A 230686-nucleotide genomic window follows, 5' to 3' on the forward strand; every position below is an offset into this window, starting at 1 on the left:
TTAGCAGAAAAACATGGACTGACATTAACGCAATTGGCGTTAGCTTTCATTAAGCAGCAGTTCTTCGTGACCAGCACAATCATTGGTGCAACCGATTTAAATCAACTCAAAGAAAATATTGATGCTTTTAATGTGTCATTGTCAGAAGAAATACTTCAGGAAATTGAGATCATCCATAAACAACAGCCAAATCCAGCACCTTAAGTGTCTAATAAATTCGATTTCAATACATTTGAATCAACGCCATACTGTGATAACAATTTACTAAGTGGTGAATATAAAAAAAGGATGCTAACGCATCCTTTTTTAGCTTTATTCTTTTAACGGCGACTTTGGTTATAAATCGCTTGAGCTGCAGGTAAGTTTTTACGCATCGCCTCAATTCGTTGAGCATTTGAAGGGTGTGTTGATAAGAAAGATGCATTGCCACCATTACTTGCTTTAGCCATTTTCTCCCATAATGTAATCGCTGCTTGTGGGTTATAACCAGCTCGAGCCATTAACATTAATCCACCCTGATCAGCACGGCTCTCCAAGTTACGTGAATAAGGCAACCCTACACCCAGTTGAGAACCAATTTGTGCAACTGCTGCGCCACCTTGACCTACCCCAGCTGCACTTAAACCAACACCTAAAGCCAAGTCAGTTAAAGCTTGAGCACCCAATTTACTTTTTGCATGCTCTTCCAAAGCATGGATCATTTCATGTCCCATGATGGCCGCAATTTCAGCATCTGTTAAATTTAAACGTTCCACAATACCTGTATAAAAAACAACTTTACCACCCGGCATGACAGAAGCATTTAATTCACTTGATTTAATTACAGATACCTGCCATTGGAATGGCTGACCCGTTTGATTCATTTGATCAGCATATGGACGCAAACGATTGTAGACATTGGTAATACGCTTATAGGTATTTGAGCTTGTATCCAATAAGCCCTTGCTGCGAGCTGTATCAATGGCTTGCGAGTAACTTTGTGCAGCAGCTGCATTTAATGTCGCTGAGTCCGCACCCGCCATATCCGCAAATGTTGTACACCCTGAAATCGAGATCACCGCAGATGCTGTAAGACCGAGCAATAATTTGTTCTTCATTATAATGTTCCAATCTACTTGAAAGTACTTGTTCATAATTATAGACAAACTCAACTAAGCTTAATATCTCATTTTTCTTCACTTTTTTATTTGTTATGTAATTTAGTAAACAAATTGATAGCTGATCCAAAAGACCAAACAAAAAATATTAAGTACGAGATAGGTTTGACTCCACGGTTTTAAACGAGTTTCAAGCTTCTCATCTTTACGTTTAAAAAATAAATAGGTGTTCTGAATTAAAATAATAGGGACCAATATGCAAGCGATCATAATCGACAGCCCAATAAAGACTTGGTAGACCACATCTTCGGCTACTGTTTGAGATCGAATTATCATCATCGCAATCGTGGGTGCCCCCCCCATTGCAAATAACAACGAATAAAACATTGTTCCAGAAATATTTTTATGCATCCTGCACACTCTATTATTTTATACATTCGATTTTAACAATCTCTAAGATTCAGCACAGCCAATTTTTATACAACTTTGGTCGTTGTTTAGATCAAAAAAAGCCCTGTGATATCACAGGGCTTTTTTAAAACTTTTAATTAAGCTTCAAACGGGTGACGAAGAATAATCGTTTCATCACGGTCTGGACCAGTTGATACGATGTCGATTGGACATTCGATTAACTGTTCAAGTCGCTTAATATAGTTGATTGCTGCTTCTGGCAATTGGTCTAAAGATTTAGCACCAAAAGTAGACTCAGTCCAACCAGGCATTGTTTCGTAAATTGGTTTTAAAGTTTCAAATGCAAGTGCATCAGAAGAACCTACGCAGCCCGAATCTGCAGCTTCATAACCTACACAAATTTTGATTTCTTCTAAACCATCAAGAACGTCAAGTTTAGTCAAGCAAATACCCGAAAGTGAGTTTACTTCTACTGAACGACGAAGGATTTCAGCATCGAACCAACCACAGCGACGTTGGCGACCAGTAGATGCGCCAAATTCTGAACCTACAGTACCAAGGTGCTTACCAATTGCATCACCAACATCGTTTGCAGCATCATAAACCAACTCAGTTGGGAATGGACCTGCACCTACGCGAGTTGTATAAGCTTTAGTAATACCCAATACATAGTCAAGGTGTAATGGACCAAGACCAGAACCAGAACTCACACCACCAGCAGTCGTATTTGAAGATGTTACGTATGGATAAGTACCATGGTCAACATCAAGAAGTGAGCCTTGAGCACCTTCAAACATAATGTTGTCACCGTTCTTACGATATTTATGCAATTCGCCAGTAACATCAACAACCAGTGGAGCAACAACTTGACGCCATTGATCACATAACGCAAGCACGTCTTCAAGCTTAACCGCTTCTACACCGTAGAATTGTGTTAATTGGAAGTTATGGTATTCAAGTAACTCTTCAAGCAATGCTTTAAGATGATCACCACCACGCACTAAATCAGCGACACGAACCGCACGACGTGCAACTTTATCCTCATACGCTGGACCAATACCACGACCTGTTGTACCAATCTTGGCATTCCCACGTTTTTTCTCACGTGCTTGGTCTAATGCAATATGGTTTGGCAAAATTAATGGACAGTTTGGAGAAATACGTAAACGTTCTTTAACTGGCACACCTTGCTCTTCAAGAATCGTCATCTCTTTGATTAACGCTTCAGGAGAAAGCACTACACCGTTACCAATTAAGCAAAGTACGTTTTCACGTAAAATACCAGATGGAATGAGGTGTAAAACAGTTTTCTTACCACCTACGACGAGAGTATGACCTGCATTGTGTCCACCTTGATAGCGAACAACTGCAGCCGCTTGATCTGTGAGCAGGTCAACGATTTTACCTTTACCTTCGTCGCCCCATTGGGTACCAAGTACCACAACATTCTTGCCCATAATAGCCTCATTGCATCATGCTGTTAAAATTGAAGAACATGATTTGAAATTTAGTATTCAAATCAGGTGATTAAATCTGTTCGAGTTTCCACTCACCCGCTTGATTCACCAACTGGTGAGTCGCGTTAGGTACTGAATTCAACTCATCTTGACCAAGCAACTGCACAACGCTTTTGCCTTGATCACGTAATCCTTGAATTGCTTTGACTAGGTCAGCATTATTGCCCTTAGGTGCAACGATCACTTCCAATGCTTTAAATTGACCAGCGCTTAAAGCGTATAAGTCACATGAAAAGCCAGTTGCTGGACGTGCACGACCAAAATGCTCACCAATACCATCATAACGTCCACCTTGAGCTAATGGCGCAGCACGATTTGGTGCATACACTGCATACATTAAGCCAGTGTGATAGTGATATGAACGAAGCTCTACTACATCGATACCAATATGCAGATTTGGCCAACGTTGCTGAATCGCATCTTGTGTGCTTTGAACTGCATTAAATGCTTCTTGGAATGCCGAATCTTCTAAGATTTCTTGGCTTAAATGTGATTTTAAAGCGACTAAATCACTTGCATAACGACCAAGCGAATAAAAATCAGATCCGAATTTAAGTTGTTGCGTATATTCAGCAAGTTCTGGCAATGCTTTACGCTGATATAAATCAGATAGATGCGACTCTGTAGCTTTGTTCAATCCTGCATGTTTAACTAAGCTACGGAATAGACCAACGTGTCCAATATCTAAATGGATCGCCTCAGTTACACCTGTATTTTTTAATAATTCCAACATAACATCGATCATTTCGACGTCAGCATCGATACTGTCTGAACCAAACAACTCAGCACCGAGCTGTAAAGGCGCACGTGTGGTATTGAAACCTTGTGGTTTGGTATGAAGTACCGTTCCAGCGTAGCAATAGCGTGCAACACCTTCAACTGGATACACGTGTGCATCAATACGCGCCACCTGAGGCGTCATATCTGCACGCACACCAAGTAAACGACCTGAAAGTTGATCGATTACTTTAAATGTGGCTAAGTCTAAATCTTGATTCGATTCTGAAAGAGAAGATAGAGATTCGATGTATTCAATAAATGGCGTGTACACCAATTGATAACCTCGAGCTGCGAGGAAATCTAACGCGGTACGACGCAAAGTTTCAATAACTTGCGCTTGCTCTGGTAATACATCAGCTACACCATCAGGTAATAACCATGTCTCTGAAATGGGCATGTTGTAAACCTAAATTCTGTCAGCGCGGAACAAATCCGCATAAAAAAATCGGGAACACACCCGATTTCTCCTAGTCTATCACGATCAACCCCCATGTGCATCAGACTTTTAAATAATTAAATCGGAATTTTAGATTATTCATAAGCTTCTATTGGTAATTCTGAACGCACTAGCAGTTGATCTATGTTATAGACTTAAGCCTTTATAAAAGACACAGCATTTCAGTTTCATGACTGATCTGGAAATGAATGACATAAATCCAGTAAACGATTGGTATATCCCCATTCATTATCATACCAAGCATAGACTTTAGCTTGCTTCCCGACCACCATGGTTTGAGTTAAATCTACAATGAGTGAAAATGGAGAATGATTAAAGTCAGATGATACTAAAGGCTCATCTGTTACCGACATAATTTCCGAAAATTGCTCTCGTGCTGCTGAAATTAACGCTTCATTTAACTGATGGTCTGTAATTGGCTGTTGCGCTATAAATGTCAAATCAATAGCTGCCACATTAATGGTAGGAACACGAATTGAGTAACCGTCTATTCGCCCTTCCATTTTTGGCATGACACGTTTGATTGCACCTAGAGCAGATGAAGTCGTTGGAATAATGTTTTGCCCAGATGCCCTCGCACGACGTAAATCGCGGTGAACATGATCTAAAACGGATTGATCCGCTGTAACAGCATGAATTTCTGTCATTAACGCACTTTCTATGCCAAAGGCATCGTCAATAATTTTGACCAGAGGAACCAATGCTTGTGTCGTACATGAAACACTCGAAATAATCTGATCCGTAGTTTTAACCTCTGTATGATTTACCCCGTAGACAATTGCAGCATCAACCGTATCAAAAGGTGCAGCCCCAATTATCACACGTTGAGCGCCAGCATTGAGATGGCGTGTCGCTTCTGCTCGAGATCTAAATAAACCAGTACACTCTAAAACAACATCAACGTTTAAACGCTTCCATGGCAGTTGATCAGGTTCTGTTTGACAGTGGACTTCAATAGATAATTTTTTTTGATAGGCATAAATATTGAGAAATACTTGCTCTGCAACATAACTCAACTCCACTTCCCCATGAAATCTTCCATGTGTGGTGTCATATTTAAATAAATGAATTAAAGTTTCTACATCAGCCACATCATTAATCGCAACGATTTCAAAATTGAATTGTTTTGGATTTTCAAACCAAGCTCTTAAAACATTTCGCCCGATTCGTCCAAATCCATTAATTGCGATACGCTGCATATGTAACCTTCAACTCTTTAATACAAGTTCTTGAAAGCTCTATGTTAAAGTATTTCTAAAATATTCAGTAATAAATAATGGTCTTATGACTACTCAATATTTTTGATTGATCTTCGTGCGAGATACACTGCTTAAGCATTTGAAAATGATCTCAACACCAATAATGATTAAAATTTCACCTAAAATCAGAATTAAAGAGAATTGTCATTAAAACACTTTAAAATCATTGGTACAGGTGGCAAATTCCGTTATAATTTGGCGTTTTTAAACTTTTAGCCCGGTATGCTGGGGTGAATTTTTTTGTGAATTCGCACTTTATTTCCCAGACATATTATTTGCCAATACAGAATTAATGGAGTGACTTGGTTGTGAGTACTCGTTTTATGACATCAGCTGAAATTCGTGAAGCATTTTTGCGTTACTTTGAATCGCAAGGCCACACACGTGTCGCGTCGAGTTCTCTAGTTCCTGCCAACGACCCAACTTTGCTCTTTACAAATGCTGGTATGAACCAGTTCAAAGATTGCTTCTTAGGCCTAGAAAAACGAGATTATGTACGTGCAGTGTCATCACAAAAATGTGTTCGTGCTGGCGGTAAACATAACGACTTAGATAACGTGGGCTACACAGCTCGTCACCATACGTTTTTTGAAATGTTAGGTAACTTCTCTTTCGGAGATTACTTTAAACGTGACGCGATTAAATTCGCTTGGGATTTCTTAACCAATGAAAAATGGTTAGGTCTACCTAAAGACAAATTATATGCAACGGTTTATCACACTGATGATGAAGCATTCGACATCTGGAACAAAGAAATCGGTCTAGATGAGTCTCGCATTATTCGTATTGGCGACAACAAAGGCGGTCAATACGCTTCAGATAACTTCTGGGCAATGGGTGACACAGGTCCTTGTGGTCCATGCTCTGAAATCTTCTTTGACCATGGCGATCACATTTGGGGTGGTTTACCAGGTACACCAGAAGAAGATGGCGACCGTTTCATCGAAATTTGGAACAACGTATTCATGCAGTTTAACCGTACTGCTGATGGCGTACTTCACCCTCTTCCAGCACCTTCCGTTGATACAGGTATGGGCTTAGAGCGTATTTCTGCTGTTTTACAACACGTAAACTCAAACTACGAAATCGACCTATTCCAACATTTGCTTAAAGCTGCAGCTGAAATTATTGGTTTAGATACTGCTGAACTTGAAGCGAAAGCACAAGCTGAAGGCAAACCAGTTGAATACCCAGCATCACTTAAAGTCGTTGCCGACCATGCACGTTCATGTTCATTCTTGATTGCTGATGGTGTAAACCCTTCAAACGAAGGTCGTGGTTATGTACTACGTCGTATCATCCGTCGTGCAGTACGTCACGGTAACAAATTGGGTGCGACAGGTTCATTCTTCCACAAAATGTTAAAGCCTTTAATTGAGGTGATGGGCGCTGCCTATCCTGAACTTGAAGCACAACAAGCGCGTATTGAAGCTCAACTTTTAAAAGAAGAAGAGCAATTTGCTAAAACCTTAGAACAAGGTTTGAAATTGCTTGAAGGCGAACTTGCGAACTTAAAAGGTTCTGTAATTCCAGGCGAAGTGGTATTCAAACTTTACGACACGTACGGCTTCCCAACCGACCTTACAGCGGATATCGCACGTGAGCGTGATTTAACGATTGATGAAGCTGGTTTCGAAAAAGAAATGGCTGCTCAACGTCAACGTGCACGTGATGCGGGTAAATTCGCAATCGACTACAACAGCGTTGTAAAAGTTGAAGGCGAAACTCAGTTTGACGGCTACGATGCAACTGCTGGTGAGGGTCAAATCATCGCAATCTATAAAGATGGCGAACAAGTTGATGAAGTCGTTGAAGGTGATGGAGCTTTAATCGTTCTAAACCAAACACCTTTCTATGCAGAAAGCGGTGGTCAAATCGGTGATACAGGTATCTTTAAAAACGATACAGGTATTTTCGAAGTTCAAGACACAAAAAAATCTGGTGGTGCGTTCGTTCACCAAGGTATCGTGACCATGGGTAACTTTAAAGTTACTCAAAATGTAGAAGCAACAGTTAAAGCAGACATCCGTGCAGCAACAGCACGTAATCACTCTGCGACTCACCTTCTACATGCTGCACTTCGTCAAATCTTGGGTTCACATGTTCAACAAAAAGGTTCATTGGTTGCTTCTGACGTGTTACGTTTCGACTTTGCCAATGATCAACCCGTGACATTTGAACAGATTCAAGAAATTGAACGTCTGGTAAATGCTGAAGTGATTGCCAATACGCCTGTAACAACTGAACTCCTTGACATCGAATCTGCAAAAGCAAAAGGTGCGATGATGTTGTTCGGTGAAAAATACGGTGAAGAAGTTCGCGTACTCTCTATGGGTTCTATCATTGAAGAGAAAAACTTCTCGATCGAACTTTGTGGTGGTATTCACGTTAAACGTACAGGTGACATTGGTCTGTTCAAAATCACTTCTGAAGGCGGTGTTGCTGCAGGTGTACGTCGTATTGAAGCAGTTACAGGTTCGAAAGCAATTGAGGTGGCTCAAAAAGCTGATCGAGACATCAACACGATTAATGGCTTATTGAAAGCACAAAAAGATCAAACGATTGAGAAAGTTGAAGCCTTAGCGGACACAGCATCAAGCTTACAAAAGCAAATCGATCAATTGAATCAAAAACTTGCACATTTACAGGCGGCTGAACTACTTAGCCAAGTTAAGGAAATTGCAGGTCGCAAAACGTTAATCACGACTGTTCAAGGTATGGATGCGAAATCACTTCGCAATCTACACGACGGCGTGAAATCAAAATTAGAAAATGCTGTGATTGTCCTTGCAGGTGTAGAGGGTGACAAGGTGAGCTTGATCGCATCTGTAGCTAAAGACTTCACAGCTTCTATAAAAGCAGGTGACATCATCAAACACTTAGCAACTGAGCTAGGTGGTAAAGGTGGTGGTAAGCCTGATTTGGCACAAGGTGGCGCGCCACTTAACGAGAAGTTTGCTTCTGTCATGGCAGAATTAACTGCTTGGCTAGCTGCAAAATAAAACTTCACCTTTTGTGTAACTGACCTTGAACAACTCTTCAAGGTCATGGTTTATATGGAACAACTATGGCATTAATCGTTCAAAAATATGGCGGTACTTCAATGGGTACTCCTGAGCGCATTTTAAATGTTGCTCGTCGTGTAAAGCGTTGGCATGATCACGGCCACAAGGTTGTGGTTGTTGTATCAGCAATGAGTGGTGAAACTAATCGCCTACTCGCTTTAGCGAAAGCCATTACCGACACCCCTGACCCACGAGAATTAGACCAAATGGTTTCAACGGGTGAACAGGTAACGATTTCAATGTTAGCAATGGCACTGAATTCTATCGGTGTGGAAGCGAAATCTTTGACTGGACGCCAAGTTGGTATTAAAACTGACAGCTCATTCACAAAAGCACGTATTGAATCAATTGATACAGATGTCATGACTGAACAATTAGATGCTGGTCGTGTCATCGTTGTTGCAGGTTTCCAAGGTTTTGATGCTAATGGAAACACAACAACTTTGGGTCGTGGTGGTTCTGATACTTCTGGTGTTGCATTAGCAGCTGCACTCAAAGCGGATGAATGCCAAATTTATACAGATGTGGATGGTGTATATACAACGGATCCACGTGTTGCACCAAAAGCGAAGAAAGTTGATCGTATTTCTTTTGAAGAAATGCTTGAAATGGCTTCTCTTGGTTCTAAAGTTTTACAGATCCGTTCTGTTGAGTTCGCGGGTAAATATCAAGTCCCTTTACGCGTACTCTCTAGCTTCGACAATGAAAATGATGGCGCATTTGACGAAGAATTTAAAAACAACGTCGGAACACTTATCACTACTGAATTGGAAGACAACATGGAACAGCCAATTATCTCTGGTATCGCATTTAACCGTGACGAAGCTAAATTAACTATCTTAGGTGTGCCTGATCTTCCTGGTATTGCATCTAAAATTTTAAAACCGATTGGTGATGCTAATATCGAAGTGGATATGATCATCCAAAACGTTGAAGAAGATGGTACAACTGACTTCACATTCACAGTCAATCGTGGCGAACTTGCTAAAGCTAAAAAAATTCTTGAAGAAACTGCTCAAGCAATCGGTGCTCGTGAAGTTGCAACACGTGATGATATTGTAAAAGTATCTATCGTAGGTGTTGGTATGCGCTCTCATGCTGGTGTTGCAAGTAAAATGTTTACAGCACTTGCTGATGAAGGCATCAATATCCTGATGATTTCAACTTCTGAAATCAAAATCTCTGTTATTATTGAAGAAAATTATTTAGAGCTTGCTGTTCGCTCACTTCACACTGCGTTTGGTCTTGACCGCGAACATGGTGAGTCTAGCGCACGTGCTTAATTTTCTGCCATGAGTTAGCAGAAACAATGCATACTTGATGAAGAAATATTCAGAGCCACTATAGTTTTTCCTATAGTGGCTCTGTTATATTAGGTCTAGAGGTTTATGGGATAATTTCAATAGTCCTGTGCGAATGGTTAAATTCGTCACATTTATCTATTAAAATATTTCGTGGTGCCGAGGTTGTTATTTTCACTTTTTGAAAAAACTATCGCAGGTTTAGCGTTTAAGCAAGGAGATAAACATGCTGATTCTCACCCGTCGTGTTGGTGAAACATTAATGATTGGGGATCAAGTCAGTGTCACTGTACTTGGTGTAAAAGGTAACCAAGTGCGAATTGGTGTGAATGCGCCTAAAGAAGTATCTGTACATCGTGAAGAAATCTATCAACGAATTCAGCATGAACGTGCGATGCATGAGCACTTGCAACATCTTGACCAAGATTACCAACCTTCTTACGAAGAAGAGAATTACACTCAAAATGATTTCAATCGTTGATTAGAAATGATTTTGTGACTAAAGCGGCTAAATTTAGCCGCTTTAAATTTTTGGTGTTTAAGCTGTTTAAAGTCCCAATGATTTGCGTACTGGACCAAAACTACGCCTGTGCTCTTCAACCACGCCAAACTGTGCAATAGCTTCAAAATGAGCTTTGGTCGGGTAGCCTTTATGTTTTGCAAAACCAAACTGAGGATATTTAGCATCAAGTTCTAACATTTGATGATCACGTGTCACCTTAGCCAGGATACTGGCAGCAGAAATTTCTGGATGTAATGCATCTCCTCCAACTACAGCATCACAACTCATACTCAATCCTTGGGGAATTTTATTGCCATCAACCAATACATGTTGTGGTTGCACACTCAATTGTTCAACGGCACGACGCATTGCCAACAATGAAGCATGCAATATATTGAGTTCATCAATTTCTTGATGACTCGCTTCAGCGATAGCCCAAGCTAGTGCTTTTTCTTTGATCTCTATAAATAATTTTTCACGTTTTTTTTCACTGAGTTTTTTAGAATCATTTAACCCAAGAATCGGATTGTTAGGATCCAAAATTACAGCAGCCGCAACGACTGATCCTACCAGTGGACCGCGCCCTGCTTCATCAGCACCAGCAATCAACATCATTTTCCTAATTTATCCTTAAAAAAATAGGCCGATCAAAATCAGCCTATTCATGTATCTTTGAAATTAACGTACAGCTTCAGCTACACATTCATTAATAGTTTTAGTCACGATATTGCTGACGATTGTTGCACGTGCTGTTGGATCAATCGCTGCTGTAGCCAAATCAACCGTAGTTACGCTTTGAGGAGCTTTTTCACTTACACATCCACAAATCTCACCTTGGATATTTTCTTTCTGCTCTGCAGTCATTAATTTCGTTGCAGTTTTCCAAGCAGAAATATTGTTCAATTCAGTTGTGCATTTTGCATTGATCGCAATTTTAAGTGCAGCCGAACCTAACTGTTGAGTGGTATTTGCGGCAGGTGATGATGTCCCTGTTGTACCTGTAGCACAAGCTCCGAGCACTAATGTCATTGGTGCAAGTAAAGCGATTAATTTTTTCACAGTATTGTCCTTATGATCTTACGAATTGAGCTATTTTGCCTAATGTAACATCATGAAGAAATAGATTTTTTGTATTTCCCGACTATATGTTCAGTTATAAGTCGCATTCCGTTGCATATTTTCAACACTGTGTCCCATTTCAATACTTATAAATAATTTATGCTTAAATTATTATGTGCGAAATTCAATCATAAGTTTATATCATGAATAATAAATCCAAATATTACACACGTACAGCTCAAGTCTTGCATTGGGTCATGGCGATTATTTTTATCACGGCGTGGGCGATCGGCTTTTATAGCGGCAATTTTTTAAGTTATGAAGTAGATGGTAGCTTCAAAGGTGACGTCATCACGCTTCACAAAAATATTGCAACCACCATTATTTTTCTGGTCGTGGTTCGTATCTTTTGGCGCTACACTCATCCTGCACCCGAGTTACCAGAGACAATGTCTCCCCTCATGAAAAGACTCGCACATTTAGGGCATCTTGGACTTTATTTTATGCTTCTGGCTTTACCAATTACGGGTTGCTTATGGAGTTGGAGTCTCGGCTACCCTGCACCAGTATTATTCTTATTTGATCTACCTGCTTTAATAGGTGAGAATCCTCAAGTAACTGAAATTGTAAAACCACTTCATATTTGGATTTCTTGGGCTGCAGGTTTACTTTTACTCGGACATATTGCTGCGGCATTAAAGCATCACTTTATAGATAAAGATCATGTCTTAGACAGCATGACCAAACAACCTAAAGATTGATTGAGTACGGCTCTAAATTTCTGAGTTAGATTTAGAGCTAATTACACATGCTTTTAGGCTATTCAACATGGCTTTTCGAATGACTTCTTGCTTGATATCTTCGTTAACTGTTGCTTTGGCAAGTTCCTGAGCCGGAATATCTTTTAAAGCATGATTTGATACACAATCACAGGTTTCTAATTTTAATTTCTTTTTGTTTTCTTCATTCATTAAATATGTCGTTATTTTCCATATTTTCGAATGATCGACTTCACGCTCGCATTGATACTGGATGACAGGCTGTAATACACGCTGTGTCAAAGTCATATTTGCATTCGCGATAACTACAGGCAACGTTAGCAGACTCAGGCAAAGCACAGATTTCAATTTCAACATCACATTCGGCTCTATTGTTTAAAGCATCTTAAACCAAAGGTGGGATTTTGACCCCCACCTTTCAGTATGTTACATAAACAAGTTTAACTGTTTTAAATCGTGAGAATTTTATCTTTCCACTTTTGTTTTTGCTCATCGGAAATAAACGATGCTTCAAATGAATTTATAGCGAGTTGCTTTAATTCATGATTTGTTAAATCCAAGGCCTCAGCGATCGCAATAAAGTTGTCATTCATGTAGCCACCAAAATATGATGGATCATCAGAATTTACTGTAACATGCACACCCTGCTGTAACAAACGGCGAATATTGTGATCTGCCATATCATCTACAACACAAAGCTTTAAATTTGATAATGGACAAACCGTTAAAGGCATTTTTTCAGCAATCAAACGCGCCAACAACTTTGGATCTTCTTCAGAACGTACACCATGATCAATACGATTCACTTTGAGTAAATCCAAAGCTTCCCAGACATATTCTGCTGGACCTTCTTCACCTGCATGTGCAACCACCAAGAATCCTTCATCACGTGCTTTTGCAAATACCCTTTCAAATTTAGAAGGTGGATGCCCAACTTCACTTGAATCCAACCCTACCCCAATAATTTGGTCTTTGTAAGGTAAAGCTTGTTCAAGTGTTTCAAATGCTGCCTCTTCACTCAAATGACGTAAGAAACACATAATCAAATGCGTTGTGATGCCTAATTTTACCTCAGCATCGTGGCAAGCTCGTTTTAAGCCTTTAATTACCGTTTCAAATGACACACCACGATCCGTATGGGTTTGCGGATCAAAAAACATTTCAGTATGAACCACTCGATCTTCTGCACATTTTTCAAAATATGCCCATGCAAGATCATAAAAATCTTGCTCATTGATCAATACATTCGCACCTGCATAGTAAATATCTAGAAATGATTGCAGATTGTGAAAATTATAAGCCTGTTTGACTTCTTCAACTGATTGATATGGGATTGCAATTTCATTGCGCTGAGCAATGGCAAACATCAACTCAGGTTCAAATGTCCCTTCAATATGGACATGAAGCTCAGCTTTAGGTAAAGCTTTAATTAACTCAACACGGTTCATTGCTACTCCTCATGAAACCAAAAAATAAAAAGGGTGCAAACTGAGTTTACACCCTTTTAAAAACTGTTAAAAATTAGCCGCCAAACATTGCAAATTTTAGCGCCCATAATACTGCGATAATCCATACCATATATGGTACTGTAGATGCTTTACCTGTAAGTAACTTCACCAATGCATAACTAATAAAGCCCATGGCAATACCATCAGCGATTGAGTAAGTGAACGGCATAAACACGATCGTTAAGAAAGCAGGAACCGCTTCAGTAATATCATCCCAATCAATATGCGTAATACCCTGAATCATCAATACCCCTACAAAGAGTAAGGCTGGTGCAGTTGCAAACCCAGGAACAGATTGAGCTAACGGTGCTAAGAACAAACAAGCAATAAAAAGTAAGCCAACTATTACCGCTGTAAGACCTGTACGCCCCCCTGCTGCTACACCCGCAGAAGACTCAATATATGGTGTCGTTGATGATGTACCTAATGCAGCACCAGCAACAATCGCTGAAGAGTCCGCAAACAGAGCTTTCTTTAAGCGTGGCAATTTACCATCTTTGAGTAAACCAGCACGATGTGAAACACCAACCAGCGTTCCTGTTGAATCAAATAGATCAACTAAGAAGAACACAAAAATTACACCGATTAAACTTGCGGTAAATAAGCCTTCAAAATCCATTTGCATGAATGTTGGTGCAATTGAAGGAATTTGACCAACCACACCTTTAAATTCACTCAATCCTAGGAATGTTGAGATTGCAGTCAACACTAAAATACTAATGATAATCGCACCACGTATTTTAAAGTGATGCATAACAACAACCATCAAAAAACCGAATAAGGCTAAGAGAACGGTTGGTTGTTTTAAATCACCTAAACCCACTAGAGTCGCAGGATTATCCACAATGATGCCAGCATTTTTCAAAGCGATTAATGCTAGGAATAAACCAATACCACCACCAATAGCCAATTTTAAAGACATTGGAATGGCATTCACGATAGCTTCACGAATTTTAAACATACTGATCGCGATGAAGACCAGACCAGACACAAATACCGCAGCTAAAGCGGTTTGCCAAGGCACACCCATTCCTAAACATACCGAATAGGTGAAATATGCATTTAAGCCCATACCCGGAGCCAATGCGATTGGGTAATTGGCAATAATACCCATGACAAAACAACCAATTGCTGCTGCCAAACATGTCGCAACAAATACCGCACCATGATCCATTCCTGTTTCAGACAGAATCATTGGATTGACAATGATGATGTAGCACATTGTCAGGAATGTCGTCATCCCTGCAATCATTTCAGTTCGAAAAGTTGTTTTGTTTTCGCTTAGTTTAAATAAGCGTTCAAGCAAACCCGCTGAAGAATTTGGATTTGTCATTGTCGAGCCCCTGCTTAAGATCGAGCGAGTCGTAAAAATTATTTAGATCATTTATTCAATGATTCATTGGCAAATGTAGCTCAGATGACGCATTCAATAAACGTACCAAAATGACATTTCCGATAAATTGAAGCACAATTAAAAAAGCTGCAATAAAGCAGCTTTGATATGATGATCTATCAATTGAACAGTCGCTAGACAATTCGATCTATCGGGATATATTTTTAATTATAACATAGACTGAATTTGAAGGGCTGAATACACAGTCATAGGTTATAAAACGCTAAAATTTAATCTTTATTTAAATCACGTTAAAAAATATAAATTTAAATATACCCTTTAAAAAAATCACTGATGATTTTTAGATCATTTAATTTTAAATGGTAGAGTAAATTAAGCTTGCTAACAGTGAATACTTTCTAAATTTGCACTCTTACCGATCAATATGAACATTATTTCATTTGGAGGTATTCCCAAATTAGGTAACCTAATCCAAAGCCCAAACAGGAATACGCAGTAATAATAAAGAAAACGAAACTTGCTTTATTCTTTTTTTTCAAGAAATTCATAATGCTCGCCTTAAGTTAACTCGTCATGCACTATGATAATACATTTAGCTAATAATACCAGTGAAATAGAATTATTTCCCTTAAATATCAATAAATTACTATTTTTAATAAATACTATCAGTACTTTTCATAACCACTTCATTTTATGATAAAAAATTGAGTACCCCAACTAGATGCATCGATTTGCTGATCTTTAAAAGAAAAAGGCCACTCTTCATAGTGGCCTTTCATTCGATTAGTTTTGTTGAGAAACAAAACGTGCTCTGGCAGCATGAAGCTTCTTATAGCTCTCAATAAGTTTTAAATGACGATCGAGACCTTCAAGTTGCATATTGGTTGGCGTCAATCCATAAAAACGCACATCACCTTCGATTGAGCCTATTGCAGCATCAACTCTCTCATCACCGAACATACGTCTAAAATTCGGTTCATAGTCTTCAATTTCCATTTCTTCATCTAACAACACTTCTAATACAACATCCATGCATTGATAGAATAAGCCTCGTTCTACAGTATTGGTGTTGTATTGTAAGAACTGTTCTACTTGGTCTTTCGCTTCTTCGAAATTTTCCAAAGCTAAGTTAATTAATAGTTTTAATTCAAGAATAGTTAACTGACCCCACACCGTATTATCGTCAAATTCAACACCAATCAAGGTAATAATATCGGTATAGTCATCCACTTCAACTTCTTCAAGTTTCTCTAGCAAAGCTTCGAGCTGTTCATTATCTAAACGATGTAAGTTAAGAATATCTTCTCTAAAGGCTAAAGCTTTATTGGTATTGTCCCAAACCAGATCTTCAACCAAATACACCTCAGAATATCCTGGCACCAGAATTCGGCATGCAGTTGCACCTAAATGTTGGTATACAGCCATGTAAACTTCTTTACCCATCTCTTTTAGGATATTGAACATCTTTTCAGCTTCTTCAGCGTTTGTATTTTCACCTTGACTGGTGAAATCCCACTCTACGAAATCATAATCAGATTTCGAACTGAAGAATCTCCAAGACACAACACCCGATGAATCAATAAAGTGTTCCACAAAGTTATTTGGTTCTGTCAGTGCATGGCTATTGAAAGTAGGACGTGGTAAGTCATTTAAACCTTCAAAACTACGACCTTGTAAAAGTTCGGTAAGGCTGCGTTCTAATGCAACTTCAAAGTTTGGATGAGCCCCGAATGATGCAAAAACGCCACCCGTTCTTGGATTCATTAATGTCACGCACATGACTGGGAATTTCCCACCTAATGAAGCATCTTTGACCAGCACTGGAAAACCTTGCTCCTCAAGTCCCTTAATACCCTCAACTATTTTTGGGTACTTTGCTAGAACATGTTCAGGTACATCTGGCAGGGTAATTTCACCCTCTAAAATTTCGCGCTTAACCGCACGCTCAAATATTTCAGATAAACATTGTACTTGTGCTTCAGCCAAGGTATTTCCTGCGCTCATACCATTTGACAGATACAAATTTTCGATCAAATTTGAAGGGAAATATACAATCTCACCGTCTGACTGGCGCACAAATGGTAATGAACAGATACCTCTCTCAATATTGCCAGAATTGGTGTCGTACAGATGTGTGCCTAATAACTCATCTTCAGGATCGTAAATTTCAAGTGTATATTCATCTAAAATTTCTGATGGCAATTCACCATTTGGACCTGGTTGGAACCACTTTTCATCTGGGTAATGCACAAATTCAGCATTTGCGATTTCTTCACCCCAAAATTGGTCGTTATAGAAGAAATTACAATTCAAACGTTCAATAAACTCGCCTAATGCAGATGCTAAGGCACTCTCTTTCGTTGAACCTTTACCATTGGTAAAACACATTGGCGCTTGTGCATCGCGAATATGTAAAGACCATACGTTTGGCACTATATTCCGCCAAGACGCAATTTCAATCTTCATCCCTAAGCCCGCCAAAATTGCAGACATGTTGGCAATCGTTTCTTCAAGCGGCAAATCTTTGCCCGGAATAACAGTCACATTTTCCTTGGCAATATTTGGCATAAGTAAAGCTTGAGCATCCGCATCAATGCTTTCAACTTCCTCAATAACAAATTCAGGACCTGTTTGAATCACTTTTTTTACAGTGCAACGGTCGATTGAACGTAAAATACCTTGTCGATCCTTCTCAGAGATATCTGAGGGTAATTCGACTTGAATTTTAAAAATTTGTTTATAACGGTTTTCTGGATCAACAATATTATTTTGGGATAATCGAATATTTTCTGTAGGAATATCTCGTGCAGCACAATACACCTTTACAAAATAAGCTGCACATAATGCTGAAGACGCAAGAAAATAGTCAAATGGGCCTGGCGCAGATCCATCACCTTTATAACGAATAGGTTGATCGGCAATAACCGTGAAATCGTCGAACTTTGCTTCCTGTCGAAGATTGTCGAGATAATTGACTTTGATTTCCATGCGGGCACCTACAGAACTTATCCAAACAGCTAGATAAGTTAAAAATAAATTAAAACGCATTGTAATCAGAAATGCTTGCAAATTGAATGAAAGTTTTTTAAATCCTCCCCTTAAGCTCTCTCTAATTGGGCGTTATCAGTGTTTTATTTACAAAAATTTTAATAAAAAAAGCTGGTACCGAAGTACCAGCTTTTTTAATCCGCCAAACTGAAATTCAGTTCAAATTAAGTGTTATTAGATGCTTGCAATAGCAGCATTTAAAGTTGCACTTGGACGCATAACTGCATTTACTTTCTCTTGATCGATTGCGTAGTAACCACCGATATCAACAGATTTACCTTGAACTTCTGCAAGTTCAGCAACGATCTTCTCTTCATTTTCAGCTAAAGTCTTCGCTAAAGTAGAGAATGTCGCTTTTAATTCAGCATCTTCGTCTTGAGCTGCTAATTCTTCAGCCCAGAACTTCGCTAAATAGAAATGGCTACCACGGTTGTCTAACTCACCTGTACGACGTGATGGAGATTTGTCGTTGTCAAGTAATTTACCAGTTGCAGCATCCAATGTTTTCGCAAGAAGTTTAGCTTTAGGGTTGTTTTCTTTAATACCAAGCTCTTCAAGTGAAACAGCGAGTGCAAGGAACTCACCTAAAGAATCCCAACGTAAGTGGTTTTCTTCAACAAGTTGTTGTACGTGTTTAGGTGCTGAACCACCTGCACCAGTTTCGTACATACCACCACCCGCCATTAAAGGCACGATAGACAGCATTTTCGCAGAAGTACCAAGCTCCATAATTGGGAACAAGTCAGTGAGGTAGTCACGTAGAATGTTACCCGTTACAGAGATTGTATCTAGACCACGAGCAACACGTTCAAGCGTATAACGCATTGCACGTACTTGAGACATGATTTGGATGTCTAGACCATCTGTATCGTGATCTTTTAAGTATTTTTGAACTTTCTTGATCAATTCGTTTTCGTGTGGACGGTATGGGTCTAACCAGAAGATTGCTGGCATACCAGAGTTACGTGCACGTGTTACAGCTAGTTTTACCCAGTCGCGGATCGGTGCATCTTTCACCTGACACATACGCCAGATATCACCTTCTTCCACGTTTTGAGACATTAAAACTTCGCCAGTTTCGATATCTGTGATGTTAGCTACACCAGCTTTCGCGATTTCGAATGTTTTGTCGTGTGAACCGTATTCTTCAGCTTTTTGAGCCATTAGACCAACGTTAGGTACAGTACCCATTGTGCGTGGGTCGAAGTTACCATTCCACTTACAGAAGTTGATCATTTCTTGGTAAATACGCGCAAATGTAGATTCAGGCATTACTGCTTTACAGTCGTAAGGCTTACCGTCAGCACCCCACATTTTACCACCACCACGGATCATTGCAGGCATAGAAGCATCTACGATCACGTCGTTTGGAGAATGGAAATTAGTGATACCTTTTGCTGAATCCACCATTGCTAAAGCAGGACGGTGTTCTTGACATGCGTGTAGATCTTCGATGATCTCTTCACGTAAAGAAGTCGGTAAAGTTTCGATCTTCTCGTAAAGACCAGCCATACCGTTGTTTACGTTAATACCTAGTTCGTCGAACAGTTTACCGTGTTTTTCGAACGCTTCTTTGTAATAAATCTTCACACAGTGACCAAATACGATCGGGTGTGAAACTTTCATCATGGTTGCTTTAACGTGTAAAGAGAACAAGATGCCCGCTTCTTTACAATCATCTAATTCTTTTTCATAGAAGTCACAAAGCGCTTTCTTGCTCATGAACATTGAATCGATGATTTCACCGTCTTGCAGTGCAACTTTGTCTTTAAGAACGATAGTTTCACCAGAATTCGTGATCAATTCCATTTTCACATTGCGAGGACGATCTAAAGTCATAGACTTTTCGCCGTGATAGAAGTCACCTTCATCCATGTGAGAAACGTGAGTTTGTGACCACTGTTTCCACTCACCCATAGAATGTGGGTGTTTTTTCGCATAGTTTTTAACAGCAGCAGGCGCACGACGGTCAGAGTTCCCTTCACGCAATACAGGGTTTACTGCTGAACCTAAGCATTTACCAAAACGTGCTTTGAGTGCTTTTTCTTCTTCAGTCGTAGGATTCTCAGGATAATCTGGAATTGCATAGCCTTTTGATTGAAGCTCTTTGATACATGCAGTCAACTGAGCTACAGATGCACTGATGTTTGGAAGTTTGATGATGTTTGTGTCTGGATCTTGTGTAAGACGACCTAATTCTGCAAGATTGTCTGATACTTTCTGCTCTTCGCTAAGGTATTCAGAGAATTCAGCGAGCACGCGTGCTGCAACTGAGATGTCAGTTTTTACAATCTCAACACCAGCAGGCTTAGTAAAGGTCTCAATGATCGGCAGTAGTGAGTAAGTCGCCAGTAATGGCGCCTCGTCGGTCAGTGTGTAGATGATAGTTGACTTTCCACCAGCCATATATAGCCCCTTGCTTTGGATTGAGTTACAGAGCACCGAACTTTTGGTCCAGTCTCTTAGAACCGATTTGCTTAAATTAAAACGTTGAGAGTATCGTTCTTCGTCGCATTTCAGTCAATGAAATAAGCTTTTAGTACGCTATTTTGATGAAATAACATACAAAATAGTATCCATCTTTAGTTTGATAATACTGTATGAATTTCATTACTTCTGAATGAAAAGTGAAGAACTGGTAATGAACGTTGATCTCAACTTCCCTGTAATATGAACATTATACGTGTCTCATATTTAAACAGGATGGCAAAAGCGTACATTTCGGGCGTTATTGTAAGTGTTAATGTACGGGTATATTAATAAATTACGGAAATACCCAATATTTAGATTAAAGCATTTTGGGTATTTATACTTAAAATATATAATTTAATATCAAATTTAGAGATTTTTTAAACGCAATTTTTCTTGATAGAGCAAGTGATAACGAATACTTTACTTTTAAAAAAAGAAGTAATGTCTTGATTACGAAAAAAGGGCTTAAGTAAAATACTTAAGCCCTTTTTTTTAAATCGTGGTAGGTATATCCAGACTCGAACTGGAGACCTCTACGATGTCAACGTAGCGCTCTAACCAACTGAGCTATACACCTAGAATGCTTCGCATCTTATGCAAAAATCACTTGGCTGACAAGCCTTTTTCATATTTAACCAAAAGATATGAACAAGTTTTAATCATTGACTTAAAATTTGCGAACTCTTGTTTAGAAATACTCGATTGTGAATAACTTAAGTGCTCGTACAGAATAATAATTTCGAGGAAAACAGCTCTATCATTTTGACTTAAAGGGGATGAAATTCTTTCCAACCATTGTCGAACCGTTTCGTAAGAATAACGGCGATTGTGAAGTCCTAATTTTCTATTAACAACATGAAGTACCCAATCGATTTGTGAATAATGTTTTCTTTTTTTCCTCAACATCCATAGTGCATAACATCCTAATATGATCAGTGAGCCTGCAAGGATAATCACAAACACTGAAGCAACTGAATGAATTCCAAATTTTGTCATCCAACTCTGCTGTTGATCAGCGTTATATCCAACAACTTTACTTTGCCATTGATAACTTGCGTAATCACTCCATACGCGAATTTTTGTCAAAAAAGGATATTTTGTAACTGACCAATTTTTATTCTCAAAGTAAAGTGTTTGATTATTTTGAATTAAACTTTGCATTCCCTGGTCAATACGCTCTGGAGCAATCATTGCAGTGGGATCAATCCTCTGCCATTGACCTCCAAAATATACTTCAGTCCAAGCATGTGCATCTAACTGCCTCACTTCCCAACTTTTTTGGTCTGGCGCAAATTGACCTCCTTGATAACCTGTTACGACTCGGGCAGGAATACCGACATAACGCATCATCATGACAAAACTAGAAGCAAAATGCTCACAAAATCCTTGTTGTGAATTAAACATAAATGCATCTATCCGATCACCACTCAAAACACCGGGAGATAAAGAATACTGAAAGCTATTTTGCTTAAACCAGTCTAAAACTTGCTGGATATAACGCTCTGGCTGCTCTCCACTTTTAATAAATAAGTCCCATGCTAAACTTTGACTTTTGATATCGCGCTGACGGAGATACTGGGTGTAATACTGAATTTGAAACTGACTAAGTTCATGATTTATTTTCGTCCCACGCCCTAACCAAACTAAGTTTATAGGTTGAGCCGTTTGAATAGGTCGTTGAGCTGAAATACCACCGTCATAACGGAGATAATAATTTCGTTGTTGAGGTACAGATTGCTCTAATCCCATGATCCATTCTACAGAAGGATCTTTAGCCAAATACTGATATTCAACTTTTTGATTTAAATTAGAAAGTTGATAAGAGTTTAACTCGTTTAACCCTCTATTAAATCCATGACTCGTCCATTTTTGACCATCATATTGATCTAAGACCAAAGCTCGCCAATACATTTCTGAACGCGTCGGTAATTTTGTGATATCACCAATAATACGAAATGCCAATTCATTTGACTGAGACAGCTCAGCAATGTCACCTGGGGACATAGAGTCACTGATTCCTGTCATTCCCTTATTTTGCTGAATCGGGAGATGCCAAAGCGGAGGTAATCTTGGGAAAAAAATAAAGAGTAGTATAAAAAAAGGAATTGCCAATCCGATGAATTTACCAACATGAATGACATCGTGCTTTAAGCCATTTTTAGTTTCTCGAGTGGACAGAAACTCCGCGGTTTGAATTCTATAGAGTCCTACAAAACAGCTCACTAAGCACAGCACCACTCCCAAAGCAACATACAACGTTTGACTATATAAAAACGTACTTGCCGCCACGAATAAGGCAAAATTAAAAACGATGATCAAATCACGTTTTTTTTGGGTTTCTAATGCTTTTGCAAATAGAAAAGTTGTCAGCGATGCTACCCCAGCCTCAACACCAACAAAGGTATGGTAATGCAGATAAATCGCGCCAAGTGCAATTGCTGTAAAACTAAATTTTATTGCTTTGGAGACATTTTTTTTACTTTTTTGAATATGCCATAAATATATAAGCTCAATACAGAGCACCAAAATTAAAGCATAAGGCAGATAAATAATCTGGATAAATAAAATGAGTGCCAAACTCAATAGCATGGATTGTGAAACTTTAGGATGTACCATATATCAAAACCTATTTTCTATTTCACACTTTATGCCTGAGCAAGCAGAATTTTAGCCTGCTTGATATGCTCAGCTCCAAATCCTTGATTCAATTCGGCATGAGGTAACACCAGCTTAAAAGGAATTTGTAATTGCTCACACTGCTCCACCACACCCATCATATATTTGAGCTTTTCTTCATGCTCGACTGACGGCATATGATGATAATGAATATCAACACATCGATCCTGTTGATGCTCTTCAAAAACTTTTATATACAAACCTTGTCCACGAGCAGCCTGCTTCCAAGATACACTTTGTAATGAGTCGCCGACCTGAAAACTTCTTAATTCTTTAAACTCATCTTTTTCCTGATCCAATACAAATGCATTTGAAAAGCTTGTATTCGGATTTATTTTGGCTTGTGGCGCAATCCATGCATGTCGTCCATGAAAGATATAAGTCCAAGCTCGAACAAGACCAAATGGATACACTGAAGCAATGTGTATATCGGGATAGTTATACTTTCCTCGTTGATCAACATGAATCGGTATAACACATTCAGACTGTTTTTGGTCAATGTGAATGTGCTGTGTCTCAGAATCGATGGAGATCGATAAATAACGTGAATATGAATAAGGTTGATTCAAGTAGATTTTAAATAAAATCGAGTGCCCTACCTGTCCGACTTCATCAGTAATGATGTCTATCTCAAGACCATGCAATTGTTTAAAGGTGATATAAAAACTAATGCATAGGATCGCACTAATTAAAAAGCAGAAACCTAATATCAAATTATTGGCATAGTTAATACCCGCAATAAATGTGATCAAAATCAACACAAGATATAAGAAACCTTGCTGATAAATAAAAATCAAAATATCGCGTTGACCAATTTTTTTAATCTGCTCAAACCGAAATCTTTTTTTTAACCATTGCTTCCAGATACTGGTCACCTGCATACCCTCAAATCAATTTAACCTGATTCATTAGGGAGACCGTCTCATCCTCACTCAAGTTTAATCGATGAGCGCATACTGCTGAAAATACAGCTTTTACATCATCAGGAATGACAAAGGCTCTGGCATGCACGATCGCTCTCGCTTGTGATGCTCGTTTTAAAGCCAATAATCCACGCGTCGATAAACCATGCGCACTTTTTCGTGTTACCGCAGCCAAATCCAATAAATAGTCTTGAATTGCATCACTTAAATGGACTTGATGAGTCAAGGATTGCAATCTTAGTATTTCAGTCTCATTAAATACATGGATCAACTGTGCGATTAATTTGGCACGTGATTCTTGTTGAAGAAGTATTTTTTCTGCATGGCGAGATGGATAGCCAAGAGATAACCGCATGAGGAATCTGTCTAACTGAGACTCTGGTAGTGCATAAGTCCCGCTTTGAAAGAGTGGATTCTGAGTTGCTATCACCCAAAAAGGCTGAGGTAAAGCATAACGCTGTCCATCAATCGTGGCGTAGCCCTCTTCCATCGCTTCTAGCAATGCACTCTGTGTCTTAGGACTACAGCGATTAATTTCATCTGCCAAAAGAACTTGGGTAAAGACAGGTCCGTACTTAAATTCAAACTGATGCTCTTTTTGATTAAAAACATTCACGCCAATTACATCACTGGCGAGCATATCATTGGTAAATTGGATTCTTTGAAATGATAAACCTGATAATGATGCCAAACTACTGGCCAATGTGGTCTTACCCAATCCAGGTAAGTCTTCAAATAAAATATGACCACCTGCAATTAAACTACATAAAGCCAATTCAGTTTGCGTATTTTTATCCAAAACAATTTGATTGATTTGTTCTAGAAATAATGAAATTTTGGGAGTAAATGATTGAATCTGAGATTCTAACTCAGGCTGTATAATATTTTTTGATTGAACACTCTGCTTCATTCCCCAAATCATCATTTACATTTCCAAAACTATATATTTCTACCATACAGGTTTTTTTTATTTTCTCAAATATTTCTAATAATCAGTGTATTAAAGAATCAGTATCAAACTTAATGCTGAATAAGCTTCAACTGTGTGAGCATCTCTTCAGGTCCAATTTGAAGGCTTGAATTATTGTTTTCCGCCAGCTTGATCTGTTCAATAAAATAGCTGTTGATCGGTGCATTCCCCCCGAGTGTATTAGCAAGTCTGACCACTTCACCATTAATCCAATCAACCTCCGTCGTGCGCCCTAAATTCAGATCATCCTGCATAGATGAACGAGCTAGTGGATCAATGGCTAACATTTTTCGACTGATCAACTTAAACAACCAGTTAGGAAGTTGAAGAATATGAGGAATGATGTTCGCTGGTACAGGCGTTAATTGTGCGGGTTGAATATTTGCCTGCTTTAAAATTCGAAGCGTCTCTAACTGTGCCTGAGCAAGGCACTTTCTATACATTCGATTAGTAAGTTGATTTCTTAAAGTTAGACCAGATAAAGCGTTAATCGAATTGTTCAAGTTGAATAAGACTTTAGCCCACTGTACCTCTAACATATCATCACGGAATTCAACTTGCAGTTTCGCCGCATCTAACACTATTTTTAGCTGATTACTTTCTACAAATTTTTTTATCATTAATGTTCCATCAGAACCTTGATGGAAATGAGACGGTTTGAGTTCTGCGACATTAAATGGAACCATTCCTTCCATAATCTCCCATTCTGGCAGCATTTTTTTTAACCGTGGAACATTACTCACCCCATTTTGAAAACTGATGAGACTCGGTTTATTGAGAGTGTCACAGCTTCGTATTTCAGATGCCACTTGCTCTGTCGCTGCTGATTTTACACAAATCATGACTAAGTCCGTGTCTAAGACTTCTGCTAGATTTGTTGTAAGTCTTAATTGATCTGGAGTGAGCTTATGATGGTAGCCGTTTAAATCACTGAGCTCCAATCCATTTTGGCTTAATTTTTGATAGCTTCTTTCCCTACAGTAAAATGTCACCTGATGGCCTGCTGCGACCATTCTTCCACCGATATAACAGCCAATCGATCCTGCACCATAAATTCCAATTTTCATGTTTTTATCCTTTGTTATTGATCAAGAGTATACGAGTTTCAGAACAATAAATTTGTCAGGTTTTATACAATTAAAACAAATAAAAAACGACACCTCAGTGCCGTTTTTTATTTAATATTAGAAAATTAACATGGACATTTTTTCATACCGCCTGCTGCACTTGGATAGCGTGCATCGACACAATAACGATGAAAAGTTTTTTCATCCATTGGCTCTAGGTCAGGGTGATGCTTTTTCATATGCTCTACATAGTTTTGGTAATCTGGCACCCCCACCATTAAACGAAAACTTTGTTGTAGCCGCTGCCAAATCAGTTGAACTGTTTTGATTCCATTCAACATTAAAAACTTCTTCGGCTGAGCCAAAATCGTGAATTTAATGATTTTACCCAATGCCAGCTTTTGACGAATTTGTTCTTTCAAACTCATTTGGTCTCTCCTGCAGGGACTTGATCAGTATAAATTGCTTCAGCTTCCTGAGCCGTTGGCTGCGGATTTGCTAAAGCACGACGAATCACTTTAATGGCAGCAAACAACATCACCACAGCAACAATCATAAAGAATGCACATAACGCAGCATTAATCTGATTAGATAAAGCAACAGTTTGCATTTCCGCAATGGATTTCGCAGGCGCTAAAATTTCGTTTCGTTCAATAGCCGCATTGAAACGATCTGCTTGTGCCAAGAATCCAATTTTTGGATTTTCATGGAAGATTTTTTGCCAACCAGCAGTCATCGCTGTAATGAATAGGAAAATCGTTGGAACAATGGTGACCCATACATATTTTTCTTTCTTCATCTTAAACAGAATTACGGTACCCAGCATCAGCGCCATCGCAGCTAAAATTTGGTTACCAATACCAAATAATGGCCACAAACTATTAATACCGCCCAGTGGATCAACTACCCCTTGATATACAAAGAAACCCCAGCCTGAGACTGCAACGGCAGTACCAATCAAGTTGCCCACAAACGACTTAGAGTTTTTAACCGCAGGGACAACGATCCCCACAGTATCTTGAACCATAAAACGGCAAGCACGTGTTCCTGCATCAACAGCAGTTAGAATAAATAGCGCTTCAAACAAGATCGCAAAGTGATACCAAAATGCCATCATTTCTCGACTATTAAAAATTTCAGTGATGATGTGCGCCATACCAATCGCAAACGTCGGTGCACCACCAGTACGAGAAAGAATTGTGCTTTCACCAACCTCTTGAGCAAGTAGTGTTAGAGCTTCAGGTGTAACCACAAATCCTAAATTACGTACCGCCTCTGCGGCACTTTCAACCGTCGTTCCTATCACCGCAGCTGGTGAGTTAATGGCAAAATAAACGCCTGGATCCAAGATCGTTGCACAGATCATCGCCATGATTGCGACAAATGATTCCATCAACATACCGCCGTATCCGATCATCCGGATATCGCGTTCATTATTTACGAGCTTAGGTGTAGTTCCTGATGAAACCAATGCATGGAAACCTGAAATTGCACCACAGGCAATGGTAATAAATAAGAATGGGAAAAGTGATCCAGAGAATACAGGTCCCGTGCCATCTACGAAGTGGGTAATTGCAGGCATTTTTAATTCAGGCATCGCAAATACGATACCCAATGCTAAACCTGCAATCACGCCAATTTTCAAGAAAGTCGATAAATAATCACGTGGAGCCAATAACAACCATACTGGTAATACAGAAGCGATGAAACCGTAGATAATCAATGCCCATGTTAACTCTGTACCAGATAAAGTGAATAATTGCCCCCAATAAGGATGTTGAGCAATATTTTCACCGTAGATGATACCGAGCATCATCAGTACAAAGCCAATGATTGAAACTTCGGCAATCTTTCCTGGACGGATATATCGCATATATACGCCCATAAATAATGCAATTGGAATGGTGGCAGCAATACTAAACACACCCCATGGACTATTGGTTAATGCTTTAACCACCACGAGTGCAAGCACAGCTAGGATAATGATCATTACCCCTAATGCGCCAAGCATCACAATAATTCCTGCAAATGAACCCAGTTCTTGTTTTGCCATTTCACCCAGTGAACGTCCGTCACGGCGTGTAGAAATAAATAAAACTAGAAAATCTTGGACTGCACCTGCCAGTACAACACCGACTAACAGCCAAATCGTTCCTGGTAAATAACCCATTTGCGCAGCAAGAATAGGCCCAACTAACGGACCAGCGCCTGCAATCGCAGCAAAGTGATGACCAAACAGAACACTTTTATTTGTAGGCACATAATCTAGACCATCCGCTAGACGGTGCGCAGGTGTTAAACGCCGAGCATTTAACTCGAATACTTTATTAGCAATAAATAAACTATAAAAACGATATGCAATACTGTAAACACAGACTGCAGCGAGTACGAGCCAAACTGCGTTGACATGTTCTCCACGACTAACCGCTAATATTCCAAAGGATACTGCACCGATTATGGCCACAATAATCCAAATCAATTTCGAAGTCATGGATGACTTCGGTTGTATTTGATCCATATCAAACCCTCATTATTTCGTATTTGCAATCAGCTCAATTTTATTATTCGTGTTACTGCTGTTTTCCCTTGCGACTATACTCCTCAATAATTCTTCTTTACCTTAGACCTTGGCATTAAAAAAGGGATGATTGTCATCATCCCTTTCGATAATAGTATAAATTTACACCATTATGCACGTTCTAAGTATTCACCAGTACGTGTATCAACACGAACGCTTTCTTCTTGTTGAACGAATAATGGAACACGTACTACAGCACCTGTTTCAAGTTTCGCTGGTTTACCACCACCGCCAGAAGTATCACCACGTACGCCTGGATCAGTTTCAACAATTTTTAATACCACGAAGTTAGGTGCATTCACTGTTAAAGGAACACCATTCCATAACATGATTGTGCATTTTTCGTTTGAATCGTCTTTCAACCATTTCGCAGCATCACCCATTGCAACTTTGTCAGCCGCAATTTGCTCGAAAGTTACAGGATCCATGAAGTTCCATAGTTCGCCGTCGTTGTATAAGTAGTCCATTTCTACTTCTACGATATCTGCAGCTTCTAAAGAATCACCAGATTTGAATGTTTTTTCTAATACTTTACCTGATTTAAGGTTACGTAATTTAACACGGTTGAACGCTTGGCCTTTACCTGGTTTAACGTATTCGTTTTCCATGATTGAGCATGGGTTACCATCAAGCATTACCTTAAGGCCAGACTTGAAATCGTTCGTAGAATAATAGGCCATGAGAGGCTCACTCCAAACTTACTAACTTTAATCTATTAATGCGATGGGCTGCTACACTGTCATTTAGCAAGGCTGACAGGTGCATGATATGCCACATGCACATGCATTTATGTTGCGTATTCTAAATGACCAACCTACTCTGCCGCAATGATAAATTCCGAAATACAACGTTTAAGCTGTCTAAGTTCCATGCAGAACTACTGTTGTAGACTTAATTTGATCATCTTTAGGCTTGAGTATTTTCATCCCAACATTCAATAAAGAAGGCTTAATCAGGACACAACTGAGTTTTTCAATGGGTTTTGATTTAAAATGAAGCCTTTCATCTCCCTCTAAATTTAAACTGTATGACCCACTATTTGTATCAAGAGCAACATTGGCAAAATCAACTAAGCGATTTAATCACTGACCCACATGAGCTCATTGAACTCTTGGAATTGCAACCAGAAGATTTAATACATGGTGCAATTTTGGCATCAGCCCAATTTAAATTAAGAGTCCCTCGCGCCTTCGTCGCGAAGATGCAAAAATCTAATCCTGATGATCCACTGTTACTTCAAGTACTCCCTCATCATCTGGAGTTAAATGAACATCCTGATTTTGTGACAGACCCCCTTGATGAGGAGGCTGCCAATTTAATTCCAGGTGTATTACATAAATATCAGTCACGTTTTTTACTGACTTTAACAGGTGCATGTGCTGTTCATTGTCGTTATTGTTTTAGACGTCATTTTCCATATCAAGAAAATTTACCTAAAAATGACGACTGGAAAAAAATACAAGACTACTTACTCGCTCATCCAGAAATCAATGAAGTGATCTTAAGCGGAGGGGATCCCCTAACACTTTCAAATCGTAAACTTGCCGTTTGGATCGATAGATTAAGTTCAATTCCACATCTTAAAATTTTGCGTATTCATTCTCGAGTTCCAATCGTTATTCCAAATCGGCTTGATGATGAACTTATTTCTCTGTTAAAAAACAGTAGGCTACGTATTATTCTAGTGGTACACTCAAACCATGCTGCTGAAATTGATGACTTTACCGCTTCGAAATTAATGCAAATTTCACAACAAAATATTTTGGTGTTGAATCAAGCTGTGTTATTAAAAGGTATTAATGATCATCCTGATATTTTGGTTGATCTAAGTCATCGATTATTTGATGCGCGTGTGATGCCTTATTATTTACATGTGTTGGATAAAGTGAAAGGTGCTCAGCATTTTGATTTACCAAGTGAATCTATTGATTCAATCTATAAAGAGGTTTTGGCAAGGTTGCCTGGATACTTGGTTCCAAAGCTGGTTAGAGAAATTGCGGGAGAACAGAATAAAACACCGCTTTATGGAGTTGCCACTTTTTAGAGACTCATTCACATGCTTCAGGCTCAGATTTCAGAAATTTTTCACTATCCTACTGCCTTGACTCGAGATCAACTGAGTTTTGCAAATGCAAATGTTCAGGACTTGGGTTTTTGGGCATCTCAACTTTCAATTATGCAATTAGGTGACACCTCTGAAGCGGTGTTGAAAGCCCTATATGAAATCGCTGAACTCAAATGTTCGGAAACATTGCGCTTTGATCTTATTCAAGCGCTACACCCTTTGATCGAAAATATTTTAGAGAGACTTGAAAAAAACTTTTTAAATCAAGGTCTTTTTCTATCTGACCGTAACAAAGATATTATAGAATTAACCACTCGCTTGAGAACATTATTTGCTGATATCTACATAGATATTGCACAGCGCAGTGAAATGCAGCTAAAACAACAAAAGTTTTCTATTTTGAAGTTTGCTCAAAAGCGTAATGTGAAAACTGCACGACTCCTTTCCAGTTATTACGCTCTTCAACAATTGGGTTTATTGCTAGTACAACAACAGATGCTTTATCGTTCTGCCTTGTCTAAGCAATGGTTAATGACCCATTATCTGTATGATTTGGCATTAAAAAACCAAGAACACACGGTGAATATTAATTTATTGCAAGGCACTCATCACGCTTTAAAAAATATTCAACAATGCTATGCCCAAGTCTTATTATTAGAAATATTTAATACTCACCAAATTCGTCCTTCTGAGATCTACGCGCTCTATCAATGCACAGCGGATTGGGCACAACTAGTGCAAGTTTTACCACGCGAAACCGCTTTATCTCGTTACGTTATTGATACCACTAAAGATCATCCGCCAGTTTACAACCGAAAACACCATGAGAGTTTTAAACCAAACATTTTCGTGGCGACACAATCGTTGCTTGAGCATGTAAACTTAACCATTCAAAAGGACAATGAATATCTATCTAAGAAAGAGAAAGCATATTTAACTGCGCCTCTTAAATTTCATGTACAAAATGTTTTAGGCTCGACCATTGAACGCAGACATGAACGTTATGAACATTCCGCTCAGTTACAACTCTGTTTCAGTTTACTTACCGCACATTATTATCTCTCAAAGACCAAAACTTTTAGCGAAACCTTGCGACTAACACCGCCTAAATCAAAATCAGAAGACGAGTTTGCGTTTACATATTTAAATGACTACCCAGATGCCTATACAGACAAATCAAACAAAGTTCTAGATAAACAGGCACGTCAAATCCATGCGGCTCAAGTTTTAGATATCAGTTTAAATGGCTATCGCGTACGTTGGTTAGAAGAAGAAGCACCTCCAAATTTGAGAACTGGTGAATTTATCCTGATCAATGAGGGGGTGAACAGCAAATGGAAAGGTGGTGTAATTCGTTGGATTAAACAATCTGTTAAAAAAAGCTATGAACTTGGGCTTGAAGTGATTGGACCCGACATCCACCCTTGCGCCGCAAAAGTTTATACAGATCGAAGTTCTTTTAATTATCATCCATGTTTATTTGTACAAACCTTGAAGATTGATGCTCCACAGCATTCTCTTATTTTGCCAAATTTACAGTTTTTCAAAGAACAACAATCTATTTATCTACGCTTAACTGATCAAGATATCAAAGTAGAATTGATAAAGACCATGCTCATCACACAAAGTTTTGTTCAATTTGAATTTGAATTATTTAATGATGAGCAGCAATATTTGATTGATGAATTTTTACAACATCAAAACCTTGAATCAAATCGTTTTCAAGACGTATGGGAAGCATTGAAGTGAAAAACCTACTTCTATCAACACAATTAAAGCAATCTGGAATGCGCTTACTCATTGTCGATGATAACCAGATTCGTTATAACCATATTATCTCTTTACTCGAAAAACGCGGGTACAAGGTAGAAGCTGTGCTACTCGATGATCAAGTGAGTCTTGAAAAGCAACTTCATTTAGGTTGGGATTTAATTCTGTTTGGTCGTGCCTATGAACTGACCTTAACTCATTTTCTTCGACTGCTTGCAGATTCTGATAAAGCTTTTACCCCAACACTTTATCTAGCTCCAGAAGCGCTAGAAATGTCTGAAGTAAAACTCATTTCGATGGGCATCTATGATGTTTTAAATATTGATCAACCTGAACAATGTTTACTTAAAATTATTCGAGCATTGGCTTTTAGTCGCTTACAAAAAAATCAGATGCAATTAACGGATGTACTGAAACACAATGTTCAAATTAAACAAAATTGGATCGAAGAGCATAAAAAAGCAGTTGCAATCATAGAAGAAGGGATTGTCGTTGAATGCAACCATGAGTTTACGCATTTATTTGGCTTCAACACGTTTGATGACGTTATTGGATCCCCGCTCATTGATTTAATACAACCTGAGGATATTCAATCTTTTAAAGCACGATTTAAAAAATTAGCTTTCGGTAAATTTGAGTATGGACCTTTTGAACTGATTTCTCTTAATCCACAGTTAACACATCAAAATCCAGTCCAAATTGAATGTAATCCTACAGATCAAAATCAAATCATTGAAATTACGATTTCAACGCATTTTCAACAGGATGATCAACCATTTAGTCCTCAACTTGAGACTGCACCTCACCAAGACAGTAGAATTGCACCACACACAACATTGGCAAAAATTTTACAACATCTTGAAGAACACCCTGCTCAAGAAAATGCTTTGGTCATCTTCAGCCTAGCCAGTTGTCCAGACTATATCTTGAGTTCTGATTGGGATACTTTTAAAGGCTATTTCGGCAAACTTTCAGACTTTATTCTCGAACAGACCAATGGCGCTGTATTTAAAATTGAAACAGCCCTGTATGCCACTATCATTCAAGCTGAAACGATTGAAGTTCTAAAATCAAGACTCTCTGCACTACATGCGCTTGAAAAACCTAGGCTCGTCAATCTGGGAGATCAAACCTATCAACAGCATGTCAAAATTGGTTATAGTCTCTTCAAACTGTCAGATTTAAATGTAGATAATTTTGAACAGCTCATTGCAAATGCTTATAACACACCCCTACCCAATTTATTGAGCAATGATGCTGCTTTAGAGACAACGCTTGAAGAAATTGAAGAGATTCATTTTGAAGTTACTCAAGCAGATGAGCCGACCTCTATTCAGTTGAATACACCTTCTTCTGAAGTAGAGCCTGATCATTCAACAGAATTTGTATTTCAAGCAATTGAAGAACCTGTACAGTCAGACGAAGTTCACGGCGATATCCTAGTACATCTTCGTAAAGTTCTTGAACGCGATCAAATTACGCTAAAGTTCCAACAAATCTATGATAAAGAAGACACTAGTCTTAATACCTATGAAGTAAGCAGTGGGTTTATTTTTGAAAACCAATGGATTCAATTGGACGATATTGAAGAATTGGTGGGTGACCCTGAGTTGTCTATTAAAATTGACCGATGGATTTTGGTTGAAGCAGCAAAGCAACTGCACAATTTTTTAACACAATATCCTGAAGCTAAACTGATTATTAATTTACGACACCATGTTCTTTTAAAGCATCATCAATTGGCAGAATTAATTTCAAAACTGCTCATGATTGTAGGAGCAAAAGCACCTCAACCACTGATTTTACAGTTTAAAGAAAAATACATTGCTCAACATTTAAATGAAATTCTGCCTGCGATTGAGGTATTGAGAGCACAAGGTGCAGATATTGCCGTTTGCGAGTTTGGATTAAGTAAATGTAGCGATCTCATTCTCAAAGTTGCCAATATTCAGAATTTCACGCTGCATGAAGAATTCACAGATGATTTAAATACTGAAGAAGGTATTGAACGTTTTAAACAAGCGATTGAATACTTCAATAGTCATCGATCAGTCAATTTATTACTCAAAAATCTCAATGATATGAATAGCTTTGCCAACGCGTGGAATGTCGACGTGAGATTTTTACAAGGTGATTATTACCAGCGTAAATTGGATCAGCTCATGAATGTTCAAGATCAAAGTTAATTCCAAATTTTGGACATAAAAAAACAGGCTGAACGCCTGTTTTTTTTATTTTGGGTATTAACGTTTGATAGAACGTGACATACCAGCAAAACGTTGTTTGAACTTGTCGATACGACCGCCAGTGTCAACGTTCTTTTGCTTACCAGTATAGAATGGGTGGCAAGCTGAGCATACGTCTAGGTAAAGTGTTTCTTTACCAACAGCTGAACGAGTTTCGATTACGTTACCGCAAGAGCAAGTAGCAACTAATTTTTCGTATTTTGGGTGAATATCGGCGCGCATGGTCGATTCTCCATAGAGTTAAGAAGGCTTTAGCTGTCATCGCAATTGATCACTCTCTTCATCCATTACAACAGACGCAGAGGAAAGGCTGAAATACAGCAGATCAACACCACAACAGACCATTCTTTTGGCCCACCGAGACGGCTTCCGTCAGAGCTAAGCACAACAAGTGGACGACATTATACGCCACTTTATTTCAGATAGCGAATTTTTCCTTTAAGACTTTTCAATTTGCTTGGACCAATGATTTGCAATAATTCCGCACACCATTAATTGGATTTGATGGAAAATCATAATTGGCAATATGATCATCCCCATAGGTTGTCCAATGAAAAGAATTTGCGCCATAGGCACTCCACTTGCGAGTGTTTTCTTAGAACCACAAAAAAATACAGCAATTTGATCGGCACGATTAAATCCAAACCACTTTGGGGCGTGATAGGCTAAAAGCATAATCAAAGTCAGAAGCACAGAGCATGCAATAATTAACCACATTAAGGTCACCCCACTGACTTCATTCCATAGACCTGCTACGACTGCACTACTGAATGCGCCATACACCACCAAAAGAATTGATCCTTGATCAAAAGTTTTGACAATACTCGGGGCTTTTTGAATCAGAGGAAAAACGATAGGACGCAATAATTGTCCCAGAATAAATGGAACCAATAAGAGCAGAATAATTTTGACTATCGCATTGGTTGGATCGAACCCATGATCAGACTGACCTAAAATAAATAAGGTCACTAATATAGGAGTGATAAACATACCAATAATATTAGAGAATGAAGCACTACACACAGCACTTGCGACATTACCACCTGCTACAGAAGTAAATGCAATAGAAGACTGAACTGTTGAGGGTAAAAAGCACATAAACAAGAAGCCCCAATACAGTTCTTGTCCAAGTAGCGGTAGCAATACAGGTTTAGCTATTAATCCTAGAATTGGGAAAACTGCGAACGTCAGTGCAAAGACCAAACTGTGTAATTGCCAATGTTTAATGCCTTGAATCACCGCCTCACGTGATAACTTTGCACCATGTAAAAAAAATAGGATTGCAATTGCAATCGTGGTGAAATAAGAAAAATAGCGAGCAGCAACACCTGAAATTGGCATCACTGACGCTAAAATCACCATAACAAACAGCAATATCGTGAAACGATCTAACGCTAAGAGCTTTAGCACCCCATATCCCTCTTTTTATTCTATCTGAATTGAAAATAAGCCCAATACACATTGATTGGGCTTATCTTTAAAATTTTACTCACAAATCAGCGAGTGAAATTTAATTATTTCTCGCGTTACTGTCTTGTTGAATAAGTTCAATCTTGTAACCATCTGGATCTTCCACAAAAGCGATTACGGTTACGCCGCCTTTCATTGGTCCAGCTTCACGGACAACGTTACCACCACGTGCTTTGATTTCTTCACACGCCTTATACGCATCATCCACTGCGATCGCAATATGACCATACGCATTACCCAGCTCATAGCTGTCTGTATCCCAGTTATGCGTTAGCTCAAGAACAGTATTGTTTTCTTCATCACCATAACCCACAAAGGCTAAAGTGAATCGACCTTCTTCATAATCACGTTTACGAAGCAAAGTCATACCGAGTACTTCAGTATAGAACGCCAATGAACGCTCTAAATTGCCTACACGTAACATGGTATGTAACATTCGCATAAAATTTACCTATTGATTGAAAGATGTACTTTTCAACTGATTTAACAATTTCGCCACCCAAATAACAAGTAACAAAATAGGTAAACCCATTAAAAAAGTCATAAAGAAGAATGATGAATAACCGAAGCTTGTCACTATTGTACCTGAATAGCCACCAATCATCTTTGGAAGTAATAACATCAATGAACTAAAAATTGCATATTGCATTGCTGTAAATGAAACGCTAGTCAAACTTGATAGGAACGCAATAAATACTGCACCAGCAAGTCCTGATGCGAGATTGTCAAATACAATCCCCATCACCAGCCACACCTTGCTATAAGGGACAACCACTTTACCTTTGAGTTCGACTATTTGATCACTATCAACTTGAACAGCTGGAAGATCAGATAAAGCCATACGTGACTTCGGTTGGATCGTTGAAACTGTTTTATAAATATGATCTTGGGTTAATTCATGCGCCTGACCAGCATGCTGCACAACCGCTTGCACCGTAAATTTAGTGTGGTCTTTTAGACTGTCTCCGGGGACGACCACGCTCCAATTATTTTGATCCAACTTCGCAGGTATCACTTGCTGATTTGAAATACGAATATTCAGTGTTTGTAGTGTGCTTTCAGCTTTTAAGTTCGAGAGTTGACCGCGAATAATGACATCCTTGCTTAACTCATCTTGGTAGAGAACATTATCCCCTCCAATGGCTTGGATGAAAATCTGAGAATCATCCTGACTCGAATAGCGTTGAAGCGGGATTTCAACATTCAGGGCTTTATCATAACCATCAGGGGTGGATAACACTTGAATACTATTATGTTCAGCAAAATTAGATGCAGGGAGCTTTAAAGACCAGTTCCCCACTTCATCAGGAGTCACTTGATGCTGTTGACCCCCCATTTGTACCAAGACTTGATTCATCGTTGGTCCAGATTTTACGAGCCCCACAAAGATGAGATTGGTCGTGCTGGCAACAATAGCGCCCACCAACATCATTTTCATAATGTTATAACGCTGAGCTAATAAGCCTCCAAGGAAGCCACCTAAAATTACAAAAAAAATGGCGAAAAACTTGTTAAACCAAGCGATTTCTTCTTTATCAAAATTCAAATCAAGATAAAAAAGATTGGCAACCACTCCAGCGACAATATCTGAAATTCGATAAAAACCAATGAGTAATAAAATAGCTAACGCAACTTTCAAACCATAACGTTTGAAGAAATCTAAAATCGGTGATAGCCATGTCTCGACGACTATTTTTTCATCAATGAGTTTTGCTCGGATTAATCCAAATACGACTAGCACAGCCAACGCCACACTCGCGAAGAAACGTAAAACTTGCCCGATAAATGACAAAAAATTACCATCAATATTTAACTGTGAAATCCAAGCACCAAATTGGAGAAACCCACAAACGAAAACTACTGTTGAAATCACAAAGACGATAAATAACTGAAAATAATCCTTTGCTTGATATTGATGAGGTTCTTGATTTACTACCGGTTCATGAATCACTAAAGTCGTCACAATCCCAATCATCATCAATCCAGCCATAAGTAAATAGGTGGACTGCCACGCCTCATAAATATAGTTACCCATGGCTGTACCAAGTGATGCAGCGAAGAGTAATGCACCGAGCTGAGTTACAATGGTCGCAATTCGATAACCTGCGTTATAGGTCGAAGCCATAACCGTCTGAACACTCGTATCTTGTGTCAACTCAATACGATAAGCATCCACGATAATATCTTGTGTCGCTGATGAGAATCCTAGAAAGATTGCGGATATCGCCATGAACGTTAAACTTGAAAATGGCCCTACACTTCCTCCATGAATACTCGGATCAGTAAATGCCATTGAACAAATAGCAATTGCGACCAAAATCTGAGAAACCAATAACCACCCTCGTCGTTTACCCAATTTCCTTGTTAAATAAGGCAATGGTAATCGGTCAATCAAAGGTGCCCAAATGAACTTGAAGGCATAAGCTAAGGCTGCCCATGAAAACATGGTAATGGTACTACGCTGAATACCGGCTTCACTCAACCAGAAAGATAGAGTTGAAAAAATCAGAAAAATTGGGATACCTGATGAGAAACCCAAAAAAAGCATAATGATCGCGCGTCGATCAAGAAAGGCTTTAAATGCCGAAGTCCATCCAGCTGATTCTGGTGACGAAGATTGTGATGTCATTGCGTTGTTATTTTCAGTGAAAAGTACTCTCGCTATTCAACTCTGTAATGCGCTTGGTTTCAATATAATTTACGCAAACTTCACCGAGTATTTCATCAATTTGATCTATCTCAACTTGATATTTTTGGCTAAACCTGTATACCTTAAACTATCAAATGTAAATTATAGTTTTGGATTTCACCTGTGACCCAGAGACACGATCAAATTAGTTCCACCGCAGTAGCTTTAACCACGACATCCACAAACTTAGAACAAAACTCGCAAAACAAGCTCCTATCCGTATTTGAACTTGAAGCCACGCAAAACACCTTGAATGCAACAGCACTCAAACCAGAACAACTGACGCATATTCCAAATTATGACAATATTCCTGCGTCTACAAAACGTATCAAGCCTCTTAATAATTTTTTAGGACAAGATCGTGCTAAAGCATCTGTAGAAGCAGGCATTGCCCTTCCATACTCAGGTTATAACATCTTTGCTGTGGGTACGGCAGGGTTGGGTAAACGCACCATGATCAAGCGCTTACTCCAACAACATGCCAAAGATATGCCGACACCGGATGATTGGGTTTATGTATACAACTTCAAAAATGCACGCAACCCAATTGCGCTTAACTTTCCTGCAGGACAAGGCGCAAAGTTTCAAAGTACGCTACATCAAACATGGCAAACCATTTTCAAACAGCTCGAACGTCGTTTTAGTGCTGAAACGTATCACAATCGGATAGAAAAAATTCGTTTAACGACAGGTCATGAACAACAACAAGCTTTGATTGAGCTCACCAAAGAAGGTGAAGAGCTTGATTTAAAGTTGATCAGTCGTAATGAAGAACACTGCTTTATTCCTGTTCATCTTAAAGACAATAAAATTCAAGAGATGTCTCAAGATGACATCAATGCACTGAGTAGCAAAGAACGTTCTGAAATTGCGTCCAATATCCGTTATATGGATAAAAAGCTTGAGCGTTTAGGTTTACAAATTGGTGATCTTGAAGATGAAGCACGTGATATGGTGTCTGAGTTGAATCGTGACATTGCCAAACAAGTCATTATTCCTCGCATGGAACATATTTTAAATAAATTTCCAGATATCAAACATCTTGAACAATACTTAAAATTATATGCTCAAGATATTATCGACAATGTGGAAACCGTACTAGAACAGGAAGAAAGTGATTTTTCACCTGCATTATTTAACCGTATCCCTGCGCGTTATCAAGCAAATTTAGTCATTAGCAACAAGCCAAATTCTGGGGCACCAGTCATCTTTGAAGATTTCCCCACACATTACAACTTACTTGGCCATGTTGAACAATTAACGCAAAATGGCACTATCAGCACTGATTTCACTTTAATACGACCTGGTGCACTGCATCGTGCCAATGGTGGTTTTTTAATGCTTGAGGCTGAGCAGCTTTTAGAACAACCTTATGCATGGCAAGGACTCAAACGAGCGATTAAGTCTGGTCAAATTAAACTCTCATCTCTAGAGCACATGCTAACGCTGACGGGCAGCATTTCAATTGAGCCAGCATCGATTCCATTACAATTGAAAGTCATTTTAATGGCTGAACCAGAAATCTATTATGAGATTCTGGAGGTGGAGCCTGAGTTAGGAAGTATCTTTAAAATCAGAGCTGATTTTACTGACACATTACAACGTAATGACGAAAATGAACAAGCTTATATGCATTTGATTGCAGACTATGTTCAATCCTCTAAACTACTTCCATTTGATCGTTCTGCCTTGGCTGCTTTACTGACCGACTCAAGTCGTCAAGCAGAGGATCAGAGTTCGTTGTCACTACATGCCTTAACTTTAGGTGATCTGATTCATGAATCTCATCACCATGCATCCAAATCTAATGCAACTATGGTGACAGCAGAACATATCGGCACTGCGCTCAAACACCGCCAATATCGTCTAGGTTATTTACGAGAGTTGTACTGGCAAGATTTATCTCGTGGTACACAGCTTATCGAAACGCGTGGTCATCGACTCGGTCAGATAAATGCTTTGTCCGTGATTCACTACGCCGATGTCGAATTTGGCCTACCATCACGCTTGACTGCTTCAGTGTATCAGGGTGGCGGCGATATTTTAGATATCGAACGTAGCGTGGAGTTAGGTGGTTCACTTCATGCTAAAGGTGTACTATTAATGTCGTCTTTCTTAAAGGCACATTTCGGACGTGAACAAACCTTGCACTTCTCTGCCGCTTTGGCTTTTGAACAAAGTTATGGTCAAGTCGATGGTGATAGTGCAACCGTTGCAGAACTCTCCGCTTTAATTTCTGCGATCAGCCAACTGCCGATTGATCAGTCATGGGCGATTACGGGTTCAATGAATCAACTGGGTCAAGTACAACCGATTGGTGGCGTCAATGCCAAAATCGAAGGTTTCTTTGATGCATGTAAACTTCAAGGTTTAACAGGCAAACAAGGTGTCATTATTCCACGTCAAAACATGCAGCATCTAATGTTACGTCAAGATGTGATTGATGCTGTCGAGGCCGGTCAATTCCATATTCATGCCATCAACACAATTGATCAAGCACTTGAGATTCTCATGGCGCGTCCTGTCGGAGAATTAAATAAAAAAGGTCGCTATACCAAAGGATCAATTTACGCTGCTGTCATGGAGCAGCTAGAATATTGGCAAGCCATTGAAGATGGCGCTGAAATTGAAGAAGAGCCAAAGAAAAAGAAAAAAAAGAAGAAAAAAGACAAAGCTAAAAAAGATAAAGCGATCAATGCTGAAGAACAACCTTCTCAACTCGCTGATGAGACTTCAAACTAATTTGAAGTTTTCAAAATAAAAAAAGCACCCATCGGTGCTTTTTTTATTGCGCTTAAATTAAGCTTCAGGCGCTGGGCTATATTGCTCCACGAGCGTTTTTAATTCGCCTGTTTGGAACATTTCTAGCATAATATCACTACCACCGATCAACTCACCATTGATCCATAATTGTGGGAATGTTGGCCAGTTTGCAATTTGTGGCAAAGTCGCACGAATGTCTTGGTTTTCAAGAATATTTACATAAGCAAATGGGCGACCAATTTGGCTCAATGCTTCAACTGCACGTGCAGAGAAACCACATTGTGGGAACTGTGGTGTGCCTTTCATATAAAGAAGAACTGCATGTTTTGCAATTTGATCACGAATTAACGCTTCTGTATCACGCACTTGTTCAGTCATTGATTAAATCCTCAACTATTCTGCCTGCATTATACCTAAAACCGCCGTAAAGAGTATGGATTGCTAAATTTTTCCAGTTTAATTTGCAATTAGGCTTTTAATCTTAAGCAGATTTTGCTTAGATAAACTTTTATTTTCCACCTAACAAATACGAGTTAGACATGAACAATATCACCCTCGCTCCAGTTCAAACTGATCAACCATCTCATTTGATGCCTGTATTCAGCCGTCAACCGATCAGCTTTGTGCGTGGCCGAGGTTCGTATCTTTATACAGCTGAAGGTACAGAATATTTAGATGCGCTGACTGGCATTGCAGTATGTGGTCTAGGTCATGCACATCCAGTTTTGGCAGAAGCAATTGCAGAACAAGCGGCGACGCTTATTCACACCAGTAATATTTATGAAGTACCTTGGCAGACTGCAGCTGCGCAAAAGTTAGCTGAAGTGTCTGGTATGGAAGAAATTTTCTTCTCGAATAGTGGTGCTGAATCAAATGAAGGTGCAATTAAAATTGCGCGTAAATACGGTCATATGCAAGGTATTGCTTTACCGAAAATCATTGTCGCTGATCATTCTTTCCATGGTCGTACAATGGCAACACTTTCTGCGACAGGCAATAAAAAAGTACAAGAAGGATTTGGCCCGCTCGTTGAAGGTTTTATCCGTGTACCTTTTGGCGACATTGAAGCAATTGAAGAAGCAGCAATCAACCATCCAGATATCGTCGCGATTCTCGTTGAACCGATCCAAGGTGAAGGTGGTGTAAATACAGCACCTCAAGGTTTTAGTTATCTTGAAGAAATTCGTCAAATCTGTAATCAACATAATTGGTTGATGATGCTAGATGAAGTTCAAACAGGTAACGGTCGTACAGGAAAATATTTTGCGTATCAACATACCAATATTATTCCTGATGTCATGACGACAGCTAAAGGCTTGGGTAATGGTTTCCCAATTGGTGCAGTGATGACTCAAGGTAAAGGTGTAGGTATTCTTACTGCAGGTAACCACGGATCAACTTATAGTGGTACTGCATTAGGTTCACGCATTGTCTACACGATTATCGATTTGATGCAAAAAGAAAATATTGTTGAAAACGCAGCAACAATTGGCCAATACTTAGTTGATCAATTCCGTACACAACTTGCAGATCAAAACGTTATTGTTCGCGGCTTTGGTATGATGATTGGTATTGAATTACCAAAACCATGCGCAGAGTTGGTGGATATTGCACGCATAGAGCACAATCTAATTATTAATGTCACCGCAGGTAATGTCGTTCGTTTGTTGCCAGCGTTGAATATGAATCAAGAACAAGCTGATGATTTATTAAAACGCTTAGTTCCAGCGATTAAAAACTTCTTGGCTTAAGCCAAGATCAATAAAAAAGCCGCATATTGCGGCTTTTTTATTAAGAAGAACACTTAAGATGCTTCTTGAAATACTCGACCACCAGGCAACTGGCTGAAATATTGTTTTAAAGCATCTAGGCAGCGATGAATTTTCATTGGTTGTTGTTCACGTTTTAATGTCATTGCATTCAAAGTGTATGCAGGTAACTTCCATTCAGGTAAAACTTCAACCAATGTGCCATTCATTAATTCTTTTTGCACATCTAAATATAATAATCGCGCAATGCCGTGACCATTTTGGCACAGTGATTTAGCGACATAAACATTGTTTGTCTGTAAACGATTTTCCATGGACACATTCACCAATTCACGCGATGTACTGTGTTCAAATGTCATCATTTGCTGATTTTTTACAATATTTACTGGAATCAAATCATGCTGTGCTAAATCTTCAGGTCTTGAAATAACTGCATTTTGATTCAAATAACTTGGTGAAGCCACCAAGACTTGATCCACACGTGCAAGCGGCAGACAAGATAAGTGATTAGACTCATCCACGCGAGAACACATTCTCACTGCAATATCGATTCTTTCTTGAATCAAATCGACAAATTGATTTTCAACTTCAAAGTGAACGGTTAAACCACGATGTGCCGAAATCCAATGCGACAACGCAGGAACTACATGGGTTGCACCGAGTTCTGGCGTTGTTGCAATACGTAAATCACCAACTAAATCGTCTCGTAACTCATTAATTCGAATTTTACCGCGCTCTGCTGCAGCGAGCATTTCTTGACAGCTATGAAAAAAGGCCTGCCCTGCTTCCGTTAAACTTAGTTTTCTTGTGGAACGGTGCAGAAGTGTTACTTCCATTTCTTGTTCTAGTGAACGAATTTGCTGACTAACTGCACTCGTCGTAATGCCTAAATCTCGAGCAGCACCACTGAAAGAGCTTTTTTCAACAACACATGCAAATACGCCCATCGAGCGAAGTTGATCTAACATAAATTTCCCTCTGAAATTATGAGATGCTTCTCTAATTAACAAAAATTAACAAAAGCAACTCATTGTATTATACGAAGAAATTGTTAAATTGCACTAAATATCTTCAGTTGATTGGCAAAATATTTGCTGGATTGATTGGCTTACCATCTAAACGAACTTGAAACTCAAGCATCGTACGGGTTGCACCACTCGAGCCCATTTCTGCAATTTGTTGCCCCGCACTTACGTTTTGCCCACTCTTCACTAACATCCGGTTATTGTGCGCATACGCAGTGATATAACCATCAATATGTTTAATGAGCACCAAATTACCATATTCTTTTAAACCATCAGCTGCGTAAACCACTTGACCATCAGCTGCTGCAAAAATTGGATCACCAACATTGCCACCAAAACGTAATCCCTTGACATTACTTGCCACATTGAAGTTTTCAATGACTGGACCATTCGATGGTTTCACCCAGCGTAATGAAGTTGCTTTAGTCGAAGTCGTCGGTACTGCAGCAGTTACCGCTGGTACTGGTGTGGTTTGTGGTGGTGGCGTAACCACAGCTGGTTTTGTTGGTAACTGAATGGTTTGACGTTGAATCTGAGTTTCAGTCGCTGTCAAAGGACGCGTGGTCGAACGTGTCACTTGTCGATTGCCAGAGGGTTTTAATCTTAAAGATTGATTTACATAGATGCGATAAGGCGGTGCAATATCATTCATCTCCGCAATGCTCAAATAGCTCAATCCATAACGTGCCGCAATTTTACTTAAAGTGTCGCCAGAACGAACTGTATAGAAGTCAGGAGCGACCGCATAACGAGCAGAATTGTGGATTTGGGGTTTCGATGCACAGCCCGACAAACCAAGAAAAGAAGCGACAGCAACCGCGATCAATGCTGAGTGAATAGATGGTTTAGACAACTTCAAAACTGTTTTGGGTCTGGCCAAAAGCATGATTTCCCTCTCTGACAAAAGATTAAAAAGACTGAATTCGGCTTAAGAGTAGCAAAATTAATGCTAAATTCACCGTTTCAAATATATTTTTCACAAAGTTATAACACATCCTACCTGTGGTCGTTCAATTAAAGCCCTAACTGAGACTCAAGTGAAGTCAACACCTGATAATTGGTAGCATCCATTTGGATCGGTGTCACACTGACATATCCATTTGCAATGGCATAAAAGTCTGACTGATAACCCAGTTGGCTTTTTTCGGGATCTGTTACGGCTTCTCCAGCCAAACCAATCCAAACAACTTGACGGCCTCTAGGATCAACTTGTGTGGTAATCGGTTTCGTTTGTTTTCTTCTTCCTTGATAAGTCACCAATGTCCCTTTTATTTCAGCTGTATCAGGAATATTAATATTGAAAATATGACGCGCTGGTAACTCAGGCAAACCATTTTTAATAAATTCATATACCCATTTTGCAGCTTGTGCATAATCTTGAGCATCTTGATACGAACGAACATTTGGACCAGCCAATGAAACTGCGATTGCAGGTTGTTTCATGAGTCGGCCTTCAAACGCGGCCCCAACTGTACCTGAATACAACACATCATCACCTAAATTCGCTCCACTGTTGATCCCGCTTACAACAAGATCAAATTCAAAATCAAATAGACCATTCATGGACAGATAAACACAGTCCGCTGGCGTGCCATTAATTGCCCATACATCCTCTGAAATTTGCACGGGTCGCAATGGACGATCAAGCGTTAATGCACTTGAAAAACCACTCCGCTCACTTTCTGGAGCAACCACTACGACTCGACCCAAAGGTTTTAATGCTTGTGCTAATGCTTGTATTCCTGGTGCGAACACACCGTCATCGTTGGCAATCAAAATATTCAAAACAATTCACTCAATTCATGTAATCCCATCTGTTCGATAGCCTAATCAAAATCCCCCCACACAACAATGAGCACACGTTTGGATGTTGAGGTTTTAAACGCCTTTAATCTTGATAATCTGCTTATCCTTTAATCTTGAGAACTACACAAGTAGTCATCCCCCCTGTTCAAACCTGAACTTTTCGTCATTAGTTTCTGAGTTCCAACAGCATTAATACACTTTCTGTATTTTTTAAACACGAAAAAAGATTATTCTATTCTTATAACTAACTTACTAATTTTTGAGTCATTTATGCAAAAACGTTTTTTACAATTGATTTCAACCGCATTTATCAGCAGTTCAATGTTGTTTTCAAGTTTCACTTTCGCCAATACTCAAGACTTAAAAGAAAATATCGAAGTTACTCAACAAAAAGTGACTAAAGATGAACTCGCTGCAATCTATGTCTTTTCAGAATCATGCCCAAGTTTAGTGGAAGAAGATGCAGCGTTTAAAGCAGGCTATCAAAAGCTATTAAAAGACTATTTACCTAATGAAAATTCACCTCAAACCACGCTGAACAATCTAATTAAACAACAGGATTATCAGCAAGCATTAGCTCAAGCGAGACAAGATGCGAAAAACGCTGGAGATAAAGCAAATCAACAAGTGTGCGAGGATATAAAAAAATATCAGTCTTCAGTTAAATAGAGCACGAAATAGTTACAATTCGATTGAAATAAGCCGACTCCGCTGCTAGAAGTCGGCTTTGCTTTGTCCTAGAATGCAAAGCTGATTTTTGCGTTCATACAAGATTGGAACTACATAGAATGACCCGAAAAAGCGCCATTGCTGCATTATTACTATTACCTTCATTTACTTATGCAGCAACTGTTTTATCTTCACCACCAGAACTCAATAACAAGTCTTACGTTTTGATGGATTATGAAACAGGTCAAATTCTCGCAAGTAAAAATGAAAATGAAAAACTTGCTCCTGCTTCAATGACCAAAATGATGACCAGTTTCATTATTGAACAAAAGTTGTTGAACGGTGAACTCACGGAAGATGAAAAAGTTCGGATGAACGAGTCTGCTTGGTGTCGTGGTAGTAGTACAGAATCTTGTATGTATGTACCTCTCAACGGCACAGCAACCGTATTGGAAATGTTACGCGGGATTATCATTCAATCTGGTAATGACGCATCTAAGGCGATGGCTGAGCATATTTCTGGGAATGAAGGTACATTTGTACACAGCATGAACCAAGAAGCAAAGCGTATTGGCATGACCAACACGAACTTTATGAACTCAACAGGTATGCCTGCTGAAGGTCATTATTCTACTGCGAAAGATATGGCTACGCTTGCGAAGCACATCATTCATGACAGTTCAAAGTATTATCCTATCTACTCTGAAAAAGAGTTTACTTTTAACGGGATCAAGCAAGGTAACCGTAACGCGTTGCTATATACAGATCCGAGTGTAGATGGTCTTAAAACAGGTCATACTTCTGAAGCTGGTTATTGTTTAACGACTTCAGCTAAACGTGGCCCGATGCGTTTAATTTCAGTGATTTTTGGTGCTCCATCAATGCAAGCACGTGCAACGCAAACACGTGATTTGTTATCTTGGGGTTATGCAAACTTTGAAACTGTCAGTGTTCAACCCGCTCACAAAGAGTTGACCACTTCTAAAGTTTGGTTTGGTCAATCTAATCAAGTGAGTGTGGGTCTTGCTGAAAACTTCAACGTGACTATGCCAAAAGGTCAAGCAAATGCCATTCAAACTCAAATCGCGGTTCAACCGAACTTAAATGCCCCTCTTCAACAAGGGCAAGTTGTAGGTAAATTAACAGCGACACTTGACGGCAAAGTTATTGCGGAGAAGCCGCTTGTTGCTTTACAAGCGGTTGAAGAAGCTGGTTTCTTCTCACGTATGATCGATCATATCAAACAGTTCTTTAGTAATTTGTTTTAAGTCGCAGCTTGACTAAAGATATAAAGGCACTCAAATTCTTTTGGGTGCTTTTTTGTTTATAATGAGTAAAAACAGGCAATTTTTTATGACTGAAAATATCCGCAAATACTTAGAGACTTACCCACAATTTGATACAACAAATTATATTGATCCAACTGCGTTAGTGATTGGTGATGTTTTCTTGGCTGAGAATGTTTCAGTCTGGCCTTATGCTGTGATCCGCGGTGATGTTAATTTTATTCGGATTGGTAAAAATTCCAATATCCAAGATCATTCCATGTTGCATGTCAGTCATAAGAAAGCTGATAAACCTGAAGGTTCACCGCTCATTATTGGTGAGGACGTTACTGTGGGTCATCATGTGAAATTACATGGTTGTACTATTGGTAATCGTGTTTTAGTCGGTATTGGAACGATTATTTTGGATGATGTTGTTGTTGAAGATGATGTGATGATCGGTGCGGGTTCGCTTGTTCCACCCAACAAAGTATTAGAAAGTGGTTATTTGTATGTGGGTAGCCCAGTGAAAAAAGTGCGTCCACTGACTGATAAAGAAAAAGCGTTTCTGCCGTATTCAGCGCAGAATTATGTAAAGGTTTCGGGGAATTATAAATAATTTTGAATTCGCATAACAGCCATTATGTTAAATGGGTGAACTTTTATCTCATTAAAATCATTTTGTATAACTAGTTTTGGTCTCTCGTAAGGGCTTATTCATTTGCGAGTGAAACTACTGAATCAGCCCTTATCAATAATTTTGTCGGATTATAGTTTTACAATAATTCTGCCTTTTATTTTTCCATCTAAAATTTCATTTGAAATATTTAAAGCATCCGCTAATTGGATTTCAGTTGTTAATGTTTCCAATTTTGTTTGATCTAACTCTGTAGCCAAACGCTCCCATGCCTCTTTTCTTAATTCAATCGGCGCCATCACGCTATCAATTCCATATAACGTAATTCCTCTCAGGATAAATGGAGCAACCGTCGCAGGAAAATCCATTCCTCCAGCCAGACCACATGCAGCAACAGCTCCGCGATATTTGGTTGCTGCACATGCATTTGCCAAAGTATGGCTACCCACAGTATCAATCACACCTGCCCAAACTTCTTTGTTCAGTGGCTTTCCTGGCGAAGATAATTCTGCACGGTCAATAATTTCACTCGCGCCTAATCGATTTAAATATTCAGATTCCTGAGGTCGACCTGTTGAAGCGGTAATCTCATAACCAAGATGGTTCAAAAGAATAATGGCAATACTGCCCACCCCACCATTTGCACCCGTCACCAAAATTTTTCCATCGCTGGGCTTAATACCATGCTTTTGCAATGCCATGACACACAACATAGCGGTATACCCTGCTGTTCCAATGATCATCGTATCTTTCAAAGAAAAAGCTGAAGGTTTCTGGATGAGCCAATCCCCTGATACAGTCACCCGCTCAGCCAGTCCTCCAGAATACTTTTCACCGACACCCCAGCCATTTAGTAGGACTTCGTCGCCTTCTTTCCATGCTGGATGTTTTGATTCAAGCACCACACCTGAAAAATCTATGCCTGGAGTCAACGGAAAACTACGCACCACTGGCGAACGCCCTGTAATGGCTAAAGCATCTTTATAATTTAATGTTGAATATTGGACTTCAACTGAAACTTCTTCTTCTTGCAAAAGCTTTGGGGCAATCTCTGCAATTTTTGACATGTAACCTGCTTCATCTTTTGTGATTACGATACCTTTGTACATAAAACTTCCTCTTCATTTAATTAGACTACTTGTCTAGAATTAAGTAAAAAATAAATGCATAAGTCTGCATTTATTTTTTGCTTAATTTTTAATATGGTTAAACTGTTCTACTCCTACAGCAAATAAGCGATAAAATGCATCTAAAGGACTGGTGGATTTGACCAAGCGCGCTCTCAGAACTGCACCTTCCCATCCAATCCAAAACTGATAGGCAGCTTCATCACAGTCAGATTGTAGATATTGCAAATCTGACTGATACAGGCAATCAGAAACCATTTTCTCCCATACTTTAAAGATACTTTCAATTCGAGCAATGATCTCAGGAGGTAAATAAGCAACTTCTTGACCGAGGTTCCCTAAAATACAACCGCGTTTAAAGTCGTATTTTTGCAATTTTTCACACGCATCATTTACAAAATTTTGCAGCCTTTCTAAGGGGGAAAGATCGGTTTGACTTAAAAGCTTATTCAATCGCTTCACAAAATAAAGCTCATAAGTATCTAAGACTTCTAAAATAAAAGCCTCTTTACTTGCAAAATAATGATAGAAAGACCCTTTAGGAACTTGAACTGATTTCATCAGCTCATCCAAGCTCATGGCATTCATCCCACGTTCGGTCAATAACTCGAGACCCCGGCGGATTAACACCTCTTTAGTGTCTGCATAGTTACAGCCATGTTTAGTTGGCCGACCACGTGGTCTTTTAGGTAATGAAGAATAATTCATATCCAATAAAATAGACTAGCCACCTAGAAATAGCAATGGCACTCAATTGGAATAATTACTTTGAACCTGTAAAAAATTTTCATATGACCGTAATCATTTTTTAAGAAGTTATTCTTTTAACTTTAAGTATTAATTTTATCTAAAATTAACATAATACACCTTATGCGAAATTATCTTTTTTATTTCATATAAATCATAATCTTAAATTACATTCAAAAGTCCAATTTACTTAAATTGGGCTTTTTTGTTGATTCTTCATGTTCCACGCCCTTTATTAAATTATTGATCCAAAGAACTTCTTAGTTAAACTTAAGATAGAACGCCTTCAAAGAAATCCCCTCCCATCATAGCCACACACCTCAAAATTTTATACAATATGCCTTCCCTTCATCTGGTGCTTTTTTATGACCGCTTGGACTGCTCACGTCACTGTTGCAACAGTGGTTGAAAAAGATGGTAAATATCTGTTTGTAGAAGAACAAACAGAAGGTGTCATGCACACCGTTTTTAATCAACCTGCAGGTCATGTTGAAGCTGGTGAAACCCTTATTCAAGCCGCGGTTCGTGAAACCATGGAAGAAACAGGTCACCAAGTTGAAGTCACAGATTTATTGGGTATATATACCTATACCCCACCTATGTTTCCAGATCGTACCTATTACCGCTTCTGTTTTTTAGCAAAATCAACACAGTATTTTGCCAATGCAACATTAGATACAGGTATCGTAGGTACAGTTTGGATGAGCCTAGATGAGCTGTTAGAAACGGCACGCGCGCGTAGCCCATTGGTCATCAAAGCCATTCAAGATGCCCAATCAGGACAAAAATTTCCTTTATCGCTCGTTTATGAGCACCAAAACTCTCCCTTAATTTCAAATTTGGATGCCTAATCCTATGCAACAACGTGTCATCGTCGGTATGTCAGGTGGTGTAGACTCATCTGTCTCTGCGGCTTTATTACTTCAACAAGGATATCAAGTTGAAGGTCTTTTCATGAAAAACTGGGAAGAAGATGACGGCACAGAATACTGCACGGCTATGGATGATCTTGCAGATGCGCAAGCCGTCTGTGATCGTATCGGTATCAAATTACATACAGCCAACTTCGCAATGGAATATTGGGATCGTGTATTTGAGCACTTCTTGGCTGAATATGCTGCGGGGCGCACCCCAAACCCAGATATTTTATGTAATAAAGAAATAAAGTTCCGTGCATTCCTCGATCATGCCATGAAATTAGGTGCTGACTTCATCGCGACAGGACACTATGCTCGTCGCGGTGAAACCATGACCAACTCTAAAGGTGAGCAATATGCGCCTTTACTCCGTGGCGTGGATAACAACAAAGACCAAACTTATTTCCTACATGCCGTTCATGGTCGTGAAATTAACAAAACCTTGTTCCCTGTCGGTGAAATTGAAAAGCCTCAAGTTCGTAAAATTGCTGAAGATTTAGGTCTTGTAACAGCGAAGAAAAAAGACTCTACAGGTATCTGTTTTATTGGTGAACGCCGATTTAATGACTTCTTGAAGCAATATTTACCTGCTCAACCGGGTAAAATTGTCCTTGAAGATGGTAAAGAGGTTGGTGATCATCACGGCTTAATGTACTATACGCTCGGTCAACGTGGTGGTATTGGTATCGGTGGAATGAAAGGCGCTGAAGAAGGTGCTTGGTTCGTATTACACAAAGATATCGAAGGCAATCGTTTAGTTGTTGGCCAAGGTCATGAGCATCCCCTCATGCAAAGTACCATGTTATGGTCTGAAGCGATTGATTGGGTTGCAGGTGAGCAAGAGATTCCAGAAAATGGTTTCCGTTGCACAGCGAAAACTCGCTATCGACAACCTGATCAAGCATGTGTCTTATTTAATGACCCAAATGCACCGCAAGGTGTACGTGTAGAATTTGATGAACCTCAACGTGCTGTTACGCCAGGACAAAGCGTTGTGTTTTACGCGGATGAAGTTTGTTTAGGTGGCGGTGTGATTCATCATACCAATGCGCCTAAACCTGATTTTATTTAAAGGAATTTTCAGGCATGACAGAGTTACCGTTCCAGCAGCTTCAGACTCTGAATGATCGACAAAACAGAGCTTTGGCTTTGGCAGCAGTATTTCAATCGACTCAGCTGACACATATGACAGCCATTGCAGGTCGACAAAATACTGGTGAAAACGGTAACTTCTATTTAGAACAATTAATTAAGGCGAGTTTAAATATTCGCCCTACTTCCAATAAGAATTGTCAAACCTTAGATTTTTTTAACCAGCTTGCAGATATTTCTCTGGGATTGAAAACTTTAGAAAGTAGCATCACCCAACCATTCAATACTGCACCAAAATCAAGAATACCTAAATTTGCCAATGCAAAACTTCCAATGTCCTATGCGATGGCATTATTACATTTAGAAAAGAAAGTATATAGCAACCCAAAATTCGTTGAAATTATTGAAAAATCACAAGAAAAAATACTAAAGCAACTCTCCTTTTTTGATCATAATTATCTACATCCAAGTATTCTTGCAAACCTTGCTCAAACCTATGTCGAAACTGCAGGACAGATTAATCCTCGCATTATGGTGAAAGGCAATGCAGAAGCTTTTAAGGATTCTTCGCACACCAATCGTATTCGTGCTTCATTGTTTACAGGTTTACAGATGGCGCATTTATGGCGTCAGTCAGGTGGAAGTTCATGGAGCATGGTCTTCACCAAACGCAAGTTACTGAAAGATATTCAAGATCTCGCTCGTTTACAGTTTCAGGTGGTTTAACCTGATGTATATCGAGTTCTGTTTTACGTTTCATTCCAAAGTTTAAGGAATTGCTATGAACGCTTTAACCGCACTTTCTCCATTAGATGGTCGCTATGCAAGCAAATGTGATGCTTTGCGCCCTTTCCTCTCTGAGTTTGGTTTAATCCATGCTCGTGTGACTGTTGAAGTGCGCTGGTTACAAGCACTTGCAAATCGCCCAGAAATTACTGAAGTGCCAGCTTTTTCTAACGAAACAAATGCAGCTTTAGATGCAATCGTTGCAAATTTCTCTGAAGACGATGCTAACCGTATCAAAGAAATCGAACGCACAACCAACCACGATGTAAAAGCGGTTGAATATTTCTTAAAAGAGAAAATTGCAAACATTGATGAACTTAAAAATGCAGGTGAATTCATTCACTTTGCTTGTACATCTGAAGACATCAACAACTTGTCTCATGCGCTTATGCTGAAAAGCGGTCGTGAAGTACTAGCTACGTCTATGCAACAAATCGTGGACTCAATTGTTGCACTTGCAGAAAAACACGCAGATCAACCAATGTTGTCTCGTACACATGGTCAAACTGCAAGCCCAACAACATTGGGTAAAGAAATGGCGAACGTGGCATACCGTCTTGCACGCCAAATCAAACAATTCAATAATGTTGAGCTTCTAGGTAAAATCAATGGTGCGGTAGGTAACTATAATGCTCACCTTTCTGCTTACCCTGAAATTAACTGGCCTGCTCACTCGCAAGCATTTGTTGAATCTTTAGGTCTCACGTTTAACCCGTATACAACTCAAATTGAGCCGCACGACTACATGGCTGAATTGTTTGATGCGCTTCGTCGTTTCAACACAATCCTCATCGATTTCAACCGTGATGTTTGGGGTTATATCTCTCTTGGTTTCTTCAAACAAAAATTAAAAGAAGGCGAAGTTGGTTCTTCAACAATGCCACACAAAGTGAACCCAATCGACTTTGAAAACTCTGAAGGTAACTTGGGTATTGCTAATGCAGTCCTTGCTCACCTTGGTGAAAAGCTTCCAATTTCTCGCTGGCAGCGTGACTTAACTGACTCTACTGTTCTTCGTAACATGGGCGTTGGTTTTGCACAAAGCTTGATCGCATTTGAAGCTTGCTTGAAAGGTGTGGGCAAACTTGAATTGAATGCCGACCGTATTCTTGAAGACTTAGACAACGCTCAAGAAGTTCTTGCTGAACCAATTCAAACAGTAATGCGTCGTTATAACGTTGAAAAACCATACGAAAAACTTAAAGCCCTTACTCGTGGTCAAGCAATGACTCGCGAAATGATGGTGAATTTTGTGAATGGTAACGAATTAGAAGCTGTTCCTGCAGCAGATCGTGCGCGTCTTGCTGAAATGACACCTGCATCTTATACAGGTAATGCTGCTGAGCAAGCGAAACAAATTAAAGATTTGATTGCTAAAATCTAAATAGTATTGAATAAAAAAGCGAAGCTTAGGCTTCGCTTTTTTTGTATGAGACTCATCAAATGTTTCAATAAAAATCATGCTTCATCAGGACAGTAACGTATAAAGTCAGTTCTGAGCTTTTCTAATTCATCACCAGTTAAAACATCGCTATAGTAAATATAATGAGTCACTTGAGCATATTGAATGTCATGCCTAAACATCATTCCTCGGAGTGATACTGAGATCTCTTCAGGAAAGTCATCCAAAGTAAGCTCTTCAAACTCATAATGAAAATATGCATTTTGCTGTGCAAGAAAAGCAGCTGAAACCGTCATAATAAAAACTCAAACTAAATCATATTCTAACTGATCATCCTGATTGCAATGAGCTATTGATATAAACAACTATTTATAAAAATAATGCGATCTGCAGCTTATTCTCAGGATTGATCCATTACAATCATATGAAGAAATTAATCAAATCAACATATAACAAAATGCACTACAAAAAATTTACTCCTAAACACCACCTCGTATTCTTCATTTTCATAATGGTGCTGATCTTGGCAAGTATAAAGCCTCTTGAATATGCTTCTTATAGCTTACATCAACTTGGCACAGCTTTAATGCTGGTGTTTTTGATCTATATACAAAAGAAAGTTGGTTTGAGTTTTATCGCATTTTCTCTCTATATTGGATTTCTGATCATTCATATTCTTGGGGCACACTATTTATATTCGTATGTTCCCTATAATGAATGGTTGATGCACAACTTCGGCATAGATTTAAATGCACAGATGGGTTGGGAGCGAAATATGTATGATCGCTTGGTCCATTTTACCTATGGTCTACTTCTCTATCCTTTTTTCCATAGAATCATTCAATTCTATTTACCCCAATTATCTGAACGAGTACTTTTTCTTATTGTTGTTCAGTTTGTCATGGTCACCAGTCTCATTTACGAATGGATTGAATGGTTGATTGCAATTAATCTTTCCCATGAGGCAGCAGAAAATTATAATGGTCAACAAGGTGATATTTGGGATGCCCATAAAGATATGTTGTTCGCAACACTTGGGTCCATGATCACAGGAATAGTGATGTTATATCGAAAATTAGACTCTCGACCATACAAATGATAAATCATAAAAAAAACCAATCATTAGATTGGCTTTTTTTATTTCATCAAATTTAAAGTTTAGGATCACGTAGTTGCACTAAGTTCGCATTAGTTTTGACTAAAGTGTCCATAACTTTATTCATCACAGCAGGAATCAAACTGTCCGCCATTTGTGCCGCTTGCAGTCCTAATTTCTCACCTAAGGTAGGTTTACGGCGAGTTTGAATCAAGTAAACATCATGCACTGTCAATAAACTTAATAAATACTCATCCGAGGTTTGAAGCTTATCAACCAAATTCAAATCTAATGAATCTTGACCGTACCAATGTTCACCTGTTGCTACTTTTTCAACATTTAACTGTGGACGATATTTTTCAACAAAATGCTTGAACAATGCATGCGTTTGTTGCAACTCTTCTTCAAACTTTGCTTTACCCTCTTCCGTATTTTCGCCAAACATGGTCACGGTACGTTTATATTGACCCGCAGTATAAAGCTCAAAATCAACATTATGTTCTTTGAGTAAACGATTAAAATTAGGCACTTGAGCAACAACGCCAATTGAACCAATCACTGCAAATGGAGCAGAAATAATTTCGTTACCGATACATGCCATCATGTATCCACCACTTGCTGCGACTTTATCAACACAAATGGTTAGATGAAAACCAGCATCGCGCAGACGCACCAGTTGAGCAGCCGCAAGTCCATAACCATGTACCATCCCACCTGGACTTTCCAAACGAACTACGACACGATCACGCCCTGCTTTAGCAGTCGCCAAAATCAAAGTAATTTCTTCACGAAGATTCTCTACAGCTGAAGCTGCCATGTCACCTTCAAAATCAATTACATATACTTTCTGATTATTCTTTTTACGCGTGCGTGCTTCTTTTGAAAACTGCTGAGACAACTGCAGAAGTTCAAGTTTAGATGCCGTACTTTGCGCAATTTTTTTTCGTTGTTCATTAATACGCGCATTTAAGTGAGTGACTCGAATTTCGGCAGGAAGTTTCGGCAAATGAAATAACATATAAATTCACATCTCTATAATTCATCTTTATGAGGATAACATGAGGTCAAAATAGACAAATTTCAATAGCTTTATTGAAATGTTATGCCAATCGTAGGATCAATTTGATCAACAATCGGCATAAAAAGTAGATACATTATGCATACTATCTCGATAAAAAATTATCGAACCGATGAGCATCCACGCATCATCTCATGATTGATATCTATCTTTAAAATCAATTAGAGACTCTTATATGATTTCAGAGTGAAGAAATTGAATTATATTAGGATAATAATTCTTAAAATCAACACCTTAATACTTATTATTTTACTTCTTAAACTTTTCTGAAATGCATTTTCAATGCGCCAAATTATGTCGTGTCAGCATATATTTTTCACTATTTTTTTGGCATGATGGTTCCATACAGTAATGATGAATAATGATAAATGACTCAAATGCGTTGGCTGGAACTGTTATCAACAGTTCGATTTGGTAGTTCAAAACAAAATACAGAACAAGCACGTAGCCCCTTCCATAAAGATTACGATCGTATTATTTTTTCTCAGAGTTTTAGGCAACTTAACCGTAAAACTCAAGTTCACCCCCTGACTCAACATGATGGCATTCATACGCGTCTAACACATTCCCTTGAAGTTTCTTGCATCGGACGCTCTTTGGGAATGCTGGCAGCTGAAAAAATTCGTGATGAGTTACCTATGTGGATCTCTCCTGCAGATGTCGGTGCAATTATTCAAGCAGCTTGTCTTGCACACGATATTGGTAATCCTCCTTTTGGTCATGCAGGTGAGTACGCTATTCGTGAATGGTTTGATGATGCATCACACGGCGATTTTTTATCGAGTTTAACCCCTGAACAGCAGGCCGATGTTCGCCAGTTTGAGGGCAATGCTCAAGGTCTTCGTCTACTCACGAAAATTGACTATCACCCTAATGACGGTGGAATGCGCCTCACTTACGCAACCTTAGGAGCTTACTTAAAGTACCCATGGCTTTCTAAACCCATCGACTCTCAGGGAAATACGCCTGCCAGTAAACGAGCTAAGTTTGGTTGCTATCAATCTGAAAAAGAAATTTTGCAACAAATTGGTCACCAATTAGGTCTTATACAATATGGTGAATATCATTTCTGTCGCCATCCACTCACCTATTTACTTGAAGCTGCGGATGATATTTGTTATGCCCTGATCGATTTAGAAGATGGCATTATTCTTAACATGCTCAGCTATGAGCAAGTCGAACCTATTTTTTTAAATCTGCTCGGTGACTATGGCACGCCTGCTGAACTTGCAATGCCATACACCACGTGGCAACAAAAGATTGCAGCATTGCGTGGTCGTGTGATGAAACGCTTGGTTGATGAAGTCACTTCCGCTTTTACTAAACATCATTTTGAAATTTTGTCAGGACAGCTTAAAGGTAGTTTGCTCCAATATTGCTCGCCCGATATCGAATCAGGAATTGATTGTGCAAAGAATTTAGCGCGGGAGAAAATCTTTGAGCACCCTCAAAAATCTGGTTTAGAAATCATTGCACATCAAAGCTTACAGCACATACTAGATGCATTTATTCCGCTTACGACACCCAATAAAATTCATAACTTTAAGGAAGGACGTTTACTGTCTATTATCTCAGGCTTAGGTGTTCGTTTTAGTGATGATCACTATGACAATATCATGCAAGTCTTAGATGTGATCTCAAAATTTTCAGATCATCAGGCTTATCATTTGGCACAGGAACTTCAAGGGAATAAAGTTGGATTTTTATAAAACTTAAATTTAGTGTTCAGGAAAAGAGCATAAAGTGTTTTTTGATTTTGCGTTCTGAAGCAATGAACACTACTATGCTGACATAGTGAATTTAACATCGACAAATAAGTGAAATAATTGAATGATTGGATGTCTTATTGGTGAAGTGCTTACTTTAGAAGCACCAACAGTTTTATTGAATGTAAATGGTGTTGGCTATGAGGTTGATACACCTCTTTCAACATTTTGCCAATTACAGAAAGGACAAAAAGTCACATTGTGGACGCATTTGGCTGTACGTGAAGATGCCCAATTACTGTATGGATTTTCCAACGCACAAGAAAAAAGTATTTTCCGCACTTTACTTAAAGTGAACGGCGTTGGTCCCAAAATGGCATTGGGTATTCTCTCAACACTCAGCGTAGACATGCTCATTCATAGCGTTGAACATGAAGATGTAAACACTTTAGTCAAAGTTCCAGGTGTTGGTAAAAAGACTGCAGAGCGTTTGATGATTGAACTTCGAGATCGCTTTAAAGCGCTTGCAGCTCAGCCATCTACATCAAACTCTACAACAGCGCAAATTCAGTTTACGGGTAACTCTGCTGTCGCTGAGGCTGAAGCTGCTTTACAGTCATTAGGTTACAAGCCACTAGAAGCACAAAAGTTAGTCAATACCGTTAAAAGTGACTTCACTGAGGCATCCGATATTATCCGTGCTGCTTTAAAATCGATGAATAAATAAGATCTCATATTATGCAAGACCGTATTATCAGTGGTTCTGAAAAACCAGAAGATCATTTTGATCGTGCCATTCGACCAACATCATTAGATGATTATATTGGTCAGCCTGTTGTGCGTGAGCAGATGGAAATTTTCATTGGTGCAGCTCGTGGACGTGGTGAAGCTTTAGACCATACCTTGATTTTTGGTCCTCCGGGTTTAGGTAAAACCACACTTGCCAATATTATCGCGCGTGAAATGGGTGGTAATTTGAAATCAACTTCTGGACCTGTGTTAGAGCGCGCTGGTGATTTGGCAGCAATGCTCACCAACTTAGAAGAAGGTGACGTTTTATTTATTGATGAGATTCACCGTCTCTCTCCAGTGATCGAGGAAATCCTTTATCCCGCGATGGAAGATTACCAACTGGATATTATGATTGGTGAAGGCCCTGCTGCGCGTTCAATTAAGTTGGATTTACCGCCATTCACTTTAGTCGCTGCGACTACTCGTGCCGGTTTACTGACCTCTCCGCTTCGAGATCGTTTTGGTATTGTCCAACGATTAGAGTTCTATTCGGTTGAAGATTTGACCCATATCGTGACTCGTTCTGCAAATCTGATGGATGTTCCAATCACAGAAGCTGGTTCGAAGGAAGTGGCTCGTCGTTCTCGTGGTACGCCTCGTATCGCAAACCGTTTACTGCGTCGTGTACGTGACTATGCGCAAGTGAAAGGTACTGGTGAAGTCACACAAGAAATGGCGCAACGTGCGCTTGATATGTTGAATGTGGACAAAGATGGTTTAGATACACTCGACCGCCGTTATTTATCCATGTTATTAGAACGTTTTGATGGTGGTCCTGCAGGTGTTGAAGCATTAGCAGCGGCTATGGCAGAAGACTCAGGCACACTGGAAGATGTGATTGAGCCTTACTTGATTCAGCAAGGTTATGTGATGCGTACTGCGCGTGGTCGTATTGCAACGAATCAGGCGTATTTACAGTTTGGATTGACACCGCCTGAACCGAAAGAGAAGTGATTTATAAAAGCAGCTTAGGCTGCTTTTTTTAATTCGGCTTTAATTAATTTGCTAATCTGTCTACTTAACTCATTTAGCAGCAAGTAAATTGTAATATTATCTTCACCTAAATTCTTTTTAAGCTCACTTCCTATATTTTGAAATTCCCTATGTTCTAACAGATCACTAAGTGTTATGTCCTCTTTTTTCAACCATGACTCTGATTTAGGCTCATCTAATAAAATTTCTAAATATCTCCATAATAAGTTAAAAAACAGTCTATTTTTTACTTCTAAATTGGTGATTGAACGGCCTTTATTCAATAAAAATAGCTCTAAGACATGATAATCTTGTAAAACTTGATTTGAGATATCTCTTAACTCTTGATATATCTGCCCCACATGTGTAGTTCGATCCAATTTTTCCTTTTCACTAATAGAACCGTAAAATACCCCAAAGTCTCTTAGTTTTATAATAAGATTTGCTTGTCCACTAATGAATTTCGAAGCATATTGAATAAAATTTTGAGTTATAACTTGTTTGTTTTTAAATACTAATTCTTTTTCAAAATGATCTTTTTGACTCTCTATTAACTCTCTGTTCGCTTTTATCTGTTGCTTTGTGGACATATATACAATGAATGCTGTCACGATAAATGATAATCCAGTAATCCAAATCGCTGTCGTATCAGTTGAATGTTTTATATCGAGTGGAATTTTCTTTGTTTCAGGGTCAACCTGAATTTGTGTCATTAATAACGGCTGCTGTGGAACAGTCCACGGCAGTTGAATCATGACATCTTGATTATGCTTTAGTTCTTCTTCAACACTCATTAACTCCCCCACAACTATTAAAATAATTATTCAAAATGAATAGTTTACAAATAATAACAACTTTAAATCTATGGATAAAGCATTAAAAATCAATGCTTCATGGTCACTATACTTTTCATGTATTTCGATATACCTGTTAAGTTTTGCAACCATCAGAAGTGAATGAGAAGCTCATAAAACTTTAGGATTTTTAGGACATTGAGTTCATGATATCACTTAGGCTAATTTCTGCTTGTACTATCTTGTCCCTTTCTTCAACCTTGAGTTTTGCAGATTGGGTTGATGACGGTGTGAACGCGGTTGAACAACATACCATCAAATTAAGACAGCACATTCACCAACATCCCGAACTCGGCAATATGGAATTTAAAACCTCGGCTCTGGTTCAAAAAGAATTAAAAAAATATGGAATTGAAGTCCGCACAGGCTATGCCAAAACAGGTGTAATCGGAATTCTTAAAGGTGCAAAACCTGGCCCAGTGATGGCATTACGTGCAGATATGGATGCATTACCTATCGAGGAAAAAACAGGACTTTCTTTTGCGAGTAAAGCAAAGGCAACCTATCAAGGTAAAGAAACGCCAGTGATGCATGCCTGTGGACATGATGCTCACACAGCAATGTTACTCGGCGCTGCAAAAGTGCTTTCGGAAAATAAAGATAAAATTGCAGGTACTGTTGTGTTTGTCTTCCAACCAGCTGAAGAAGGTGGAGCAGATATTGATAACTTTAGCCATGGCGATCAAATTGGTTCACGTAAGATGATTGCAGATGGGGCTTTAAAAAATCCTAAGCCTGAAGTGATCTTCGGTATGCATGTTATGGCAGGTATGCCAAGTGGTCATATTTTTTATAAAGATGGCACTATTTTAAACAGTGCAGATCACTTGCGCATTCAGGTCAGTGGAAAACAAGTTCATGGTTCTATGCCATGGCTTGGACGCGATCCCATTTACGCTTCATCTCAAATGATTGGTAATATGCAGAGTTTAATCAGCCGTCGTGCAGATTTAACCAAAGGTATGGGGGCAATCAGTATTGGCAGTATCCAAGGTGGAACGGTAGGAAATGTGATACCAGAGCAAGTCAATATGGTTGGCACGATTCGATCAAATAATGAAGAAGTCCGCCAGAATATTCTCAAGGATTTACCAAAGCTCATCGAACATAATGCTCATGCAAATGACGTAAAAGCCAAAGTAGAAATTGCCGCTTATGCCCCCGTCACTACGAACGATAAAACACTAACTCAACTCATCGCGCCCTCACTTGCGAAAGTTCATGGCGAAGATAAATTACATGTACTCGAGAACAATGCGAGTGCAAGTGAAGACTTTGCCTATTATGGTCAACTTATGCCTTCATTGTTCATTTTCATTGGTGCAACACCTCAAGATCAAGAGATGAGTAAGGCTGCACCCAATCATAACCCTCAATTTATTGTAGATGATGCGACATTAAAAACTGGCGTTGAAAGCCACATTCGTTTTGTGATGGACTATCCGACTATTGCACAACAAGTTCAAAAAGACTGGATAAAAACACACAATAAGGTTTAAATCATTTTAATGGTAAGTTGAATTAAGGAGAGTCTAGAACGATAATTCTTGACTCTTCTCAAATACATATTTTATTGAAATGCAAATTTCATTATTTCATTAAATTTCAATCGTACTTTTTATCTAATAAATGAAATGATTAAAACCATAAATCTAAAAAAACAAACAAGTTATTGATTTTTTTAAAAAAATAAACATGGTACAACTATTGCAATATTCCTAATCAATTTCAAAGTAATGAAATTGACTATATTTAAAGGAATAAATTTGATGAAAAAAACAATACTCTGTACCAGTTTGGCCATAACGGTAAGCACCGCAATTTCTGCCTCACCTTTACTTTCGCATGACAAGTATCTACGGTTTGGTATTACCCAGATTGAAGCAGACAAACATCCTGGCCTGTTATTTAACAGTGTTGAAACCTCAATTGGTGAAAGTTATCGACCAACCCTAGCCATGGGGCTATTCCTCAGTGACAACATCAGCCTGGATTTATTAGCTGGTATCCCGCCACAACATAATTTTTATGGTGATGGAGTCAAACTAGGCAGCACCAAATATCTGCCACCCACCTTGAGTCTCCAGTACCATTTCAAACCCAAAGGTAATATTAATCCTTATCTAGGAGTCGGTTACAATTATGTCTATTTTTATGATACTGACAGCACAGATGGTTCAGATGTTGATCTGTCCAATTCACATGGCATCGCGTTTAACGCCGGCATAGAATATTTCATCAATAATAAAATTAGTCTAGGTTTTGATTATCGTTATGTCAAAGTAGACAGCGATGTGAAAATCAATGGTGCGGATGCAGGTAATCTCAAAATTGATCCAAGTCTCTACAGCCTTACACTGGCTTATCATTTTTAAGTAATTCGATAAAAAAACAGCCATTTGGCTGTTTTTTTTATGTTCACCTATCAGGCAATTAGATATGTTTAAATAGTGCTGAACGTGATTGATCCGATGCGCCATCGGCCGCACTGAGAAAGCGTTCTGTATGAATATCTCGTTCAAACAGACGACTTTGCATTAACGTGGAAATCGCAGCATCAATCATGAGTGGTGGACCGCACAAATAAGCTTTATGACCAGAACATTTATTTTCAAAATAATCTGCTACGGCTTCATGTACAAATCCGGTAAATCCATCCCATTGGTCTTCGGGCTTCGGGGCATTCAAGGCTGGTATATAACGGAAATTCGGATATTGTTTTACCCAACCTTCAAATATTTCACGGTTATACAGTTCTGCAACATCACGTGCACCTTGGAATAAATAAATGGTACGGTTATCACCTTGTTCTAATAAATCTTGAATCATTGATTGAGGGCTAGATAGGCCCGAACCACCTGCAATAAAAATCACATCCTTCGTATCAGACTTGCGTACAAAGAATTGTCCATACGGTCCGGAAATTTCTAGCTGGTCGCCAGTCTTTAATGATTCATGGACATAAGTAGTCGCTGCGCCACGCGGTACTTGGCGGATATGTAATTCAACAATACCTTCCTCACTTGGAGAATTGGCGATTGAAAAGGCGCGTGTACCTTCAATTCCAGGGAATTGTATATTGATATATTGCCCAGCTTGGAATTGCATTGGACGGTCTAAAGCTAGACGTACGCCCTTAATTGTCGGTGAGAGATCTTTGATCTCAATCACTTCAGCCTGAAAATCTTCGACTAGATAACCAAGGAAGTCTTCATCCTCATCAACATCAGCTTCAATGACCATATCTGATTCTGGTTTGCAGCAACATGCGAGAACTTTATTTTCTTCACGCTCAATGTCCATTAATGCAAATGGAGAAGCTTCACCAACATCATAATATCCATCTGTCACCTGCACTTTACAGGTACCGCAGGTGCCATGACCACAGGCAAATGGAAGCCATACACCCTGACGTAATGCTGCATCCAAAATGGTTTGATCTTCTTCGACTTCAATGGTGGTTCCAATCGGTTCAATCGTGACTTGATAACTCATTTCAGCGCTCCTTAAACATGACGATGCTGGTAACCATCCAGCCCAGGTGTAATGAAGCGCAATAGTGATTTATGACCAATATTTTGACTTGCCAAGCTTTGATCCAGTTTCGGTTGGAACGACTGACCATCTAACAAATATTCGACTTTTGACCAATCAATTTCAGTAAATTCAGGATGTTGGTGGAAACCACCTTGTATTTGTTGATCAATTAAATCCTGAAAGCTTTGCTGTGGAGATGCCAACATGGCATGTGCCGCACAGTATAAGGTGTGATGATCCCATCCCACGTAAATCAGTATGTTGTCACCATAGTGTTTTTGTAAGTCACGTGGTTCAAAATCATATTGGTTGTTTATTGCTTTTACTGGCATTTCCCTAAACTCCTAAATTCCATGATGAAGGTGGATAGCCCTGTGAATGGCTATCCAAACATTCGACTTAAGCCACACCTTTCCATTTCTTCCAACGTGCTTGATCTGGAGAACCTTCGATATCTAAATTATCGGCACCGACATTAAAGCGGTAATATTCGCGCAACATCACTTCCAGATCAGGGCCACCACAATTACCTTGCAAAATTTGATTCACGGGTAACCACGCTTGAACGTACTTTTCCGGTTCTCGTTCGAAAATGTCATGACAACCATCTGAACAAGTGTGATAACGCTCGCCTTTATAGACACTGCTGCGGTAACTGAACATGGTCTGATCGCCATCCATTTCAGTAAAGGTCATCGGTACCTGACAGATTTGGCATAGCTGTGGCAAGCCCGCACTATAGAAACGTTTACCTTCCGCTTCCATCTTGCGTGCTAACTCCCAACGTGGACGGTAATACTTGTCAAACGTGTCTGGATATTTTTCTGATAACCAATCCATTTCTTCATCGGTTGGAATCCAAGTGTGGAAGCCAGCCGCATGACCAAAGTTATAGAAAATCCACCATGCTTGATGCGAGACATGCTCTTTTTCTTTTTCAATGACTTCAGAATATTTAGGCATACGAATGCCGTAGCGGCTCAAGTCTTTAAAGAGCGCACCACCCGCTTCTTCAAAATAGGTTTCCCATGCTTCTTTCCATGACATAACTTTGTTTGGCAGCATGTAATCCATCATCATGCCGACAATTGATAGTAATCGAGTGCCACGCCAGAACCATTTATCAATCCACTCCTGTACGATCGGCACGTTGTCTTCATGCTGTTCCAATAGGAATTTGACAATTTCCAGTCCTAGTGTCATATGACGCGCTTCATCTGACTGCGCGCTAAAGCCGAATGTGACGGTTGCCATATCACCGTTATGTGCAGCACCAGACATGAAGGGTACAAACAGCAAGTTGGTCAACACATATTCAAAGGCAAAACTGATAGCCAGTAAGAATTCAAATGGACCTGCAGAACGCGCATCTTCAAAGAATGATTTTGGTACAGATAAATACCAAACGCGGTCATGCATGTGTGACCAATCTTGGAAGCCATCAAAGAATTTGTTGTAATGGCTCATCGCATGAATCTGCGTTTGCACATGACGCAATTCATCAATGGACTGCATTTGGGACGCAATACGTGCACCAACACCACTGAACTGACGTCCTACATGGGCATAACCTTGGAAGGCTTGATATTCCAATGGCGTTACAGCAGTTAAAAACAGTTTAATGGCATTTAAATAGCGTTCGTTGGTGACATTCAACTGACCATTATTTTGTGCAAAAGCATCAAAAATTGCGTAGAGCTTTTTCTCTTTTTCCGCTTGATATTTCCAGTAGGCATCCATGGTTAGGCGGAATGGATCTTCCCATTTCGACCAATCCGTAATTTTAATGCCTTCAAATTCTTCATAAGGAAATGCTTCTTTACGGTCTGCATAGGAAAATTCCCAGTCCAGATCACGCGTGAGTGCACGGTAACGGTCTTTGGCATTCAGTTTTTTGCCAATTGCATTAATTTTAGAATTCATACCTGAGGTCCTTTATTCTTTTGATATACCGCTTCAATGCGGCACATTGACGCTTACTTTTTTTAATTCCAGTGTAGACGGAACGTATCGTCATCTTCTTCAACATTACCGCCCAACGTGATCATATTGAGCTGCAAAGATTGAATATCCCATTCTTGGCCCAATTTTTCCGAAACCGTTTCCGCACGAACAATCAGCCCTTTCTCACTTTCTACGCGAATCATGGCAGGTAAATACTGAATGGTGGCGTCAGGATTATCTTCTTCAATCGCTTCAATGATGTAACGTGAGGTATCGTTATCTTGTAATGCCAAATACACTTTAGACATGCTGCTTCTCCTTAAGCCTGTGCCACTTGTTCGAGATCTATTCCAATTTTTTTACTGCGCTCCAGCAGTTTTTTTTCAGCGAGTTCAATGGCACCTGCAGATAATGCTTGTTGTGCCCAAGGTGTAAATGCCGCTTTGACTTCGGGTAGGTATTCCGCCAGCCATTGACTTAACAATTGCTTATTTTCAATTGATTCTGCTGTCGCTGTTTTAAGTACGCTGTCTGACCATTTGCGCAGATCTGTTAAGGCTTCTTGCATAAACTCGGTGAGCATTGCCAAATCACGAGCTTGGTGATCTGCTAACCATTGATCAAATTGGGTATAGACCAGTTCAGACATAAAACTATCTATCACTAGGTTTTGTAATAAAAACAGCTTGAAATAGTCTTGTTCTGTCAGACTTTGTTCACATAGCTTGCGTAAACCTTGCCAAGCTGTATCGTTCATCCATGCCTGTTTTGCAGGTATTAACGACTCCCCCGTTCCACCATCCAAGGCTAAACCTACACGAGAAATATATTGCGCCATGCCGAGCCGATCCATCGCCGCATAAATACATGCTTGGGTCAGTACCGTGCCATAACCATAAGCACTTCCTGACATCATGTGCAGGTTGGCGGTTTGCTCCAAATGACGGAATGGAATAAACAACGAAATCACTTTTTCACGGACTTCTTCAGAAATATGTACAGCCAGCTGACGTTTCTCAAAAAAGTTAAAATTAGCTTCGGCAGTATCTTGTAAACGGGCGCGATGTTGCACATATGTCCCATAATAAAACTGACGTGGATCCTTAAATGCATACCAGTCCTGCATCACAATAGCTGTATGCGTTTTATCATTCAGTGTTTTCTCAGGTTTCCATAATGGTCGGTAATGGAAGTTGGTTTCAGCCTGAATATCAAAACTGACTTCCTGATAGCGGGTTGCAGGTTTATTGCCAAAACGGCGTTCAATGTAGGCGTAACTCAGGCGTATTGGTTCAATACTAGATGTTTTAATTTCAAGTGACATGGCTATCTCCTTAAGCTATTTCTAAAGATCTTCTTGATCTGGGATATATCGCTGTGCATTGACTAAAGTGACTTCAGTCCCATAGCGCCATTTTTCTTCTTCCTCATCATTTCTGGTTTTCTGTTCTTCAGTCATCTCGACGACTTGATTGGTCTCACAAAACTGTATAAAAGCTTCACGAGGTAGCACCAGTTCGACAAACAGACTTGGATCGTGAATAGCGAAATCAAATTCAACAAATTTAGCATCACGGTCACCCGTCACCCGGATATATTTGGTGAGTTGTGGCATCCCTATTTGATTTGTCATGACTAAGAATCCTTCTTGCTGGACAAACTTCCTTCCACATACATATATCAATTAGTGTGCCAACTTTTTAAGATATTGATTTATATAATATTTATTGTATTTAATGTCTTTTTTTTGAATTTTGATTTCATCAAATGATGAACACAATTAAAAAAATATTTATCAAATGATGAAAGACTATTTTCAACTCTTTTTTTTATAAATATCCATCTGGCATTTTCATGCACTTTATGTACAGTATGATGATATGTATAAATTTTGAGTTCGTTATTAGTACACAAGTAATGAAAAAGTGCTTCATAGGATATTGAGCACAGAATAAAATGAAGGACATTGCGCATGCAGCCATTTTTGAAGCCACAACAAGATATTCAGGACCTGATTGACCGGATTAAGTTCGATGCCGCTCATGGTCAGATTTGGTTTGAAGAAAATCGTATGTTGTTGCTACATACCGATATTTTTGGTTTTCTACGCAAAGACTTGCACGATATGCTGGGTTATGAACCAGCCAAAAGGTTCTTTATTCGTTGTGGTTATCAGGCTGGTATGCGAGATGCCGAAGCCACTGCACAACTTCGTCCAGACCTCAATGAAACAGAGGCTTTTATGGCAGGACCACAAATGCATGGTATTCGTGGGATGGTACAGGTCGAAGTCAATACACTTCAGCTGAGCCATCGCAACCATGAGTTCTATGCCGACTTTAACTGGCGACATTCCTTTGAAGGTGAAGTTCACCTGAGCGAATTTGGTAAATCCGATGAACCTGCTTGCTGGCTACAACTTGGCTATGCTTGTGGATATAGCAGCTATGTCATGGGACAAACCATTATTTATCAGGAAACCCAATGTATTGCCCAAGGTCATGATCATTGTCGGATCATTGGTAAACCCTTAACTGAATGGGAAAATGCCGAAGAACTTGTACAATTTATGTCTCCTGACCCTATATCGGACGAAATCATTGCATTACGCGCTGAATTGAATCAGCTAAAGCACGATATTTATACTCGTGCCGAGGTCGACTACAGCATGTTTAATGCGGTCGGAGAATCTGCGGCTTACCGCAATGTCTGTGACCTCCTCAAAAAAGCGGCTGGCAGTAAAGTGGCCGTACTCCTGTCTGGGGAAACAGGTGTTGGTAAGGAGGCTTTTGCACGAGGTATTCACTATGCAAGTCCACGTAAAGATAAGCCTTTTATCGCAGTTAACTGTGCTTGTATCCCACATGACCTCATTGAAGCTGAGCTCTTTGGCGTAGAAAAGGGGGCTTTCACAGGAGCAGTCAGTCAACGAATAGGTAAATTTGAACGTGCCCATCAAGGTACGATTTTTCTGGATGAACTGGCTGAGTTATCCCCTCGTGCCCAAGCAGCCTTATTACGAATGCTGCAAGAAGGTGAATTTGAGCGTGTAGGCGATTATCAGACCCGAAAAGTCGATGTTAGAGTGGTAGCTGCTACCAATGAAGATCTAGAATTAGCTGTCAAAGAGGGTCGATTCCGTGCCGATCTGTATTTTCGCCTAAACATTTTTCCGGTACGTATTCCGCCATTACGCGAACGGCGGGAGGACATTCCCCTGCTGGTCAGTCATTTTCTTAAACGCTTTGAAAATATATATGACAAAAAATTTAAAGGACTGAGTGACAAAGCCAAACATTTCTTTATAAATTATAATTGGCCAGGCAATATCCGTGAATTAGAGAATGTGCTGGAACGCGCAGCACTACTCACAGATGATCAACAAGAGATTAAACTACGCGATTTATTTCCCGATGTTGTAGCCGCTGAGGCAAATAGCTATCGGGAAACATTCCCTTCCAAATCATTTAATTCACAAAAAATTGCAGAACTATTTACTCCTGACTTTTCATTGGAGCATTACGAACAGCAGATTATTGTACAAGCTATGCAACAGAGTCAGAACAATGTCTCCGAAGCAGCACGTTTACTCGGCATTAGCCGGGCAACATTGGATTATCGCTTAAAGAAATATAGGGCCTTATCCTAAGGCTCTATATTTCATACCCAAACACCCTCAACTTATATTACTGCGTGCTTTTTTAATCGGTATTCCAGTGCACTTCGTGTCATATTCAAATAACGTGCAGCTTTCGACACGTTGCCGCGATACTTTTGCAAAGCTGTTTGTAAAATCGTGGCTTCGACATATTCAATATCTAGCTGTTCTGAATTGTGCATCAGATTTTCAATGAACTGATCCAGATCACTATGAGTAGCAATGCCTTTGATGCCATTCACTTTCTGCTTATGTTGGCTAACAAAGCTCTGAATTACATTATCTTCCAACATCAGGTCTTCTAAGTCCAATGGCGCATCATTGGACAATAGCACTGCCCGTTCCACAATATTTCGCAGTTCGCGGATATTCCCCGGCCACTCATAACTATTGAAGAAAGCATAAACCCGGTCACTAAATCCGTTGAAGGTCTTCTCGTACTGCTTTTCAAAAAACCGAATATAATATTCCAGCAGTAAATTAATGTCTTCCCGACGCTCCTTCAATGATGGGATTAATACCGGATAAGTGGCAAGCCGGTAATATAAATCACTGCGGAAACGTCCTTCATCTACTGCTTTTTTCAGACTTTCATTACAAGCGACCACCACCCTGACATTGGTCTTGCGAGTCTTGGTATCCCCCACCCGTTCAAACTCTCCAGTTTGCAAAACACGAAGCAAAGACGCCTGTGCTTTAGGGGATAGCTCGATAATTTCGTCCAGGAAAATGGTGCCCCCATCTGCCCGTTCAAATTTACCAATGCGGTTTTCAGTCGCCCCGGTAAATGCGCCTTTATTACTACCAAACAATTCCGCTTCAATCAGTTGCTCTGGCAGACAGGCACAGTTAATTGCGACAAATTCTTTATCTTTACGGGCACTATTCTGATGGATACCACGCGCAAATGCTTCTTTCCCAACCCCTGTACTGCCTTGTAGCAATACCGTAATATCCGACTCTGCTGCCTTGAGCAATAACTGGCACACTCTGGCAAAGGTCTTGGATTTTCCTATGGCATCAAAGTAGCTGTTGGAAAATAATGGTTTAATAGTTTCAATGAAATATTCAGATTTCAGGCCAAAATGACGGTCCTGACCTTCATGGCTTTCAATCCGGCAACACTCATCTCCTTTGGCAACACAATGTGTTTCGACATAATGAAAGGGAGCATTTAAAAATTTTGAGGTATAACCACTGGAATAGCCCGTCAACCACCAGCAGCAACAGTGTGTCGAGTAAGACCTGTTCTTAATTTGTGCATAGGCTTCATAGGAGTCATTCCATTTGAATATACCTTTAAACTTGTTCTGCTTGGGATTGAAATCCAGCGTCTCAATATCAACATTTACCATGCCACGAATCTTGGCCAGTTGAGGTCCGGCCACAAAAGCTGACAACTGATCATCTGCGCGCAGTTTGAGCGCTCGCACAGCATCTTCACTACCAATTTCATAACCCCAGCGATAGATAACTTTTTTAGCTAGATCAATCCCATATTCATCAATTAAAAAATGCTTCAGTGTATACAAACTATTCGCATTAAAGAGAAGTGATCGATCTCCATCGAACCAGATTTTACCGTCCTCACTTTCAAAAGAAATTTTTACTAATAAAATCGCTAACCGATATATCCATATAATTTTTCATTGAGTATTACTCCATCCCTCAATTAATTTCAAATTTCCTGAACTGTTTGAATATATTATTATTTTTATAAATAAGCAGGCGTTTCTAGGTCAGTGTATAGATCGCCAATTTAGAAATACAGTGTCAAAGATGACAAAACTACAAAACACTACGTTTTGCTCCTTTGATTCATTCTTCAATCTCATCGAGCATATCAAGCACATATCGATAAGATTAATGCGCTTTGAATGTGAAAACCAGCCATTCACTGGCTGGTTTTGAATGGGAGTTATTTCTTTAAAAATCGAGCAATTTCCTCCCGAATCGTCTGGTGTTCAGGCACGACTGTAGATAGCCAGAAAATACCATGTACACCACCCCGAATACGCTTGATGGTGGTGGTTATACCTTGTTCGATTAAACGGAATCCATAATATTCCGCATCATCCCGCGATACTTCATATTCGGTGGTCACAATTAAAGTTTCTGGCGCAGCGGATAGATTGTCATACTGTAAAGGTGAATATTGAATAGACTGCCCATCTTGGATCTGATAATTTTTCCAGAACCAGTCCATATCCTGTTGCGAAATTAGATAACCATTTTCATCATTTCTTGAGGCAGAATCCATCTCAGGCTGTATCACTGGATATATTAAGATCTGTTTGGCAATCTTCATATCCTGTGATACAGCCCATAACGCAGATGTCGTTGCAAGATTCCCTCCTGCACTGTCACCTATGACTGAGATTTGATTCTCGTCACCGCCATATTCTTGAATATGTTGAAACACCCACTCCAATCCCTGTCTGGCATCTTCATGTGCGGCTGGAAACGGATGCTCAGGCGCCAAACGGTAATCCACTGACACCACAATATGTTGATTCATTTGCGCCAGCACATGGCAAGTTTCATCGGCTACAGCCAGCGAACCAGCGACAAAGCCACCTCCATGATAATACACCAGCACAGGGAGTGTTTTTCCTGCAAGTTCTGGCTGATAAATGCGCAGATAAGTTCCTGTGCGGTACTCAACATCGGTCGTTTGGGTTTTCACCTCGACCGGCTTTTGCATGTTGTGGAATGATTCAACTACTGCACGCACTTCATCTACCTGACTTTGATGAAAAGGTTTCACTCCTGCTTCTTGGATCTGACCGAGTAGAGTTGCAATTTCTTGAGTAATTGGCATATGAATTCTCCTGACCGATCAAGACACTTGTTGAAGTAAAGTACTGTTAGGATCGCCTGCTTTAAAATGAAAACCCTGATAACCTTTAGCAATCATCTCATCACAAATCGCACGATACTTCGGTGCTCCACCTAAATACACCAGGCAACGGCGTGGTTTTCCGGGAATATTGGCACCCATATACCAAGAATCCGTATTTGGTAGCAGACTTGCCTGAGCCAGCTCATTGGCATGATTCACCCATTCTTCTTCCGCTTGAGCATCTGCATCAACTTCAAGAAGCTGATGATCAATCATGTGTTGGATAATGCCTGTCGCAAGGTCAACATGATCTTCAATCGCTAAAGGCATGTTATATAGCACTGAGGGACTTTGTGGACCTGTCACAAGAAATAAATTCGGGAATCCACTCACGGTATGCCCCAAATAGGTACGTGGTCCTTCTTTCCATTTTTCAGTCAGTTTTTCATGGTTCTTGCCTTGGATCCCTAACGCAAATAATGGTCCAGTCATGGCATCAAAACCGGTCGCCAGAATCAAGACATCCACCTCATGCAACTGATCACCAACCACAACGCCATTCTCATCAATACGGGAAATTAGAGTTTGTTTAACGTCAATTAAATGCACATTGTCCTGGTTAAATACTTCGTAATATCCACTTTCCATGGGTGGTCGTTTAGTGCCATAGCAATAATCTCTAGGTGCCAACAATTCTGCTACTTCTGGCCTTTTCACACGAGCATGAATTTTTTGACGAATAAACTCGGATACAGTTTCATTGGCTTTCGGATCAAACAAGATATCCTGATAACTATCAATAAACAGACGGAAACCACCACGCTGGTAACGGTCTTCATAAACTTTTAAACATTCTTCTTCGGAAACTGACAGTGCTGAAGGCTGTACTTCACTTCGTTATAAGGTACCCCCAGGAAATGATTGCGGGCATTATGTCTGATTAAAGTATATTTGGCCTTGTTCTCGAGATCTTCCTCTGCCTGAGTAGGCCCATTACCCAATGGAGTGGAGTAGTTTGGTGTACGCTGGAACACATATAACTCACCGACTTCTTTGGCAATTTCCGTAATAAGCTGGATACCCGTAGAACCGGTGCCAATTACACCAACACGTTTGCCTTTCAAGCTGATTGGTTGTTTTGGCCAGTTGCCGGTAATCAGTGTTGGGCCTTTAAAGTTTTCTACACCTGGGAATTCCGGTTTTTTCGGCACGGACAATGTCCCTACACCAGAAATAAAGAAACGAGATTTAATGACTTCACCCTGATTGGTCGTTACTGTCCAATATTTTTCTTGTTCATTCCAGACCACAGACGTGACTTTGGTATTGAAGGTGATGTCCTTTCTCAGGTCAAAGCGATCTGCCACATGATTGAGATATCGTAGAATTTCTGGCTGGGCGGCAAATTTCTCGCTCCAGGTCCATTCTTGCTGTAATTTTTCATCAAATGAATAGGAATAATGCACACTCTCAATATCACAACGTGCACCGGGATAATTATTCCAGTACCAAGTTCCACCGACATCCGGTGCACTTTCAAACACGCGTACTGGAACTTTCATCTGATCACGCAGTTTGAATAAGGCATAAAGTCCAGTAAACCCTGCACCAACGACCGTCACCAAGGTGTCCACACCTTTTGTTAAAATACTTAAATTATCCATGAAACGTCTCCAGTGTTCTTAAATTATCCTTATGCTTAAATGTCCTATCTAAGCCACCAGATACTTCGCAAGGAGCGTGCCAAAATTTAACTACATGTTTTTTATATAAATATTTATTTTTTTAAATAAAAAAATTCATGTTTTCACTAAATTAACTCTAATTCTCACATATACATGAATTTATAAAGGAGTTGAGAATGAAGGGAGTTCATTCATGGCATCAAAGATACACTCCAGCAGTCAAAAAAAATCCTCCTTGATGGAGGATTTTTTTATTTCAAAAATTTATTTCTGCTCGATGAACTCTTTAAAATCTGCTTTACGAATCATCGCATGGATGCCTTTGGTTTTATCTACAACTTGAGAAACTTCAAAATCAGTCGCAGCGCTGAGATAAGCATATGCAATTTCTTCACTTATGCCATATTCATTGACTAAGAAATTGATTGCTTCACGCGTAGATTTACGCATTGCTTCATCCAAATCTTCATCTAAGCCAGGTGTAATCCAAAATTGATCGTTTTCACCTAATGGCTGAGAAAGTTGCTTACCTGGAATATGATCTTTACCCGCTTTTAACACACTAATTTTAAACGTTGCACGCGCTGAACCTTCTAAAGCAGTTAATGCAACTTCACCATCACCTTGAACAAAATGACTATCACCTGTGTAGAATAATGCACCTGGAACTTGAACAGGATAATAAGCGGTTGCCCCAGCAGTTAAATCATTAATATCAATATTTCCACCATAAAATGAGGGTGGAACTGAGTGAACAGGTTCGCTGGTATTCGGTGCAACACCCATGGTTCCCATAAACGGATTTAATGGAAAACGAATCGCTTTACCAGATTCTGTTTGAATCACCCCCTCCCATACACCCTCTTTATTTTTAGCAATGGGTGTAAATACTGAAACATTGCCATAAGCATCTGGATTTTCTGGCGAAGCATGATCCTGTTTTTGTCGTTTAGGGAATTCAGGCAATGTACCTTTACCATGACGGTTTGAAATAACACCATAAGGAACACGCGGTTCTATTTTCAATATTTCAACTTTAAGCACGTCTCCCGGCATTGCACCTTCAACGTAGATCGGACCAGTAATAATGTGTGGGCCATCTTTATGGAAATCATGCTTTAAATTAGAGCGGGTGATCAATTTCGCTTCATCTAAAATGTGCTCTTTTTTAACACCTTTAGATGTAAAGTATTTTTCAGCATCACGCCCTTGATCTTCTAATAAACCTTCATGTGACACTGTATCAAAAGTCACAAGACTCCCTGATGGAACCGTTAAAACTGGCTTGGCGTCTTTATTCGGTAGATAACCCCATTGAATGGTATTGAGTGTGCTTGGAATATAATAGTGTCCAGCATATTCCCCTTTTTTTAGTAAAGTTGGCTTGCTTTCAATCTGTTTTAAAATTTTAAAATCTTCAGCCAAACTCATGGCCGAAAGGCTTAATATCGATGTAGCAATCGAAATCGATAAAGCTAACTTTTTTAACATACACCCAAATCCAACTATAAATTTCATGTGAAATTATTTAAGCAAGCCCTATGCCAAACATGAATAAAATTCAATTAGATCTGCATTTTCATCTTAAAATATTTCGCCCAATCTACAGCTATTTTTGAAATCTTGTGCCATTGGTCTGTAAAAATGGAGTGCTAAACTTCAAGCCTTTCAAACATTGTATCAATCAGCGTTTCGCATTCTTTGTCAAGAATGTTGCAAAACACTGGACTATTTAAAGTAATGGAACACCTGTATGGCGAACAAATTTGAATTTCAAATCCGAGTGTATATTGAAGATACAGATGCAGGAGGCATTGTTTATCATGCCAATCATATTCGCTTTATGGAACGCGCACGTACAGAATGGTTACGCGCTTCAGGGATTTCACATTACTGGCATCAAAAAGATTACAATTTTGTCGTGCATAAATTAGCGCTTAAATATTCACGTCCAATATTAATGGATGACTTAATTACTGTTACAGCAAGTGTAGTTTCGTGTAAAGCAACGTCTTTTGTATTGCAACAAAATATTTATCGTGGTGAAATCATGCTAGCTTCAGGGGAAGTAGAATTGGCGTGTATTAGCGCTGAAATGAAACCGCTGAGAATTCCAAATGAAATCCGTGATCTAATCGAAAAAGAATTAGCCCACGCATAAAAATATGATTGGCACATGTAACTATGGCAACACAACTCGAATCTTCACTTCACGTCACAGATTTAATTCTTCAAGCGAGTCCAGTCGTACAACTGGTCATGCTGGTGTTGGTACTGGCTTCACTCTTTAGCTGGTACCTTATTGCCAAGTTACATATGACGTTTAAGAAAGCTCGCCAAGGCGATGATCATTTTCAGAAGATTTTTTGGTCTGGTGCAGAACTCAACACCTTATATAACAATGCTCAAGTCAACTCTAAGCGTGAAGGTTTGGAAGATGTTTTTTATCTTGGTTTTGCAGAGTTTCTCAAACTCAAAAAAACCAAAGCAGAAACAGCACAAGTCATTGATGGCACAGAGCGTATTCTTGGGGTGGGTTTAAGCCGAGATCAGAGCCGTATGGAACAAGGTCTCAGTGCGCTTGCGAGTATTGGTTCAGTTGCACCCTATGTTGGTTTATTTGGTACAGTTTGGGGCATCATGAATGCTTTTATCGGCTTAGCCCAAGTCGATCAAGTGACACTAGCAACTGTCGCACCAGGTATCGCGGAAGCCCTCATTGCGACTGCTATTGGTTTATTTGCCGCGATTCCTGCAGTACTTGCATTCAACCACTATACGGCCAAAAGTGAAGAAATTTACTCAGATCGTTCCTTGTTTGCTGAAGAAATGGTGGCGCTTTTACAACGTCGTTCTGTGGGTTCTACACAGGAAGCTGAATAAATGGCCGTTCGTCGTTCAGGGCGTTTCCAACGCATCAAAAAGCCACTTAACAGTGACATGAATGTAGTTCCTTATATTGACGTCATGTTAGTACTTTTGGTGATTTTTATGGTGACTGCACCAATGATCACAAGTGGCATAAAAGTTGATTTACCTGAAGCAAACAGTGTACCGATTGAATCTAAGGATGCACCAGCTATGGTGACTTTAGATCAACAAGGACAATACTTTTTAGAATACAAGGGTAGCCAACCAAGTCCACTGAGCTTGCAGGAATTACAACAGACACTTCGTGATGCACAACAAACTGCTGAACATGAGAATAAACAATTTAGTGTCGTCATCAATGGTCATAACACTCGACCATATGGTGAGGTGATGACACTCATGTCTAACTTACAAGATGCAGGGATCAATCAAGTTGGCTTGCTGACCAAACCAATTCAATAAGCTATGAAAGAATCTAACTCTCGCTTTTCAAAAGAAAAGAAAATTGCAATCGGATTCACTGTTGCGGTCCATGTGATTGCGATCACAGGCTTATTGTTTCTTGGATTGACTCAACCTCCTGAGCCAACTAAAACTGTTAAAACAGTTTTAGTGAAACCTGAGGATCTAGTACCACCTGAACCCACGCTATTGGTTGAATCTGATCATTCAGATACAGCGCACCAGAACGTTCAAGAAAATGTTCAACAGACCAATGAGCCGATTCAAAATGCACCAGTGATTCCTATTGCACCTGCTGTACCTCCTCCAGCTCAACCAAAAGTTGAAGAGCCAAAATCCGACCGTAAAGCTGAGCAAGCGGCTGCGGTTAAAGCTCAACAAGAAGCCGAACGTAAAGCAGCGGCTGAAGCACAACGTAAAGCGACTCAAGAAATGAATCGTAAAGCTAAAGCTGAGGCCGATGCTAGAGCTAAACAAGAAGCCGCCCAAAAAGCCAAAGCAGCTGAGCAAAGCGCAAAACAGGAACAACAACAAAAGGCGAAAGCTGATGCGGCTTTAAAAGCGAAACAAGAAGCTGATCGTAAAGCTAAAGCTGAGGCAACTCAAGCCAAAGCTGCTGCGGAAGCCAAAGCAAAACAAGAGGCTGATCGTAAAGCTAAAGCGGAAGCAGATGCAAAAGCCAAACAGGATGCTGATCATAAAGCTAAGGCTGCAGCTGATGCCAAAGCTAAAGCGGAAGCTGATGCGAAAGCTCGTCAGGAAGCACAAAGAAAAGCGGATGCCGAAGCCAGAGAACGTACCGAAGCTGAAGCTCGAGAATCTGCCGCTGAAAAAGCCAGACAAGAAGCAGCCAACAAAAAAGCTGAATCTAAACGCATCGCTTCTTCAGCAAAAAGAGACTTTGAGCAAAAAATTAAAGGTGCTTGGAGAATGCCAATAGGCTCTTCAGGTCAAAAAGCGACAGCACGCGTGACATTATCTGACAGTGGTTCTGTGACTTCAGTCATCGTCAATGCATCAGATCCAGATGTCAAAGCCAGTGTCGAACAGGCTGTACGTGCAGCAGCACCATATCCGATGCCATCCGATCCTGATGCAAGGCGTGAAGCTCGTAGTTTCACTTCTTCATTCACCGTGAAATAATAAAAAACCTTTCGATTCGTCGAAAGGTTTTTTCATGAATTGCGGATAATTACACGCTTTATATAGATTCGGTACGGAGCTATATGCTAAAAAGCTAGAATATTCGAAAAATTAGTATCTTGAGTACGTGACCTCTCATGAAAATGATCTCAAAACATCTTCTCGGTTTAGCAATTTTGGCAGCATTTAGCCCTGCTCTCATTACGACCTCTTATGCACAGCTTCATCTTGAAATTGCTAAAGCACCTGAAGAAGCACCAAAAATTGCTATCGTGCCATTCGTAGGTGATCAACGCTTATACCCTGTTGTAGAGCAAGATTTAAACCGTTCAGGTCGCTTTACCAGTTCATCTAAAAATTTACCTGCAACAGCAACCATCAATCAAGCCAATGGTGCTGCTTGGCAATCTGCAGGCGTACCTTATGTTGTGAATGGTGAAGTTAAAACCAATCCTGATGGTTCATTGGCTGTTCATTACCAACTCTATGATGTCCAAAAACAACAATATTTGCTCAATGAACTATTAACTGTACCACCATCGCGCATTCGATCTGCAGCACATATGATCAGTGATGCGATTTACCAAGCATTAACAGGTATTCCTGGTGACTTTAGTGGTCGCATCGCTTATGTTTTGCGAAATCCTGCGACTCCTGATAATCGCTACACTTTACAAATCGCAGATACGGACGGCGAACAACCACGTACTGTATTGAGTTCGCGCGATCCAATTTTATCCCCTGCTTGGACGCCTGATGGCAAAAAAATCGCTTATGTTTCATTCGAAACCAAACGTCCAGCGATCTATGTTCAAGATTTAGCGACTGGACAACGTGAAAAATTAGCTGGCTTCCGTGGCTTAAACGGTGCGCCAAGTTTTTCCCCTGATGGTAAAAGCATGTTGTTCACTGCTTCAATGCATGACAACCCTGAAATTTATCAAATGGATTTAAATACGCGCCAAGTGAAGCGTATGACAAATAATACAGCAATTGATACAGAAGCTCGCTATACCCCAGATGGTAAAGGTTTTATCTTTACCTCAGACCGTGGTGGTTCAGCACAGATCTATCATTACACGTTTGCTGATGGTTCAACAAAACGTTTGACTTTCCGCGGAGCATTCAACGCACGTGGAAGTTTAAGTGCCGATGGTAAATATGTTGCTTTAGTACATCGCCCTTCAGGCAGCAACTATAAGGTAGCAATTCAAGAAATCTCAACTGGAATCACGAACATTTTAACGCCAACCAGTTTAGATGAATCACCAAGCTTTTCACCAAATGGTCAAATGGTCGTGTATGCGACACGTGAAGGCAGCCGTGGATTGTTATCGATTATGTCTACAGATGGTCGCTTCCGCATGAATTTACCTAGCGAACAAGGTGAAGTTCGTGAACCTGCTTGGGCACCTAAATAATCGAATTTAATCTTTCAAGGAGATGAACATGAACGCGATTAAAACGTTTGCTCTTCCACTCATTGCTGTAAGTTTAGTAATGACGGGTTGCGCAAGCCGTAAACCAGCAACTACAGATACCACTACGATGACACCACCATCAACGTCAACGTCTGTGAATACGACTGGTCTCAGTGAAGATGCAGCATTAAATGCTCAAAACTTAACGGGTGCTTCTGCTAAAGGGGTAACTGAAGCCAATAAAGCTTTCTTGGCTAAACGTGTTGTTCACTTTGATTATGACAGCAGTGAGCTATCTACTGAGGACTATCAAACCCTCCAAGCACATGCACAATTTTTATTGGCAAATGCAAACTCTAAAATCGCATTAACTGGTCATACCGATGAACGTGGAACGCGTGAATATAATATGGCTTTGGGTGAGCGACGCGCCAAAGCAGTTGAAAGTTATTTGGTTACAAATGGTGTAAATCCAAACCAACTCGAAGCTGTGAGTTATGGTAAAGAAATGCCAATTAATACAGGTAACAATGAAGCTGCGTGGAAAGAAAACCGTCGTGTAGAACTCAATTATGAAGCAGTGCCACCACTTCTTCGCTAATGAATGCAAAAAAAGCGCTCAATTCGAGCGCTTTTTTATATCAGGTTTAAGACCTTTGCGAGTCTGGCATGGGCACTTGCATAGACTCAATCATGTCATGCTTATTAAACTCTTTATATTCAGGTTTAGCCTCGTACTGTTTCCATGCTTCCTTGGAACTCTCTGAACTAATTTCGTTTAAGTCGATTGCCTCACCTGGCGTTGGAGTTGCTTCAAACTTTTGAATGCTCATTTTAAAGCTCCTTTTAAAATCATCCTCCTATCAACATACCATGTTCTAAAACTCTGGCAAGTGCAAAATCACCACAAATAACGCAGGATAATTTCTATTTTGCACTCAACTCATCTAAAATAGCCCAAGATCCAAATTTTATTCTTTTAAAGCTTTTAGGAGCGTCCTTGTAATGTCATACCTCACCTTGTCACAATATCTTGCACAACAACAAGGAAATCTAACGCCTGAACTCTCTAATGTAATTGAAACAATTGCTGAAACGTGTAAAACCATCGATTCAGCATTGCAAAAGGGTGCCTTAGCGGGTGTATTAGGTAGTGCTGGTAATGAAAACGTACAAGGTGAAGCGCAAAAAAAATTAGATGTTATTTCAAATGACTATTTAATTGATGCGCTAAAGAACAACGAAAATGTAGGCGGTTTAGCTTCTGAAGAACTCGATGAGTTTACCCCAGCACAAGAGAATGGTAAGTATTTAGTTTTATTCGACCCACTAGATGGCTCAAGTAATATCGATATCAATATGTGTGTTGGCACCATCTTCTCTATCCTACCTGCCAAAAATTCAGTGACACAAGCAGAAGATTTCCTTCAAGCAGGTACTGAACAAGTCGCAGCTGGTTATGTGTTATATGGCCCATCAACTATGATGGCATTAACCGTTGGTGCAGGTACTGTTTTCTTTACATTTGATCCAGAGTCAAAAACATTCCTGTTGACGACTGAAAATATCCAAGTGGATGCCGATACAAAAGAATACGCCATTAATGCTTCAAACCAACGTCATTGGGAAGAACCTGTTCAACGTTATATTGGTGAGCTACAAGCGGGTAAAACATCTGTACGTGAAAAAGATTTTAACATGCGTTGGGTTGCCTGCATGGTCGGTGATATCCACCGTATTCTTTGCCGTAGTGGGATCTTCTTATATCCTTACGATACCAAAGATCCTAAAAAAGCTGGTCGTTTACGTCTTATGTATGAAGCAAATCCAATGAGTATGCTCATGGAACAAGCAGGCGGTGCTTCGACAACAGGTCGCGTGCGTATTATGGAAATCCAACCGACTGAACTTCACCAACGTGTACCAGTCGTCATTGGTTCAAAAAATGAAGTTGAGCTTGTTACTGCTTATCATCAATAATTTACAATTGAGAGCCTATTGATTTAGGCTCTCATGGAAGTCAAACTGAATGGCCATCATCTTTTTAGAATCTAAAGACAACCCGAAAATTAAACATTTACGTGGTTTAATTGATCAAAATAGTTACCGTAAAAAGCAAGGCCAAACTGTTCTAGAAGGCACACATTTGTGCTTAGCTTGGTTAGAAAAAAATCGTAAATTGAATTCGATTTTTACCACTGAAAAAGCAATGGAACACGCCGATTTTGACGAAATAGCACAACACTATACAGGTTCAGTGTTTGTTATTAGTGAATCACTCTATAAAGACATTAGCACGCTAGGAACCACCTTAGCATGTTTAGCGATTGTAGATTTACCAACTCAACGTGATGCTCTAGATTATACTCAAGACACTTTAATTCTTGAAAATGTTCAAGATCCAGGCAATGTAGGTACATTACTTCGTTCAGCTGCGGCTGCAGGTATTGAACAAATTGTTTGCACCAAAGGTTCAGCATCTTTGTGGTCTCCTCGCGTATTACGAGCAGGAATGGGTGCGCACTTTTCATTAAAAACCTATGAAAACGTTGCGCTTGAAGATGTGCTGTCTCAATTCAAAATTCCCGTGTATGTCACGAGCTCACATGAATCAGAAAGTTTATATGCAAAAGACTTAACTCAAGCTTGCGTATGGGTACTGGGCAATGAAGGTCAAGGCGTTTCGGAATATGCCCTAGCGCATGCTTCAGCAATTACCATTCCCCAACCGGGTGGTCAAGAATCATTAAACGTTGCAGTTGCCGGATCGATTTGTTTCTTTGAAATGGTACGCCAACGGATATGATTCGTTAAAATATATTAACGAAGTCACTGAAAATAAAAAAATCTATTAAACTGCTAAAAAATAGTTGCTTAGATTGTCAACCTACCATTATGTTTTGACGTTATATAAGTAACGATTAGAAAATAATGGTGGGTACCCAATGACGGGATTTTCCATCTCTATGGATTTAGCACCAAAAAAAGTCAAGCCTGAAGATTCGAGTGTTCTTTTGAATACGGCAGAACAACGTCTTAAATATTTTATGCAAGACGTCACTGGGCGTGCATTGGTGATGATGGAAAGTGCAACTCAAGGACACAATGGCATTGCCATGGATTTAGTCCAAGAAGCTTTTATATCCTTGCATAAATCATATGCTGATAAATCCACTGCAGAGTGGTATCCCCTTTTCTATACCATTTTAAATAACAAACTTCAGGATTGGCGTCGTAAAGAATCTCGACGGGCTTTTCCATTCTCGTTATTTAAAAAAAATAACCACGATGAAGATGATGACGAAACCATCAATATTGTGGATGAATCAACACCTAATCCGCTGCAATTTCTTGCACAAGAGATGGCTGTTGAGGAGATTCAAAATGCAATTTCTAAGTTACCTGTTCGCCAACAACAAGCATTTATGTTGAGAGCATGGGAAGGGTTTGATACACAAACCACAGCCGAAATCATGAATTGTTCAGAAGGCAGTGTAAAGACCCATTACCATCGAGCTATACAGGGCTTAAGATCTGCTTTGTCTCACTTAAACCCAAATGACGGGGGATCATCGGATGAATCATGATGAATTTACGAAACAAGTGACTGAAAAATTGAATGTACTGGCATCACAACATCGCAATAAAGCGGTCGTGATGGAGCATGTACTTGATGAGATTAAAGACAAACCCTTATTTTCTCAGTTGATGACTTGGAAAGTTACTGGTTTTGCATTAGCAGCCGCGATCACAGGATTTGTGGTACTTCCAAATGCGTTTGATTTGGAAGAAGCTCCAAGCCCACAACAAGTGATTGTCACCCCTAAACTTTCTCCGCAAATGATGGAAGATCTAGAAATGTTATCTGTTTTTGGTGAGGATAAATCAGCTCATGGCAGCTAAAGGCTTAGCGATTGCACTCTGCACATTAGGTTTTTTACAAACCAGTTTTGCAGGCTATGAACGTTTTTGGATCTTCTCGAAAGACAATAATTCTGAACTTAATGAATCTTGGGAATCGCTTTCTGAAGATGAACAAAAAGCACTGATTAAACGCTATCAAAATTTGAAAGAAATTCCTGAAGAGCAAAGTGTTGTTCTACAACAAAGAATGGATTGGTTTACTAAACTGCCTGAACAAGAAAAAATACAAATGCGCGAAACTTGGCAACAGATGAGCTCAAGTGAACGAAATGATTTGCGTAAAAAAATGATGAACGCGACGACTGCCGAGCAGCGCAAAGAAATACGCGAAACTTATTTAAATAAATATATGCAACAAACCACGATGAAATAATAAACTTTAAAGCCTCCACAAGAGGCTTTATTTTTTAGTTAAAGATATATACCCTCACGTTCAGGCTGATAGAGCACTTTATCAATTTTCACTTTCATTGTTTGCCCATCAGGCTGAGGCCATTCAATTTCTTGTCCTTCAGCCAAACCTAGGATTGCTGCACCAATAGGTGCAATCACATTAACCTGCCCCTTTTCACCTTTAAAGTCATGGGGATATACCAGCACAATCTCTGTAGATTCAGTGGACGGTGCAACCGTTATCAGTACTCTAGCATTCATCGTCACTACATTGGCAGGGATATCTTTAGGCTGTACGACTTCAGCACGAGCCAACTCATTTTCTAAATGCTCCATCGTTGGAGTTACCTGCTTCTGATGTTCCAACATGGTTTCTAAACGATTTAAATCCTGTTCAGAAATAATAATATTTGGATGACTCATTTTCTGCTCCAATTCAAATGTATAACGACAATTGAATAATTAATAGATACATCAGTTATATCAGAACTATCTAAAAATGACAGATTTGACATTTCAACATTCAATAAAAAAGCCCCCTTGAGGGGGCTTTTCTCAAGTCGAAGATTATTTTGCGTAAACTGGGAATTTAGCGCATACAGTCTCAACTTTAGCTTTCACAGCGTTAATGACAGTTTCATCACCTTTAGAATCTAAGATATCCGCGATCCAACCTGCAAGTTCACGTACTTCTGCTTCACCGAAACCACGAGTTGTTACAGCTGGAGTACCGATACGGATACCAGAAGTTACGAATGGAGAACGTGGATCGTTTGGCACAGAGTTTTTGTTCACAGTGATGTGAGCCGCACCTAACCAAGCATCAGCATCTTTACCAGTAATGTCTTGTTTGATGAGAGACAACAAGAACAAGTGGTTTTTAGTTCCACCTGAAACAACATCATAACCGCGTTCGATTAACACTTCAGCCATTGCTTGCGCGTTTTTCACAACTTGTTGTTGATATGCTTTGTATTCAGGAGCCATTGCTTCTTTGAAGCAGATTGCTTTAGCCGCTACAGCATGAACTAAAGGACCACCTTGGTTACCTGGGAATACAGCAGATTGAAGTTTTTTCTCAATCTCTTCGTTTGCTTTCGCAAGGATTAAACCAGAACGTGGGCCACGAAGTGTTTTGTGAGTCGTCGTAGTAGTTACGTCAGCAATTTGAACTGGGCTTGGATAAACACCAGCAGCAACAAGACCAGCAACGTGAGCCATATCAACGAATAGATAAGCGCCTACTTTGTCCGCGATTTCACGGAAACGCTGCCAATCAACGATTTGGCTATAAGCAGAGAAACCTGCAACAATCATACGTGGCTTGTGTTCTACAGCTAAACGCTCTACTTCATCGTAATCGATTTCACCCGTTTCTGGATTTAAACCGTATTGGATCGCATTATATGTTTTACCAGAGAAGCTAACTTTAGCACCGTGAGTCAAATGACCACCGTGAGCTAAGCTCATACCTAAAACAGTATCGCCTGGGTTAAGAAGCGCTAGATAAACCGCAGAGTTTGCTTGAGAACCAGCATGAGGCTGAACGTTCGCGTAATCAGCACCAAAGAGTTCTTTAGCACGGTCAATTGCCAATTGTTCAATCACGTCTACATATTCACAACCGCCATAGTAGCGTTTGCCTGGGTAGCCTTCTGCATATTTGTTAGTGAGTTTTGAACCTTGAGCTTCCATTACTGCTGGAGAGCAATAGTTTTCTGAAGCGATTAACTCAATATGAGCTTCCTGACGAGCATCTTCACTCGTAATAGCTTGAGCTAATTCTGGATCAAAGTCAGCAATAGAGATATTGGCAAACATTAGCGAGGTCCTATTAATGTAGGGCTTTTAAGCCGTGCTAAGATTGGCGCGTATTGTAACATGAACTTGTTAAATTTCGAGAATGAAGTTTAAACAGTTTGCAATTAAATTTGATTAATTCTTGTGTGTTCACTCTATTACTATTAAAAACAAATATCTGAATTATGACTATTCTTTTTAAATTTATTCATTTTTAAAAATTATTTTTAACAACCTACAGTCTAAACTTGCAGCGTCAATATCATAGAAAACGAAATTTCTTTAAATGAGCACCTTATCTAAATAATTCCCATAATTTGTTCAATTCAGCATAATTTATACAATTCATTGACTTTATTACTGTGAGCTCAGATTTGAAAATGTTAAATTAATTACATCTTTATCATTTACTTGGACATTTGCATGCAAGCCATTATCTTGGATACTGAAACCCATACATTGAACGGTTTGCCCATAGAAATTGCATATGCTCCTATTCAGATTGAACAAGGCAAATTAAGTCTTGATCGCGAAAAAATCTTTGACCAACTATATAGCATTGGTGACGAAAAAATTTCCTATGCTGCAATGGCGGTTCATCATATTCTTGAAAGCGATTTAGTAGATCAACCCAACTTCAGAACCTTCGAGTTACCTCAAGAAACGACGTATATTATTGGTCATAATATTGATTATGATATTCGAGCTATTCAGCAATGCGGCGTTGAAACAAGTCATATTAAAGCCATCTGTACACTCGCTCTTTCTCGACTAGTTTGGCCTCATGCAGAAGCACACAACATTTCTGCTTTAATTTATATGATTAGTAAAGGCAGTAGCAAAGCTAGAGAGATGTTAAAAGGTGCCCATCGAGCTGACGCAGATATTATTTTGACTGCAAATATTTTAATGCACATTATTCATCATTTGGGTATTCAAAACATTGAAGAACTCTATGAAGTATCTGAAGATGCACGTATTCCTCGTACAATTAACTTCGGTAAACATCGTGGGACAGCCATTGTAGATCTTCCAAGTGATTATGTTTCATGGTTACTAAGACAAGAAGACTTGGACCCCTATTTAAAAAAAGCCTTAGAAAAAACTTTAATTGATTCACTTTAAGCAATATTTCACGACTCTCACTTTGAACCTAAAGCTCAAAGTGAGAAATTAACTATTTTTTAATACTTTTAAACGATTAAACTAAAATTTACACTAATAATTAAAATAATATAATTACATGATAATTAAATATTTTTTATTATTTTTCATTCATTCAACACTGCCCACCTCATCCGCTATTAGACTAAGGCGAAGTAGAACATCTTTGTCATAAATATATTAATACGATCATACAACAACGGTATAAATAGGTGCCTTATGTCTAAATTCAGCCAAATTCTAGAATTTGATCCTTTAGATAATCCTATGTATCTTAAAAAAGTCGGAAATTGGGTACTCACCTTCTTGCATGCCCATGACCAGGTGGAGAAAATCCAGCTCGCCATTACCAATGTTATTCCGCGTCAAGCAGATGGCTCGTTGCAGCCTCGACGTATTATCATTGAGCAAGCTGATCAAGAACATCAATGGCAAATCAATCACATAGAATGCTTTGATAGCCTTGAAAATAAAGAAGTCCTGCTCAATGCTTCAGAACAAACGGGTGGATCGATCATTCAAGACCTGCTCAGTGAATTTCGAAAATATGATGTTGAGGTCATGTTTAAAGCATAATTCCGATATGAAAAAGCCCGCTTTACGCGGGCTTTATGTTGGAAGGCTAGTGTTAGATTTATTGTTCAACTGAACTCAACTAACTGTCATTGATCCGTCCAACTCGTCAGTAGCGTTGAATATTTACAACCTACTGTGATTTTTAATTTAATACTTTCAATATGTGATGTGAAGTCACTTTAACACTTTTCAACAACTGTATTAAAAAAATACAATTGAACTTTTTTATTTATAGATAAGAATAGGTTTCGCGAATACAGACAAAAACCTTATTAAAAAAGTCGACCCTAATGGGGCAACGTTTATTTCTAAATTTAAGCTCAGAATTAAGCCAAATAACGTGAACGATTATTTGAATGATTTACACCAAAACGTCCAGCAAAAATCGTCACAATCAATCCAATCAATAAACCAATAAATGACCATAAAGCAGCTTTTGCAGCAGCTTTAGTCGCATCAGCTGCTTTTTCATGTGCTTGATCTTTAAGTTCAGCATATTTTAATTTAGCAGATTGAATATTCGCCTCTAAATCGTTAAAGAATTTATTCTGCTGTATAAGGAAATTATTGACAGCTTGATTCGCTTCTTGCGGAGTTAGAGATGAATTTTTCGCTAAAGCAGCACTGACTTCATTCTTATTAATTGAAGCAGTCACAGATTGTGCACGAGTTTTTAATTGTTCTGATAACTTTTGAATAATAGCATCACTGTTATCTGGATGAATCATCAACTCTTTTGCGGCAACCTTAATTTGCTCCTTTGCCCATTCACCCTGCGCTTTTAAGAATTCGGGTTGCAATTCCTCAATCCCAGTTTTGTGCAATGCTTCAGACATCTTTTCATCACTATTTTCGAGCTTTGGTAAAGGAACTAACTCCTCAAATGCTTGAACTCCGATCTGAGTTAAATTAATGCCACCTTGACCAATTCCTGTTACTACACTACCCGCAGCACTACTGACTGAACTAATCGCACTACCAGTAATTTTTGCCGCGCCGCTAATGGTCATTGCACCAAACCAGATACCTAACAGCAATGAAAGTGACCAGACAATAAAGCCATGGATTGCACCATCAGCTTGAGCCAATTAACCTTCAACAAATCCACCAATAGCCAACGATACTAACAATGAAATAATTGTCAAAACGCTTACTGCTATCCCTGAGCCATTTGTAATATCAGTGGTAGATTGTGGATCTAGGAGTGCAAAACCTAATGCAACACCAAGTAATGAGAATAAAATTGAAATAGCTAATACAACAATAACGCCAGTGAAAATACTCGCCCACGAAATTCGATTTTGGATCAGAACTTTTTCTTCGTACATTGTTGTACCTCTTATTTGAATTATTCATAATTTATGTGATTTATACACCAATGCCGCAATTCAAACTTAAGATAGGTCATGTGAATTTTATGTGACTTATTTATCATTTTAATGTTTATTTTGAGAATTATTATATTATAATTTGTCAATATTGGTGCATCTCACGATGCAATCGACTCAGATTAACAATTCAGATTAATCATTAAATTTTGATAAAAATTTACTAAAAATATTTTAATTGACAGACTATGTTTTGTTTGAAAAACATAAAAGAAATGGTGCGCTCAGCGGGACTCGAACCCACGCCACAGGCTTCGGAGACCTGTACTCTATCCAGTTGAGCTATGAGCGCATTTTAGGAAGTGCGCACATCATAACAAAAAAAACTCTAAGGTAAAGCAACTATATATCTTTCCAATTTTTAGTGCTCATGCTTTATACAGCGTTTCAACATCAAAACAGAGAATTCTGATTACAAAGCTTGGTTTATTTTTCAAGATCACTCACAATATCTCAACTTTTCACCATTCGAGATATTCATGACTGATGCATTGACCTTAAGGGATTTGTCGAAGACCTATCGAAATGGTTTTCAAGCATTAAAAGGAATTAATTTAGATGTTCCAGAAGGTGAATTTTATGCACTTCTAGGCCCTAATGGTGCAGGTAAATCAACCACTATTGGCATCATCAGCTCTCTTACAAAAAAAACTGCAGGAACTGTCGAAATTTTTGGTCATAACCTCGATACACATCCTTCACAAGCTAAACAATGCTTGGGTGTAGTCCCTCAAGAGTTTAACTTTGCGCAATTTGAAAAGACTTTCGATATTTTAGTCACACAAGCAGGTTATTACGGCATTCCAAAAAAAGTTGCTGAAACTCGTGCAGAGGAGTATCTGACCAAATTAGGTTTATGGGAAAAACGTTCTACTCAAGCACGTATGCTATCTGGGGGAATGAAACGCCGCCTTATGATTGCCCGAGCAATGATGCATGATCCGAAACTGTTAATTCTCGATGAACCGACTGCTGGTGTTGATATTGAACTACGTCGCTCGATGTGGGACTTCTTAACAGAAATGAATCAGAAAGGTACATCTATCATTCTCACAACACATTATTTAGAAGAAGCAGAAGTACTGTGTCGCAAAATTGCAATTATTGATCGTGGCGTCATTAAAGAAGACACCACCATGAAGAACTTCTTAAATCAATTAAATGAAGAATCTTTCATTTTTGATTTGGCTGAACCTATAGAACCGATACAACTTGACATTATTGGTGTGAAATTTAATTTGGTTGATCCAGTGACCTTAGAAATTACGCTTGATAAAGCACATAGCATGAATGATCTTTTCCAACTTCTAGAATCACAGAACATTCAAGTTCGAAGTATGCGTAATAAATCAAATCGTTTAGAAGAGTTATTCGTCAAAATGGTCGAAAAGAATCTTGATGGAGCTGCGCAATGAATTTTAACCAACTCGCTGTAGCTTTATATACGATTATCCATAAGGAAATTCGTAGATTTATGCGCATTTGGCCACAAACATTGTTACCACCAGCAATTACCATGTCACTGTATTTTGTGATTTTTGGAAATCTAGTTGGTTCAAGAATTGGGGAAATGGGTGGCTTTACCTACATGCAGTTCATAGTACCTGGTCTAATTATGATGGCTGTCATTACTAATAGTTATGCCAACGTTTCATCAAGCTTTTTTAGTTCTAAATTTCAAAAAAGTATTGAAGAACTGATCATGAGTCCTGTGCCATTACATGCCGTACTTTGGGGTTATGTGCTTGGTGGTGTTGCTCGAGGCTTATTGGTTGCTATCATTGTGACTGCGATGAGTTTATTTTTTACTGACTTATATATTACCAACTGGTTCGTCACAATTTATACCGTTCTGATTACGTCACTACTGTTTGCATTAGGTGGATTTATTAATGCGGTCTATGCAAAGTCATTTGATGATATTTCGATTATTCCCACTTTTGTTTTAACTCCGTTGACCTATTTAGGTGGGGTATTCTATGCAATTTCTGCATTAAGTCCATTTTGGCAAAATCTATCTTTGATTAACCCTGTCGTATATATGGTCAATGCATTCCGTTATGGAATTCTTGGCCATAGCGATGTAAATGTATCTATCTCTTTATTAGTAATCACAGCGTGTTGCGCCGTGCTATATGCGGTCGCTTATCACCTACTCTCCCGTGGTTCAGGAATGCGTGAATAATGAGCGTTGAACAATCTCTTTTAGGCAAAGACACCAACTATCCAACTGAATATCAACCTGAGGTGCTATTTCCAATTGCTCGCGCAGAAGCACGAGCGAAGTACGCACATGTAGATGGTATTCAACAAGGAATTGATTGGTGGCATATTTTTGAAATTTCTTGGTTGAATCTGTTAGGGATTCCTCAAGTTGCAATTGGTCGAATGCATCTTCCTGCTTCATCACCTTATCTCATCGAGTCCAAATCTCTTAAACTATATTTCAATAGTCTGAATTTTGCTCAATTTGAATCTCAAAATCAGTTTATTGAGACAGTCGAGCGTGATCTGTCTAAAGCAGCCAATGCAGAAGTCAGACTTGAATTATTCGATGTTGATCAGTTGAATATTGCCCAGCCTGAAGGAATATGCATCGACCATTATGAGCCTGAACGTCTTGAAAACCACCCTGATGCGAGCTTACTTAAACTCGATGCAGCGTCTTCCGAAGAAATCGTTGAAATTCAATTATATTCGCATTTATTAAGAAGTAACTGCCCAGTCACAGGTCAGCCTGATTGGGGCACAGTTTTTTTAAGATATCGTGGCAAAAAACCTTGTTATCGTTCAATTTTAGCTTATATTATCTCCTATCGTCAGCATAATGGCTTTCACGAACAATGCGTTGAACAAATCTACGCAGATATTTGGGAAAACTTTAATCCTGAAAAGTTGATGGTATATGCGACTTATACACGCCGTGGTGGTTTAGACATTAACCCTTGTCGTGTATCGGACTTTGCATGGATGCCAAGCCCAATTCGATTGGCGCGACAATAAATTGAAGAATAGTTGAGGTTATACGATGTCATATTTTGGTTTTATTCCATCTGAATCTTTGTTAAAGAATATTCAAACTGGAATTGAGAAAAAAAATTCAAACGAACCACTTTACCCTTTGCGTGATCAAACTGCACTCGCTATTAATGATGAAATTATCGATGCAATTTTAGTTGAACTTGTACGTCGTTTCCCTGCAAGTGACAAACGAGAAACAGCTGAAAAACTTGCTGGTTATATTAAATCAACAGTATCGGTACTACTTAAACAGTTATTGGGTAAAGCACCAAATGACGTCGTGAGACAATCGATTGAATTCTCTGAAAAGAGTTTATTCAAAGATCCAGAGGGTAATTATCGTGTCGGTGCTCCATTACCCGCTGATTTAGTGACAAACTTAAAAAATAGCTTTGCAGAAGTACGTGCAGGGAATGATGTCAATCGTGCAGTTCTGTCTGAACAATACAAACAATTCGGTGAAGCTGCAGTTCGTCACTTTATGAATGATTTTAATAAGACCCTAGATTTGGGTATGATTAAACGTAAGGCGTCTGATATCGCTTCTTCAGCGGTTATCAAAGCTGTTCATATTGCGATCGATAAGCTCATTCCTAACTTCACTAAAGAAGAATTGTTAGCTGCAGCTGAATATCATGACACGCTATTTATTCAGGAATAAATCAGATTAATCAAAAACCTAGCTAAAGCTAGGTTTTTTTATGTTTTAAAGATGGTTCAACAATATTGAATAAATAAAAGACATAATTCATCCATTTTTACACTTTTTATGTAGGTTTTTGTGAATCCATCACGACCTAATGTTATCTTAATAAACATTGCGATTAATCAAATGATGTTGAACTTTTAATCCTTATCAACACTTATACCTTTGCGTCTACCACCGATAATAATTGGATCTTCTGCTGTTATGTTATTTGAAAATTTTAATGTTAAATTACAACGTATTGGTTTAGCACTCAGTGCGTTTATGATCACAAGTTTTGTTCAAGCCAATGACTTCGCTCAACATCCTCAATATCAAAATTTTAAACTAAAAACGATGCAGACCTATGGTTTGAGTGCTGAGCAAGTTGACTGGGCCATGAATGGATCAAAAAACCTACCAAATATTATCAACATTATGAATCGCCCAGGAGAAAGCAAGCCTTGGTACGAATATAAAAAGAATTTTTTAGCAGAAAGTACAATTCAACGTGGTGTGCGTTTTAAAAATCAATATGCAGACACTTTAAATCGAGCAGAACAGCAGTTCGGTGTTCCCCAGTCCATCATTCTCGGTATTCTCGGCGTAGAGACAGGTTTTGGGGCAAATAAAGGCTCATTCATCACACGTGATGCCCTAGCCACTTTAGGGTTTGGATATGAACGACGTGCACAATACTTTCAAGACGAATTAAGCGCTTTGATTGCATGGTCTTATAAGGACGGTATTCCAGCTAATTCAGTCGTTGGCTCTTATGCTGGTGCTGTGGGCTATGCTCAATTTATGCCAAGCAATATTCCGAAATTTGGTGTGGATTATGACGGTAATGGTCATATCGATCTCAGAAACTCTGCTGTAGATGCAATTGGTTCTATTGCAAATTATCTTGCTCAACATGGTTGGCAACGAGATCAACCGATTGCTTTTGCCGCACGCTACCAAGGAAATAATGCGGATGCCATCATAGCCAAAGACTTAACACAACCTACTCCATATGGTGCATTAAAAGTTCAAGGCATTAGCCCACTCAATCCTATTGTTAAAATAGATGACTTAGACATGGTCAATGTGATTCAACTACAAGAAAATTATGGACCAGCTTATTACCTTACATATCCTAATTTTCAAGTCATTACGACCTATAACCGTAGTCGAATGTATGCAACTGCACTGTGGCTTTTAGGGACTGAAATCGCGAGTAGATAAATATAAATCTACTTGTTTTCACAAAAGTCAATAAATATTTTTGTGATTAAGTTCACTATTTGCACATTTCACATATTTTGTTACAATATTGATTAATTTTTAACCATATTTTGTGATAATTTGTCGTTTTTGTAACTAAAGTGAAAATAAAGCTAGACACTTTTGTATCAGGATGAATATCATCCACTACCGTTAAATGCAGTTGCACAAGTAAATTTACAGACCATTTAGGTTAATTATCAGCAACTTAGATAATTAACTTAGGGTTCCAAGGAGTTAAACGATGCATGCTTCGCTGAAAATGTTATCAATATTAGGTATTAGTTTGGCTTTGACTCAAACTCATGCCGAGTTGGTTCAATCCTCTTATCTAAATAATGATGTTGACCAATCAAGTCTTGCTTCACGCGTGATTAGCAAAGACTCTACAAGTTTCAATTCACACTTCTCGAATTTAAACAGTTTAGCAATTACTGAAAGTTCAGGTGATAAAATTCGTCGTGAAACAATCGCAGCGAAAATTCAAGTACCTGTTGAAGAGCCTTCAGTGATTGACAAACTTAATAATGTTGCTTCAAACACTGTTCGTCGTTTTAGCCAAACAGGTGTTGCTTCTTGGTACGGTCGTCAATTTCATGGTCGTAAAACTGCAAGTGGCGAGACGTTTGATATGAATGCACTTACTGCAGCGCATCGTAGCTTACCGCTTAATTGCTATATTCGTGTAACGAATAAATCTAATGGTAAAAGCGTCGTTGTTAAAGTAAATGATCGCGGCCCATTTCATGGTAATCGTGTTGTAGATTTATCTTACGGTGCTGCGAAATCTCTTGGTATTACCAATGCTGGTACTGCGCGTGTAAGCATCGAACGTGTGGATGGTCCAAACTCTTAGGTTCTCATGATTCAGCGAAGCATTTAACGGCAAGCCACTCATTGAGTGGCTTTATTATTTTTAATTTTTTTTGATGTGACCAATATACAAAAAAGAATCTTGATTTATCATCTTATGTCATAATGTAGTTTATAGAATAAATAAAATTCAAATAATCAGTGAAGGAAATAGGATGAAGACAATTACAGAATGGTTAGATGAATATAGTGATAGCCATCAAAACCCAACCAATAAAACATTACACTGGATTTGCGTACCCACGATTCTATTCTCGATCATTGGCATACTCGCTCATTTCAGCGCATTACTGACTACCCTTTTACTGGTGTTAACACTCATCTTTTATGCAAGATTAGATCTTGTACTCGCGGTTGCAATGGCAGCGTTATTATTGGTCATGTCTTGGCTTATTATTTTTCTTCCATTCGGGAAAGGATTCTATATTGCTCTATTCGTTTTGGCTTGGATAGGTCAATTTTACGGGCACAAAATTGAAGGGAAAAAGCCATCTTTCTTTAAAGACCTCCAATTCCTTCTGATTGGCCCTCTATGGTGTATGGATGCCTACCTAGATAAGATACTACCCAATTGGAAATCACGCCAAATCAGCGCTTAAATTAGCAAATACAGCATGGGTTAAATTAGAATTTAATTTAGCCCGATGTTCATGCTCTAATTAAGTAATTTATGAGATAGAAAAACAGTAAAGTAAAAACTAAATTACTGATAACTTTTTGACTTATTAGCGCAAGCAGTACACAAAATATTGCTGCCCATAAATAGTGATTACTCGACATAACCCTTAATTCTGCTGCTTCATAAAATACAATCGGTACACATATTGCAGTCAACAAACATGGCGCAGAATATTTCAACATCTGTTTCAAAATTTTAGGAAGTGGCACATTTACCCTTGGCTCCAAGAATAAATATCGATTAATAAAGATCATGATCGACAACCCCAGCAAAAGCATCCAGCTCATTTTTAATCCCCTTTTGTTGTTTGCCATTTTTCAACTATCACACTGGCAAACATTCCACATAGACCAGAAATAATTAACGCTGCATTTACTTGGTAAGCTTCTAAAATTAAAGAAAAAATTATGGTAATCACAACACCAACAAGTATTGTAAGATTTTTTATCATTGGCACTATAATTAATATAAGCAGTGCAACGACTGAGAAATCAAGATGCAAATTTGATAAATTAGGAATGAAGTGAGCAAGCACAATCCCAAATAAACTAAATATCAGCCAAAAAATATAAAAACAAAGTCCTGCTCCAAATAAATATGCGAATGAGCGTTGTGATTTATTTTTTACACCAACCGCAAATAATTCATCCGTCAGCAGAAAGCCAAATACAATACGTTTAAATAGTGGAAATTTACTAACATCATTTCGAAAATTAAGCGCGTAAATTAAATGCTGACTCGTCAGAAAAAAAATCGTCAGATAGATTGTCATCAGCGAAGCCTGCCCCGAAACCAATCCTAAGCTCACTAATTGTGCAGCACCAGCAAACATAAACAATGACATTGCAAAAGCTTGTATCGCATTCAATCCAGTCTGTATCGCCAAAGAGCCAGCCAATACCCCCCATGGCATGACTGCAATTGCCAACGGCATAATACCCAGCACACCATGTATAAAATTCTTTTTTGTATCACTCATCTTTTTCATCAATACATCTTAATCTGATTCACTTATCGATTATTATCATCTGATGAGTAATGATTGATCTTGAATAATATTGCGGCGCAAATTTAAGGAAAATTAATAGTTCAAAAGATATTGTCTAGGCGTTACACCTATTGCACTTTTAAAATGTCGATTTAAATGACTCTGATCAGAAAATCCAGTGAGTTGTGCAACCTCAGTTATTCGCACCCCCTGCTTAAGCAATTGTTTAGCTTTTTGAATTCTTCTTTGAACAAGCCAACTATGTGGAGGCAATCCCGTATGTTTTTTAAATTCACGTAATAAATGCCATGGGCTTGTATCTACATATGCAGACAACTCGTGTAGAGAATAGTCATGTTCAGGAAAACTACTCATAAGTTCTTTTATTAGTTCAACTTTTTTTCTCATTTCTGGTATGTTGATTGGACTCAATTTCGCCCGCCCATAGCAATAGATCAATCTGGCCAATGTCGTCAAATAGAGGCTTTCTTTAAGCAAAGTATCCTCGCCCTGCTCAAATAAATCGAATAAAAATACTAGTTGCCTCGCCAAACCCGAATCATGAATCACTGCATCCGAGAACCATGGGACTGCATTCTTGGTTGTAAAAAAATCTCGACTCAGATCTAATATCATTTCAGGTGTTGGGTAAATTGCTCGATATTTCCAACCAGTTTCCACAGCGGATGAACCAGTATGTATTTCATCAGCATTCACCAGAATAATATCGCCTTTAGGTGCGATATGAAGCCTTCCAGAGCGGTAAAAACTTTGTGCCCCATCTTCAATGACACCAATACAATAGCCCTCATGAGCATGTTTTGAAAATTGCTTACGTTGAAATTGAGCTTTTAATAATTCCAATCCGCCCAATTCTTTGAAATGAAGATAATTAGCAGACTCTTGCATCTTTTTTCTGGATATTACGCCTATAAAATTGCATAAAAACTATCACGCCTGCATTTTAAATCTAGAATGAAATTGCTCATCTCATATATTTATTTTTATAAAAATTATTGATAACTTCGACCCTGATGCTTTAACCAACCATCAATATGCAGTTTTTTAGGATCATGGTGAGTCCAATGAATTACACCACCCTTGTCGGTATATTCATATTCACCATAGAACTCGACGATATCCCCTTTTTGAATATTCTCAACACGTGGTGCCAAGTCTATATTATGAGCTACCAAAACTGTCTGACCATGATTAAGTTTTAAAATAAATTTCTGATGTCTAGATCCTTCATTATCATCATTTAATATTGCAACAACTTCTCCAGAAGCCCTAACTTGCACATCACTCATCTTTTTTTGAAAAAGTGTCGCTATTTTTGCGGCATCATCATTATCCGCAGAGGATAGTTCTCGTTGGTTAGCATCATTATATTGAGTACTTGCATCTGTAGGATTTAGTGCGTGCTCATTACTCTGTTTTAAATCCTGTTTTAAATCGACACCTAAATATGCTGCGACCACCACTGCAATTAACGCAACAATACTCATTTTTGATTTCTGAGACATATTGATCTCTAAGTTATATTTTTATTTCATCCTAAAGTTTATATCATTTAGACCCATCAAAAAAAAGAAAAAGCCCTTAAAGGGCTTTTTCTATTTCAAAATAATTGAATCAATTATTTTGCAGCAGCTTGAGCAGCAGCAACTTCTTCAGCGAAAGAAAGTTCAGCTTTTTTCTCAATACCTTCACCCACTTCGAAACGTACGAATTGAGCAACAGTTGTACCTGTAGACTTAAGAACATCAGCAACTTTCTTGTCGTTGTCGATAACGTACATTTGACGCTCAAGAACAACTTCATTTAAGTATTTTTCAACTGAACCAGTTACCATTTTTTCAACGATATTCGCTGGTTTACCAGATTCAATTGCTTTTGCTTCAGCAATTTCTTTCTCTTTAGCGATTAACTCAGCAGAAACACCTTCAGCATTTACAGCAACTGGGTTGAACGCAGCAACGTGCATTGCGATACCTTTACCAGTAGCAGCATCACCAGCAAATGAAACTACAACACCGATTTTTAAACCGTGTTTGTAAACTGCAAGGTTTTCACCTTCAACGATTTGAGCACGACGAACTTGAATGTTTTCACCGATTTTTTGAACAAGCGCAATACGAGCTTCTTCTACAGTTGCACCATCTTCAAGTTTCAATTCAGCAATTTGAGCAGCATCAGTTACATTCGCAGCAAGCGCAGCAGCAGCAACTTTCGCAGAGAAACCAGCAAAGTTTTCGTCTTTAGCAACGAAGTCAGTCTGACAGTTTACTTCTAAAAGAATTGCTTTATTGCCTTCTTGAGCAATTGTAATCGCGCCATCAGCAGCAATGTTACCTGCTTTTTTAGCAGCTTTTGCTTGACCAGATTTACGAAGGTTGTCGATCGCTAACTCGATATCGCCACCAGCTTCTGTCAACGCTTTTTTACATTCCATCATTGCTAGACCAGTACGATCACGCAACTCTTTAACCATGCTTGCAGTAATAGCAGTCATGTTATTCTCCTAAATTCGGTCGAGATATGTATCTGTTAACAAAAACGGCCCAAATTAATCATCTGGGCCGTTTTGCTTGATTGATGCTTAAGATGCCACGATTACGTGTCGCAAAAATGACAAATCCGCATCAAATCGCATTAAGCCTCAGGAGCTTCTTTAGCAGCTTCTTCGCCTTTAGCTTGCGCATTAGCTTGAGTTTGAGCGTATTCTTTACCAGCAATAATCGCATCAGCCATCGCAGTAGCGTAAAGAGTTACAGCGCGGATCGCATCATCGTTACCAGGAATAACGAAATCAACGTTATCTGGGTTAGAGTTAGTATCAACGATACCGATTACTGGAATACCAAGGTTCTTAGCTTCTTTGATTGCAATCGCTTCGTGGTCAACGTCGATGATGAACAATGCGTCAGGTAAACCACCCATGTTCTTAACACCGCCAAGAGCACGTTCAAGTTTTTCCATTTCACGAGTACGCTCTAAAGCTTCACGTTTAGTAAGCTTAGCGAAAGTACCGTCAGTAGACTGAGTTTGAAGATCTTTAAGACGGTTGATTGATTGACGAAGAGTTTTCCAGTTCGTCAACATACCACCTAACCAACGGTGATCTACATATGGTTGACCAGCACGTTGAGCTTGTTCACGGATGATGTTAGAAGCAGCACGTTTAGTACCAACGAACAATACTTTGTTCTTTTTGCTTGCTAGGTTGTTAACAAAGTTCAATGCATCATTTAACGCAGGAACAGTGTGCTCAAGGTTGATGATGTGAATTTTGTTACGCGCACCAAAAATGTATTGACGCATTTTTGGATTCCAGAAGCGAGTTTGGTGACCGAAGTGCGCACCAGCTTGAAGAAGGTCGCGCATGCTTACGTTGTAATCTGCCATTTTCTTTACCTTAAAAGTTTGGGTTAGGCCTCCATATGTCCGCATTCTCCACCCTTACGGGCACCCAGAGTAATGTGTCGACATATGTGCGGATTTTATTAACCAACATATCATCCGATTAAGTGAATCTATTCACGAAAAGCATTTGATAAATTGGGCGGCTATTTATACCATAGTCACACACAAATTTCCAAAAGTTTTTAAAGATCATGAACAGTACTTATGAAGCACCACGTCGTTTAATTAAATCTGCTGAAGATATCGAAAAGATGCGTGTGGCGGGACGACTAGCGGCAGAAGTTTTGGATATGATCAAACCGCATATCAAGCCTGGTGTGAGTACACTAGAATTGGATACGATTTGTCATGATTATATTGTGAATAAACAAGATGCCATTCCTGCTTGCCTAGGCTATGGTGCTGCGCCTGGCCGTCCTGCATTCCAGCATACGATTTGCACATCAGTAAACCATGTGGTTTGCCACGGTATTCCCTCTGAAAACAAAATCTTAAAGAAAGGTGACATCTTGAATATTGATGTCACAGTGATTAAAGATGGATTTCATGGTGATACCAACATGATGTACATCGTGGGTGGCGAGACTTCTATTCTTGCAGATCGCTTATGCAAAGTTGCACAAGAAGCAATGTATCGTGGTATTGCTACGGTAAAACCTGGTTCGACGATCGGTGATATTGGTCATGCGATTCAAAAATATGTTGAGTCAGAGCGTTTCAGTGTCGTTCGTGAATATTGTGGTCATGGTATTGGCACTGTTTTCCATGATGAACCTCAAGTGCTTCATTACGGTCAACCAAATTCAGGCATGGTTTTAGAAGAAGGTATGACATTTACAATTGAACCAATGGTCAATGCTGGTGTATGGCAAACTAAACTTCTTGGTGATAAATGGACAGTTGTAACGAAAGATCATAAATTATCTGCGCAATATGAACATACTGTTTTAGTCACTAAAACAGGTGTCGAGGTATTAACTGCTCGCCCTGAAGAGGATTTATCCCGATTTCAATAATTTTAGTTAATTAATAAAGTTAAAAAAGTCAGACCAATTTAAATTGATCTGACTTTTTATTTTGCTAAGTCACTCAATAAGAAATAAATTAACAAACAAACCTAACAAATGTTGGATTTTTAAAATTTAAATTCATGATTTTTAAAAATTTTTTATCACAAAAAATGAGTAAAAACGCTTTTCAAACTGATTCATTTTATGTTTATATAACACTTAAAGAATGTAAAACAACAACTAGCAACAAAATCGGACAGGGAGTCCAAAATGACGAAAAAAGCATTCTGGTGCATGGTCGTACCTATTGTTTTTGCATCTACAACTATTTATGCAGAATCATCATTTTTTAATCTGGATGAAACTGAAGGGTTTAAACGATATTCAATTTCAGTCGGACCATTACATGTTATGCCTCAAGGTAAAGCCAAGGCACCTAAAATTCGTACAGCAGTAAAAAATGGTGAAGTTGCAAAAAATGGTGATATTACGCTTTCTACAGTTTTTGAGAACTTAGATCCTGATAAAGAAAAAGAAAATCAAAGTATGCAAGCGCTTTTGAAGATCGTTGATGCTTTTAGTGATACTTATCCAGCCAGTCAAAGTGGAACTTCAACTGTAAGCGGCATTGAAAGTTGGAGTATGGATGGTTCTGGAATGACTGCAGATGATGTTACAACACTTGGCATCATGATCAATTACCATTTCAACGATAAGATCTCATTCGAGAGTAAAGCTGGGTTCCCCCCAAAAGTAGATATTCAAGGTAAAGGTAAGATTACAGCACCATTTACAGCCGAAGCAAATTCAACACTTTTAGGTATACCTTTACCAACAATCTATCTTAAGAATGATCTGCCAATTACAGATCTTGAAAGTCATGGAAATTCTATTGCGACAGCACGTGCATGGACCCCAATGTGGGAATTGCAGTACCATTTTGGACAGACTGGGATCAATAAATTTAGACCCTATGTTGGGCTTGGACTTATGGTCGCATACTTCAATGAATTAGAATTGAATCCAAGCCTTGAAAAAGACTTAATTGATTCAGGTCACATGATTGCCAATATGAAAAATGGACGCGGTGGCGATGCATTAATTAAAGGTAAAAAAAGTACAGCAAATCCCAAGGTTAAACTTGAGTCCGAATTGAGTTTTGCGCCAATAGCCACGCTTGGATTTACTTACGACTTCAATCAAAACTGGTTTGCAGTAGCCTCTATTAGTTATGCACACCTAACAGGTAAAACCACGATTGAAGTCAACGATGATAAACTTGGAACATTATTTTCATCGGAAGTTGATTTAGAAGTAAACCCGATTATTGGTTATGCTGGTGTAGGCTATCGCTTCTAAAACACTTGAGGCATATTGAAGCCACACCCCAATATGCCCAATCCATCACTAACAAAGGAAAAATAAGACAATTAGTATACATTTTAAAATCTAACTTATATCATATTTTTCAATAATTTAACAATTGTAAATTAGGATAATAAATTTGATTTCAAGTGAACAAACTGCTTTGCATTTAGATGATTTAATGAATATAAAATGAACTAAAAATTGGACATGGAGTCCTTCAAACAATGAAGAAGTTTTTAGTTCCTACATTATTCGCAAGTTCATTCTTATCTACTCTGAGTTATGCGGAGTCAGGATATTTCAGCCTTTCTGATGAGGGGTTTAAGCGTTTTTCAATTTCAGTGGGTGCATTACATGTAATGCCGCAAGGTAAGGCCCAACCTTTTAATGTCAAAACAGTCATAAATGACAATTATGAATCTAAAGTTGGGGATATTAATGCTTCAACGGTAATCGATAACCTTGACCCAGATCGTAAACCAAATTATTTAGTAGAAGGTATTGTTAAATTAATTTCTGCTTTTCAAGGCAATGTCTCAGGGGCTATTAGTGGAAAATCCTATATTAATGGATTAGCTGAATGGGATAATCCGAATACGGGCTTGGAGGCTGATAAAGTTACAACAGTTGGCATCATGAGCAGTTATCACTTTACAGATAATTTGTCTGTGGAAATAAAAGGTGGAATTCCACCTAAAGTGGATATCAAAGGTATTGGAAATATTAAAGCCCCCTTCTCAGCTACTGCAGCACCGTTAGGTGGAATTGCGGGGAACTTAGACCTCAAAAATAATATTCATATTACTAATCTAGAACAATCTTCAAAAGCTGCTGAAGCTAGAGCATGGACCCCTGCTTTTGAATTACAATATCGTTTTGGTGAGACCGGGATTAATAAATTCCGCCCTTACGTTGGCGTTGGATTAATGTACGCTTATTTTAATGAGCTAAAAATGGATCCAGGTATTGAAAAAGATTTAGTCGCCGCTGGGCATATGATCCAAAATATTATTAATCAAAATGCTGGTGCAGCACTCGATAAGAAAGATACCAATGGAAAAATGAAAGTTAATTTAGAAGCAACTGATGTTTTTGCACCTATAGCTACAGTTGGATTCACCTACGACTTTAATGATACATGGTATGCAGTAGCATCTATTAGTTACGCCCACTTGCAGAATGAAACGAAGATCACAGTCGTCAATGAAAATACTGGACAAGAGTTAATCAACTCAAAAGCTGATATCGAGATTAACCCGATATTGGGCTATGCTGGGGTTGGCATGCGTTTCTAAAGCATAGAGTAAGAAAAGAGGCAATTGCCTCTTTTTTTGTAATCAAACAAAAACCAAACATAATTGGCAAATTATTACTACAATGTGTCTGAAAATAAATTTGATAATAAAAATACAAAAATAATCACTTTTTATTTACAGTATTGGACATGGAGTTCCATAATGAAAAAAAAACTAGCTTACTTAGTTGCATCCATCAGTGCGTTAAGTTTTCCAGTCTTCAGTTATGCAGATTCACCTTATTTTAGTTTAAAAGATGGCGATGGCTTTAAACGTTTTTCGGTTTCAGTGGGTGCATTACATGTAATGCCTCAGGGTAAAGCTCAGCCGATTAATATTAACACTGCTGTAGCTAAGGGTGAAAAAACGAAGGTTGGGGATGTGCAAGTTGACTCTGTACTGAATGCAATTGATGACAGTGCCAGTGATGCAGAGGCTAAGAAAAGCCTCTTGAAAACTGCTGTAGCCTTAGATGCAGCAAATTTGATTAGTTACGAGAAAGATGAAAAAACCTATCTGAGAGCCAATACTTCTGGTGAAGCCACAATTAATGGTCTTGATAATTGGCAAGCTCAAGGAACTGGCCTGGAAGCAGATGATGTCACAACACTTGGAATCATGACCAACTATTTTTTCACCGACAATATTTCATTTGAAGTGAAAGCTGGAATTCCACCTAAAGTCGATATTCAGGGGAAAGGACAAATTTATGCTCCACTTTCAGGCATCGCCACCCCGACAGGGATTGGAGCAATCCTAAACGATTTACCTTTAAAAGATGACATCTTTATTACTGATTTATCAGGTCATGGTAAAGTAGCAGAAGCTCGTGCATGGACGCCAGCATTCGAATTCCAATACCATTTTGGTAAAACAGGCGTAAATAAATTTAGACCTTATGTAGGGCTTGGTTTGATGTATGCATACTTCAATGAATTGGAAATGAACTCCAACCTTGAAGCTGATCTAGTCGCTGCAGGTCATAAAATTGCGAACATCAAATTAGGTGAAGCTGGGAAAGCACTTGATGGAATTGAAAGTACTGCGAATCCTAAAGTTAAACTCGAAGCTAAAGATGCTTTCGCCCCTGTAGCTACTGCCGGTTTTACTTATGATTTCAACGATCGTTGGTTTGCAGTCGGGTCAATTTCCTATGCGCATCTTAAAGGTGAAACAACAATTACAGTAAACGATGCTAAACTTGGTGAATTAATCAATGCAAAATCAGATATCGAAATTAATCCGATTCTGGGATATGCCGGTATTGGTTATCGATTCTAATTTCCATCAGTCTTCATAAAGCGGCCAAGTGCCGCTTTATTCATTCTAATAACTAAATTTTATTGATTGATAAATTTTTATTCTGTCGTCATGATGCTACTGATCTTTTAAAATTACAAAAAATGCTAAGCGGATTAACCATGTCAGAAACCAAATTTTCAAAACCCCTCATCTTTATGCTCATTGGGAGTGCTTTTATTTTGGCACTCTCCTTAGGTGTCAGACATGGATTTGGCTTGTATTTAGTTCCAATGAGTCATGAGTTTAATTGGAATCATCAAGTTTTCAGTTTAGCAATTGCCTTTCAAAATTTATTATGGGGTGCTGTTCAACCCTTTACGGGAGCGCTAGCAGATAAATATGGGAGTAAAAAAGTCGTTGCCGTAGGCGGCGCTTTATATGCGATTGGACTTGTGATGATGGCATTTAGCTCAACAGGGCTTCTCATCAATCTTAGTCTAGGTCTAATCATTGGTTTGGCTTTATCAGCTACTTCATTTTCTGTTTTGCTCTCTGCTGTCGGACGTGCAGCGCACCCAAGTCGACGTAGTATGGCTATGGGTATTGCCAGCGCAGCAGGCTCTTTTGGGCAATTTATTATGTTGCCAACCACACTTTTACTCTTACAAAATTTTGGTTGGTCATCGGCGCTACTCATCACAGCGATTTTAATTGCATTAATTGTACCCTTGGCTTGGATGCTAAAAGCTCCAATGTATCAAGCGCCTCAAGCAGTTGATGCGATTGCTAAACCTTCTTTAAGTTTTAAACAAATACTCATTGTTGCTAAAAACCACAAACCTTTTATCTGGTTAGCATTAGGATTTTTAGTTTGTGGATTTCAAGTCGTGTTTTTGGGCATTCATTTGCCGGGTTATTTAACTGACCATGGTTTCAGCACCACCACTGGTACTATGTTTTTAGCCTTGGTTGGGCTATTTAATATTGTTGGAACTTACACAGCTGGTTGGCTGGGTGATAAATATTCCAAACCTAAATTGCTCATGTGGTTATATGGACTACGTGGCATCGCCATCATTTTATTCCTCGCATTGCCACTCTCGATCTTTACGATTTATAGTTTTGCCATCATTATGGGTTTATTATGGTTATCAACCGTCCCCCTTACCAATGGTATTGTTGCGAATATGTTTGGAGTTAAATATCTCACCATGCTAAGTGGAATTGTATTTTTCACTCACCAAGTTGGTTCATTTTTTGGAGGATGGTTGGGTGGCTTAAATCATGATATGACAGGCAATTACAATATTATTTGGATGATGTGTATTGCGCTCAGTATCTTCGGTGTATTCATTCATTTATTTGTTAATGAGGAGAATGTCGTCAATGACTAATCGCTTCAATCTGCTCAACATCAGCATATTCATCGGAGTCATCCTTCTGCTTAGTCTATCAATTGCTTTGTGGATGAACACTCCTGATTTATTTACATATTTTAACCAAGCTTTTTGCGCACATTAATTTATATAATTTCATGGTTTTGACAGCTCAGTTTTTTAAACTCCTCAATTAAATAATCTAATAAACATCTCACGGCAGGCATCATGCCTTGTCGTGATGTATAGGCAACATGAATAACGCCACGTGGCAACTCCCATTCAGGGACTAATTCTACAAGAGTGCCTTGATTAAGCTCTTCATATACAAACACTCTAGGTAATGATGCTATTCCAACACTGTTCAACACTGCAGATTTCATGGCGGCAAAATTATCAGTTTTGAGTCTTGGAAAGAATTCTATTTCTTGAAACTGATTAACTGTGTCAACTTTAGATTGAAATCTCCAAATCGATTTCGGGACATGAAAACCTATACTCGGAAGTTGTGCAAGGTTATCCAAATGGATAGGCTCATGAATCTGTTGAATTAATTCAGGCGTTGCCACTAACACATGTTGCCAAGCATCAAGCTCTCGTACAATCAAGTCGCTATCTTCAAGTGGTAAATTTCTCACCCTCACAGCCAAATCAATCCCCTCTTCTATGAGATCAATTTTACGATTTGTTGCGACCAGATGAACTTGAACACGTGGGTAATGTTGCATGAATTTAGCAATCATATTACCCAACGGAAACTCAACCAAACCAATTGGACACGAGATTCGAATTAAACCTGAAGGCTCGCTCGACAAACTTTGCTCTACAAAATTTTCTGCCGCCTCCACTTGATCCAAAATCTTAATACAATATTCAAAAAATTCTTGACCAACTGCGGTTACGGCAAACTTTCGTGTATTTCGTTGCAATAATCTTACGTGTAAACGGTTTTCCAAATCTGAAATATGACGAGACAACTTAGATTTTGTAATACCTAAAGCTTCACTTGCCTTAGTAAAACCTTGATATTTAACGACTTGCACAAAATAGTAGTAATCATTTAAATTTTGCATAATTGTTTCATTTTTGGAATTATCTGTTGAGAGAATCGCCCTGTAATCTCATCAATATACCTCAATATCATGATTAGAACGATATATAGAGGAATACAAATGACACAAGTTCAGAAAGTCTATACCAGCGATCGAAGCACATGGGTGGGTGATGGTTTTCCAACAAACTCCATGTTACCCATGCATGAAATAGGAAATCATACCAGCCCATTCTTGGTAATGGGTTATACAGGTCAATATCGATTTTCTCCAAGTCACCACCAACGCGGTGTTGGTTTACACCCTCACCGTGGCTTTGAAACGGTAACGATTGTCTATGACGGCGAATTAGAGCATCGTGACTCAAAAGGCAATCATGGAAAAATTGGTCCAAACGAAGTGCAATGGATGACCGCAGGTAAAGGTATTCTGCATGAAGAACACCATTCGGAAGCTTTTGCAAAAACTGGCGGAGTTTTGGATATGGTTCAATTTTGGGTAAATCTACCAGAGCATGCCAAGATGACTGAGCCGAGATATCAGGAATTGACTGAGCAAAATATTCCTGAAGTTTTATCTCACGATGAGCAAACCAAGATTCGTGTTATTGCTGGTCAATATCAAATCGGCTCAACTGTTTATCAAGGACCAGCTCAAACATTTAGCAACATGAATGTTTATGACATTAGACTTAATCATGGAGCATGCCTTCCATTAAACCTTATGCCAAACTGGAATCATCTGATTTTCATCCTTGATGGAGAAGTTGAGATTGATGGTCAGATCTATACAGCCATGCAAACGCTTTATCTTGACCCAAAATCAACACAGGTCGAAATATTTGCTCATCGTACGGCGAAAATTCTTTGCTTAAGTGGTGAACCATTGAATGAACCCATTGTTGCCCACGGTCCTTTCGTCATGAATACTCAGGAAGAAATCGTGCAAGCATTTGATGATTTCAGAAATGGAAATTTTGCTTAATTTAACATCCACAAGCCTTATCATTTTCAAGATAAGGCTTACCCCTCATCACTCCTTCATTCATTTCAAATACTTGTCATAATCGCCTATTAGACTTAGTTCAAAAACATCGTACGATTACTAAATGAAATCAGATAATTTTCCTAAAGTTAGCTTATCAGCACTATTTTTTATTTTTCTTAAATTAGGATGTATTTCATTTGGCGGTCCTGCAGCGCATTTGGTGTTATTTCATCGCACTTTTGTTGATCAACTCAAATGGTTAAGCTCTCATGAATATGGACAATTGGTCGCATTAGCGCAATTGTTGCCAGGTCCGACCAGTAGTCAAGTGGGGTTATCGATAGGATATTTCTCCAAAGGATATTGGGGGGGCTTTATTGCTTGGTTAGGATTTACATTACCTGCCTTCATTCTAATGACTTCATTTGCTATTTTTGGTCAATATTTTTTTTCCGATATACCTCTTGAACTCTTTCACGTCATCCATTTGATTGTAATAGCCGTCGTCATTTGGGCTTTTTTACAAATGTTCAAAAGCTTCTGTACTGAAATTTGGCAGTATGTCCTGATGCTGAGTTCTGCTTTTTTTATTTATTTTGCGCAGTGGAGCTATAGTCAAATTTTCTTAATTTTAGTGGCTGGATTCATTGGCTTAGCATTTACAAAAAAAGGAAAATCTCAGCCATCACCGCACATCAAAACCACTCAGGCATATCAAAAGTATCATTATCTCTGGCTCATCCTGTTTGTCACTTTATTTATTATTTTTCCTGCGCTGCAATTTATCTATTCATCAAGCTTGCTTAGAAATCTAGAAAGCTTTTATCACACTGCTTCAATGGTTTTTGGGGGCGGTCATATCATCCTGCCACTCATGTATGAAGATTTTGTGCTTACTCAACACATCACTGCGGAACAATTTGACTTAGGCTATGCATTTGCTCAAGTTATTCCAGGCCCTTTATTTAGCTTTGCAGGATACGTTGGCACATATTTAGGATTTACCGCATCGCCTTTACTTAACGCTGCAATTGCAACCAGTATAATTTTCCTGCCCTCATTTCTGCTTATTTTCGGCACGCTCCCTTACTGGTCAAAATGGGTCAAAAACAAAAAGATTGCAGCAGCTGTCGCTGCTATTAATGCAGCGGTCATCGGATTACTACTCTGTTTAATTGCTCAAATGGCTGAAAAACATCTACATTCAATTTATGATTTTATTTTTATCGGCATTGTCATTCTTTTACTGAGATCAAAAATTCCTGTCATCATCTCTTTAGTAGCGAGCTTTGTTAGCTATGGAGCTTTATTGTATTTTGTAATTTAAAGATCAAACTTAAATGCAAAAATAAAAAAACTCGCAAGCCTGAACTTGCGAGTTTTTTGTCATCACGTTGCCTTAGAACAAGCGATTCATCCCGTTTAACGTTGCTACGCGATAAGCTTCAGCCATCGTTGGGTAGTTAAACGTTGTCTCAACAAAATACTTGATGGTGTTGTTCGGACTATTCATCACGGCTTGACCAATATGAATAATTTCAGAAGCATTATTACCGAAGCAATGCACACCTAAAATTTCTAGGGTTTCGCGATGGAATAAAATCTTTAACTCACCCACTGTATCACCCGTGATTTGTGCACGAGCAAGGTGACGGAAAGACGCCTGACCAACTTCATAAGGAATTTTTTCTTCAGTTAATTCCTGCTCAGTTTTACCAATTGATGAAATCTCTGGAATGGTATAAATACCAGTAGGAATATCAACCACAGGTTGGATACCTTGTTCACCACTCATAATCGCGCCAGCACAACGACCTTGGTCATATGCAGCTGAAGCTAGAGACGGCCAACCAATTACGTCACCCGCAGCATAAATATTTTCAACCTCAGTTTGATACTGCTCGTTCACTGATAGTTGTCCGCGACTGTTTGGTTTGATGCCAACATTTTCCAAGCCAAGACCATCTGTATTACCAGATCGACCATTACACCATAGAATTGCATCAGCTTTAATTTTCTTGCCACTTTCAAGATGCAACACCACATGATCATCAAATGTTTCTAAGTGATCAATCTGCTCATTGTGGCGAATCAATACACCTTGTTCACGTAAGTGATATGACAATGCATCAGCAATTTCGTCATCTAAATAGCTCAGTAATTTATGCTGAGTATTAATCAAATCAACTTTGTGATCTAAGCCAATAAAGATAGATGCATATTCACAGCCAATGACACCAGCGCCATAAATAATGATTTTTTGAATTGAAAAATCTAGATCTAAAATTTTGTCAGAATCAAACACACGTGGGTGATTGAAATCTAAAATTGAAGGACGATATGGACGACTACCTGTCGCAATCACCAACTGTTTAAAAATAATCGTTTCTTTCACACCTTCAGGCGTGAAAATCACCACCGTATTTTGATCTTGGATATATGCACGACCGTGGAAAATATCAATGCGGTTACGGTCGTAAAAACGCGAGTGTGTATCCACTTGCTGTTGGATCACTTTATGCGCATTACGAAGCACTTGCTTCATGGTGAATTGTTTCCAATCACCCACTTTTTGGAACATTGGATCACGTTGATAACGGATAATGCTAGAAACCGTTTGACGTAAAGCTTTACTTGGAATAGTTCCTACATGCGTACAGTTACCACCAAGTTGTTCACGCATATCAACTACTGCAACGCGCTTGCCTGATTTGGCAAGTTTCATTGCCGCACCTTCACCAGCAGGGCCTGAACCTAAAACGACTGCATCATATTTGACAAAGGTTCCACTCACGACCTCTTTCTTACGCGGCATTCAATGCTCCTATACAATTATCTCTTCATTTATCTAACTTATATTATGACTGAAAATGCACACATTTGCTGTATTTCAATACCATATATTGCTTGATAGCCACATTTATTTTATGAATATCGTTTTTGCCCAATTTATGCATAAATTCGCTATAATAAGAGACCTATTTTTAATATTTCCTCCCGTCACACATTAGTGGAATCGTTGAATATGTCAGAAAACCGTAAACCAGTACAGGGTGAAAAACTTCGTGGCGCTGAGAAAGTCGCACGTATTCCTGTAAAAGTGATTCCTACGGTTGAAGCACCTCGTAAACCAGACTGGATTCGCGTCAAAATGGCTGCACCAGAAGAGGTTCAACGCATTAAATCAACTTTACGTGAACAAAAATTACATACAGTGTGTGAAGAAGCTGCATGTCCAAATCTTCCCGAATGTTTTGGTGGTGGTACAGCAACTTTCATGATTATGGGTGACATTTGTACACGTCGTTGCCCATTTTGTGATGTGGCACATGGTCGTCCGAATGCATTAGACCCAGATGAACCACGCCACATGGCTGAGACAATTGCAAACTTAGGTTTGAAATACGCTGTCATAACATCTGTAGACCGTGATGATCTACTCGATGGTGGAGCGCAACACTTTGTTGATTGTATTAAAGAAGCGCGTGCTTTAAGTCCTAATACATTATTGGAAATTTTAGTACCTGATTTCCGTGGTCGTATGGATGTTGCATTACGCATCATGACGGAATGTCCTCCAGATGTGTTTAACCACAACATTGAAACCGTACCACGTTTATACAAAGCAATGCGTCCAGGTTCAGACTATCAACATTCCTTAAATCTTCTTAAAATGTTTAAAGAATACTGCCCAGATATTCCAACTAAGTGTGGCTTGATGGTAGGTATTGGCGAAACTGAAGAAGAAGTTCTCGCACTTCTTGATAACCTCAAAGCACACGATGTTGACTACGTAACAATTGGTCAATATTTACAACCATCGAAAGAACATGCACCAATTGATCGCTTCGTCACACCTGAAGAGTTCGAACGCTATACAGCACATGGGCAAAAATTAGGCTTTAAAAATATTTGGGCTGCACCAATGGTACGTTCAAGTTATTTTGCTGATCGTCAATACTATGGCGAACCAGTACCAGCAGTTCGTCGTAAAGCTGATCCTGCAAAGAAAATTACTGTTCAAACAATCGAAGCATAATTCTTCTTACTTTAAAGCCCTCGTATGAGGGCTTTTTTGTTTGTGGTTTTTATAATTCTCAATTACTTATTGACACATTTCTTATCTCTCTTCAGCTTGAATTTTGAATATTTTTCAAACAATCTTATCCAATATAAGTATTAATATGCGTCCGTTTTAGAACTCAACGCTTTCGTTTCACATTTCATGATCCAATATCGCTGTAGATCTGATGTTTGTGCTTTGATTAAATTTACTGTGGGTATTGGCTCCATGACCAAATCATAAATGGAGCAGTTCATAATGTTTTTTATACTCAGTTTAATTATTCTATTTATAACACTCTGGGCTATTTTTTATTTCGAATTCTCAAGAACTTCTGGGGCTATCACACTCACAGTCGTATCTATTTTAGTTGCGTTGATCAGCCCTTGGTCGCTGATACTCGGTATTCCTTTTATCCTAATTTCATTGATTGTCAGTATTGATACGTTAAGGATGAAATTTATTACACAACCTGCCTATAAAGCTCTAGCCAATGCAATGCCAACAATGAGTAGTACCGAGCGTGAAGCATTAGATGCAGGAACCAGTTGGTGGGAAAAAGAATTATTTATGGGGGCACCAGACTGGAAGAAATTTGATCAGTATCCGTACCCCACACTGTCTGAAGAAGAACAATCATTTATCGATCATGAAGTCGAACAGCTCTGCCAGATGCTGGATGAATGGGATATTCACCATCATCGTAAAGACCTCCCTGAAGAAGTCTGGTCATTTATTAAATCCAAAGGTTTTCTGGGGTTAATTATCCCTAAAGAATACGGCGGTAAACAATTTAGCTCATTTGCGCAAAGCCGTATCATGAGTAAGATTGCCTCGCGCTCACTTACCACTGCTGTCAGTTGTATGGTGCCTAACTCTTTAGGTCCAGGAGAATTACTCTTACACTACGGTACTGAAGATCAGAAGAATCGTTATTTACCAGGTTTAGCAAAAGGTGAAGAAATTCCATGTTTTGGTTTAACAAGCCCTGAAGCAGGTTCAGATGCAGGTGCAATTCCTGATACAGGTGTGGTTTGTTATGGTCAATTTGAAGGACAAGAAGTTCTTGGCCTAAAAATGAATTTTTCCAAACGTTGGATTACACTTGCCCCTGTTGCTACGGTGGTCGGTTTAGCTTTCAAATTATATGACCCTGAAGGTTTACTAGGTGATAAAAACAAAACTGAATACGGAATCACATGTGCCCTATTACCAGCTGATCATGAAGGTGTCATTGTAGGAGCACGCCATAATCCAGGTTCACCATTTATGAATGGTACCGTGGATGGTAAAGATGTCTTCATTCCGCTGGATTGGATTATTGGTGGTGTAGAAAATGCAGGTAAAGGCTGGCGTATGCTGATGGAATGTCTGGCAGTTGGCCGCGGTATTTCTCTTCCAGCACTATCAACAGCTGCAGGTGAAATGTGTTATTTAAATGTCGGCGCCTTTGCTCGTGTCCGTCAACAATTCAAAATTTCAGTCGGTAAATTCGAAGGTGTTCAAGAGGTTTCAAGTGATATCGCTAGCGATACCTATATGCTCGAAGCATTCCGTTACCTAGTGACTTGTGGCCTAAACCAAGGGGGTAAACCTGCAGTCATGACTGCAATGGCAAAATACTACGCAACTGAGACCATGCGTAAGATTGTTAATCATAGTATGGACATTGTGGGCGGGCGTGCTATTCAAATGGGTCCTCGTAACTTCTTGGCGCTCATGTACCAAGCGATCCCTGTTTCGATTACTGTTGAGGGTGCCAATATTCTGAGTCGTTCACTGATGATTTTTGGTCAAGGTTCGATGCGTTGTCATCCCTATTTATTTGAAGAATTACAACTTTTACAAGCCGAAAATAAAGATGCAGCATTAAAAGATTTTAATGACATTCTTTATAAGCATTTGGGTTATACATTTAATCGAACCGCTAAATCATTTGCTTATGGTTTTATAGGCGGATCAACAGAAGGCTCAGTAAAGGCTGATGATTTCAGTCGCCCTTACTACAAAACCATTAATCGTTTGAGTGCTAATTTTGCCTTAGTCGCAGATATGTGCTTAGGCCTCCTTGCAGGTGATATCAAACGCAAAGAAATGCTGTCTGGACGATTAGCAGATATGCATTCACATTTATTTATTGCGACTGCAATTCTTAAATTTTATGAAAATGGTCAACGTACTGAAGCTGAACAACTGCATGCTAAACTCGCACTTGAGAAAGCATTATATGCATCTCAAGAAGCGTTCTATGGTCTGTTTGATAACTTCCCTGTAAAAATTGCCGCAAGTTTAGTCAAACTTATTTGTTTCCCTTTTGGTCGTCCTATTACTCAACCATCGGATGCCTTGAAACTTAAATTAGGTGAACTAATTCTTCAGGAAAATGCTTTCCGCGATGAATTAAAAAAACATGTCTTCTATAGCACTAATCCCGATGATGTCAATGGACGCATGGAGTCTACATTCCAAATGTTGCTTCAAATTGAAGATTTATGGAATAAGTTTAAAAAGGCTGAATCTAAAGGCCAATTTACAGGTCTGACTTTCGAAGAGCATATTGAATCTGCTCTTAAGGAGAATTTCATCACTCAAGCTGAAGCTGATCAGTTGCTTACGTATAACGCTAAACGTTTTGACAGTATGTTGACTGATGTTTTCGATACTGAACTTAACCAGAGTTTAGAACTTGAGAACCCTCACGCTCAGGCTCTGTCAAATTCTACACAATACTAGTCACTCAATTGCTTCTGAAAAAACGATCCTAAAGGGTCGTTTTTTATTTTTCATTCCACTTTTTATATTTCATTCCACTATGGTGTTATAGAAAACAACATCAAAATAAGCGAAATTAAATGAAAACAAAATAATGAATCTTTATTCATTTTTTATGATAATGTGATTACAACTAATAAAATAGCTTTCATTAAATTTTGAACATATGAAATTGACACGCATTTGAATCATATAAACTACAGGACAAGGATCAACGCTATGAGTCAAGAAATCGTATTAGTTGCAGGTAGCCGTACCGCTATGGGTAGCTTTCAGGGAGGACTTTCAAGCTTAACAGCCCCGCAACTTGGTGCTGAAGTCATTAAAGCCGTACTTGACCAATCTAAGCTTGCTGCAGACCAACTAGATGAAGTGATTATGGGCTGTGTTTTACCTGCGGGATTAAAACAAGGTCCTGCTCGTCAAGCGATGCGAATTGCAGGTGTACCAGATCATGTAGGTGCAACAACGATCAATAAAATCTGTGGGTCTGGCATGAAAGCCGTGATGCAAGCTGCAGATGCCATTAAAGCTGGCTCGGCAAATATTATTGTCGCTGGCGGAATGGAATCCATGTCGAATGCACCTTATCTCATGGACAAAGCACGCGCAGGTTACCGTATGGGACATGGCAAAGTGATTGATCACATGTTCCAAGAAGGTTTGGAAGATGCTGAAACTGGCTATTCAATGGGTATTCTTGCTCAAGAAATGGCAGATAAGAAAAACTACACACGTGAACAACAAGACGATTTCGCGATTCGCTCCTTAACTCGTGCTCAGAATGCGATTCAAAATAATTATTTCAAAGATGAAATCACCCCCGTTACAGTAAGTTCACGTAAAGGCGATGTCATCGTTGCCCAAGATGAAAATCCATTTACAGCAAAAATTGATAAAATTCCTACGCTACGCCCAGCATTTGCTAAAGACGGTACCATTACTGCAGCCAATGCCAGTTCAATTAGTGATGGTGCATCAGCATTTTTAGTGACTTCTGCTGAACTCGCAACAGCAAAGGGACTTTCAACTTTAGCAACGATTAAAGCTTACGCAACGCACTCTCAACACCCATCAGAATTTACCATCGCACCTGTTGGTGCAATAGAAAAAGTATTAAACAAAGCGGGCTGGACTGTTGAAGACGTGGATTTGTGGGAAATTAATGAAGCGTTTGCGATGGTGACCATGGCAGCGATTGATGCTTTTCATTTAGATCCTGAAAAAGTGAATATTCATGGTGGTGCTTGTGCACTCGGACATCCATTGGGGTCATCAGGTTCACGTATTATTTTGACTCTCATCCATGCATTAAAACGCTTAGGTAAAACAAAAGGTGTTGCCGCGCTTTGCATTGGTGGTGGAGAAGCAACTGCGATTGCGATTGAAATCCCAGCTTAATATTTATGCTATAGCGCATCTTAAGGTGCGCTTTTTTTATGAGGAAAAAAATGTCAAAACAAGATTATGAAAATGGTTTAAAAGTTCGTACCGAAGTGATGGGAGAAACTTTTGTCAAACGTGCACAAGACAATACAGTTCCATTTACTCAACCACTTCAAGATTGGATTAATGAGCATGCATGGGGTTCAACTTGGCAACGTGAAGGCGTTTTACCACGCAAGTATCGTTCGTTAATCACGATTGCATTTTTAACAGCCCAAAAAAGCCCAACAGAACTTAAAGGTCATGTACGTGGTGCTTTAAATAACGGCGCAACTGTTGAGGAAATCCAAGAGGTTCTTTTGCACAGCTTGCCGTACTGTGGTGCTCCAGCTACACAAGAAGCATTTAGAGCCGCGTTAGAAGTCATTAATGAATATCAACAAAGCTAATCTCATTGAGCATTCATAGATAAACCGCTTAATCTACATTAAGCGGTATTTAAGGTATTTGGACGCTAGATTTAACTTAATTCAATTTTAGATTGATGTTCAAGCACCTGAACCACAGCTGAAAAATCAGAATCTTGGGCTTTCACTTTTTCAATTTGCATATACTGATTTTGTATAAGTTGCATCGTTGGCAAATTCAACGCTTGCTCTTGAATTAGATCGGTCGCAATTCCAATATCCTTTTGTAAAAGATCTAAGGCGAAGGTTTTTGGAAATGCACGACTCAAGACACGTTGCGCCATAATATTTTCAGACATTGAACTTTTACCACTAGAATGATTAATACAATTCAATGCACTATTCAAATCTACTCCTTTTGACTTTAATACCGTCAATCCTTCTGCAAGTGCCCATAGATGGGTTGCCATCAACGTATTATTCACCGCTTTAACAGCAAATCCAGAACCACTCTCCCCGACATATTCAATTAATCCTGCAAATGCCTGAATAATCGGTTTTGCACGCTTATAAGCATCGAAATCACCTCCAACCATTACCGTCAGTGTCCCTTTTTCAGCACCTATAGTTTGCCCAGAAACGGGGGCATCTAAATATTCAACACCATTAAATTTCAACTGATTTGCAAGTTTTAAAGCACTTACAGGTACACCACTGGTACAGTCGATCCATACGCTCCCCTTGACCGGAGAATTTTGAGCAATAAGCTGTTCGACATCTGCACTGGTGGGTAAGCAACTGAAAATAAAATCTGCTTTCACTGCTTGATCGACAGAGGTCGCTTTAGTACCAAATGTTTGTGCATGTGCTTCTGCTTTTTCAAAATTACGGTTCCAAACTAAAACTTCAAATCCTAGTTTTGGTAAATGGCTCGCCATGTGCCATCCCATAGCACCTAAACCGATAAATGCAATTTTCATTTTTAATTTCACCTTAAATTTGAGTGTTAGGGAGTGCTGTGGCTTCTGCTGAATGCGGTTCGTTTTCGAGCTCTACTGTTTGCGCATTCTTATCTTCTCGATTTAAGAAAAGATTCAATAAAATAGCCGCTAATGTTGCAGTCCCTATTCCACCCAAATCAAAATTGCCAATTTGTAAACTATAATTGCCTGTCCCCATAATTAAGGTGACAGCAGCAATCAACAGAGTACTGTTTTTGGTAAAATCTACGCGGTTGTCCACCCAAATTTTAGCACCGGCTACTGTAATCAGACCAAAAACAACTATCGAAGCTCCCCCTAATAATGCGACAGGAATCGTATTAATAACCGCGCCAAATTTTGGTGATAGACCTAGCAAAATTGCAAATACGCCAGCAAATAAAAATATGGTGGTCGCATAAATTTTGGTTACCGCCATCACACCAATGTTCTCAGCATATGTCGTCATTCCTGTTCCACCCACTGATGCAGACAAGGTCGTACATACACCATCTGCAAAGAAACCTCGTCCCATATATGGTGAAAGATTACGTCCAGTCATTGCAGATACCGCTTTGAAATGTCCTAGATTCTCTGCAACTAAGATGATCGCTACGGGAGCAATAAGCAGCATGGCATTAAATTCAAACACTGGCGCATGAAAAGTAGGTAAACCGAACCAAGCTGCCTCACTGACTTTAGTAAAATCGATCGCTGTACCAAAACCCAAAACATTGGTGAGTAAAAAATAAATAAAGTAAGAAGCCACTAAGCCAATGAGCAATAATAATCTACGGATCATGCCCTTAGTAAATACGGCGATTACACTAATACAAATAATCGTGATTAGAGCCATCCATGAATCAAACTGATTAGCAGAGACACTTTTGATCGCCACTGGCGCTAAATGCAAACCAATGATCATCACAATTGCTCCAGTCACAATTGGTGGCATCAATTTTTCAATCCATGCTGTGCCAGTTTTCATCACGATCAAACCGATCAAGGCGTACAAAATACCGCATGCAATGGTACCGCCAAGTGCTAAGCCTAAGTTTGGATTTAAGCCAACACCGGTATAACCAGTGACTGCAATGACTGCTCCAATGAAAGCGAAGCTCGAGCCTAAATAGCTCGGCATACGCCCCCCAGTCATTAGGAAAAATAATATTGTCCCAATACCCGTAATAAACATTGTAAGATTCGGATCGAAACCCATCAGTAAAGGGGCAAGTACTGTTGCTCCAAACATTGCAAATGCATGCTGCAGCCCCAATACCATACTTTTACCTGGCGGCAAGTACTCATCTACTTGAACTGCGGTCGTGTCTAGATTTCCTTGGAAAGGTTTAAATTTTGGAAACCATGTTTCTTTTGTGCTCATCGACCTTCTCCTGATCAAGCATGCTGTTTTAGACCATTGGAACTGGCTCGCAATATGCGCGGTTAAAATACATGAGGGCTTTTTCACCCGCTTGCTGTTTCATCCCCTTTACATGGCAGAACAAAACATCATGACTGCCTACCGATAAACTTTGTACGACTTCACAATCAAAACTCACTAGCGCACCTTCTAAAATAGGTGCACCTGTGACTAATGTTGACCAGTCCCCCTTTTCGAAACGTTCTGCCATTGGAGTTTTACCCCCAAACACATTCGATAAATGCTTTTGACTACTGCTTAAAGTATTGACACACAAAACCTGATTACTTTTAAATGTTTCAAATACTGATGCTGATCGATTTAGACATACCAGCAATGTTGGTGGCGTATCTGTCACACTACATACAGCTGAAGCTGTGAAGCCAGCTTTTCCTGCTAGACCAGCTGTAGTAATGACATTGACAGCTGCACCTAAATTCGACATTCCTTGTCTAAAAACCTGTTGGTCAATATTGAGTGTGGTACTCACTGCCTCGGGTAAATTGATTGATTTCACATTTGCATTCATAGTGTTCTCCATCCCTCATCGCCTAAGCAGTCAGTGAGGGACTCATAATAGGGTGATGAAAGCTTTCAAATTAAACATGAGCAATCGAAGCAATTTCGATGAGTGCATCAGGTTTGACTAATCCTGTTTGAACACAGTAACGAGCTGGTTCTGCATTCGGAAAATATTCGGCATATACTTCATTCATTGCAGCGTAGTTTGCCCAATCTGTCAGAAAAATATGGTTGAAAGTAATGTCCGACATTGTTCCGCCAGCAGTTTCGATGACCTTCTTTATTGTTTCAAGGACATGGCGTGTCTGTGCTGCTACGTCTCCAACATGAACTACATTGTTGTTTTCATCAAAAGGCAAAGTGCCTGAAACATAGACAATGTTGTCTGCTTTAGTTGCTGGCGAATACGGTGCGAGTGGCTTACCTGAACCCACTGGAATAATGACTTCTTTTGACATGACTTATTTCCTAATTTTAAAATTTATAAATATCTATGCGCTTTCAGCGAGTGTTGGTTGATCTGCAAAACTACTGACAAAACTTTCTGTATCCGACACCCATCCAAAGAAGGTTTTTATGTTGTACATACTTGCGACATGGGCTTCTTTTGGCCCTGCTTGATGACAGGCATCGTCTAAAGCCACGCCAAAATATTCTAGAAAGAAGCCATCTCTGAGCGTCGATTCAACGCATACATTGGTCGCGATACCAACAAAAACCAAATTACGAATTCCACGCACTCTGAGCATGCTGTCTAGCGCTGTGTTAAAGAATCCACTATAACGAGGCTTTTCAATCACAATATCTTGAGGAGCTGGCACCAACTCATCAATCAACTCAAAATCCCAATCCCCTTTTGCTAACAATTTGCCTTGTAGCTCAGGACGCTTACGCATGGTCTTCAGTGCATTTGATTTATGAAAGTTTGGTGAATCAATACCACCTGCTTCACGATATTGATTATCCCAACCGTTTTTGAAATAGATCACTTGAATACTAGCATCATGTGCTGCAGAAACTGCCTTTTTAATATTTTCAACCACAGGTTTTGTCGTCGACACATCAAACCCAGCAAGATCTAAATAACCACCTTTTGACGTATACGCATTTTGCATATCAATCACGATTAGTGCTGTTTGCTCTGGTGCAAGCACAATATTTTCCGGTTCGGCTTTGAGTTTTACACCCGTACCCGCTTGTGCAGTAAATCCAGCTTCAACGGTATTTTCTAAATGACTCATGCGATTTTCTCCAACACAGGTTCTGAACTCATTCCTTCAACCACAACATGTTCACGACATTTCATAAGCGGCTGAATCCGTTGTCCAAAACTTTCAACACCTTCAACAAAATCATCAAATGTCAGTAAAATGCCTTCAGTTCCTTTCACCTCACTAATCTCATCTAGCATTTTTGCGATAGTTTCGTAAGAACCCACCAACGTTCCCATATTGATGTTGACTGGTGATACTGATGAAGCCATTTGACGAATATTAGTATCTGCACCGGATTTAGTATCTTTTCCGCCTTGATTCATTAACCAGTTGATCGCTTCAATATCAGCGCCATCGTTATAATGTTGCCACTTCGCCATCGCTTCTTCGTCTGTTTCAGCAGCGATAATCATGAACAAAACGTAGGTTTGAACATCACGACCCGTAATATCTGTTTTTGCTTTTAAACGATCATTGATTTCTGCATATGCTGTTGGTGTATTTAGCCCTTTACCAAAAACAAAATTGTAATCAGCGTGTTGAGCAGAAAATTCCAAACCTGTATCCGATTGACCAGCGCAGATAATTTTCATCTCTGCTTGCGGGCGTGGGCTAACTCGGCAATCATCCATTTGGAAATGGTCACCTTTAAAGTCAGATTTACCTGTTGCCCATAATTCACGCAGAATTTGTACGTATTCAGATAAGTATTCGTAACGCTTTCCGAAATATTCATCACCGGGCCACATGCCCATTTGGGTATATTCTGGCGCTTGCCAACCTGTGACGACATTTAGGCCGAAACGACCATTCGAAATTGAATCAATCGTAGATGCCATGCGTGCAACTATGGCAGGCGGCATCACTAGCGTCGCAGCTGTTGCATAAATTTTTATTTTGCTGGTGACTGCAGCAAGACCCGCCATAAGCGTAAAAGTTTCTAAGTTGTGATCCCAAAACTCAGTTTTACCCCCGAAACCACGCAGCTTGATCATAGACAATGCAAAATCAAAACCGTAATGCTCTGCGCGTTGGACAATTTTTTTATTTAACTCAAAACTTGGTTTGTATTGAGGAGCATTTTCTGAGAGTAACCAGCCATTATTTCCGATCGGACAAAAGACACCAATTTTCATATCTAACACTCCTAATTTAACGATCAGTTAAATTCGATTTAGTAGGATTAAGCTTTCGAGCTTGTATTAGATATTTAGCAAATGATGTGCCAACTATTATTTTGTTATATATTACAATAGATTAATAATTTTATATTTTACCTTATGATAAATTAATCACATAATCCAAATACCCATTACTCCTAAACAACGTCATAAAAAAGTGCACAAGATGTTCCAAAAAATACCATTTGGTAAAATAATTAAAAAACCACGATCTCAATCGTGGTTTTTTATATGCAATTGAAAAGTTTCAAATGCTAGAGTGATCGAAGAAATTGAATAAGTGCCTGATTAGTGATATTTGGCTCAGTCACAGTAGAAGCATGTGCACCTACATCAAAAATTGAGCATTGTGCATGTACAAAATTTTTCTGAAGATCAAAAGTCTTATGTACTGGAACCAAGAAATCATCACGATTTGCAATCAAGTGAATTGGAGTTCGTTGAAGTGCGGTGATATGTTCATTCGTTATTTTAAATTCCTTTAAAGCCTTCAGACGTCTCAGTACATTCTCTTTTGGTGGAAAGTTTCGGAGTTGATTATTTTCTACTTGTTGTATTTGATCGATATTAACAGAGATCCATACAGGTGGATAAAGAAATAATGCTTGAGCTCTAACATATGCCTCTGCACCAGCATTTTGTAATAACGATTCTCGAGCTTCAAAACATTTGAGCGTATGTGGATCTAGTGAGTCCCACGCATTAATACTGGTCAAACTCAACATTTCCAATTTTGTATTTTGAATTAAAACGGCTAACTCCGCTCCAATATGCCCACCTAAAGCATGACCGATAAAATGGAAATCATCGATCTTTAGATCCTCTAAAATCTGTATCACTTGTATTGCCATATCGGTCATTGAATAAGTTGGTGCTAGTAATGCAGCATCTGCATGACATCCTTCTTGATCATATGTAATAACATGAAAAAATCGAGTCAATATATCTAATTGTGGATGCCAAAAATGTCCATGTCCTCCTAACCCTGAAGATAACAACACAAATTGAGCATCAGGATTAGCTTTGCAGTAAAAAACTTGATACGTCATAAATTTTACCTATTGATAAAAAATAACTACAACGCTGCAATTAACATGCCCAAGCTAATTCAATTAAAAATTTATTTCTAAAATGCAAATTTATAATTCTAAAGACAAACAATAATTGTTATCATTTACAATAATTACATACACTCACACTTTCTTACTTTTATGAACAGTACAGAATTCGAACTACCAGGCGAGTTAACACTTGGGAATCAAGTAAAAAAAACTCGTAAGACTACTAAATCAGTTTCTATCAGTTATCGCCTGATGGTGCTCTATCGTTTTTTATTGGCGGGTATTGGAGGTTATTTGCTTGCATCCCTCTCTGCTATCGTGATTGCACAAACATTTAGCACATATCAATCTAGCGCAGCGATGTCAGCAACGCTCATTGCTTTCTGTTTACAGTGTGCAGCGTTTATTTGGGTTTTTATGGTTCACAAAACCAGAAAAGCTACATTGGGCATCGTCTTACCTAGCCTTGCTTTATTTCTCATCTATAAAATCATGGGGAACTAATTCATGAGAAGTGATGCCAAAGCTGAAGGCCCACGCCAGTCTATGTCATGGTTACATACTTGGGCTAGTTTGATACTAGGATGGTTGCTGTATGCCATCTTTGTAACTGGTACTTTGAGTTTTTTCCAAGCAGAAATCAGTACATGGATGAAGCCCGAGTATCACCAATCGATTCCAAGCCAATCTCAACTCGAGCAGACGCAAGTGGCTCTGCAATATTTGCAGAATAATCATGATGATGCAGGGAGCTGGGGAATTCAATTACCCAATGCTCGTCAAAATTACACCACACTGAATATCCGGAGTGTCGGAGAAGATCCCAATGCTCGTCGCGGTGGTAAACGTGTGACGATTGACAGTGCCACAGGTGAAGTATTAGAAGCCCGTGAAACCCGTGGGGGTAGTTTTCTGTATCGTTTCCATTTTGAATTATACGGAATGCCACGTATATGGTCACGTTGGATTGTGGGCATAGCAACCATGTTTATGCTTGTTGCAATTATTAGTGGCATCATCACCCATAAGAAAATCCTTAAAGATTTCTTTACCTTTAGAACAGGTAAAGGACAGCGTTCTTGGTTAGACGCACATAATGCAACAGCTGTATTCGCACTTCCCTTTCATATCATGATCACTTTTAGTGGTTTACTTTTATTATTATTTACCATCATGCCGTGGGGGGTACAGCAAATTTATGACAATCGTGGCGCCTTTCTACAAGACCAACGAAAATCCTTAATTCAAAATCCAGCAGAACCACAAGGGCAGACTCGTACTGATCAACCGCAAGGAAATCAGCGCTCGATGATGAATGCGCGTACAGAAATTGAGGCTCGTGGTACGCAGTCAGCATCAAATGAACATACTAACAAAATGGATGGTGAGAGAAAGAATCGAGGTGAAAGTCGACGTACGCGCAACCAAGATCGAAAAGCTGAACCTGCACCACTTACAGATATTGCTCCGATCCTCACTCAAGCTGAAGCGAAGTGGAAAAACAATCCGATTGGTTCGATCACAATTAAAGCACCAAATACATCGAAGGCGACCATTGAGTTACGTGCTTTACACGGCGCAAGTATCGCTCATCGTGGCGTATATGAAACTTTAGACTTCAATGGTGTGACAGGTCAAAACATTACAGATGATTCCACTCAACTCAAAAATCCTTCTATTCCCAATGGCATTTACAATGTTGCCACTGTTCTACATGAAGCACGAGGAGTTGATTTAGCCTTACGTTGGATACTCTTTTTTTCTGGTATCGTTGGCACGCTAATGGTCGCAACAGGATTAATTTTATGGTGCGTCAAACGTGCACCTCAACAAGCGAAACAAGGTTATAAATCCTTTGGGTATCGTACGGTCGAGATTACCAACATCGCTGCGATTATCGGCTTACCTATTGCTTGTGCAGCTTATTTTTATGCAAACCGTTTTATCCCTGCCAACATGGAAATGCGTTTAAACTGGGAAATCCGTACATTCTTTATTGTGTGGCTCTTCACACTTGTTTATGCTGTTTTTCGCACCCATCGCCAAGCTTGGCTTGAATTACTGGGTCTCGCTACCCTGCTTTTCGCTTTACTTCCGCTTGTAAACTTTATCACAGGTGGTCAACCTTTATGGCGTTCTATAGCTCACGGTCAATGGGTTATCGCTTCGTTCGATCTGGCGATGCTAGTTTTAGCAGTGGTTTTTTATTTTACACTTTACAAAGTTCAAAATCATCAAGGAACTCCGTTAAAAAAGAGTCAAGTTTTACCTAAGGTAGAGGGGTAATCACCATGAGCTTTTTTCTCCTCATTTGGGCAGTTTGTACTTTAGGTTTTATAGGTTTAGCCAGTGCAATGCAAAAGCATCAAAAACAAATTTTTGGTCAAACATTGAGTGCTAAACACCAGAAAATAGCCTCAATGGTTGGATGGGGATTCCTGTCGTTAGGGCTTATCCTCTGCATGAGCAAAGGACAAGTCAGTAATATGATGAGTTATTGGATTGGTGTACTGACATTCGCTGCGCTTTTTGTTGCACTTTGTCTGACCTATTTTGAGTCACAAATGAAAAAAATCATTTTGGGCGTATCCTTTATTGGATTCATCAGCTTGATCTTCCTCATCATTTAAATACTCTACTTGATAAAAAAACCGACCCATATTTCATTTAAATATGGGTCGGTTTTTTCTTCTTAAATTAGCTTTAAACGTGAATCACGCTGAAGTTCTAGCAATTCAAACGTATAATCAACCTCATTTATTATGGCGATTAAGGATCGGTACGCATGGAACTTAGACATTTGAAATATTTCGTCTCAGTTGCCGAAGAACTTAATTTTACGCGTGCTGCAGAAAAACTCTTTATAGCGCAGCCCTCTTTAAGTCAGCAAATTAAAGATCTTGAAGCGGAATTAGGTACATCCCTGCTGATTCGTAAAAGCAGAAGCTTATCGCTCACAGAGGAAGGAGAAACTTTTTTAAAAGATGCTCGACATATCTTGAAACTTGCTCAAGACGCCAAACACAAGATTCAAATCATGGCGAATACCAAGAAAAATAAATTAAATATTGGCTTTTTACCTGTGGCAGAAATGAAAATTTTTCCCTATGTCATGCCTATTATTCGTGCACAACAGCCTGATTTAGATATTCAATTTCATAGTTTGAGCTGTGTACATCAAATCCAAGCACTTCGTGATCAAAAAATTGATGTCGCATTCACTCGCCAATGTATCGATGATGAGCATATTGCCTCTATTGAATTGTTTAGTGAGCCTCTGATCTTGCTGATTCCTCGTCATTCAGCCCATGCGCATTTAGATTGTATTTCAAAACAGGATTTAATTGCCCAAAAATTTATCATGAGCGAGGAAACTGCCTCACCGATCTTATTCCAAAAAATTCAGAACATTTTTGAAACCCTGAATACATCTATTCAAGTTGCTCAATATTCGAGTAATATTTTAATGAATATTAATCTTGTAGCGATGCAAGTCGGTTGGACCATTGTTCCAAAATATGTTGAAAGCTTGCTCAGTGAAAATGTCTTAATTAAATCAACTGAAATCGATTTACCGAATATCAGCTTGTATTTGAGTTTCAGAAAACAAGATCAAAGTAAGCATTTGCAAACAGTAAAAAATATTCTAAGCCAACACTTTCATTGTCATATTTTTTAAAACTTTGAACGCTATTTTAAAAATAAAAAACCTGCAAATTTGCAGGTTTTCTTTTAGATTAGTCCTAAACTTTTTGATTAAACGCCAAGTTTATCAAACAGTTTTTGACTGAGCTCTTCGCTCGTCTGAGGAATACATAAGCCCGCCACAAATTTATCTGGTCTTAAAAATGCCATCGAGTATTGAGTGCGACCAAACCACGCACGAATCGCATGCTCTGTATCCCCAAGTATCAATATTTCATCATCATGAGCATCAATTTTCAATTGTTCAGGTGGAACGACTTTAATAAATTTCACACCCAAGGCTTTCCATTTTTGAATACTTGTTGGTGTGAGTCCCCAAGTCGGATCTACTCCCCAAGCAATAATAGCAAAGCCTTGACCAATAAAATCATCCAGTAATTTCACATGACCTGTGCTATCTTGCATTTTAGGTTGAATAAACATTTTACCGATTGGTGATGTCTTATTGACCTGTCCAACCAAAATACCAGATTTATATTGTGGCATTGGCTTAAAGCGCATTTCCAACAAATATTGTTTAACTGGTTTAATGTAATTTAGAACATATGAAATAGCATCACGCGCAGTACCTTGCCATTTTTTAGGCGGAGCTAGCACATGGCCTGCTGTAACAGATAAATCAATCATCGCTTTGGCATGATCATGACGCTCTTCTTGATAAGAATCTAGAACTTTAGCATCTACTTTACCTTGTACGACCATAGCCAGTTTCCAAGATAAATTGAACGCATCACGCATTCCACTGTTATAACCCTGTCCCTGCCATACTGGCATAATGTGCGCTGCATCTCCCGCAAGTAAGATACGCCCTTCTTTAAATCTACTGGCAATACGTGCATTATGGGTATAAACACGATTTCGGATCACATCGATATTTTCAGTGTTTGGTAATACTTTGGATAAAAGTTTAGCCATGTTTTCAGGTTGACTAAGTTGCTCTTGCGTCTCCCCTGGCATCACCATAAATTCAAAACGACGGATACCATGTGGTAAAGCCGCTGACACATATGGACGTACTGGATCGCAACATAAGTAAATATGTGGTGTCGCCAATGGATCGTTTGCAATATCGACAACAATCCATTGGTTTGGTGCAGTTTTACCTTCAAAAGGAATATTCAACATACGGCGAACGTAGCTATTACCTCCATCACATGCCACTAGATACTTTGCAGTTATATATTCAATTGTTTTATCTTTATTTTGGATTTGAACTTCAACTTGATCTTCAGTCTGCTTAAAACTTTGAAGTTGACGAGAAAAAAGTACTTCCACATCATCAAAACGTTCTAAACCTTCCAATAATTCTGCATCAACATAAGGTTGTACGAATGCGTTACGACGAGGGAAACCAAACTCACGTGTTTTAGGTTGAATATCTGCAAAACAACGGCCTGAAGGCGTAAGAAAACGCATCGCATGATCGGGAGTGGTATGCGGCAATACTTTGTTGATCAAGCCAATCGATTGCATTGTTCTTAGAGATTCATCATCAATACCAATTGCACGAGGATAATCAATCAATTGATCGAGCTGTTCAATCACTTTTACTTTTAAGCCCGCAAGGCCAAGGCCGTTCGCCATCGTTAAACCGACTGGGCCTGCACCAAGTACGATCACATCTGCTGAATAAGTGTTGGTCTGTGACATGGTCAATCTCCTCTAATATTCGCATTAGAGAGGATTTTCAGCATAGGAAAAAGTTATGCTAAGGTCTTATGAAATTTAAAAAACTGTCACGTTTACTTCAATTCCATCAAAAAACCTTAATTTACGTCGCACATCTATAGTTTTTACCTATGGTTGAATTTGTAATTCATCTACAAAATATCTCAGTGGATATGCTCAAACCATACTATTCAAGCTTTGGATCAGTTTTACAGTATAATAAGGGAGTAATTTAATATTTTTTTGCTTCGCTTTGAAGCCATGGAATCCCACTATGACGAAACGTGTTACCGTCCCGATTGCTCTCGAAAATCGTGCTCATGCAGGTAATGCCGCTGCTCAATTTGAACTTGCTGAACTTTATATGACGAGTGAACACGATGAAGACATTGCGCTTGCAGAAGAATGGGCTTTACGTGCTGGTCAATTGGGTCATGTCGAAGCGATGTACTGGTTAGGGGAAGGTTATACCCATTATGCGAAAGAAGTTTTAGAAGAAGATCCTGAAGATGCAAAACTAAACTTTGAGTACGGTTTTAACTGGCTCACGCAAGCAAGTAAACATCAACATGCTGCTGCGATTTTAGAGCTCGCAGGTTATTACCGTCGTGGTAATGTGGTCGAAAAAGATGTACAAAAATCTGTTGAATTGGTGACTCAAGCCGCTGAACTTGGTGATACTCAAGCAATGCGTGATTTATCTGCCATCTATGCACATGGTTTAGGTGTGGATGTAAACGAGGAAAAAGCTGATTATTGGCAGGAAAAGGCTCAATCAAGCACTTAAGATAAATCTCGTTTTTTGCATCAAAAAGCCTTCATGATTGAAGGCTTTTTATTGAGCTACTTTAGATCTTTTTAAACTATAACATACCTTAAAATAGCAACATACTTTAAGATAGTGACATACTTTAAGATATTAATTAACTTCAGCGATGATGGCTTGTCTACAAATCCCATCTACTGCCCTTTGCTGTTCAAATACTTTTTTCGGCATTGCTTCAAAGCTATCAAAAAAGCAGATTTCTTCTTCATTGATGTCATATACCAATGAATGATTACCAATGCCTTCTAAAGTATCGTAATACACGATCACAAACTTATTGGCATCAAATGCGATTTGAATATCTTGATAGCTGATTGCGGGGGATATTTTTAGCGCAAGTTTTTCAGCTTCTAAATAACTTAGCTTTTCTTGCTCTTGAAGTGCATTGTCTTCATCTGTGGTAAATTCCACATCTAAGCCAAATTTTTTAAGTCCCACAGCTAGACCGATCGTGGTCGTTCCATCACCCTCTACATAACCACACACTTCTTTAAGTTGTTCAATATCTGGGTCTAACCCAAGATGTTGAAAGAGCATCCATACGGCATAAATACCAGCATTGGCTTCTAGATTGGCGAGTTCTTCGGGTATATTTAATGACATATAAATTACTAAAATGATTATTCAGCTTATTATTATTCCGTTTAAGGATTATTCCAACAACCTGAGCTTTGTCTGTCAAAAAACTCTACTTCAATTTTATCCGAAATCTTATTCAACATTAATGCTATACGCTGACAAGTTTCTTGATCATTTTTAAAAATAGATATAGCTACTTTCCCCTTTTTCTTTATAGCATTTCCACTTTTACCAAATATTTGTTCAATTAAATGAGTTTCTTGCTCTCCCATTCCCCAACCATAAATTACTAAATTTTTCCCATGATTTAGAAACTCGGGGAGAATTTCATAATAAACCTTAGTTAAATAAAGACTTCTAGCAATGGAATTCATTTTTTTATCACTTGTACCTTCAGCTACAAACACAGGAATACTTTGATCAACCCAATTTTTTTCAATGGTTTCTAACAAGTGAGAGTTTAACTCCCGGTTAATTTTACGTTCTATTCCATTTGCAAAGGTAAATATAGATAGATTACCGTGTTGATAAAAAGTTCTTGTAACTTCCTTCTCAAAACTATTTTTATAATATGGCTCTTTCAAGTAATCCCAACGATCGAATATAGCCCCTCCCTTGTCAAATCCATCTTTAAATACATGACCATCACTATTGATTTCTTGATCATTACCATACATACGTATCCAATAAAGAATCAAATCATAATTAAGTGAAACAATAGTAGAAAACTGCTTTGTAAATTTATAAAGAATAGGTAATTGATCAGCAATAGTCGAGTGTTCACAATGAACGTCTTTTACAACCTTGATTAGGGCAGTTTTAATATTTTCGTAAGCTGAATCAATTTTTTTATCTTGTATTCCTAGATGAATATTTACCAACTTTGCATGCCAAACCAACCTCAAGATTAATTCAAAGTCACATGTATCAAACTCGATAAAAAGCTTAGATATATCATCATTAAAAAGTTTTAGTTTTTCAGCTTCTTCTTTTAACGAAGAAAAACTAAATTTTGAGTGCAAGGCAATACTAGCGCCATTGCCAATAATTAGACTCCCATTTTTATATTCATCCTTAATTTCACACCATTCTTTAATTGCATAATTAAAGCTATCCTTCATAGTACAATCTCAAAATTTTCTTATGAGACAGATATTAACCAATTGAAGATTGGAACGGAACGTAAATCCAAGTACAATACTCCGCTAGTCGAGGGATGCTGCGACGTTTTACAAGTACAAAATGTAAAAGCGCCAGGCTCGACGATCGGTCCCTCTTATTCTAGACAGACCAACAACGGCATCCGCGAACATAATGATCAATTTTTGTTTTTTATAAGGAGATCGTGATGAACGCGGTTAATGCTTCATTTACAGATTATAAAGTTGCCGATATTTCACTTGCTGACTACGGCCGTAAAGAAATCAAACTTGCAGAAGCTGAAATGCCAGCCCTTATGGGTCTGCGTAAGCGTTACTCTGCGGCTAAACCACTTGCCGGTGCTAAAATTTTGGGTTGTATCCACATGACAATCCAAACAGCTGTTCTTATCGAAACTTTGGTAGAGCTTGGTGCTGAAGTTCGTTGGACATCTTGCAACATTTTCTCTACTCAAGACCACGCTGCGGCAGCTATTGCAGCTTCAGGTGTTCCTGTATTTGCTTGGAAAGGCGAAACTGAAGAAGAATACATGTGGTGTCTTGAACAACAAATTAATGTAAATGGTACGCCTTGGGATGCCAACATGATTTTGGACGACGGCGGTGACTTAACTGCGCTTGTTCATGAAAAATACCCAGAAGTACTCGCAAAAATCCACGGTATTACTGAAGAAACAACAACAGGTGTTCAACGTCTTCTCGAAATGTGGAAAGACGGTTCATTGAAAGTACCTGCGATCAACGTAAATGACTCAGTAACTAAATCTAAAAATGACAACAAATACGGTTGCCGTCACTCTCTAAACGATGCGATCAAACGTGCAACTGACATGCTGTTATCTGGTCGTCGTGCGCTTGTAATTGGTTACGGTGACGTAGGTAAAGGCTCTGCACAATCACTTCGTCAAGAAGGCATGATCGTACGTGTTTCTGAAATCGATCCAATCTGTGCAATGCAAGCCTGCATGGACGGTTACGAAGTAGTTTCTCCATACAAAAATGGCGTACAAACAGGTAAAAAAGAAGACGTTAACGCTGACCTTCTTCAAAATACTGACTTAATCGTAACAACGACTGGTAACTACCACGTTTGTGACGCTGCAATGCTTGATACATTAAAAGCAGGTGCAGTAGTTTGTAATATCGGTCACTTTGACACTGAAATCGATACCAACTACTTACGTGGTTATAAATGGGTTGAAGTTAAACCACAAGTTCACCAAGTATATCGTTCAGAAAATGAAAATGATTACCTCATTCTTCTTTCTGAAGGTCGCTTAGTAAATCTTGGCAATGCAACTGGTCACCCATCACGCGTGATGGACGGTTCTTTTGCGAACCAAGTTTTAGGTCAAATGCACTTGTTCGCAGAGAAATTTGCTGATCTTCCTGAAGATCAAAAACAAGCAGCGATTCGTGTTGAACTTCTTCCTAAGAAATTAGATGAAGAAGTTGCTGCAGCAATGGTTGCAGGTTTCGGTGGTGTTCTGACTCAATTAACTCAAGAACAAGCGGACTACCTTGGGGTTGCTGTTGAAGGTCCATTCAAATCTGACGCTTATAAATACTAATCTTTGAACAAGCAGGCTGAACAGCCTGCTTTTCTTTGAATTCTATTTTGCTGAAATAAGTACAAAGGATTTGAACATGTCTAAACAGATTCCAATTTCTTTTGAGTTTTTCCCAACCAAAACTGATGCAGGTGCGGAAAAACTTAAGGTTGTTCACCAAGAACTGCAGTTGCTGAATCCAGAGTTTTTCTCTGTGACTTATGGTGCAGGTGGTTCTACACGTGACCGTACACTTTCGACTTTAGCTGATTTTAATGGCAAAGGCACGCCTGTTGCTCCTCACCTCTCTTGTATTGGTGATAGCAAAGAACGGATCGCTGAACTTTTAGATTTATACAAATCTCAAGGGATTGACCGTATTGTTGCACTACGTGGTGACTTACCTTCCGGTCAAGTTGGCTTAGGTGAATTACCGTATGCTCAGGATTTGGTACGCTTTATCCGTGAACATTCGGGTGACCACTTCCAGATTGAAGTTGCAGCTTACCCTGAAATGCACCCACAAGCAGATAGCTTTGATTTAGACATTAAACGCTTTTGTGAGAAAGCCAATGCAGGTGCAAATGCAGCCTTAACTCAATTCTTCTTTAATCCAGATGCGTATTTTTACTTTGTAGAGCGCATTCAAAAAGAAGGTGTGAATATTCCTGTGGCACCTGGCATTATGCCAATTACCAATGCAAGCAACTTAATTCGCTTTGCAGATGGTACAGGTGCTGAAATCCCTCGTTGGATTCGTAAGCAACTGGCAGCCTATGGTGATGATACTGCATCAATCAAAGCCTTTGGTCATGAAGTGATTGTAAAGCTATGTGAACGCCTCATTGCTGGTGGTGCACCAAGCTTACACTTTTATACGATGAACACCACTGATCCAACTCGTCAACTTGTAAAAGACCTCGGTCTGGCATAAGTCTCCTGACTTCTTTTATCGACAGCTTAGGTATAATTTATTTGATGTAAGGACTGAAGATAAAAGAAGTTTTTATTTTACCGATTTTAGAGTAATGCACATGCCTCGTTTTTTTATTGAAGCAGAACTTAATGTAAATACAACAGTTGAACTGACTGAAACTGTATTTCATCATTGGGTCAAAGTTTTACGTGCACAAGTCGGTGAAAAAGCGACCTTGTTTAATGGTCAAGGTGGCGAATATCAAGTTGAGTTAACTGAAGCCAATAAAAAAACAGCCTCGGTTCTAGTTCAAGAATTTAACCCAACCAATCGCACACCAAACTTTAATGCCTTACTTGGTCAAGTAATGAGTAAAGGTGACCGTATGGATTATGCTATTCAAAAAGCGGTTGAGTTAGGCGTATCTGAAATTCAACTTCTCACCTCTGAACGTTGCGAAATGCGTTTAAAGTACGACCGTGATCAGAAAAAACTTGATCATTGGCAAGGTGTAGCAATTGCAGCTTGCGAGCAGTGTGGAATGAATATTGTTCCAAAAATATTAGCTCCACTCCCTTTGGCACAATGGTTAAATAGCACACTCCCTGAAACGAAATTAGTCTTAGCCCCCAATAAAGATGAGGTCGATGTGTTAAATGATGCCTCCTCAAATATAGCGCTACTCATTGGTCCAGAAGGTGGATTAAGTGAAGCTGAAATCCAATCTGCAAATCAGCATGGATTTATCAATTGGTGTATTGGTGAACGTGTTTTACGTACAGAAACCGCACCAGTGGTTGCTTTATCGATCTTAAATTACAAATTTTAATAAATATTTTCTCAAAATTCCGTGATTTAACTCACAATAGAATTGATTTTCATCCAATTAGACAGTACTTTAATGAGAAAAGAGTTGTCGCGCTAAATTTATATTTTTTAAGTTCGTACTCAAAAATAATTCAAATAAAGTAGAAAGAAAATTAAGGTATTGCCAGTTATGAGTGAAGTTCAGGGAGAGCATGTTTCCAACTCTGTACTCGATAGCCAGATCAAAAGTGCGACTTCTAATTTGCATTTTTTTTTAGCGTGGGTGCTCTTTGCCTGTATCTATAATCAACTTATTTACTTCTTTTATTTCAAAAGCTTTTCAATACCTTATACCATTTGGCTCATTATATTTACCGCCATTCTTTTAATCTGTATTTGCTTTACCCTCTTTTTTAAAAAATCTAATCAAATTAGTATTTTTAACTTAGACATGTGGGCACAATTGGTTTGCTTAATTACTGGAGCTGGTCTAGCTATTGGTATTTATACCGTATTACAGCTTATCCCCGAACATAATCCAGAAGTCAAAGATATACATATGTTGACTTTAGCTGGGTTAATGTTATCTATTGTTTATACTTTTGCTATTGTATTTTTATCACAGCGTTTACGATACTTCCTTTATGTTTTTTTGCCTTCAGCTTCGGCCATAGTCCTTTCCAATTTCCTTTTTTTAGATAATACTCCTGATGTTTTTAGTTTAATCTTTAATATTTGGTTTGGTGTATTACTTATTTGCGCTCTCCTTACCCATAAGATGTACCGCCGTCTTGGAATATTAAATAGTCACAATAAATTCTATTTATCTGAATCTAGAAAACATCTTATGGAGTCATCACTTCTCCAAGACAAGCTAAAAAATGAGATTGAAAAATCCAAAGAAATTGAAAGCCAATTACAAATGCATAATCAATTACTCGAACAAAAAGTAATTGAACGAACCTACGATATTAATAAGATCAACGATCGACTGCAGCACCATCAAGCTAATCTCGATTTTGCGCATGAAACTGCTGGAATTTCATCTTGGCTATGGAATATTGAGAAAAGAACCATTGAAATTTCAGGAATTAAATATGGTAATCAGGTTTTACACTACCAAAGTGCTACTGATCAAATTAACGATTTTATTCACCCAGAAGATCAAGAAAATTATCGTAAAGAGCTCCGTAGACATTTAAGAGGAAATACTGAACGTTTTGAAGCACATTATAGAACTAAAGTAAAAGATCAGTGGTTCTGGATTAAAGATATTGGTCGAGTTATTACACGTGATCCTAAAAATAATAAACCTCTTAAAATGGTGGGTATTTTCCAAGACATTGAGAGTGAAAAAAAAGCACAAGAAAAATTGAAATTAGCTTCGAATGTATTTAATCAAGTGGCCCAAGGAGTTTTCGTTTTAGACAATAACTTGTGTTTTTTAGAAGTTAATCCTTATTTTAGTGAATTGGTCAACATCCCACCGCAGGATATTATCTCAAAACACATCTTTGATATTACCAAATCTTCCACATCCCAACTCAGCCAACATCACGCCGATATAACTCAAACGGTGTTACTCACCGGACAATATGATGCTGAGGTCACAGAAGAATTTATTTCAGGAAAGATATTAACCTTGTGGCTGCATATCAATGCAGTTCGTGATGATAAAAATAGAATTTTAAATTATGTAGGCATCATTTCAGATTTGACTGAACGGAAACAAAATCTTGAAAGAATGGCCTACTTAGAGAATTACGATCTACTTACAGATTTACCTAACCGTGTTTATTTTAATTTACAGTTACACCAGTATCTAATTAGTAAATCTAAAATTCTGAGCCATTTTTCTATTATTCGTCTTAACATTGATCGATTTAGACATTTTAATGAGTTTATTAATCATCAAACTGGAGATGAAGTTCTCAAAGAAGTTTCCCGAAGACTGAAATATACCTGTTCTAAAGCTGTTCTGATTTCATATTTAAATAATGATGACTTTGCTATGATTTACAACTTAAATCATAGTCATTACACGATCCAACAAGTCGTCGATCAGATCCTTGAGGCCTTTGAAATACCCTTTATCATCGATGGGCAAGAACACATGATTCATGTCTCACTGGGTATCGCAATTTACCCCAATCATGGTAGACAAATTGGTAGCTTAAATAGTCACGCGGAAAGCGCTTTAACAGAAGCAAAAAAACTAGGGGGCAGCACAGCCTATTATTATGACAACAAGCCTGAATCCATTTTTGGCAGTGACATTGAGCTCGAAAGAGATTTACGACTTGCTATAAAAAATCAGGACTTAGAAATTTACTATCAACCTAAGATCGAAAGTAAAACGATGCAAGTGAGCGGCTTTGAAGCATTAATCCGCTGGAATCATCCAAAGTATGGCATCATCATGCCAGATCGTTTTATACCGATTGCTGAAATGACTAGTCTGATCTCAGATATCGGAAAATTTGTTATTTTCCAGACATGTAAGCAACTTAAAATATGGCATGAATTAGGATTTGATAAGTTACAAATTTCTATTAATGTCGTGGCGCAACAGATCCATCGTGGGGAATTTCTCAATTTTATTGATCAAGCCATTCTGAAATATGCACTTGAACCCCAATACATTGAGTTTGAATTGACGGAGTCGTCTTTACTGGACAAATCCTCACATGTTTTTGATCTCCTCAATCAAATTAAAAATAAAAAATTCTCAATCGCACTAGATGACTTTGGTACAGGCTATTCTTCCCTTGCTTATCTTGCCGACTATCCTATTGATACACTCAAGATTGATCGCGCCTTTATTTCAAAGATTGGCACTCGTAAAAATAATGCTATTGTCGATGCGATTATTTCCATGGGTAAAGCGATGGGTATGAAATTGGTTGCTGAAGGTGTAGAAGACCTTGAACAAATCGAATACTTAAGAAAACAGGGCTGTGATTATTTCCAAGGCTATTATTTTTCAAAGCCCCTAAATGCGATTGATAGCACTCAATATTTAAAAAATGAAGTGCAATTATCACAAACACCTTAATCTCAAGACCAAAGTCCTAAATATGTATGAAATTTCGACTTTTAACTGTGATCACTGCGCAACTAGTGGTATATTCCAAGTGATATAACCAAAAACCAGCAAAGCTGGAATATTGTAATTACTGGGATTCAGATGGACGATCAATCTTTAAAACAGCAAGCACTCTACTACCACGAATTTCCAACACCAGGAAAAATCAGCGTTACTCCGAGTAAGCAACTCGTCAACCAACATGATCTAGCATTAGCATATTCCCCAGGTGTTGCAGTGCCATGTTTGGAAATTGAAAAAGACCCTTCTAAAGCAGCGCTGTATACTGCGCGTGGTAACCTAGTTGCAGTCGTCAGTAATGGTACTGCAGTACTCGGTTTGGGTAATATTGGTCCCCTCGCTTCAAAACCAGTGATGGAAGGTAAAGGCGTCCTGTTCAAAAAGTTTGCAGGCGTTGACGTTTTCGATATCGAAATTGCAGAAAACGATCCAGATAAAATCGTAGATATCGTTGCTGCTCTTGAACCGACTTTCGGGGGGATTAACCTCGAAGATATCAAAGCTCCAGAATGTTTCTATATTGAACAGAAACTTCGTGAGCGCATGAATATTCCAGTCTTTCATGATGACCAACACGGTACGTCAATCATTGTAGGCTCAGCACTTTTAAATGCTTTGCAATTAAATGGCAAAAAGATTGAAGACATCAAAATCATTGCATCAGGTGCTGGTGCAGCTGCATTGTCATGTCTAGATCTTCTTTGTGCATTAGGTGCTAAAAAAGAAAATATCATTGTTGCTGACTCTCGCGGTTTGATCACCACTAAACGTGAAGGCTTAGACGACTCTAAAAAACGCTATGTTCAAGATATTGAAGGTTCTCAGCTTGTTGATGTGATTGCTGGTGCAGATATGTTCCTTGGTCTATCAGCTGCGGGTATTTTGACTAAAGAAATGGTCAAAGTCATGGCGAAGGATCCAATCATCTTCGCGCTTGCTAATCCAGATCCTGAAATTCTGCCTGAGCATGCACATGAAGTTCGTGATGATGTGATCATGGCGACGGGTCGTTCAGACTATCCGAACCAAGTGAATAATGCGCTTTGCTTCCCATATATCTTCCGTGGTGCACTTGATGTAGGTGCAACAACCATTAACGAAGAAATGAAGATTGCATGTGTACACGCAATTGCTCGTATGGCGCATGTAGAAGCTGACGCTGCATCTTATGGTGAAAAGTCTGCATCATTTGGACGTGATTACCTAATTCCACGCCCACTAGATCAACGCTTGATTCTTGAAATTGCTCCTGCTGTTGCAAAAGCTGCGATGGATTCTGGTGTAGCGACTCGTCCAATCCAAGATTTCTCCGTGTATCATCAGCGTCTTTCTGAGTTCGTTTACAACTCAGCATTTATGATGAAACCAATTTTTGCTCAAGCGAAAACTGATCCTAAACGTATTGCTTATGCGGAAGGTGAAGATCTTCGTGTTCTTCGTGCTGTTCAAATTGCAGTAGACGAAGGCCTGGCAAAACCGATCTTGGTGGGTCGTACTGCTGTGATCGAAGCGAATATTAAGAAATTAGGTTTACGTTTAGAAAATGGTGTGAATATCACTATCGTTGATCAAGAAACAAATCCTGATTACGAAAAGTTTGCTGATGATTACTATAATCTGATGATGCGTAAAGGGGTAACACCTGAGTATGCACAACGTGAATCACGTCGTCGTTCGACCCTGATTGCAGCGATGTTAGTACGCCACGGCTTAGCAGATGGTATGCTATGTGGTACGTATTCTAGCTACGATATTCATTTAGATTTCGTGAGTAATGTCATTGGTTTAAAAGAAGGTCATAACACTTTCTTTACCTTAAATGCGTTGATGCTCGAAGATCGCAACTTGTTCATTGCAGATACATACATCAATCGTAATCCTACGGCTGAACAGCTTGCTGAAATGACTATTTTAGCAGCAGAAGAAGTCCGTCGTTTCGGTATTACTCCACGTGTAGCATTGTTGTCGCACTCAAGTTTTGGTTCTGACCAGACTGATCCTAGCGCTCAAAAAATGCGTAAAGTGTATGAAATTCTTTCTGAAATCGCACCTGAACTTGAAGTTGAAGGTGAAATGCATGCAGATGCAGCACTTGATGAAAATATCCGTAGCTTTGCATTCCCGAACTCGCGCTTCAAAGGTTCTGCGAATCTATTGATTATGCCGAATTTAGATGCTGCAAATATTTCATTCAACCTGTTGAAGTCAACTTCAGGAAATAATGTAACAATTGGTCCAATCTTATTAGGTGCGGCTAAGCCAGTTCATATCTTAACACCAACAGCAACTACGCGCCGTGTTGTGAATATGACTGCATTAACTGTTGCAGAAATTCAAGAAGAGGAAAAAAACGCGCTCTAATCCTTTATTTAGGGCACGTTTTGTGACTTGAGAAAACCTCTATTCTGATGCATGATGGTGCTAAGAATAGAGGTTTTTTATGCAAGTTTATTTAGTAGGCGGCGCAGTACGAGATCAGTTGCTCGGACACCCCTATCACGAAAAAGATTATGTCGTTGTCGGTGCAACACCAGAACAACTTTTAAACCAAGGGTTCCAACCTGTTGGTAAAGATTTTCCTGTATTTCTACATCCCGAAACTAAAGATGAATACGCCCTCGCTCGTACTGAGCGTAAATCTGGGCATGGTTATCATGGCTTTGAATTTTTTACCGATCCCTCGGTAACCCTTGAAGATGATTTAATTCGTCGTGATTTGACCATAAATGCAATGGCCATGAATGAAGATGGTGAGTTGTTCGACCCTTATCATGGTTATCAAGATTTGAATCAACGCATTTTACGTCACGTTTCTGATGCATTTGCAGAGGATCCACTACGAGTATTGCGTGTTGCCCGTTTTGCAGCTCGCTATCATCAGTATGGTTTTAAAGTAGCTGAAGAAACCATAGCCTTAATGAAAAATTTGGCTGATTCTGGTGAATTGCAAGCACTTACACCTGAACGTGTTTGGAAAGAAACTTCCCGTGCTTTAATGGAACGTGATGCTGATATTTACTTTGAAGTCCTTCGTCAGTGTGATGCTCTCAAAATCCTCTTTCCAGAAATCGAAGCATTATTTGGTGTACCACAACGTCCTGAATACCATCCTGAAATTGACTGTGGTATTCATACCTTGATGTCATTACAACAAGCTTGTAAAGCAGACTACTCGATGGATGTACGCTTCGCAGTATTAGTGCATGATCTGGGTAAAGCACTCACGCCTAAAGATGAGTTACCTCGCCATATCATGCATGAGGAACGTGGTGTTCAGCCCGTGACTGATTTATGTGAACGTCTTAAAGTTCCGACCCAAACCAAACAATTGGCAATTGCGGTGTGCAAAGAACATCTTAAATGCCATCAGGCGTTTACATTAAAACCAGGAACACTTTGGCGTCTATTACAACGTTTAGATGTATTACGCCGTCCTGAACGTGTTGAGGCTTTTGTACAAGCATGTGAATGTGATGCCAAAGGTCGCTTAGGTCTCGAAGACCGTGAATATCCTCAAGCAAAATATGTATTAGATGCGGTACAGATTGTTCGTTCAATTAAAGCATCTGATTTACCGCCTGAGATCAAAGGCCCTGATATTGGTGAAATGCTGATACAAAAAAGAATCGAGGCTTTGGCAACGCACCGAGAAAAACATCAATCCTTGGTAAACGCATAATATTTACCTCCTGAAACTCAGGAGGTAATCGTATTTTAAAAGAATGATTGTTGAAAATATTTAAAAGAATCAATCATTGGTTTAATGATTGAAGCCACTAATAGTAGCGCCATACTGTAATTGAAAATTTTTAGATGCTGTGGCGTACGCACCAAAGTTTGTAATTTTTCTCCGAGTATTCCCCAAGCTCCCGTGCATGGAATACAGACTAACCCAAACACAACACCCAAAATGATATACCAATAAAATTCACTGCCTGCAGCTAAATAAGTCGTCACCGCGCCCATTGCCATAATCCAAGCTTTTGGATTGACCCATTGAAATAATGCAGCTTGCAAAAAAGTAATGGGTTTCGCTTGAGTTTTATCTAATTCAACTGAGCCTGATTGAGCAATCTTAATAGCTAAATAGATTAAATAAGCAATACCGATCAACTTTAGAATTTCGTAAACCAATTGATTTTGACTCAGTAATGTACCAATTCCTAAACCAACCAAAATCACCATGACCCCAAAACCGATCGCTACACCTAAAATGTGTCCATAAGTCGCACGGAGTCCAAAGTTCACTCCTGAGGTTGCGACCATCAAATTGTTAAGTCCAGGTGTTATGGATGTCACAATTGTATAAATTACAAAAGATAAAAATATAGAAAAAGACATATCGTCGCCTATGATTATTGTTTTAAATCTTCACGTTGAAAAAATGAATCAAATCCAATATTAAAAGATAAAATATTAAATTTATCTAAACAAAATACATGAAAGATTAAATTATTTAAACATAGTTCAATTCATACTTATAAATCATGTTTCAATAGCCATGACAATACTGATTAAACCTGTAAATTTAAACCATGATGTTGCAGCGATCGCTGAATTGACTACCCAAATCGGCTATCCAACTCAAACAGAAGTTATGAAAGAACGTTTGATGAGGTTGCAAGCCCAGGAGCGTTATACAACCCTAGTATTTATCGATCATGGACAAGTTGTCGCATATATTGGTTTTGTTGAAGAAATATCATGTGAATGTGCTGATCCGTATTTTCGCATTCTAGTACTCATTGTAGATCAGGCGCATCGCGATAAAGGGATTGGTCAAAAACTGTTGGCTCACGTTGAACATATAGCCAGTCAACAAGGTATTCAAAAAATTGTGGTCAGTAGTGGTAATCGTGCTGAACGATTACCTGCACATCAGTTTTATTTAAATCACGGTTTTAAAGCGTATAGCACGACATTTGTCAAAATATTAGCTCCTCAAGATCGTCCTTTATCCTGAGGATAAAAAATCTTATGAGCGATCAGCAGGAAATGTAATCACTTGCTCTAATTTCATTTTCTCTGTTGCCACCATCAGTAAACGATCGATTCCTAATGCGATACCTGAGCATTCTGGCATTTTAGGCAATGCGGCTAAGAGATTTTCATCTATTGGCATAACATCTAAGCCTAATTTTTCGCGTTCAGCATTATCAGCTTCAAAACGGGAACGCAATACATCTGCATCAATCAACTCATCATAAGCATTTGCTAACTCTAAGCCCTCAATGTAAAGCTCAAAACGTGCTGCAACCAATTCCCCATCTTCATCAACTCGAGTTTTTGCAAGAGAAGCAAGTTCTGGTGGAAAATCCGTTAAAAATACAGGTGTATCAAAACCTAAGCTCGGTTCCACCATATGCGAAAATAACAGGTCGATATATCCTAGACGATCATCACCCAGATCTAGATTTAACCCAACACGATTACAACAATCCTTTAATTCCTCTAATGTGGATTTAAGTGGATTAAAATCTAAGCGATCTATAAATGCATGTTTATAACTTAAAATCGTAGGTCGCACTTCGCCAAAACGATGTGCCAAAGTGACATTGAGTAAATCTGTAACTTCAAACATCAAGTCTTTGAGACTAAAATCAGGTCTATACCACTCAAGCATGGTAAATTCACTGTTATGTTTACGGCCATGTTCATCATCACGAAAAACTTTACAGATTTGATAAATTGGCCCTACGCCTGCTGCCAACAGTCGTTTCATGGCAAATTCTGGTGAAGTTTGAAGATAGTGCTTTTTCAAATGACCATGTACATGACGGCTTGCCTCAACTGACGCCAAGTGGACATCAGTTACTCCAGCATGAGATAAAATTGGAGTTTCAACTTCCAAAACATCACGTTCTAAAAAAAATTGGCGAATCTGTTGATACATCCTCGCTCTGGCTTTCATGGCAGCAAAATCGCAAGTTGGTAGATAGCTCAGAGAGTCAGTCATGCCTGAGGCCCTCCATGAGCAGCCCATTCACGGCGTAATGGATATGTTTTGCGTAATTGATCAAATGAGGCTTGATCTACTTTCCCATCTTTGAGGCATGCTCTTAAGTTCTGATCATCTCTAAAGATATCGTAGATATGGTTTAATTGAGTTTTCAGCGTGTGCTTGAGATCACTATTGTTAAAATATTGTTCACATGTAGGCAATTGGGTTTCGAACTGTTTTGAAGGTTTATGGCCGAAATGCTGACAGAAAGCATCATAAATCATCTGGGTACCACGCGCTTTACCCTCAAGACTATACCCCGCAATATGCGGTGTCACCAATTGCACAAGATCCAGTAACTCTTCCGTAATGACTGGTTCATGCTCAAAGACATCTAGTACAACTTTACGACCTGTTGCTCGAATATCTGCAATCAAAGCTTGTTCTTCAATGACTGACCCACGGGCAGAATTAATTACAATTGTAGATGGTTTAAGCTTTTTTAAGGTCTCAGCATTAAACATATGTCGGGTTGCATGCATCCCTGAAGTGGTTAATGGCACATGGATAGAAATTGCATCTGCTTTTGAAAAAACTTCATCTAAAGTGACTTGCTGAATATTTTCTCTTTGTACAAAAGGATCAACCCCGATGACGTTCCATCCCAATAATTTCGCCATATGTGCGAGTCGTGAACCGACATTACCCAGTCCAATAATGGCTAAAGTGAAATCTTGTTCTGCATCTAGCAAATGAGGATTTAGAGCTAATAACGCAGTAATAACATATTCAGAAACAGCTTGGGCATTACATCCTGCAGCATTTGACCATTGAATATTTTGCTGTTCAATTGCTGGAATGTCCAAATGATCTGTTCCGATCGTTGCACTACCCACAAAGGTTAATGCAGTATTTTGAATGAGCGCAGAATTCACTTTCGTCACAGAACGTACTAATAAGGCTTCAGCATTGACCACATCTTCATGCTTTAAGGTACGACCAGCTTTATTATCAATATCGCCAAATTCTGAAAAGAAATAATCTGTGAATGCGAGATTTTCATCTGCAACGATTTTCATGAGCCTACCCATCAAGATTTTAGCATTATGATAACGCTTCTGTGAGGGTTAGGCTATGTGGCTCGTAGCTTGAGCGACTGACTACCAACCACATAGCATCATTCCTAAAATCAATCTAAATAGAACGTTTTTAAAGGTGGATAACCATTAAATTCGACCGAAGCATAAGAGGTTGTATAAGCTCCAGTACTTAACCAATAAAGTCGATCTCCAATGCTCAAGTTTTTAGGTAACTGATAAGGCACTTTTTCATACATGATATCTGTTGAATCACAGGTCGGTCCTGCAAGCACAACACTTGAATGTTCATGTGCTGAATGCATTTTAGGTGTATATATAGGATATTTGATCATTTCACCTAAAGTTTCAATTAGTCCATTAAAGACGCCCACATCCGTGTAGACCCATCGTTTATCATCATGTGCTGATTTATTGGCGATAAGAACAATCTCTGAAACAATCACACCAGCATTACCCACCAACGATCTGCCTGGCTCCAAAAATAATATCACCTGATCATCAAAGTGTTCATCAAGATAGCGTTGAATCTCGTGCGCATAACTTTGAATACTGTCAACATCAGCTAAGTAATGTGCTGGGAAACCACCACCCAAATTGATTAATTGTAAACTGATACCGTATTGGTCTTTCAAAGTATTAAATATTTGCTTCACTACCGTTAAAGCTGAACGCCATACAGTGACATCACGTTGCTGACTACCGACATGGAATGACACGCCAAAGGGTATTAAACCCAATTGTCTAGCTTTCACCATTAAGTCAACCGCCATATCTGGATGGCATCCAAATTTACGTGAAAGTGGCCAATCTGCTGTACCTCCCGACTCTACCATTGCCCTGACAAAGACTTTAGAGTTCGGTGCGAATTCGGCAATTTGTGCGAGATCTGCTTCCGCATCGGTAACAAATAAACGGATTCCTTTTCGGTAAGCGTATTCAACGTCTGAAGCTTTTTTAATAGTATTACCGTATGAAATACGATCTGGATGAATTCCACATTCAAGCGCTTTGTCTAACTCATAAATTGATGCAACATCAAAATATGAGCCAAGTTGATCAAGTTTATGAATAATTTCACGACCTGGATTTGCTTTCACTGCATAATAAATATGGGCTTTTGGAAAGCTATTTTGCAACTCAATAAATTGAGTTTGCACTTGATCTAAATCAACAACTAAAAAAGGGCTTTGCTTTGTTTCGGCAAAATTTTGGATTTTTTTCCATTGTTGATCAGAATAGTATTTTTCTAATTGCATGTAAGATCCACTCACGTTAGCGAATAATTTAACGAAAATGGCCTTTGGCTATAAGTACTTTGGCTAGGGCCGTTGATTGTGCATGTGTTGATTTTCAAGGTATGCACATTAGTCTTACATCAATCTCTATTCAATTTAAGACGATCACTCCATTCATTCAACGTTGGCTCCTCCACCAGATCTTGAAATTCAATTTGAAAGCCTTTTTCACGTAGCAATCCAACCAGCGTCATAAGACTGACTGAATCAAGTCCTAACATAAATAAATTATCTTCCTGCTGAATTTCATCTACAGGTAAATTCAATTGATGTGCGACCATATTTTTTAACTCAAGCATGCTTAATTCATTCATGATCATTGCCCCTGACCTAAGGCGTTAATCACAGTCTGAGTATCCATGACTTTTGCACAGCGCCCAGTCGCATACTTTAGTGCAAGATCATGTTCTTCTCGGCTAAAATCCGCCAAGGCATCACCCACCATAAACGCTTGAATATCCAGCATAAATGCTTCCGCAGCTGTTAATAAGCAACCAATATGGGCATATACTCCACAAATCACTAATTGATCGCGATTGGCTTTTTTGATTTGCTGCTCAAAATCACTTTTTTTAAATGCGCTATAGCGCCATTTTGTCAGCACGGTGTCTTCATTTTTTGGTTGAAGTGGATCAATAATTTTGGTCAATGCTGGATCAGCTGACAAACCTTTACCCCAAAAATCCGTTAATAGTTGACGATGTTCTGGCGTCTGATCTCCAGGTTGTGCGGTGTAATACAATGGAATTCCTAGTGCATGTGCCTGATCAATAAGGGCTTTACAATTTCGGATTAATGTGGGAATGGGCGCTTGGGTCTGATCGTAAAAATCTAAAAAATATTGCTGAACATCATGTACCAATAAAACCGACCGTGACGCATCTAAAGTCCAATCAACTTTGTTAACTGGAAAATCTTGAGCAGATGGCATGGGATAACTTGCAATACGTGGGATTGACATATTTTATTTCCTTCGTTAAATCGTGTCTTCGGTGAGGCGTTTTCTGAGTTGTTTCTTGTCGATTTTGCCCAATGCCGTATAAGGCATTTCTTCAATAAATTCGATGCGATCTGGGATCTTATAGGTCGCCAGACCGTATGCTTGAACGAATTGTCTAATTTGCAGTTTCAGCCTTGTTTCTGATGCATCTTGATCGTTAGGTCGCCATTGAATAAATGCACAACTTTTTTCTCCTAACTTTGGATCTGGTTGTGCAACCAAGGCGGACAAGATGATTTGTTGGTGTTGATTTAAAACCTGTTCAACTTCTTCCGTCGCGATTTTTTCACCGCCACGATTAATTTGTTCCTTACTTCGTCCTTCAACAATAATATTGCCTTCTGGCGTTAATCGTACTAAATCACCAGTGCGATAAAATCCATCTAAGGTAAAAGCACTTCGATTATGTTCTGAAGCCCGATAATAACCTCTAATGGTATAAGGGCCGCGAGTTAAAAGATGCCCCACCTCACCCAATGGCAGCTCGTGATCCTCCTCATCGACGATTTTGATTTCATCATCTGGACTTATACGGGAACCTTGGGTACCTATAATGACTTCTTTCGGATCATCGTAACGCGTGTAATTCACCAAGCCTTCTGCCATACCAAATACTTGTTGTAATCGGCATTGGTATTGATCAATCAACTTTTCAGCTAAAGCATCTGGCAACCTTGCCCCACCGACCTGTAAAGCCGTTAAATTCTTAAAAATATTTGTTGCGCCGTTTGGAACTGCTTCAGCCCATGTTGCTGCTAATGCAGGGACAAGAGCAACATGCGTAATATGGTGCGCTTCAATGAGTGGAAATGCAGTTTGGGGAGAAGGATCTTTCGCTAAAACAAGTGTTCCACCTGCATAAAATAGACCCAATGAACCAGCCGAGCTCATACTGAAATTATGTGCTACTGGAAGCACCATAAGCATACGGCTTTCTGTATGAAGTTCACAAATATCTGCACTGGCACGAACACTATACAAATAGTCATCATGTGTTCGTGGTATAAGTTTCGGTGTGCCAGTACTGCCCCCTGAAAGTTGAAAAAAAGCCACATGGCGAGCCGTTATTTTGGGCTTTGAAACCATATGATTTTTAAACGATGTAAGATTCGGCCAAGGATCAAAATCGCCTGCATCACCAACGACAATCACTTGCTGTAAAGTCGGACATCTGCGCTGGCACTCTTGCGCTAAGGATTTGTAATCAAAGCCTAGATGCTTATCTGCACAGATATACAATTTGGCATCTGTTTGCTGAATAAAATGACTTACTTCGGCATGACGGTGTGCTGGTAAACTCATCACTGGTCGCATCCCTATCCGCAAAGCTGCAAAATAAGCAATAAAAAACTCTGCTATATTTGGCATTTGAATCACAACAGCATCTGCCAGCCCATAGCCTTGTTTAGTCAAGAAGACTGCAAATTGTTCAATATTTTGATTCAGCTCTTGATAAGAATACTGGCGATCACCACAAATCAATGCCACCTGATTGGCAAATTTCTGGGCTGATTCTTGAAAAAATTCAGAAATGGTTTGACCTTTCCAATATCCCTTTTGAATGTAACGTTCTACGAATTCTTCTGGGTATGGCACGATGCCATCCCAGAGCAAAGACTCGTCATTTACATTTGCATTCATTTTATTCCCCATGATTTAAGTGCTGAGAATCTAAACCCAATGCATTTAACATCGTTTTAAATTTCACGATGGTTTCTGACAGTTCACTGTTCGGCTGTGAAGCTTCAACAATTCCTGCACCCGCATAAAGACGCGCATAATGGTCAAAGATACGCCCACAACGTACATTCACTGCCCAAGCACCATTCCCTCGGGCATCACACCACCCCATGGTTCCAGCAAAAAGGTTACGGTTAAAAGGCTCTAGTTCCGAAATCAACTGGCGAGCCATAGGGGCTGGTTGTCCACAGACTGCTGGCGTTGGATGTAAAATTGAGACCACATCAAAGATATGTTGCTCTGGATCTTTCAACGTTCCCTGAATTTTGGTCGCCAAGTGCCAAACCGCCTCTGTTTTAATCAGTGAAGGTGATTTTGGGATATTGAGCGTTTTGCACAAGGGAGAGAGTTGATCTGCAATGGCTTCGATGACCACGGCGTGTTCATGCTGATCTTTTTGCGAAGCAAGCAATTTTTCAGCTTGTTGTTGATCCAGTGTTGGATCTGAATGACGTGCTAATGTTCCTGCAACTGGATGGCTAAACAAATATTCATTTTGCTTCGCAACGAGAAGTTCTGGACTTGCCCCCATAAACCAACCAGATTGTTTTGGGTTTTGGGCCAATGCAAATGTGTAGCCATCAGGATTAGAGGCCAACAACTGGTAAAATAAATCAATAATATTAATTTTGTGTTGGGTTTTAAGATCAATTGCCCGAGCCAACACTGCTTTTTCTAGCGGTGATGACCTCATCAATTCAACCAATTTGACGACTCCAGCAATGTATTCCTCTTGTGCTGGGATGAGAGTCGCTTGCACTTGATCATCAAGAAAAGACTGAGCCGAATGATCAATGCGCTCATTTACAAATGTGTTTTTTGCTTCCGCAATCGAGATTTCTGGTAAATCTCGATGATCAAAAGGCAAGCTCCCGACCAAAATAAGATCTTTATTCGCTGTTAATTCGATTTTTTTTTGTAGTGTAGATTTTGCTTGTTCGAGCCACTGTGCTTGCTGCTGATTAAAATTTAAATGAGAAGCTCGATCAAATTCGATATGTTCAATTAACTTTTTACTTGAAATGGTCCCCGTTGGCGTTGCGAACACGAAGCCAGGTTGATCTTCCTCAATTAACTCTTCCTTTTTTATGCCTATCATATTTTGAAAAACTGACGGTTCTATTGGCAACATATTTGTTCTCACGATTATCTGTTCGCACTGCGTGCATCAAACTTTCAACATTCACAAAAGGACAACCTCTAGGAGTTGAACGCAACCAATATAATAATTATTATTCCCAATTGAAAATGATTATCGTTTCAATTTGTTAATAAAATTAAAGGATACTTAAATGGGTTTATATATCGTGACGGGTGCAGCCAGAGGAATTGGCGCTGAAATTTGTCGTCAACTATTGCAGAAGGATCATCAAGTCATTGCAATTGATCGGATCGATGACATCAATCAATGGGAACTTTTTAAATTAATTCCTGAAGTATCACTCAACCATCTAGACCACATCAGCTGTGACATTCGTAAGACCAATGAGATTATTCAGCACATTGAAAATTCTATACTTTTTAAAGGCACGATCACGGGTTTAGTGAATGCTGTAGGAGTCTTAGAAATGGGATCTTTATTAAATACATCTGTTGAACAATGGCATGAAAATTTGTCGATAAATTTCATTGGCCCTGCCGAACTTAGTCGTTGGGTCGCTCACCAAATGATTCCGCAAAGAGAAGGTGCGATTGTGAGCATCAGTTCAAATGCAGCCCTCATTCCAAGAATGAATATGGGTTTGTATGCAACGACCAAAGCTACAGTGAGTCACTATTTTAAAAATCTTGCGTTGGAACTCGCGCCTCACAATATTCGCTGTAACTTAGTTTTACCTGGCTCAACCCTTACACAAATGCAAAAACAACTATGGACTGAGGATCGCCCTCCAGCAGGCATTGTCAACGGAAATCTAGAACAATTCCGAAATGGTATTCCATTGCAAAAGATTGCTGAGGCTGAAGATATTGCCAATGCCGTGATGTTTTTACTTTCAGAGCAAGCAGGCCAAATCACAATGCACGAATTAGTGGTTGATGGTGGAGCAACTCTAGGCGTGTAACAGCCCTATTGCCTCATTCAAAGGATAAACTGCCAGACTATTCTGGCAGTGGTTTGTGAATTTGAAGTTGTTCAAAAACAAGTTCTGGTTGAGCTAACCAAGTTTTCATCATCTCCATAAAATCATACCAATAAGCTTTGAGACTCGGCACATCATAAAGTTCTTTATGTCCGTCAACAGCGAGATACAAACGCTCAATACCATTAACAAACTTATTGGTAATCGCGGTATCAAAGTCTTCAATTGGGCCAGCGGATATGGTTGTTTTTGTTAACTTACACCCTTCGAAATGTTCAGGTAAAGGATAAGGAATCCAATTCACAATAGGTCCAAATAAGATATTTTCATAGGGATCAAAATCTTCTAATACAAATCGCATTTGCTCAAAATAGCTTTGCTGATGCGGTCGAATTTCGGCAAACCTTTTCGTTAATAATAAAATGATTTCTTTTAAGTTTTCCTGTCCAGTAATGCCCAACCTTAATGGCAGGATATTCATGACTAAGCACGGAATACGCATAGATGAAGTACCCAACCGAGACATAAAAGGTACCCCAAAGCATTGTTGAGGATCTTTAGACTGTTTCATTAAATAACTCATCATCACCGCCATAACGATAAGAGCACTGGGCAATTTTAATTCAGTTGCTAATGCATTTAATTGTAGCTGTGTAGGCCAATCAATTACCTCTTCATAACGTGGCCCTTGTGAAAATGGTTCTTTTAATTTTCGTTTAAGTCGTTTCTTAGGGGCTTTCTCATACGAAAAATTAGCCTTCCAAAAGTCCAAATCTTTTTTAGCTTTTTCAGAGTGAAGGTAGTGCTGTTCTTCTACAATAAACTTTTCATAATGATCGAACCCTTTAATTTTTAATTCAGTACCATTTTTGAGAGATTGATAATAATCAATAAATCGGCTAATCATCAGTCCGTAAGCGTAGCCATCTAATGCAACGTGATGCGCTTTAAAAAATAATCCATACTTTTGCTCACCTAAGTGTGCAAACACATAGTCATATAAATGACCCGATTCTAAATTAAATGCTGGTTCTACTTCTTTTTCAGCCCACGCTAAAATTTCCTCCTCATCAAGCTGAGATAAATCAACGAAGCTAGGTTTCCGTATCGTCACATCATCTACTCGATAGACGTGTTCGCCCTGAACTAAAGCTCGCCAATGAAGCGATTTAGCTTCCTTTAGTGTGAGATAAACTGCTTTTTGAAAAAGCTCTCGATCTAATGGTCCCTCAATCACCAACCACTCCGCCGTATGAAAAGGATAACTGCCATGATAATGATGTCCTTTCCACATACTGTGTTGTGCACGAGTTAATAGATCATGGGATTCATTGATTTGCATAAGACAACCGCATATATTTAATTTTCATTATAAAATCAAAGCTTTACAAAATATCCTAACCTTCATATTTTGTGATTACACTTTGGCACAAAAAGATTATTAAATATAATGATTATCATTTGCAAATTTAATTTGTTTGATTTAGATTAATAACCATTCAAATCTGTCGACTGACGCACGTATTACTGTATCGACGATCTTCACTCCATTGATAAGTACAGAAGATTAAATAATGACGACACAATCTCCTCCTCTAGCTCGACATATTTCTGTCCATTCAACAGAACAAATTTCCACTCATTTACAGCGTATTAAGTTTAAAAGTGAAGATTTCACAGGTTATGCAAAATGTGATGGTGGTGCGCACATCAAATTGTTTTTTCCTAACCCTGATCAACAAGCACCTGACCTCCCGTTTCGAAATTCTTTAGGCAAAATTACGTGGCCAAATGGAAAGAAACCAATTACGCGGACATATACTGTTCGAGATTTCGATGAAGAACAGCAACTTTTAGTCATCGATTTTGTAAGACATGAAGATTTTGGTATAGCGGCTGATTGGGCAAAGCATGCGAGTCCAGGTGATCTGTTAGGTCTAGCCGGTCCAGGAGGACCAGCACGTTTTAAAATCGATGCAGAATATTGGATTTTTGTTGGAGATCTTTCAGCAATCCCGATGATCGCTGCCTCGCTTGAACAATTACCAAAAGACGCTCATGGTGAAGTTTGGATCGAAATCGAAGATGATTCAGACCAAATACATCTGAATAAACCTGAACACATTAAGCTTCATTGGTGCAAAGGCCCTCATGAATTGAATAATAACATCCGTCATTCTTTGCAAAACTTAGACTGGAAAAATAAAGATATTTCAGTATCACTGGCGGGTGAAAATTCAACGGTGGTTGAACTTCGTAAAATACTGAGACAAAACTTTCAGCTACCCAAAAGCAATTTATATGCTGTGCCTTATTGGAAGCAAGGTCACAACGAAGAGGCTTATCATGAGGAACGCCATCAAGTGATGGATGCCGTTGAATAAGTGAATAGAATTATTTTAATGAAATATGTAGAAAGATATGAAATATAAAATTGCAATTATATTGAGTGCTATCACTCTCTTCACAGCATGTTCTCAGTCGAATGAACCTTCTTCACGAGACAGTAAAGCGACGGTTGAATCTCAAATAAATACAACACGACAAATTGAAGATGCTTTAGGTCGTCAAGTTACGATTCCTGTTCAGCCACAACGTGTTGTGGTTTTAAGTGAACTTGATTTGGATAGTGCTATTGCGCTTGGAATAAAACCTATAGGCAGTAGTTATGTTCGAGGTCAAAGTAATTTTCCAGATTACCTCAAAAATGAAACACAACAGATCGCCTCCGTCGGTAACTTTGGACAACCGAGCATGGAACAAATTCTCACGTTACAACCTGACTTAATTATTGCTGGAAGCATGATTGATACACAAATGATTAATCAATTGCAGCAGATTGCACCCACTGCAGTCAGTTTTGCACGCGGAGAGCCATGGAAAGACAGTTTCAAAAAGGTAGCTCATTTATTAAACAAAGAACAACAAGCCCAAAAAGCTCTAGAAGCGTACGATCAATATGCGCAAGAAGCTCAACAGAAATTACATGCTCAACAAGGTCAATCAGTCAGTGTCATTCGTTGGACAGCCAATGGACCTGTGTATATGTTAAATGATTCATTTGCGAGCCAAATTTTAAAAGATATTGGCTTAACACGACCTCAACATCAGCAACAACCAGGTGCAAGCCATACGCCTCCAATCAGTCGAGAGCGTTTTGATCAAATTGATGCAGACTGGCTCATCATTGGCAGTCATCTAAACTCGGAAAAGCAACTGGCAGAACTAGAAAAATTACCAGAATTCCAACGTCTTAATGCTGCAAAAAACAAGCATTATTTCGTGGTTGATGCATCTATGTGGACTGGCATAGGTGGACCACATGCTGCTCGACATGCCATTGATGATGTAATGAAGCATCTCCATAATTAATATGCTGACGAATGCTACAACTGTACTTGACCGATTCCCGCTGATGGGAATCGTGCTTAGCTTGATTATTTTATGTTGCGCTGTTTTATCGATCGCGTACGGCGCTGGTCAGCCCTACTTTACAGACAGTTTGCAACTTATTCTTCAGGCATTAAGTCAATGGTCCTTAGAACCAATCACTCCCCTATTGGAAATTAGAATTCCACGTACTATTGCGGCGGTGAGTGTCGGATTAGCTTTAGCGATCTCAGGCGTCATCCTTCAAAACTTGCTTAAAAACCCTTTGGCTGATAGTGGATTAATCGGAATTAATAGTGGTGCATCTCTTGCCATTGTTTTGGCCATTATTCTTCAAATGGATACCTTCGGACTATTTTTTTGGGCGCTGATTGGAGCTTTAGTGAGTGCATTATTGGTCTTTGCAATCACCCCTCATCAAATGACAGATCATAGCTCACTTACACGTTTAGTCTTGGCTGGACTGGCAATCACCAGTACATTCCAAGGTTTTATGGCTGCCATTCTTCTTAGTTTCCAAAATGGTTTAGACGACTATCGTTTTTGGGTTTTGGGTTCGCTCAATCGCGTTGATATTCAATATCTCGGTCTTGCACTAATTTTAATGGCGATCGGACTCATCATCGCTATATTGGTGATACGCCCCCTGGGTCTTAGCTTAGTTGGTGATCAACTGGCGAATAGCTTAGGCTTAAATACGAAACTACTTGATGCATTCTGCATTTTAGCTGTGGTTTTATTAACTGGAAGTGCCGTTGCATTAACAGGACCAATTGCCTTTTTAGGCTTGATTGCACCTTACTTTGCACGAGCTATTGGTGCTCATAGTATTCAGAAACAACTCATCTATAGCGGACTATTTGGCATGTTGTTGTTGCTGATCGCGGATATCATTGCACGTGCAGTCGTGCAACCTTTCGAAGCCCCTGTCAGTATTCTTTTAGCCTTATTAGGTGCGCCTATTTTAATATGGATGGTGCGTCAAAATAACCTACAAAATATTATTCAAGCGGAGAAATAATATGTTTTCTCTGTTGAGTCGTTTAAAACAAAAATCAGTAATAAAGGCTTGGATAATCATTGCGATTCTACTGATATCACTCAGTTTATTTAGCCTGATGTACGGTGAAATCACATTAAATTTGAATACGCTATGGAATGTATTGACAGGCAATGCGTCAGCTCCACATCAACTTCTCGTTGAAAAGATTAGATTACCACGACTTTTGGCAGCCTTATTGATTGGCGCTGCACTCGCCTTATCTGGTCTCATTCTTCAAATTATCACCAAAAACCCTCTTGCGAGCCCAGATGTTTTTGGTATCAGTGACAGTGCAGTGCTTGCTTTGGCATTCACCATTCTCCTCTCAAGCGCTAGTATGTTAGGTCAATGGTGGCAAGCATTGATGGGCGCGATCTTCTGTGTTTTCTTTATTTTAATTGCTTCAGGCGGCGTGGGAACACAGGGGTATCGTATTTTGGTCATCGGGGTCGGAATTGCAACACTCATGAAAGCCAGTTTTGACCTTATCCTTGCGACACTGCCAGTAATGCACACCAGTAATATTTTAATTTTTAGTAGTGGTAGTTTAATTGGTCGAAGCTACAACATCTTGCTACCAACTTCGATTTTTATCATACTGCTTGTCAGTATTATTGTGCTGTGGCGGCGACTATTTAGTGCAATGGTTCTTCCTGATTCTGTCATTGATAGTCTAGGAGAACCCTTATCTAAAATTAGACTGATGCTCATTATTATTGCTTCCTTTCTCGCTGGGACCGCTGTCAGTATTGCAGGCCCCATTGGATTCGTGGCTATTGCCGCACCAATCATCGCATTTAAATCATTTCCTCATCATTTATTTCCGATTTTTCCAACCATGTGTATTGGTGCATTAATGGTTTTATGTGCCGATTTACTTGGAAAAAATTTGCTTGCCCCTGTCGAAATTCCCGCAGGCATTATTAGCGGCATGGTTGGTGGTCCACTGTTGTTGTGGTTGTTATATCGTCATTCTAGAAGTATGAGTCGTACATGAGTTTAATCATCAATCAATTAAGTGCTGGATATAATCATCATCAAGTTTTGAAGGGTATCAATGCTGAATTTCAGCAGGGTCAAGTCATCGTCCTCATTGGTCCAAATGGCTGTGGAAAATCGACCTTGTTAAAATGTATTGCTCAAATTCATCCATATGATCAAGGCGAAGTCATTTGGGAAAAAAATCAACTGAATATACTCAGTAAAAAGTTGCTCGCTAAACAACTTGCATTACTTCCACAGCATGTAACTGCACCCAACGGCATGACAGTTGAGCAGTTAGTACGCTTCGGTCGTTTTCCACATCAAGGTTGGTTTAAACGACTGAACATCGAAGACCAAAAAGCGATTGATGACGCCTTGTCTGCGACCCATTTAAGCGAATTAAAAAATCAAAATTTAAGCAATCTATCAGGAGGTCAACGTCAACGTGCATGGATCGCAATGGTCCTCGCACAACAGACCCCTTTAATTCTTTTAGATGAACCAATCAGTATGCTCGATATCGGTCATCAAGCCGATATTTTAAATTTAGTCCGCTCTCTAGCCTCACAAGGTAAAACCATAGTGATGGTTCTACATGAATTAGCCACTGCTGCACGCTGTGCCGATTTTCTAGTTGCCATGAAAGATGGTCAAATCATTGCACAAGGAAAATCAGAAGATGTTTTAACAAAGCAATTAGTTCATCAACTCTATAACTTAGATGCTGAAGTCAGACTGGTTGAAGATGATCAACACAAAAAAAGGTTACTGGTCATCCCAAATAAGTTTGGTGATTAAACACTCGAATAAAAAGCTTGAATATATAGAATAAAAAAAGCCCTGACAAATGTCAGGGCTTTTTGAATTTGGCGGAAGCGGTGAGATTCGAACTCACGGAGGACTCACACCCTCGTCGGTTTTCAAGACCGGTGCATTAAACCGCTCTGCCACGCTTCCATGTGCGCCATAATACGAAGCTTTTCATATCATGACAAGTAAAAATTACAATCAAACCATTCAAGTGAATATAGTTTCACCAAATGATTCAAATTTATTAAATTTTGGCTGCAATTTCAGCACCTTCACGAATCGCACGCTTAGCATCAAGCTCAGCAGCAAGCTTTGCACCACCAATAATGTGATATTTCGCTAAAGTTGTTTCAGTCTCTGATGGCATAATCTCTTTAACAGATTCTTGCCCTGCACAAACAACGATAGTATCGACTCGTAATAATTGATCATGTCCACCAACTTCGATCCACAGACCTTCATCACTCACTGATTTGTATTGAACGCCACGCAACATTTTCACATGATGTTTTTTTAATTGGGCGCGGTGAACCCAACCAGAGGTTTTACCTAATCCTATACCCAAAGGCGTTGTCTTACGTTGCAATAAATATATTTCGCGAACTGGACGATCCACTTCAGCAGGTTGTAAACCACCTTCAGAAACATACTGAATATCAGGATCAACTCCCCACTCACGTTTCCATTCTGCCAAAGGTTGTGGCTGTGGCTGATGTTCAGGTTTTAATAAAAACTCTGACACATCAAATCCGATACCACCAGCACCAATTACTGCTACCTTTTGACCCACAGGCGCACCTCTTAATACTTCTGCATAAGATAAAACTTGTGGTGCATCACTTCCTTCGATCTTCAATGCACGTGGAACAACGCCTGTCGCAACAATCACTTCATCAAAGCCTTCACGCTCAAGCTGTTCACGATTAACTTTAGTATTTAAACGAAGTTCAACCCCAGTGCGCTCAATTTGGACTTTAAAATAGCGAATGGTTTCATGAAACTCTTCTTTCCCAGGAACAACTTTCGCTAAGTTGAATTGTCCCCCTACATCATTAGTGGCTTCAAATAAAGTAACTAGATGACCACGACTGGCAGCAACAGTCGCTGCCGACATTCCTGCTACACCACCACCCACAACAGCTACTTTTTTAGGCTTCTTGGTTTTTAAATAAACCAGTTCAGTTTCATAGGCTGCACGTGGATTCACTAAACATGTGGCACGTTTATTTTTGAAAGTATGATCCAAACACGCCTGATTACACGCAATACACGTATTGATTTCATCAACACGATTAGTCGCCGTTTTATTCACCCAGAAAGCATCTGCCAATAATGGTCGAGCCATTTGAATCATGTCGGCTTTACCTTCAGCCAAAATAGCTTCGGCAGTTTCAGGCATATTGATTCGGTTGGATGCAATCACAGGCACAGACACATGTTTTTTTACCTCTGCGGTATAATCTACAAATGCCGCACGAGGAACAGAGGTTACAATTGTTGGCACACGAGCTTCATGCCAACCAATACCTGTATTCAATAATGTGATACCCGCTTCTTCTAGCGCTTTGGCAACCGTGATCACTTCATTCATTGTATTACCGTCATGAACTAAATCGAGCATAGATAAACGGAAACAAATGATAAATTTTTCGCCAACTTTCGCGCGAATTGCCTTAACAATTTCAACTGCAAAGCGCATACGGTTTTCTATTTCCCCGCCCCATTGGTCTGTACGCTGATTGACATGACGACTCATAAATTGGTTCAGCAAATAGCCTTCTGATCCCATGATTTCGACACCATCATAGCCAGCTTTTTTCGCGATACTTGCTGTAGCCGCATAATCTTGAATCGTATCCAGAATTTGTTTTTCTGACATCTGACGTGGTTTAAATGGTGAGATCGGCGATTTTATTGGGCTTGCAGAAACCACAAATGGTTGATAACCATAACGCCCTGAATGCAAAATTTGCATTAAAATTTTTGCACCATGTTTATGAACTGCATGTGTCACTAATCGGTGTGGGGCAACATCACCTAAGGTATTCATTGTGCCACCAGCTGGAAGCAGCCAGCCCTGACGGTTAGGGGAAATACCACCTGTAATGATGAGACCTACGCCCCCTTTAGCACGCTCACCAAAATATGCTGCTAATTTAGGATAGTTATAAAAACGATCTTCTAGACCGGTATGCATCGATCCCATCACGACACGATTTTTTAGGGTAGTGAAACCAAGATCAAGAGGTTTTAATATATTTGCATAGCGAGTTGTCATGGCAATTCCTTATTTTATGGGCTTTGCAACTTGTTGCATAAAACTATACTTCTTTTTTCATAACTGTTTATGGCAATTTTTTGTCTTTTTCTATAATAAATTACCAACTATGAAATTAGATATTAATATTCAATCACTTACAAAAAAATATTTTTCACTAAGTTCTCTTTGAAAAATTGCAATAAAATAAATTAATGCATAAAAATCTTCATAAATGCGCTGTATTATTTTCAAGAAGAAATCATGAATTAGATTAAGCACTACCTATTACTTCTGAGTTTCGACGAAATATTGCTACTTATTCTAATATTTTTGCACCACGTATCTTTTTTTAAAAAAAATTACCAATGAAAAGTGCTACAATTGAAGAAATATATTTTTCAGGTTACCAATTTTCTAGGTGCCTATATTCTATCGTTAGGATGAACAATGTCTGATAATGCAACTATCTTACAGAATGTACCTGTAGGCAAAAAAGTTGGTATTGCCTTCTCTGGTGGTCTTGATACTTCTGCAGCTCTATTGTGGATGAAACAAAAAGGTGCTGAACCTTATGCGTATACAGCAAACTTAGGTCAGCCAGATGAAGATGATTACGATGCTATTCCAAAGAAAGCTGAAGCTTATGGCGCTGTTAAAGCACGCTTAGTGGATTGCCGTTTACAACTTGCATTAGAAGGTATTGCAGCAATTCAATGTGGCGCATTCCATATCTCTACAGGTGGTGTACCTTACTTCAATACAACGCCACTTGGTCGTGCAGTCACAGGTACAATGCTTGTTACTGCGATGAAAGAAGATGACGTCAACATTTGGGGTGACGGATCTACTTATAAAGGTAACGACATTGAGCGTTTCTACCGTTATGGTCTATTAACGAACCCAGCACTTAAAATTTACAAACCTTGGTTAGACCAAACATTTATCGATGAACTTGGTGGCCGTGCAGAAATGTCACAGTTCCTCATCGACAACGGTTTTGACTATAAAATGTCAAAAGAAAAAGCATACTCAACAGACTCAAACATGCTTGGTGCAACTCACGAAGCGAAAGATCTTGAGTATCTTGATGCTGGTATCAAAATCGTTGAACCGATTATGGGTGTTGCATTCTGGAAAGAAGACGTTGAAATCGCACCTGAAGAAGTTTCAATCACATTCGAAGAAGGCTTCCCTGTTGCTCTTAACGGTCAACGTATCGAAGATCCAGTTGAGTTAATTCTTGAAGCGAACCGTATCGGTGGTCGTCATGGTCTAGGTATGTCTGACCAAATCGAAAACCGTATCATCGAAGCGAAATCTCGTGGTATTTATGAAGCTCCGGGTATGGCGCTTCTGCATATTGCTTACGAACGTCTTGTGACTGGTATTCATAACGAAGATACCATTGAACAGTACCGCATCAACGGTTTACGTTTAGGTCGTTTACTTTACCAAGGTCGTTGGTTCGACTCTCAAGCGCTTATGCTTCGTGAAACTGCGCAACGTTGGGTTGCTAAAGCAATCACAGGTACTGTGACTTTAGAACTTCGTCGTGGTAATGACTATACGATCATGAACACTGAATCTGAAAACCTTACCTATGAAGCTGAACGCTTAACCATGGAAAAAGGTGATTCTGTATTTACTCCAATGGATCGTATTGGTCAATTAACCATGCGTAACCTAGACATTACAGATACTCGCGCTAAGTTAGGAATCTATACTGGTGCAGGTTTACTTGCTGTAGGTACAGGTTCTGCTGTTCCACAACTTAAAGACAAAAACTAAAATTTAGTTTAGTCCTAAAAAAACCGCGCTTTGAGCGCGGTTTTTTATTTGGACATGAAAATCTATCGTTGTTCCCTAGATGAATAATGACTCATTCATCCAACGTATGCTTCATTTTTATATTAATCAGCACAAATACATGTAAAACCCCTTTTATCGGCTTTTGTCGTTATCAATTTCAAGCAATATCGATTATCATCTATGTTATTTTTTCAGTAAGACTTGCCTTGAATACGATCACTTTAATCCAGCCAGATGATTGGCACGCTCATTTAAGAGATGGTTTAGCACTTCAACGTACTGTTCCTGATTTGGCGAAGCAATTTCATCGCGCAATCTGTATGCCAAATACAGTTCCACCTGTAAAAACTGTGGAAGAGGCACATGCCTATCGTGAAAGAATCATGGCGCATGTTCCTGAAAATGTAAAATTCGATCCTCGTATGGTGCTTTACTTTACGGATCATACTTCTCCTGAAGAAGTACAAAAAATTAAAAAATCTCCATATGTAAATGCAATTAAGCTTTACCCTGCTGGAGCAACCACGAATTCTGATAATGGCGTTAGTGATATACGTAAAGTGTATAGCGTCATTGAGCAACTTGAAGAACATCAGGTTCCTCTCTTACTCCACGGCGAAGTAACACATCATCATGTTGATATTTTCGATCGTGAAAAACGTTTCTTAGATGAAGTTTTAGCACCGCTGCTTAAACAATTTCCAAAATTGAAATTAGTTTTAGAACATATCACCACAAGCGAAGCTGCACATTTTGTACTTGAGCAAGATCGCAACGTGGCAGCGACGATTACACCACAACATTTGTTATTCAATCGCAATGACATGTTGGTTGGTGGTGTTAAACCACATTTCTATTGTTTGCCAATTTTAAAGCGCCAGACACATCAGCAAACTTTGTTAGAAGTCGCAACAAGTGGCAACCCTAAATTTTTCTTAGGTACTGACAGCGCTCCTCATTCTAAAAATGCGAAAGAAAATGCATGTGGCTGCGCTGGGTGTTATAGCGCTCCAACTGCAATTGAATTGTATGCTCAAGCATTCGATCAAGTCGGTAAAATTGAACGTCTTGAAGGTTTCGCTTCATTCTTTGGTGCGGATTTCTATGGTTTACCTCGTAATACTGAAACCATTACATTGATCAAAGAAGATCAAGTGATTCCTGAAAGCCTTGAATATTTAGATGGCGAACAGATCATTCCTCTTTATGCAGGTAAAACAATTCAATGGAGAAAAGTGTGACCACTGAAACATTACCTGTCATCGGTCAACGCTTCCGCGGGTTCCTACCCGTGGTTGTTGACGTGGAAACAGCTGGTTTTAATGCAGATACTGATGCATTGCTCGAAATAGCATGTATTCCAATCATTTACGACGAGTCTGGAAAGTTTGTACCTGGTCAAGCGCATCATGCACACATCAATCCATTTGAAGGTGCAAATTTAGATCGTCGCTCACTCGACTTCATTGGCATTGATCCTTTTAATCCAATGCGTGTAGCGATGGCAGAAGATGAAAAGTCTGCACTTAAACGTATGTTCAAAGCAATTAATGAGGTACGCAAACAACAACAATGCACACATGCTGTGCTAGTTGGACACAATGCTCATTTTGATCTTGGTTTTTTAAAAGCGGCAATTGCACGTACTGGAACTAAGAATCAAAATCCATTTCATAGTTTCTCGGTTTTTGATACGGTGACTTTGAGTGCTGTGATGTTCGGACAAACTGTTTTGGCTAAATCATGTATTCAAGCTGGCATCGAGTTTGATGGTAAAGAAGCCCACTCTGCTTTGTATGACACACAGAAAACAGCTGAATTATTCTGCTATATTTTAAATAAATTAGCGCCCCATTTACTTGAAACACTCGTTTCAGAGTAAAAATCTTTAAATACCCCAATATTTTAGAAATCTTGATCATCCTGTGGATTGATCTTAATTGAAAAGTATTGGGGCTTTTTGTTCCAATTTTTAACTATCGCTTTTTTATATTATGTTAATCGGAATATAGTATTGATAATTATTCTCATTAATATTGTGAAATAAATATTGTTAAATGATAATCGCTATCGTTTTTATTCTCTCAATGTTAAATCATGTCATTTGTACGCTCAAAATTAAATTTAGCCATTCTTACGATACTTTCAACTACAGTTTGTGCAAATGAAACAGAAATAAATTCAACAGCTAATGATGATTCAATCAAACTCAATACAATTGTAACGAATGCAACTGAGCAACAAGAAGTTGGGAAAACCCTTTATACGAAGGATGACTTAGACAAGACACCCAATAGTTCTAAGAACATTACTGATTTTTTAAGAGTAAATCCTAATGTGCTATTTGGTAATAATTTTAAAAGTGGCTTACAACAAGGTGAACTTAGCCCAGCCGAAATTCGCATCAATGGCGGTTTACCCTATGAAAATAAATTTCTAATCAATGGGATGAGCATCAACAATAATATTAACCCTGTGGGTGCAACAACATCGAACTCAAATAATGAACTACTCGGCTCTAGTCAAGCTGTTGCAGTCAATGCAGACCTGATTTGTAATATTAAACTGCTTGATAGCAATGTGAGCGCTGAATATGGTGAATTTACTGCCGGTGTGGTGAGTGCAGAAACCTGCGCACCAAAAACTGAGGTAGGCAAAATTCACGGTAATATTATCTATGATTATACATCTGATTCTTGGTCTAAAATCAACTTTCCTGATCCAGAAAGCCAACTGGAATTTGAAACCTCCAAGAGTGAAAAAAATCAACCTTTCTTTACTAAACAAGGAGTCAGCGCAACACTGTATGGTAATCTCACAGACCAATTAGGTTTCAATGCTTCTGGCTCTTTTCGACATTCCTTAATTCCATTAAAAACGAATTTTATTGAGCCAGCAGAATTAGACCAAACACGTGCTGCGAGCAATTATGGTGTCGAACTCTTCTATACACCTTCAGATAAAACCTCATTAAAAATAGGAACTCAGCTATTTGAAAATAAAGGTGAGTACTTCAATGCTACATTTTTAAACTCAGAAAACACGCAAATATCTGATAGTCAAAGTATTTATATCAATTTAAAAAATAAATTAAATGCTGTTCGGTTAGAACAACAACTTAATTATCAAACACAAAAAAACTCGCGAAACGCAGAGCAGGATGCGTATGTGTGGGCTCGATCTTCAACAAAGAATTGGAATCCGAATTTAAGTACGCAATCTTATGGAAACTATGGTGCATTATCACAAGAAGAAAAAAAACTCGAATACTCGATCAAAGCCCTATTTGAACCAATAAACTTTGCGAACTCATCACACCAATTCAAAATGGGTGCAGGTTATGGTCATTATGAAGCGTATTGGGAAAGACCTGAAGTTTCTAATAATTATTACACAACTACTATCGCTTCCAAAAATATTGAAAACTTAAACTGTTACGCTTCTGATGGTGTCGTTATGATGCTTGTGACGAAGGCAATTCAATTGACGGGCAATATTTAACGCAACGATTTAAATATGATGCAGGACAAATCAATGTACGCCAAGATCGTTGGCATGCATATCTCGAAGATTCAATTTATGTTAATCCATTTATTCAATCTAGTTTAGGCTTACGAGCTGATTATGATTCACTGACTCAAAATACAAATATTGCACCTCGTAGTTCATTTGTTTTGAAGCCATTTGGCAATGATCAATTATTTATCACGGCTGGTTGGAATCGCTATTATGGTTTAAACGCATTCGCCAACGAATTACAAGATCAACGAGGTCGATTACAGACAAAATTTAAGAGAAATAGTCTTTCTGAAGGTTGGGAACTCGATCCGACGTATATGCCATCCTTCAAATCAAGGTCAGAGCTGGATACGCCGTTTTCAGATGAATCTGTATTTGCTTTTAACACCAATATTTGGAACATCAATACTGGTTTAAAATATGTTCAGCGAGAGAACAAAGACCAATTACGCCAGCAGCAAGGTAATAAGTCTTATAACAACTCAGGAAAATCTGAAGCTGATATCTTAACTTTCTCTTTAAAAAATATTAAACCGATTGTATTTAAAAATTCTATGCATCATTTAAGCCTAAATGCCGATATGACAGATACAAATCGTAATTTTGATAGCTATGAAAGCAACTACTACACAGGCACATCACAAATTTATTATGATGGCAAACTGATTAATGCTGAAGATAAACCCACTGATAATTTTAATACGCCATGGACAGTTAGACTAGATTGGAATATTGGTTTTAATAATATTCCTTTAAATATTAATCATTATCTTAGCTATCGTGCAGGGACACCAGGTATGAAAAAAACCCTGAGTACCAGTAAAACTGAATTTGTCTATGAACTCGATGGTATGAAATATGACACTTACACTGCATATAAAACGAAAAATGCTTTGAATTGGGATATGCGTACTACCTACACAATACCGAGTTCAAAAAATTCGCAAACTATTTTTGGTTTAACCATTAATAATGTACTTAACCGTAAAAATGAGTACTTTTCTTCCAATACATCCTCCGTGACACCAACACCAAGTCCTGAAATCGGTCGTCAATTCATTGCAGATGTTACATTTAAGTTCTAACTCATGATTCCCATAGAGCACTTAGATGCTCTTTTTCATTTATGCCGCGTTAAACTTTTGGATTGCATAAAGAAAAAACAATTCAAGACTTGAAAAATATCAATTATCCTCGATATTACATAGAGTAATTCACTCAATCTTAGAATGAGCATATGAACAATCAAAACAAACCTGAAATTATTACGATAGAAGATCAAAGCTTTGGTAGCCATGTAGAACATTGGGCGCTGTTAACTGATGATCCGACTGCTCAGGTTCCAAAATGGTTGAGTGAAGCACTAAATGCACCTGTCATGCCGATGGGGATTTGTGCTGAAGAACAAGATATGGATCCGAATGTTTGGCTAATTCAAGGACCTAAACAACAACCTATCCAATTGGTTCAAGTCATTGCTGTAGAAGACAATAAACCTAAATCAGTCAAAACAGCCTTCCCTACTTTTGATAGTCCTTATACGTTGAACGCGACGATTGAACGCATCATTACATGTAAGTCCAACACGCAAGCAGTGTTACAATTAAAAGTTAGTGATAATAGTGTGGTTTATGCTTTTGATAGCTTATACAGTGTTAACCAAATTCAATACCAAAAAAATCAATCTTATAAAGTCCAATTAAATGCGTGGGCTTATGAGCTAGAAAAAGTTGCTGATCAAGAACAAATTGTTGTGGATGATCCAGCTTCAATTAAACACCATCGTGCTTTAAATGAAATTTTGAGTGAACACAATGGTGTAGCGCCAGATAATTTACAGCAGCTGATTGATGCTTGGGAACCTAAATCAGATGCCGATAAAGAACCTGTAACGGTCGATTTTTCGAAAATGGTGGCTTACTTGTACGGTGAAACCATGGGTCAGGAAGATGAGGCCTGGTTCCAAGGAAAAGTGGTTGGCAAGACCCAAATGCAGTTCAACGATCAATTTTATCAACTTTATGATGTAACACTTATTTTGGAAGATAACCAACCTGCTACACTTATTCGTATCGCGACTAAGGATGAGAATTATAAAAATTTCGAAATTGGTCAATATATTCGTGGAAATATATGGATTCAGGCGAATATTTATGCTAAAAATACATCAAATAAATAGGATTTAACTATAAAGTAATATTTAGGCTCCTAGATGAAAATTATACCGGAACAATCAACAGGCTTAATGGAACAAGCACGCCCTCGTATTCGTGTAGACAAGGGTGCTTACTGTTTCTTTTTCTTAGGTGTTTTCCTCGCTGCTTTTATTTTCCACTTTACCAATCTTATTCCAGCATTTTAATAAAGTAGCATTGATTACTTTCATCTGCGTTTTAGTGCATAAAAAAAGCCTGTCATATGACAGGCTTTTTTTACAGACTGATTTTAAGCGTTACGCTTCGCAAAATCATCCATAAATTTCACAAGAGCTTGTACACCTTCAAGTGGCACTGCATTGTAAATACTCGCACGCATACCACCTACTGAACGATGTCCTGCAAGATTTAATAAATTATTTTCCTCTGCTTCTTTCAGGAATTGCTTTTCAAGTTCAGGCTTCGCCAATGTAAATGGCACATTCATAATTGAACGATATTCTTTCGCAATTGGATTTGCATAGAAGTCACTTGAATCAATATAACCATACAACAATTCAGCTTTTTGCTGGTTCACTTGATGAATTGCCTCTACACCACCCTGTTCAAGCAACCATTCAAATACTAAGCCTGATAAATACCAAGCATAAGTAGAAGGTGTATTCACCATAGAATCGTTCTTCGCTTGCGCTGAATACTTCAAGATGCTCGGAATTTCTTCTTTTGCTTGATCTAATAAATCATCGCGAATGATTACCAATGTTAAACCAGCAGGACCGATATTTTTTTGCGCACCCGCGTAAATAAGACCGAATTTTGAAACATCAATTGGTGCCGACAAAATACTAGAAGATAAATCTGCAACCAGTGGTTTAGCCGTAGTTGGGATATTTTTAAATTGAATACCACCAATCGTTTCGTTATCTGCATAATGAACATAGGCAGCATCAGCAGATAAATTCCATGTACTTTCATCAGAAATTGCAAGATTACCATCTGCATCTTTAATACCAGCTTCGATCACGTTAATTTCGCCATAACGTTTTGCTTCTTTTAAAGCTTTTTCAGACCAAATGCCAGTATGGATATAATCTGCTTTGTTATTTTTCCCTAATAGATTCAATGGAATCGCAGAGAATTGTAGAGAAGCACCACCCTGTAAGAAAAGCACTTTGTAGTTCTCAGGAATATTCATCAACTTGCGTAAGTCTGCTTCTGCTTTTTCAGCAACAGCGACGTAGTCTGCACTACGATGACTCATTTCCATGATTGATAGGCCCTTACCCTGCCAATCAAGCATCTCAGCTTGAGCTTTTTCTAATACAGCAGTAGGTAATGCAGCAGGACCAGCACAGAAGTTGTACGCGCGCATGATTTTTCCTTTCAGAGTGAAACACAATAAAATGATGGCATTTAACCACAGATAACCATAGCTTGCAGTATATTCAACTTAAATAATTTCAATCTTGTTTTCACACTAAAGCTATTTTTTCAATAAGCTCTACATTTATCAGAGATTTATGTTTACTATATTTTGAGAGACACCGTAGTTAGTAAGTTTAAATCGCTCACTACAACAGCTCTCAATCTGACAAAATTTATTATGACTATTTCGTTGTATTGTCTTTCATTTCAAGCGAACACTTAAAACATCTCACCATACCATTCATAGCTGACTCTTTTAAAATGACTGTGTAATAAAAATCCATCTTTTATATCTGGATCTACAATTTCAACAACCATTTCATTATTTTTATCTTGAACTGCATTATAAAGCGCATCAGTATTTACAGCTGAATGTTTTGTTTATGAACAATATTCCTCAGATTCCCCTCTCTCCTTCATTCAGCTGAAATGAAAGGGTTCACTACATGCTGTTATAAACAGTGCTATTACAATCAGCAAGCTATAATTAAATTTGAGTTTCATTTTTAATTAAAATTCTTTTTTAGACTATTGTTAATTAAAAAAGGACGCTTCAGCGTCCTTTTTTAATTCCTACAAATTATTCATCTGTAGATTTTTCATCGCTATCAGTCGTATCAATTTCTTGAGTATCTACTGATTCATTAGATTCAATTGAAGCCTCTTCACCTTCAACTGATTCTATAAAATCATCTTCCTCAACAGCTTCAATCGCTTCAACACCAACCAATGTCTCGTTTTCACCTAAGCGGATTAAACGTACACCTTGTGCATTACGCCCCGTCTGAGCAATTTCAGATGCACGAGTACGTACTAGCGTACCACCATCAGAAATCAGCATGACTTCTTTGCTGACATCGATCGCTACCGCACCAACTAGCTCACCATTACGATCAGATGTCTTGATCGCAATGACGCCTTTACCACCACGTTTCTTGGTCGGGAAGTCATCCACTGGCGTACGCTTACCGTAACCATTTGCTGAAGCACAAAGCACTTCACCTGTTTCCGGAACAACGACTAATGAAACAATACGGCTTAGGAAATTAGAATCCGTATCTTCATCTTCTGAATCTACATCATTGTCTTCAATTTCTTCCGCTTGAGCCAATCCAATGGTGACACGCATACCACGTACACCTTTCGCAGAACGACCCATTGCACGTACATCAGTTTCTGCAAATCGAATCGCTTTACCTTCATTCGAGAACAACATAATTTGTTGTTCACCATCAGTAATCGCAACACCAATTAAACGGTCATCTCCAGCTAACTCGATTGCACGTAAACCATTTGAACGTACATTAGAGAACTGCTCAAGTTCAACTCGCTTGATCGTACCGTATTCAGTTGCCATAAAGACATAGAAGTTTTTACGTAAGTTTTCTACAAGCTCAGCAAATTCAACTACTACTTCATCATCAAGATCTGTAGTTGATAATTCAACTCCTAACTCTTTCAGATGTGTACGCAATTCGTCCGATAGATCGTCACCATCTGCTAGATCAGCAAATGATTTTTCTAATGCATCATAGTGTGCAGCAATGATTTCGTTTTGCTGTAATTGAGCTTGATGAGATTTAACAAACTGACGGAAATCGGCTAGACGTTCTTTAAATTTCTTCGGTGCATCAATCACTGGCAGAATAGCAGTAATTGTCTCATTTTCATCTAATGGCAATAAGTTCACCATAGGACGACCTTTTGCACCACGAGAAGCTTGAGGCACTTCAAAAACTTTTAAGCGATAGACTTTGCCGACATTGGTAAAGCATAAAACTGTTGCATGGTTAGATGTCACAATCAAATGTTGAATGTAATCATCTTCTTTCATAGACGTTGCTGATTTACCACGCCCACCACGACGTTGCGCAGCATAATCAGAAAGTGGCTGTGTTTTCGCATAGCCTGATTGAGAAACGGTTAAAACAACTTGTTCTTCTGGAATTAAATCCTCACGAGAGAAATCTACACGAGATTCTACAATCGCAGTACGACGCTCATCACCGTATTGCTGAAGAATAAGTGCAAGCTCTTCACGAATCACGTTCATCAACAATTCAAAATCATTAAGAATTGCTGTCAACTCTGCAATTTGTGCCAAAATTTCAGAATATTCTGCATGCAGCTTATCTTGTTCTAAACCAGTTAAACGATGCAAACGTAATTCTAAAATTGCACCCACTTGAGTCGGCGAGAGACGATAAATATTGCCAGATAATCCAAACGGTTTATTAGGATCTTCACCCTCAATCTCATCTGGGCGAACAGAAACTGAACCTGCTTTTTCCAATAAAGCAACTACACCACCTGCAGACCATTCCCCTGCTTGCAAACGTTCACGTGCTTCTTGCGGATTCGCAGAGGTTTTAATGGTTTCGATGATGGCATCAATATTTGCTAAAGCAACCGTTAAACCTTCCAAGATATGACCACGTTCACGCGCTTTACGTAATTCGAACATCGTACGACGTGTTACAACTTCTTGACGATGGCGAATGAAAGCAGCAATAATGTCTTTTAAATTCATCAGCTTTGGCTGGCCATTATCCAAGCAAACCATATTAATACTGAATGAATTTTGAAGCTGAGTATTTTGGAATAAATTATTAACAATTACTTCAGCGTTTTCGCCACGCTTTAAGTCAATTGCAATACGCATCCCTTCTTTATCAGATTCGTCGCGTAACTCTGAAATACCTTCGAGCTTCTTCTCTTTCACAAGTTCAGCAATACGTTCAATCGTTTTTGCTTTGTTCACTTGATATGGAATTTCAGTGAATACAATCGTCGTACGACCTGTTTTTTGGTCTTCTTCTAAATGATACTTACCACGAATAAATAAACGACCTTTACCAGTACGGTAAGCATCAACAATACCCGATTTACCGTAAATGATACCGCCTGTAGGAAAGTCTGGACCCGAAATATGTTCCATCAATCCTTCAATACTGATATTCGGATTATTGGCATAGGCTAAGCACGCATTGACCACTTCAGTCATATTATGCGGCGCCATATTGGTTGCCATACCTACAGCAATACCCGTGACACCATTAATGAGTAAATTTGGCACACGAGTTGGCATAACTTGTGGGATACGCTCTGAACCGTCGTAGTTATCTTCCCACTCTACTGTATCTTTTTCTAAATCAGCTAACAGTTCATGCGTTAATTTACGCATACGCACTTCGGTATAACGCATCGCTGCTGCACTGTCACCATCAACAGAGCCGAAGTTACCCTGACCATCAACCAACTGATAACGTAAACTGAAATCTTGTGCCATACGAACGATTGTTTCGTATACAGCAGAGTCACCATGAGGGTGGTATTTACCGATTACATCACCAACGACACGCGCTGATTTTTTGTAAGCTTTGTTATAATCATTTCCAAGCTCATGCATCGCATAAAGAACACGGCGATGAACTGGCTTTAAACCATCTCTAACGTCTGGTAGTGCACGAGAGACAATGACACTCATAGCATAGTCGAGATATGAGCTCTTCAGTTCATCCTCAATGGCAATCGGTCGAATTTCCGATACGCTCATGCATACTCCTTATTACAAACAGCTTGAAGAAACTGCTCGATTTATATAATCAATCTTGCAAAAAATTAGCCCAAAATCTATGGAGCTAAATTCTAAAACTCAGCCGAAAATTATAGCACAAATCCGTATTTTTGTCCCTAAATTTTATGGATGATCTGTTTAATTTTATTCATAAAAATGACTAAATTTTCAACACAAAATTCTTAAACAGTATTGCCCTAAAATGAATGATAAAAATCACTTTTTTGCTACTTATACATAAAAAAGATCCTCGTAAGGATCTTTATAAATACATGAATATTCTTCAATGATGAAGTTCGCGCTTGTCCGCTTTCATTAAACTAAAAGAAATTGCAAATAAGCTTAAAATCAACGGAAACTCATACAGCTCTTCGAGTAAGCTTTCATTACTATTTTCTGTGAGCAGGAGCATCCCTATAAAGCGATGATGCTCTATCGCATCAGAAACAACGAGCCCAATCACAGCCAAAACCAAGGCCCAAACTGGGATAATAGCTGTCTTAAACTTGTTCACAATCTCTGTGCGTAATTTTTGGTTCAATAGTGGAAAAACCACAGACCCAATCAATACAATTGAGATACCTCGAAAATAGATTTTTGGGACATCAGGGAAATAATCTCGCCCCCAACTGGTACTACGACCAAACAATAAAACCCACCAGCAAACAGCCCAAAGCCAAAACTCTTTCTTACCTTCTCTAAGCTGTAAAGGCTTTATGTAAAAATAGCTAATAACTGCAAAGGACAACAATAAAAGAGCCTGTAAATTTTCAATCAGACGCACATCTTCCATACCAAACACATTGAAATGGACTTGATTAAATAATGGAAAAATTAAACATGAGACCGCGATTAGAACAAGCGGTAATGTTATTCGGGTGTCGACCAGCAAAACACAAACTCCCTCATTAATACATTGAAAGTATGAATGAGCTTAAAAAATGATGGCGAATCATATCACAATTACAAAAAACATATAAAACGGTAAATTCTGATCCCTTGATGAGAATAATCTATAATTTTGTTTTATGAGATTTTTTTGATGATTAAATATAAAAATGCCCTGACCAAGTAAAATGAAATGAATCATTACTCGATCAGAGCATTCGTACAGCAATGCTGAATTAGATTTTAGAAACTAATTCTGGAACCACTGTATTTAAGTCACCTACTAACCAGTAGTCAGCTACTGCATTAATTGGAGCTTCTTCATCTTTGTTGATCGCAACGATCACCTTGGAATCTTTCATACCTGCCAAGTGCTGAATCGCACCAGAGATACCTACAGCAATATAAAGGTCTGGCGCAACGATTTTACCCGTTTGACCAACTTGCATATCGTTTGGAACGAAACCAGCATCTACTGCTGCACGAGATGCACCTTGAGCTGCACCAAGCTTATCAGCTAATGGATCAAGTACTTTATGGTAGTTCTCACCAGAACCTACACCACGTCCACCAGATACAACAATGCGAGCTGCTGTTAATTCTGGACGTTCTGATTTTACGATTTCTTCAGATACGAACTTAGAAATACCCGCATCACCAGTAGAAGTTGCAGCTTCAACCGCAGCAGATCCACCTTCAGCAGCAACTGCATCAAACGCTGTACCACGAACTGTACCAACAACAACTGATTCACCAGACTCTACAGTTGCAATCGCGTTACCAGCATAGATTGGACGCTTGAAAGTTTTAGGACTATCAACTGCAATAATGTCAGTAATCATACTTACATCAAGAAGTGCTGCAGCACGTGGAAGTACGTTTTTGCCCGTCGTTGTAGACGCCGCAAGAATGTGTGAATAACCTGTACCAATTGAAGCAACAAGCTTCGCTACATTTTCAGCCAATTGGTTTGCATATGCAGCATCGTCAGCTAAAAGAACTTTGCTTACACCAGCAACTTTAGCGGCTTCATCAGCAACTGCTTGAGCGCCTGAACCAGCAACTAATACAGTGATATCACCACCGATTTTTTGAGCCGCAGCTACAACGTTTAAAGTTGCACCGTTAAGTGCTTTGTTGTCGTGCTCAGCGATTACTAAAATACTCATGATTTTTATCCTTCTGTATTAGATCACTTTCGCTTCATTTTTTAGTTTTTCAACAAGCTCATCAACAGACTTCACTTGAACACCAGCTTTACGTTCAGCAGGCGCTTCAACTTTAACAGTCTTAAGCTTAGTTGCAGGATTAACACCAAAATCTGCAGGAGATTTAGTATCAAGCGGTTTCTTACGTGCTTTCATGATGTTTGGTAGAGCAGCATAACGTGGCTCATTCAAACGTAAGTCAGTCGTAATGATCGCTGGAAGTGCTAGTTCAACAGTTTGTAAACCACCGTCGATTTCACGAGTCACTTGTACTTTATCGCCTTCAACTTTAACTTCTGAAGCAAATGTACCTTGACCAGCACCAAGTAATGCACCAAGCATCTGACCAACTTGGTTAGAGTCGTCATCAATTGCTTGTTTACCAAGAAGGATAAGTTGTGGCTGTTCAGCGTCTACAACGCCTTTAAGAATCTTCGCAACTTCTAAAGCACCAAGTTGGCTGTCATCAGCTTCAACTAGGATACCGCGGTCTGCACCAAGCGCCATTGCAGAACGGATTTGTTCTTGCGCTTCTTTAGGACCAATAGAAACAACAACGATTTCTGAAACAGTTCCTTTTTCTTTTAAGCGAACCGCTTCTTCCACTGCGATTTCACAGAATGGGTTAATTGACATTTTAACGTTAGTAAGGTCAACCCCACTATTGTCCGGCTTTACGCGAACTTTAACGTTGGCATCAACCACACGTTTTACAGCAACAAGAGCCTTCATGTAATCCTCGGCTGTTTTAACAGAAGTAAATATTCAGAAAAGTTATAATAACTCTTCATTTAAAATTTTTAGGTGTCCTATCTTGCAATGTGTTTGGCATTTCGGTCAAGTCACAATTCACAAAACTGCTGTAAAAAAGCGTAATTTTCGTTGAACGGAGCGTTCACAAAATTATTTTGTTAATAAATTTGTCAGCTTTTCAATATTTTTTGTAAAAAATTAAACTTTGATTTTTAATATTTTTTTAATTTATTAACTACATCAGTTGAATTGATGCTGTAGACTCTTATTTTACGTTGAAAAGCGTTGGCGTGAGTCACCAAATTTGAGGTAAAAAATGTCATAACAGACAGCAAAAATTACAATAACAGCTATTCTTTTTGAGTATAATTTAACCAAAGTTAATTCTATTTGAATAGAAAGCGCAAACATTAGTTTGCGCTTTTTTAATGTTAATTCACAATGAGCCATGTTGCTGCCAATGAAAGCATCACTCCCGAACCACCATCAATCCATTTTTGACGTTTTTCATTTATCCCTGTTTTCTGTGTCAAAAATGCAAATACAAAACTCAATGATGAATAAATAATTAAGCATAATCCAATGAAGATTAGGGATAAGACAATCCCCTGTCCCATAATCGAAGAGGTATGCTGGTTAATAAATTGAGGCAAAATCGCAAAATAAATAAGCATACCTTTAGGATTAAGTAAGGATGTTATAAAACCGCGTCGAATCGGACTAATGACCTGACTTTGTTTAATTTCAATATTTTTGTGATTAAGCGCAGATCGAATCAAATTAAATGCCAAATAAAGCAAATAACAGATTCCTAACCATTTGATCGTTTCAAAAATAATAGGGAAAGAAATAATGATAGCCGCAATACCCACAACGACTAAAAAAGAATGGACGAAATAACCCAAACACACCCCTAAAGTCGCCATAACGCCTGCTTTCGCATTTTTACCCATTACCTGTGACAGAATAAATAACATATCCGGACCAGGCGTAAAAATAAGAGGGATAACTGTCAAAGCAAATAACCAATAGGTAGACATTTTCTTTCTTCCATCATTAATGAAAATGAAAAAAAAGTATCTTCGAATTTACATAAAATAGGATTTCAAATATTCTATTTATTCTTTAATTTCTAGAACTTAATTCTAATATATGAAAACAATATCTAAATCAATTTCAGTTAAATTAGATCGTATCGATAAAAGTATCATTCATGAACTTCAAACCAACGGTCGAATTCAAAATAATGATTTAGCCAAAGAGATTGGCTTATCACCATCCTCTTGTTTAAGACGCGTAAAAATTCTCGAAGATGCTGGAGTCATCCAGCAATACACAACCATTGTTGATCCTCAAAAAATCGGATTACAACTTATTCTATTTTCGCGTATTTGGTTGGTGGGACAAGACGCTGAAACCATCGATACTTTTATTGAAGCGATGAAAGAACTCCCTCAAGTCATGGAGTGCTATATTATTTTGGGCGAATGTGATGCGATGTTAAAAGTTGTCGTACCTGATTTGGAGAACTATCGTAAATTTCAGTCAGAACACTTAACCAAAAAAAATGGGATTACCAGTGTGAAAACGGATTTACCCAGTCAAATCATTAAACAAAGCTATCAACTGCCCCTGCAATCAATTTAATACCATAAAGCAATCGATCCGACTGACTTTTCAGATCGGACCGATTATCCATTTTGATCTAGTCAAAAAGTCGAATGTTCAATACTTTAAGTTTTTTCAACCTCGATTTTTTCATTCAAAATATTTTCTAAAAGTGCATGCTCATTCACCGATTCACTCAATTTAGGATCACAAATTTTGAGTCTCCGTTTCAGCTCTTCCTGTAAATACAATTGATCCTCAAGTTCCAATTCAGTTTGACTAAGTTGCTGAGCAAAATGCCGAATCACATCTTCAAATCGTTGATTTTGCTTCAATATAACGTATGCATAACCCAATACAAGCCCTTTGAAAATTTCCTGATAAGGCTTGCCACGTTGAAAATTGTATGCCAATGAAGATAGTACCCGCTCACCAAAACCTAACTTACGATATGGGTCTCGTGCCACTCGATCACATGGGTCTTTATAAGCCGTCTCACAAGAGTCGATAAAACTCTTCGCCAACAATTCTAAATTTTCTTTTCGATGTGGTAGTAGATCCTTTAATCCAACTTTAACCTCATGGAGTACTGCCAACATAAATTTAGAAATTTGCTCATCAGACAGTGCAATCCCGATTGTTTCATATTGTCGAAAACTTGCAGCCCATGCTGTCATTGCATGCACACCATTCCACATGCGATTTTTGATTAACTGTATCTCTTCAATCTCTTCAACCAGAATCATTTGGCGCATTTTTTCTAATAAAGGACTATTATTTTCTACATAAAGTGGCATATCTGTTTCGGCATGGAATAAGATTAATTCTAGATTCTGTAGAATATGCGCCGATTTGAATTTTTCGTATAGATCGTCAATATACTGAGTAGCCAATTGTTCTTGTTCAGCATTTAAACGCGTCCCTTCATCCACATCCGTCACGTCTAAATCATGCTCATCCTGCACATGTCTAAAAATGTTGTATTTGATTTTTAACTGTCTAAATAATTTTTGATCTGTAATTTTCGCTACCATTCGATTGACTACTGTATCGCAAAAATAGTGCTGCGACATGATGATATTGACCGTCTTCGCATCCGTAATTTCATGCAAAGCACTACAAATCTGTTGTTCAATTAATGATTTTGCGCCTACTTTGTTCAAAACAATTAAAACTGTTAGAGGATTCAACTGTTCTTCAAAATGGATATAACGCGCATACAACCCTTGAGCAATGGTTTTAGCTTCTTGCTCGATTGCCTTTTCAGGTAAACACAGTGCAATTAAACTTGATTCAATATACATGTGCTGCATCATTTCAATATTTGATGCATCTATGACGGTTATATTGTCTATTCGCTCGTCATGAGAGTGTTGCCCATAACGAATACTGTAACCACCAAAAGTATTCACACTATTTCTATAGAGTGAATTCCGCGTTGAAGCATAGATTTGTTTTGGTCGAGTATATCCATCCCAATGAGACAATACTTGGGCAATATAGCCACCACCTATTGCCCCAAAACCATGTATCCCCACGACATGCTGATTTAAAGTCTGAGGAAAAGAGTCAAATAGAGCAGGCATTTTTAATTTTGGTGTAAATTGATTCAAATCTTCCAGAAAATCATGCATGCTTTCGTAAAAGAAATTCGCTTTTTCGAGCATGGTTGAATTAGGTTCTTTGATATCTTGAAGTAATACCGTTAATCCACCCGCTTCAAACGCCGACTTCACTCCATTTTCTGAGTCTTCAAACATTAAACATAAAGTTGGATCAATGTTCAGTTGCTCAGCAGCTTTTAAGAAAATTTCTGGGTGTGGTTTTCCATTATCAACCTCATCGCCGCATACGATAATGTCGAAAAACTTATATACATTGGCATTGATTAAATACTCTTCAGCTATTTCACGTCGACTCGAAGTTGCTACTGCCATTTTCAGATTGGACTTTCTTAAACGTTCAAGAACTTGCATGAGTCCAAATTTAATCGGCACTCCGTATTTTCTTACATGATCAAGTTCTAGCTGATCTGCTCGCTTTCTAATTTCCGCATACGGCACTTCTTGACCATATTGCTGATTTGCCAGTTTTTCGGCACTATGAGCACTTAAACCCAAACAAGATAATAAATAGGCGTCTGTAAATTCGACACCAATGAGTTCTAATGATGCTTGCTTCAACGTTTGAAAACGAAGTCGCTCCGTATCAAACATTGTGCCATCCATATCAAAAATGGCGGCATGGATATTATTTTCATGAAATTTAATCATTTACCCCTCTCCAAAAAAATTCAAAATTACTAGACAAGTGTAAAGAATTTGACTGAATCGAATGAGGAGAATAAATATATGAAACAAAATTGAACGTTATTTAATCAATAATTTTATCTTTATGTATTGAGTTGTTGGAAATGGGTAAATTTAATTTTCTATAAAGTAACAGAGCTAAAATTATTAGCCCTGTTTTTTAAATGATTTTTTTCAAACTTGATTGAGCGCCGCCAAGTAATCACGATGGACGTGACTCAATTCAATAATAGGGTATTGTTCTAGTTCAAAAATTTTCCAAACTTCAATAAAGTCTTCTTTCAAATCAACTCCTTGATCTGCAATAGGTCTTTCTTGCCATTGCTGATCAGAAATCCACAAATAAGTCTTAGATGCTATTGGATCAATCGCTTGGATTTTTCCTTCAGTATTAATACCCTGCACATAGGCATTGTTAGGTAGAGCGGCCTCAATCATCGGTAAATTGATTTCCACAAAATGTTTCACCTGACGTAAACCATAACCTGCAAAAATGTCTTTTTGTGCTGAAGAGAGTTGCTGATACTTTTGATCAATATTGTCAATCATGGCTTGACCTAATCATTCCTGCAAAATATTTTTTAATTTGTATACAACTTAAATCCATCTATTAAAGTTATACCTTAAAAATCGTATTAAAAAAATCAATTCGAAAAATTTAAGCTAAAGTTTAAGGGAAAATTATTTTTAAAAGCACAGCTTTCAAAAGCTCAATCCCAACAATACATTATTTTTCAAATAATTTTATTCGCATTAAATTAACGCATTTTATTTATATCAATGGTTATTAGCTATTTTCTGGAGCATAAAACTGTAAATTTCATTCATTTTTAGAGTGGCACATTCATTGCTTAACCAGTTTGAACTTAATCTGGGGAATGCACATGATCACATTTAAAAAAACTTTGCTTGTTGTCACGATAGCAACTTTCTTAACAGCCTGTGGTGACAATGAAAGTAGCACAAATAATTCTAACACGCCGCCTCCTGTCCCGTTTAATCCTGTAGAAGCAACCATTAGTGATTTGCATAACTCGATTTTAAGCAAAGGTTCATCTTGTGTTGATGTTGTGCAAGGTTATTTAAATCGTATATCAGCTTACGATCGACAAGGTCCTGAGCTCAATAGCATTATTTCTTTAAATCCAAATGCACTTAAAGAAGCAGAAATGCTCGACCAACAATTTGCAAAAAATTCAAAACTTTCAGGACCTCTTCACTGTGTCACTGTACTCGCTAAAGACAATATTGATGCTGTAGATATGGCGAACACAGCAGGTTCTGTAGCATTAAAAGATAATTTTCCAAATGATGATGCCTATATCATAAAAAATATCAAAGAAAATGGCGGAATCATTTTAGGAAAAGCCAATCTTGATGAGTTCGCTTTCGGCTTTGGTGGAAAATCAACTCTAGGTGATCAAACTAAAAATGTGTATGACTTAAGTAAAGGCCCAGGTGGTTCATCATCAGGAACTGGCGCTGCCATATCTGCAAGTTTTGCAATGGTGGGAATAGGAACTGATACAGGAGGGTCAATTCGTGTGCCTTCATCAGTACAGGGTCTTGTCGGTTTACGACCATCTTTACGTCTTTTGAGCCAAGATGGAATTATTCCACTGGCACCAACTCAAGATACTGCTGGACCAATGTGTAGACAAGCTATTGACTGTGCAAAATTAATGGATGCAATGATCGGATTCGATAGCTCATTAAGTTCAAATCAACGTAGTGAATTTGCACGTACTTCTCCTCTTCTAAAATCAGAGTCTGCTTACCGCGAATTGATTAATCAACCGAATAGCTACGTTCCTCATGACACTGTAAGTCTTGAAGGAAAGCGTATTGGTATAGTACAAGCACTTTACCCTTCCGAAGGTTCAACCACTCAACAGAAAGAAGACTACAATCTCGTTAAAGAAGCAATGGATAACGCGATTACTAAACTTGAAGAGGCAGGAGCGACTGTAGAAATAGTTACAATAAGCGATCTAAATACAATTTTGACACGTTATTCGAGTCTTTCAAGTGCTGAATTTAAAATATCACTTACAGAATATCTAAAGACCACAAGAAGTATTTACCAATCGTATGAAGATTTACTCGCTAGTGAACTAATGATCCGTAACTTCAGCGGCTATAATTCTGATCCAACAAGTGCATCATATATTGAGAATTATGAGCGCAACACCACTGAAAGAAGTCCTTTCGTGCGCTTACGCATGAATAGCGCTTTAAATAATGTTGAACTAGATGGTACTCGTAAAGGCTTACAATACGACGCTTTAGCCTACCCTTCTATTACTGGGTTTGCTGGCAATTTAGGAAGTAGCCCGACCACAGGTACAAATAATCGCCTAAGTCCGTTTAGTGGTTTTCCTGCATTATCTATGCCTGCTAAATCAGTCAACTCAAGTCGCAGTAGTTATCCTATGAATGTTAACATCGAGTTTATTGCTCGTGAATTTGATGAGCCGACTTTATTTGAAATCGCAGTCGCATTCCAAAAAGTGAATCCCGCACGTATGATACCTATACACACACCAGCACTATAAACAGATAACTTTATCATTCAGTACAGTATTAAGTATATTCAATATACTTAATACTGAGGATTAAGATTTTTGGGCTCTAGGGTGAGCTTTATCATAGACTTGAGCCAAACGATCAAAATCTAACTGAGTATAAATTTGTGTCGTAGATAGATTACTATGACCTAGCATTTCTTGAACTGCTCGTAAATCACCACTGTTTGAGAGCAGATGACTAGCAAAACAGTGTCGCAGTAAGTGAGGATGTAAATCCACATTAACACCCGCTCTTTGTGCTTGCAATTTGACTCGATTTTCAATCTGTCGATTCGTCAATCGACTCCCTTTTTTGGTAATAAAAACTGGAGAATCCAATTCAATGTCTCCACACCAGATACGATGGACTTTGAGCCATTCAATTAAACCTGTTTTCGCTTTCAAACCAAAAGGAACAACCCGAGTTTTATTTCCCTTACCTATAATTCGAAGTAATTGTCGTGTAAAATCGATATCTCGAATATTCAATCCTTGTACTTCAGCTAATCGTAAACCACTTGAATAAAGCAGCTCTAAAATAGCTTTATCTCTTAACCACAAGAGATGATCTTGAGAGGATTCAGGTGCCGGTTGATCCAAGATTTGCTGAATCGTTTCGACATCAACCATACCCGGCAAAGGCCTTGGCTGTCTTTTTAACTTAAAATCATGAATGGGATTATTCGATACATATTTCCCTTCCACAGCCCATTTCATGAATTGACGAATGGCTGTTAAATGACGTTGTAAGCTTGCACTGTTGAGTTGATGTTGTTCAACCTTATAAGCCATATATTCTCGTAAATCAGATGCTTCAACTTGATTTAATTCAATTTTCTTTTCATAACAAAAGTCAATAAAACCAGACACATCACGGAAATACGCCTCAAGCGTATGCTCAGATTGATTTTGAATCTTTCTCTCTTTCAACCACATTGACAGCAATTGCATTGCGCCATATTGCATTTGGTTTTCTCTCTATTGAATCGATGCCTAATCATCAATACTCGTGGGCATTCCAACAAATCATAAAGTAAAAAGCCCTGAATTTCAGGGCTTTTTAGTCAGGAAATAAGTTTTATTGAAAATAACGTAGATCCAAACGACCTTCATAAACCGTTGCAGTTGGACCAGTCATCCAAACCACATCTCCCTCTTTCCATTCAATCAGCAATTTACCGCCGGCAAGTTCGATTTCCACATTGCTAGACAATAAACCACGGCGCATACCTGAGACAGCAGCAGCACATGCACCTGTACCACAAGCTAATGTTTCTCCCACACCACGTTCAAAAACTCGTAATCGAGCATGTTTTTCATCAACGATCTGCATAAATCCAGCATTTACACGCTCAGGAAAACGTTCGTGAGATTCCACTTGAGGGCCTATTTTAGCAACATCAGCAGTTAACACGTCTGGCACAATGGTCACTGCATGCGGATTTCCCATATTAACCACATCGATGCTGATCGTCTCATTATCCGCTAAAGCTAAATCATATAAAGCAGCAGGCGCTTCTGCTAAAAATGGGATTTGGTTCGGTAAGAACTTCGGATACCCCATGTTCACACGCACCCATCCATTCGCACCCAACTCAGGCTCGACAATCCCCGCCTTTGTTTGCACTTTGAATTTAGTTTTATTGGTTAAATGACGATCATGAACAAATTTGGCAAAACAACGAACCCCATTGCCACATTGCTCAACTTCAGAACCATCCGCATTAAAAATGCGATATTTGAAATCAACGTTCGGATGGTCTGGTGTTTCAACAATTAATAACTGATCAAAACCAATGCCAAAATTACGGTCAGCCAACCGGCGAATCATGACAGGATCTAGATAAGCACGTTGGCTGATTAAATCAACCACCATGAAGTCATTACCTAGACCATGCATTTTAGTAAATTCTAGCAACATCTATTGTCTCCTTAAGGCAATAAGGACTCACGTTCCCACAGAGACTCAATCGTTTCGCGTTGACGAATTAAGTGTGCTTGATCACCGTCAACCATCACCTCTGCTGCACGACCTCGGCTGTTGTAATTTGAACTCATCACAAAACCATAAGCACCTGCACCCAAAACAGCTAAATGATCGTTCGCTTGAATCGCAAGTTCACGCTCTTTACCGAGGAAGTCACCTGTTTCACAGATCGCACCAACCACATCCCAAACTTTTTTCTCAGTTTGCGAATTTTGATTAACCTCTTGGATATCCATCCAAGCTTCGTACAAAGAAGGACGAATCAAGTCATTCATTGCTGCATCAACAATTGCAAAATTGCGATGATTGGTTGGTTTTAAAAGATCAACTTTCGTCACCAATACGCCAGCATTCGCCGAAATACTACGCCCTGGCTCCATATACACTTTTAGACCAAGTTTTTCTAATGCAGGACGTAAAGCATTTGCATATTCTTCAACTGTCGGTGGAACTTCATCTTTATAAGTCACACCAAGACCACCACCAATATCAATATGTTTGAGGTTGATCCCTAATTTTTTCAATGCTTCAATCATGTTCATGACACGATCAAGTGCATCAACAAAAGGTTGAGTTTCAGTCAATTGTGAACCAATATGACAATCAATTCCTACGATATCTAAGTGACTTAAACTTGCTGCATACTGATAAGTTTCATATACCGAATCAGAAGGAATACCAAATTTATTTTCTTTAAGACCAGTAGAGATATATGGATGTGTTTTGGCATCAACATCTGGATTTACCCGAAGTGAAATTGGAGCTTTTACATTAAGTTCTGCTGCAACTTTTTGAATACGGTCAAGCTCTGCATATGATTCCACATTAAAACACGCAATACCCACTTCTAATGCTTGACGAATGTCAGCTTCAGACTTGCCCAAACCAGAGAAGACTATTTTAGAAGCGTCACCACCTGCGCGTAAAACACGTGCTAATTCACCACCAGTCACGATATCAAACCCGCAACCAAGTTTCGCCAACACATTTAGAACAGCGATATTTGAGTTTGACTTCACTGCAAAACAAATTTGGTGATCGATAAAATTAAAAGCACGATCCATATCCAAATAATGTTTTTCAAAAGTTGCTTTTGAATAAACATAAAGTGGTGTACCAAATTGCTGAGCAAGTTGATCCAATGAACATTGTTCTGCGTGCAAAACCCCTTGAATGCGAGGGAAACTCATGGATGTATCCTTTCTAAATTGCGCTGGAGAAAAAAAATAAATGAATATTAATCTTGAGTAGGTACAGCATCTGCTTTAGGTTCAGCTTGATCCTGACTTGGGCGATCACTGTTTTTATAAATTAAATATTGTGCTCGCTTGTCATAGTTTGGATCACTGGGTAGTTGTAATGCACCAGTCTGACCACATCCAGCCAAAATTGAAACAACGGCTGCACTGATAACTCCGATCAAAATACGCATACCTACACCTATCAGTAAAATTTATAGAAGTATACCTTGATCATCTAATTCACCAAAGTATTTAACGCAACAGATTAATAACAGAAATAAAAAAACGCCAGTAATTACTGACGTTTCTTTTGACCTAAATTGCAAATCATTTATAAGTTTTTATTTTTTCTTATAAAAACCAAAATAACCAATGATCAGAATAACAAACCAAATCGGGCTCACCATCAATGCACGGCGAGTATCATCTTCTAAAGCCAATACCCCAATCATGCCAATAAAAAAAATAGCAACAATCGCACATGTAACCAATCCACCTGGTAGTTTAAATATCGATTTTGCATGAAGTTCTGGGCGTGTTTTGTAATACACCACATAACTCCAAATAATCATCAACCAAACACAAATAAATAAAATGGTGGAAAGTGTTGTCGCTAAAGTAAATGCTTCCACCGTATTCGGTACGAAGTATTGCAGTGCTGCCCCTAGTAACAAACATCCTGCTGAGAAATACAAGGCATTCGCTGGCACAGCTCGCTTATTTAGTTTTCCAAAAGCTTCAGGAGCTTGAGTCTCGCGCGACAAGCCAAACAGCATGCGGCTGGTTGAGAATACGCCACTGTTCATCGATGACATCACTGAAGACAATACAACCAAATTCATAATAATAGCAGCGGCTGCAATACCTGCTTGACTAAACAAGTTTACAAATGGGGAAATATTCGGATCAATCTTATTCCATGGTGTAACCGACATCACCACCAGCAACGACAAAACATAGAAAATAATGATTCGAATAGGAATCGAGTTGACAGCTTTCGGCAAGTTCGTTTCAGGATCTTTAGTTTCAGCTGCGGTTGTACCCACCAGTTCTACACCCACAAAAGCAAAAATTGCGATTTGGAAGCCTGCCAAGAAACCGATTGCACCTGTTGGGAAGATCCCGCCGTTTGACCAAATATTGCTAAATGCTGCGATTTCACCTGATGTAGAAGTGAAACCTGTAAATATCATCCAAAAGCCAACGCCAATTAAAACCACAATTGCGATAATCTTGATTAAAGCAAACCAGAATTCTAATTCACCAAACAGTTTCACTGTAACAAGATTCAATCCCATAATAAATACGATTGCAGCGATGCTAATCATTACCCCTTCTTCAGGGCTAAAAGGCATCCCATTATTGAAGAACTGAAGGTAATAAATGATCGCCGATAAATCTGCAATACCGATGGTGATCCAACACAGCCAGTAGGTCCAGCCCACAAAGTAACCTGCCCATGGTCCAATTAAATCCGTGGCGAAATCTATAAACGACTTATATTGCAAATTTGAAAGCAACAATTCGCCTAGTGCTCGCATCACTAAAAAAACCATGAAACCGATGATCATGTAAATTACAAGAATTGAAGGACCAGCTAGGCTAATTGTTTTCCCAGAGCCCATGAACAAACCTGTTCCAATTGCGCCTCCAATTGCAATTAACTGCAAATGTCGATTGGATAGACTTCGTTGTAATTCACCATTTTGCTGAGGCGAATTTATATTTTGATCTGACATTTTCAAATTCACCAAATATATTAATCGGCACAACTTAACTGAAAAAAATCAGATTTCAAAAAGAAAATTAGCACGATCAATATTTTCTAATTAGTTTAAAGTATTAATTCATTTTTCTTATATATCACCAGAATGATCAATTATTCATCATATTTATTTATCTTATTTTGAGTAAAATATTGAAAATCTTGTTGTTATATGTAAAAAATATAAGTGCAAAAAATAATCAAAAGGAATGATGTGTTTGATCGCGCAAAAGTATGGCATATCCCTTGCTTGATCATGCATGTAAAAAACAATCAGGAAAATAAGAAGGTAATTTATGCAAGAAATACAATCAATCATGGAAACACTCAGCGGCTTAGTCTGGGGACCTTATATGCTGGTGCTGATTGTTGGGACAGGTGTTTTCTTAACATTCCGTCTACTTTTTTGGCAATTCAGGATGCTTCCATTGGCATTTAAACAAGTGTTCGGGAAACACCCAGATAAAAAAGACTCGGGAGATATCTCACAATTTGCCTCACTCATGACTGCACTTTCAGCCACGATTGGTACAGGTAATATCGCAGGGGTAGCGACTGCTTGTGTACTGGGTGGTCCGGGTGCTGTATTCTGGATGTGGATGACTGCATTTTTCGGTATGGCAACCAAATACGGTGAAGGTGTTTTGGCGGTCAAATACCGTGTAAAAAATGAAAAAGGAGAAATGTCTGGTGGTCCAATGTACTACATTGAACGAGGACTTGGCGCGAAATGGAAGTGGCTCGCAGTCCTCTTCGCATTATTTGGTACATTAGCATCCTTTGGTATTGGTAGCTCAGTTCAATCAAACACAGTGGCACTAGCAGTAGAAAATAGTTTGGGTATAAGCACGCTCACCACTGCCATCATTATTACAATTTTCTCTGCATTGGTGATTTTAGGCGGTATTAAGTCTATTTCCAAAGCATCCTCAGTTATTGTTCCAGTCATGGCTCTAGGCTATGTCATTGGCGGGCTAATTATTATTTTCAATAACCTTGAATTAGTTGTTCCTGCTTTAAAAATGATCTTTACCTATGCATTCACAGGTGAAGCAGCAGTAGGTGGTGCGATTGGTGCAGCGATTCGTTACGGTGTTGCCCGTGGTGTATTCTCAAACGAAGCAGGTATGGGTTCAGCGCCAATTGCAGCGGCAGCAGCAAAAACTGATCACCCTGCCCGTCAAGGCCTAGTTTCAATGACAGGTACATTCATTGATACAATTATTGTGTGCTCAATTACGGGTATTGTTCTTGTTATGGGTTTCATCATGGCAGGACAAAGTTTCGGTGATCAAACTGGGGCTGTTTTGACTATTAGTGTTTTTGACAAATTACTACCAGGATTTGGGGGCTGGGTTGTTACGTTCGGAATCATCTTTTTTGCTTATTCAACTATTTTAGGTTGGAGTTATTATGGTGAAAAATGTTGCACCTATTTACTGGGTGAAAAGTCAGTATTTATCTATCGTCTCATTTATATTGCTTCGGTATTTGTAGGCTGTGTCGTCACACTTGATTTAGTTTGGCTTTTCGCAGACACCTTCAATGGTTTAATGGCAGCACCAAACTTAATTGCCTTATTATTACTTTCTGGAATTATTGCAAAAGAATCTAAAGATTTTATTGAACGACGAAAATCTGGTGAGCTTTATTAAACCAATTAATAGAATCAAACCAAAAAAAAGCCTCATTGATGAGGCTTTTTTTGTCTTTTCACGAAAATTTCTAATCGTTCAAATTTTGTTTTTCCTCTTGATCCTTTGCAATTTCTTCCGCAACCTCCAAGCTCAACACAAAAAATAGAACATGTTCAATTATCATATTGCCCTGTTCATCTTCAAGATAATTTTTAACCAGCTGATACTGGTTATTTTGCTCATCAAAAGGAATATCTAGATATAGGTCACCCAGATAGCTGTCAATTTCATCCTCACCAGACAAACCTAAACATGGCACAAATTTAATTTCATGTTGTTCAAGCCACGCAATCACATGATCTCGAATACTTTCTTCATCATTCTGATCATCCGTGTAATTCTCAAAATGAATAAACAGCACATCACGCTGTATTTCGCGTGCGATGGCATCAATATGTTGAGCGTACAAACGCATATCAAATAACTCAGTCGATTTTTGATATGAGTATAAATCAATTCATGATTGCTTTAATTTAATATCTCGTTAAAGCACACGTCATGACTTGTCTTATTGTTTTAAAATTTGATCAATATTTTTTTGTTTTCGTAACCTTTACTCAGTATGCTCAGTATATAGAAAATCAAAAAACCTATATTAAGTTATGGCTAAAGCAAAAAGTGTATATCGCTGTGAACAATGTGGCGCAGATCATCCTAAATGGGCAGGTCAATGCTCAGAATGCGGAGAATGGAACAGTTTAGTTGAAGTCACTATTGCCCCTGCGATTACGCATCGTGCAAATCCAAAAATTGCAGGTGGTTATGCTGGTCAAGCAGCATCAATCACTACATTGAATCAAGTTTCAGTTTCTCACGAAACACGTTTAGCAACAGGGATTGGAGAATTTGATCGCGTTTTAGGCGGAGGGCTTGTTACTGGTTCAGTTGTACTGATCGGTGGTGACCCTGGTATTGGTAAATCAACAATTCTTTTGCAGACGGCAACCCATATGGCTGCAGCGAAAAGTTCCGCCCTATATGTCACTGGTGAGGAATCTTTATCTCAAGTTGCATTACGTGCCAATCGTTTGGATCTTCCAACTGATCAATTAAAAGTGATGGCTGAGACGTGCGTAGAGCGTATTTGCGAAGTATTAGCGCATGAACGACCTGCTGTCGCGATCTTAGACTCGATTCAAACTTTATACACTGAAACCTTACAGTCTGCGCCAGGCGGCGTTTCTCAAATTCGAGAATCTGCAGCCCTTCTGACACGTTTTGCGAAGAACAGCGGAACAGCTTTATTTATTGTGGGTCATGTGACCAAAGAAGGTGCTTTAGCTGGCCCTCGTGTTTTAGAACACATGGTCGATTGCGTACTTTATTTTGAAGGTCAATCTGATTCACGTTATCGAATGATTCGAGCTGTTAAAAATCGTTTTGGTGCAGTCAATGAACTCGGTGTTTTTGGGATGACCGATAAAGGGCTTAGAGAGGTTGCCAATCCCTCAGCCATCTTTCTTAGCCGATATGATGAAGCGATTCCTGGTTCTATCGTCATGATTAGTCGAGAAGGCACACGTCCACTCTTAGTTGAAGTGCAAGCCCTAGTAGATGACGCGCATGGTCAACCTCGCCGTGTTGCATTGGGTCTTGAGCAAAACCGTTTAAATATGCTACTCGCCGTCATGCACCGACATGGTGGTGTTCAAACTTCTGGTCAAGACGTATATGTGAATGTTGTTGGTGGCTTAAAAATTACTGAAACAGGTTCAGATCTCGCCGTCTTATTGGCCTGTGCTTCAAGTTTGAGAGCAAAAGCACTCCCTCAGCAATTGGCTGTATTTGGCGAAGTGGGATTATCGGGAGAGATTCGTCCCGTACCTAACGGGCAGGAACGGTTGAAGGAAGCAATTAAGCACGGGTTTAAATATATTATAGTCCCTAGAGCGAATGCACCACAAAAGGATATTCCTGGTGTTCGCATTATCGCCGTTGCCCGTCTACATGAAGCTTTAACTGAAGCGATGAGCTTAGCGGATGAACATTAATTCAGCTGATCAATTTATTTAACTGTACACTGTGTATGAATACTGAAAAAAATTGAGGTTTAAGTTGAAATTTAAGCCAAAAGACTGCATAAATACAGTGTGAAATTAACTTTTTAAAATAGGAATTTTAGATGGAAGTTCGACAGCGTAGTTTAGTTGCGGGTATTTTAATGGCGACACTCATGGTAGCGCCTTTTGCAGAAGCAAAACGTGCTGGTGGTGGTAAAAGCCATGGTATGAGCCGTTCTGCTGCTCCAACCCAATCATATCAGCAACCACGTCAAGCTACTCCTGCCCAACAACCTGCTGCTCCAGCGACTGCGCCTCAAAAGTCTGGTCCTGGTGTGGGTGGTATGGTCGCTGCTGGTGTTGCTGGTGCTGCAATTGGTGCAGTCGCAGCAAATGCTTTAGCAGATGATGATACTGTTCCAGCAAGTCAAGCAGAAGTAGCTGCACAACCTGAGGAAGAAGGTGGTATCCCAAGTTGGGTATGGTTGTTGATTATTGCTGCTGCTGCGTTCTTCATCTTCCGTAAATTCGGAGCAAAAAAAAAATTAGCGGCTAACAACCCTTATGCACCAAACAGTTCAGGTCCACAATCTGCACCGTTTGGTCAAACTGCTGCACCTCGCCCTTCAGTATCTAATGACAATACCAATATTTTTGGTCAATCTGTGGGCGGTGGTACAGCTGCATCTCAAGCGCCATTTGGTCAAGCACCACAAGCTCCTTTTGGTGCAGCAACAATGTCTAGTGGAAGTCAGCTACCTGACGGAACTGAACCAGCTGCTTTCTTACGCATTGCACGCCAACGCTTCAACCATATTCAATCAATGAATACGGCAAGTAATATTGCTGAGATTCAACGTTATTTGACGCCTGATCTTTATCAATCGATGTATAACGATATTATGGGTAACCAAGATCAAGACGTAGCTGAGTTTTCAAATCTGAATGCTATGGTTGTTGATTCTGCGACTGAAAATGGTCAATACGTTGTCAGCGTTCGTTTCACGGGTACGGTAAGTGAAGACTTAAATAGCCTTCCACAACCGTTTGCTGAAGTTTGGCATTTCGTTAAACCAGCAGGTTCTAGTCAAGATTGGTTGGTTGCGGGTATTCAACAGGAAAGCTAATTTTATTCTCAAAAAAAGCCAGTGAACCACTGGCTTTTTTTGTTTCGTACACTGTTTAATCATTGTTGAGTGAATTCAATTTTGCATGTGTTAAAACTCTATCTCACCGTCACTTAGGAATGCATGACCGTATTTAATTATTAAATAGCAGATTTATTCAGATTCATTCAAAGGTATGAAACAATATAGAATCTAAGAATTATAAAAAAGCCCCATATTACTGGGGCTTGTTAATTTAACGACGAGGTAATGGAATATACTGGCTATTACGATCGCTGGTTTCAGCTGGTCGTTCACCAATAACCACTTCAGTATTGATGCTCTTACCTTCACGTAAAATCTCAATTTTTGCAGAGGTATTCGGTGATTGCATTGCAACATAATTAATCAATTGTGATGGATTGTTGATCTCCTGATCATTTACTTTCATGATCCGATCACCGACTTTAATCTTAGCTTTATCTGCAGGACCAGACTCATAGACGCTGCTCACAATTACACCCTTCTCACGAGGTTGTAATACATCGGGTTGCGTCGGATTCGCCAAACCAATACCTAGCCACCCTCGAATTACTCTGCCTTCTTTTAATATTGAATTCAGAACTTGCTGGCAGACTTTAGCAGGAATAGCAAAACCAATTCCTAAAGAACCACCCGATTGCGAGAAAATTGCAGTATTAATCCCAATCAAATTACCTGCAACATCAATGAGTGCTCCCCCAGAATTACCTGGATTAATAGCAGCATCGGTTTGAATAAAATCTTCATAGAAATTTATACCCAATCCCGAACGTTCTGTCGCAGATATGATCCCTTGCGTAACTGTTTGTCCCACGCCAAATGGATTACCAATTGCGAGTACAACATCTCCAACTTCATTTCCACTCAGTTTGAAAGGAAGCACTGGCAGTTTGTCCATTTCGATTTTAATGACTGCTAAATCCGTATCAGGATCTGTTCCAATTACTTTGGCTTCTGCTCGACGACCATCATACAAAGCCACAACAATCTGGTCAGCCTGTGCAATCACATGATTATTAGTCAGAATATAACCATCAGGTCGAACAATCACCCCCGAACCCAAACTATTTTCATTTGGTTCTTGTCCAAAACGTTCAGGTAATTGACCACCAAAAAATTCTCTAAAAACAGGATCATTTAAAATCGGATGATCCACTTTTTTTACAGTTTGTGTTGTAAAAATATTAACGACTGCAGGTGCTGCGACCTTTACCGCAGCATTGTATGACACTACTCCCCCAGAACGTGTCGTATCCACCAAAGGTTCTACTTTTTCAGCTGGCATTTTATATCCATCAGCTGCTATTTGAGGCTTTGGTTGATTTAGTTTTTGCCATGTGACAAAACTAATAATGACAATGATGAGTAACACCCATGGTAACCATGTAAAGGACCGGCGCACTTTAATATCCTCTGAGAATTTTAATTTATTGATGACAAAAGTATTTTATGACTGCATATTGTAATCAAAAAAAATTTATATACCTAAAATTGTGAAAATAGTTTTGTTCGGCTTTAGTTAATATTAAAAATATGCTTTGATCTTTATATTTTCACAGACTTAAGAACATTATGGCAAAGCTAAACGACATTATCCAATGGTGTGATCAGACCCTAAAGGCCAATGAATTTAAAGATTACGCTCCCAATGGTCTGCAAATCGAAGGTAAAACAGAAGTAAAGCGAATTGTTTGTGCTGTATCGGCTTCTCAATCAGCCATTGATGCTGCAATCGAGCTGCAAGCTGATGTTTTATTGGTTCACCATGGCTATTTTTGGAAAGGTGAGCCATCTCCGATTACAGGAATGCGTGGCAAGCGAATTAAATCACTCATTCAACATGATATTTCACTATTAGCTTATCATTTACCTCTCGATAGCCACCCTAGCTTGGGAAATAATGCTGCGATAGCAGATTTACTTCATCTTGATCAAATTGAAGCACTTGATCCGAGTGAACGTCATCCCATTGGAAATATCGGCTATTTAAAAAATGCAATGACACCAGATGAGTTCAAAGCTTTTGTGTCACAACAACTTAATTATGATGCGATACATTTGATGGCTGATAAACCAAGTATTCAAAAAGTTGGATTTTGTACTGGCGGTGCTCAAGACTTTATCACTAAAGCTGCCGAACAAAATTGCGATGCTTATATTTCAGGTGAAGTTAGTGAGCGTACCTTTTATCAAGCTTTAGAATTAGATGTGCATTATTACGCATGTGGACATCATGCGACTGAACGTTATGGTGTTCAACGACTAGGTCAAGCAATTTGTGAACAATTTGGTCTTGAATATCATTACGTTGAACTCAATAATCCTATTTAAATTGATTTAACCACGCGTTTTAAATTGGAGTGAGCTTATACATATTAATTCACGCTTTATTCTGTATTCTTATTTATAAGTAATGCGCAAAATATGGTGAGAATCTATTACAATAAGTGCACTTCGATGTAAAACCCAGCACAATGCAAGGAACTTAAAACATGACAACGATTACTTTACCAGCTCTTCCGTACGGTTACGAAGATCTTGCTCCACACATCAGCAAAGAAACTTTAGAATACCACCACGACAAACACCACAATACTTATGTTGTTAATTTAAACAACCTAATTGCAGGTACTGATCTTGAAGGTAAAACGCTTGAAGAAATCATCAAAGCTTCTGCTGGTGATGCTTCTAAAGCGGGTATCTTCAACAACGCAGCACAAGTTTGGAACCACACATTCTACTGGAACTGTATGGCTAAAAACGGTGGTGGTAAAGCGACTGGTGCTTTAGCTGCTAAAATTGACGAAGCTTTCGGTTCTTACGAAAAATTTGCTGAAGAATTTGCTGCTGCTGCTACAACTCAATTCGGTTCAGGTTGGGCTTGGTTAGTTGCTGATGAAGTAAATGGTAAACTTTCTATCATGAAAACTTCAAATGCCGATACTCCACTTGCTCATGGTAAAGTAGCTGTATTAACGATCGATGTTTGGGAACATGCTTACTACATCGACTTCCGCAACGCTCGTCCTAAGTATATTTCTACTTTCTTAGAAAGCTTAGTGAACTGGGATTACGCTAATGCGAAATATGCTGGTCAAGAAGCTGGCGTAGAAAAATAAGATTTAACCGTCTTATTACGTTTAAAAAACCATCCTTTTAGGATGGTTTTTTTGTTATTTACATCAATTTGAGTATTAATAAATCAAACTATTCATTTCTTTACAATAATTGGTTGACGACTAGTAATTTCAACCCTAAAATGCGCATCAGATTCTCCAATAGCTCAGTCGGTAGAGCGACGGACTGTTAATCCGCAGGTCCCTGGTTCGAGCCCAGGTTGGAGAGCCAATCTAATCTCCCATAGCTCAGTCGGTAGAGCGACGGACTGTTAATCCGCAGGTCCCTGGTTCGAGCCCAGGTGGGAGAGCCAAGATTCTAAAAACCCAAGCATAATGACTTGGGTTTTTTTCTGCCTAAATTTTTGATTTGCTATAGAATTATTCTAATTTTCTAAAAAAGTCTAAAAATGAATACACCTTGGCTTAAATCACTGATTTTCTGGTCTCTACTTGTTGGCAGTCTCATCTTTATATTTCAATGCACTCAGAAATCTGAACATAATAAAGTAGCCCCTGCACTTATGTATGAACGTTTGTATCACTGCACTTCAGAATTATCCTCTGAACACACACTCCTGATTAAAAAAATTCAAAAAGAGGTAAATGTGGAATCATCACAACAAACCATTATGGAACTTATGAGTTTATGCCGTAAAGCGAATCCACTGAAAAGCAAAGCAGAGTATGTCCATTTATTAAAAAAGCTATAGATCGTTTCACTTAGATTAAATTTAAATCAGTTGATTCATATTTCTAATATTTTTCAATGTTAAGGCTTGACCTCTCTTCATTTGACTCATAGAATGCGTACCAGATTCTCCAATAGCTCAGTCGGTAGAGCGACGGACTGTTAATCCGCAGGTCCCTGGTTCGAGCCCAGGTTGGAGAGCCAAGATTCTAAAAACCCACTCAATCGAGTGGGTTTTTTCTTATATGTGCTTTTATTTACGAATTCCTGTGCTTCAATCCAGTCAAATTACTTTCTTAATTATTGGTGTTATTGCAACCCTTGCCCTGCTCACCATTATCTTTCAACAATTATTTAAAAAGCCACAACGCTTTTACCCCAAACGCATTATTACCGCATTTGAAAGTAAAATGTTTTTTAGATTAAAAGAGAGTTTTCCGCAATACCATGTGCTTGCTCAAGTCGCTTTTAGCGCTTTAATCACAAACCCCAGTCTAAAGATTCGAGCTAAATTTAATCGAAAAGTGACTGACTTTGTCTTACTGGATGATCAGCTTAAAGTTATTGCCATTATCGAACTCGATGATCCAAGTCATCTTGGTAAGGAACAAGAAGATGCTGAGCGCGATCAAATGTTTTATGAAGCAGGATATCGAGTATTTCGCTATAACGATATCCCAAGTGTTCAAAGCCTCAAAAAAGATATTCTTGCTAAAAATAATTAGTTTAAAGGCTCTGCTACAGACGAAGCATTCTGCTCAAGCTGCTCTTGTTTTTCTCTAGCTTCAATTCGCGCGGCTTGTTCTGCACGTAACCGATCGTACTCTGCTTTGTTCTTTGCATCACTCTTTACTGCAAAAAAAGCGATCGCAATGATAAGCAACGGGATAAGAGGACCAAGACTTGCCAATAAAATAAATTTAGTGGTGAATTTCTTTTTTGATGAAGTCATCAACAAAACCTGTGTTATTGAGTCCGAGGCAATATAACAGAATAAAGTCATAGAAAAAACTTTAGCTTTAAGTGTCAACTAGGATGCAACACCCTAGCTGACATAGTCACGTTTAGCGCACCGGTAAATACGATTTAATAAAATCAACAACCTCATCATTTTTCTCAACAATCGCTTGTGTATGCGATGCTCCTGCCACCATATCTAATACAATTGGAGGTTGAGTCCCCAATCCATTTAACTGATTTACTAATTGTTGTGTTACTTGATATGGGACAGCGGTGTCATTTTCACCTTGAACCACATAAACCGGTTTCATGAGTTTTTGAGTTCCAGGCTGATTATTACTTAAAAAACTACTCACCACTGGATCATTTTCAAAGCCAACCTTTAACCCAGGATAGTCCATTAATTTTTGTGTTGAATTTGATTCCAAATAAGTCTTAATGTCTTTTCTAAACTCATCAATTAATGGCATCAAGCATAGGCCATTTTCACCAGTCGACCCCTCAGCTTTCTCTGCCACAGCTTGAGACCTAGATTGGAATATCGTTGCTAATGAAAATCTAGGTTCATATGCTTTAATCCCTACACCTGTATAAGCAGCATAAGCTAATAGCTCTGAATAAATAGCGATTGCCAAATCTCTATTTTGAATTTCTATCGCTGAAATAGCTTTTGGTGCGACTTGGGTAATAATGTAACCCAAACTGGATGCTGGAGCAGTTGCTACAGCCCCTTTGTAATACGGATCATTATTGGCATATTGTGCAATTCCTAATGATGCATGACCACCTTGGGATTGGCCGACAGACATCCAAGATTTATTTAATCGTGATGGATATGCTTGGTGAACTGACTTTATTGCATGAATCGCTGATTGTGCAGCACTAGATAGATGAAGATAAGGATGAATCCCCTTGACTCCCAAACCTTCATAATCAGGGGCTACAATGACATAACCTTCTTTAAGAAGGCTGTTCGCTAAAATTTCAAAATTCGAATTAAGTAAATTATTGCTTGGTGCACATTCGTCTCCAACACCAGTTGTTCCATGTGCCCATACCACCACTGGCCATCCTGCTGCTGGCTGAGCAGTCTTAGGAAACATGACCATTGCTGTAGCCTTAGTTTTCTGACCCAGAACATTCGGCATTAAATAAGTCATAATTTGGATTTTGGAAGCTTGCTCTAGACTATCTTTTTGATAAGCTTTCTCAGCAACAAACACTTTTTCTTGAAAAATATTTTTATCATCATCACTATTACAAGCCGTTAAGAGTAATGCTGCCGTACAGCACATTGCGATAACCGTTTTTTTAATTGTACTCTTCATAATTCTTTCCATTCATTATTATCACTCTCCATGAGTACTTTTAATTAAACATAAAAAAAAGCATCCGACTAGGATGCTTAATTAGTTTATTTTTATTTAATGTTAAGATTAAATTAATGCAATAAAAATCCCCATAAAGATCATCACCCCTACCCATCGGTTATGTCTAAATGCCCAGAAGCACCATTGCGGATCTTTATCACGTGTTTTGGTCCATTGATAGATGAAATCACCTAACACGAGCACTAATGCGATTAATCCAAAAGGGACAAGTATGTGTTCAAGCCATAGTGCAGTACCAATTAAAATAACACTCATCGCCTGCAATAAACTGATAATTTTAATATCATTTTTTCCAAACAAAATAGCCGTCGACTTAACCCCAATCTTTAAATCATATTCGCGATCCGTAATTGCATATTGAGTATCATAAGCCACAGTCCAAGCCAAATTACCGAAATAAAGTAGCCAACACGTCCAATCCAAAGGCTTACCCATTGCAGTAAATGACATCGGTATACCCCATGAGAATGCCATCCCCAGTACCACTTGAGGTAAATGCGTATAGCGCTTCATAAATGGATAGATGAAAGCAAGTACCAGCCCAATTAAAGCACAATAAAAAGTTTCAATAGGCAGGAAAAACAATGTACAAGCACTTGCAGCAACGAGTGCGATAAACACCCAAACTGCTTCTTTTGCCGAAATCACACCTGTGGCTAATGGACGATTTTTAGTTCTTTCTACGTGTGCATCCACTTTACGATCAGCAAAATCATTAATGGCACATCCCGCTGCACGCATAAATATAGTGCCACATACGATGGCAAGCAGTGTCACTACATCAGGTATTCCACCAGCTGCAATCCACAGCGCCCATAAGGTGGGCCACAGGACTAACTCAGTACCAATTGGCTTATCGAAACGACATAAATAGTAATAAGCGCTTAAACGCTCGCGCCAGGTGATTGCTTGTGCGGTTGCCATAAAGTCTAGCTCAATGAGTTTTTATAAAACGTTCAAATGCTGGTAAAAATGTTTCTTGGACAATAAATTTACAGCCATGCCAAGTATAACAGCTCTGTCTGGTCCATCCATCCTCAAGTAAGATCACGCGACGTTGGCATTGCGGTTCTGTGCGTTGGAACAGGAATCGACCTATAGGCTGATTTCCAATATGTTGAAAGAGACGTGCTTTTTTTTGAAGGCTGGTAATTGGAAAAATAGATTTCGCTTTTACCCAAGGTTCGCAATCAGAACCAAATAAATGAGTCTCTCTAACCCAAGAAGTATGCTGATGTGATACACCCATCCAGCTAGCATCATTAAAGTTTAAACGTTTAAATCGCTCTTGGATTCGTTGAACTTTAAATATTCCATCAGCTAAATCTGTGAGTTGTTGGGTAAGTGAGCCTGAGGCGTACAACCATTTTTTTAACTCAGGACACATTAATTTTTCCTGATGATTAAATTGACGGCTTTCAAGCATATTTCAGACTACCATTATTTTATACTCTCAAGTGTACCCAAGCTTTAGAACTAATGCACCAAACCTATGGTTTAGTTTAAGACATCACCCTCACACATTGCATACTGCACTCCCCCAAAAAATGCTATAAACATTCATTCGTAAACAACTTCATTAAACATGCTTAAATTTAGCTTGTACTTATTTATATCACTGTTATTTCTTTCCCAAGCTCATGCTCGTCAATTAGCACTGAGTTTTGATGATGGATTAAATCCAACTATCGATCCTACTGCTCCACACATTAATCAACAAATACTAGCGCATTTAAAAAACAAAAATATTCAATCTATCATTTTCCCAAGTTACATCAAAATCGGTGACAATGCGGGTAAAGACTTAATACGTCAATGGGATAAACACGGACACATTGTTGGCAATCACAGTGCTTTTCACGAAAATTTAAATAAACCTGAAGTTTTGGCGAAAGACTACATCAAGAGCATTAGAATTAATGAATTAGTTTTTCGTGATTTAAAAAACTATAGGAAAATTTTTAGATATCCCTATCTCAAAGAAGGCAATAATATTGCGAAAAGAGATCAAGTCCAAAACTGGTTAAAACAAAATCATTACCAGCATGGTGGTGTCAGTATTGATGCAAGTGACTGGTTTTATAATCAAAAATATCTAGCGTATCTAAAAGCAGGAAAAACGTCACACATTAAAAGATTGAAGCGTGCTTATATTGATCATCTTCTTGATCGAGCTGAATATTATGACTCACTCGCATTGCAAACCCTTCAACACTCTCCTCAACATGTATTGTTACTCCATACGAATGCGATTAATGGACAGTTTCTAGGCGAGATCATTCTAGCCTTAGAAAGCAAAGGTTGGAAAATAATCAATGCAACAGATGCTTATACTAATCCACTATATAAGAATTTCAGCTCTAATATCCCCGCTGGAGAGAGTATTATATGGTCTATCGCCAAGAGCCAAAATATTGAAAATTTAAGATATCCTGCTGAGGATGCGCCTTATGAGCGTGAAAACTTACTCAAATATGACTTGGATGATCACAAGGAATAAATCTTATTTTTTAGGCGCAGACACACACATTCAAGCACTGTCTGATTTTGCAATCACTTCAAATTTACCTTGTGCTGTTTTTACTAAAATAAAACCTTCGGCACTGATATAAAATTCATTTGGATAATCAAATTGTAAAGCCAAATCAGGATTTCTCAGTTCAAGAAATTGTGCCTGTTTATAGCCTTCCATGGTTCTGCCAACTTCCAAATAGGTCACTTCAGAAAAATTGAGCTTAAATCCTTTTTCGTGGTCGCTTGGATCATTCCAAGGAAAAAATCCCGTGTGCTTTTTACGTGGCTTTGCCATGAAATATTTCTCATATTTGACTACATTTATTTTAACTCAAAACACAAAAAAACCCGCGCATTGCGCGGGTTTTTTACAGCGAAATTCGTGAACGAATTACAGGCTGTAGTACATATCAAATTCAACTGGGTGAGTTGTCGTATTAAGACGACGAACTTCTTCAGTTTTAAGCTCAATGTAAGCATCAAGCATTTCTTTAGTGAATACGCCACCTTTAAGAAGGTAATCGTGATCCGCTTGAAGAGCTTCTAAAGCCATATCCAAGCTGTGTGCAACTGTAGGAATTTTTGCTTCTTCTTCAGGAGGTAGATCATACAAATTCTTGTCTGAAGCTTCACCTGGATGAATCTTGTTTTGAATACCGTCGATACCCGCCATTAACAATGCAGCAAAACCTAAGTACGGGTTCATCATTGGATCTGGGAAACGTGCTTCAATACGTTTACCTTTCGGGCTAGAAACGTATGGAATACGGATAGAAGCTGAACGGTTACGCGCTGAGTAAGCAAGCATAATTGGCGCTTCATAATGTGGCACTAAACGCTTATACGAGTTTGTAGAAGGGTTAGTAATCGCATTTAATGAGCGTGCGTGCTTGATGATACCGCCAATGAAATACAATGCCATTTCTGAAAGGCCTGCATATTCATCACCAGCAAACAAGTTCTTGCCGTCTTTAGAAATTGACATATGAACGTGCATACCAGAACCGTTATCACCAACCATTGGTTTAGGCATAAACGTTGCAGTTTTAGCATATTGATGAGCAACGTTCCAAACAGCATATTTAAACTGTTGTACTTCATCAGCTTTACGAACCATTGTGTTGAAGCTCACACCAATTTCTAATTGGCAAGATGCAACTTCATGGTGATGTACTTCTACACGACCTGGCCCCATGATGTCTTCAATTTTCGCACACATTTCTGCACGCATATCGTGGTGAGAATCAACTGGAGGCACTGGGAAGTAACCACCTTTAACGCGTGGACGGTGACCTGAGTTACCTGATTCGTAAGAATTACCTGTAGACCAAGCAGCTTCTTCAGCGATTAATGTATGGCGAGCACCAGACATATCAATGTCCCATTTAACTTCGTCAAATACGAAGAATTCTGGTTCTGGACCAAAGAAAGCAGTATCACCAATACCAGTAGATTTTAAATATTCTTCTGCACGGCGAGCAATTGAACGTGGGTCACGGTCATAACCTTGACCAGTAGATGGCTCAATAACATCACAAGTCACCACTACAGTTGGCTCTGCAAAAAACGGGTCGATAAAACCTGTTTCAGCATCTGGACGTAAGATCATGTCAGACGCTTCGATACCTTTCCAACCAGCAATTGAAGAACCGTCGAACATTTTACCATCTTCAAAAGTATCTTCATCGATAGTATCTGCTGGGTAAGTAACATGTTGTTCTTTACCCTTAGTGTCCGTAAAACGGAAGTCTACCCATTTTGCGCCACTTTCTTGGATGAGTTGTAGGACCTTGTTCGCCATGCTCATTTTGCTCCGATGATTTTTTGTTGCACATTTAGTGCGTGTTAGTAGTTGGTAGTTTTAAAGCAATTACCGTACCAACTTTTAAAAGCAAAGCTAAAATCTTGAAATCCTTATCAGATTAACAGCTTTATTCACTTTGCTTTGCGACTATTATACTGTGCTTAAAACTAAATGCACCATATTCAGGCACAGTTCATCGCAATAAAAAATATTTATTTACAACCTGTATCAAAATGGTGCATCTCAGAGCATGATCGTTTAATTATTAAACTTAAAGTCAAGTTTATTCAGGGATTTAATTACCTAATTTACCAAACGATATATTTTATAAATTTTTATAAATTAGAAAAATGGATCAAATTTTCAGACACATGCGTTTAACACATTGTTTTATATATCATTAAATAAAAAATTTTAATATTTTATTTTTATTTGGAAGACAAATAATCCAACTCAATCATAACTTTATTAATACACATCGAGCCATGATAAATCTAAATTTTGTGCATCATATTAGTTCAGTAAAATTAAATATCTTAGATAAATGATGTAAAAGTGAACGACCGCGAGACTAAATCTTATAAATTATAAATTTACTGAGTGCATTTTGTTTGTTTGTTTTTAACACAAATCTCACTCATCAAACACAATGATTAAAAAAACTTATGAATAACACGTATGAGCTTTTAGATTCAGATCAATATTTCATTTATTAGCGCTATTCACCTAGAACCATTCATTCACACATTAATTTGATTTAAGTGATCAATATTGCTGATGTTTTGAACCCCAAAATTTAACCTGCGCTGATAAAAGAATCTGCTATGATAACTGCCACTTAATCGCTTTGAGTTACTAGACAAGGATGCAGTCAACACCCTGTGATGCATCCTATCAATGTGAATAACAAAGCTAAATTAAGTTAAATTATAAATTTCAAGAGGTTAAGCTTAAAATGCTTCTGATGATCGACAACTATGACTCTTTTACCTACAACATCGTCCAATATTTTGGCGAGTTAAATCAGGAAGTAAAAGTGGTCCGTAATGATGCCGTGACTTTGGAGGATATTGAGCGATGGCAACCAAAATATCTCGTCATTGGACCTGGTCCCTGCTCTCCCTCTGAGGCAGGTATTTCAATCCCAGCGATTCAACACTTTTCAGGCAAGATTCCACTGCTTGGGGTGTGCTTAGGTCACCAAAGTATCGGGCAAGCATTTGGTGGAGATATTGTTCGTGCAAAAAAAGTAATGCACGGGCGTTTATCTGACATGTACCACTCTGATCAAGGGATCTTTAGCAATCTACCCTCTCCATTCTCAGCGACTCGCTATCACTCTTTAGTCATTGATCAAGCGACTTTACCTGAATGTTTAGAGGTGACGTGTTGGACCAATGAAGAAGATGGTTCTATGGAAGAAATTATGGGTGTGAAACATAAAACCCTTCCCGTTGAAGGTGTTCAGTTCCATCCAGAATCGATACTCAGCCAACATGGCCACAAAATTTTCCAAAACTTCTTAGAAATTTATGCGTAAGAGCAAGACATGAATATTCAACAAGCATTAAACAACATTACGAAAAATATTGAATTAACACAGCCTCAAATGGAAGCTGTTATGCGCACCATTATGGATGGTGAAGCGACTGATGCACAAATCGGTGCATTAATGATGGGTTTACGTTTAAAAGGCGAAAGTATTGACGAAATTACTGCTGCTGCACGCGTGATGCGTGAATATGCGATCAAGATTGATGTCAGTGATCTTCCATACTTAGTCGATATTGTTGGCACGGGTGGTGATGGACAAAACCTGTTTAATGTATCAACTGCATCAAGTTTTGTAATTGCAGCTGCAGGTGCAACGATTGCCAAACACGGTGGCCGAGGTGTGTCATCAAAATCAGGCTCGTCAGATCTATTAGAACAAGCTGGTATTAATCTCGACCTAAATATGGCACAGACTGAACGCTGTATCCGCGATTTGGGTGTGGGTTTTCTCTTTGCTCCAAACCATCATAAAGCAATGAAGTATGCAGCAGGTCCTCGTAAAGAATTGGGCTTCAGAAGCATTTTCAACTTACTTGGCCCGCTTACGAATCCGGCTGGTGTAAAGCGCTTTGTAATTGGCGTGTTCTCAACAGAATTATGTCGACCTATTGCTGAAGTTCTTAAGCAACTTGGTGCTGAGCACGTCATGGTTGTTCACTCTAAAGATGGGCTAGATGAAATCAGTCTTGCTTCATCCACCTATGTTGCTGAGTTAAAAAATGGTGAAATTACTGAATGGGAAATCCTCCCTGAGGATGTAGAGATTGAGTCTCAAACATTGACGCATTTATCTGTTGATAGCTCTGCTGAAAGTTTGGCACTGATCAAAGATGCACTAGGTAAGAAAAAATCACCGAAAGGTGAAAAAGCGGCCAGTATGATTGCATTAAATGCTGGTGCTGGTATTTATGTCTCAGGTTTAACTTCGAGTTATAAACAAGGTGTGGCATTAGCACATGACATCATTTATGGTGGTCAGGCACTTGAAAAGATGGATGTGCTTTCTGAATTCACAAAAACAATAAAACATTATGAAGCTTAATTAAGTCAGGACATTCTTATGTTAGATATCGCGAATACTATTCTTGGCAAAATTGTTGACCGTAAACAAGAAGAGTTTGCTGCACGATTAAAACAACGTAGTTATAAGGACGTCGAAGAACTCGCTCAAGCCGCTAGCCCTGTTCGCGGTTTTGCTCAAGCACTACAACACAAACGTCCTGCTGTCATTGCTGAAATCAAAAAAGCATCTCCTTCTAAAGGCATTATTCGAGAAAACTTCAATCCTGCTGAAATAGCTGAACAGTATCAATCAGCGGGTGCAGCTTGTTTATCAGTACTTACAGATATTGATTTCTTCCAAGGTGCCGATGAGAACATTCATATTGCTCGCTCTCACTGTGATTTGCCTGCACTAAGAAAAGATTTCTTAATCGATCCTTATGGTGTGATTGAAGCTCGCGCATTGCATGCAGACTGTATCCTTCTCATTGTTGCATGTCTTTCAGATCAACAACTTGAGGAAATGTCGAAAACTGCATTTGAACATCATTTAGATGTACTGGTTGAAGTGCATGATGAATATGAACTAGAACGTGCTCTCAAATTATCAGATCGTTGTTTATTAGGCGTTAATAATCGTAATTTAAAAACTTTCGATGTTGATTTGAACACATCAATTCGTCTAAAAAAACAACTTGCACCATCTCGTTTATTAGTGACGGAAAGCGGCATTGCAACCTCAGCGGATGTCACCATGATGCAAGAAAATGACATTCACACTTTCCTTGTGGGTGAAAGTTTTATGAAACAGCCTCGTCCTGATCATGCCTTTACCGCATTGTTTGGCGAACCTCAGAATATTTAACTCTAATATTCTGCGGTAAATTGTTCGACTAAAAATAATTCAATCTCATAAGAATGGATTTCCGAATCCATTCTTGCCTCCATTAATGCCAACAACAATAGCTAGAACAAATTCAAAATAAATTAGATTAATAATCAATCTCTTTTTTTTGCTTTATCCCTTAAGTTATCTCCACTTAATTCAACACCTTAAAATCAACTTAAATACTTCTCACTACAAAGTTAAGGGATTTTCGGATTATAATCACATTCATTCCTCTTCCACTTTAAAGTTACAAGCACGTTATGAGTAAACATGATTCTTCTTTATCAAAAGATCAATTTAATTTACTGAAACAGTTTAAGAAACAAATCAGTAATCCTGCTCCTCGTGTTGAAGCACCTAAACCTATTGAAAAGACGGTTGAACAAGAGCATGAGGAAGATTTAGAACTCTTTCGTCAGCAGATGCAAGGCGTTCAAAAAATTGATCATGGCAATATTGCAAAAATTGAGAAACCAGTAAAAAAGAAATTGGATGCTCAAACCTTAGCTAAACGTGCTGCTGCTGAAGGTCCAATGCATACTGATGAAACAGTGATGTCTGATACTCAAGCCATGCTCAATCCAGTTGGCAGTCAGGCTAGTCTGAGTTATCGAATTGCGACCTTACAACATAAAGTATTTGAAGATCTGAAAGCTGGAAATTTACGTTGGTTTGAAGCAGTTGATTTGCATGGCTGTACCGTAGAAGAAGCACGTTCAGCTGTATTGCAAATTATTCAGATGGCGAAAGAGCAAAATCAAAACGTCATTAAAATTGTTCATGGTAAAGGCCCTGAAGCTGTTTTAAAAACCTATGTTAATAGTTGGCTCAGACAACATCGTGATGTTTTGGCTTTTGTCAGTGCGCCTGAAAAACAAGGTGGCACTGGCGCGGTCTTAGTTCTGCTTAAACGTGCAGAAAAGAATCCAAAATTTACTCAATAATCGGAATTTTTTCTGAATATACGGCATTGTAATCGTTTTCTGATACAATGCCGTCCTTGTTCAACATCTGTGTAAGTGAACACGTCTTATGTCTATGCAGCAATCCTACGCCAACATTTTAACTGCCGTTGGCGAAGATCTTACTCGTCCTGGTCTTAAAGATACACCAATGCGTGCTGCTAAAGCTTTTTCGTATTTGACGTCAGGTTATAGCCAAACGCTTGAAGAAGTGACCAACAATGCGGTCTTCCCTTCAGACAACCGTGAAATGGTTTTGGTCAAGAACATCGAATTCTATTCGCTTTGTGAACATCATTTACTGCCGTTCTATGGACGTGTGCATATTGCCTACTTACCAGAAGGTCAAGTTTTAGGTTTATCTAAATTTGCACGTATTACTGAAATGTTTGCCCGTCGTCTACAGATTCAAGAAAATCTAACTCAACAGATTGCTGAAGCTGTGGCTCAAGTGACTGGTGCTAGAGGCGTAGCTGTTGTCATTGATTCAGCACATATGTGTATGATGATGCGTGGTGTAGGCAAACAAGAGTCAACTACTCGTACAGTATCATTTGTTGGGGACTTTAAAACTAACAAAGATGAACGTCGCGAGTTTCTGAGCGCTGTTCCAGAAAGTTATTAATTCATAAAAACCTCAACCCTGTTGAGGTTTTTTTTAGACCGTATTCCAAGGCTCAATTTCTTAAGGTGAATATATGACATCTCTTCATGTTGCAGGTCAAGGTCAACAACACGCAGAAAAATCAGTCGACTTCCCGCGTCCTGATCGTCTCGTCCAAGGCAATCCCGAACGTCACACCTACAGTCTTTATGAACACGAGCATATGGAATGTGGGATTTGGGAATGTGAAGTTGGTGCTTGGAATATTCAATTTGCCGACAATAAACAAGAATTCTTTCAAATTATAGAAGGAAAAGTTCGCATCCACACTCAAAGTAAAAATCACTTTATCGAAGTTTCGGCAGGTCAAGCAGGTGTAATACCACCAGGATTCATTGGAACATTCGAAGTCGTTGAGAAAGTGAAAAAGTACTATGTGAATGTAATCGTTTAAAAACAAGCCTCACCTTTCAACACAGTACTTCCTAGTACTGTGTATTTACCAATAGCGTGTAAATCCTAAACTAGTTTGATGCCAATCATGCTGTTCTTGTAATTGATAATTCCAGTGAATAGAGATAGCACTTTGCGAGTTAAGTGCATACTGAACTGAGGATCGTAGTCCGAGCTGCCAAGCCTGCTGATCTTCCCAAAAAGGGATTTCAATTTGCACTAAGCTATTCACTCGATCTGACCATAAGTTTTGACAACCTACAGTTGGCCCTAGCCCCAATCTCCAGCCCTTTTCTAAAATTTTTCCAGCTTGAATATGATTCTGCATCTGCGCATAACACAGGTGTTCACGATCTGCATCTGCCCAACTATATCCAAACTGTGTTGATAGATTCAAAACACCATGTTGCTCGCTATCACTGAAATTTCCAGAATCATCAATTGAGAGTTGTTTCCAACCGAATCCAAATCCCCAACTCAACGGCGTCTTAAAAGGTGTAATTGGATTATAAGAATTCACTTCTAAAAGATCCAAATCAGCCAACTTGAGTTGATCATTCCGAAACTCAAGACTCCCCTCAAGAAATTTCAACTGCGTTCCAAGTCGGTATCCCCCCTGAAGATCAGATAAATCGTGATAGGCTTGTCGATGGTTGATCTGCACAAACGTATCGTCTTGCACTCGTCCAAATTCAATCGATGTTTTTCGAGCATGATGCCCATCCACAGGGTCAATTCGTGGTCTTGCCACTTCAGTACGTTGTTTTTCAACAGGGAGTTGGCTTCTTAAACTCAAAATTTGTCGTATTTTAGGTTGCGCAATACTCGCTTCGATTTTTTGAGAAATGAGCTGTAGATACAAATTATCATATGCCATCTCAAGAATACGCGCCTGATCCTTGGTCGTAAATTGAGCTAAAAATTCACGCATTTGTGCTGGTTGCACCAGCGTTAATTGATGTGCCGAATGTGCTAAGTCATTACCATGTTGTTTGGCTTGATGAAGTAACTGCGTTTCAAGTGCTGGGCGATAAACAGTATCTTTAATGAGGCCTTGCTGCTGCACCGCTTTGATGGTTTCGACTGGAATTGCAATATGACTAAACTGTGCTTGTAGATTGGCATCGGGTTTTACCAAATCAATGAGTCCCAATAAGCGGTAGGCACAATTATCACTTATAAAATAATAGGGAAATTGGACATGCTTTAACTCCCAGATATGTTGTACTAAACGTGTGGTTTCTTCTGGGTTTAATGCTAATTCGTATTCCCACAAATCACGGCTTTCGAAATCACCATACTCTTTTACTTTTCGATAGTAGGGCATTAACGAATATTCACCTGGATATTGACCCGTTAAGCCTTTCCAAGCAAAAGAAAAACTATCACTATTTTCGACCGTCGCAGCGTAGTTGACCGCATAAGAAATAAGATTAAGCTCTTGTTGATCTTTAGGATCAAGACGTAGCAAGGTATGACCAAACATCGAACTTGGATTTCCCATGAAATCTGTCGCATAAATCAATGTTGCTTGATACGGTTTAATCTGTCCAATCCATTCCTCTAGAGCAGGACAATCTGCTTTAGGAAGCTCCTCTTGTTTTATTTTCAGTTGTTCTATTAACCATGCAGAGCGAGCTGGGAAACGACATATAATGGATTGATCTTGTCCTCGATCTATAAATAATTCACGAATATTTGCATTCAGCTCATCTTCTAAATTATCTGCACCATTTGCACTAAAAAAAAATCCTGAATAGCTGACTTCACTCTTCGCTTGATGTGCATACATTAATCTTTGCCAAGTTTTATTTTTATCAAGCTGATGGTGTTGTGCTTGTGCAATATATTGTTCAACTGGAGAAGTATATGCATGTGTCAGAAAGCTACTGACAATCAAGGCAGAAAAAAAAGCAAATTTCATAAAATGAACTTAATAATGATGAAACAAAAAAACCCTGCCATAAGACAGGGTTTTCGCAATTAAACGTAAGCTTTTAATACTTCGTCTTGAGACATAACAGTTTGAAGAGATGCAAGGACTTGGAATGCATCTTGATTGTCCGCTGAATAAATTTCAGAGAAATTTTCTTTTGATACTGCAAAGAAACGTGCTTTATCTTCAGATTTAATATTCAGAAGCTCTGCAAGGACGTTAAGACTTTCCCCCTCACCTACCGCCATATCACGTGCAAGAGCTTCGGCATTTTCATTTGTAAATGTTACTGCTTGTGCTGTTACTGTACCTGTACCACTACAGCCTAACGTCCCGAAAGTAATACCGAATAATTGGTTAGCAAATAAACCGTTGGTCGTACCTGCTAAGATTTTTGCAACTTTACCAGACTGACCTGCCCAAACTTGTGAACCGATACCACAACCCACATCACGGTCAGCAAATGCAGCTGTTGATCCTACTGCCAATACCGCAGCTAAAGCTAATTTTTTATACATAACATCACTCCAAACTTGATGTGCTCAAGTGTTCTTTATTGTTCCAATTTTGTTCTTTTACGAACTTCTTTAACATAGCGATATCAAGCCAAGAACGCAAAACAAATCTTACCAATGCCATCAAGTATTGAGTTTTTTTGATGAATTAACTTATTCGCCCTTCAATCGCCACAAACCCTGTGAATTCCGTTCACCTAAGATTTTTAACACCAATACTAAACTCAGCATTAGTAGGAGATACCAAGAACCAAGTTTCCCCCATCCCACCATATGCCACTGTTCCACTTGCGTTGGATACAACCAAATTTGATAAAAAGTACTGATATTTTCAGCAATCCAAATAATAAATGCCAACAACAAAAGCACAGGAAGCATTGGCAAGGTCATCTCATGATATTTAAGCTTGAACGTTATTTTAGTTTTCCAAAATATCAACACGCTCCATGCAAACAATAAGTATCGTATATCTGGGATAAAGAACTTCGTCATAAAGTTTAAATAGGACAAGATCGCTAAACTCATCATATTGAAAAAACTAGGTAAGTTCTCAATTTCTACGCGATAGAGCCTGAGTGAACGAGCAAAAAAACTGCCTACGGCAGAATACATAAATCCCGCAAAAAGTGGTACGGTCATAATCTTAAATACCGCAGGTTGCGGATATTGCCATGATGCAATCTGTGGATGTGTCAGGAAAATCTCCATGACCATGGCCACCATATGAAATATTGCAATAACTTTGGCTTCAGCCCAAGACTCTAACTTTAAAAGCAGTAAACAGACCTGAATAACCACTGCATAAATCAAGAGGTAGTCGTATCGGTACAATCCATAATATTCTTGATGCCCTATCGAAGCCGTCAAAGCAAAGGCTAGCAGTAATAAAATACCAAATAAGGCAGCGGATGCTGCCTTATAATGAAACTCAAATAATGATTTTAAAAAGCTCACACATTCATCCTAAATGTTTAGCCTAAATATTTTGCGCTGTACTCATGTACCGTATCAATGAAAACTTTAGGATTCGCAGGATCTACCCATTGGGTGATACCGTGTCCAAGGTTTGCAACATAACCCGTTTTTTCACCAGCAGCATATGCATCATCGAGCATTAATTTTACTGACTTTTCGATACTCGCAGGAGAGCCATATAATGTTGCAGGGTCTAAATTACCTTGTAGGGCAGCGCGACCAGCAACAGTTTGACGTGCAACATTTAAAGGGGTTGTCCAATCTAGTCCAAACGCATCTGCGCCAGTTGCGATCATAGGTTCTAACCATTGACCACCACCTTTGGTAAATAAAATTACTGGTACTTTGCGGCCTTCATTTTCACGATTTAAACCCTTCACGATTTTGTGCATATAATTGAGGGAAAATTCTTGATATTCTCGATGTGCAAGTGCACCACCCCAACTGTCAAAAATTTGAATCGCCTGCGCACCTGCCTCAATCTGTGCGTTCAAATAATCTATGACTGAATCAGCCAAATGATCTAACAAGGCATGTAAAACTTCAGGTTGTGCATACATCATTTGCTTGGTGTAACGGAAATCTTTACTCGACCCACCCTCGATCATATACGTCGCGAGTGTCCATGGACTCCCAGAAAACCCGATTAGCGGTACCTGACCACCTAATGCTGATCGGATTGTCGACACTGCATTCATGACATAGTCTAAGTCCGATTTAGCATCAATTTTTGGTAATTGGGCTACATCCTGCTCAGTACGGACTGTTTTCTTAAATTTTGGTCCTTCCCCTGCTTCAAAATATAGTCCTAAGCCCAAAGCATCAGGAACAGTCAAAATATCTGAAAATAGAATGGCTGCATCTAAGTCATAGCGACGAAGCGGCTGTAAAGTCACTTCACAAGCAAAGTCATTATTTTTGCACAAAGAAAGAAAATCACCCGCAGTTGCGCGTGTCGCACGATATTCAGGTAAATATCGACCAGCCTGACGCATCATCCAAACTGGCGTGCAGTCCACAGGTTCACGTAATAAGGCACGCAGAAAACGATCATTTTTTAAGGTCGTCATTTACTTTCTCGATGCAAAATTGAAATTCCATTCATCATACCAAAAAGCTGCACTTTAAAGTATTTAGTTAGAATGAAAATAAAGATTGAGACTATCGGAATTTATTTGATTTAAACAAAACAAATACTGCATATCCGTGTTTTTTCTGCAATACTTTATCCGTGTTTTTATAAATCAATATGAATAATTCTTAAGGTTGAATTACATGTTCGTTCGCTCAATTCTTGCTTTGAGTTTAAGTTGTATTATGTCTGGAACTGCATTGGCTGCTTCTGGTACTACTGAACAACCGCTTTCTCCAATTACAAAAACGAGTTTAGATACTATTCAAGATCCAATTGATCCTCTCGCGGTAGAATCTAGCTCTGAAGCCCAAATTAGCCAGCAAGAGCAAAATGATCTAAATCAAGCTGCAGATACGCTTCAAAACCTAGAAAGAACTGAGGATAGCACTGCGGACATTGGCAGTGCACCTGCATCTTCAGCAGTGACAAATCCAGCTTCATCTACATCAGCACCTGCTACAGCAAATTCATGGACGCTAGACAGTCTGAATAATGCTGAATGGTATGAAAATCTTGCCAAAGGTCAATTCCCTGTATATGCCCGTGCACATGTAATGTTAAATAATTCACATGCTTCACCAGGTGCTATTGACGGTACAAGTGGAAAAAATACACTTAAAGCAATTGCTTCATTCCAGCAAATGAATGGTTTAAAGGCTACAGGTGTTTTGACGAAAGAAACTTGGGATGCTCTAGTTGCACGCCAAGCTGGTAAACCTGCTTATGTTGAATATACGATTACCGAAGCAGACCTAAAAGGTCCTTATGCAGCCTCAATTCCTCATGACTATGCTTTACAAGCGAAAATGAAAGGTCTTTATTACACTCGTGTAAGTGAAATGCTGGCTGAAAAATTCCATATGGATGAAGAGTTTCTCAAGAAACTAAATCCTAAAGCGACATTTAAGAAAGCGGGTGAAAAGCTTATTGTGACCAACATTCGCAATGAACTTCCAGAAAATATTCATTTAATCGTGGCACATAAAGGCGCTAAACAACTTTATTTGTTTAACCAACAAAACCAAATGGTTGGTTCATTCCCAGCAACTATCGGTAGTGCTGACACTCCATCACCGACAGGAACATACAAAATTACTGGCGTAGCGAAAAACCCTTGGTATAGCTATTCACCAAGTAACTTTGTACAAGGTAAAAACTTGAAGCCACTTTCATTACCGCCTGGTCCTAATGGCCCTGTAGGTAATATCTGGATCGGTTTAAGCAAAAAATCGTTCGGTATTCACGGCACACCTAATCCATCAAGTATTTCAAAGACAGCTTCACACGGTTGTATCCGCTTAACCAACTGGGATGCGAATGATTTGGGTAATAAAGTTCGTTCTGGCGTTACAGTAAAATTCTTAGAATAGTCTAATTTTAAAAAGCCTGCTTCAAGCAGGCTTTTTTATCCTTTTTATGTTTCAAAATTAGAACGATACGTTGTCCTAATCCACTATCTTATTCATTTTAAACTATTAAAATAACATTATATTTAAGAATAATGAAAGGAGCATCATCATGAATGCTTATTTACATCGCAGTGAATCACGTGGTCATGTAAAAATGGGTTGGTTAGAATCCAAACACAGCTTTTCATTTGGGAACTGGTATGACCCTAACCACATGGGCATCAGTGCTCTCCGTGTCATTAATGATGACCTCATAGCTGGTCATCAAGGCTTCGGTACACATCCACACGACAATATGGAAATTCTCACCTGTGTATTGCAGGGAGCGATTACACATAAAGATAGTATGGGTAACCACGGTGATATCAAAGCTGGTGAATGGCAACTGATGAGTGCAGGTACAGGCATTCAACACAGTGAAATAAACCAAGGTGATGAAACAGTTCATTTACTGCAAATCTGGATTATTCCAAATCAGCGCAATGCAGAGCCGAATTACCAACAAATTCAACTCGATCCTGCTGAACAACCGAACAAATGGCATCTGATTTGTGGACCGACAGAACAAGCACCCATGCATATTCGCCAAAATGCGGAGGTTAAAACAGCTGTTTTGGAGAAAGGTCATTCACTTGAAGTTGTTGCAACACAACATGTCAGCTATCTACATGTGATTAGTGGTTCAATTCAAGTCGCTGAACACATTGTGAATGCTGGAGATGCTATTGCATTTATTGATCCAGCGCAGATTAAAGCATCGGAAGATGCTCGTGTGATTTGGTTCGATCTTCCAGAAAAAGTGGCTTAAACGCTGTAGAAAAACCACCTTAGGGTGGTTTTTTTATAATATGCTCAAAAAATTAAATAAAACAGTAAATATCTGTCTTAGTATCGCACCAACATGAAGAAAATAAAAAAGCCACTAATAATTAGTGGCTTTTTAAAAATTTGGCGGAAGCGGTGAGATTCGAACTCACGGAGGACTCACACCCTCGTCGGTTTTCAAGACCGGTGCATTAAACCGCTCTGCCACGCTTCCAATGGCGGCTATAATATAAATATTTTTTAAAATTGGCAAACACTTTTCTAAGAAATTTTGCTCGCCTGCCTATTTTTAAATCAGAAATTACTATTTTGATGAATTTTCGAGCTTTTCATAGCGAATTGAATTAATAAACCATGTTTTTTTTCCCAAGGGTGTATGTACCTCAAATTCATCATCTACTTGCTTACCTAACATTGCACGTGCCATAGGTGAATCTATTGAAATATGTTGAGGATGATGATCATAAATTTCATCTACACCGACAATCCGAATCGTCTTTAGTTGGCCTTCCTCGTTCTCGATGTCTACCCAAGCGCCAAAATATACTTTGCCCTCTTGTTCAGGAGAAAAATCGATAATCCGCAACTCTTCAAGTCGTTTACCGAGGTAACGAACACGACGGTCTATTTTTCGTAAAATTTGTTTATTGTATTGATAATCTGCGTTTTCAGAACGATCACCTAAACTGGCAGCCCAATTCACTTTTTTGGTGATTTCAGGTCGTTCCTCATGCCATAAGTATTGTAGTTCTGCGACCAATTTGTCATGCCCACTTCGGGTAATTAAATTCGATTTCATAGGCGATAAAATGAGTATTTTGCTTACGTTATAGCGACACATTGCAACATTTTATACCGCATTTCTACATGGAAAAATTTTATAAAGTTTTTTCTTTTTATTTATCAATATCTTAAAACCATGTTTTTTATTTTTTTTTGTACAAAATTTGACATGAGTAAAATTGACCATTAATATGCGCCCATGTTTTATCTTGATTACTTTTTGTACGAAGATATTTTCTTCAATATTTTATCCACCCACACATGTCATTTTGAATGACGTTCATGACGCCCACCCTAATTGAATTTATCAACTTTAAATAAAAGTTTAAAGCGGTACTGCTTTTGCTTTTTTTGGGCATAAATTACTTGTAGCGGAGACAACATGCGCAGTAGTTCAAACACTGGATCGAGGCTTTGCCTTAATTCACTAACTTCTTCTCTCTCGTTTAAAGCGATGGTCCTCGCTACAGCATTTATCCCATTTCATGCATTAAATGCAACAAAGACCGACAACCAATACAACTCCATTGTAAATTCGAACAAGCTTACAGTGGTAGCCGTGTCAAATCCCACCGTGGTTTTTAAAGACGGTAACTTCAAACATGGCTTTGGCTATGACTTGGTGAGCAGTTACGCTCAAAACTTAAATGTAAAACTCGATTTTAAAACGGTTCAAAGTAATGAAGCCGCTTTGAAAATGGTGCAGCAAGGTAAAGCTCATTTCGCGGTGACCACAGCATCAATCATGACCATTGAGCAAAAGAATCTTTCAGGTTTTTCCGCATCATGTGGTGACCTTGAAAGCTTACGCAAAAATGGGCTTAATCCAGAAATCAATTGGGTTTTTAAAAATGCTACTGATCCTTTAACAGATACTGCCAGCGGTTTTGTTTGTCAAAGCAAGCAAAATGGTGCTATCCGTCAAATGGCATCTTTCTACAACCGCAACGTGGTTAAACAAGATGATTGGGATACTATTCAGCGCAATCTGAAAACACGTATGCCAATTTATAAAGCTAGCTTTAAAAAGTCAGCCCAAACATACGACTTAGATTGGCACTTCCTCGCTGCGATAGGCTACCAAGAGTCGTTCTTAAAACCGAATTCTGTGTCTCCTACAGGTGTGCGTGGCATCATGATGCTCACCAACAACACAGCAAAAGCAATGGGTGTGTCGAATCGTGTTGATCCTGCTCAAAGTATTGCAGGTGGTGCGAAGTATTTTGACCTGATGATGTCGAAATATGATTATATTCCTAAACATGATCGTTATTGGTATGCCCTCGTGGCTTACAATATGGGGCCAGGTGCCACAGATGCGATTATGAAGCGCCTAAAAGCCCAAGGAAAAAATCCGAATGATTGGATACAGGTATATGATTTTCTTTACCGTAATCAATCGCACAATACGCGTTATAAGCAAGCGATCCAATACGTCACTCGTATTCGTGCTTATTTAGAACATATTAAAACGACACCAAGTTTGGTGAGTATTTAACAAAAAAAAGCTTACCTAAAGGTAAGCTTTTTTTTGTTTAAAAAGTCTTAAGTAGTTTGCTCTAAAACTTTTTTGAACAAATCTTTTTGTTCTTGGCTTGGCTTCGCTGTTTGTAAAGCCATCAATTGAGACATATCGCCTTGAACTTTGATTTTACCAGTCATAAATGCTTGCATAGCAGCAGCCATGTCAAACTCTAAGAATACTTTGCGTAAAGTATCCGCATCTAAGTTTAAAGTTGTTTTAGCATTCGCAGAAGCGCCTTTTTGGATCTTACCGCTATCAAGCGCTAATTCAGTCGTTCCTTCGCTACCTGTTACTACAAGATTCAATGCTAGATTTGCTAATGATGGTGGTAAGTTCAAATCACCAGCTTCAGCTGTAAGTTTCTCAACGTTTGCAAACCAATCATCAGTTAAAAATGCAGGCATGTTCTTTCCTCGATGTATTTATTCAATTTATTGCGTTACCTATCCAAGATAACAACATGTAGAAGCTTTACGCTTGAGAGAGTTATAGCATGATATTTTCCAAATGCGATACGTTTTTTTGTACTCTGCGTTCGATTTTTTTTGTAAATAAAACTAATCGCCTAAATATCATCAAATCTTTATTTTTTCACAAGTTTGTCAATGATTTTTTGTATCGGTACTACGACCTAAAGTGACAAAAAACATCATTTTGTAAATCGACTCAACACCTTCATTAAAATGTAAAAATCTAAGAAATAAAAAAAGCACTTCGAAAAGTGCTTTTTTTATTAAGACGAATTACTCAGCAGCAAAACCGAGATTGACCATGCTAATACGCTTATTTGGTGTGTCCCCTTCGGCTGTTGAACAAGTTACATCAAAATCAACTTCACGTTGTCCATCTAAGGCTTCAAAATCGAAAAGATCTCGGTCAGCCAATTGCGATGGCGAGACATTCTGTAACGCGCCAAAAATGCTGTGTAAACGTTTTGGATGAGCTTTATCCCATTCACGCAACATATCATTGATGATTGCGCGCTGTAAGTTTTCCTGCGAACCACACAAGTTACATGGAATAATTGGGAATTTGCGCATTTCAGCGTATTTGATGATGTCTTTCTCTTCAACATACGCCAAAGGACGAATCAAAATATTCTTTTTATCCGATGAAAGTAGTTTTGGTGGCATCGCCTTTAAACTACCGCCATGGAATAGGTTCAAGAAGAACGTTGCCATAATATCATCACGATGATGACCTAAAGCAACTTTGGTCGCGCCAATTTCTTGAGCAAAACCATATAAAGAACCACGGCGCAAGCGTGAGCACACTGCACAATAGGTTTTACCTTCAGGTGTAAGCTTTTTGGTAATGCTATATGTATCTTTTTCTAAGATGTAGTACGGAATGTTATTTTCTTCTAAATAACGGGGTAATACATCCTCAGGGAACCCTGGTTGTTTCTGATCAAGATTCACAGCCACAACATCAAAATTGATTGGTGCTATGCGTTTAAACTGCAGGAGAATGTCCAGCATGGTATAGCTATCTTTACCACCTGAAATACATACCATGACCTTATCGCCATCCTCAATCATTTTGTAGTCACGGATTGCATGACCTACTTGACGACGAAGTTTTTTTAATAAACGATAATATGCAGAACTTGTAGGTGGCTCTGGCTTAAAATTAAATCCTTGGTTGGATTCAACTGGCGAGTACATAGACGACATTAACCATAAAAAAAATACTGCGCAATTTTAGCCGATTCAGTGCTTAATCGCATCTAAAGAATCTGTTTTTTACATCTAATTTTTATTTTTTCATAACACTGTCTTATTCACACATCTAAAATGGACGCTTGGGTTCATTTTTTAGTCGAATTGCTTATCTTTTGGACTTTTCCACAGTTTTCCACAAAACCTGTGGATAAAATTGTGGACTTTTTAGGGGTTGACAAAGTTTTGGCAAGATAAGATGGTGCTTTCCCTTAGATTGATCATTTTTTAACCACTATTCTATATCCTTAAAATTCAATAACTTATATGTGTCAAGCAGTTGTTTATAAATAAAAATAAATAATTTTTTTGGATATTAAGCCAACAATTAAGACTTGATTTTTTTACAACGAATTGTTAAAAAACATTACATAGTCGAGAGACATCTCCATTGCAGAAAATCACCCACATATCATTTAGGGACAAAAATAGTGTTCGAATGATGAAAACTACAAATAAAATAAAAGTCATAGCGTTATTTGGGTGTGTGAATTTTCTAATATTCTCGCCACAGGCTTCTGCAGGTCAAACAATCTATCAGCTGAAAGATTTAAACGGCACTACCGTACTGACCAACCGCAAAAACAAATACAACCATCTTAAAGTTGAAAAGAAAACCTACTATCCAGATAGCAATATTCATAGTTACAGCAATTGGGGAAGCAACGAAGCATCTGTTCTCCCAAGCCATAGTAAAAATCGAAATGCCTTTGATGGCTATATTCGCCAAGCAGCTCAACGACACGGCATTTCTGAAGGACTCATTAAAGCGGTGATGCACACAGAGTCTGGTTTTAATATACATGCACGCTCCCCTGTTGGTGCTCAGGGTCTTATGCAATTGATGCCTGCGACTGCACAACGATTTAATGTCAATAATGCATATGATCCTGAACAAAATATTTTCGCTGGTGCAAAATATTTGGCTTGGCTATTGAAACGCTTTAATGGCAATACGCAATTGGCATTAGCGGGTTATAATGCTGGCGAAGGAAATGTTGCTAAATATGGTGGAATACCGCCCTTTCGTGAAACTCAAGACTATGTCAGACGTGTACTCAGTCGTTACAATAATTTATACGCCAATGGTGTAGGCTCAAATCCAATCAATAGTTATTCAGCATCGGTATCTTCTAAGTTAAGTTCACCGAGCTATAACAATCAGAATTTATCAGCTCAAGTGACTGCACCATCTAAACCAAAGTCACCTCCTCGCCAAATTATTGTGGCCGCTGATGGCAGTTTTACTGACGCACCAGCTGGTTCATATTCTACAAATAATGCCACAGCATCAGCGAAGATCTATATTTCGAATTAATCTCAATTTTTTTCGTTATATTTTTTATTTTTTTCTTGAAATTTTCCCTATTCGAAAGCATATTTGACGTAGGTTTTTTAATTCAAAAAGCTTATTAAATTTTATTTATAAGAGGATTTTCTCGATGATGCGGATTGGTTTGTTTTTGCTGACCAACCTCGCGGTACTGGTGGTAGCTGGCATAATCTTGTCACTCTTCGGTGTCGGTAGTTACCATGGCGCGGGTGGCTTGAATCTTGGCAATTTACTTGTGATCTGTTTTGTCTTTGGTATGGTGGGTTCTTTAATCTCCCTATTCATGTCAAAGTGGATTGCAAAGAAAACCACAGGTACAGAGTTAATTGATCCCAATGCTCCACGCAACCAAGCGGAAGCATGGTTACTCAATGAAGTGGCACAACTTTCTCAACGTGCTGGTATTAAAATGCCAGAAGTTGGTATTTTCCCATCTTATCAATCAAATGCTTTCGCAACTGGTTGGAACAAAAACGATGCTTTAGTCGCTGTTTCAACAGGCTTATTGGAACGCATGAATAAAGATGAATTACGTGCAGTGTTGGCGCATGAAATTGGTCACGTTGCAAATGGTGACATGGTCACCCTTGCTTTAGTCCAAGGTGTAGTCAACGCGTTTGTGATGTTCTTCGCGCGTATCGTCGGCGACTTTGTAGATCGAAACGTATTTGGTCGTGAAGAAGGTGAAGCACCAGGCTGGAGCTATTTCCTCATTACAATCGTGTTAGATATCGTATTCGGTATTCTTGCTTCGGCAATTGTGATGTGGTTCTCTCGCTATCGTGAATATCGTGCTGATGAGGCTGGCGCGCGTTTAGCAGGTAAACAAGCCATGATCAGTGCATTACTTCGCTTGCAAGCAGAAACTGAAATGCCAGATCAAATGCCTAAAGAAATGAAAGCGTTCTCAATTTCATCAGGTCGTGAAGAAGGATTCAGCCTTGCTGCACTCTTCCAAACACACCCAACAATTGAGCAACGTGTAGCAGCATTACAACAACTTGATTGTCCTTAATCTGCATCTAAAAAAAGCCTCCATACGGAGGCTTTTTTAATGGACTCAATCTATAACACTTTAAATAGATTGAAACCATTGCCATAAGAACGTGACACCAAACCATAAGGCAACAGCAAAAATACTTAAAAACAGAAGACCCAGTAAATCAGGAATATGAATCCAAATCCATGCCACGACAGGATTTCGCCAGAAGGCAGAGTTCTGCTGTTTACGCTCTAAGTTTTCATGTAAAAATGGGTGTACCACATGATGGTCTGAATGAATCTGATACTCTTCACGAATATGATCATGAACCACATCTAAAGCCTTGCGACTCGGTCGAATAAACACATCAAAGAGTGTACCTGCAACAGGGATTAAACCTACTACACCATCCATCACAGCAAGTTTAAGCACGCCATTCAATTTAGATTGGGGCACACCGATTTTTCGAGCTTGTAATACTGCATAACACGTAAGTACAAATCCAGCTACGTCACCCGCCACAGGAATCGTACTCAATGCTGCATCAGCCCCTACCCCTTGTTTAGTGAATGGAATTCTTACGACGGAATCCATCATGTTTGCGAACTTGGCAAGATCGCGTTCCATTTTGATGACTTCAGCTTGGGTTAATTTATTTTTATTTGTCATTTAAGCAACATCCTGCAAAGATACTCCATCAGTCATAGCCTTAGAATAAGAGTTGTGAAGCAATAAATAAATAGACCAATACACCAGTTGCATCACATATTGAAGTGACCAAGGGTGCAGATGCGCTTGCGGGATCGAGTCCTAGTTTATTGAGTACAAATGGTAAACTCATCCCGATCAGACAGCCCATCATGACAATACCCATCATACTGATCGCAAGCACTAAAGCGACCATCATATCTCCACGGATATAGCCAAGAATTGAAACAGCTGCAGCCATCGTTGCACCCAGACATAGAGCAACCATCGCTTCACGACCAAGCAACACAAACCAATCCTTGGCTTTTACATCGCCAGTTGCGATTGCTCGAACCATCAAGGTTGCAGATTGGGAGCCTGCGTTACCACCACTCCCAACCAATAGCGGTAAAAAGAAAACCAAAACAATATGCGCAGCAATGATGTCTTCATAATGGGCGATCCCAATACTCGAAAGTAGGCTGCCAAAGACCAGAAACACTAGCCAAAAAACACGTTGTCTAAATAACAATAATATTGGTGCTGAACGAATACTGATATTTTCTTTAAGCTCTACCGCCCCACTTTTCAAAAAGTCCTCGGTAAATTCTTCTTGGAATACATCCATAGCATCATCATAAGTGACGATACCGAGTAGATGATCATCATGATCTAAAATGGGTAAGGCGATAAAATCATAGTGGCTTAATTTTTTTGCCACTGATTCCTGATCTTCATCCACCCGTCCGTAAATGACCTCAGTGGTCATGACTTCTTGTACCGTTTTATCCAAAGGTGCTTGCACAATTTCTCGAAGAGAAATTACACCCTCAAGTTTCTGAAGTTGATTGGTAATATAGATCAGATATAAAGTTTCAGTATCTTTAGCAGAATGGCGCAAAATCTCTAAAGCTTGTTGCATTGAGATGTCTGATGGCAAAGTGACATAATCAGATGTCATGATCGCACCAGCTGTTTCCTCAGCATACAATGCCAAAGATTGAACTTGCTGCTTCGTTTCTCGATCTAAATTCGCAAAAATAAATGTTTTAATTTGATCCGGTAAAGCTTTGTACAAATCTGTTCGAGCGTCTGAATGCATTGAACCAATTAACTGGACTGTACTTTTGCCGTCCATTTTTTTAACCAGCTGTACTTGATGATTGAGGGGCAAAAACTCAAATACATATGCTGCGTTTTCTAAATGGTGGATAAGTTGTATTTGTTGATCAATTTCTAATTGCTGTAAAAACAAAGCCAAATCTGCAGGATTAATCGTATCCGCAATATGATCAATCTGAGCGACATCAGAATTGATCAATGCTTGTTGTAATGCTTCAATTTTATGATCTTGTTTAATTTGATCCATAATCGCTTCATTTATTATCGTTTAGAATTACGCAAGGCATGCTAACACTAATTGAAAATGTTAGTGCGTATTGATCTTGTCAAAAACTGATATTTAAAAATGGATTAGATCAACCGCAGTACCATACTCTTTATACTGCGGATACCACATTAAGTTTCAGATGCTGATTTTGATTTATATTTGAAAATATTCCGAACGATAACAAACATAAAGGGAATAAAGGCTAGAACTAAAATTGTGCCGAAAATTACCCCCCCAAGGACACTGACACCAATTTCTTGACGACTGGCAGCACCCGCACCTGAAGCAAATACCAAAGGTATAACCCCTGCACCAAAAGCAAGCGAGGTCATTAAAATTGGACGTAAGCGCAAACTTGCACCTTGTAAAGCAGCAGCAATCGCGTTAGCTCCACGCTCCTGAGCCATTGCCGCAAATTCAACAATTAAGATGGCATTTTTACATGACAACCCAATCGTCGTAAGTAACGCAATTTGGAAGTAAATATCGTTTGGAAATCCGACCAACCAACTAAAAATAATATTACCGCCAATACCCAATGGAATAGCAGCAATCACAACAGAAGGTATCGACCAACTTTCATATAAGGCAGCTAAACATAGAAAGATAAAGCCAACAGAGATGAGATAAAGCCAAATGGCTTGTGTACTCGATTGTTGCTCTTGAAACGATAATCCACTCCACGCTAGCCCAACCCCGTCCAATTGATCAACCATAGACTTGATATCACGCATTGCAGCACCACTGCTCACATTTTTTGCAGTGTCTGCTTCCATTTGTAGCGCGGAATAACCTTGGAAACGAGTCACCACATCAGGGCCTCCATCCCAATCCACAGTGGCAAAATTACCAAATGAAATCATTTGATTTTGATTATTTCGTACAGACCATAAATTGAGATCTTCAGGCTTTGAACGATACTCGGCATCCCCCTGCATCATGACGCGTTTAATACGTCCGCGATCAATAAAGTCGTTCACATAAGAACCACCCCAAGCTGCAGCCAAAGTGCTATTAATCGCAGATTGTGAAAGACCATTCGCCATCACTAATTTTTGATTGATATTCACTTTCAATTTGGCTTTATCTGGATTAGAGCGTTTGCCCAAATTTTCAAAAGTCGTGAAGTTGATTGCCTGTAGTTCTAGCGCTTGAAATTGATCTTCTAAATACTGTCGTCCTTGTCCATTTAAATCTTGCAGCCAAAACTCGATGCCGTTTGAATCGCCAAGACCACTTACAGAACCTGGCAAACTCACCATAATCCGAGCGCGACTGTCTTTTCTAAAGAACTCCATCGCTCGTTCACGAATGGATTGTGCAGAGTTTGCCTCACCTGGACGATCATCCCAATGATGTAATGCTACAAATCCTGTTCCTAAATTTTGACCCGTTCCTGAAAAATTTCGTCCATAACGAATTTGAACCAACCTAACATTCTGTTTTTCTTGTTCAAGAAAATACTCTCGAATACTTTCACCAACAAGCTGACTTTCTGTCATAGGTGCGCCTTCAGGTAAACTGAATTGGACACTGATAAAACCTTGATCTTCACTTGGAATAAAGCTGGTTGGAAGCGACTTATAAAACAAAGCAAAAATCACAATTAACCCAGCAAAACTGGTTAAAACGATCCATTTTAGTGACAGGCTTTTTTCAACCCACTTTAGATAATGCAATCGTAATGATTCCATTTTTGTATTAAACCATGTCGCCCATTTTGCTTCTTGTTGTTTAGGTTTAAGAATAATCGCACACAATGCTGGTGTGAGAATTAACGCGACCAACAATGACAGTGACATGGCTGCAATCAAGGTAATTGAAAACTGACGGTATATAACTCCTGTCGATCCTGTAAAAAAAGCCATCGGAATAAATACTGCAGTTAGCACCACTGTAATTCCAATTAAAGCCCCCGTCATCTCTTGCATAGATAAGATAGACGCTTGCTTTGCAGATAGCCCCTTTTCATGCATCAAACGTTCGACATTTTCGACCACCACAATTGCATCATCTACAAGTAATCCAATCGCAAGAACTAATGCAAAAAGTGTCAATGTATTGATGGTCATTCCGAGCGCAAATAAGACGGCGAAAGTGCCCAAAATAACAATTGGAACCGTGACCGTTGGAATAAGTGTTGCGCGCCAGCTTTGTAAAAAGATAAACATGACCAACACGACCAAGATAATGGCTTCAACTAAGGTCTTTACAACTTCTTTAATGGACTCTTGAACAAACGGCGTGTTATCTCGTGGGTAGACAATTTGATAGCCTTCAGGAAGTTTTTTCTTAATGTCCTCAAGTACTTCTTTAATTTTAGCTGAGGTTGCAAGAGCATTTGCACCAGATGACATTGAAACAGCCAAGCCTGCTGAAGGTGATCCATTAATGGTATTAAAAGCTTGATAATTTTCAGCACCTAACTCAATGCGTGCTACATCTTTTAAATAAATAAAACTTCCATCAGGGGTCGCTTTGACAATGATATTTTTAAATTCATCGACTGTTCTTAGTCGTGATCCAGCGGTAACTTTTGCATTAAGATACTGGTCTGCTACTGTCGGTAAATCTCCGATTCCACCTGCAGCAACTTGTGTATTTTGTGCTTCAATTGCGGCACGAATATCACTAGGCATCAACTGATATTGTTTCAATAAGTTCGGATCTAGCCAAATACGCATGGCATATTGAGAACCAAAGACATCAACCTCACCAACACCTTCTACACGCGCAATTTCTGGTTCAATGTAATCAGCCAAATAATCTGACAACGCAATATTATTACTTTGGTTCGTAGTATCATATAACCCCACCACCATAAAGGTGTCACCTAAGGATTTATAGACATTGACCCCTTGACGCTGCACGTCTTCAGGCAAACGATTGATCACCCCATTAATGCTATTTTGAACTTGGACTTGTGCTGTGTCTGGATCAGTTCCGTTTTCAAAACTTAAACTAATTCGACTATTCCCAGATGCATTACTGGTAGAGCTAAAATAAAGTAAGTTATCAATTCCTTTAATTTGTTGTTCTATGACCTGTGTGACACTTTCCTCAACTGTTTCGGCATCAGCTCCTGTGTAAGTTGCTGATACAGTAATTCTTGGCGGAGCAATATCAGGATAGCGTTCTACCGGTAAGCTCATCACCGCAAATATACCAATTGCCATGACAATAATCGCAAGTACGCCAGCAAAAATAGGTCGTTCAATAAAGAACTTAGATAACATAGTCGTTAAGCCGTCAAAAGAATTCTAGAAAGTGTTTTCATTAAAATATATAAAAATTTAATTGATATTCAGTGACTATGAATAAAAAAACAAGAACTAATAACAGAAACGATCAACATTGATCGAATTAAGAAGAAAATATGAAGCCCTCACCTATGAACCGCTTATCTGATCTTTCAAAAAAAAATATGCGCAATTTCTCAAAAGTAAAAAATTTCTAAAATTACGCAGCATTAATGCCATCACCCCCTCCCAATTTGAGGATAGTCATATTCAATTTTTTAAAACTATATTCGAGGTACAAAAATACGAATGATTTGGGGGAAATGATGAAAAAAGCTCTTATAACACTGGCGCTCAGTACCTGTTTAGCAGCTTGTGGTGGTTCGGATAAATCCGCAAAAAATGATGATCAGATTAAAATAGGAATACTGACTGACAGCCCAGTAGCAGGTGCGACATATATCGTGAATGGCAATAATGACAATGCGAAGAAGACCAATGCAAATGGGGAGTTTGAATATCGAGATGGAGATGTCATTACATTTAAAATTGGTGATATCGAAATTGGTACCGTACAAGGTTTAGCTCGTGTGACACCAAATGAACTCGTGAATGAAGATTTAAATGCAGATGAACGTAACAAGAGAATTATCAATCTACTGATTTTTTTACAATCATTGGATATCGATGAGGATAAAGAGACCATACAAATCCCAGATGATGTTTCAAATTTCTCGCCAACATCGATTGATTTCAGCAATGCGACAAGTGATTTTAGAGAGCGACTTCAAGGTCAAATTATCAATATTCCTGAAATTGCCTCCAATATAGTAGTCAGTGAAGAGCAAGCTAAAGAACATTTTAGCAGCTCACTGCTCAAAGATATTCAAGGCGTATGGTATGCAAAAAATGATGAGTCTGAAATTGTGTTATTTATTGGAGAGAATGGCGAATATATGCTCGGTGAACCAATCCCGAACGAGCCTAATAGTTCTTCAAATGGCATGGAATACGCCAAAATAAATCTAGATGCCCTAAGTGGAAGTTTATACGCTTCTTCAATAAATATTACTACGCCTGTGATTGATACCAATGAAGATTGGGGACTTCTCGATCATGGGGAATCGCGTTCAATGAAACTATCTTTTGATGGTTCTATACTTAAGATTTCTGAAGCTGAAAATCCTGATGAAAGTGCAGAGTTTACGCGAGTTCCTCGAAATAATAGTGGAATTGTAGGCGCATGGCAGTCCTCAAGTGGTAAACAAATTTTCGTATTTAATTCTAATAACACTTTTATTATGGTTGATGCTGTTGGCGATGATCAACCAGATCCATATGACGGACCTTGTGGTGGCCCTGGTATTGAGTATGGTCGTTATCAATTACGCGACAACAAGCTCTTTGTTACCACGCCCCTCAGCATTGATACAAATGGTTGTGCTGGATTATCCAATACAGACGCGCATTTAGGCTTACCATTACAAATTTCTACTCAAAGTTTAAGCTTTACCGTAGCAGATGAAGGCACATTTACACTGACCAGAATGAATTAATTTTATCCCCCTTCAACATCTTCGTTAAAGGGGGATTATTCAATATGCTGAAAAGCATCAATAAATTCGATCAAAATCCGCATCATTTCAGCTTGTGAGGAGCATCCTAACTTCTGATAAATCGTTTTCAGATATGTCCGCAGTGAACTCAGCGTAATCCCACATTTCAAAGCAATATTTTCAAGATGCTGATCGTCCATAAAATGCTGACAAATTTCAATTTCTCGAGCTGTCAGTTGGAATGTTGACTTCAGTAATATTTTAGACAAGCGTTTTCGATCCTGCATTTTTGATAAGAATAATGCAACTTGATTATTGTCTAAGATCATTGAATCTGACAGCACCTTAAGTGGTGAGACTGTGATTAAGTAAGCAGATTGATGTCGATCGCTATATAACTGCATTGCACCCCCAACTTCTTCTTGATCATGCCTCTCTAATGAATAACGCTCATTCTTTTTGAAAGTGCTCTGCACCAATTTTTTTAATTGAGCATTATAAGGCTCGATTATTTTTAATCTGTTATGCAAATCTATTTCAATCATACTCGTATCATTCAAACAATCCTTCGCATACTGATTCACAAATCTCACTTCTAGATTAGATTGAACGACGAGCACACCCACATTCAACTTATCTAAAATTTCGGTGTAATTACTTCTATCATTTTGAAGAAGCTTAATTTGTCGATGAATTTGAATCGCTCTTCTAAAGTGTTTTGCGAGTCTTTCTAAACTTTGTAATTCGGCAGTATCATAAGCAGCTTCATCTGATGGTCGATGTACCGCAAGCACGCCCCATTTATATTTTCCATACTCTAACAATACCCCACTGAGATAACAGATGTTTGAAGGAACTAAACAATATTCATAAAAGTTCTTCAAATCCTCATTATCTGTTTCAGCATATGATCGACAATCAATTTGATAGGCATGCTCTAATCCATAGGTATTCATTAACTGACCATGAATACGCATGTCTACGACATCTAAGTTATACGTTTGATAATTTTGAATTCCATCAATCGGGATATTAATGGTGTAAATAAAATTTTGTTCGGGCCGAAGCTGATCAAAGTAAGTAAAGATCGCCGTTGAACTCTGTGTAAATTCCACGACCTGTTTTAAAACATTTTCCCAGTGATGTGGCTTTAAGGCAGCCTCATAAATTTCTTCTATGATTTGATTTTCTTGAACAGTTAACATCATCACCCCCAATCATGGTGTTAATGTTCCATTAGATTAGCGCTCTACTAGGCTTTTATTCAATATTTACAATAGTATTCAAATATTTATCAGACAGATGACAAAAAAATCCCCGCTTAAAGCGGGGATTTTTTAGGCTGTGGGATGAATTACATCATACCGCCCATACCACCCATACCGCCCATGTCAGGCATAGCTGGTTTATCTTCTGGGATCTCTGTAATCATGCACTCAGTTGTTAACATTAAGCCCGCAACAGACGCAGCATGCTCAAGTGCAGAACGAGTAACTTTCGCTGGATCAAGGATACCCATCTCTAGCATATCGCCGTATTCACCAGTCGCAGCGTTATAACCGAAGTTGCCTTCGCCATTTTTAACTGCATTAATCACTACAGATGGTTCATCACCTGCGTTAGATACGATTTGACGAAGTGGCGCTTCAATCGCACGACGAAGGATGTTGATACCTACGTTTTGATCATCGTTAATACCCGTTACACCGTCAAGTGCTTTAGCTGCACGTACTAATGCAACACCACCACCCGCAACAACACCTTCTTCAACAGCAGCACGAGTTGCATGAAGAGCATCGTCTACACGATCTTTCTTCTCTTTCATTTCAACTTCAGTTGCAGCACCGATTTTGATCACTGCTACACCGCCTGCTAATTTAGCAACACGCTCTTGAAGTTTTTCTTTGTCGTATTCTGAAGTTGATTCCTCAATTTGCGCACGAATTTGTTGAACACGCTCAGCAATTTGATTCGCATCGCCTGCACCATCAACAATCACTGTGTTTTCTTTAGATACAGTTACTTTGTGTGCAGTACCTAAATGTTCAAGTGTTGTTTGATCTAACTGCATACCGATTTCTTCAGAAATCACAGTACCACCAGTTAAGATCGCGATATCTTGAAGCATTGCTTTACGACGATCACCGAAGCCTGGTGCTTTAACAGCACATACTTTGATGATGCCACGCATGTTGTTTACAACAAGCGTTGCAAGTGCTTCACCTTCAACATCTTCAGCGATGATTAGAAGTGGTTTACCTGTTTTCGCAACTGCCTCAAGAACAGTAATCAACTCACGGATGTTGCTTACTTTCTTATCAACAAGAAGGATAAATGGGTTTTCCAATTCAGCAGTCAATGTATCTTGTTTGTTTGCGAAGTATGGAGAAATATAACCACGGTCAAACTGCATACCCTCTACAACATCTAGAGAATCTTCAAAGCCTGAACCTTCTTCAACAGTGAT

General features: G+C 38.9%; 212 protein-coding genes and 7 tRNA genes (2 of these 219 running past the window's edge). 105 read left to right on the forward strand and 114 right to left on the reverse strand.

From position 1 onward, the window contains the following. Positions 1-204, forward strand: partial view of an NADP(H)-dependent aldo-keto reductase gene (locus AC1M9K_RS02700; protein WP_180027586.1) — the 3' end only. The gene continues 846 nt to the left of window position 1, outside the view; the window shows 204 of its 1050 coding nt (coding positions 847-1050); the start codon falls outside the window, past its left edge; it ends in the stop codon at positions 202-204. Between the two features lie 116 nt (positions 205-320). Here AC1M9K_RS02700 and AC1M9K_RS02705 read toward each other — a convergent pair whose 3' ends face one another. From AC1M9K_RS02705 to gap, 5 genes are all read right to left on the reverse strand, one after another. Then, a complete protein-coding gene (locus AC1M9K_RS02705) occupies positions 321-1097 on the reverse strand; it encodes a M48 family metallopeptidase (RefSeq protein WP_035265878.1) in 777 nt (258 codons plus the stop codon). Between the two features lie 102 nt (positions 1098-1199). Continuing rightward, entirely contained in the window at positions 1200-1508 is a 309-nt protein-coding gene (locus tag AC1M9K_RS02710; RefSeq protein ID WP_180027584.1) for a hypothetical protein, read from the reverse strand. 137 nt (positions 1509-1645) lie between these two features. After that, complete coding sequence (locus AC1M9K_RS02715; RefSeq protein ID WP_481588433.1) at positions 1646-2965, reverse strand: adenylosuccinate synthase; 1320 nt, start codon at positions 2963-2965, stop codon at positions 1646-1648. A gap of 70 nt (positions 2966-3035) precedes the next feature. Then, complete coding sequence (locus tag AC1M9K_RS02720) at positions 3036-4202, reverse strand: ATP phosphoribosyltransferase regulatory subunit (protein WP_035265874.1); 1167 nt, start codon at positions 4200-4202, stop codon at positions 3036-3038. Between the two features lie 227 nt (positions 4203-4429). Continuing rightward, positions 4430-5461: a type I glyceraldehyde-3-phosphate dehydrogenase gene (gene gap, locus AC1M9K_RS02725; protein WP_481588434.1), complete on the reverse strand. Its 1032-nt coding sequence runs from the start codon at positions 5459-5461 to the stop codon at positions 4430-4432. Positions 5462-5829: 368 nt separating this feature from the next. Between gap and alaS the strand changes: the two genes are divergently transcribed. The 3 genes from alaS (at position 5830) to csrA (ending at position 10368) form a co-directional block, all read left to right on the forward strand. Next, complete coding sequence (gene alaS, locus AC1M9K_RS02730; RefSeq protein WP_481588435.1) at positions 5830-8523, forward strand: alanine--tRNA ligase; 2694 nt, start codon at positions 5830-5832, stop codon at positions 8521-8523. Between the two features lie 65 nt (positions 8524-8588). Beyond that, on the forward strand, positions 8589-9869 hold the full coding sequence (locus tag AC1M9K_RS02735) for an aspartate kinase (RefSeq protein ID WP_092766113.1): 1281 nt from the start codon (positions 8589-8591) through the stop codon (positions 9867-9869). 244 nt (positions 9870-10113) lie between these two features. Then, positions 10114-10368, forward strand: a complete 255-nt coding sequence (gene csrA, locus AC1M9K_RS02740; protein WP_035265869.1) for a carbon storage regulator CsrA — start codon at positions 10114-10116, stop codon at positions 10366-10368. A 66-nt stretch (positions 10369-10434) separates the two neighbouring features. Here csrA and rnhB read toward each other — a convergent pair whose 3' ends face one another. Beyond that, positions 10435-11001, reverse strand: coding sequence for a ribonuclease HII (gene rnhB / locus AC1M9K_RS02745; RefSeq protein ID WP_481588564.1), 567 nt, complete (start codon positions 10999-11001; stop codon positions 10435-10437). A 66-nt stretch (positions 11002-11067) separates the two neighbouring features. Then, positions 11068-11448, reverse strand: a complete 381-nt coding sequence (locus tag AC1M9K_RS02750; RefSeq protein ID WP_180027580.1) for a hypothetical protein — start codon at positions 11446-11448, stop codon at positions 11068-11070. Between the two features lie 203 nt (positions 11449-11651). On the opposite strand from AC1M9K_RS02750, the gene AC1M9K_RS02755 reads away from it, so the two are divergent. After that, the gene (locus tag AC1M9K_RS02755) at positions 11652-12209 is read left to right on the forward strand and encodes a cytochrome b (protein ID WP_035265864.1); all 558 of its coding nucleotides are present in this window, start codon (positions 11652-11654) and stop codon (positions 12207-12209) included. Positions 12210-12221: 12 nt separating this feature from the next. On the opposite strand, the gene AC1M9K_RS02760 is transcribed toward AC1M9K_RS02755, so the two are convergent. The 14 genes from AC1M9K_RS02760 to efp all read right to left on the reverse strand — a co-directional run bounded on the left by AC1M9K_RS02760 (position 12222) and on the right by efp (position 29503). Next, a complete protein-coding gene (locus AC1M9K_RS02760; protein WP_481588436.1) occupies positions 12222-12584 on the reverse strand; it encodes a hypothetical protein in 363 nt (120 codons plus the stop codon). 92 nt (positions 12585-12676) lie between these two features. Continuing rightward, the gene (locus AC1M9K_RS02765; protein ID WP_481588437.1) at positions 12677-13675 is read right to left on the reverse strand and encodes an adenosine deaminase; all 999 of its coding nucleotides are present in this window, start codon (positions 13673-13675) and stop codon (positions 12677-12679) included. Positions 13676-13748: 73 nt separating this feature from the next. After that, entirely contained in the window at positions 13749-15068 is a 1320-nt protein-coding gene (locus AC1M9K_RS02770; RefSeq protein ID WP_035265860.1) for an NCS2 family permease, read from the reverse strand. A gap of 452 nt (positions 15069-15520) precedes the next feature. Beyond that, positions 15521-15637, reverse strand: a complete 117-nt coding sequence (locus AC1M9K_RS02775; RefSeq protein ID WP_092766106.1) for a hypothetical protein — start codon at positions 15635-15637, stop codon at positions 15521-15523. A gap of 235 nt (positions 15638-15872) precedes the next feature. Next, complete coding sequence (locus tag AC1M9K_RS02780) at positions 15873-18077, reverse strand: OsmC domain/YcaO domain-containing protein (protein ID WP_092766263.1); 2205 nt, start codon at positions 18075-18077, stop codon at positions 15873-15875. 234 nt (positions 18078-18311) lie between these two features. Beyond that, the gene (locus AC1M9K_RS02785; RefSeq protein WP_481588438.1) at positions 18312-20543 is read right to left on the reverse strand and encodes an NADP-dependent isocitrate dehydrogenase; all 2232 of its coding nucleotides are present in this window, start codon (positions 20541-20543) and stop codon (positions 18312-18314) included. 566 nt (positions 20544-21109) lie between these two features. Continuing rightward, positions 21110-21186 (reverse strand) — tRNA-Val (locus AC1M9K_RS02790). A gap of 26 nt (positions 21187-21212) precedes the next feature. Beyond that, positions 21213-23225, reverse strand: coding sequence for a transglutaminase TgpA family protein (locus tag AC1M9K_RS02795; RefSeq protein WP_481588439.1), 2013 nt, complete (start codon positions 23223-23225; stop codon positions 21213-21215). A 29-nt stretch (positions 23226-23254) separates the two neighbouring features. Beyond that, positions 23255-24160 (reverse strand): DUF58 domain-containing protein, encoded by a 906-nt coding sequence (locus tag AC1M9K_RS02800; protein ID WP_481588440.1) that lies wholly within the window; start codon positions 24158-24160, stop codon positions 23255-23257. A gap of 10 nt (positions 24161-24170) precedes the next feature. After that, positions 24171-25130 carry an AAA family ATPase gene (locus AC1M9K_RS02805; protein ID WP_092766261.1) on the reverse strand — a complete coding sequence of 320 codons (960 nt, stop codon included), beginning with the start codon at positions 25128-25130 and terminating at the stop codon, positions 24171-24173. A 98-nt stretch (positions 25131-25228) separates the two neighbouring features. Continuing rightward, positions 25229-26245 (reverse strand): 2-dehydropantoate 2-reductase, encoded by a 1017-nt coding sequence (locus AC1M9K_RS02810; RefSeq protein ID WP_481588441.1) that lies wholly within the window; start codon positions 26243-26245, stop codon positions 25229-25231. Between the two features lie 125 nt (positions 26246-26370). Then, on the reverse strand, positions 26371-26673 hold the full coding sequence (locus AC1M9K_RS02815; protein ID WP_481588442.1) for a YbdD/YjiX family protein: 303 nt from the start codon (positions 26671-26673) through the stop codon (positions 26371-26373). Then, positions 26670-28763 (reverse strand): carbon starvation CstA family protein, encoded by a 2094-nt coding sequence (locus AC1M9K_RS02820; protein ID WP_481588443.1) that lies wholly within the window; start codon positions 28761-28763, stop codon positions 26670-26672. Before AC1M9K_RS02820 ends, AC1M9K_RS02815 begins: the two co-directional genes overlap by 4 nt. 170 nt (positions 28764-28933) lie before the next feature. After that, the gene (efp, locus tag AC1M9K_RS02825; protein WP_035265851.1) at positions 28934-29503 is read right to left on the reverse strand and encodes an elongation factor P; all 570 of its coding nucleotides are present in this window, start codon (positions 29501-29503) and stop codon (positions 28934-28936) included. 347 nt (positions 29504-29850) lie between these two features. Between efp and epmB the strand changes: the two genes are divergently transcribed. The 3 genes from epmB to AC1M9K_RS02840 are packed head-to-tail and all read left to right on the forward strand — an operon-like array spanning position 29851 to position 34844. After that, entirely contained in the window at positions 29851-30867 is a 1017-nt protein-coding gene (gene epmB / locus AC1M9K_RS02830) for an EF-P beta-lysylation protein EpmB (RefSeq protein ID WP_481586652.1), read from the forward strand. A gap of 12 nt (positions 30868-30879) precedes the next feature. Then, positions 30880-32637 carry a GTPase gene (locus AC1M9K_RS02835; RefSeq protein WP_481588444.1) on the forward strand — a complete coding sequence of 586 codons (1758 nt, stop codon included), beginning with the start codon at positions 30880-30882 and terminating at the stop codon, positions 32635-32637. After that, positions 32634-34844, forward strand: coding sequence for an EAL domain-containing protein (locus tag AC1M9K_RS02840; protein ID WP_481588445.1), 2211 nt, complete (start codon positions 32634-32636; stop codon positions 34842-34844). Before AC1M9K_RS02835 ends, AC1M9K_RS02840 begins: the two co-directional genes overlap by 4 nt. 57 nt (positions 34845-34901) lie before the next feature. On the opposite strand, the gene rpmE is transcribed toward AC1M9K_RS02840, so the two are convergent. From rpmE to AC1M9K_RS02860, 4 genes are all read right to left on the reverse strand, one after another. Then, the gene (gene rpmE / locus AC1M9K_RS02845) at positions 34902-35126 is read right to left on the reverse strand and encodes a 50S ribosomal protein L31 (protein ID WP_004971624.1); all 225 of its coding nucleotides are present in this window, start codon (positions 35124-35126) and stop codon (positions 34902-34904) included. A 216-nt stretch (positions 35127-35342) separates the two neighbouring features. After that, entirely contained in the window at positions 35343-36314 is a 972-nt protein-coding gene (locus AC1M9K_RS02850) for a bile acid:sodium symporter family protein (RefSeq protein ID WP_481588446.1), read from the reverse strand. 100 nt (positions 36315-36414) lie between these two features. Beyond that, complete coding sequence (gene gloA, locus AC1M9K_RS02855; protein WP_481588447.1) at positions 36415-36816, reverse strand: lactoylglutathione lyase; 402 nt, start codon at positions 36814-36816, stop codon at positions 36415-36417. A gap of 9 nt (positions 36817-36825) precedes the next feature. After that, on the reverse strand, positions 36826-39003 hold the full coding sequence (locus AC1M9K_RS02860) for an AmpG family muropeptide MFS transporter (RefSeq protein WP_481588448.1): 2178 nt from the start codon (positions 39001-39003) through the stop codon (positions 36826-36828). Between the two features lie 183 nt (positions 39004-39186). Between AC1M9K_RS02860 and AC1M9K_RS02865 the strand changes: the two genes are divergently transcribed. Then, complete coding sequence (locus AC1M9K_RS02865) at positions 39187-41805, forward strand: Lon protease family protein (protein ID WP_481588449.1); 2619 nt, start codon at positions 39187-39189, stop codon at positions 41803-41805. Positions 41806-41862: 57 nt separating this feature from the next. Here AC1M9K_RS02865 and grxD read toward each other — a convergent pair whose 3' ends face one another. Beyond that, positions 41863-42204: a Grx4 family monothiol glutaredoxin gene (grxD, locus tag AC1M9K_RS02870; protein WP_092766094.1), complete on the reverse strand. Its 342-nt coding sequence runs from the start codon at positions 42202-42204 to the stop codon at positions 41863-41865. 161 nt (positions 42205-42365) lie between these two features. Between grxD and AC1M9K_RS02875 the strand changes: the two genes are divergently transcribed. Further along, positions 42366-43577 carry an aspartate aminotransferase family protein gene (locus tag AC1M9K_RS02875; RefSeq protein WP_092766093.1) on the forward strand — a complete coding sequence of 404 codons (1212 nt, stop codon included), beginning with the start codon at positions 42366-42368 and terminating at the stop codon, positions 43575-43577. 53 nt (positions 43578-43630) lie between these two features. On the opposite strand, the gene AC1M9K_RS02880 is transcribed toward AC1M9K_RS02875, so the two are convergent. The 3 genes from AC1M9K_RS02880 to surE all read right to left on the reverse strand — a co-directional run bounded on the left by AC1M9K_RS02880 (position 43631) and on the right by surE (position 46405). Next, the gene (locus AC1M9K_RS02880) at positions 43631-44563 is read right to left on the reverse strand and encodes a LysR family transcriptional regulator (protein ID WP_179998372.1); all 933 of its coding nucleotides are present in this window, start codon (positions 44561-44563) and stop codon (positions 43631-43633) included. A gap of 103 nt (positions 44564-44666) precedes the next feature. Further along, entirely contained in the window at positions 44667-45506 is an 840-nt protein-coding gene (locus AC1M9K_RS02885; protein ID WP_179998373.1) for a peptidoglycan DD-metalloendopeptidase family protein, read from the reverse strand. A 128-nt stretch (positions 45507-45634) separates the two neighbouring features. Next, entirely contained in the window at positions 45635-46405 is a 771-nt protein-coding gene (gene surE, locus AC1M9K_RS02890; protein WP_481588450.1) for a 5'/3'-nucleotidase SurE, read from the reverse strand. Positions 46406-46696: 291 nt separating this feature from the next. Here surE and AC1M9K_RS02895 point away from each other — a divergent pair, with 291 nt between their 5' ends. The 3 genes from AC1M9K_RS02895 (at position 46697) to AC1M9K_RS02905 (ending at position 48979) form a co-directional block, all read left to right on the forward strand. Continuing rightward, entirely contained in the window at positions 46697-47095 is a 399-nt protein-coding gene (locus AC1M9K_RS02895; protein ID WP_481588451.1) for an MCR_0457 family protein, read from the forward strand. Between the two features lie 119 nt (positions 47096-47214). Continuing rightward, on the forward strand, positions 47215-48363 hold the full coding sequence (gene dacC, locus AC1M9K_RS02900) for a D-alanyl-D-alanine carboxypeptidase PBP5/6 (RefSeq protein ID WP_035270478.1): 1149 nt from the start codon (positions 47215-47217) through the stop codon (positions 48361-48363). Between the two features lie 85 nt (positions 48364-48448). After that, positions 48449-48979: a gamma carbonic anhydrase family protein gene (locus AC1M9K_RS02905; protein WP_092766088.1), complete on the forward strand. Its 531-nt coding sequence runs from the start codon at positions 48449-48451 to the stop codon at positions 48977-48979. Positions 48980-49128: 149 nt separating this feature from the next. On the opposite strand, the gene acuI is transcribed toward AC1M9K_RS02905, so the two are convergent. Both acuI and AC1M9K_RS02915 read right to left on the reverse strand, forming a co-directional pair. Further along, positions 49129-50106 carry an acrylyl-CoA reductase (NADPH) gene (gene acuI / locus AC1M9K_RS02910; RefSeq protein ID WP_481588452.1) on the reverse strand — a complete coding sequence of 326 codons (978 nt, stop codon included), beginning with the start codon at positions 50104-50106 and terminating at the stop codon, positions 49129-49131. An 81-nt stretch (positions 50107-50187) separates the two neighbouring features. After that, the gene (locus AC1M9K_RS02915; protein ID WP_031380722.1) at positions 50188-50832 is read right to left on the reverse strand and encodes a TetR/AcrR family transcriptional regulator; all 645 of its coding nucleotides are present in this window, start codon (positions 50830-50832) and stop codon (positions 50188-50190) included. Between the two features lie 404 nt (positions 50833-51236). Between AC1M9K_RS02915 and AC1M9K_RS02920 the strand changes: the two genes are divergently transcribed. From AC1M9K_RS02920 to purB, 4 genes are read left to right on the forward strand one after another with little or no spacing between them, the layout of a single operon-like run. After that, positions 51237-51722 (forward strand): NUDIX hydrolase, encoded by a 486-nt coding sequence (locus tag AC1M9K_RS02920; RefSeq protein ID WP_481588453.1) that lies wholly within the window; start codon positions 51237-51239, stop codon positions 51720-51722. 4 nt (positions 51723-51726) lie between these two features. Beyond that, positions 51727-52860, forward strand: coding sequence for a tRNA 2-thiouridine(34) synthase MnmA (gene mnmA, locus AC1M9K_RS02925; RefSeq protein WP_481588454.1), 1134 nt, complete (start codon positions 51727-51729; stop codon positions 52858-52860). Between the two features lie 14 nt (positions 52861-52874). Beyond that, entirely contained in the window at positions 52875-53606 is a 732-nt protein-coding gene (gene hflD / locus AC1M9K_RS02930; RefSeq protein ID WP_481588455.1) for a high frequency lysogenization protein HflD, read from the forward strand. 55 nt (positions 53607-53661) lie between these two features. Continuing rightward, positions 53662-55050: an adenylosuccinate lyase gene (gene purB, locus AC1M9K_RS02935; RefSeq protein ID WP_092766083.1), complete on the forward strand. Its 1389-nt coding sequence runs from the start codon at positions 53662-53664 to the stop codon at positions 55048-55050. Between the two features lie 74 nt (positions 55051-55124). On the opposite strand, the gene AC1M9K_RS02940 is transcribed toward purB, so the two are convergent. Next, positions 55125-55364: a hypothetical protein gene (locus AC1M9K_RS02940; protein WP_092766082.1), complete on the reverse strand. Its 240-nt coding sequence runs from the start codon at positions 55362-55364 to the stop codon at positions 55125-55127. A gap of 161 nt (positions 55365-55525) precedes the next feature. Between AC1M9K_RS02940 and AC1M9K_RS02945 the strand changes: the two genes are divergently transcribed. Next, entirely contained in the window at positions 55526-56167 is a 642-nt protein-coding gene (locus AC1M9K_RS02945) for a DUF2238 domain-containing protein (protein ID WP_481588456.1), read from the forward strand. A 52-nt stretch (positions 56168-56219) separates the two neighbouring features. Here AC1M9K_RS02945 and sohB read toward each other — a convergent pair whose 3' ends face one another. Further along, complete coding sequence (gene sohB, locus AC1M9K_RS02950; protein WP_481588457.1) at positions 56220-57182, reverse strand: protease SohB; 963 nt, start codon at positions 57180-57182, stop codon at positions 56220-56222. 428 nt (positions 57183-57610) lie between these two features. Between sohB and AC1M9K_RS02955 the strand changes: the two genes are divergently transcribed. The 3 genes from AC1M9K_RS02955 to ruvB all read left to right on the forward strand — a co-directional run bounded on the left by AC1M9K_RS02955 (position 57611) and on the right by ruvB (position 60694). Then, positions 57611-58951: a deoxyguanosinetriphosphate triphosphohydrolase gene (locus AC1M9K_RS02955; RefSeq protein WP_481588458.1), complete on the forward strand. Its 1341-nt coding sequence runs from the start codon at positions 57611-57613 to the stop codon at positions 58949-58951. A 121-nt stretch (positions 58952-59072) separates the two neighbouring features. Further along, the gene (gene ruvA / locus AC1M9K_RS02960) at positions 59073-59675 is read left to right on the forward strand and encodes a Holliday junction branch migration protein RuvA (RefSeq protein WP_481588459.1); all 603 of its coding nucleotides are present in this window, start codon (positions 59073-59075) and stop codon (positions 59673-59675) included. Between the two features lie 11 nt (positions 59676-59686). Next, the gene (gene ruvB, locus AC1M9K_RS02965) at positions 59687-60694 is read left to right on the forward strand and encodes a Holliday junction branch migration DNA helicase RuvB (protein WP_481588460.1); all 1008 of its coding nucleotides are present in this window, start codon (positions 59687-59689) and stop codon (positions 60692-60694) included. A gap of 14 nt (positions 60695-60708) precedes the next feature. On the opposite strand, the gene AC1M9K_RS02970 is transcribed toward ruvB, so the two are convergent. After that, a complete protein-coding gene (locus AC1M9K_RS02970; protein WP_092766078.1) occupies positions 60709-61506 on the reverse strand; it encodes a hypothetical protein in 798 nt (265 codons plus the stop codon). A 206-nt stretch (positions 61507-61712) separates the two neighbouring features. Here AC1M9K_RS02970 and AC1M9K_RS02975 point away from each other — a divergent pair, with 206 nt between their 5' ends. Together AC1M9K_RS02975 and AC1M9K_RS02980 are read left to right on the forward strand one after the other, a co-directional pair. Next, positions 61713-63065, forward strand: a complete 1353-nt coding sequence (locus AC1M9K_RS02975) for an amidohydrolase (RefSeq protein ID WP_481588461.1) — start codon at positions 61713-61715, stop codon at positions 63063-63065. A 297-nt stretch (positions 63066-63362) separates the two neighbouring features. Beyond that, positions 63363-63941, forward strand: a complete 579-nt coding sequence (locus tag AC1M9K_RS02980) for an OmpW/AlkL family protein (protein WP_481586633.1) — start codon at positions 63363-63365, stop codon at positions 63939-63941. 58 nt (positions 63942-63999) lie between these two features. On the opposite strand, the gene AC1M9K_RS02985 is transcribed toward AC1M9K_RS02980, so the two are convergent. The 6 genes from AC1M9K_RS02985 to AC1M9K_RS03010 form a co-directional block, all read right to left on the reverse strand. Beyond that, the gene (locus tag AC1M9K_RS02985; RefSeq protein ID WP_481588462.1) at positions 64000-65061 is read right to left on the reverse strand and encodes a 2Fe-2S iron-sulfur cluster-binding protein; all 1062 of its coding nucleotides are present in this window, start codon (positions 65059-65061) and stop codon (positions 64000-64002) included. 11 nt (positions 65062-65072) lie between these two features. After that, a complete protein-coding gene (locus AC1M9K_RS02990) occupies positions 65073-65435 on the reverse strand; it encodes a phenol hydroxylase subunit P4 (RefSeq protein WP_180027549.1) in 363 nt (120 codons plus the stop codon). 67 nt (positions 65436-65502) lie between these two features. Further along, positions 65503-67026: an aromatic/alkene/methane monooxygenase hydroxylase/oxygenase subunit alpha gene (locus AC1M9K_RS02995; protein WP_179998392.1), complete on the reverse strand. Its 1524-nt coding sequence runs from the start codon at positions 67024-67026 to the stop codon at positions 65503-65505. Between the two features lie 62 nt (positions 67027-67088). Next, positions 67089-67355, reverse strand: a complete 267-nt coding sequence (locus AC1M9K_RS03000; RefSeq protein ID WP_179998393.1) for an MmoB/DmpM family protein — start codon at positions 67353-67355, stop codon at positions 67089-67091. 11 nt (positions 67356-67366) lie between these two features. Next, positions 67367-68371: an aromatic/alkene monooxygenase hydroxylase subunit beta gene (locus AC1M9K_RS03005; protein WP_481588463.1), complete on the reverse strand. Its 1005-nt coding sequence runs from the start codon at positions 68369-68371 to the stop codon at positions 67367-67369. A 21-nt stretch (positions 68372-68392) separates the two neighbouring features. Further along, the gene (locus AC1M9K_RS03010) at positions 68393-68680 is read right to left on the reverse strand and encodes a phenol hydroxylase subunit (protein ID WP_481588464.1); all 288 of its coding nucleotides are present in this window, start codon (positions 68678-68680) and stop codon (positions 68393-68395) included. A 339-nt stretch (positions 68681-69019) separates the two neighbouring features. Between AC1M9K_RS03010 and mobR the strand changes: the two genes are divergently transcribed. Then, positions 69020-70696, forward strand: a complete 1677-nt coding sequence (mobR, locus tag AC1M9K_RS03015; RefSeq protein WP_179998395.1) for a phenol degradation transcriptional regulator MobR — start codon at positions 69020-69022, stop codon at positions 70694-70696. 32 nt (positions 70697-70728) lie between these two features. On the opposite strand, the gene AC1M9K_RS03020 is transcribed toward mobR, so the two are convergent. The 5 genes from AC1M9K_RS03020 to AC1M9K_RS03040 form a co-directional block, all read right to left on the reverse strand. Continuing rightward, positions 70729-72348 (reverse strand): sigma 54-interacting transcriptional regulator, encoded by a 1620-nt coding sequence (locus AC1M9K_RS03020; protein WP_481588565.1) that lies wholly within the window; start codon positions 72346-72348, stop codon positions 70729-70731. Positions 72349-72623: 275 nt separating this feature from the next. Beyond that, positions 72624-73532: an alpha/beta hydrolase gene (locus tag AC1M9K_RS03025; protein ID WP_481588566.1), complete on the reverse strand. Its 909-nt coding sequence runs from the start codon at positions 73530-73532 to the stop codon at positions 72624-72626. Positions 73533-73544: 12 nt separating this feature from the next. Beyond that, positions 73545-74327, reverse strand: a complete 783-nt coding sequence (locus AC1M9K_RS03030; protein WP_481588465.1) for an NAD(P)/FAD-dependent oxidoreductase — start codon at positions 74325-74327, stop codon at positions 73545-73547. A gap of 65 nt (positions 74328-74392) precedes the next feature. Further along, a complete protein-coding gene (locus tag AC1M9K_RS03035; protein WP_481588466.1) occupies positions 74393-75211 on the reverse strand; it encodes a flavin-containing monooxygenase in 819 nt (272 codons plus the stop codon). A 285-nt stretch (positions 75212-75496) separates the two neighbouring features. Continuing rightward, complete coding sequence (locus AC1M9K_RS03040) at positions 75497-76723, reverse strand: acetamidase/formamidase family protein (RefSeq protein WP_481588467.1); 1227 nt, start codon at positions 76721-76723, stop codon at positions 75497-75499. Positions 76724-76985: 262 nt separating this feature from the next. Here AC1M9K_RS03040 and ybgC point away from each other — a divergent pair, with 262 nt between their 5' ends. The 6 genes from ybgC (at position 76986) to pal (ending at position 81730) form a co-directional block, all read left to right on the forward strand. Further along, positions 76986-77393, forward strand: coding sequence for a tol-pal system-associated acyl-CoA thioesterase (ybgC, locus tag AC1M9K_RS03045; RefSeq protein ID WP_035265725.1), 408 nt, complete (start codon positions 76986-76988; stop codon positions 77391-77393). Between the two features lie 23 nt (positions 77394-77416). Further along, on the forward strand, positions 77417-78115 hold the full coding sequence (tolQ, locus tag AC1M9K_RS03050) for a protein TolQ (protein WP_179998400.1): 699 nt from the start codon (positions 77417-77419) through the stop codon (positions 78113-78115). Beyond that, the gene (gene tolR / locus AC1M9K_RS03055) at positions 78116-78565 is read left to right on the forward strand and encodes a protein TolR (RefSeq protein ID WP_180027539.1); all 450 of its coding nucleotides are present in this window, start codon (positions 78116-78118) and stop codon (positions 78563-78565) included. A gap of 3 nt (positions 78566-78568) precedes the next feature. Next, complete coding sequence (tolA, locus tag AC1M9K_RS03060) at positions 78569-79708, forward strand: cell envelope integrity protein TolA (protein ID WP_481588468.1); 1140 nt, start codon at positions 78569-78571, stop codon at positions 79706-79708. 137 nt (positions 79709-79845) lie between these two features. Further along, the gene (gene tolB, locus AC1M9K_RS03065) at positions 79846-81129 is read left to right on the forward strand and encodes a Tol-Pal system beta propeller repeat protein TolB (protein ID WP_179998402.1); all 1284 of its coding nucleotides are present in this window, start codon (positions 79846-79848) and stop codon (positions 81127-81129) included. Positions 81130-81157: 28 nt separating this feature from the next. Next, positions 81158-81730, forward strand: coding sequence for a peptidoglycan-associated lipoprotein Pal (gene pal / locus AC1M9K_RS03070; protein WP_035265718.1), 573 nt, complete (start codon positions 81158-81160; stop codon positions 81728-81730). A 46-nt stretch (positions 81731-81776) separates the two neighbouring features. On the opposite strand, the gene AC1M9K_RS03075 is transcribed toward pal, so the two are convergent. Continuing rightward, positions 81777-81962, reverse strand: coding sequence for an NF038105 family protein (locus AC1M9K_RS03075; RefSeq protein ID WP_035265716.1), 186 nt, complete (start codon positions 81960-81962; stop codon positions 81777-81779). 172 nt (positions 81963-82134) lie between these two features. Here AC1M9K_RS03075 and AC1M9K_RS03080 point away from each other — a divergent pair, with 172 nt between their 5' ends. The 5 genes from AC1M9K_RS03080 (at position 82135) to AC1M9K_RS03100 (ending at position 85426) form a co-directional block, all read left to right on the forward strand. Further along, complete coding sequence (locus tag AC1M9K_RS03080) at positions 82135-83109, forward strand: class 1 fructose-bisphosphatase (RefSeq protein ID WP_180027536.1); 975 nt, start codon at positions 82135-82137, stop codon at positions 83107-83109. Positions 83110-83158: 49 nt separating this feature from the next. Next, positions 83159-83935 carry a TrmH family RNA methyltransferase gene (locus tag AC1M9K_RS03085; protein ID WP_035265712.1) on the forward strand — a complete coding sequence of 259 codons (777 nt, stop codon included), beginning with the start codon at positions 83159-83161 and terminating at the stop codon, positions 83933-83935. Positions 83936-84095: 160 nt separating this feature from the next. Beyond that, the gene (locus AC1M9K_RS03090; RefSeq protein WP_171260669.1) at positions 84096-84716 is read left to right on the forward strand and encodes an RNA polymerase sigma factor; all 621 of its coding nucleotides are present in this window, start codon (positions 84096-84098) and stop codon (positions 84714-84716) included. Then, complete coding sequence (locus tag AC1M9K_RS03095) at positions 84706-85032, forward strand: hypothetical protein (RefSeq protein WP_092766070.1); 327 nt, start codon at positions 84706-84708, stop codon at positions 85030-85032. The genes AC1M9K_RS03090 and AC1M9K_RS03095 overlap by 11 nt, the downstream gene beginning before the upstream one ends. Further along, complete coding sequence (locus AC1M9K_RS03100) at positions 85022-85426, forward strand: DUF3106 domain-containing protein (protein ID WP_481588469.1); 405 nt, start codon at positions 85022-85024, stop codon at positions 85424-85426. Before AC1M9K_RS03095 ends, AC1M9K_RS03100 begins: the two co-directional genes overlap by 11 nt. A 38-nt stretch (positions 85427-85464) precedes the next feature. Here AC1M9K_RS03100 and rnk read toward each other — a convergent pair whose 3' ends face one another. Then, positions 85465-85869, reverse strand: a complete 405-nt coding sequence (gene rnk, locus AC1M9K_RS03105) for a nucleoside diphosphate kinase regulator (RefSeq protein WP_481588470.1) — start codon at positions 85867-85869, stop codon at positions 85465-85467. Between the two features lie 144 nt (positions 85870-86013). Next, positions 86014-87267, reverse strand: a complete 1254-nt coding sequence (gene glyA / locus AC1M9K_RS03110) for a serine hydroxymethyltransferase (protein WP_092766068.1) — start codon at positions 87265-87267, stop codon at positions 86014-86016. A gap of 402 nt (positions 87268-87669) precedes the next feature. Between glyA and AC1M9K_RS03115 the strand changes: the two genes are divergently transcribed. Further along, positions 87670-88371, forward strand: a complete 702-nt coding sequence (locus AC1M9K_RS03115) for a putative quorum-sensing-regulated virulence factor (protein ID WP_481588471.1) — start codon at positions 87670-87672, stop codon at positions 88369-88371. Between the two features lie 258 nt (positions 88372-88629). Continuing rightward, on the forward strand, positions 88630-88986 hold the full coding sequence (locus AC1M9K_RS03120; RefSeq protein WP_481588472.1) for a hypothetical protein: 357 nt from the start codon (positions 88630-88632) through the stop codon (positions 88984-88986). Between the two features lie 326 nt (positions 88987-89312). Here the strand turns inward: AC1M9K_RS03120 and AC1M9K_RS03125 are convergent, their stop codons facing one another. The 3 genes from AC1M9K_RS03125 to AC1M9K_RS03135 all read right to left on the reverse strand — a co-directional run bounded on the left by AC1M9K_RS03125 (position 89313) and on the right by AC1M9K_RS03135 (position 90666). Beyond that, a complete protein-coding gene (locus AC1M9K_RS03125; protein WP_481588473.1) occupies positions 89313-90074 on the reverse strand; it encodes a hypothetical protein in 762 nt (253 codons plus the stop codon). Next, complete coding sequence (locus AC1M9K_RS03130) at positions 90075-90314, reverse strand: hypothetical protein (RefSeq protein WP_228143064.1); 240 nt, start codon at positions 90312-90314, stop codon at positions 90075-90077. Between the two features lie 276 nt (positions 90315-90590). Continuing rightward, positions 90591-90666, reverse strand: a tRNA-Arg gene (locus AC1M9K_RS03135). A 187-nt stretch (positions 90667-90853) separates the two neighbouring features. On the opposite strand from AC1M9K_RS03135, the gene AC1M9K_RS03140 reads away from it, so the two are divergent. The 7 genes from AC1M9K_RS03140 to AC1M9K_RS03170 all read left to right on the forward strand — a co-directional run bounded on the left by AC1M9K_RS03140 (position 90854) and on the right by AC1M9K_RS03170 (position 96818). Next, positions 90854-91789 carry an ABC transporter ATP-binding protein gene (locus AC1M9K_RS03140; RefSeq protein WP_180027530.1) on the forward strand — a complete coding sequence of 312 codons (936 nt, stop codon included), beginning with the start codon at positions 90854-90856 and terminating at the stop codon, positions 91787-91789. Continuing rightward, entirely contained in the window at positions 91786-92559 is a 774-nt protein-coding gene (locus tag AC1M9K_RS03145) for an ABC transporter permease (protein WP_092766033.1), read from the forward strand. Before AC1M9K_RS03140 ends, AC1M9K_RS03145 begins: the two co-directional genes overlap by 4 nt. Beyond that, complete coding sequence (gene queF, locus AC1M9K_RS03150; protein WP_481588474.1) at positions 92559-93377, forward strand: NADPH-dependent 7-cyano-7-deazaguanine reductase QueF; 819 nt, start codon at positions 92559-92561, stop codon at positions 93375-93377. Before AC1M9K_RS03145 ends, queF begins: the two co-directional genes overlap by 1 nt. A 25-nt stretch (positions 93378-93402) precedes the next feature. Further along, on the forward strand, positions 93403-94056 hold the full coding sequence (locus AC1M9K_RS03155; protein WP_035265692.1) for a hypothetical protein: 654 nt from the start codon (positions 93403-93405) through the stop codon (positions 94054-94056). 309 nt (positions 94057-94365) lie between these two features. Beyond that, positions 94366-95307, forward strand: a complete 942-nt coding sequence (gene mltB / locus AC1M9K_RS03160) for a lytic murein transglycosylase B (RefSeq protein ID WP_481588567.1) — start codon at positions 94366-94368, stop codon at positions 95305-95307. A 283-nt stretch (positions 95308-95590) separates the two neighbouring features. Then, positions 95591-96202, forward strand: a complete 612-nt coding sequence (locus AC1M9K_RS03165; protein ID WP_218947276.1) for a septal ring lytic transglycosylase RlpA family protein — start codon at positions 95591-95593, stop codon at positions 96200-96202. 172 nt (positions 96203-96374) lie between these two features. Further along, positions 96375-96818, forward strand: a complete 444-nt coding sequence (locus AC1M9K_RS03170; RefSeq protein ID WP_481588475.1) for an Mpo1 family 2-hydroxy fatty acid dioxygenase — start codon at positions 96375-96377, stop codon at positions 96816-96818. A gap of 49 nt (positions 96819-96867) precedes the next feature. On the opposite strand, the gene AC1M9K_RS03175 is transcribed toward AC1M9K_RS03170, so the two are convergent. From AC1M9K_RS03175 to rpsB, 6 genes are all read right to left on the reverse strand, one after another. Next, a complete protein-coding gene (locus AC1M9K_RS03175; protein WP_481588476.1) occupies positions 96868-97185 on the reverse strand; it encodes an AzlD domain-containing protein in 318 nt (105 codons plus the stop codon). Between the two features lie 2 nt (positions 97186-97187). After that, positions 97188-97886 (reverse strand): AzlC family ABC transporter permease, encoded by a 699-nt coding sequence (locus tag AC1M9K_RS03180; protein WP_481588477.1) that lies wholly within the window; start codon positions 97884-97886, stop codon positions 97188-97190. A 93-nt stretch (positions 97887-97979) separates the two neighbouring features. After that, complete coding sequence (locus AC1M9K_RS03185; protein ID WP_481588478.1) at positions 97980-98795, reverse strand: helix-turn-helix transcriptional regulator; 816 nt, start codon at positions 98793-98795, stop codon at positions 97980-97982. Between the two features lie 104 nt (positions 98796-98899). Further along, positions 98900-99412, reverse strand: coding sequence for a DUF3465 domain-containing protein (locus AC1M9K_RS03190; protein ID WP_481588479.1), 513 nt, complete (start codon positions 99410-99412; stop codon positions 98900-98902). Positions 99413-99525: 113 nt separating this feature from the next. Next, entirely contained in the window at positions 99526-100401 is an 876-nt protein-coding gene (gene tsf / locus AC1M9K_RS03195) for a translation elongation factor Ts (RefSeq protein WP_035265686.1), read from the reverse strand. Positions 100402-100541: 140 nt separating this feature from the next. Then, positions 100542-101294 (reverse strand): 30S ribosomal protein S2, encoded by a 753-nt coding sequence (gene rpsB / locus AC1M9K_RS03200; RefSeq protein ID WP_035265684.1) that lies wholly within the window; start codon positions 101292-101294, stop codon positions 100542-100544. A gap of 209 nt (positions 101295-101503) precedes the next feature. On the opposite strand from rpsB, the gene map reads away from it, so the two are divergent. From map to AC1M9K_RS03225, 5 genes are all read left to right on the forward strand, one after another. Further along, positions 101504-102328, forward strand: coding sequence for a type I methionyl aminopeptidase (gene map, locus AC1M9K_RS03205; protein WP_035265682.1), 825 nt, complete (start codon positions 101504-101506; stop codon positions 102326-102328). A gap of 264 nt (positions 102329-102592) precedes the next feature. Next, positions 102593-103681 (forward strand): OmpW/AlkL family protein, encoded by a 1089-nt coding sequence (locus AC1M9K_RS03210; protein WP_081403241.1) that lies wholly within the window; start codon positions 102593-102595, stop codon positions 103679-103681. A gap of 233 nt (positions 103682-103914) precedes the next feature. Then, on the forward strand, positions 103915-104985 hold the full coding sequence (locus AC1M9K_RS03215; protein ID WP_035265681.1) for an OmpW/AlkL family protein: 1071 nt from the start codon (positions 103915-103917) through the stop codon (positions 104983-104985). Positions 104986-105147: 162 nt separating this feature from the next. Further along, positions 105148-106266 (forward strand): OmpW/AlkL family protein, encoded by a 1119-nt coding sequence (locus AC1M9K_RS03220; protein ID WP_481588480.1) that lies wholly within the window; start codon positions 105148-105150, stop codon positions 106264-106266. Positions 106267-106406: 140 nt separating this feature from the next. Continuing rightward, on the forward strand, positions 106407-107621 hold the full coding sequence (locus AC1M9K_RS03225) for an MFS transporter (RefSeq protein WP_481588481.1): 1215 nt from the start codon (positions 106407-106409) through the stop codon (positions 107619-107621). Positions 107622-107749: 128 nt separating this feature from the next. Here AC1M9K_RS03225 and AC1M9K_RS03230 read toward each other — a convergent pair whose 3' ends face one another. Further along, the gene (locus AC1M9K_RS03230; protein ID WP_481588482.1) at positions 107750-108676 is read right to left on the reverse strand and encodes a LysR substrate-binding domain-containing protein; all 927 of its coding nucleotides are present in this window, start codon (positions 108674-108676) and stop codon (positions 107750-107752) included. 99 nt (positions 108677-108775) lie between these two features. Between AC1M9K_RS03230 and AC1M9K_RS03235 the strand changes: the two genes are divergently transcribed. Together AC1M9K_RS03235 and chrA are read left to right on the forward strand one after the other, a co-directional pair. After that, positions 108776-109639: a pirin family protein gene (locus AC1M9K_RS03235; RefSeq protein ID WP_481588483.1), complete on the forward strand. Its 864-nt coding sequence runs from the start codon at positions 108776-108778 to the stop codon at positions 109637-109639. A gap of 124 nt (positions 109640-109763) precedes the next feature. Continuing rightward, positions 109764-110969 carry a chromate efflux transporter gene (gene chrA, locus AC1M9K_RS03240; protein WP_481588484.1) on the forward strand — a complete coding sequence of 402 codons (1206 nt, stop codon included), beginning with the start codon at positions 109764-109766 and terminating at the stop codon, positions 110967-110969. Between the two features lie 72 nt (positions 110970-111041). Here the strand turns inward: chrA and sthA are convergent, their stop codons facing one another. Beyond that, entirely contained in the window at positions 111042-112457 is a 1416-nt protein-coding gene (gene sthA / locus AC1M9K_RS03245) for a Si-specific NAD(P)(+) transhydrogenase (RefSeq protein ID WP_035265673.1), read from the reverse strand. Positions 112458-112667: 210 nt separating this feature from the next. Here sthA and lipA point away from each other — a divergent pair, with 210 nt between their 5' ends. The 4 genes from lipA (at position 112668) to AC1M9K_RS03265 (ending at position 118312) form a co-directional block, all read left to right on the forward strand. Then, positions 112668-113681, forward strand: coding sequence for a lipoyl synthase (gene lipA / locus AC1M9K_RS03250; protein WP_481588485.1), 1014 nt, complete (start codon positions 112668-112670; stop codon positions 113679-113681). 282 nt (positions 113682-113963) lie between these two features. Continuing rightward, positions 113964-116438, forward strand: a complete 2475-nt coding sequence (locus AC1M9K_RS03255) for an acyl-CoA dehydrogenase (protein WP_481588486.1) — start codon at positions 113964-113966, stop codon at positions 116436-116438. Positions 116439-116696: 258 nt separating this feature from the next. Beyond that, positions 116697-117878, forward strand: a complete 1182-nt coding sequence (locus tag AC1M9K_RS03260) for a thiolase family protein (RefSeq protein ID WP_481588487.1) — start codon at positions 116697-116699, stop codon at positions 117876-117878. A gap of 50 nt (positions 117879-117928) precedes the next feature. Continuing rightward, positions 117929-118312, forward strand: a complete 384-nt coding sequence (locus AC1M9K_RS03265; protein ID WP_179998434.1) for a carboxymuconolactone decarboxylase family protein — start codon at positions 117929-117931, stop codon at positions 118310-118312. 71 nt (positions 118313-118383) lie between these two features. Here the strand turns inward: AC1M9K_RS03265 and AC1M9K_RS03270 are convergent, their stop codons facing one another. The 7 genes from AC1M9K_RS03270 to rutD all read right to left on the reverse strand — a co-directional run bounded on the left by AC1M9K_RS03270 (position 118384) and on the right by rutD (position 124639). After that, entirely contained in the window at positions 118384-119250 is an 867-nt protein-coding gene (locus AC1M9K_RS03270) for an NAD(P)-dependent oxidoreductase (protein ID WP_481588488.1), read from the reverse strand. Positions 119251-119263: 13 nt separating this feature from the next. Beyond that, positions 119264-120634 carry a pyrimidine utilization transport protein G gene (gene rutG / locus AC1M9K_RS03275; RefSeq protein ID WP_481588489.1) on the reverse strand — a complete coding sequence of 457 codons (1371 nt, stop codon included), beginning with the start codon at positions 120632-120634 and terminating at the stop codon, positions 119264-119266. Between the two features lie 28 nt (positions 120635-120662). Further along, a complete protein-coding gene (rutF, locus tag AC1M9K_RS03280) occupies positions 120663-121202 on the reverse strand; it encodes an NADH-dependent FMN reductase RutF (RefSeq protein ID WP_481588490.1) in 540 nt (179 codons plus the stop codon). Between the two features lie 70 nt (positions 121203-121272). Continuing rightward, positions 121273-121653, reverse strand: coding sequence for a pyrimidine utilization protein C (rutC, locus tag AC1M9K_RS03285; RefSeq protein WP_035265663.1), 381 nt, complete (start codon positions 121651-121653; stop codon positions 121273-121275). A 33-nt stretch (positions 121654-121686) separates the two neighbouring features. Beyond that, positions 121687-122436, reverse strand: a complete 750-nt coding sequence (gene rutB / locus AC1M9K_RS03290; RefSeq protein ID WP_481588491.1) for a pyrimidine utilization protein B — start codon at positions 122434-122436, stop codon at positions 121687-121689. Continuing rightward, entirely contained in the window at positions 122433-123545 is a 1113-nt protein-coding gene (rutA, locus tag AC1M9K_RS03295) for a pyrimidine utilization protein A (protein ID WP_035265660.1), read from the reverse strand. The genes rutB and rutA overlap by 4 nt, the downstream gene beginning before the upstream one ends. A 299-nt stretch (positions 123546-123844) precedes the next feature. Continuing rightward, complete coding sequence (gene rutD / locus AC1M9K_RS03300; RefSeq protein WP_481588492.1) at positions 123845-124639, reverse strand: pyrimidine utilization protein D; 795 nt, start codon at positions 124637-124639, stop codon at positions 123845-123847. A gap of 162 nt (positions 124640-124801) precedes the next feature. On the opposite strand from rutD, the gene AC1M9K_RS03305 reads away from it, so the two are divergent. The 4 genes from AC1M9K_RS03305 (at position 124802) to AC1M9K_RS03320 (ending at position 128330) form a co-directional block, all read left to right on the forward strand. Next, a complete protein-coding gene (locus AC1M9K_RS03305; RefSeq protein WP_035265656.1) occupies positions 124802-125155 on the forward strand; it encodes a hypothetical protein in 354 nt (117 codons plus the stop codon). A gap of 3 nt (positions 125156-125158) precedes the next feature. Then, the gene (locus AC1M9K_RS03310) at positions 125159-126937 is read left to right on the forward strand and encodes a PepSY-associated TM helix domain-containing protein (RefSeq protein ID WP_481588493.1); all 1779 of its coding nucleotides are present in this window, start codon (positions 125159-125161) and stop codon (positions 126935-126937) included. Between the two features lie 5 nt (positions 126938-126942). Beyond that, positions 126943-127281 carry a DUF3325 domain-containing protein gene (locus AC1M9K_RS03315; protein WP_481588494.1) on the forward strand — a complete coding sequence of 113 codons (339 nt, stop codon included), beginning with the start codon at positions 126943-126945 and terminating at the stop codon, positions 127279-127281. 155 nt (positions 127282-127436) lie between these two features. Next, positions 127437-128330: a LysR substrate-binding domain-containing protein gene (locus tag AC1M9K_RS03320; RefSeq protein ID WP_481588495.1), complete on the forward strand. Its 894-nt coding sequence runs from the start codon at positions 127437-127439 to the stop codon at positions 128328-128330. A 77-nt stretch (positions 128331-128407) separates the two neighbouring features. On the opposite strand, the gene AC1M9K_RS03325 is transcribed toward AC1M9K_RS03320, so the two are convergent. Continuing rightward, positions 128408-130006: a bifunctional 3-(3-hydroxy-phenyl)propionate/3-hydroxycinnamic acid hydroxylase gene (locus AC1M9K_RS03325; protein WP_481588496.1), complete on the reverse strand. Its 1599-nt coding sequence runs from the start codon at positions 130004-130006 to the stop codon at positions 128408-128410. Between the two features lie 292 nt (positions 130007-130298). Here AC1M9K_RS03325 and AC1M9K_RS03330 point away from each other — a divergent pair, with 292 nt between their 5' ends. After that, positions 130299-130811, forward strand: coding sequence for a tetratricopeptide repeat protein (locus tag AC1M9K_RS03330; RefSeq protein ID WP_035265647.1), 513 nt, complete (start codon positions 130299-130301; stop codon positions 130809-130811). A 132-nt stretch (positions 130812-130943) separates the two neighbouring features. Here the strand turns inward: AC1M9K_RS03330 and AC1M9K_RS03335 are convergent, their stop codons facing one another. Both AC1M9K_RS03335 and AC1M9K_RS03340 read right to left on the reverse strand, forming a co-directional pair. Continuing rightward, on the reverse strand, positions 130944-131453 hold the full coding sequence (locus AC1M9K_RS03335) for a cysteine peptidase family C39 domain-containing protein (protein WP_481588497.1): 510 nt from the start codon (positions 131451-131453) through the stop codon (positions 130944-130946). A 41-nt stretch (positions 131454-131494) separates the two neighbouring features. Then, positions 131495-132550: a DUF4917 family protein gene (locus AC1M9K_RS03340; RefSeq protein ID WP_481588498.1), complete on the reverse strand. Its 1056-nt coding sequence runs from the start codon at positions 132548-132550 to the stop codon at positions 131495-131497. A 227-nt stretch (positions 132551-132777) separates the two neighbouring features. Between AC1M9K_RS03340 and ahcY the strand changes: the two genes are divergently transcribed. The 6 genes from ahcY to AC1M9K_RS03370 all read left to right on the forward strand — a co-directional run bounded on the left by ahcY (position 132778) and on the right by AC1M9K_RS03370 (position 142647). Then, positions 132778-134160: an adenosylhomocysteinase gene (gene ahcY / locus AC1M9K_RS03345; protein WP_481588499.1), complete on the forward strand. Its 1383-nt coding sequence runs from the start codon at positions 132778-132780 to the stop codon at positions 134158-134160. Between the two features lie 76 nt (positions 134161-134236). Further along, positions 134237-135073 (forward strand): methylenetetrahydrofolate reductase [NAD(P)H], encoded by an 837-nt coding sequence (gene metF, locus AC1M9K_RS03350; protein WP_481588500.1) that lies wholly within the window; start codon positions 134237-134239, stop codon positions 135071-135073. 100 nt (positions 135074-135173) lie between these two features. Continuing rightward, positions 135174-135884, forward strand: coding sequence for a 16S rRNA (uracil(1498)-N(3))-methyltransferase (locus tag AC1M9K_RS03355; protein WP_481588501.1), 711 nt, complete (start codon positions 135174-135176; stop codon positions 135882-135884). A 168-nt stretch (positions 135885-136052) separates the two neighbouring features. Further along, positions 136053-138917, forward strand: coding sequence for an EAL domain-containing protein (locus AC1M9K_RS03360; protein ID WP_481588502.1), 2865 nt, complete (start codon positions 136053-136055; stop codon positions 138915-138917). 132 nt (positions 138918-139049) lie between these two features. Further along, positions 139050-141329 (forward strand): NADP-dependent malic enzyme, encoded by a 2280-nt coding sequence (locus tag AC1M9K_RS03365; RefSeq protein ID WP_092766000.1) that lies wholly within the window; start codon positions 139050-139052, stop codon positions 141327-141329. 79 nt (positions 141330-141408) lie between these two features. Next, positions 141409-142647: a multifunctional CCA addition/repair protein gene (locus tag AC1M9K_RS03370; RefSeq protein WP_481588503.1), complete on the forward strand. Its 1239-nt coding sequence runs from the start codon at positions 141409-141411 to the stop codon at positions 142645-142647. A 35-nt stretch (positions 142648-142682) separates the two neighbouring features. Here AC1M9K_RS03370 and AC1M9K_RS03375 read toward each other — a convergent pair whose 3' ends face one another. Next, on the reverse strand, positions 142683-143309 hold the full coding sequence (locus tag AC1M9K_RS03375) for a LysE family translocator (RefSeq protein ID WP_481588504.1): 627 nt from the start codon (positions 143307-143309) through the stop codon (positions 142683-142685). A 160-nt stretch (positions 143310-143469) separates the two neighbouring features. Here AC1M9K_RS03375 and AC1M9K_RS03380 point away from each other — a divergent pair, with 160 nt between their 5' ends. Further along, the gene (locus tag AC1M9K_RS03380) at positions 143470-143931 is read left to right on the forward strand and encodes a GNAT family N-acetyltransferase (RefSeq protein WP_481588505.1); all 462 of its coding nucleotides are present in this window, start codon (positions 143470-143472) and stop codon (positions 143929-143931) included. Positions 143932-143943: 12 nt separating this feature from the next. Here AC1M9K_RS03380 and epmA read toward each other — a convergent pair whose 3' ends face one another. The 7 genes from epmA to AC1M9K_RS03415 form a co-directional block, all read right to left on the reverse strand. Continuing rightward, a complete protein-coding gene (gene epmA, locus AC1M9K_RS03385) occupies positions 143944-144924 on the reverse strand; it encodes an EF-P lysine aminoacylase EpmA (protein ID WP_481588506.1) in 981 nt (326 codons plus the stop codon). Next, positions 144921-145988 carry a 4-phosphoerythronate dehydrogenase gene (locus AC1M9K_RS03390; protein WP_481588507.1) on the reverse strand — a complete coding sequence of 356 codons (1068 nt, stop codon included), beginning with the start codon at positions 145986-145988 and terminating at the stop codon, positions 144921-144923. The genes epmA and AC1M9K_RS03390 overlap by 4 nt, the downstream gene beginning before the upstream one ends. 110 nt (positions 145989-146098) lie before the next feature. Beyond that, positions 146099-147265, reverse strand: coding sequence for a type III PLP-dependent enzyme (locus AC1M9K_RS03395; protein WP_481588508.1), 1167 nt, complete (start codon positions 147263-147265; stop codon positions 146099-146101). Between the two features lie 119 nt (positions 147266-147384). Beyond that, positions 147385-147618, reverse strand: a complete 234-nt coding sequence (locus AC1M9K_RS03400; protein WP_228133240.1) for a phosphopantetheine-binding protein — start codon at positions 147616-147618, stop codon at positions 147385-147387. A 2-nt stretch (positions 147619-147620) separates the two neighbouring features. Next, the gene (locus tag AC1M9K_RS03405) at positions 147621-148265 is read right to left on the reverse strand and encodes an isochorismatase family protein (protein ID WP_481588509.1); all 645 of its coding nucleotides are present in this window, start codon (positions 148263-148265) and stop codon (positions 147621-147623) included. A gap of 15 nt (positions 148266-148280) precedes the next feature. After that, on the reverse strand, positions 148281-149945 hold the full coding sequence (locus tag AC1M9K_RS03410) for a (2,3-dihydroxybenzoyl)adenylate synthase (RefSeq protein ID WP_481588510.1): 1665 nt from the start codon (positions 149943-149945) through the stop codon (positions 148281-148283). Between the two features lies 1 nt (position 149946). Beyond that, a complete protein-coding gene (locus AC1M9K_RS03415) occupies positions 149947-151176 on the reverse strand; it encodes an isochorismate synthase (protein ID WP_481588511.1) in 1230 nt (409 codons plus the stop codon). A gap of 160 nt (positions 151177-151336) precedes the next feature. Here AC1M9K_RS03415 and AC1M9K_RS03420 point away from each other — a divergent pair, with 160 nt between their 5' ends. After that, entirely contained in the window at positions 151337-152107 is a 771-nt protein-coding gene (locus AC1M9K_RS03420) for an SDR family oxidoreductase (protein ID WP_481588512.1), read from the forward strand. Positions 152108-152144: 37 nt separating this feature from the next. Here the strand turns inward: AC1M9K_RS03420 and AC1M9K_RS03425 are convergent, their stop codons facing one another. After that, the gene (locus AC1M9K_RS03425; protein ID WP_481588513.1) at positions 152145-153467 is read right to left on the reverse strand and encodes a condensation domain-containing protein; all 1323 of its coding nucleotides are present in this window, start codon (positions 153465-153467) and stop codon (positions 152145-152147) included. Between the two features lie 232 nt (positions 153468-153699). Between AC1M9K_RS03425 and AC1M9K_RS03430 the strand changes: the two genes are divergently transcribed. The 5 genes from AC1M9K_RS03430 to AC1M9K_RS03450 all read left to right on the forward strand — a co-directional run bounded on the left by AC1M9K_RS03430 (position 153700) and on the right by AC1M9K_RS03450 (position 158339). Continuing rightward, a complete protein-coding gene (locus AC1M9K_RS03430; RefSeq protein WP_481588514.1) occupies positions 153700-154509 on the forward strand; it encodes a siderophore-interacting protein in 810 nt (269 codons plus the stop codon). A gap of 61 nt (positions 154510-154570) precedes the next feature. Continuing rightward, positions 154571-155497 carry an ABC transporter substrate-binding protein gene (locus AC1M9K_RS03435; RefSeq protein WP_481588515.1) on the forward strand — a complete coding sequence of 309 codons (927 nt, stop codon included), beginning with the start codon at positions 154571-154573 and terminating at the stop codon, positions 155495-155497. 1 nt (position 155498) lies between these two features. Then, complete coding sequence (locus AC1M9K_RS03440) at positions 155499-156536, forward strand: FecCD family ABC transporter permease (RefSeq protein WP_481588516.1); 1038 nt, start codon at positions 155499-155501, stop codon at positions 156534-156536. 1 nt (position 156537) lies between these two features. Next, entirely contained in the window at positions 156538-157554 is a 1017-nt protein-coding gene (locus tag AC1M9K_RS03445; RefSeq protein ID WP_092765984.1) for a FecCD family ABC transporter permease, read from the forward strand. Beyond that, on the forward strand, positions 157551-158339 hold the full coding sequence (locus AC1M9K_RS03450) for an ABC transporter ATP-binding protein (RefSeq protein WP_092765983.1): 789 nt from the start codon (positions 157551-157553) through the stop codon (positions 158337-158339). Before AC1M9K_RS03445 ends, AC1M9K_RS03450 begins: the two co-directional genes overlap by 4 nt. A 69-nt stretch (positions 158340-158408) precedes the next feature. On the opposite strand, the gene AC1M9K_RS03455 is transcribed toward AC1M9K_RS03450, so the two are convergent. Both AC1M9K_RS03455 and AC1M9K_RS03460 read right to left on the reverse strand, forming a co-directional pair. After that, positions 158409-158498: transfer RNA gene (locus AC1M9K_RS03455), tRNA-Ser, on the reverse strand. Positions 158499-158595: 97 nt separating this feature from the next. After that, the gene (locus AC1M9K_RS03460; RefSeq protein ID WP_481588517.1) at positions 158596-160629 is read right to left on the reverse strand and encodes an oxidoreductase; all 2034 of its coding nucleotides are present in this window, start codon (positions 160627-160629) and stop codon (positions 158596-158598) included. A gap of 429 nt (positions 160630-161058) precedes the next feature. On the opposite strand from AC1M9K_RS03460, the gene argG reads away from it, so the two are divergent. The 7 genes from argG to AC1M9K_RS03495 all read left to right on the forward strand — a co-directional run bounded on the left by argG (position 161059) and on the right by AC1M9K_RS03495 (position 168301). Further along, positions 161059-162399, forward strand: coding sequence for an argininosuccinate synthase (argG, locus tag AC1M9K_RS03465; RefSeq protein WP_092765981.1), 1341 nt, complete (start codon positions 161059-161061; stop codon positions 162397-162399). 227 nt (positions 162400-162626) lie between these two features. Continuing rightward, positions 162627-163661, forward strand: a complete 1035-nt coding sequence (gene pyrC / locus AC1M9K_RS03470; RefSeq protein WP_092766254.1) for a dihydroorotase — start codon at positions 162627-162629, stop codon at positions 163659-163661. Next, positions 163646-164302, forward strand: coding sequence for a ribonuclease T (gene rnt, locus AC1M9K_RS03475; RefSeq protein ID WP_035266446.1), 657 nt, complete (start codon positions 163646-163648; stop codon positions 164300-164302). The genes pyrC and rnt overlap by 16 nt, the downstream gene beginning before the upstream one ends. Before the next feature lie 215 nt (positions 164303-164517). Further along, positions 164518-165921 (forward strand): TonB-dependent receptor, encoded by a 1404-nt coding sequence (locus AC1M9K_RS03480; protein ID WP_481588518.1) that lies wholly within the window; start codon positions 164518-164520, stop codon positions 165919-165921. 173 nt (positions 165922-166094) lie between these two features. After that, positions 166095-167024, forward strand: coding sequence for a TonB-dependent receptor domain-containing protein (locus AC1M9K_RS03485; RefSeq protein ID WP_481588519.1), 930 nt, complete (start codon positions 166095-166097; stop codon positions 167022-167024). 152 nt (positions 167025-167176) lie between these two features. Next, positions 167177-168118 carry a hypothetical protein gene (locus AC1M9K_RS03490; RefSeq protein ID WP_092765979.1) on the forward strand — a complete coding sequence of 314 codons (942 nt, stop codon included), beginning with the start codon at positions 167177-167179 and terminating at the stop codon, positions 168116-168118. A 33-nt stretch (positions 168119-168151) separates the two neighbouring features. After that, positions 168152-168301: a hypothetical protein gene (locus tag AC1M9K_RS03495; RefSeq protein WP_171076764.1), complete on the forward strand. Its 150-nt coding sequence runs from the start codon at positions 168152-168154 to the stop codon at positions 168299-168301. 83 nt (positions 168302-168384) lie between these two features. On the opposite strand, the gene serC is transcribed toward AC1M9K_RS03495, so the two are convergent. The 6 genes from serC to AC1M9K_RS03525 form a co-directional block, all read right to left on the reverse strand. Then, on the reverse strand, positions 168385-169467 hold the full coding sequence (gene serC, locus AC1M9K_RS03500; protein ID WP_481588520.1) for a 3-phosphoserine/phosphohydroxythreonine transaminase: 1083 nt from the start codon (positions 169465-169467) through the stop codon (positions 168385-168387). 633 nt (positions 169468-170100) lie between these two features. Further along, positions 170101-173076, reverse strand: a complete 2976-nt coding sequence (gyrA, locus tag AC1M9K_RS03505; protein WP_481588521.1) for a DNA gyrase subunit A — start codon at positions 173074-173076, stop codon at positions 170101-170103. A gap of 304 nt (positions 173077-173380) precedes the next feature. After that, a complete protein-coding gene (locus AC1M9K_RS03510) occupies positions 173381-173989 on the reverse strand; it encodes a hypothetical protein (RefSeq protein ID WP_035266431.1) in 609 nt (202 codons plus the stop codon). A gap of 232 nt (positions 173990-174221) precedes the next feature. Then, positions 174222-175154: an FAD-binding protein gene (locus AC1M9K_RS03515; protein WP_481588522.1), complete on the reverse strand. Its 933-nt coding sequence runs from the start codon at positions 175152-175154 to the stop codon at positions 174222-174224. 18 nt (positions 175155-175172) lie between these two features. Then, entirely contained in the window at positions 175173-175925 is a 753-nt protein-coding gene (locus AC1M9K_RS03520) for an electron transfer flavoprotein subunit beta/FixA family protein (RefSeq protein WP_035266425.1), read from the reverse strand. Between the two features lie 452 nt (positions 175926-176377). Beyond that, entirely contained in the window at positions 176378-176986 is a 609-nt protein-coding gene (locus AC1M9K_RS03525) for a LysE family translocator (RefSeq protein ID WP_035266421.1), read from the reverse strand. Positions 176987-177098: 112 nt separating this feature from the next. Here AC1M9K_RS03525 and AC1M9K_RS03530 point away from each other — a divergent pair, with 112 nt between their 5' ends. Then, entirely contained in the window at positions 177099-177593 is a 495-nt protein-coding gene (locus AC1M9K_RS03530; RefSeq protein ID WP_481588523.1) for an Lrp/AsnC family transcriptional regulator, read from the forward strand. Between the two features lie 86 nt (positions 177594-177679). Here the strand turns inward: AC1M9K_RS03530 and mtlD are convergent, their stop codons facing one another. Further along, positions 177680-179827, reverse strand: coding sequence for a bifunctional mannitol-1-phosphate dehydrogenase/phosphatase (mtlD, locus tag AC1M9K_RS03535; protein ID WP_481588524.1), 2148 nt, complete (start codon positions 179825-179827; stop codon positions 177680-177682). A gap of 210 nt (positions 179828-180037) precedes the next feature. Beyond that, the gene (locus AC1M9K_RS03540) at positions 180038-180412 is read right to left on the reverse strand and encodes a hypothetical protein (protein ID WP_481588525.1); all 375 of its coding nucleotides are present in this window, start codon (positions 180410-180412) and stop codon (positions 180038-180040) included. A 335-nt stretch (positions 180413-180747) separates the two neighbouring features. Here AC1M9K_RS03540 and AC1M9K_RS03545 point away from each other — a divergent pair, with 335 nt between their 5' ends. Further along, on the forward strand, positions 180748-182418 hold the full coding sequence (locus tag AC1M9K_RS03545; protein WP_481588526.1) for an amidase: 1671 nt from the start codon (positions 180748-180750) through the stop codon (positions 182416-182418). Positions 182419-182478: 60 nt separating this feature from the next. On the opposite strand, the gene AC1M9K_RS03550 is transcribed toward AC1M9K_RS03545, so the two are convergent. The 5 genes from AC1M9K_RS03550 to AC1M9K_RS03570 form a co-directional block, all read right to left on the reverse strand. Further along, a complete protein-coding gene (locus AC1M9K_RS03550) occupies positions 182479-183396 on the reverse strand; it encodes a tyrosine recombinase XerC (protein WP_481588527.1) in 918 nt (305 codons plus the stop codon). 112 nt (positions 183397-183508) lie between these two features. Then, the gene (gene dapF, locus AC1M9K_RS03555; protein WP_035267038.1) at positions 183509-184351 is read right to left on the reverse strand and encodes a diaminopimelate epimerase; all 843 of its coding nucleotides are present in this window, start codon (positions 184349-184351) and stop codon (positions 183509-183511) included. 11 nt (positions 184352-184362) lie between these two features. Then, complete coding sequence (lysA, locus tag AC1M9K_RS03560) at positions 184363-185607, reverse strand: diaminopimelate decarboxylase (RefSeq protein ID WP_481588528.1); 1245 nt, start codon at positions 185605-185607, stop codon at positions 184363-184365. A gap of 47 nt (positions 185608-185654) precedes the next feature. Next, positions 185655-185849 (reverse strand): LPS translocon maturation chaperone LptM, encoded by a 195-nt coding sequence (gene lptM / locus AC1M9K_RS03565; RefSeq protein ID WP_035267033.1) that lies wholly within the window; start codon positions 185847-185849, stop codon positions 185655-185657. A gap of 150 nt (positions 185850-185999) precedes the next feature. Beyond that, positions 186000-187397 (reverse strand): amino acid permease, encoded by a 1398-nt coding sequence (locus tag AC1M9K_RS03570; RefSeq protein WP_481588529.1) that lies wholly within the window; start codon positions 187395-187397, stop codon positions 186000-186002. Between the two features lie 322 nt (positions 187398-187719). On the opposite strand from AC1M9K_RS03570, the gene AC1M9K_RS03575 reads away from it, so the two are divergent. Beyond that, complete coding sequence (locus AC1M9K_RS03575) at positions 187720-189078, forward strand: alanine/glycine:cation symporter family protein (protein ID WP_481588530.1); 1359 nt, start codon at positions 187720-187722, stop codon at positions 189076-189078. 70 nt (positions 189079-189148) lie between these two features. On the opposite strand, the gene AC1M9K_RS03580 is transcribed toward AC1M9K_RS03575, so the two are convergent. After that, complete coding sequence (locus AC1M9K_RS03580) at positions 189149-189535, reverse strand: hypothetical protein (RefSeq protein ID WP_481588531.1); 387 nt, start codon at positions 189533-189535, stop codon at positions 189149-189151. A gap of 187 nt (positions 189536-189722) precedes the next feature. Here AC1M9K_RS03580 and radA point away from each other — a divergent pair, with 187 nt between their 5' ends. Then, positions 189723-191111, forward strand: a complete 1389-nt coding sequence (gene radA, locus AC1M9K_RS03585; protein WP_035267023.1) for a DNA repair protein RadA — start codon at positions 189723-189725, stop codon at positions 191109-191111. Between the two features lie 131 nt (positions 191112-191242). Next, positions 191243-192247 (forward strand): Tim44 domain-containing protein, encoded by a 1005-nt coding sequence (locus tag AC1M9K_RS03590; protein WP_092765963.1) that lies wholly within the window; start codon positions 191243-191245, stop codon positions 192245-192247. 235 nt (positions 192248-192482) lie between these two features. On the opposite strand, the gene AC1M9K_RS03595 is transcribed toward AC1M9K_RS03590, so the two are convergent. Beyond that, on the reverse strand, positions 192483-193670 hold the full coding sequence (locus AC1M9K_RS03595; RefSeq protein WP_180028696.1) for a trypsin-like peptidase domain-containing protein: 1188 nt from the start codon (positions 193668-193670) through the stop codon (positions 192483-192485). A gap of 170 nt (positions 193671-193840) precedes the next feature. Between AC1M9K_RS03595 and AC1M9K_RS03600 the strand changes: the two genes are divergently transcribed. The 7 genes from AC1M9K_RS03600 (at position 193841) to AC1M9K_RS03630 (ending at position 196800) form a co-directional block, all read left to right on the forward strand. Further along, a complete protein-coding gene (locus tag AC1M9K_RS03600; protein WP_481588532.1) occupies positions 193841-194599 on the forward strand; it encodes a Nif3-like dinuclear metal center hexameric protein in 759 nt (252 codons plus the stop codon). A gap of 161 nt (positions 194600-194760) precedes the next feature. Beyond that, positions 194761-195387, forward strand: a complete 627-nt coding sequence (locus AC1M9K_RS03605) for a superoxide dismutase (RefSeq protein WP_092765960.1) — start codon at positions 194761-194763, stop codon at positions 195385-195387. Positions 195388-195540: 153 nt separating this feature from the next. Then, positions 195541-195616, forward strand: a tRNA-Asn gene (locus AC1M9K_RS03610). A 6-nt stretch (positions 195617-195622) separates the two neighbouring features. Next, positions 195623-195698 (forward strand) — tRNA-Asn (locus tag AC1M9K_RS03615). 96 nt (positions 195699-195794) lie between these two features. Beyond that, a complete protein-coding gene (locus AC1M9K_RS03620) occupies positions 195795-196097 on the forward strand; it encodes a hypothetical protein (protein ID WP_481588533.1) in 303 nt (100 codons plus the stop codon). A gap of 106 nt (positions 196098-196203) precedes the next feature. Next, positions 196204-196279, forward strand: a tRNA-Asn gene (locus tag AC1M9K_RS03625). A gap of 41 nt (positions 196280-196320) precedes the next feature. Further along, positions 196321-196800 (forward strand): DUF2726 domain-containing protein, encoded by a 480-nt coding sequence (locus tag AC1M9K_RS03630; RefSeq protein ID WP_092765958.1) that lies wholly within the window; start codon positions 196321-196323, stop codon positions 196798-196800. Here AC1M9K_RS03630 and AC1M9K_RS03635 read toward each other — a convergent pair. The 4 genes from AC1M9K_RS03635 to AC1M9K_RS03650 form a co-directional block, all read right to left on the reverse strand. Further along, entirely contained in the window at positions 196797-197027 is a 231-nt protein-coding gene (locus AC1M9K_RS03635; protein WP_051586562.1) for a hypothetical protein, read from the reverse strand. The genes AC1M9K_RS03630 and AC1M9K_RS03635 overlap by 4 nt on opposite strands. Before the next feature lie 112 nt (positions 197028-197139). Beyond that, positions 197140-198363 carry an alpha/beta hydrolase family protein gene (locus AC1M9K_RS03640; protein WP_481588534.1) on the reverse strand — a complete coding sequence of 408 codons (1224 nt, stop codon included), beginning with the start codon at positions 198361-198363 and terminating at the stop codon, positions 197140-197142. Between the two features lie 108 nt (positions 198364-198471). Beyond that, positions 198472-199350 (reverse strand): 4-hydroxybenzoate octaprenyltransferase, encoded by an 879-nt coding sequence (gene ubiA / locus AC1M9K_RS03645; RefSeq protein ID WP_092765956.1) that lies wholly within the window; start codon positions 199348-199350, stop codon positions 198472-198474. Positions 199351-199360: 10 nt separating this feature from the next. After that, positions 199361-199852 (reverse strand): chorismate--pyruvate lyase family protein, encoded by a 492-nt coding sequence (locus AC1M9K_RS03650; protein WP_092765955.1) that lies wholly within the window; start codon positions 199850-199852, stop codon positions 199361-199363. 159 nt (positions 199853-200011) lie between these two features. Here AC1M9K_RS03650 and AC1M9K_RS03655 point away from each other — a divergent pair, with 159 nt between their 5' ends. After that, entirely contained in the window at positions 200012-200926 is a 915-nt protein-coding gene (locus AC1M9K_RS03655) for a polysaccharide deacetylase family protein (protein ID WP_092765954.1), read from the forward strand. A gap of 30 nt (positions 200927-200956) precedes the next feature. Here the strand turns inward: AC1M9K_RS03655 and AC1M9K_RS03660 are convergent, their stop codons facing one another. Both AC1M9K_RS03660 and glnA read right to left on the reverse strand, forming a co-directional pair. Beyond that, positions 200957-201235, reverse strand: coding sequence for a hypothetical protein (locus AC1M9K_RS03660; protein ID WP_180028688.1), 279 nt, complete (start codon positions 201233-201235; stop codon positions 200957-200959). Between the two features lie 96 nt (positions 201236-201331). Continuing rightward, positions 201332-202747: a type I glutamate--ammonia ligase gene (glnA, locus tag AC1M9K_RS03665; protein ID WP_171076768.1), complete on the reverse strand. Its 1416-nt coding sequence runs from the start codon at positions 202745-202747 to the stop codon at positions 201332-201334. A gap of 952 nt (positions 202748-203699) precedes the next feature. Here glnA and AC1M9K_RS03670 point away from each other — a divergent pair. From AC1M9K_RS03670 to AC1M9K_RS03695, 6 genes are all read left to right on the forward strand, one after another. Further along, a complete protein-coding gene (locus AC1M9K_RS03670; RefSeq protein ID WP_092765952.1) occupies positions 203700-204284 on the forward strand; it encodes an anthranilate synthase component II in 585 nt (194 codons plus the stop codon). Positions 204285-204293: 9 nt separating this feature from the next. After that, the gene (gene trpD / locus AC1M9K_RS03675; RefSeq protein ID WP_035266991.1) at positions 204294-205340 is read left to right on the forward strand and encodes an anthranilate phosphoribosyltransferase; all 1047 of its coding nucleotides are present in this window, start codon (positions 204294-204296) and stop codon (positions 205338-205340) included. An 18-nt stretch (positions 205341-205358) separates the two neighbouring features. After that, positions 205359-206165, forward strand: a complete 807-nt coding sequence (gene trpC, locus AC1M9K_RS03680; protein ID WP_481586573.1) for an indole-3-glycerol phosphate synthase TrpC — start codon at positions 205359-205361, stop codon at positions 206163-206165. Between the two features lie 284 nt (positions 206166-206449). Then, positions 206450-207133 carry a Smr/MutS family protein gene (locus AC1M9K_RS03685; RefSeq protein WP_092765950.1) on the forward strand — a complete coding sequence of 228 codons (684 nt, stop codon included), beginning with the start codon at positions 206450-206452 and terminating at the stop codon, positions 207131-207133. A 94-nt stretch (positions 207134-207227) separates the two neighbouring features. Further along, a complete protein-coding gene (gene folE / locus AC1M9K_RS03690; protein ID WP_171076769.1) occupies positions 207228-207776 on the forward strand; it encodes a GTP cyclohydrolase I FolE in 549 nt (182 codons plus the stop codon). 73 nt (positions 207777-207849) lie between these two features. After that, entirely contained in the window at positions 207850-208209 is a 360-nt protein-coding gene (locus AC1M9K_RS03695; protein WP_092765949.1) for a cupin domain-containing protein, read from the forward strand. Positions 208210-208254: 45 nt separating this feature from the next. Here AC1M9K_RS03695 and AC1M9K_RS03700 read toward each other — a convergent pair whose 3' ends face one another. The 4 genes from AC1M9K_RS03700 to hemE form a co-directional block, all read right to left on the reverse strand. Then, positions 208255-210132 carry an Lnb N-terminal periplasmic domain-containing protein gene (locus AC1M9K_RS03700; RefSeq protein WP_481588535.1) on the reverse strand — a complete coding sequence of 626 codons (1878 nt, stop codon included), beginning with the start codon at positions 210130-210132 and terminating at the stop codon, positions 208255-208257. Positions 210133-210191: 59 nt separating this feature from the next. Next, positions 210192-210662: a DUF3015 family protein gene (locus AC1M9K_RS03705; RefSeq protein WP_035266978.1), complete on the reverse strand. Its 471-nt coding sequence runs from the start codon at positions 210660-210662 to the stop codon at positions 210192-210194. A gap of 150 nt (positions 210663-210812) precedes the next feature. Next, positions 210813-211613 carry a DUF817 family protein gene (locus tag AC1M9K_RS03710; RefSeq protein WP_481588536.1) on the reverse strand — a complete coding sequence of 267 codons (801 nt, stop codon included), beginning with the start codon at positions 211611-211613 and terminating at the stop codon, positions 210813-210815. Between the two features lie 17 nt (positions 211614-211630). Beyond that, entirely contained in the window at positions 211631-212704 is a 1074-nt protein-coding gene (hemE, locus tag AC1M9K_RS03715; protein WP_180028683.1) for a uroporphyrinogen decarboxylase, read from the reverse strand. Positions 212705-212909: 205 nt separating this feature from the next. On the opposite strand from hemE, the gene AC1M9K_RS03720 reads away from it, so the two are divergent. Then, positions 212910-214139, forward strand: a complete 1230-nt coding sequence (locus AC1M9K_RS03720) for a L,D-transpeptidase family protein (RefSeq protein ID WP_481588537.1) — start codon at positions 212910-212912, stop codon at positions 214137-214139. Positions 214140-214287: 148 nt separating this feature from the next. Continuing rightward, a complete protein-coding gene (locus tag AC1M9K_RS03725) occupies positions 214288-214986 on the forward strand; it encodes a pirin family protein (RefSeq protein WP_481588538.1) in 699 nt (232 codons plus the stop codon). A gap of 141 nt (positions 214987-215127) precedes the next feature. Here AC1M9K_RS03725 and AC1M9K_RS03730 read toward each other — a convergent pair. After that, positions 215128-215217 (reverse strand) — tRNA-Ser (locus AC1M9K_RS03730). A 90-nt stretch (positions 215218-215307) separates the two neighbouring features. Then, the gene (gene greB, locus AC1M9K_RS03735) at positions 215308-215802 is read right to left on the reverse strand and encodes a transcription elongation factor GreB (RefSeq protein ID WP_180028138.1); all 495 of its coding nucleotides are present in this window, start codon (positions 215800-215802) and stop codon (positions 215308-215310) included. Positions 215803-216168: 366 nt separating this feature from the next. Here greB and AC1M9K_RS03740 point away from each other — a divergent pair, with 366 nt between their 5' ends. Further along, a complete protein-coding gene (locus AC1M9K_RS03740) occupies positions 216169-217284 on the forward strand; it encodes a transglycosylase SLT domain-containing protein (RefSeq protein ID WP_481588539.1) in 1116 nt (371 codons plus the stop codon). A gap of 47 nt (positions 217285-217331) precedes the next feature. Here AC1M9K_RS03740 and AC1M9K_RS03745 read toward each other — a convergent pair whose 3' ends face one another. Both AC1M9K_RS03745 and ttcA read right to left on the reverse strand, forming a co-directional pair. Further along, positions 217332-217715 carry an SCP2 sterol-binding domain-containing protein gene (locus tag AC1M9K_RS03745; RefSeq protein WP_092765941.1) on the reverse strand — a complete coding sequence of 128 codons (384 nt, stop codon included), beginning with the start codon at positions 217713-217715 and terminating at the stop codon, positions 217332-217334. Positions 217716-218054: 339 nt separating this feature from the next. Continuing rightward, entirely contained in the window at positions 218055-218978 is a 924-nt protein-coding gene (gene ttcA / locus AC1M9K_RS03750) for a tRNA 2-thiocytidine(32) synthetase TtcA (RefSeq protein WP_035266955.1), read from the reverse strand. 514 nt (positions 218979-219492) lie between these two features. Between ttcA and AC1M9K_RS03755 the strand changes: the two genes are divergently transcribed. Together AC1M9K_RS03755 and htpX are read left to right on the forward strand one after the other, a co-directional pair. Next, positions 219493-220350 (forward strand): lytic transglycosylase domain-containing protein, encoded by an 858-nt coding sequence (locus AC1M9K_RS03755; RefSeq protein WP_481588568.1) that lies wholly within the window; start codon positions 219493-219495, stop codon positions 220348-220350. 124 nt (positions 220351-220474) lie between these two features. Beyond that, a complete protein-coding gene (gene htpX, locus AC1M9K_RS03760; RefSeq protein ID WP_035266954.1) occupies positions 220475-221380 on the forward strand; it encodes a protease HtpX in 906 nt (301 codons plus the stop codon). 60 nt (positions 221381-221440) lie between these two features. Here the strand turns inward: htpX and AC1M9K_RS03765 are convergent, their stop codons facing one another. From AC1M9K_RS03765 to AC1M9K_RS03775, 3 genes are all read right to left on the reverse strand, one after another. After that, complete coding sequence (locus AC1M9K_RS03765) at positions 221441-222016, reverse strand: DUF4112 domain-containing protein (RefSeq protein WP_481588540.1); 576 nt, start codon at positions 222014-222016, stop codon at positions 221441-221443. 40 nt (positions 222017-222056) lie between these two features. After that, entirely contained in the window at positions 222057-223394 is a 1338-nt protein-coding gene (gene mgtE, locus AC1M9K_RS03770; RefSeq protein WP_481588569.1) for a magnesium transporter, read from the reverse strand. A 158-nt stretch (positions 223395-223552) separates the two neighbouring features. Beyond that, positions 223553-226660, reverse strand: coding sequence for a multidrug efflux RND transporter permease subunit (locus AC1M9K_RS03775; RefSeq protein WP_481588541.1), 3108 nt, complete (start codon positions 226658-226660; stop codon positions 223553-223555). A gap of 329 nt (positions 226661-226989) precedes the next feature. On the opposite strand from AC1M9K_RS03775, the gene AC1M9K_RS03780 reads away from it, so the two are divergent. After that, positions 226990-228219 carry a hypothetical protein gene (locus tag AC1M9K_RS03780; protein ID WP_481588542.1) on the forward strand — a complete coding sequence of 410 codons (1230 nt, stop codon included), beginning with the start codon at positions 226990-226992 and terminating at the stop codon, positions 228217-228219. Positions 228220-228254: 35 nt separating this feature from the next. Here the strand turns inward: AC1M9K_RS03780 and AC1M9K_RS03785 are convergent, their stop codons facing one another. After that, positions 228255-229424: a LuxR C-terminal-related transcriptional regulator gene (locus tag AC1M9K_RS03785; RefSeq protein ID WP_481588543.1), complete on the reverse strand. Its 1170-nt coding sequence runs from the start codon at positions 229422-229424 to the stop codon at positions 228255-228257. A gap of 149 nt (positions 229425-229573) precedes the next feature. Further along, on the reverse strand, positions 229574-230686 hold the 3' portion of the coding sequence (gene groL, locus AC1M9K_RS03790; RefSeq protein WP_035266940.1) for a chaperonin GroEL. It continues 522 nt past the right edge of the window; only the last 1113 of its 1635 coding nucleotides appear in the window; its start codon lies off the right edge, out of view; it ends in the stop codon at positions 229574-229576.

It is taken from the genome of Acinetobacter sp. 24-47-67 (assembly GCF_056779735.1).

What these genes read in the sequence shown, in the direction of transcription:
- ruvA (WP_481588459.1), top strand. Translation starts at nt 59,073, where the DNA reads ATGATTGGATGTCTTATTGGTGAAGTGCTTACTTTAGAAGCACCAACA.
- rutG (WP_481588489.1), bottom strand. Translation starts at nt 120,634, where the DNA reads ATGAGCACAAAAGAAACATGGTTTCCAAAATTTAAACCTTTCCAAGGA.
- lysA (WP_481588528.1), bottom strand. Translation starts at nt 185,607, where the DNA reads ATGAGTTTCCCTCGCATTCAAGGGGTTTTGCACGCAGAACAATGTTCA.
- AC1M9K_RS02995 (WP_179998392.1), bottom strand. Translation starts at nt 67,026, where the DNA reads ATGAATTCTAAAATTAATGCAATTGGCAAAAAACTGAATGCCAAAGAC.
- AC1M9K_RS02875 (WP_092766093.1), top strand. Translation starts at nt 42,366, where the DNA reads ATGAACAATATCACCCTCGCTCCAGTTCAAACTGATCAACCATCTCAT.
- glnA (WP_171076768.1), bottom strand. Translation starts at nt 202,747, where the DNA reads ATGAGCATGGCGAACAAGGTCCTACAACTCATCCAAGAAAGTGGCGCA.
- AC1M9K_RS02885 (WP_179998373.1), bottom strand. Translation starts at nt 45,506, where the DNA reads ATGCTTTTGGCCAGACCCAAAACAGTTTTGAAGTTGTCTAAACCATCT.
- AC1M9K_RS03720 (WP_481588537.1), top strand. Translation starts at nt 212,910, where the DNA reads ATGTTCGTTCGCTCAATTCTTGCTTTGAGTTTAAGTTGTATTATGTCT.
- AC1M9K_RS02770 (WP_035265860.1), bottom strand. Translation starts at nt 15,068, where the DNA reads ATGACAAATCCAAATTCTTCAGCGGGTTTGCTTGAACGCTTATTTAAA.
- AC1M9K_RS03515 (WP_481588522.1), bottom strand. Translation starts at nt 175,154, where the DNA reads ATGAGTATTTTAGTAATCGCTGAGCACGACAACAAAGCACTTAACGGT.
- acuI (WP_481588452.1), bottom strand. Translation starts at nt 50,106, where the DNA reads ATGTACAAAGGTATCGTAATCACAAAAGATGAAGCAGGTTACATGTCA.
- ruvB (WP_481588460.1), top strand. Translation starts at nt 59,687, where the DNA reads ATGCAAGACCGTATTATCAGTGGTTCTGAAAAACCAGAAGATCATTTT.
- AC1M9K_RS03040 (WP_481588467.1), bottom strand. Translation starts at nt 76,723, where the DNA reads ATGTTAAAAAAGTTAGCTTTATCGATTTCGATTGCTACATCGATATTA.
- AC1M9K_RS03265 (WP_179998434.1), top strand. Translation starts at nt 117,929, where the DNA reads ATGTCAAAACAAGATTATGAAAATGGTTTAAAAGTTCGTACCGAAGTG.
- AC1M9K_RS03140 (WP_180027530.1), top strand. Translation starts at nt 90,854, where the DNA reads ATGACTGATGCATTGACCTTAAGGGATTTGTCGAAGACCTATCGAAAT.
- AC1M9K_RS03090 (WP_171260669.1), top strand. Translation starts at nt 84,096, where the DNA reads ATGGATTTAGCACCAAAAAAAGTCAAGCCTGAAGATTCGAGTGTTCTT.
- AC1M9K_RS02945 (WP_481588456.1), top strand. Translation starts at nt 55,526, where the DNA reads ATGCACTACAAAAAATTTACTCCTAAACACCACCTCGTATTCTTCATT.
- AC1M9K_RS03495 (WP_171076764.1), top strand. Translation starts at nt 168,152, where the DNA reads ATGAAAATTATACCGGAACAATCAACAGGCTTAATGGAACAAGCACGC.
- AC1M9K_RS02765 (WP_481588437.1), bottom strand. Translation starts at nt 13,675, where the DNA reads ATGAACCGTGTTGAGTTAATTAAAGCTTTACCTAAAGCTGAGCTTCAT.
- AC1M9K_RS03365 (WP_092766000.1), top strand. Translation starts at nt 139,050, where the DNA reads ATGGACGATCAATCTTTAAAACAGCAAGCACTCTACTACCACGAATTT.
- metF (WP_481588500.1), top strand. Translation starts at nt 134,237, where the DNA reads ATGTCTAAACAGATTCCAATTTCTTTTGAGTTTTTCCCAACCAAAACT.
- AC1M9K_RS03175 (WP_481588476.1), bottom strand. Translation starts at nt 97,185, where the DNA reads ATGAGCTGGATGCTTTTGCTGGGGTTGTCGATCATGATCTTTATTAAT.
- AC1M9K_RS02805 (WP_092766261.1), bottom strand. Translation starts at nt 25,130, where the DNA reads ATGATTTGGGGAATGAAGCAGAGTGTTCAATCAAAAAATATTATACAG.
- AC1M9K_RS03000 (WP_179998393.1), bottom strand. Translation starts at nt 67,355, where the DNA reads ATGTCTAAAGTGTATTTGGCATTACAAGATAACGATACCTCACGTTAC.
- AC1M9K_RS03440 (WP_481588516.1), top strand. Translation starts at nt 155,499, where the DNA reads ATGCTGACGAATGCTACAACTGTACTTGACCGATTCCCGCTGATGGGA.
- chrA (WP_481588484.1), top strand. Translation starts at nt 109,764, where the DNA reads ATGAAATCAGATAATTTTCCTAAAGTTAGCTTATCAGCACTATTTTTT.
- rnk (WP_481588470.1), bottom strand. Translation starts at nt 85,869, where the DNA reads ATGAGTCATCCAAATATTATTATTTCTGAACAGGATTTAAATCGTTTA.
- ttcA (WP_035266955.1), bottom strand. Translation starts at nt 218,978, where the DNA reads ATGTACTCGCCAGTTGAATCCAACCAAGGATTTAATTTTAAGCCAGAG.
- AC1M9K_RS03145 (WP_092766033.1), top strand. Translation starts at nt 91,786, where the DNA reads ATGAATTTTAACCAACTCGCTGTAGCTTTATATACGATTATCCATAAG.
- sthA (WP_035265673.1), bottom strand. Translation starts at nt 112,457, where the DNA reads ATGCCGCGTAAGAAAGAGGTCGTGAGTGGAACCTTTGTCAAATATGAT.
- tolQ (WP_179998400.1), top strand. Translation starts at nt 77,417, where the DNA reads ATGGCAACACAACTCGAATCTTCACTTCACGTCACAGATTTAATTCTT.
- AC1M9K_RS02755 (WP_035265864.1), top strand. Translation starts at nt 11,652, where the DNA reads ATGAATAATAAATCCAAATATTACACACGTACAGCTCAAGTCTTGCAT.
- AC1M9K_RS03655 (WP_092765954.1), top strand. Translation starts at nt 200,012, where the DNA reads ATGCTTAAATTTAGCTTGTACTTATTTATATCACTGTTATTTCTTTCC.
- AC1M9K_RS03570 (WP_481588529.1), bottom strand. Translation starts at nt 187,397, where the DNA reads ATGTCAGATCAAAATATAAATTCGCCTCAGCAAAATGGTGAATTACAA.
- AC1M9K_RS03410 (WP_481588510.1), bottom strand. Translation starts at nt 149,945, where the DNA reads ATGAATGCAAATGTAAATGACGAGTCTTTGCTCTGGGATGGCATCGTG.
- tolB (WP_179998402.1), top strand. Translation starts at nt 79,846, where the DNA reads ATGAAAATGATCTCAAAACATCTTCTCGGTTTAGCAATTTTGGCAGCA.
- AC1M9K_RS02895 (WP_481588451.1), top strand. Translation starts at nt 46,697, where the DNA reads ATGCAAAAACGTTTTTTACAATTGATTTCAACCGCATTTATCAGCAGT.
- mtlD (WP_481588524.1), bottom strand. Translation starts at nt 179,827, where the DNA reads ATGATTAAATTTCATGAAAATAATATCCATGCCGCCATTTTTGATATG.
- AC1M9K_RS02710 (WP_180027584.1), bottom strand. Translation starts at nt 1,508, where the DNA reads ATGCATAAAAATATTTCTGGAACAATGTTTTATTCGTTGTTATTTGCA.
- AC1M9K_RS03120 (WP_481588472.1), top strand. Translation starts at nt 88,630, where the DNA reads ATGTCTAAATTCAGCCAAATTCTAGAATTTGATCCTTTAGATAATCCT.
- AC1M9K_RS03520 (WP_035266425.1), bottom strand. Translation starts at nt 175,925, where the DNA reads ATGAAGGCTCTTGTTGCTGTAAAACGTGTGGTTGATGCCAACGTTAAA.
- rpmE (WP_004971624.1), bottom strand. Translation starts at nt 35,126, where the DNA reads ATGCGCGCCGATATTCACCCAAAATACGAAAAATTAGTTGCTACTTGC.
- AC1M9K_RS03225 (WP_481588481.1), top strand. Translation starts at nt 106,407, where the DNA reads ATGTCAGAAACCAAATTTTCAAAACCCCTCATCTTTATGCTCATTGGG.
- hflD (WP_481588455.1), top strand. Translation starts at nt 52,875, where the DNA reads ATGACAGAGTTACCGTTCCAGCAGCTTCAGACTCTGAATGATCGACAA.
- AC1M9K_RS03480 (WP_481588518.1), top strand. Translation starts at nt 164,518, where the DNA reads ATGTCATTTGTACGCTCAAAATTAAATTTAGCCATTCTTACGATACTT.
- rnt (WP_035266446.1), top strand. Translation starts at nt 163,646, where the DNA reads ATGGAGAAAAGTGTGACCACTGAAACATTACCTGTCATCGGTCAACGC.
- AC1M9K_RS02760 (WP_481588436.1), bottom strand. Translation starts at nt 12,584, where the DNA reads ATGTTGAAATTGAAATCTGTGCTTTGCCTGAGTCTGCTAACGTTGCCT.
- AC1M9K_RS03600 (WP_481588532.1), top strand. Translation starts at nt 193,841, where the DNA reads ATGGCAAAGCTAAACGACATTATCCAATGGTGTGATCAGACCCTAAAG.
- ybgC (WP_035265725.1), top strand. Translation starts at nt 76,986, where the DNA reads ATGGCGAACAAATTTGAATTTCAAATCCGAGTGTATATTGAAGATACA.
- AC1M9K_RS03685 (WP_092765950.1), top strand. Translation starts at nt 206,450, where the DNA reads ATGAGTAAACATGATTCTTCTTTATCAAAAGATCAATTTAATTTACTG.
- AC1M9K_RS03360 (WP_481588502.1), top strand. Translation starts at nt 136,053, where the DNA reads ATGAGTGAAGTTCAGGGAGAGCATGTTTCCAACTCTGTACTCGATAGC.
- AC1M9K_RS02780 (WP_092766263.1), bottom strand. Translation starts at nt 18,077, where the DNA reads ATGGAAATCAAAGTCAATTATCTCGACAATCTTCGACAGGAAGCAAAG.
- AC1M9K_RS03405 (WP_481588509.1), bottom strand. Translation starts at nt 148,265, where the DNA reads ATGTCAATCCCACGTATTGCAAGTTATCCCATGCCATCTGCTCAAGAT.
- AC1M9K_RS03620 (WP_481588533.1), top strand. Translation starts at nt 195,795, where the DNA reads ATGAATACACCTTGGCTTAAATCACTGATTTTCTGGTCTCTACTTGTT.
- rutB (WP_481588491.1), bottom strand. Translation starts at nt 122,436, where the DNA reads ATGAGTCATTTAGAAAATACCGTTGAAGCTGGATTTACTGCACAAGCG.
- AC1M9K_RS03325 (WP_481588496.1), bottom strand. Translation starts at nt 130,006, where the DNA reads ATGTCACAGACCAACACTTATTCAGCAGATGTGATCGTACTTGGTGCA.
- AC1M9K_RS03355 (WP_481588501.1), top strand. Translation starts at nt 135,174, where the DNA reads ATGCCTCGTTTTTTTATTGAAGCAGAACTTAATGTAAATACAACAGTT.
- grxD (WP_092766094.1), bottom strand. Translation starts at nt 42,204, where the DNA reads ATGACTGAACAAGTGCGTGATACAGAAGCGTTAATTCGTGATCAAATT.
- dacC (WP_035270478.1), top strand. Translation starts at nt 47,215, where the DNA reads ATGACCCGAAAAAGCGCCATTGCTGCATTATTACTATTACCTTCATTT.
- AC1M9K_RS02810 (WP_481588441.1), bottom strand. Translation starts at nt 26,245, where the DNA reads ATGAAAATTGGAATTTATGGTGCAGGATCGATTGGCTGTTATATCGGT.
- AC1M9K_RS03660 (WP_180028688.1), bottom strand. Translation starts at nt 201,235, where the DNA reads ATGGCAAAGCCACGTAAAAAGCACACGGGATTTTTTCCTTGGAATGAT.
- ubiA (WP_092765956.1), bottom strand. Translation starts at nt 199,350, where the DNA reads ATGGCAACCGCACAAGCAATCACCTGGCGCGAGCGTTTAAGCGCTTAT.
- AC1M9K_RS03215 (WP_035265681.1), top strand. Translation starts at nt 103,915, where the DNA reads ATGAAGAAGTTTTTAGTTCCTACATTATTCGCAAGTTCATTCTTATCT.
- csrA (WP_035265869.1), top strand. Translation starts at nt 10,114, where the DNA reads ATGCTGATTCTCACCCGTCGTGTTGGTGAAACATTAATGATTGGGGAT.
- AC1M9K_RS03185 (WP_481588478.1), bottom strand. Translation starts at nt 98,795, where the DNA reads ATGCAAGAGTCTGCTAATTATCTTCATTTCAAAGAATTGGGCGGATTG.
- tolR (WP_180027539.1), top strand. Translation starts at nt 78,116, where the DNA reads ATGGCCGTTCGTCGTTCAGGGCGTTTCCAACGCATCAAAAAGCCACTT.
- gyrA (WP_481588521.1), bottom strand. Translation starts at nt 173,076, where the DNA reads ATGAGCGTATCGGAAATTCGACCGATTGCCATTGAGGATGAACTGAAG.
- AC1M9K_RS03630 (WP_092765958.1), top strand. Translation starts at nt 196,321, where the DNA reads ATGTGCTTTTATTTACGAATTCCTGTGCTTCAATCCAGTCAAATTACT.
- AC1M9K_RS02735 (WP_092766113.1), top strand. Translation starts at nt 8,589, where the DNA reads ATGGCATTAATCGTTCAAAAATATGGCGGTACTTCAATGGGTACTCCT.
- AC1M9K_RS03640 (WP_481588534.1), bottom strand. Translation starts at nt 198,363, where the DNA reads ATGAAGAGTACAATTAAAAAAACGGTTATCGCAATGTGCTGTACGGCA.
- rnhB (WP_481588564.1), bottom strand. Translation starts at nt 11,001, where the DNA reads ATGTTGATTGCTGGTGCTGATGAAGCAGGGCGCGGTCCACTGGTAGGA.
- lptM (WP_035267033.1), bottom strand. Translation starts at nt 185,849, where the DNA reads ATGCGTATTTTGATCGGAGTTATCAGTGCAGCCGTTGTTTCAATTTTG.
- AC1M9K_RS03420 (WP_481588512.1), top strand. Translation starts at nt 151,337, where the DNA reads ATGGGTTTATATATCGTGACGGGTGCAGCCAGAGGAATTGGCGCTGAA.
- AC1M9K_RS03130 (WP_228143064.1), bottom strand. Translation starts at nt 90,314, where the DNA reads ATGTACGAAGAAAAAGTTCTGATCCAAAATCGAATTTCGTGGGCGAGT.
- AC1M9K_RS03545 (WP_481588526.1), top strand. Translation starts at nt 180,748, where the DNA reads ATGATCACATTTAAAAAAACTTTGCTTGTTGTCACGATAGCAACTTTC.
- AC1M9K_RS03590 (WP_092765963.1), top strand. Translation starts at nt 191,243, where the DNA reads ATGGAAGTTCGACAGCGTAGTTTAGTTGCGGGTATTTTAATGGCGACA.
- AC1M9K_RS03270 (WP_481588488.1), bottom strand. Translation starts at nt 119,250, where the DNA reads ATGAAAATTGCATTTATCGGTTTAGGTGCTATGGGATGGCACATGGCG.
- AC1M9K_RS03335 (WP_481588497.1), bottom strand. Translation starts at nt 131,453, where the DNA reads ATGTCATTAAATATACCCGAAGAACTCGCCAATCTAGAAGCCAATGCT.
- AC1M9K_RS03330 (WP_035265647.1), top strand. Translation starts at nt 130,299, where the DNA reads ATGACGAAACGTGTTACCGTCCCGATTGCTCTCGAAAATCGTGCTCAT.
- AC1M9K_RS03220 (WP_481588480.1), top strand. Translation starts at nt 105,148, where the DNA reads ATGAAAAAAAAACTAGCTTACTTAGTTGCATCCATCAGTGCGTTAAGT.
- epmA (WP_481588506.1), bottom strand. Translation starts at nt 144,924, where the DNA reads ATGACTGACTCTCTGAGCTATCTACCAACTTGCGATTTTGCTGCCATG.
- folE (WP_171076769.1), top strand. Translation starts at nt 207,228, where the DNA reads ATGCAGCAATCCTACGCCAACATTTTAACTGCCGTTGGCGAAGATCTT.
- argG (WP_092765981.1), top strand. Translation starts at nt 161,059, where the DNA reads ATGTCTGATAATGCAACTATCTTACAGAATGTACCTGTAGGCAAAAAA.
- AC1M9K_RS03705 (WP_035266978.1), bottom strand. Translation starts at nt 210,662, where the DNA reads ATGTATAAAAAATTAGCTTTAGCTGCGGTATTGGCAGTAGGATCAACA.
- AC1M9K_RS03390 (WP_481588507.1), bottom strand. Translation starts at nt 145,988, where the DNA reads ATGAAAATCGTTGCAGATGAAAATCTCGCATTCACAGATTATTTCTTT.
- AC1M9K_RS03775 (WP_481588541.1), bottom strand. Translation starts at nt 226,660, where the DNA reads ATGTTATCTAAGTTCTTTATTGAACGACCTATTTTTGCTGGCGTACTT.
- AC1M9K_RS03430 (WP_481588514.1), top strand. Translation starts at nt 153,700, where the DNA reads ATGACGACACAATCTCCTCCTCTAGCTCGACATATTTCTGTCCATTCA.
- AC1M9K_RS02985 (WP_481588462.1), bottom strand. Translation starts at nt 65,061, where the DNA reads ATGAGTTATCAAGTCACGATTGAACCGATTGGAACCACCATTGAAGTC.
- AC1M9K_RS03075 (WP_035265716.1), bottom strand. Translation starts at nt 81,962, where the DNA reads ATGAGCATTCAAAAGTTTGAAGCAACTCCAACGCCAGGTGAGGCAATC.
- AC1M9K_RS03580 (WP_481588531.1), bottom strand. Translation starts at nt 189,535, where the DNA reads ATGCGTTTGTACGCTCAACATATTGATGCCATCGCACGCGAAATACAG.
- AC1M9K_RS03530 (WP_481588523.1), top strand. Translation starts at nt 177,099, where the DNA reads ATGAAAACAATATCTAAATCAATTTCAGTTAAATTAGATCGTATCGAT.
- AC1M9K_RS03035 (WP_481588466.1), bottom strand. Translation starts at nt 75,211, where the DNA reads ATGGATAATTTAAGTATTTTAACAAAAGGTGTGGACACCTTGGTGACG.
- AC1M9K_RS03340 (WP_481588498.1), bottom strand. Translation starts at nt 132,550, where the DNA reads ATGAAGGATAGCTTTAATTATGCAATTAAAGAATGGTGTGAAATTAAG.
- dapF (WP_035267038.1), bottom strand. Translation starts at nt 184,351, where the DNA reads ATGTTGCTAGAATTTACTAAAATGCATGGTCTAGGTAATGACTTCATG.
- AC1M9K_RS03740 (WP_481588539.1), top strand. Translation starts at nt 216,169, where the DNA reads ATGCGCAGTAGTTCAAACACTGGATCGAGGCTTTGCCTTAATTCACTA.
- AC1M9K_RS03395 (WP_481588508.1), bottom strand. Translation starts at nt 147,265, where the DNA reads ATGCAATTAGAAAAATACTATTCTGATCAACAATGGAAAAAAATCCAA.
- AC1M9K_RS03005 (WP_481588463.1), bottom strand. Translation starts at nt 68,371, where the DNA reads ATGTCACTTGAAATTAAAACATCTAGTATTGAACCAATACGCCTGAGT.
- sohB (WP_481588457.1), bottom strand. Translation starts at nt 57,182, where the DNA reads ATGTTATTTCATTTGCCGAAACTTCCTGCCGAAATTCGAGTCACTCAC.
- AC1M9K_RS03320 (WP_481588495.1), top strand. Translation starts at nt 127,437, where the DNA reads ATGGAACTTAGACATTTGAAATATTTCGTCTCAGTTGCCGAAGAACTT.
- AC1M9K_RS03180 (WP_481588477.1), bottom strand. Translation starts at nt 97,886, where the DNA reads ATGAAAAAGATGAGTGATACAAAAAAGAATTTTATACATGGTGTGCTG.
- AC1M9K_RS03375 (WP_481588504.1), bottom strand. Translation starts at nt 143,309, where the DNA reads ATGTCTTTTTCTATATTTTTATCTTTTGTAATTTATACAATTGTGACA.
- AC1M9K_RS02860 (WP_481588448.1), bottom strand. Translation starts at nt 39,003, where the DNA reads ATGACATCACAATCTTCGTCACCAGAATCAGCTGGATGGACTTCGGCA.
- AC1M9K_RS03450 (WP_092765983.1), top strand. Translation starts at nt 157,551, where the DNA reads ATGAGTTTAATCATCAATCAATTAAGTGCTGGATATAATCATCATCAA.
- AC1M9K_RS02880 (WP_179998372.1), bottom strand. Translation starts at nt 44,563, where the DNA reads ATGTTAGATCAACTTCGCTCGATGGGCGTATTTGCATGTGTTGTTGAA.
- AC1M9K_RS03415 (WP_481588511.1), bottom strand. Translation starts at nt 151,176, where the DNA reads ATGTTGCCAATAGAACCGTCAGTTTTTCAAAATATGATAGGCATAAAA.
- AC1M9K_RS02905 (WP_092766088.1), top strand. Translation starts at nt 48,449, where the DNA reads ATGACTGAAAATATCCGCAAATACTTAGAGACTTACCCACAATTTGAT.
- AC1M9K_RS02940 (WP_092766082.1), bottom strand. Translation starts at nt 55,364, where the DNA reads ATGACGGTTTCAGCTGCTTTTCTTGCACAGCAAAATGCATATTTTCAT.
- tsf (WP_035265686.1), bottom strand. Translation starts at nt 100,401, where the DNA reads ATGACTGCTATTACTGCAAGCATGGTTAAAGAGTTGCGTGATCGTACT.
- AC1M9K_RS02775 (WP_092766106.1), bottom strand. Translation starts at nt 15,637, where the DNA reads ATGAATTTCTTGAAAAAAAAGAATAAAGCAAGTTTCGTTTTCTTTATT.
- ahcY (WP_481588499.1), top strand. Translation starts at nt 132,778, where the DNA reads ATGAACGCGGTTAATGCTTCATTTACAGATTATAAAGTTGCCGATATT.
- radA (WP_035267023.1), top strand. Translation starts at nt 189,723, where the DNA reads ATGGCTAAAGCAAAAAGTGTATATCGCTGTGAACAATGTGGCGCAGAT.
- AC1M9K_RS03670 (WP_092765952.1), top strand. Translation starts at nt 203,700, where the DNA reads ATGCTTCTGATGATCGACAACTATGACTCTTTTACCTACAACATCGTC.
- AC1M9K_RS03100 (WP_481588469.1), top strand. Translation starts at nt 85,022, where the DNA reads ATGGCAGCTAAAGGCTTAGCGATTGCACTCTGCACATTAGGTTTTTTA.
- glyA (WP_092766068.1), bottom strand. Translation starts at nt 87,267, where the DNA reads ATGTTTGCCAATATCTCTATTGCTGACTTTGATCCAGAATTAGCTCAA.
- rutA (WP_035265660.1), bottom strand. Translation starts at nt 123,545, where the DNA reads ATGAAAATTGGTGTCTTTTGTCCGATCGGAAATAATGGCTGGTTACTC.
- AC1M9K_RS03155 (WP_035265692.1), top strand. Translation starts at nt 93,403, where the DNA reads ATGTCATATTTTGGTTTTATTCCATCTGAATCTTTGTTAAAGAATATT.
- hemE (WP_180028683.1), bottom strand. Translation starts at nt 212,704, where the DNA reads ATGACGACCTTAAAAAATGATCGTTTTCTGCGTGCCTTATTACGTGAA.
- AC1M9K_RS03255 (WP_481588486.1), top strand. Translation starts at nt 113,964, where the DNA reads ATGTTTTTTATACTCAGTTTAATTATTCTATTTATAACACTCTGGGCT.
- AC1M9K_RS03785 (WP_481588543.1), bottom strand. Translation starts at nt 229,424, where the DNA reads ATGTTAACTGTTCAAGAAAATCAAATCATAGAAGAAATTTATGAGGCT.
- AC1M9K_RS03700 (WP_481588535.1), bottom strand. Translation starts at nt 210,132, where the DNA reads ATGAAATTTGCTTTTTTTTCTGCCTTGATTGTCAGTAGCTTTCTGACA.
- AC1M9K_RS03745 (WP_092765941.1), bottom strand. Translation starts at nt 217,715, where the DNA reads ATGCCTGCATTTTTAACTGATGATTGGTTTGCAAACGTTGAGAAACTT.
- AC1M9K_RS03650 (WP_092765955.1), bottom strand. Translation starts at nt 199,852, where the DNA reads ATGCTTGAAAGCCGTCAATTTAATCATCAGGAAAAATTAATGTGTCCT.
- pal (WP_035265718.1), top strand. Translation starts at nt 81,158, where the DNA reads ATGAACGCGATTAAAACGTTTGCTCTTCCACTCATTGCTGTAAGTTTA.
- AC1M9K_RS03575 (WP_481588530.1), top strand. Translation starts at nt 187,720, where the DNA reads ATGCAAGAAATACAATCAATCATGGAAACACTCAGCGGCTTAGTCTGG.
- AC1M9K_RS03315 (WP_481588494.1), top strand. Translation starts at nt 126,943, where the DNA reads ATGAGCTTTTTTCTCCTCATTTGGGCAGTTTGTACTTTAGGTTTTATA.
- AC1M9K_RS02720 (WP_035265874.1), bottom strand. Translation starts at nt 4,202, where the DNA reads ATGCCCATTTCAGAGACATGGTTATTACCTGATGGTGTAGCTGATGTA.
- AC1M9K_RS03635 (WP_051586562.1), bottom strand. Translation starts at nt 197,027, where the DNA reads ATGACTTCATCAAAAAAGAAATTCACCACTAAATTTATTTTATTGGCA.
- AC1M9K_RS03695 (WP_092765949.1), top strand. Translation starts at nt 207,850, where the DNA reads ATGACATCTCTTCATGTTGCAGGTCAAGGTCAACAACACGCAGAAAAA.
- AC1M9K_RS02970 (WP_092766078.1), bottom strand. Translation starts at nt 61,506, where the DNA reads ATGAGTGTTGAAGAAGAACTAAAGCATAATCAAGATGTCATGATTCAA.
- AC1M9K_RS03235 (WP_481588483.1), top strand. Translation starts at nt 108,776, where the DNA reads ATGACACAAGTTCAGAAAGTCTATACCAGCGATCGAAGCACATGGGTG.
- AC1M9K_RS03460 (WP_481588517.1), bottom strand. Translation starts at nt 160,629, where the DNA reads ATGACAACTCGCTATGCAAATATATTAAAACCTCTTGATCTTGGTTTC.
- AC1M9K_RS03445 (WP_092765984.1), top strand. Translation starts at nt 156,538, where the DNA reads ATGTTTTCTCTGTTGAGTCGTTTAAAACAAAAATCAGTAATAAAGGCT.
- AC1M9K_RS02955 (WP_481588458.1), top strand. Translation starts at nt 57,611, where the DNA reads ATGACTCAAATGCGTTGGCTGGAACTGTTATCAACAGTTCGATTTGGT.
- AC1M9K_RS03765 (WP_481588540.1), bottom strand. Translation starts at nt 222,016, where the DNA reads ATGACAAATAAAAATAAATTAACCCAAGCTGAAGTCATCAAAATGGAA.
- serC (WP_481588520.1), bottom strand. Translation starts at nt 169,467, where the DNA reads ATGCGCGCGTACAACTTCTGTGCTGGTCCTGCTGCATTACCTACTGCT.
- AC1M9K_RS03260 (WP_481588487.1), top strand. Translation starts at nt 116,697, where the DNA reads ATGAGTCAAGAAATCGTATTAGTTGCAGGTAGCCGTACCGCTATGGGT.
- AC1M9K_RS02815 (WP_481588442.1), bottom strand. Translation starts at nt 26,673, where the DNA reads ATGAGTTTGAAAGAACAAATTCGTCAAAAGCTGGCATTGGGTAAAATC.
- AC1M9K_RS02715 (WP_481588433.1), bottom strand. Translation starts at nt 2,965, where the DNA reads ATGGGCAAGAATGTTGTGGTACTTGGTACCCAATGGGGCGACGAAGGT.
- mobR (WP_179998395.1), top strand. Translation starts at nt 69,020, where the DNA reads ATGCAGCCATTTTTGAAGCCACAACAAGATATTCAGGACCTGATTGAC.
- rutC (WP_035265663.1), bottom strand. Translation starts at nt 121,653, where the DNA reads ATGTCAAAAGAAGTCATTATTCCAGTGGGTTCAGGTAAGCCACTCGCA.
- AC1M9K_RS02795 (WP_481588439.1), bottom strand. Translation starts at nt 23,225, where the DNA reads ATGGTACATCCTAAAGTTTCACAATCCATGCTATTGAGTTTGGCACTC.
- AC1M9K_RS03310 (WP_481588493.1), top strand. Translation starts at nt 125,159, where the DNA reads ATGAGAAGTGATGCCAAAGCTGAAGGCCCACGCCAGTCTATGTCATGG.
- trpC (WP_481586573.1), top strand. Translation starts at nt 205,359, where the DNA reads ATGTTAGATATCGCGAATACTATTCTTGGCAAAATTGTTGACCGTAAA.
- efp (WP_035265851.1), bottom strand. Translation starts at nt 29,503, where the DNA reads ATGGCCTATTATTCTACGAACGATTTCAAGTCTGGCCTTAAGGTAATG.
- AC1M9K_RS02975 (WP_481588461.1), top strand. Translation starts at nt 61,713, where the DNA reads ATGATATCACTTAGGCTAATTTCTGCTTGTACTATCTTGTCCCTTTCT.
- tolA (WP_481588468.1), top strand. Translation starts at nt 78,569, where the DNA reads ATGAAAGAATCTAACTCTCGCTTTTCAAAAGAAAAGAAAATTGCAATC.
- trpD (WP_035266991.1), top strand. Translation starts at nt 204,294, where the DNA reads ATGAATATTCAACAAGCATTAAACAACATTACGAAAAATATTGAATTA.
- htpX (WP_035266954.1), top strand. Translation starts at nt 220,475, where the DNA reads ATGATGCGGATTGGTTTGTTTTTGCTGACCAACCTCGCGGTACTGGTG.
- AC1M9K_RS03525 (WP_035266421.1), bottom strand. Translation starts at nt 176,986, where the DNA reads ATGTCTACCTATTGGTTATTTGCTTTGACAGTTATCCCTCTTATTTTT.
- AC1M9K_RS02835 (WP_481588444.1), top strand. Translation starts at nt 30,880, where the DNA reads ATGCTTCAGGCTCAGATTTCAGAAATTTTTCACTATCCTACTGCCTTG.
- AC1M9K_RS03095 (WP_092766070.1), top strand. Translation starts at nt 84,706, where the DNA reads ATGAATCATGATGAATTTACGAAACAAGTGACTGAAAAATTGAATGTA.
- AC1M9K_RS03190 (WP_481588479.1), bottom strand. Translation starts at nt 99,412, where the DNA reads ATGTCTCAGAAATCAAAAATGAGTATTGTTGCGTTAATTGCAGTGGTG.
- AC1M9K_RS03370 (WP_481588503.1), top strand. Translation starts at nt 141,409, where the DNA reads ATGCAAGTTTATTTAGTAGGCGGCGCAGTACGAGATCAGTTGCTCGGA.
- AC1M9K_RS03080 (WP_180027536.1), top strand. Translation starts at nt 82,135, where the DNA reads ATGTCATACCTCACCTTGTCACAATATCTTGCACAACAACAAGGAAAT.
- epmB (WP_481586652.1), top strand. Translation starts at nt 29,851, where the DNA reads ATGACCCACTATTTGTATCAAGAGCAACATTGGCAAAATCAACTAAGC.
- AC1M9K_RS03305 (WP_035265656.1), top strand. Translation starts at nt 124,802, where the DNA reads ATGAACAGTACAGAATTCGAACTACCAGGCGAGTTAACACTTGGGAAT.
- AC1M9K_RS03780 (WP_481588542.1), top strand. Translation starts at nt 226,990, where the DNA reads ATGAAAAAAGCTCTTATAACACTGGCGCTCAGTACCTGTTTAGCAGCT.
- AC1M9K_RS03165 (WP_218947276.1), top strand. Translation starts at nt 95,591, where the DNA reads ATGCATGCTTCGCTGAAAATGTTATCAATATTAGGTATTAGTTTGGCT.
- AC1M9K_RS02705 (WP_035265878.1), bottom strand. Translation starts at nt 1,097, where the DNA reads ATGAAGAACAAATTATTGCTCGGTCTTACAGCATCTGCGGTGATCTCG.
- AC1M9K_RS03400 (WP_228133240.1), bottom strand. Translation starts at nt 147,618, where the DNA reads ATGAATGAATTAAGCATGCTTGAGTTAAAAAATATGGTCGCACATCAA.
- AC1M9K_RS03210 (WP_081403241.1), top strand. Translation starts at nt 102,593, where the DNA reads ATGACGAAAAAAGCATTCTGGTGCATGGTCGTACCTATTGTTTTTGCA.
- rpsB (WP_035265684.1), bottom strand. Translation starts at nt 101,294, where the DNA reads ATGGCAGATTACAACGTAAGCATGCGCGACCTTCTTCAAGCTGGTGCG.
- purB (WP_092766083.1), top strand. Translation starts at nt 53,662, where the DNA reads ATGAACGCTTTAACCGCACTTTCTCCATTAGATGGTCGCTATGCAAGC.
- AC1M9K_RS03605 (WP_092765960.1), top strand. Translation starts at nt 194,761, where the DNA reads ATGACAACGATTACTTTACCAGCTCTTCCGTACGGTTACGAAGATCTT.
- AC1M9K_RS03170 (WP_481588475.1), top strand. Translation starts at nt 96,375, where the DNA reads ATGAAGACAATTACAGAATGGTTAGATGAATATAGTGATAGCCATCAA.
- AC1M9K_RS02920 (WP_481588453.1), top strand. Translation starts at nt 51,237, where the DNA reads ATGACCGCTTGGACTGCTCACGTCACTGTTGCAACAGTGGTTGAAAAA.
- queF (WP_481588474.1), top strand. Translation starts at nt 92,559, where the DNA reads ATGAGCGTTGAACAATCTCTTTTAGGCAAAGACACCAACTATCCAACT.
- gap (WP_481588434.1), bottom strand. Translation starts at nt 5,461, where the DNA reads ATGCAGCGTATCGCAATTAATGGATTTGGACGAATCGGGCGAAATGTT.
- mnmA (WP_481588454.1), top strand. Translation starts at nt 51,727, where the DNA reads ATGCAACAACGTGTCATCGTCGGTATGTCAGGTGGTGTAGACTCATCT.
- rutF (WP_481588490.1), bottom strand. Translation starts at nt 121,202, where the DNA reads ATGAATGCAAATGTGAAATCAATCAATTTACCCGAGGCAGTGAGTACC.
- AC1M9K_RS02915 (WP_031380722.1), bottom strand. Translation starts at nt 50,832, where the DNA reads ATGAATTATTCTTCATTACCTAAAAGACCACGTGGTCGGCCAACTAAA.
- AC1M9K_RS02785 (WP_481588438.1), bottom strand. Translation starts at nt 20,543, where the DNA reads ATGGCTGGTGGAAAGTCAACTATCATCTACACACTGACCGACGAGGCG.
- gloA (WP_481588447.1), bottom strand. Translation starts at nt 36,816, where the DNA reads ATGCGAATGTTACATACCATGTTACGTGTAGGCAATTTAGAGCGTTCA.
- lipA (WP_481588485.1), top strand. Translation starts at nt 112,668, where the DNA reads ATGTCAGAAAACCGTAAACCAGTACAGGGTGAAAAACTTCGTGGCGCT.
- AC1M9K_RS02820 (WP_481588443.1), bottom strand. Translation starts at nt 28,763, where the DNA reads ATGGATCAAATACAACCGAAGTCATCCATGACTTCGAAATTGATTTGG.
- map (WP_035265682.1), top strand. Translation starts at nt 101,504, where the DNA reads ATGAACAGTACTTATGAAGCACCACGTCGTTTAATTAAATCTGCTGAA.
- AC1M9K_RS03010 (WP_481588464.1), bottom strand. Translation starts at nt 68,680, where the DNA reads ATGACAAATCAAATAGGGATGCCACAACTCACCAAATATATCCGGGTG.
- AC1M9K_RS03490 (WP_092765979.1), top strand. Translation starts at nt 167,177, where the DNA reads ATGAACAATCAAAACAAACCTGAAATTATTACGATAGAAGATCAAAGC.
- AC1M9K_RS03540 (WP_481588525.1), bottom strand. Translation starts at nt 180,412, where the DNA reads ATGATTGACAATATTGATCAAAAGTATCAGCAACTCTCTTCAGCACAA.
- AC1M9K_RS02990 (WP_180027549.1), bottom strand. Translation starts at nt 65,435, where the DNA reads ATGCCAGTAAAAGCAATAAACAACCAATATGATTTTGAACCACGTGAC.
- AC1M9K_RS03550 (WP_481588527.1), bottom strand. Translation starts at nt 183,396, where the DNA reads ATGCAATATGGCGCAATGCAATTGCTGTCAATGTGGTTGAAAGAGAGA.
- rutD (WP_481588492.1), bottom strand. Translation starts at nt 124,639, where the DNA reads ATGACGTATCAAGTTTTTTACTGCAAAGCTAATCCTGATGCTCAATTT.
- AC1M9K_RS03115 (WP_481588471.1), top strand. Translation starts at nt 87,670, where the DNA reads ATGCAAGCCATTATCTTGGATACTGAAACCCATACATTGAACGGTTTG.
- AC1M9K_RS03085 (WP_035265712.1), top strand. Translation starts at nt 83,159, where the DNA reads ATGGCCATCATCTTTTTAGAATCTAAAGACAACCCGAAAATTAAACAT.
- AC1M9K_RS03725 (WP_481588538.1), top strand. Translation starts at nt 214,288, where the DNA reads ATGAATGCTTATTTACATCGCAGTGAATCACGTGGTCATGTAAAAATG.
- AC1M9K_RS03230 (WP_481588482.1), bottom strand. Translation starts at nt 108,676, where the DNA reads ATGCAAAATTTAAATGATTACTACTATTTTGTGCAAGTCGTTAAATAT.
- AC1M9K_RS03380 (WP_481588505.1), top strand. Translation starts at nt 143,470, where the DNA reads ATGACAATACTGATTAAACCTGTAAATTTAAACCATGATGTTGCAGCG.
- AC1M9K_RS03425 (WP_481588513.1), bottom strand. Translation starts at nt 153,467, where the DNA reads ATGCAAATCAATGAATCCCATGATCTATTAACTCGTGCACAACACAGT.
- mltB (WP_481588567.1), top strand. Translation starts at nt 94,366, where the DNA reads ATGATCACAAGTTTTGTTCAAGCCAATGACTTCGCTCAACATCCTCAA.
- greB (WP_180028138.1), bottom strand. Translation starts at nt 215,802, where the DNA reads ATGAAATCGAATTTAATTACCCGAAGTGGGCATGACAAATTGGTCGCA.